Source organism: Plantactinospora sp. CNZ320, assembly GCF_002846275.1.
In genome coordinates this window covers 3,722,138-3,952,823 of sequence record NZ_PJMP01000001.1, presented here as the reverse complement: position 1 = coordinate 3,952,823, position 230,686 = coordinate 3,722,138, and the positions used below count along the sequence as shown (strand labels likewise).

Here is a 230,686-nt window from a genome sequence, read left to right as displayed (position 1 = left end):
AGTCCCCGATCCGCTGCTTCGCGGCCGGGATCTTGACCAGTTCCATGAGTTCGATCGCCCGGCGCTTGGCCTGGGCCCGGGACAGTCCCTCGCGCAGCCGCAGCATCTCGCCGATCTGCCAGCCGACCGGGAAGACCGGGTTCAGCGCGGAGAGCGCATCCTGGAAGATCATCGAGATCTGCTTGCCGCGTACCTTCCGGCGCTCCTCCTCGGGCAGCCTCAGCAGGTCGGTACCGCGGTAGAGGATCTGGCCGGTCGGGATGACCGCCGGCGGCATGTCTAGGATGCCCATGATCGCCTGCGCGGTCACCGACTTGCCGGAGCCCGACTCGCCGAGTACCGCCAGGGTCTCTCCGGCGTCCAGGTGGTACGAGACGCCGTTGATCACCTTCGCCACACCGTCCCGGGTGTGGAACTCGACGAAGAGGTCCCGTACCTCCAGCAGGTGCCCGCCGTCTCCACCGGCCGGTTGCCGGTCGCCGAGCCCGCTCCGTTCGTTCACGTGCACCGTCATGTGGTCACCGCAGCTTCGGGTCGAAGGCGTCGCGGATCGCGTCGCCGAGCATGATGAAGGCCAGTACGGTCAGCGCCAGGAAGGTCGAGGGCACCACGAGCGGTACCGCCGACTCCCGCATGTGCGTCCGCCCGGCGTCGATGTCGATGCCCCAGGAGATGGTCGGGGCCTTCAGGCCGATGCCGAGGAACGAGAGTGTCGCCTCGGCGGCGATGAACGAGCCGAGCGCGATGGTCAGCACCACGATCACCGGGGCCAGCGAGTTGGGCAGGATGTGCCGCCACATGGTCCGGCCGTTGCCGGCGCCGAGCATCCGGGCCGCCGCGACGTAGTCCTGCTGCTTGGCGGTGATCACCGAGGAGCGGATCACCCGGGCGGCGGTGGTCCAGCCGAGGATCGCGAGTACGAAGATCACCGCCATGATCCGGACGTTCGGGCTGTCGCTGCTGATCCGCTTGAGCATCACGATCGCGGCGAGCAGCAGCGGGATGCCGAGGACCACGTCGATCACCCGGGACAGCACCGCGTCGACCCACCGGCCGAAGTAGCCGGCGAGCATGCCGACGGTGATCGCGATCAGCCCGGTGACCAGCGCCGAGAAGGCGCCGACCAGCAGCGATGCCCGGGCACCGAAGACGGCACGCGCGTAGATGTCGCAGCCCTGGAAGTCGTACCCGAACGGGGCGCCGCCGCCGGGGCCGGCGTGCTGCCGGGCCAGCGTGCAGTCCTGCGGGTCGTTCGCGGTGAACAGGCCGGGGAAGGCCGCCATCGCGGTGACCACGAGCACCAGTACCAGGGAGATCCAGAAGATCGGGTTGCGGCGCAGGTCGCGCCAGGCGTCGCCGGCCAGGCTGCGCGGCCGGGCGGCCGGGTCGGTCCCGGCCTTGCCGCCGGCCGTCCCGGCCGCGGCGACTGTCTCAAGCTCACTCATGCCTGTTGATCCCTCACTCGTACCGGATGCGGGGGTCGAGGACGGCGTAGAGGACGTCGACCACGAGGTTCGACACCAGATAGACCACGACCAGCACACTGACCAGGCCGACCACCAGTGGGCCGTCCTCGGTCTTGATGCCGCGGAAGAGGTTGAACCCGACGCCCGGGATGTTGAAGACGCCCTCGGTGATGATCGCGCCGCTCATCAGGTTGCCGAGTTCGACGCCGAGGAAGGTGATCACCGGGATCAGCGAGTTCCGGAGTACGTGCACGCTTACGATGCGGCGCACCGGCAGCCCCTTGGCCCTCGCGGTCCGTACGTAGTCGGAGCGGAGGTTCTCGGCGACCGAGGTACGGGTCAGCCGCAGCGCGGTGGCCAGGGACAGGGAGCCGAGCACGATGCCGGGCAGCAGCAGGGCGTAGAGGCTGGGCTGGGCGCCGGCGGTCGGCGGGAAGAGCGGCAGCTTGACGCCGAGGAAGTACTGCGCGAGCGGCGCCAGCACGATGGTGGGGATGCCCAGCACCAGCAGGGTCAGCACCAGGGTGGCGTTGTCGAAGATGCTGCCCCGGCGGAGTCCGGCGATGACCCCGGAGGTGACGCCGACCACGATCGCCACCAGCAGGCCGATGAGCGCGAGCTTCACGGTGACCGGCCAGGCCTGGGCCAGCATGTCGCCGATCTCCCGGCCGGTGAGCGAGTCGCCGAGGTCGCCCCGGAGCAGGTTGCCGACGTAGTCGAAGTAGCGGTAGAAGAAGCCGCCGACGCCGGTCTGGTCGAGGTGGAACTTCTCGGTCAGGTACGCCCGCTGCGCCTCGCTGACCGGGCGCTCACCGGCGAGCGCCTGGATGGGGTCACCCTGTCCGGCGAACATCAGCGCGTAGACGATCAGAGTGGTCCCGAAGAAGGCCAGGACCATCTGAAGCAGGCGCCGCACGATGTAGCGGAACATGCTGCTTACTCTCCGTGGGGATGGCTGGGGCGCGATGCGCGGGAAACGGTCCGGGCCACCCGAGGAGTTACCGGGTGGCCCGGACCGGCCTTGCGGTCAGCTCAGCTGACGACCTCGATCTTGGTCATGTCGACGACCTGGAAGAGGTCGACCTCGACGTTCTTGACCCGGGTCGAGTGCGCGTAGACGTTCTGGCCGAACCGGAGCGGGATCACCGGCATCTCGGCGGCCAGGATGTCCTCGGCCTGCTGGTACTTCTTGATCGCCTCGTCCGCGGTCGCGGCGGTCGTGCCCTCCTGCACCAGGCGGTCGAACTCCGGGTTGCTGTACCCGTAGTAGTTCGACGAGCCGTTGGTGGTGTACAGCGGGCCGAGGTAGTTCTCCATCGACGGGTAGTCCATCAGCCAGCCGAGCCGGATCAGGCCGACCGGCTGCTTGTTGTCGACCTTGGTCAGCAGGTCCGAGAACTTCGGCTCGGCCGCACCCACGCACTCCACGCCCAGGTTGGCCTTGAGCTGGTTGCAGGTCGCGTCGACCCAGTCCTTGTGCCCACCGTCACCGTTGTAGGTGATCTTCAGCTCGCTCGGTCCACCCGCGGCCTGGTAGAGCTCCTTGGCCTTGGCCGGGTTGAACTCGCAGGCCTCGCCGCAGGTGTCGTCGCGGTAGCCGGCGACCACCGGGGAGACGAAGGAGCGCGCCGAGATCTGCGACCCCTTGAAGATGGACTTGCTGATCTCGTCCCGGTCGATCGCCATGGAGACGGCCTTGCGGACGTCAGGCTTGCTGAACTCCTCCTCGAACGTGGGGAACGCCACGAACTGGAAGGCGGAGGCCGGGCTCTGCTTGAACCGGTCACCCAGGTCGGTGGCCGCGGTGCTCAGGTTCTCGGTCGGGACGGTGACGTCCACGTCGAGGTTGTCCGACAGCACGTCCGCGTACGCGGCGGTGAGCTGCTGGTAGATCCGGAACTCGGCGCCGGCGACCTTCGGCTTCTCGCCCGGGTACGCGTCGTAGCGCTCGACCTCGACCTTGGCGTCGTGCTGCCAGGTGCCCTTCATCTTGAAGGGACCGTTGCCGATCGGGGCGTCCTCGAAGCCTTCCTTGATCACGCCGGGTGCCGAGAAGGCGGCCGCCGGCAGCGGGTAGAACGCGGTGTAGCCGAGCACCGTCTTGAACTCGGTGTACGGCTTGGCCAGCGTCACCGTGAAGGTCAGGTCGTCGACCTTCTTCAGCCCGCTCATGGTGGTGGCCTTCGGCTCCGGCGCCTTCTGCGGGCCGTCGCCGTCCGGGTCCTCCGACTGGAGGTCCTCGTAGCCGGCGATCTTCTCGAAGAAGTAGCTGTTGCCCTGGCCGTTCGGCGCGTAGGCGCCGTAGTTCCAGGCGTTGATGTAGCTGTCCGCGGTCACCTTCTCGCCGTTGTGGAAGGTGTAGCCGTCCTTCAGCTTGATCGTCCAGGTCACGTTGTCGGTCGAGTTCACGGACTCGGCGGCGACCTCGAACGGCTTGTTCTGCTCGTCGTAGTCGACCAGCGGGGTGAACAGGGCGGAGAGCACCTGGTTGCCGCTCGACTCGTTGGTGTTGGTCGGGATCAGGTGCTGCGGTTCCGCGATCTGGATCGAAACCGTGGCATTCGGGTCGCTCTCCCCCGAGTCGCCGCCCCCGCCACAGGCCGCCAGGCCGAGGGTCGCGGCAAGGGGGAGGGCGGTCCAGGCAGCGAGCCTACGAACCTGCATTGAGCCTCCTCGTCTCCTTACGCTGCGCAGGCATCCGCCTACAGAGGTAACGCTGTGCAACGCTCGGCAAAGGTAGGTCGGAGCAGGACCCCTGGCCAAACTGGATGGTCACGAGTCTGTAACACAGTTCCGGGGCATGACTTGCAGATATGCCGGCTGACCTGCTATCGCGACTCCGGGCAGAGTGAGCCACGGATTCGGGCGTACGGAACCTATCAGGCTTGAATGGCATCGGTTGCCCATTGTGAGCCGGGCAACTGCGCCTCTGGGATTAGTCCGTATTGACCCTGATCGTGTCTTCCACATTGTGGACTTCTCCACAAGATCTCACTGAGCGTGACTAAGAACACGGCTACGTATAGTGAACATCTTCCGCTCGATCGCCTTCCGCTCCGGCTTGGTCATGTTGCCGATCCCCGCGCCGAGCAGCCGGGTGCCGGGCCGGCCCGCCGAACCGCGTGAGACGATCTGTGCTGTGACGGCCACCCTTCTCGACGGCAAAGCGACAGCGGCAGACATCAAGGACGAACTTCGCGACCGGGTGAAGACGCTGGCCGATCGCGGCGTCGTACCGGGACTGGGCACCGTACTGGTCGGCGAGGACCCCGGCTCCCAGGCGTACGTCAACGGCAAGCACCGGGACTGCGCCGAGGTCGGCATCGCCTCGATCCGCCGCGAGTTGCCGGCCGACGCCACCCAGGAGCAGGTCGACGCGACGATCGCCGAACTCAACGCCGACCCGGCCTGCCACGGCTACATCGTGCAGCTCCCGCTTCCGGTGCAGCTGGACACCCAGCGGGTGCTGGAGATGATCGACCCGGACAAGGACGCCGACGGGCTGCACCCGGTCAACCTCGGCCGGCTCGTTCTCGGCTACCCCGGGCCGCTGCCCTGCACCCCGCGCGGCATCGTCGAGCTGCTCCGCCGGCACGACGTGCCGCTGCGCGGCGCCGAGGTGGCGGTGGTCGGCCGGGGCAACACCGTCGGCCGGCCGCTCGGGTTGCTGCTGACCCGGCGCAGCGAGAACGCCACGGTGACGCTCTGCCACACCGGCACCCTCGACCTGGCCGCGCACACCCGGGCCGCCGACATCGTGATCGTGGCGGCCGGCGTACCGGGCCTGCTCACCGCCGACATGGTCCGGCCGGGCGCGGTGGTCGTCGACGTCGGCATCACCCGGGTGATCGGCGCGGACGGCAAGGGCCGCTACACCGGGGACGTCGGTCCGGATGTCGCCGAGGTGGCCGGCAAGCTGGTGCCGATGCCGGGTGGAGTCGGCCCGATGACCCGGGCGATGCTGCTGGCCAACGTGGTGGAGCGGGCCGAGACCCAGCTCGAGTCCGCCGTCCGGAGCTGAGGCCCTGCGCCGGGTCCGTCCCGCGACTTGAGCCCGCACCGGGTCCGTTCCGCCGATCTGACTTCCGCACCGGGTCCCGCGCGTCCGGATCCGGCACGTCAGGTCCCGGCCCGTCCGGATGTGCCCCAACCGGGGCCCGTCTGTCCGGGGAGTGTGAGCTACTGCAGGCAATTCCGCCCCTGGCCAGAACCGAACACCCTTGACTGATACCGTCCGGAAATAACCAGACGGGTATCAGGGAGTGGGACGACCATGGGCAAAAAGGTCACCGTAGTCGGTGCCGGCTTCTACGGCTCGACGACCGCGCAGCGCCTGGCGGAGTACGACGTCTTCGACACTGTCGTGATCACCGACATCATCGAGGGCAAGCCCGAGGGCATCGCGCTGGACCTCAACCAGTCGCGCCCGGTCGAGGGCTTCGAGACCAAGGTCGTCGGCGTGACGACCGGCAAGGGCGGCGAGGGCTACGAGCAGATCGAGGGCTCCGACGTCGTCGTGATCACCGCCGGGCTGCCCCGCAAGCCGGGCATGAGCCGGATGGACCTGCTGGAGACGAACGCCCGGATCGTCCGCCAGGTCGCCGAGAACGTCGCCAAGTACGCCCCGAACGCCGTCGTCATCGTCGTCTCCAACCCGCTCGACGAGATGACCGCGCTGGCCCAGATCGCCACCCAGTTCCCGAAGAACCGGGTGCTCGGCCAGGCTGGCATGCTCGACACCGCCCGGTTCACCAACTTCGTCGCCGAGGCGCTCGGCGTGAAGGTCGGCTCGGTGCGTACCCTCACCCTCGGCTCGCACGGCGACACGATGGTGCCGGTACCCTCCCGCAGCACCGTCGACGGCAAGCCGCTGCGCGACGTGATGCCGGCGGAGCAGATCGAGGAGCTGGTGGTACGCACCCGCAACGGCGGAGCCGAGGTGGTCGCGCTGCTCAAGACCGGTTCGGCGTACTACGCACCGTCGGCGGCCGCCGCCCGGATGGCCCGGGCCGTGGCGACCGACTCCGGCGAGGTCATGCCGGTCTGTGCCTGGGTCGACGGCGAGTTCGGCATCTCCGGGGTCTACCTCGGTGTCGAGGCGGAGATCGGCCGCGAGGGCGTACGCCGGATCGTGGAGACGCCGCTGGACGCCGACGAGATCGAGAGCCTGAAGGCAGCCGCGGAGGCGGTCCGGGCCAAGCAGGCCGACGTCGCCAACATGTGAACTGCAAGGAAGGGCCCCCGCTACAGCAGAAAACGCTAAGCGGGGGCCCTTCCTTACAGCGGGACGAACGGGGTGCTCAGGTGCGGGGTGCCGAGCGTGGCGGCCGGCCGGGCGGCCAGCTCGGTGAGGAGCCGCTCCCGGGAGGCGCGGGCGGTCACCGGGTCCTCCTCGTGGGCGTACGGCAGCTCGGGCGCGACCAACTGCACCGCGTGCACCAGCAGGTCGCCGGTGATCAGCAGGCTCTGGTCGGCATGCTCGACCAGCACCGACTGGTGCCCGGGGGTGTGGCCGGGAGTGGCCAGCACCCGTACCCCGGGGGCGAGCCGCTGGTCGCCGTCGAGCGTGTCGAGCTGGCCGGCGGCGGTGAGCGGGTCGAGCAGGTAGCCGGCCACCCCGGACGGGTCGTGCCGGCGGAACGCCGCGACCTCGACCTGTTGTAGCAGGTAACGGGCGTTGTTGAAGTAGGGCGTACCGGCCGCGCCGGTGACCGCCCAGCCGACGTGGTCGGTGTGCAGATGGGTGAGTACCACCGTGTCGACCTGCTCCGGCGCGATGCCGGCGGCGGCGAGTTCGGCCGGCAGCCGGCCGGGCACCGGGGCCCAGCTCCGGGCGGGTGCGTCGGCGGGGCCGATGCCGGCGTCGACCAGGATCACCCGGCCGGCTGCCGGGCCGTCGTCGAAGCGGAGCGCGAAGCAGCGGAACGGCAGCCGCCACTGCCCGTCGGCGGTCACCGCTCCCGGGTCGCGTTCGTCGGCCTGCCGCCAGTGTGCGGCGGTGGCGTTCGGGAACGCCTCGGAGCGGGGCTGGAAGAACAGCCCTTCGGCGTCCGGGAGCGCGACGACGGTGACCGGGCCCACGGAACGGGTGACCGGGCCCACGGAACGGCTGAGCATGGCAGGCAGTGTACGGGCCCCCGACGCTCTCCAGTACGCTCGTACTGCTAGAGCAGATGTCCCGGAGAGGAGCGTCGCCCGATGGCGAAGATCAAGGTTACGAATCCGGTGGTAGAACTCGACGGCGACGAGATGACCCGGATCATCTGGAAGCAGATCCGCGATCAGTTGATCCTGCCGTACCTCGACGTCGACCTGCACTACTACGACCTGTCGATCCAGTACCGCGACGAGACCGACGACCAGGTGACGGTCGACGCGGCGAACGCGATCAAGCAGCACGGCGTGGGCGTCAAGTGCGCCACCATCACCCCGGACGAGGCCCGGGTGGAGGAGTTCGGCCTCAAGAAGATGTGGCGTTCGCCGAACGGCACCATCCGGAACATCCTCGGCGGCGTGGTCTTCCGCGAGCCGATCATCATGTCCAACGTGCCCCGGCTGGTACCGGGCTGGACCAAGCCGATCATCATCGGCCGGCACGCGCACGGTGACCAGTACAAGGCGACCGACTTCGTGGTCCCCGGGCCGGGCACGGTCACCATCACCTACACCCCGACCGACGGCGGCGCCCCGGTCGAGATGGAGGTGGCGAACTTCCCCGGTGGCGGCGTCACGATGGGGATGTACAACTTCGACGACTCGATCCGGGACTTCGCCCGGGCCTCGTTCCGGTACGGCCTGGACCGTGGCTACCCGGTCTACCTCTCCACCAAGAACACCATCCTCAAGGCGTACGACGGTCGGTTCAAGGACATCTTCGCCGAGGTCTTCGAGGCGGAGTTCAAGTCGGACTTCGACGCCGCCGGGATCACCTACGAGCACCGGCTGATCGACGACATGGTCGCCGCCGCGCTGAAGTGGGAGGGCGGCTTCGTCTGGGCCTGCAAGAACTACGACGGTGACGTGCAGTCCGACACCGTCGCGCAGGGCTTCGGCTCGCTGGGCCTGATGACCTCGGTGCTGATGACCCCGGACGGCCGTACGGTCGAGGCCGAGGCGGCGCACGGCACGGTCACCCGGCACTACCGGCAGTGGCAGAAGGGCGAGAAGACGTCGACGAACCCGATCGCGTCGATCTTTGCCTGGACCCGGGGCCTGGCGCACCGGGGCAAGTTGGACGGCACTCCCGAGGTGAGCCGGTTCGCCGAGGCGCTGGAGCAGGTCTGCGTGGAGACCGTCGAGGGTGGCCAGATGACCAAGGACCTGGCGCTGCTGATCTCCCGGGACGCCCCGTGGCTGACCACCGACGAGTTCATGGCCGCGCTCGACCACAACCTGGCGAAGAAGCTCGGCGCCTGACACTGCCCCTGCCGGGACGCTGCCCTGCCTACTGATGCTCTGCCTGGCGATGTTGACGACTTGTGGTCGTTCAAGCGACGACAAGTCGTCAACATCCACCGGGACACCGAGCCGGTCAGCGTCCAAGATCGGTTGATTTGTGCCGTTACCGGCTGAGGGGCGCTCTCGTTGGACAGGGTGGACGTGATGCCAGTCGCGTCCAGGAAGACCGGCCCGGTCGAGGCCGCCGCGAGAGGTCCGTACCGGATGGAGCGGTCTTCCCGGCTGTTGCGCACAGCCAGCCGTCCCTTCCCTGCGGGGGGCCCTGTCCCGGGCCCCCCGCGCCCTCGTCTACAGCCTGAGGGCTCACCCGGATCACCTGGCCGGCCAGCCTGACCACCCTTACCAAGCCCGACGGCCTACCGGCCCCGGCGGCGCTCATTCCTCGATCGGGGCGAGCGTCACCCGCCCGTCCTCCGCCACCTGCCAGCCCGGGTTGTGCGCAACCTCCCAGAGCAGCTCGTTCGGGTCGGAGAAGTAGCCGTGGTAGCCGCCGAAGGCGGCGTTCCGGCCGGACTTGACGATTGTCGCGCCAGCGGCGGCGGCCTGCGCCAACACCCGGTCGACCTCCGCCGGGCTCTCGACGTTGTGCGACAGGGTGAAGCCGGTCGGTGCCGGCAGCAGCGCGCCTCCGGTACCGAGGTCGGCGGCGAACGCCTCCGCCTCGAAGAGCCCGAGCACCACCCCGGGAGCGACCTGGAAGAAGAGGATCTCGTCCGGTACGTCCAGGGTCGGCGTCCAGCCCAGCCCGTCGACGTAGAAGTCCCGAGCCCGGTCCAGGTCCCGGGTGGCCGCCGTGATGAAGTGCACGCGTTGCTCCATGACCAGTCATTGTCCGATCCGGCGAGATCCGGCGTTACCGGTTCGCCGAGTTGCCGGCCGAGCCGGCCGAGCCGGCCGAATCGCCGAGCCGGCCGAACCCGGGACGCTGGCCCGGGTGGTAAGCGGTCAGTTTCTGCTGTCGGTCCCCGGGCCTTCGCCGGTACCGCCGGGCGGCTTCGGCTGGTGCCGCGCGCAGGTGCGCTCGGCGGCCTTGAAGGTCTCCGACTGCGGATCGAGGTCGGGTCCGCCCTCGATCCGGATCCCGCCGTCCGGCTCCGGGTCCGGGAATTTCGGCAGGCCGTTCTCCCGCATGCACCGGGAGTACTCCCGCATCTGCTGCTGCGCCTGCGGGTCGACCTTCGGCGGTTCACCCCCGTTCGGCATGTACTCCTTGCACTTCCGCTGCGCCGCGTCCATCTTCGCCCGGTCGGTGCCCTCCGGTACCCGCAGCCGGATCGCTCCGCCCTCGACCTCGGGATCGGTGAAGTCCGGCACCCCGTTCTCCCGGACACACTGACCGAACCGGCGAGCCCGGTCCGCCTCGTCCACCGGTTCCCGGTTCACGCCACCGCTGGCACCCGCGGTGGTACCACCGGCCGTGGCGATCGCGGGGTCCTCGTCAGCCTCGCCGCAGCCGGCCACGACGCCGGCCACCAGCAGCAGGCTGAGTAGCAGACCGGTCCTGGTGCGCATCCTCGTACCACCTCCGTTCGTGCCGGACGGTCGCCGGCGGTACCGAGTAGAGCCGGGGGCGCCTTTCCCGGGCGTCACGGAATACGTTGACGCCCTGGTTACCCGGCCCGATGCACCCTGGGCAGATGCGGATCCTGCTGGTCGAGGACGAACGGCTGCTCGCCGACACCGTGGCCCAGGGGCTGCGTCGGGACGCCCACGCGGTCGACGTGGTGCACGACGGCGGTGCCGCCCTGGAGCGGGTCGGGGTACACGACTACGACGTTGTGGTGCTGGACCGTGACCTGCCGGTGCTGCACGGCGACGAGGTCTGTCGGGCGATCGTCCGGCACGGCTCCCCGGCCCGGGTGCTGATGCTGACCGCCGCCGCCGGGATCGACGACCGGGTCACCGGGCTGGCCCTCGGCGCCGACGACTACCTGCCGAAGCCGTTCGCATTCCGGGAACTGGCCGCCCGGGTGGCGGCGCTCGGCCGGCGGTGCCGGTCGGCCGCTCCGCCGGTACTGGAACGGGCCGGGGTACGCCTCGACCCGCACCGCCGTGAGGTCTACCGGGACGGTCGGTACGTCCCACTGTCCCGCAAGGAGTTCGCGGTCCTCGCCGAGCTGCTCCGGGCCGACGGTGCTGCGGTCTCCGCCGAACAGTTGCTGGAGAAGGCCTGGGACGAGCATGCCGACCCGTTCACCCACGCGGTACGGATGGCGGTGCTCAAGCTGCGTCGCAAACTCGGCGATCCGCCGATCGTGCTGACCGAGCCCGGGGTGGGGTACCGGATTCCGTGAGACGATTCTCGCCGGCCAGGCTGACGATCCGGGCCCGGCTCACCCTGGTCTACGGCGGGCTGTTCCTGCTCGCCGGTCTGCTGCTGCTCGCCGTGACGCACGTCCTGATGTCGCAGCGGTTGCCGGAGGACTCCGTGTTCACCGTCAACCGGATCGGGCCGGTTCCGGGGGCAACGACGCCAGCGGAGGCGGGGACCGACGGCGACATCACCTCGGAACCGGGTGCTGACGTCGGGCCGCCCTCGCCGGGTGGCGATGCCGGGCAGCTGTCGCCGGGTGGTGACGGCGGACGCTTGTCGCCGGGCGACGCTGTCAGGCAACTGTCGCCGGGCGACGGTGTCGGGCCGCCGTCGTCGGCCGAGATGGAGCGGGTGACCCGGGCGGCCGGCCAGGCCCGGCGGGACGCCCTGGAGGCGCTGCTCACCCAGGGCGGGATAGCACTGGTCGTGGTCGGTACCGCCGCGACCGCGTTCGGCTGGCTGATCGCCGGCCGGCTGCTCCAGCCGCTGCACCAGGTCACCGAGACGGCCCGGCGGATCGCCAGCGCACCGGACGCCGACCGTGGCCTGCACGAACGGATCGCGCTCACCGGTCCACCGGACGAGATCAGGGAACTGGCCGACACCTTCGACCTGATGCTGGCCCGGCTGGACCACGCGTTCGACAGCCAGCGACGGTTCATCGGCAACGCGTCGCACGAACTGCGTACCCCGCTGACGTTGAACCGGACCCTGCTGGAGGTGATGCTCACGCCTGCTTCCGTCCCGCCCGAGCTGCGCCAGCTCGGCAGTACGCTGCTCGCGGTCAACGCCCGGCACGAACGGCTGATCGACGGGCTCCTGCTGCTGGCCCGCTCGGAGCACGAGGTGGCGGAGCGCTCCTATGTGGACCTCGCGGACGTGGTGGAACACGTCGTCGCGCAGGTGCCACCCGGGCCGGTTACCGTACGCGCCGAGGCGGCCGAGGCGCCCACCACCGGCAGTTCGGTGCTGCTCGAACGACTGGTGCAGAACCTGGTCGACAACGCCGTCCGGCACAACGTCCCCGAGCACGGCCGGGTACGGGTCGCCAGCGGTACCGGCCCGGACGGCACGGTCTGGGTACGGGTGGAGAACACCGGGCCGGTGGTGCCGAGGTACGAGATACCGAGCCTCTTCGAACCCTTCCGGCGGCTCGACGGCGACCGGCTCGCCGGCAACCCACCCGGTGCCGGTCTGGGATTGTCGATCGTGCGGGCGGTCGCCCGGGCGCACGGCGGCACCGTGTCGGCCGAACCCCGTCCCGGCGGCGGCCTGCTGGTCACGGTGACCCTGCCCGCGGCCAGATGACCGAACCGCCGCTGCGGCGCTGTTGTCCGGGGTTGATTGTCCGGGTCGCCGCATCGAAGCCGGACAACCCGCAGCCGACTAGACATCGGTGGCAGCGGCTCCGACGACGGTGCCCGCACCAGCAGCGGAAGGAATTCCACAATGCTCAAAAACCTCGTCCGGCGCGGACGGCGGCTGCTTCCGGCGACGCTCGGCGTACTGCTGACACTCGCGGCCCTGGTCGGCGGGCCGGCGGCACCGGCGGCGGCCGGGCCGGCGGACCGGGCCTCGACCCAGGCCGCCACACTCCGGTTCGACGCCATCTGGGAACCGGGTACCGACAATCGCGCCTGGGTGCACACCTGGACCGCCCAGGACCTGCTCGCCCGCAACAGCGAGCTGTTCAACCAGGGCTGGCGGATCGACTCGCTGACCGCGGTGAAGGGGGCGAACGGGGAACTGCGGTACAACGCGATCTGGAAGCCGGGCAGCGGTCTGAGCCCGGTCCTGATCGGCTGGACCGAGCAGCAGTTCTTCGAGCAACTTTCGACGTACTGGGGCCAGGGCCTGCGGCCGTGGCGGGTCAACCGCTATCCGCACGGCGGGAGCTTCCGCTACGACGCGATCTTCAAGCCGGGCACCGACGGCCGGCGGTTGGTCGTGGACTGGACCCGGGCGGACCTGCTGGCCGAGGACGCCAAGATGCGCGCCCAGGGCTACCGGCTGGTCCAGGCGACCGGGGTGGCGCAGAACAACCCGATCAGCACCGACATCCGGTACGTCGGGATCTGGATGCCGGGTATCGACACCCGGCCCACCCTGCTCGGCGGCACCTGGGACGAACTGGCGCAGGCGAACGGTAACCACTGGGCCAGCGGCTATCGGATCAGGTTCCTGAGCAGTTACCTCACCAACACCGGCCTGGTGCGCTACGACGCGATCTGGGAGCCGGGCAACGACGGCCGACCGATGATCGCAGGCTGGGACGCCGCCGGCTTCGCCGCGAAGAACGCGGAGTTCTGGGCTGCCGGTTACCGGCCGACGGTGCTGCACAGCTACCTCGGCCCGAACTGATCGACCCGGATCGGGGCGGCGGCGTGCGGTTGGACCCGTACGTCGCCGCCCCGATTTTTGGAATGAGCGTCAGGGTGCCGAGGGGCATCGAATCTGCGCCATGCCCGCCAGCGAGCGCAGTCCGTCGGCCAGGTCACCCGCCTGGCGCGGCGACAGCACGAGTACGGCACACGGCTCGTTCGGGTCATCGGCGTCGTCGTAAGCCTCCACGAGGACCGTGGCGGGCGTACCCTGCGGCAGGCCCGGACCATTGACGAACGCGGCGAGCCGAAGCGGCTCATGACCCACCGGTTCGATGGTGTGCCTGCGGGACATGTGAGTTCCGATCGGGTTGGCCGAGGTGACTGGGCAGGGCGGCGAACACCAGGGCGGATGCGCCAGGGAATTGGTGAGCACTTTTCCTCCATCTCGTTCGGACCATCCGCTCGTCTGACAGCGCTGGATGCGGGTGGCCGTGCGATGCGCGCGATTTGAGGGTGCCCGCTGTGGATGGGTGGGTCTGTGTCGGACGGAGTATGCGTGACATGTATGGGCGGCATCGGCGTATACACGTAGAGTGATGGCGATCCCGTAGCTGTGAGGGAGTCACGTCCACGATGACCCGGGCAGAGCGATGACGAACCGAACCGTGCGCTACTGCCGCTGCGGCACCCGTCTTGCCCAGGACAACCGGCAACCCCAGTGCGCGGCCTGCCAGTCGAAGATGCGTGGACTCGCGGCCGGTCCGCCAGACGTACCCGCCAACTTCTGGGACACGGATGAGATGCGGGATGCCCTGGCGACCTGGAACATGGGACAGGTCATCGCCGCCTATCGGCACCATCGCTTTCACGGTCGAACCATCCGGCAGGAGATCGTCGCCGGCTGGGTGGGCCTCACCCAGGCTCAATTGAGCCGTATTGAGGGTGGGTCCGCGATGAAGGACCTGGACAGGCTTTCGCAGTGGGCGAGGACGCTCGGCATCCCGATCGGCCTACTCTGGTTCAAGCTGCCGGAGCAGTCTCACCGCCGCCGTGAGGCCGACGACCAGTTCGGGTGCCATGCCGAGGCAGGCGGGGGTGGAGATGGTAAGGACCCTGTCCACGAGACATCATCGGGGGGCGAGGATATGCGCCGCCGCGAGTTGCTGCGCCTGTTGAGCCTTGCCACACCGGCCCTGACGGGGGTTGGCCCGGAGGATCAGCTCGACCTGGACCGGCTGGAGTACGTCGCCGCCGAACCGCGACGGCTGGACGCGGCAGCCTTGGACGCGTACGGATCAGTGAATCGTCAACTATGGACGGTGTTCGGCTCGGAAAAGCGTAAGAGCACCGTCCTGCCGCTGGTCTCGCGGCAGCTCGACACCCTGTTCCGTGCGTTGCGGGAAGCGCGCGGGGCTGAGACCCGCGGCCACCTCTGCGCTCTGAGCAGCGAACTTCTCCAACTTGCCGGAGAGGTGCTTTTCGACGGCAACCACTATGCCGACGCGGCCAACTGCTACGTCTCGGCAGCCATCGCCGGTCGGGAGGCGGGCGACTTCGACCTGTGGGCCTGTGCAATGACCAGGCATGCCTTCATCAGCATCTTCGAGCGACAGCCTGCGCACGCTTCTGCGATTCTGGACGGCGCCGGCCGATTGGCGGCGCGGGGTGATGCGACGCTCTCCACGAAGTACTGGATCGACGCCATCCTCGGGGAAGCTGCTGCTGGTGTCGGTGATCTGGACTCGTCTGCGCGTGCTCTCGACCGGGCGGAACTTGTGGCCGGCCTGGGCGGCCAGTTCCAGAACGGCGGCTGGCTTCGATTCGACGGCTCACGCCTGGCGGAGCAACGAGGCACCTGTTATGTCCAACTCCGGCGACCGGATCTCGCGGAGCCCGCTCTCCTGGAAGCCCTCGACAAGGATCTTTCCCTTCGCCGTCACGGCGGCGTACTTGTCGACCTCGCCCATGTCGGGGTGCAGCTTCGGGACCCTGATCGGCTGGTCATGTACGCGGACGCTGCCCTTGTCGTCGCCCGGCAGACCGGATCAGGTGTCCTCACCCGGAGGCTCCACGGGCTGCGGAGGCAGTTGGGATCACTCACCAGCGATCGACATGTCGGTCGGATCGAACGCGAGATCGGCCAGTTCGCCGAACACCGACAGTGAGGAGCAGCGCATGTCAGACGAGCCGGGGCGGGCCTTCCGGGAGGCGTGGATCGCCGGTGTCCACCGGCACTATCCGGGTGAGCCGAAGCCGGGGTACGTCGCGCCATGGGCGGAGACACCCGACTGGGAGCGGGCAAGCGCGGCGGCCGTCGAGGAACAGGTGCGTGCCTTCGTCGTTGCCACGGGCGGCAGCACCGCCCGGCTGAGCCGGGAACAGAAGGGCCGCTTCGTGGCGCTCTGCTGGATCGGCCAGATCCTCAGACACTTCCCAGACCCGAAGCCGGCGTACGTGGCGGACTGGCCGGATCTGCCGCCGTGGCAGCGGGAGACCGACGCCGACATCTTCGAGAGCATCGAGCAGCGCGAAGGTTGAGTGGCCGGCGAGCGAGTGCGGCCCGTCCGACGACGAACCCGGCTCAAACCAGCGCGCGGAACTCGGCCAGTCCGCCGTCGAACAGGAAGTCGGCGGTCTGGGTCAGCACGATCGCGATCAGTCGCCGGTGCGGGTCGGTGAACCACGAGGTGCCGTAGCCGCCGGTCCAGCCGTAGCCGCCGGGGATCGGGGACGTCTCGTCGGGCGTGACGGCGACGGAGACGCAGTAGCCCCAGCCGTAGCCGTCGAGCACCGGGCCACCGGCGGCGATCTGCTCGGGCGTCAGGTGGTTGGTGGTGATCAGCTCGACCGACCTCTCCGACAGCAGTCGCCGCCCCTGGTGCACCCCCCGACGCAGCAGCAGTTGGGCGAAGGCCAGATAGTCCGGTGCGGTCGAGACCAGCCCGTTAGCGCCGGACGGAAAGACCGGCGGTACCGCCCACTCGCCCGGACCGGAGAGGTCCCGCTCGGCCGGCGTACCGGTCGCCGGGTCGCCCGGGTAGAGCCGGGCCAACCGGTCGGCGTGTGCGGCGGGCACGGTGAAACCGGTGTCGACCATGCCCAGCGGCGCGAAGATCCGGTACTGGAGGAACTCCGGCAGCGGCCGGCCGGCGGCCCGGGCGACGAGCACGCCCAGCACCTCGGCGGCGGAATCGTACTGCCAGCGCTCGCCCGGCTGGTGCATCAGCGGCAGGGTGCCGAAGCGCCGGAGCCACTCGTCCGGGTCGTGCCGGGTGCGCGGGTCGGGCGGCCCGATCGCCAGTCCCAGCTCGTCGGCGGCGGTGACGACCGGGTACGCCGGCTGGAAACTCGGCTCGAAGAGCAGGCCGTGCCCCATCCGGAAGGTCAGCAGGTCCGCGACGGTGGTCGGACGCGCGGCCGGCACGGTGTCGTCGAGCGGGCCGTCGAGCCGACGCAGCACGCCGCGCCCGGCCAGCTCGGGCAGCAGCCGGTCGACCGGCTCGTCCAGCGCCAGCCGGCCCTCCTCGACCAGCATCATGGTGGCGACCCCGAGCACCGGCTTGGTCATCGAGGTGATCCGGAAGAGGGTGTCGGGGCGCATCGGGGCGGTGCCGCCGACGGCCAGCGTGCCGATCGGATCGATCCGCACCTGGTCGTCCCGGGCCACCGCGGTGACCAGGCCGGGCAGGTCACCGCGGGCGACCCGGGCCGCCATCGCCGCGTGCAGCCGGTCCGGCCCGGTCGAGTCGGTCATGGCGGGGAGCATACGGCCGGGCACCGACAGCCCGCCTCGGAGGCAGGGCTCAGCCGGCATCGCGGACGAGGGCTCAGCCGGCGTCGCGGGGACAGGGCTCAGCCGGCGTGACTGACGGAGGGCTCAGCCGGCGTCGCGGAGCAGTTGGGCGGCCCGCTCCGGCGGGATGTCGTTGATGAAGACTCCCATCGCCGACTCCGAGCCGGCCAGGTACTTCAGCTTGTCCGCCGCCCGCCGGATGCTGAACACCTGAAGGTGCAGGTGCGCCAGCGCCGGGTCGGCGTGCACCGGCGCCTGGTGCCAGGCCGAGATGTACGGCAGCGGCCGGTCGAAGAGCCGGTCGAGCCGGCGGAGCAGGTCCAGATAGAGCGGGCCGAAGGCGTCCCGCTCGGCGTCGTCCAGCGCCGGAATGTCGGGTACCGGCCGGTGCGGCGCGACGTGCACCTCGAACGGCCAGCGGGCGGCGGCCGGCACGTACGCCGTCCAGTGCTCGTTGGCCAGTACCACCCGCTCCCCGGCGGCCCGCTCGGCGGCGAGTACGTCGGCGTAGAGGTTGCGCCCGCCGGTGCGTTCCGCGTGCCGGGTCGCGGCGGCCAGCAGTGCCCGGCTGCGCGGCGGCAGGAACGGGTACGCGTAGATCTGGCCGTGCGGGTGGTGCAGGGTCACCCCGATCTCCACGCCCCGGTTCTCGAAGCAGAAGACCTGCTCCACCCCGGGCAGCCCGGCCAGTGCGGCGGTACGGTCGGCGAGCGCCTCCAGCACGGTACGCACCCGGCGCGGCGGCAGGCTGGCGAACGACGCGGAGTGGTCGGCGGTGAAGCAGACCACCTCGCACCGCCCCGTCCCCGGCCGTATCGCCGTGTACGGGGTGATCTGGCCGGGCGGGTCACCGGGCCGGTCGCTGAAGGACGGGAAGCGGTTCTCGAAGACCACCACGTCGTAGTCGTACGCCGGGATCTCGCTGGATCGCTCCGGAGTGGACGGACACAGTGGGCACTGGTCGGTCGGTGGCAGGAAGATCCGGCTCTGCCGGTGCGCGGCGACCGCGACCCACTCGTCGACCAGCGGGTCGTAGCGCAGTTGCGAGGCGGGCGGCGGCAGCGGCAGGTCCCGCCGGTCCGGCCCCTCCCGGACCGCGTCCGGGTGCTCGTCGAAGTAGATCAGCTCGCGCCCGTCGGCCAGCTTGACCACCATCCGCCTCACGGTGTCATCTCACAGAGCAGTAGTTCGGCCACCTGCGCCCGGAGGATCTCCCGGGCCGGTTCGGGCAGGCCGGCGTCGGAGACCACGGTGTGCGCCTCGGCCAGCTCGGCGAAGGACGAGATCCCCACCGTCGCCCACTTGGTGGAGTCGGCCAGCACCACCAGCCGGTCGGCCGAGGCCAGCAGCGCCCGGTTGGTCTCCGCCTCCAGCAGGTTCGGGGTGCTGAACCCGGCCTGCTCGCTCATCCCGTGCACCCCGAGAAAGACCAGATCGAGGTGGAGCGAGCGGATCGTGGCCACCGCCACCGGCCCGACCAGCGCGTCGGACGGGGTGCGTACCCCGCCGGTGAGTACCACCGTCTGGTCCGGCCGGCCGGAGCGGTGCAGGATCTCGGCGACCGGGATCGAGTTGGTGACCACTGTCAGCGCCGGTACCCCGGCCAGCCGGCGGGCGAGTTCCGCGGTGGTCGTACCCGCGGAGAGCGCGACGGCCATCCCGGGGGTGACCAGCCGGGCGGCCTCGCCCGCGATGGCGGCCTTCTCCGGCCGCTGCCGCACCGACTTGGCCGCGAAGCCCGGCTCGTCGGTCGAGCCGGGCCGGGCGGTGGTCGCCCCGCCGTGCACCTTGGCCAGCAGGCCGCGTTCGGCCAGCGCCTCCAGGTCGCGCCGGATGGTCATGTCGGAGACGCCGAACTCGCCGGCCAGCTCGGTGACCCGGACCCCGCCGGCGGTGCGGACCCGGTCGAGGATCGCCTCCTGGCGCTGCTGGGCCAGCATCACGCCGTCCCGGCCCGTTCCGGCTCCGGCCGCTGCGCCAGCACCGCGACGCCGTGCGGCTCGACGGTGGTCGGCCCGGCCCACCGGGTGCCGGTCAGCAGGTCGGTTCCGGCCACGTCGACCTGCGCCGGCCGGTCGGAGCGGTTGAGCAGGAAGAGGTACGACCGGCCGTCCGGGTGCCGCCGCCGGATCTGCTCCACTCCGGGTACCGGTGGCCCGGCCGGACCGGCACCGGCCTCGTCCGTGATCCGGGCCAGCAGCCGGCCCAGTGCTGTCTGCTCCAGCCGGGTACCCAGATACCAGGCCGTGCCGCCGCCGTCCCCGCTCCGCCGGGTGATCGCCGGGCCGCCCGTGACCGGCCCGTTGTCGTACCTGACCAGCACCTCGGCCTCCGGTGCGGCGAGTGCCTCGGTCCAGACCTGGGCCGAGGTGCCGTCGTCGAGCCGGACCGTGCCGGCGGCGGGGAGCGGGAAGAACTCCTCGACCCGTACGCCGAGCAGCTCGGCGAAGGCACCCGGCAGCGGGGCCGGACGGACCCGGTCGTACTCGTCCACCAACCCGCTGTACGGGCCGACCACGAGCGTCCCGCCGGAGCGGACGTACCCGGTCAGGTTGTCGATCGCGGCGTCGTCGACCAGGTAGAGCGCCGGGGCCAGCACCAGTTTGTACCCGGTCAGGTCGGCACCGGGCGCGGCCAGGTCGGCGGTGATCCCGGCCCGCCAGAGCGCGCTGTGCCAGCGGCGGATCTCGTCGAAGGCGACCATGTCGGTGCTCGGCTGGTTGGCCGCCTCCTGTGCCCAGACCGAGGAGTAGTCCAGCAGGATCGCGACCTCGGCCTCGGTGCGGGAGCCCTCGATCTCGGCCAGCGCCCGCAGGTGCCGGCCGAGCTGGACCACCTCGCGCCAGATCTTCGAGTCGGTGCCGGCGTGCGGCAGCATCGCCGAGTGCCACTTCTCCGAGCCGGCCCGGCTGGCCCGCCACTGGAAGAAGAGGGCCCCCTCGGAGCCCCGGGCCACGTGTGCCAGCGCGTCCCGGCCGAGCTGCCCGGCCGGCTTGGCCAGGTTGCGCGGCTGCCAGTTGACCGCGCTGGTGGAGTGCTCCATCAGCAGCCACGGGCCGCCGGCCAGCGAGCGGCTCAGGTCGGCGGCGAAGGCGATCTGGGCCGGCGGTTCGAGCGGGTGCTCACCGAGCAGGTAGTGGTCGTTGGAGAGGAACCGGTCCGGGCCGGTCAGCTCGCGGCCCCAGGCCCAGTAGTCCAGGTTGGCGCAGCTCGCCGTCATCAGGTTCGTGGTGATCGGGATTCCGGGGGAGAGCCGGTGCAGCGCGTCGCGTTCGGCGATGAAGCAGGCCAGGTGCTCGTCCGAGCTGAACCGCTTGAAGTCCAGCACCTGCGCGGGGTTGGCGGAGGTCGGGGTGGCCCGGGGCGGCTGCACCTGCGCCCAGTCGGTGTAGGTCTGCGACCAGAATGCCGTACCCCAGGCCGCGTTGAGGGCGTCGAGGTCCGCGTACCGGGTCTGGAGCCAGTGGCGGAACGCCTCGGCCGAGGTGTCGCAGTAGCAGTGCGCGTTGTGGCAGGCGTACTCGTTGTGCACGTGCCAGGCGGCCAGCGCCGGGTGCTTCGCGTAGTGCCGGGCGAGCTGCTCGGTCAGCGCCAGCGCGGCCTGCCGGTACACCTGTGAACTGGCGCAGATCGCCTGCCGGCTGCCGTAGGTCAGCCGCCGCCCGTCCGCGTCCACCGGCAGCGTCTCCGGGTGGGCGTACGAGAACCAGGGCGGTGGCGAGGCGGTGGCGGTGGCCAGGCAGACCTTGATCCCTCCGGCGTGCAGCAGGTCCATGATCCGGTCCAGCCGGTCGAAGTCGTACCGCCCGGCGGCCGGTTCGAGCCAGGCCCAGGCGAAGACGCCGACGGTGATCAGGTTGACCCCGGCCTCGCGCATCAGCGCCACGTCCTGCGGCCAGACCTCCTCGGGCCACTGCTCCGGGTTGTAGTCGCCGCCGTAGCTCAGGCCCTCGACGCCTCGCACCAGACCGCCCACACCGCCTCCAAACGTGCCCGCACGAAATCCAACAGATACGAACACTAGCGCGCGGCGGCGGGTTAGGCGGGGGCCCTTCCTATGCAGAATGCGATAAGAGGGGGCCCTTCCTTACATCTGTTGGAGGCGGGACTCGACCCAGCCGGTTTCGGTCAGGTGCGTGAGCAGCAGGTGCACGCACTCGTCCACCGTCATGTCGGTGGTGTCGAGCACCAGTTCGGCGTCGGTCGGCGCCTCGTACGGGTCGTCGACGCCGGTCATCCCGGTGAGCTTGCCGGCGCGGGCGCGGGCGTACAGGCCCTTGCGGTCACGCCGCTCGCAGACCGCCAGCGGGGTGGAGACGTGCACCAGCACGAATCCGGCGCCCGCCGAGCGGGCCATCTCCCGGGCGATCGCCCGGGCCCGGTGGTACGGCGCGATCGGGCAGCAGATGGCGAGCCCCCGGTGCCGGGCGACCTCGGCGGCTACCCAGCCGATCCGGCGTACGTTGAGATCCCGGTCCGCCCGGCTGAACCCCAACCCGGCGGAGAGCTCCCGGCGGACCACGTCACCGTCGAGCAGCGTGATGGTGCGGTCCCCGCTCTCCCGCAGTGCGTCGGCCAAGCCGCGGGCTATCGTCGACTTGCCCGAGCCGGAGAGCCCGGTGAAGAAGACCACCAGCCCCCGGTGCCGGCGGGGCGGCCGGGCCCGGGTCAGCTCCTTGGCGACGGTCGGCGGGGTGTGCCACTCCGGCAGCGGGAAGCCCCGGTCGAGCAGGTCCTCGATCTCCTCCTGCCCGAGCGGCAGCCGCCGGTTGCGCGGCGGGATGTCGTCCCGCCACCGCCACTGCCCGTCCCGGTTGTCGTAGGCCAGTTCGCGGGGGACCAGCATCCGCAGCCCGCCACCGGTGAGCATCTCGGTGGTGGAGAGGACGTGGGTCACCCCGTAGGCCCGGGCCACCCGGGCCCGCAGCAGCGCGTCCCAGATGTCGTCCCCGCGCCGGGCGATCGGCACCGCGACGATGGTGGCCGGGGGCATCCGGTCCCGGGCTCCGAAGATGCTCCGGACCAGCACCTCGGGCGGCAACCCGTCCGGGCCGGTGTCGGCGACCGGGATCAGGATGAGCAGGTGGGCGGCGAGGGTCCGGACGGCGTGGGCCATCTGCGCGAGCTGCGGCCGGTGCAGCGGCCGGTCGGCGATCACCCCGAGCACCCGGCCCGGCGGCAGCAACTCCCGCACCTCGGCCGGGGCGCGGCGGAGCCGCTGGAACGGGCCGTGCCCGCCGTCGCCGATCCGGCGTACCGGGCCGCCGACGCCGAACCAGCCCTGGGTGGTGGGCCAGAGGTCGGCGACCTCCAGCAGCGCGGTCGGCGCCCCCTCCGGGTCGGTGAGGACCAGGCCCCGTTCGACCGGGTTGTTCAGGTCGATGCCCCTGACCAGGTCGGCCGGGACCTGGAGGGTCACCGGTACCGGCCAGCCGGAACCGTCGGCGAGCCGGCCGCGCCGGGCCACCGAGGCCAGGTCGGCCCGGCCCATGAAACCGGCGAGCGGGGCGTACGCTCCGGAGAGCAGCAACTCCAGGTCGGCCAGCTCATAGGGGCGCGGCGTGTACGCCGGAGCGTCACGCAGCAACTCGTCGGGCAGCACCCACCCGTTGCTCATCGCACCCCCAACTACCCGGCCGGCCGGCACACAGTTTCGCAGCCGGCCGTCGATCGGTCGAGACCGCCACTCCCGTTTGGACGCCGGGATCGGTGGCGCCCGCGTTCGGTCGGTGGCCCTGAAGGAGGTTACCCAACCGGCCGCGAGGACCACGAAGGTCTCGCCCCGGCCCCTAGGGGAGGCGGCCGACAGCACCCGGGCGATTCAGGGGTACTTCCAGGGTGGTTTCCGGACCTCCGGCGGGTGCCCCCGGCCCTACCCTGGCAGCGTGACACTGATCGCGACCCAGTCGCTGACCAAGACGTACGGCAATCGGGTGACCGCGTTGTCCGACCTGACGGTCACCGTCGAGCCGGGCATCGTCGGTCTGGTCGGAGCCAACGGAGCTGGCAAGTCGACCTTCATCAAGATCATGCTCGGCCTGCTGGAGCCGACCGGCGGACAGGCCCGGGTGCTCGGCCTCGATCCGACGACCGACGGGCACCAGGTCCGGGCCCGGGTCGGCTACATGCCGGAGCACGACTGCCTGCCGCCGGACCTGTCGGCCGCGGAGTTCGTCACGCACATGGGGCGGATGAGCGGGCTGCCGAAGACCACGGCCCGGGAGCGGGCCTCCGAGACGCTGCGGCACGTCGGCCTCTACGAGGAGCGCTACCGCCAAATCGGCGGCTACTCCACCGGCATGAAACAGCGGGTCAAGCTGGCCCAGGCGCTGGTGCACGACCCGGACCTGCTGCTGCTCGACGAGCCGACCAACGGGCTGGACCCGGCCGGCCGGGACGCCATGCTCGCGCTGATCGAGCGGATCGGCACCGAGTTCGGCATCTCGGTACTGGTCTGCTCGCACCTGCTCGGCGAGGTCGAACGGATCTGCGACGCGCTCGTCGCGATCGAGGGCGGCAGGCTGCTCCGGTCGGCACAACTGGCCGACATGACCGGGGTGACCGAGGTGCTCTCGGTGGAGGTGAGCGAGGGCACCGAGGAGCTGGCCGCCCGGCTGGCCGCCGCCGGGCTGCCGGTCCGGCGGGACGGCCGGCTGCTGCTGGTACCGCTGCTCGACCCGGGGGCGGTGGCGGCCGGCGCGCAGGCGCGGGAGTCGGCACTCGACAAGACGTACGACCTCATCCTGACCGCGGTCGCCGAGCTGGACCTGCCGCTGCACCGGCTCGACCAGCGGCGGCACCGGGTCGTCGAACTCTTCGCCACCGATCCGGCCCGGGTTGCCGAGCCGATCGCCGCCGGCACGGCCCTGGAGGGCACCAGATGACCACGCTCGACGCCCCGCGGACCGACCGTCCGGCCGGGGTCATCCACGACATCGGCTACCAGCGGTACGACGGCCCCCGGCTCGGCCGGCGACACCTGGTCGGCGCGCTCTACCTGCACAGCCTGCGTGCCGCCTTCGGGCTCGGGCGCACCTTCAAGGCGAAGATCTTCCCGTGGCTGATCGTCGGGGTGGTCGGGGTGGTCGCTGCGGTGCTCACCGCGATCCGGGCCCAGATCGGCGAGGTGCCGCTGAGCTACGCCGAGTTCCCCGAGACGCTCAGCGTGCTGATCATCTTCTTCTGTGCCATCGCCGCCCCGGAACTCGCCTCCCGGGACCTGCACAGCGGGGTACTGCCGCTCTACTTCGCCCGCCCGCTGCACCGCTCGGACTACGCGCTGGTCAAGCTGGCCGCGCTGATCTCGGCCACCTTCCTCAGCATCGGCGTACCGCTGACTGTGATGTTCGTCGGCGCCGCGTTCATGGTCGACGGCATCGGGGCGGTCTGGGACGAACTCGGCGACTTCCTGCCGGCGCTCGGCTACGTCGCCGTACACGCGATCATCTACTCCGTGCTCGCGCTGCTGGTCGCCTCCCTGGTCCGGCGCCGGGCGGTCGCGGCCGGTGCGATCGTCGGGGCGTTCCTGCTGACCAGCCCGGTGGTCGTGGTGCTGTCGGTGATGCCGTACGAGGCGGCGACCCAGCTCGCCGGGCTGGCCAGCCCGGTCACCCTGGTCGGCGGGATCGGGGACTGGCTGTTCGAGGCAAGTGGTGACCTGGACATCGGCCCGTACGGCCCGCTCTACGGACTGCTCGGCGTCGGGTTCGTCGTCGCCGGCACCCTGCTGCTGCTCGCCCGCTACCGGAAGGTCGCCGCGAAATGAGTGACGTGGAACTGGCCGGGGTCTCCCGCTGGTACGGCAACGTGGTGGCCGTCAACGACGTGTCGATGAGCCTCGGCCCCGGAGTGACCGGGCTGCTCGGGCCGAACGGTGCCGGCAAGACCACCGTGCTGCACATGATGGCCGGGTTCCTGGCCCCGTCCAAGGGCACGGTGACGCTGGACGGCGAACCCACCTGGGGCAATCCGGGGGTCTACCGGCGGCTCGGCCTGGTCACCGAGCGGGAGTCGGTCTACGACTTCCTCAGCGCGTACGAGTTCGCGCTGGCCAGTGCCCGACTGCACCGGCTGGCCGAGCCGGAGGCGGCGGCCCGGCGGGCCATCGACCTGGTCGAGTTGACCGACGCGCAGGACCGCCGGATCGGCACGTACTCCAAGGGCATGCGCCAGCGGGCCCGGGTCGCCGCCGCCCTGGTGCACGACCCGGAGGTGCTCCTGCTGGACGAGCCGTTCAACGGGATGGACCCGAGGCAGCGGCTGCACATGATGGAGCTGCTGCACTCGCTCGGCGGGCAGGGCCGGACGATCCTGTTCAGTTCGCACATCCTGGAGGAGGTCGAGCAGGTCTCCGGCACCGTCCAGGTGATCGTCTCGGGCCGGCTGGCCGCCTCCGGCGACTTCCGGACCATCCGGCGGCTGATGACCAACCGGCCGCACGTCTTCGCGTTGCAGTCCAGCGACGACCGGCGGCTGGCGGTGGAGCTGATCGGCCAGCCCTCGGTGACCGGGGTGGACGTCACCCGGGACGGGCTGACCGTCCGGGCCGGCGACTACGGCAGCTTCACCCGCGCGCTGCCGAAGGTCGCGCTGGCCTCCGGCATCCGGGTACGCCGGCTGCTGCCCTCGGACGAGTCCCTGGAGAGCGTGTTCTCCTACCTGGTGGAGGCGTGAGGGCCGTGAGCGCGAGGAGTGAGCCGGTTTTGCGAGCCCCGCAGTCGCGAACTAAGGAGTGAGCTGACCATGTCGACTGTTTCCTGGATCACCGCGCGTGGGCTCCTCGGCCGCCGTCGGTTCCTGCTGCTCTTCCCGCTGCCCGTGCTGCTGGTCGGGCTCGCCGTACTGTCCCGGTCGGCGGGTATCGCCTCGACCGAGTGGGGCCAGCCGGTGGTGTACGGGCTGGGGCTGGCCGTCGTGCTGCCGGTCACCGCGCTGATCGTCGGTACGGCGGTGCTCGGCTCCGAGATCGACGACGGCACGCTGCTGCACATCCTGACCAAGCCGCTGCCCCGGTGGCAGATCGTGCTGCCGAAGCTGGCCGTCGCGGCCGGGGTCACCGCGCTGACGGCAGCCGTACCGCTCTACGTCGCCGGGGTACTTGTCGACTCCGTACGCTTCGGGCTCGGGCTGGCTGCCGCGAGCGCGGTCGGCGCGCTGGCGTACTCGGCGTTCTTCCTGGCCCTGAGCCTGCTGACCCGTCGCCCGGTGCTGCTCGGCCTGGTCTACGTGCTGATCTGGGAGGGCCTGCTCAACAGCGTCGTCAGCGGTACCCGGGTGCTGTCGGTGCAGCACTACGTGGTGACCCTGACCGACCGGATCGCGCCGACGGCGCTGCTTGACGGTTCGGTGTCACTGCCGGTGGCGATCGTGATGAGCGCGGTCTTCACCGTCGGCTTCACCCTGCTGGCGATCCGCCGGCTGGGCAGGTTCAGCGTGGCCGGCGAGACGAGCTGAGCTGGTCGGCTGAGCTGAGCCGGCGGGGTGGCGGCCCGGCATCCGAGGGCCGCCACTCGACACCATACGACTCAGCCGGTGTTGCGCATCCCGGCGGCGATGCCGTTGACGGTGGTGAGCAGGGCCCGTTCCAGGGCCGTACCGTCGCCGGGAGCACGCCGGCCGCCCGGGGCGGTGGCCACGGCCCGGCCGGCGGCACCCGAGTCGCGGTACTGCCGCAGCAACGCGACCTGGAGGTGGTGCAGCGGCTCCAGGTAGGTGTCCCGGACGGCGAGGGTGCGTTGCAGCACGGGGGAGTTCTCCAGCAGTGCGGGGGAGGCGGTGATGGCCAGCACCTCCCGCTTGGTCAGCTCGTACTCCGCCTCGATCATGTGGAAGATCGGGTGCAGCTGCTCCGGGACCAGGGTGTCGACGTACCGGCGGGCGATGTTCAGGTCGGTCTTGCTCAGCATCATCTCGACGTTCGACAGGAACGTGCCGAAGAAGTGCCAGGCCCGGTGCATCTCGGCGAGGATGTCGGCCATCCCCGCCTCCCGGGCGGCGGCCAGCCCGGACCCGACGCCGAACCAGCCGGGGACGATCTGCCGGGTCTGGGTCCAGCCGAAGACCCACGGGATGGCGCGCAGCCCGGCCAGTCCGGCGCCGGTGTTCGGCCGCTTCGCCGGCCGGGAGCCGATGTTCAGCGCGCCGAGCAGCTCGGTCGGGGTGGAGGCCCAGAAGTAGGCCGGCAGGTCCGGATTTTCCACAAGCGAGCGGTAGCGCCGGTAGGCCGCGCCGGAGACCACGTCCATCGTGGCGTCCCAGCGGTCGAGCGCCTCGGCCGGCTGCCGGGGAGTGGTGTGCAGCAGGGTGCTCTGCAACACCGCCGCCAGGGTCAGCTCCAGGTTCTCCCGGGCCAGCGAGGGCAGGGTGTACTTGTCGGAGATGACCTCACCCTGCTCGGTCACCTTGATCTCGCCGTCCAGCGTGCCGTACGGCTGGGCGAGGATCGCCTCGTGGGTGGGGCCGCCGCCCCGGCCGACCGTACCGCCCCGGCCGTGGAAGAGCCGCAGCCGTACGTTGTGCCGGGCGGCCACGTCCCGCAGCGCTCGCTGGGCCCGGTGGATGGACCACTGCGAGGTGGTGATCCCGGCCTCCTTGTTGGAGTCGGAGTAGCCGAGCATCACCTCCTGCACGTCGCCCCGAGCCGCCACGATCGCCCGGTACGCCGGCAGCGACAGCATCTCGTCGAGGAGTTCGCCCCCGGCGTCCAGCTCGGCGGGGGTCTCCAGCAGGGGTACGAAGCCGACCCGGGCCCGGCCGGTGTGCACGTCGACCAGCCCGGCCTCCCGGGCCAGCACCACGGCGGCGAGTACGTCGTCGACGCCGAGCGTCATCGAGATGATGTACGACTCGATCACCTCGACGCCGAACCGCTCCTGCACGTCCCGGATGGTGCCGAAGACGTCGAAGGTCTTCCGGGCCGCCTCGGTCAGCGGGGTGTCCATGGTGGATAGTGGCCGCCGGCCGGCCAGTTCCTCGGCGAGCAGCTTGGTCCGCTCGGTCCGGCTCAGCGACGAGTATTCCGGCACCTCGCCGACCTGGGTGTAGAACTGGGCGAGCACGACGTGGTGCGCCTCGGCGTGCTCCCGGATGTCCATGGTCGCCAGGTGCGGCCCGAAGGCGGCGACGGTGCGGATCGCCGAGGCGAGCCGGCCGACGGCGGTGAGCTGGCCGGAGTTGCGGGCCAGCGAGGCACGCATCAGTTCCAGGTCGGCGAGGAGGTCGGCGGAACCCCGGTAGTCCCGGCCCGGCACGTGCGCGGTGCCCTGGTTGAGCCGGCGCCGGGTGTTCGCGAGTTTGGCCCGGATGCAGCGGGCCTTGAGCCGGTACGGCTCCTCGGCGTTCACCCGGCGGAACCGGGGTGCCACCTCGGGGAGCGCGTCGAGGTCCTTGGCGAGGCTGGCGCTCAGGTCGAGGCTGACCCCGCGCAGCCGGCGGGAGACCGAGATCTCGTTGATCAGCGCCTCCATCGCCGCCTCGGTCGCCTGGATGCCGTGCTCGTACTGGATCAGCAGCACGTCCCGGGTGACCTGCGGAGTGACGAAGGGGTTGCCGTCGCGGTCGCCGCCGATCCAGGTGCCGAAGGAGAGCGGCCGGGCGGTCGGCGCGGTCTCCACACCCAGCCCGCGCAGCGTGTCGGCGAGGTCGTCGAGCACCTGCGGCGCCGCCTCGGCGTAGAGGTCGCGCAGGTAGTAGATGGCGTTGCGGGCCTCGTCGGTCGGGTCGGGCCGGTCGAGGCGCAGCTCGTCGGTCTGCCAGAGCAGGTCGAGCAGTTCGGCCAGCCGCCGGCTGGCCGGGCCCTCGTCGCTGGCCCCGTAGAGGATGGCGGCGGCGGCCTCGGCATCGAGTTCGTCGGCGACGGCGCGCAGCTTGGAGAGGATCGACCGGCGGGCCGCCTCGGTCGGGTGGGCGGTGAAGACCGGCCGGACGGAGAGCCGGCGGGCGACCGAGGCGATCTCCTCGGGCGGTACCCCGCGCTCGCGGATCAGCCGGGCGGCCTGGTCGAGCCAGCCGCCGTGCGTGGCCCGCTGGCGGCGCAGGTCCCGGGAGCGGTGCACCTGCTCGGTGATGTTCGCCAGGTGGAAGTAGGTGGAGAAGGCCCGGGCCAGCTTGGTTCCGGTGGTGACGTCCATCGCGCCGAGCCGCTGGGCGGCCGCCTCCGCGTCGTGCCGGACCAGGGCGCGGACCTCCTCGACCAGGTCGAGCAGGGGCGGACCCTCCTGGCGGGCGAGGGTCTGCCCGAGGAGCTTGCCGAGCCGGCGGATGTCGGCCCGCAGCGCGGCGTCGGGTCCGTCGTGATCATGCTGGTCGGTCACCGTGCGCTCCTTGATCGAGTACGGAGGACAGCGTTGTCCGACACTGGGAATGCTATCGGCGGCCGGTCCCGGAACGCTAACGAGGCCCGTGCCGTGCAGGCTGGCCGCCGACACTGGTAGAGCCTATCCGCTGCCGGCGAAAGGCGCCTTATGTCGACTTCCCGGACGCCCTTCCAGTGATCGTTAGTTTGCTCACGCCCGACCCCGGTCTGCTGCCGGACCTGGCGGGGATACCGCCTCGGGCAGGCTGTCGAGCTGCCCCGCTTGTGCATCCAGGACGCCCTGCGCATCCAGGACGCCCTGCCCACCTGAGACTCCCTGCCCACCCAAGGCTCCTGGCCCAGTCCGTCGCGGCACGGGGCTGCCCCGTCCGTGCGCACGTCGTCGCCTGCCCCGTCCTTGCACCCAGCTCGACAGTGTGCCGGGGAGGAATATGCCTCCCGAGGTGAGCCATGCCTCCCGGGCAGGTCACCGGCGGGGCGGGTCATCCTGCGCGGGCGGGCGGCCGGCGGCCTCGACGGTGCGCGCGATGCCGTCGAGCAGCAGGCGCAGCCCGAACCGGTAGGCGTCGGCCATCGCGTCCGGGGTGTCGACGAATCCGCCCGCCTCCCAGGTGCGGTTCATCGCCGGATAGCGCTCGACGTCGAAGTGTTCCGCCCAGAACGAGTCCCGGTCCGACCACCACTCGTCGGTGGACTGCCCGGTGACCCGCTCCAACTGGTCCGTCTCGGCCTGCTGCCGGGCGGCGGCGTCGACGAAGCTGACTATCGCGTTGCCGGCGGCGACCGTCTGCCGGGCCGGCAGGCCGAGGTCGGCCAGTGCGGCCAGCAGGTACTCCTGCTGGGCGAGCAGGCCCGGCCCCAGCGGCGGGCGGACGGTGGAGACCTCCCGCAGCCACGGGTGGCGCTGGTACATGGTCCGGGTCCGCTCGGCGTACAGCTCGATCCGGGCCCGCCAGCCCGTCGGGCGTACCTCGTCCGGGCCGGGGAGGTCGCGGTCGGCCATCACCCCGTCGACCATCAGATCGATCAGTTCCGCCTTGCCCGGGACGTACGTGTACAGCGACATCGTCCCGACGCCAAGCTCCTCGGCGACCCGGGCCATCGACATGGTGGCCAGCCCATCCCGGTCGGCGACCGCGATCGCGGCCTGCCGGATCTGGCGTACCGTCAGCCGGGGCGGGCGACCCCGGGCGGGGCGACCGGCGGTCCCCGGGGAGCCGGACGGCTGGGCGGTCCAGAGCAGCGCCAGGGTCCGGACGGGATCCCCGCCGCCGCTGCGCTCCACCGCCATCGTCCGCCTCCTTCGGGTACGGCCCGATGGTACTTCTCGTATCCCGTACGCGAATGATGCCGCGCCCGGCAGCCGTCGCTGGACGGGTCCCGGTCCGGATCTCCCCCGTCGGAGCGCCGGTCGAGGCCGCTTCGCGAGATCCGAACCCGGACCGCCCGTCACCGGGATCGATCACCGGTACTGCTGGGGATGCTGTCGCCGGTACCGGTCAACCGCGTTGAAGATTCGTGCTCACATCCGGCCCGGCTCCGCCGCTGCGGTGGTGGCCAGCAGCCGCCGGAGCTGGGTCGGCGAGTGGCCGAGCTGCTGCCGCAGGGTACGGGTCAGGTGGGACTGGTCGGCGAAGCCGTACTCGGCGGCCAGGCCGCGCAGGGTGTCGACCTCGCCGGCGGCCAGCGCGGTCAGTACGGCCCGGGTCCGCATCTGGTTGCGGTAGGCGGTCAGGCTCTGCCCGGTCGTCCGCTGGAAGACCCGGCTGAGGTGGTGCGGCGAACAGTGGACCTGCCGGGCCAGCTCGGTGAGGCCGAGCGCGTAGCCGCCGCCGCTGACCATCTCGCGTACCCGATCGGTCAAGCGGTGGTGCGCGGCGAGGGTGCCGGGCCGGCGTCGTACCGCCCGGTCCAGATCGTCCCCGGGCCGGTCGCTGCCGGCGGAGAGGAGGCGGCCGAGCAGCCGGTGCGTCCGTTCGGTCAGCTCGAAGTCGTCGATGCCGCGCACCGCGTCCGCGACCAGGGCCCGGTGCTCCAGATCCAGGTCGGCGCGGAGTCGGCCCTCCCAACCGGCGCCGCCCAGCCACCGTTCCCCGGCCGCCGAGCCGGCCAGCACCTCCGGGTCGACCTCGATCACCGTGTAGCTGTCACCGCATTGCAGCGGGTGCGAGACGATGAGGTCGTCGGAGGGCTTGAGGAACAGTGCCGAGGTCGGGTCGACGAAGCGTTCCCGCCCGTTGAGCCGGCGCAGATAGCCGCCGGAGCGGGCCAGGTGCACGGTGAAGTGGCCGCTCGGCCGGGCGGGTCTCCAGCCGCGGTCGGTGTTGTGGCACAACACCTCGTAGAGGCCCGTCCCGTCCGGTTTGCCGAGCCATCGCCACCGTGCCTCTACCCGTCCGTCCGGGCCGGGCATGTCCCTGAAACCGGGCATCGCATCTGGAGAATCGGACATCGCGCCTCCTCCTCTTGGAGGGAAACGCCCGAGCGACGTTCTCGGGTTGTCCCCGGATCCTGCCGCAAACGGCGCCGGCTGCGCTGCGGGTCGGGCGCCCGCCGATGGCTCCGCTACGGGTCGCGCTCGCGCGGTGCCGGCCGTGCCGCAGGGTTTGTCGGGCTCAGGGGATAGGCTTTACGACGGCGTTGAGGAGGGGCCCTTTCCGGCACGGCAACGCCTCGGGTCCTGCCTCACCCCGCACCCCCCGTCCGCATCGGGCGTGGGGCACTTTCCGCGTGCCCATCTGCAAGGTTGTGATCTGCGTGCTCACCGGTCTGCTCACCGCCGCGCTCCGTGATCCCGCGCTGGCCCGGGCCCGCTCGCTGGCCCGCACCGGCGGTCCGGACGCCGACGGGCTCGACCTGACCGCCCCGCCCGCGCTGCGACCCTTCCTGGTCGCCGCCGTGGCGGCCGGCGAGGAGGCGGGCGGTGCCGGCCGCTCGGTGCTCGCCGTCACCGCCACCACCCGGGAGGCCGACGACCTGGCCGCCGCGCTGGGCAGCCTGCTCCCGCCGGAGCAGGTGGTGGTCTATCCGGCCTGGGAGACGCTGCCGCACGAGCGGCTCTCGCCCCGGTCCGACACCGTCGGCCGGCGGCTCGGCGTGCTCCGCCGACTGGCCCACCCCGACCTCGCCGAGCACCCCGGCCCGGTCCGGGTGGTGGTCGCCCCGGTCCGCTCGGTGTTGCAGCCCCAGCTCAAGGGGCTGGGCGACCTGGAACCGGTCCGGCTCGCCGTCGGGGCCGAGGCCGGGCTGGAGGAGACCGCCCGCCGGCTCACCGACCTGGCGTACGCCCGGGTGGACCTGGTCACCAAGCGTGGGGAGTACGCCGTCCGGGGCGGCATCCTGGACGTCTTCCCGCCCACCGACGAGCACCCGTCCCGGGTCGAGTTCTGGGGCGACGAGGTGGAGGAGATCCGCACCTTCGCCGTCGCCGACCAGCGGACCATCGAGGCCGTACCCGCGCTCTGGGCGCCGCCCTGCCGGGAACTGCTGCTCACCGGGCCGGTCCGGCGGCGGGCCGCCGAGCTGGCCGAGGAGCACCCCGAGCTGGCCGAGATCCTGGACAAGCTCGCCGAGGGGATCCCGGTCGAGGGGATGGAGTCGCTGGCCCCGGCGCTGATCGGCGCGGACTCGCTCGAACTCGTCCTGCACTGTATGCCGGCCGGTAGCCACGTACTGCTCTGCGACCCGGAGCGGATCCGCACCCGGGCGCACGACCTGGTGCGTACCTCGGCGGAGTTCCTGGAGGCGAGCTGGGCCGCCGCCGCCGTCGGGGGCCAGGCCCCGGTCGACCTCGGCGCCGCCGCCTTCAAGACCCTGGCGGAGGTACGCGCCACCGCCGCCGCCCTCAACCAGCCCTGGTGGTCGGCGTCCCCGTTCGGCCTGGTCGAGGCCGCCCCCGGCCCGGCCGCCACTGTCGAGCCGTGGGCGGTGGAGCCGGAGCCCGAGGTGACGGTGGTGCCGGACACCGGTGAGTCGGTGGCGCTGGCCGCCCAGCCGGTGCCGCTCTATCACGGCGAGACCGCCCGGGTCGTCGACGACCTCAAGCGCTGGGTCGGTGACGGCTGGGCAGTGGCGCTGGTCTTCGAGGGGCACGGGCCGGCGCAGCGCGCCGTGGAGGTGCTCCGGGACGCCGGGCTCGGCGCGGCGCTGACCGAGACCGTCCCGGCACCGCCGGCCGCCGGTGAGCTGGTGGTGACCTGCGGCTCGCTGAACCACGGCTTCCTGGACCCCTCGGCCCGGGTCGCGGTGGTGACCGGCAACGACATCACCGGTGGCCGGGGCTCGTCGACCCGGGACATGCGCAAGATGCCGAGCCGGCGGCGCAACACCATCGACCCGCTGGAGCTGCGGGCCGGCGACTACGTCGTGCACGAGCAGCACGGCATCGGCCGGTACGTCGAACTCGTCCAGCGCACAGTCAACGGCGCCGACCGGGAGTACCTGGTCATCGAGTACGCGGCAAGCAAGCGCGGCCAGCCCGGTGACCGGCTCTTCGTCCCCACCGACCAGCTCGACCAGCTCTCCCGTTACGTGGGCGGCGAGCAGCCGACGCTGCACAAGATGGGCGGCGCCGAATGGCAGAAGGCCAAGGCGCGGGCCCGCAAGGCGGTACGCGAGATCGCCGCCCAGCTCGTCCAGCTCTACGCCGCCCGCAAGGCGTCCAAGGGGCACGCGTTCGCCCCGGACACCCCGTGGCAGCGGGAGCTGGAGGACGCCTTCCCGTGGACCGAGACGCCGGACCAGCTCGCGGCGATCGAGGAGGTCAAGCGGGACATGGAGCAGTCGGTCCCGATGGACCGGCTGATCTGCGGCGACGTCGGGTACGGCAAGACCGAGATCGCGGTCCGGGCCGCCTTCAAGGCGGTGCAGGACGGCAAGCAGGTGGCCGTGCTGGTCCCGACCACGCTGCTGGCCCAGCAGCACTACAACACCTTCTCGGAGCGGATGGGGCAGTTCCCGGTGCAGATCCGGCAGCTCTCCCGGTTCCAGACGCCGAAGGAGGCCGAGCGGACCCTGGAGGCGGCCGCCGACGGCAGCGCGGACATCGTGATCGGTACCCACCGGCTGCTCCAGTCGGCGACCCGGTTCAAGTCGCTCGGCATGGTGGTTGTCGACGAGGAGCAGCGGTTCGGGGTCGAGCACAAGGAGCACCTGAAGACGCTGCGTACCGCCGTGGACGTGTTGACCATGTCGGCGACGCCGATCCCCCGGACCCTGGAGATGGCGATCACCGGCATCCGGGAGATGTCGACCATCGCCACCCCGCCGGAGGAGCGGCACCCGGTGCTGACCTTCGTCGGGGCGTACGACGACAAGCAGGTCGCGGCGGCGATCCACCGTGAGCTGCTCCGTGACGGTCAGGTCTTCTACCTGCACAACCGGGTCGAGTCGATCGACCGGGCGGCGCGGCGGATCCGGGAGCTGGTGCCGGAGGCCCGGGTCGCGGTGGCGCACGGCCAGATGGGCGAGGACGCCCTGGAGAAGGTCATGGTCGGCTTCTGGGAGAAGGAGTACGACGTCCTGGTCTGCACCACGATCGTCGAGTCCGGCATCGACATCCCGAACGCCAACACGCTGATCGTGGAGCGGGCCGACCTGCTCGGGCTGGCCCAGCTGCACCAGATCCGGGGTCGGGTCGGTCGGGGCCGGGAGCGGGCGTACGCCTATTTCCTCTATCCGCCGGAGAAGCCGCTCACCGAGCACGCGCACGAGCGGCTGGCCACCATCGCCCAGCACACCGAGCTGGGTGCCGGGATGTACGTGGCGATGAAGGACCTGGAGATCCGGGGCGCCGGCAACCTGCTCGGCGGTGAGCAGTCCGGGCACATCGAGGGGGTCGGGTTCGACCTCTATGTCCGGATGGTTGGCGAGGCGGTGCAGGCGTTCAAGGGCGAGGCACCGGAGGAGGAGGCCGACATCAAGGTCGACCTGCCGGTGGACGCGCACCTGCCGCACGACTACATCGGGGTGGAGCGGCTCCGGCTGGAGATGTATCGCAAGCTCGCCGAGGCCCGGGACGCCGACCGGCTGGCCGAGGTGGTCGCCGAGATGACCGACCGGTACGGCGAGCCGCCCGCGCAGGTCGCCAACCTGGTGGCGGTGGCCCGGTTCCGGCTGCTGGCCCGGGCGTACGGGCTCACCGACGTCTCCGCCCAGGGGCGGCACCTGCGGTTCTCCCCGCTGCCGCTGCCGGACTCGAAGCAGTTGCGGCTCAAGCGCTACCACCCGGACGCGGTCTACAAGTCGGCGACCGACCAGGTGAGCGTGCCGCGCCCGACGACCCGGCGGATCGGTGGCGAGCCGTTGCGCGACCAGGCGCTGCTGGACTGGTGTGCCCAGCTCCTGCGGGACGTGCTCGGCGAGCCCGCGAGGTCGGCGTCGGGGCAGGCCGCTCCGGGACAGGCTGCTGCGGGACAGGGTGCGCCGGGGCAGGCCGCGAGGTGAGGCCGAGCGGGGAGCCCGACCCCGTGCCGAGGGCGGCTGGGCTGCGTGAGAGAGTGTCGAGCATGCAGCGTGCCCGTCGTCTGGCTTCGATCGCGGTCATTGCCGTGCTCGGCACCACCGTCCTGTCCGCCTGCCGGTCCGACTCCAGCGTCGCGGTCTATCTCGGGGACAAGAAGATCACCGAGGACGAGGTGACCTCGGTGCTCGACGACGTCCGGAGCAAGGCGACCTCGCCGGCCGCCGCCGCACCGGGCGCCACGCCCGCGCCGGGTGCCGCCGGGCCGAAGACGCCGAGCCGGACCGAGGTGGTCGGCACCCTGGTGATGCGGGAGGTCTGCCTCAAGCTCGCCGCCGACAAGGGCTTCAAGCCGTCCGAGCAGGCTCCGATCGAGCGGATCGCCGAGGCGACCGGCCTGCCGGTGGACTCCCGCTACGTGCGGCTCTTCTCCGAGCTGGACGCCTGCCGGGCCGGTATTCCGGTGGCCCAGCCGGTCGCGCCGACCCAGGAGGAGCTGCTGGACGTGGTGACCCGGGGCCGGGCCGCCGGGGTGATCCCGCCGGACGCCAAGGACGGCGAGGCCGGGCAGCAGCTCGACGGCGACGTGCTGCGCCGCGCGCTGGCGGTCCGGAACACCCTGACCGAGGCGCTGGACAGCTCCGACATCACTGTCAACCCGCGCTACCGCCCGCTGGAATACCCGGTGCTGACCTTCTCGGACAGCAGCCCGGCGCTTGTCGTCCCGATCGGCCCGTCCGGCTCCGACACCGTGGTCGACGCCCGCTGAGCGGCCGGCAGCACACCGCCGGTACCACCGGTCGTGCCACTCTGGGTCCGGGGACCGCGATGACCGTACCGTCGACCACCCCCACCGGCCGATGACCGGGGTACCGCCCGGTCCGGCCGGCCGGATCGTGCTGCTGGTCACCTCGCCCCGGCTGCCGGCCGGGCTGCTCACCGCGCCCGCCTGGGACGTCGTACGCGGCTTCCCGGTGCTGGCCGGAGCGGAGAGCGAGCTGGCCACGGCGGTACGCGCGGCGGGTGCCGAGGTGACGGTGACCGCGAGTCCGGTACCCGACCTGCTGGCCACGGTCGCCACACACGGTACGGCGGTCTGGCTGGCCGGCCCGGCCGGCGACGAGGACCTGGCCCGGGAACTGGGGTTGCGGCTGGCCCGCGAACCCGGGCTCGCCGAGCTGGAGCTGATGTACGGCTCCTGGGACCCGCCCGGTGCCCGGCTGCTCGACGCGGTCGCGGTGATGGACCGGCTCGCCTCGCCCGGCGGTGACCCGTGGAAACGGGCCCAGACGCACGCCTCGCTGGCGCAGTACCTGCTGGAGGAGTGCTACGAGGCGTACGACGCGATAGCGGCCGACGATCTTGTGGCGCTCCGTGAGGAGCTGGGCGACGTGCTGTTGCAGGTGGTGCTGCACGCCCGGCTGGCGGAGAACCTGCCCGAGGAGCAGCGCTGGTCGATCGACGACGTGGCCGGTGGGCTGGTGGCGAAGATGGTCCGGCGCAACCCGCACGTCTTCGCCGACACCGAGGTCGGCGGCATCGACGAGATCATCGAGAACTGGGAACGGATCAAGCGGGCGGAGAAGCCCCGGGCCTCGGTACTCGACGGGGTCGCGCTCTCCCAGCCGGCGCTGGCGCTGGCCGCGAAGGTGCTGCACCGGGTGGCCCGGGCCGGGCTGGACCTGCCGCCGGTGGCGCCGCCGGACGGGGCGGACGAGTCCGTACGGCTCGGTGCGACCCTGCTGGAGACGGTGGCCCGGGCCCGGGCGGCGGGGTTGGACGCCGAGGCGGCGCTGCGCCAGGCGACCCTGTCCTACGCGGCGATGGTGCGCTCGGCCGAACGGGATTCCGTACCCCCGTCCTGACGCCGGGACAGGCCCGCGGCCAGGCCGACGGCGATGCCGGCCGCCGCCACCAGTACCCCGACGGTCTGCCCGGGATGCGGCAGCCGACCGGCCTGCACGGCGGCGGTGAGCAGGGTGGCGATCGGCATCAACCCGACAAGTACCCCGGCCCGGTCCACGCCGAGCTTGCGCAGCCCGGTGAACCAGGCGAGGAAGGCGACCACGGTCATCATCGCCGCCAGGTAGCCGAAGGTGGCCGCCTCGGTCGGGGTGGGCAGCCGTAACCTGCCCAGTTCACCGGCCGGGATCGCCGCCAGCAGCAACAGCGGTACGGCCAGCGCACAGCTGTACGCGGCGACGCGTACCGGTCCGAGCCGGGGCAGTACGACCGCGGCGAGCAGCGAGAACGCGATCTCGCCGCCGAACGCCCCGAGCGAGGCGAGGATCCCCGTCGCGTCCGCCCGACCGCTGCCCTGCACCAGTGCGGTACCGGCGACGACGATGCCGGCCGCCGCGACCAGTCGGAGCGCCGGACGGCGTCCGCTGGTGAGCGGACCGAGCAGGGCGAGCCCGAGCGGTGCGGCCCCGATGAAGGTGCCCAGTACGGCCGGGTCGGCGTGCGGCAGCGCGATCAGGACGCAGGCGTTGAACCCGGCCATCCCGGTCAGCGCGAGCGTGGTCAGCACGACCAGTTCCCGCCGGTTCGGCCGGCCGGGCAGGGGCGTGTCGCCGGCCAGCAGACGCGGGAAGCGGTGGAGCAGCGCGAAGAGTACGGCGGCGGCCAGCGCGTACCTGACCGCCTGCCCGGTCAGGTGTGGATAGTCGAGGACCAGTTGGCTGAGCGAGACGGAGCTGCCGACCAGCACCATCCCGACGACACAGAGCAGCACCGCGACCGGGTTGGAGAGCTTCACCGGACCGACGCTAGGAGCCGTTTGGTCCAGGGGACAGAGCCAAACCCGGTCGCCTCGACAGGGCCATACGTGCACGCGTCACCGGTCCCGCGACCGGGCGAGCCGATGCGCCGGCCGACGGGGGCCGACGGGGGCCGACCTGATCGTCTAGGTTTTTCCCATGCCACCATTCGTGCCGCTCGCCGAACGGATCGTCGACGCGCTCCTGGCGAGCGACCCCGACCTGGCCTCGTCGGTAGGCGAACACGGTTTCGACGACCAGTTGCCGGACCGCTCCGCCGACGCCGTCGCCGGGCGGGTGGCGATGCTGCGGGACGCCGCACACGCGCTCTCCGAGGTGGACGCCGAGGAGCTGGACGTACCGGAACAGGTGGACCACGCCGTACTCACCGCGCTCGTGGACCGGGGCATCTTCGAGCTGACCGAGGTGCGGTCGCACGAGTGGAACCCGCTGGTACACAACCCGGGACCGCTGCTGCACGCGCTGCTCGCCCGGCCGTTCGCCCCGGCCGAGGTACGGCTGACCAGCCTCGCCGCGCGGCTGGCCGCCGTACCGGACGCGTTGGCGACGGCGCGGGCGGTGCTGCACGACGTACCCCGGATCCACGCCGAGACCGCCGTCGGGCAGTTCGAGGGCGCGGCGGCGCTGGTCCGGAACCAGGTGCCGGCCCTGCTGGCCGAGGCGCCCGAGCTGCGCGACGTGGTCGAGCCGGTCGCCCGAGAGGCGGTCCGCGAGCTGACCGGGTTCGCCGACCGGCTCCGGGCCGGACTGCGCGACGACACCGGGCCGGGTCGGGACCCCCGGCTGGGGCGGCGGCTCTGGGAGGCGCGGCTCTGGCACACCCTGGACACCGAGCTGGGTGCCCGGCAGGTCCTCGACTCCGCCTGGGCGAACCTGGAGCGGGTCACCGAGGAGATCCGCGCGGCGGCGGTCGAACTGGTCGGTGGCCCGGCGTCGGACGAGACGGTACGCCAGGCGCTGTCCCTGCTCGCCGACGAGCACCCGGACAACGCCTCGGTGGTGCCGCTGGCCCGGACCACCCTTGACGAGGTGCTCGACTTCGTCGCCGACACCGAGCTGGTGTCGCTGGTCGACGACGCCTGCGTGATCCGGGAGATGCCCGAGCACGACCGGGGGGTGGCGGTCGCCTACTGCGACGCGCCCGGACCGCTGGAGCCGGCGGCGGTACCGACGTACTACTGCATCGCGCCGACCCCGGCGGACTGGTCGGCGGCCCGGGTGGAGTCGTTCTTCCGGGAGTACAACGACCACATGATCCGCAACCTGACCGTGCACGAGGCGGTACCGGGACACTTCCTCCAGTTGGCGCACGCCCGCCGCTACCGGGGCAGCAGCCGGGCCCGCGCGCTCGGCCACTCGGGGCCGTTCATCGAGGGTTGGGCGGTCTACGCCGAGGAGGCGATGGCCGCGCGGGGTTTCGGTGGGCTGGCGGTACGGTTGCAGCAGCTCAAGATGCAGCTCCGGATGACGATCAACGCGATTCTCGACCAGTTGACGCACTGCGAGGAGCTGTCCGAGTCCGACGCGCTCGCGCTGATGATCGGGCGGGGCTTCCAGGAGGAGGGCGAGGCGGCCGGCAAGTGGCGCCGCGCACTGCTCACCTCGACCCAGCTCTCCACCTATTTCGTCGGCTACCACCAGGTCGCCGGGATCGCCGCGCGCCGGCCGGCCGGGGTCTCGGTCCGGCAGTGGCACGACGCGATGCTGGCGCACGGCTCCCCGGCACCACGGCACCTGCCGGCCCTGCTCGGCCTGGACGAGTACGACCTCGGCTGACGGACGGGTACGACCGCGTCTGGCGGGTCAGGCGGGCTGGCGGTCCGCCTCGGCCCGCCGGTCGACCAGTCCGGCACCGGCCGGCAGGTCGAAGGCGCTGCTCTCCACCGCGTCGCGGTAGCGACTCAGCGCGACCTCCAGGGCGGTGCCGTCGACCGTACCGGTGAAGCTGCCCAACGCGCCCTCGCTGGTGATGCAGGCGTCGAAGCCGGTCGCCGGGGCATCGCTGAGCTCGTCGACCTCGACACAGGTGGCGTGCCGGCCGGCGACCGTGGTGTCGTACTGCCGGATCGTCGCGTCCGGGTCCAGTGCGGCGGCGGTGAGCAGTCCGACCACCACCGGCGGGCTGACCAGACCGCGCTTGTTCATGTCGGCGAATACGGTGAGCGACGGTTTGTCTTTCACCGCCGGCGGTGCGGTGATGGTGCAGGAGGGCCGCTTCGTGCTGGTGTCGCAGGCCGTGGTCGCGTCCGCGGTGACAGTCAACTTGCCACCCGGATAGGTGTACGCCGCGCGCAACGGGTCCTGCGACTGCGCGATGGAGGCGCTCTGGCCACCCGGAAGCTGGTAGTCGGCCGAGTAGGTCAGCTCGTTGGCCCCGTCCAGCCGGGCGGCGAGGTCGTTCACCAGGTCTGCCCGGCCGATCACCCGACCGGCGTCGTCCAGGGTCTGGCACCCGGAGATCGTCAGTACGGAAATGATCGCCCCCGCGAGTACCCGGAGTGAGATCGACACAGCCGGCATGGCCCACAGCCTTCCCGATCGGGTCAAGCGCGCGCAAACCGGTTCCCACGTACTGTGAAGGATCTCCACAAATGTCGGGCGGTCCCGCGCTCCGTCGGCCGCCCCCGGAGGCAGCGCCCGTCGTCCCGGACCGGACCGATAGGCTGCCTGCGGGAGCCTGCGCCGCACCGCCGCGACGGGGACGGACCGCCATCGATCATCGATGGACAGACTTCGATTTTTGAGGAGCAGGACAGTGGCCACCATCGAGGGAATCGTCGCCCGGGAGATTCTCGACTCGCGCGGCAACCCGACCGTCGAGGTCGAGGTCGGGCTGGACGACGGTACGGTCGCCCGCGCCGCGGTGCCGTCCGGCGCGTCGACCGGAGCCTTCGAGGCGATCGAGCTGCGCGACGGCGACTCCGACCGCTACAACGGCAAGGGCGTCGAGAAGGCCGTCGCCAACATCGAGGACCGGATCGTCGACCAGCTCGTCGGCTACGAGGCCAGCGAGCAGCGGCTGATCGACCAGAAGATGCTCGACATCGACGGCACCGACGACAAGTCGGAGCTGGGCGCCAACGCCATCCTCGGAGTCTCGCTGGCGGTGGCCAAGGCGGCGGCGAACAGCGCCGAGCTGAGCCTCTTCCGCTACCTGGGTGGCCCGCACGCGCACCTGCTGCCGGTGCCGATGATGAACATCCTCAACGGTGGGGCGCACGCCGACTCCAACGTCGACGTGCAGGAGTTCATGATCGCCCCGATAGGCGCGCCCTCGTTCCGCGAGGCGCTGCGCTCGGGCGCCGAGGTCTACCACGCGCTCAAGTCGGTGCTGAAGAAGAAGGGCCTGGCCACCGGGCTCGGCGACGAGGGCGGCTTCGCCCCGGACCTGCCGACCAACTCGACCGCGCTCGACCTGATCGCCGAGGCGGTCGAGAAGGCCGGCTACCGGCTCGGCACCGACATCGTCTTCGCGCTCGACGTCGCCGCCACCGAGTTCTTCAACGACGGGGTCTACACCTTCGAGGGCGGCACCAAGACGGCGGACGAGATGACCGCCTACTACCACAAGCTGGCCGACGAGTACCCGATCGTCTCCATCGAGGACCCGCTCTCCGAGGACGACTGGTCCGGCTGGGCCGGGCTGACCGCCGCGCTCGGCGACCGGGTCCAGATCGTCGGCGACGACCTCTTCGTCACCAACCCGCAGCGAATCGCCCGGGGCATCGCCGAGCGGACCGCGAACGCCGTACTGGTCAAGGTGAACCAGATCGGTTCGCTGACCGAGACCTTCGAGGCGGTCGACATGGCGCACCGGGCCGGCTTCAAGTGCATGATGAGCCACCGTTCCGGCGAGACCGAGGACACCACCATCGCCGATCTGGCGGTGGCGACCGGCTGCGGCCAGATCAAGACCGGCGCACCGGCCCGCTCGGACCGGGTCGCGAAGTACAACCAGCTGCTGCGGATCGAGGAGGAGCTGGCCGACGCGGCGCGGTACGCCGGCACCGGCGCCTTTCCGCGTTACCGTTCGAACTGACGGGTCAGCCTTCGGGGGAGGGGTGCGACGGCGATGACGCAACGCCGTACGCCGAGCGGGCAGGGCCCGACTCGACGGCCGGATCGTACCGGCCGGTCCGGGACGTCCCGGACCGGCCGCGCCTCGGGTCGGGAGCCGGGCTCCCGGGCCGAGCCACGACAGGGCCAGGCACGCTTCCCCGGAGCCACCCGGGCCGCCTCGACCCGGGCCTCCGGGACCGGGCGGGGCGCGGACGGCGCCCGCTCGGGCAGCCGGCCGGCGGCGGCCCGCCGGACCGTCGCCGCCCGCGCCGTGAAGCGGACGTACGCCCAGCATCCCCGGCGCTACACCGGCCGGGCGACGGTACTCGTCGGGGTGCTGGTGGCGCTCGCGCTGGCCTACACCTATCCGGTACGGATCTATCTCGACCAGCAGTCCGACATCGCCCGGATCGAGGCGGCCCAGCAGGCGCAGCGGGAACTCATCGGTGACCTGACCGAGGAGGCGGCGCTCTGGGACGACCCGGAATACGTCAAGATCCAGGCGAGGGAGCGGTTCTTCATGGTGGTACCCGGCGACACGCCGTACGTGGTGCTCACCGACCAGAAGGGTGCCGCCCGGGACGCCGGGGTCGACCCGAATGCGACCGAACGGGCCCCGGAGCCGTGGTACGACGCCCTCTGGTCCAGCGTGCAGGCCGCCAACGAGCCGGACAAGGCGGGCCGGTGAGCGGTTCCGACCCGGTCGGCGTACCCGATGCGGCGGGTCGGGCCGGTGCGGAGCCGGCGGCGGCCGGCGTGCCGGCACCGGTGCGGGAGCCGGCCACCGAGGCGGACCTGGCAGCCGTCGCCGCCCAGCTCGGCCGGACCCCGCGCGGCACCCGGGCGGTGGCACACCGCTGCCCGTGCGGCCAGCCGGACGTGGTGGAGACCACCCCACGGCTCGCCGACGGCACCCCGTTTCCCACCCTCTTCTACCTGACCTGCCCGCGCGCGGTCGCCGGGTGCAGCCGGCTGGAGTCCGCCGGGCTGATGCGGGAGATGCAGGAGCGGCTCGGCACCGACCCGGAGTTGGCGCAGCGCTACCTGGCGGCACACCGCGACTACCTCGCCCGGCGCGACGCGATCGGCACCGTGCCGGAGATCGACGGAATTTCGGCCGGCGGCATGCCCGGCCGGGTGAAGTGCCTGCACGTGCACCTCGGGCACGCGCTGGCCGCCGGACCCGGGGTGAACCCGTTCGGTGACGAGGTGCTGGAGCTGCTCGAACAGTGGTGGGCCGCCGGCCCCTGCGTCGAGCCGGTCGAGTCGGCCCGGTCGGGAGAGCCGGCGGCATGACCGGCGACGACGCCCCGGCCCCGGCCCCGGCCCCGGCCCCGGCCGAGCTGATCATCCGGCGTGCCCGGACCGCCGACGTACGCGGCATCCGCGACCTGATCGACACCTACAGCCCGGAGCGGCGGTTGCTCAGCAAGGCCACCGTCACGCTCTACGAGGACGTCCAGGAGTTCTGGGTCGCGGTCGATCCGGCCGAGGGTACGGTGGTCGGCTGCGGTGCCCTGCACGTGATGTGGGAGGACCTGGCCGAGATCCGGACCGTGGCGGTGCATCCGTCGCACCGAGGCCGCAAGATCGGCCAGCGGATCGTGGCGGAGCTGCTGACCACGGCCCGCGAACTCGGGGTCTCCCGGGTCTTCGTGCTCACCTTCGAGACCGGCTTCTTCGCCTCCTTCGGCTTCGTCGAGATCGACGGGGCACCGGTGCCGCAGGCGGTCTACGAGCAGCTGCTCCGCTCGTACGACGAGGGCGTCGCCGAGTTCCTCGGGCTGGAACGGGTCAAGCCGAACACCCTCGGCAACGTCCGGATGCTGCTCCGGCTCTGACGGCTCTCGGCGCTTTCACCCGGGCGACGGCGTGTCGCCGCGACTCCGACGACGTAGGGTGAAGATCGTGACTAACCGGGTGGCCGCGATCGACTGCGGCACGAACTCGATCCGGCTGCTCGTGGCCGACCTGCCGGACCCGGCCGACGGGCCGGCGGCCGAGCTGACCGACGTGGTCCGGCGGATGGAGATCGTCCGGCTGGGCCAGGACCTCGACCGGACCGGCCGGCTGGCACCGGAGGCACTGGACCGGACCCGGCAGGCGTTGATCGGGTACGCCACCTCGATCGAGTCGCTCGGCGTGTCCCGGATCCGCATGTGTGCCACCTCCGCCTCCCGGGACGCCTCGAACGCGGGCGAGTTCCGGTCGATGGTGCTGGACACCCTCGGCGTCGAGCCGGAGGTGGTGACCGGCGACGAGGAGGCTCGGCTCTCCTTCAGCGGCGCGGTACGCGGACTCGACGACGAGGTGCGGGCGCCGTACCTGGTGGTCGACATCGGCGGCGGCTCGACCGAGTTCGTGGTCGGCGGACGGCCGGCCGGGGGCGGCGCGGCGGCGGTGGACGCGGCGATCTCGGTCGACATCGGTTGCGTGCGGATGACCGAGCGGCACCTGCACGGCGATCCGCCCACGCCGGAACAGTTGGCGGCGGCCGAGGCGGAGATCGGCGCGGTGGTGGACCGGGCGTTGTCGGCGGTACCGGGCCGGGAGGCGGCCACCCTGATCGGACTGGCCGGCTCGGTGACCACTGTCGCCGGGATCGCGTTGGGCCTGCCGGAGTACCGCCCCGAGCGGATCCACCACGCCCGCGTCTCGTACGCCGACGTGGTCAAGGTCACCGCCGACCTGCTGGCCCGCTCATCGGCTGAGCGGCTGACCATTCCGGTGATGCATCCCGGCCGGGCGGACGTGATCGGGGCCGGTGCGCTGGTGCTCCGGATCATCATGGAGCGGGCCGGGATGAACTCGGTGATCGCCAGCGAGCGGGACATCCTCGACGGCATCGCCTACAGCCTCCTGCGCTGATCGGCCGGGCGCCGCCGCACCTCACCCCGGCGCGCCCTACTTCTGGGAAAGAGTGCCCTCCGTCCCTGGTCAGTGCACTCTTTCGGCGAACTGGTGCGAACCTCCTTTGTCCACAGGGGTGGGGGTTTTGCACAGGGGGCGGGGTTGGGACGGCGGGGGTGGGTGGGGTGGGGACAGCGTGGCGGGATGTCCAGAATGGCTCGACGTCCGCCGGAACTGCGCGGGCGCATTTTCCGGAACTGCGCGGGCGCATTTTCCGGGGCTCGCGGGCGGTCGCCCGTGGGCTGTTGACCAAGAACGATCTCCGCAGCTCCGCCTGGCGACCTCTCTTCCGGGACATCTACGCGGACGCCGAGCTGGCCGTGCCGCACCACACCCGTTGCGCTGTCGTCGGGCGGTGGCTGCTACCCGAGGGCGCGGCGATCGCCGGACGTTCGGCGGCTGTGCTGTACGGCGCTACGAACCTCACCGAGCCGGACGCACCGGTCGAGGTGCTGGTGCCGTCGGGTACCCGGCTCGGTCCGATGGCCGGGCTCCGGGTGCACACCGCGAGCCTGACACCCGGCGACGTCCGGTCCCGGCGGGGAACTCCCGTGACGAGCCCGGGGCGTACCTGCTGGGACCTGGCCCGCTGGGTCGATCTGATCGAGGCCGTCACGCTGCTCGATCAGCTTCTCGCTCGGCGGATCGTCACCGTCCCGCAACTGCGTGACTATGCCCTGAGCCGGGCTCCTGACCGAGGGTGGCGGCTGCTGCAACGCGCCGTCGACCTGGCCGACCCCGGTAGTGAGTCCCCGCAGGAGTCCCGGCTCCGGGTCCGGTTCGTTCTCGCCGGACTACCCCGGCCGGAGACCCAATACGTCGTGCAGGACCGAGGAGGCTTCGTGGCCCGGGCCGATCTGGCCTGGCCGGAGTTCAAGGTCGCAGTCGAGTACGACGGCCTCTGGCACAACGATCGGGCCCGGTTCCACCGCGACCGCCAACGCCTCGACCGCCAACGCCTCAACCGCCTACTCAACACCGGCTGGCTGGTCCTGCACGTGACGGCGAAACGCCTCCACACCGACTTCGCCGGCGTCCTCCACGAACTCCGCGCCGCCCTCCGACTCCGCAGACGCTGCTGACCCGCGGACGTCGCACAGTTTCCGGGAAAGAGTGGCTTCCTGACCCCGCGAAGCCACTCTTTCCCGGAATTAGCGTCCCCCTCCCCTCATCGTGGCGGGAGGTCAGGTGGTGGCGCGTTTTACGAGGGCGCTGATGCGGGTCTCTACGTCGGCGGTTAGGGCGGTCAGGGCGAAGGCGGTGGGCCAGATCGGGCCCTCGTCCAGGTTCGCCTGGTCAGTGAAGCCGAGCGTCGCGTAGCGGGTCTTGAACTTGGCGGCGGGCTGGAAGTGGCAGATGATTTTGCCGTCAAGGGTGTAGGCGGGCATCCCGTACCAGAGCTTCGAGGCGAGCGCGGGGGCGCTGGCGATGACGATCGCATGGACGCGTTCGGCCATGATCCGGTCCGAATCCTGCATCTCGGCGATCTTCGCGAGCACGTCCCGCTCCGCCTCCGCCGCCTTGTCCGCCCGGGAGCCACGGCGCGCTGCCTTCTTCTGCTCTTGGGCGTGTTCCTTCATCGCGGCGCGCTCTTCGGCGGTGAAACCCTGGTAAGTCCTGTTGCCGTCGCTACTCATGGTTGACACTTCCTATCGCTCGGTACGAAGGCCAAGATCGGCAGTGTTGGCCTGGCCGTACTGTTCGTACGAGGTGGCGGCGGCCTCCCACCGGAAACCGTCCGGGTCGGCGAAGGCGCCGGCACTGCTGCCGATGACGAGGCGGTGTGATCCGGTGCCGTCGGGGGAGACGCCTGCGTCCTTGGCGGCGGCACGGCGGCCGTAAAGGGCCAGTTTGATGCCCGAGGTGGCAAACTCGACGTACTTGCGACCGAAGCTCTTGGCCACGGGCAGGCCGCGCTCGACATAGCAGCGCTTGGTCGCGGCGACGTCAGCCACGCCCAGCAGCAGGACGATATCGTCGACGTGTCGGCTGGCCGGGCCGGTGTTCTTCTTCGACGACGAAGCGATCTTCCAGATCGTGCCGTACGGGTCACGTAGCACCCCGCCGTAGCCCCAGAAACTCTTCGAGGCCGGCTTAAGTGCTGTCGCTCCGCGTTCGACGGCGGTGTCGAAGTAGCTGTCCACACTGCTCGGCTGGGACACCACCAGCGACATGGCGAACCCGCGAAAGCCGGTCGTGGGTGCCTGCGAGGCGCGCACCCGCACTCGGGCGCCCAGGTCGAAAGCCCCGGAGTAGAAGGCATTGGCGGCGACGGGGTCGGGCACTTCGAGCGTGACAAACTCGATGGAGGACATGGCAGGGCCTTTCCATAAGGGTCGGATGGGGTGGAGCAGGGTCAGTCCTGGATCAGTCCCAGGACGTTGCCGTCCGGGTCGGTGACGGTGGCGACGGTGCGGCCGCCACCGACGTCGTGCGCGGGCTCCGTCACGGTGGCGCCTGCGGCGGTCAGTTCGGCGAGTTTCACCTCGATGTCCGGTACGTGCCAGTAGGCCACCGGCGAGGTCATGCCCTGTGGGCCACCGCCCGGCACCAGCCCGATGTGCTGACCCCCGGTGTCGAAGCCGACATAGTAGGACGAGTCACTCGTCGGCGGCACGCCGAGCAGGGCCGCGTACACCGCCTTGGCCTTCGCCAGGTCCGACACCGGATGCAGCACGGTCTTGACTCCCGGGGTGGCAGAACCGGCCATGGTTACTCCTTCGATCGCTGGTCGCGGGCCGCGTCGGCCCGGTCGGTTCGGGTACGCAGACAGCGTCTCCGCCGGCACGTCCGGTGCGGATCCGTGCTGACCACGGAGCGGCCACGGAATCGGGACACGGAGGGGCTGACAGAATGGGGCAATGGTTGACATCTCGCCTCGGGAAGCCGAGGTGCTCGCGTTGGTCGGCGAGCACCTAAGCAACGCCGAGATCGGGGCCCGGCTGTTCATCTCGGTGCGTACCGTGGAGACCCACGTCTCCTCGCTGCTGCGCAAGCTGGAGGTCCCGGATCGGCGTGCGCTCGCCCAGCGGGTGCCTGAGCTGGCTGTCGCCGGCCCGGCTCAGCCGGTACCGGTCCTGCCGGCCCCGCTGACCTCGTTCGTCGGTCGGGTGCGCGAGCGGACCGAACTGACCAAGCTAATCAAGGCGCACCGTCAGGTGACCGCGGTCGGCCCTGGTGGCGTGGGTAAGACCCGGCTCGCGCTGGCGGTGGCCGCGGAAGCCGCTGGCGAGTACCCCGACGGGGTATGGTTTGTCGACCTGGTCCCGGTCGCCGATCCCGGCATGATCGCGACTGCCGTCGCCGGAGCGCTCGGCCTCGGCGAGCAGCCCGGCCGGGACATGACCGGGTCCGTCGTTGCCGCGTTGGCCGGCCATCACGCGTTGCTGGTCCTGGACAACTGCGAGCACGTACTGGACGGGGTGGCGCCGCTACTCGAGCGGCTGTTGGCAGCGTGCCCTGGGGTGACGGTGTTGGCGACCAGCCGGGCCCGGCTGATGGTGCCGTTCGAGCGGGTGTACCAGGTGCCACCGCTGTCGCTGGCTGTTGACGGTGGATCGGACGCGATCGCGTTGTTCATGGAGCGGGCGGCGGCGGTGGGCTGGCCGCTGGATCCGCCACTGCGCGAGCAGGTCGCCTCGATCTGCGAGCGTCTGGACGGCATGGCGCTGGCGATCGAGCTGGCCGCCGCTCGGTATCCCACGCTCGGGCTGGACGGCATCACTACCGCGCTGTCCCACCCGCTCCGGATGCTGACCGGCGGATCCCGGGCCGATGAGCGGCACCGTTCGGTGCGGGCGGTACTGGACTGGAGCCACGCCCTGCTGGAGCCGGCCGATCGGGTGCTACTGCGCCGGGTGTCGGTGTTCGTGGCACCATTCACCGCGCAGGCGGCGGCGGAGGTCACCGGAGCCGAGCACGTAGCGGAGGGCGCCGGGTTCGAGTACGCGGCGGAGGGCGCCGGGTTCGACGGCGCGGCGGAGGGCGCCAGGTTCGAGGGCGCAGGGGGCGAGGAGGGTCTTGTCGCCGAGGGGCTGGCGCGGCTCGCCGAACAGAGCCTGCTGGTGGTGACGGCCTCCCCGGGCGGCACCCGGTACCGGGCGCTGGAGACCATCCGCCAATACGGGACGGAGCGGCTCACCGAGGCCGGTGAGCTGGTCGACGCCCGGTCCCGGCACCTGCGCTGGTGCTTGGCCAAGGCCGCTGGGCTGACGGAGACGGGGGCGGACTGGCGGGTCCGCTTCGACGCGGTGGCCGACGACCTCCGTGTCGCCCTCGCCTGGGCGGCCGACCGGGCAGAGCAGTGCGCGGACGCCTGTCGCCTCGCCCGGTTCCTGGCAGAGCTGACCTTCACGCGTCACCTGACCGCCGAGTCCCAGCAGCGCTACGAGCAGGCGGCCGCGCTCGCCGACGACCCCGCGGTCACCGCGTCGATGTACCGGCAGGCCGCGGCCGTGGCCGGCTGCCGGACGATCGGTGACGACATGTACCGCCTGCGGCGCGCCGCCGCCGACGCCGCCCGCCGGGCCGGCGACACCGCTGGCGCGGCCGGTGACCTGGCGACCGCCGCCACCATCGCGTACCGCTTCTCGAGCACGTTCGTGCGGATCCCGCCCCCGGTGGAGGCGCTCGCGCTGCTCACCGAGGCGCGGGAACTGGCCGGCGACGACCCGGCCGCGCAGGCCGCGGTTTCTTTGGCCGAGGCGGGAGTGCTCTCCGACGCGTTCGGTGCCGCCCAGGGCCCGCCGGACAACGCCGTACCGGAGACGATCGCGCGCGCCGAGCGGGCGGTCGAACTCGCCCGCCGGACCGGCGACCCGCTCGCCGAGTCGGCCGCACTCGACGCACTCACCGCCGCGCACAGCTGGGCCGGTGACACCTTGGCGGTCGCGGCCACGGCCCGGCGCCGGATCATTTTGCTCTCCGGCACACCAAATACCCCGGCTGGCACTCACGAGCTGATCGACGCTCTCGGCATGGTCACCGAGACGGGCCTCGGCGCCGGGGACGTGCCGGGCGCCCGGCGGTGGGCACGGGAACTGGCCGGCCATCCGGCGCTGGCCGAGGTCGGGCACCTCGCCACGTACCGGCTGCTGATGATGGAGGCACTGGCCGGCAACGCCGCCGAGGTGCTGACCGGCAGTGTCCGGTTCCTCGACGGGTGGCGGCGGTCGGGCACTCCGGCCCAGCCGGGCCTCGCTCCGGCGGTGGCCGGGGTGGCGATGATCCACGGCCTGCGCGCCGACCAGGCGGCAAGGGGCGAGTGGCAGGAGATCCTGGACCAGATCGGCACCTCGGCGGGCGGGCGTACCTACGGCTACGGGGCGGTCTTCGACGCGATGCTCCTGCTGCACCAGGGGCAGGCGCCGGAGGCGCTGGAGCGGGTGGCACCCGAGCCCGGCGAGGTGTGGAAGTGGGTCACCTGGATCTGGCTCCACTGGTACGTCGCACTGCGCGCCGAGGCCGCCGTACTCGCCGGGAGCCCTGACGCTCGCGACCGCCTGGCGGAGGCCCGGACCATCGTGGCCGGCAATCCGGTGGCCGATGCCATGGTGGCACGGGCCGAAGCCCTGCTGGACGGCGACCGGGCGGCACTGCTCGGCACGGCAGCGGCCTTCGAGGTGGCCGGCTGCCGCTACCAGTCCGGCCGGACTCTGCTGCTGGCCGGCGGCGCCGATGCCGAGCGCGGGGCGGCCGTGCTCCGCGAGCTTGGGCTCGCCCCGATGGGCAGCGGGCCTGGGGTCGCCCCGATGGGCAGCGGCGTTGACGGGCTGGTTCGGCCCGGGTGATAACTCGGGCTCGCGAATGCGGGCGGTCGGCTGGAATACATGACGCAGGGTGTCGTGATTGGTTGGCAGGCTCGTCGACACGTGGGGGCCGTTCCTGGCGTGCCCACACTTGCGACGAAAGAGCTGAGCTGACAATGGATCGAACGGCGGTCAACCCGTGGACCTGGTCGGTGGAGTTGGGCTACAACCAGGGCGAGGTCGTCTCCGGGCACACCCGGACGCTGTACTGCGCCGGGCAGGCCGCGATGGGTGGCGACGGGCGACCCCGGGATGCCGGTGACCTGGCGGCGCAGTTGGTTGCTGAGCCTCGACAACCTGGAAGCCGTACTCGCCGGGGCCGAGATGTCCCTCGCGAACCTCGTCCGGCTCAACGTCTACACCACCGACGTCGACGGGCTCTTCGCGCACCCCGGCGTGCTGGCGTCGCGGCTGGGTGCCGCCGGGGTGGCACCGCCGACCACGATGCTCGGGGTGACCCGGCTTGCGATCCCCGACCTGATGGTCGAACTTGAGGGGACCGCCGTCGCGTGACGGCAGCCGGCCGCGGTCGAGGCTGCCGGCCGGCCGGCACGAATAGCAGCCGTGGGGTGATGTCCGGTGCTCGATCAAGGTCGAGTACGACGGCCTCTGGCACAACGATTCGGCCCGGTTCCACCGCAACCGCCAACGTCTCAACCGCCTACTCAACACCGGCTGGCTGGTCCTGCACGTGACGGCGAAACGCCTCCACACCGACTTCGCCGGCGCCCTCCGCAAGCGCCGCTGACCCGCGGACGTCGCACAGATTCCGGGAAAGAGTGGCTTCGCGGGGTCAGGAAGCCACTCTTTCCCGGAACTAAGGCGTGTTTCGTAAGTCAGGCCGGCTGTGTCGAGGTCACGGCGTGGCGGTGATCGACAACTGAAGAGGTCTCCGGTATCTGGTTCTGCGACCAAGCAAGAACTTCATACCGGAGACCTCGTGCCCAGCGTAGCGGTGACGAGGCGGCACGACCTGACCGACAGGCAGTGGGCTGTCCTGGCTCCGCTGCTGCCTGCCGCGCCGAGAACGGGTCGTCCGCCGAAGTGGGAGAAACGACAGCTCATCGACGCCATCCGGTGGCGGATCCGGATCGGCGCCCCATGGCGCGATGTCCCGGCCGAGTACGCGCCCTGGCCCACCGTCTACGGCCTGTTCCGCCGCTGGCAGCGTGACGGCACCTGGGACAAGATCCTGACCGCGTTACAAGCCGCCAGCGACGCGGCCGGCCGGATCGGCTGGACGGTGAGCATCGACTCGATGACCAGCCGCGCCCACCAACACGCCGCCGGCGCCCGCACCAACGGCCACCTGCAGAAAGAGTCGCCCGGCGGCGTGCACGACGAACCAGCCGACCACGCACTGGGCCGATCACGCGGCGGGCTGACCACCAAGACCCACCTGGCCTGCGAGCAGGGACAGAAGGTCCTGGCGATGATCGTGACCGCCGGGCACCGCGGCGACAGTCCGCAGTTCATCCCCGTCCTGCGCCGTATCCGCGTGACCCGCCTCGGGCTGGGCCGACCCCGTACCCGTCCTGACCTGGTCCTGGCCGACAAGGCCTACACCAGCCGCGGCAACCGCGCTCATCTGCGTAAGCGGGGGATCAAGGCCTGTATCCCCAGCAAGGCCGACCAGGACGCCCACCGCAAGGCCAAAGGCTCCAAGGGCGGGCGGCCACCCGCGTTCGACAAGGACCTCTACCGGCTCCGCCACGCCGTCGAGAACGGCATCAACCGACTCAAACGCCACCGCGGCGTCGCCACCCGATACGACAAGCTCGCAGTCCGCTTCCAAGCCGTCCTGACCATCACCATCATCACCGAGTGGCTCTGACCGACTTACGAAACACGCCTTAGCGTCCCTCCGCATCGTGGCGGGAGGTCAGCCCGTTTACGCTGGCAGCCGTACTACCGTGCCCGCAGGACGACGATCTCCGGGTGGGTGCCGGAGAGGCTGATCGGATACCGCTGCCGCAGGGCCAGCCCGCTCGCCTCCACATCGGGTAACTGGCCGTCCACGTCGGAGAGCAGCAGCACCGCGCGGCCGTTCGGGCGTAGCACCCGGCGCAGCTCCGTCCAGAACCGCCGCTGTTGCCCGGCCAAGACGCCGGCGAACGGCACCTGCCGGTCCCACGGCGGGTTGGTGAGCACCAGGTCGACGGCGTCGTCCGACAGTGGGATCCGGCCGGCGTCCGCGACCACCCAGCCGACGGGTGTGTCCCGGCCGTTGTCGGCGGCGATCGCGACGACGGCTCGGTCGATGTCACTGCCCACGATGGACAGGCTCTGACCGGCGAGAGCCGCTTCGACCGGTATCGTCCCGGCACCGCAGCAGGGATCGAGGAGCCGGTCGCCGTCCCGCGCCCTGGCGAGCCGGACCAGTGTGGCGGCGACCGGCGGATGCACGCTGCCCGGCCGGGACATCCGACGGTACGCGCGGCGGTGCAGCGGCCGGTCCGCGATCCGCAGCGCCACCAGCGCTCGGTCGTCGACGAGGGCGATCCGCCAGGAGAGTCCGCCCGGCGGTGGCGCGACCCCGTCCCGTCGGCTGTGGTACGGCAGCCCGAGCGCGGCGGCGATCGGCTCGCCGACCGCGTCCTCCAAATCGAACCGGGTGAAGTTGCGCCGCCCCAGGAACGACGCGGAGACGTCGATTCCGGACAGTTGTACCGGCCCATCCGTGCCGGACAGTGGTGCCCACTCGTCCGTTCCGGACAGCGGTGCCGGCCCGTCTGTCCCGGAAAGCCGGCGGTCGCGCATGCTGGAGGTCGGTTGTCGGGCAGCGCCACGGCAGCGACGCCACCCGGTCAGCATCTCCCGCAGCGGCAGCGCCGTCGCGGCCTTGCCCAGCATCCGCAGGTCGGCCCGGCTCCGGCCGATCCCGTACACCACCGCGCCGACCAGGAAGACGTCGTCGGCGCAGCGCAGTTCAAGTATTTCAGGACCGGGATCGACGCTGTCGAACCACACCTCGCGGTGCGCGATCGCGCTGACCCGGCCCACTCCCAGTGTTGCTATCTCGTCGGCCACCACCGGCTCGATGCCCCGCACCGTCCGCGCCACCAGGCGCGTGGCCGTCACGACGTGACGACGGTGCCAGGACGCGGTGTGGCCCCGGCGCGCATACGCGCCGGCAACCGAAAGATCATTCGATCTTCTCCCACGTCGCGACTCGGGGCGACAGGTCGCCGCCCCGCATCGCTGGCGAGGGGTTGTCCGCAACCCGCCAGCGGTCGCGTCAGGCGAGGAAGAAGAAGTTCATGGCGAGCAGGATAGCAACTTGATCGGCGCCGCCGGGACCGGCACCGGCTGTGGAGCCAGCCGTCCCGCTTTCACTCTGTCTCGGCGGTGAGGGTGAGGAGATTTTCGCGTACCTTCTCCAGCAGTTCGATCAACGCGGCCCGTTGGTCGTCCGCCATTCCGGTGGTTGCGGTCTCGGCGAGAGTGCGCCAGACCGCTTCGATCTCCGGGATCACCGCCCGGCCCTTTTCGGTCAACCGGATACGGGTGACGCGCCGATCACCCGGCACGGATTCCCTGACGAACCAGCCGCCCTGTTCGAGACGGCTGAGGCTGCGTGTCACGGTGGGCTGTTCCACGCCGAGCCGAGCGGCGATCTCGGAGACTGTCACGCCTTCGGGCTCCTGGCCCAGCATCCACAGCAGGACGTCCTGCCCCGGGTGCAGGGCAAGCCCGCTCAGCGCGTCGTTCTGCGCGCTCCGGTACAGCCGGGCCACCTTGACCAGGCTCTTGTTGGTGGCCAGGACATCCGCGAGTTCCACCAGGGGAGTGTACGAGTTGACAAGCCATCCTCCACTGATCCATAGTCGGCTAACCTATAGCCGACTATGGAGTTACGTTGAAAACTGGTCTGAGGAACAAGGTCGCCCTGGTCACCGGCGCCTCCGGCGCCATCGGCAAAGCCACGGCACTGCAACTGGCCGCCGAGGGTGCTGCCGTCGCCCTGTCCTGGCGTAGCAATCACGACGGCGTCATGGATGTGGTCGACACTGTGACCCGAGCGGGCGGCCGAGCCTGCGCCGTCCAACTGGATCACGGCGACCTCAGCACCGTGCAGGGCGTCATCGAGGAGATCACCGCACGTCTTGGACCGGTCTCGGTGCTGATCGCCAACGCCGTGCAGTGGCCCGAGTTCGACGCCGACGAGATCGGCGGGCTCAGCACGGCGCTGGCCGTCAACATGGTCGGCCCGGCTGCTCTGATCGACGCGGCGCTGCCCGCCATGCGTGCCGCCGGCTGGGGACGCATCGTCGCCGTGTCGACGGACATCGTCGAGCAACCCATGGCGGGACCAGTCGCCTACGCCACGGCGAAGGGAGCGCTCGAGACCGCCGCCCGGGTGCTCGCCGTCCGGGAAGCCCGGCACGGCATCCTGACGAACATCGTGCGCCCCGGCTTCACCCTCACCGAGAAGGCCTTGAACGCTCCGTTCCTGGGGCCGGAAGCGGTCGCAGCGGAATCAGCGAAGACCCCCACCGGCCGCATCTGCACACCCGAAGACGTCGCCTCCGCGATCACCTATCTTGCCTCGGCGGCGAACGGCCATGTCAACGGACAGACGCTCTCGCTGGCGGGTGGCCGGGAACTCGTCCGATGAGATCATCCCAGCCGTATCCGCAGGTGAACACGCTGGCGTGCGCCTGGCGGGTGCACGCCAGGACGAGGCCATGGTGCCAGCATTGGATCTCGACCCGGGTCGGCTGGCTTCGTACCGTTTGCACATGATCGTTTGCGGGCGGGCCGGTGGCGGCGGCGGTGACGTTCCACAGGATGGCGCCGTGGTGGCGGTCCGAGGAGCTTGCCGCCGCCACCGTCGGCATACACCTGTCACGGCCGCCGCGGACCGTGGACGCGTCGCTGTCCGGGCCGTCCGACACTGGTTGGCCGGCGCGGAGTCTCGCCCCCACCCGGAACCGGCGGTGTCATCGGACACCTGACCGTGACCCGACCTCGCTGCGGACTCGTTTGCACGACATCCGAAGGGACCACCTTGATCAGCGTCACGCCACTGCACCCCGACGACCGCCGCGACTGGGAGGAACTGTTCGCCGGTTACAACGCCTTCTACGGGCGTACCTGGCCAGCGGAAAACTACGACCACGCCTGGCGGGAGTTCCAGCGGGACGAACGGGTCCATGCACTCGGCGCCCGGCTCGACGGCCGGCTGGCCGGCATCACCCACTTCCTCGTGCATCCCAGCACGACCTCGGCCGACGTCTGCTACCTGCAGGACTTGTTCACCGCCCCCGACGCTCGGGGCAGGGGCGTCGCCCGAGCCCTGATCTCGGCCGTCGAGGGGTGGGCCCGCAAGCGGGAGTGTGCCCGGCTCTACTGGCACACCCAGCAGCACAACCACACCGCCCGCAGGCTCTACGACCAGGTTGCGGAATTCCGCGACTTCATCGTGTACGCGATGCCGCTGTAGCCGAGCCAGAGCCGCCTCCGCGCCGCCCGGGCGCACCAAACGCTCAGTCGGCCGGATGTGGATCGGGGTAGCGCACCCGGCTGAGCCGTTCCGACACCTGCCAGAGCCGGGCCGCCGTCGCCTCGTCCAGCGCCCGGGCGGGAAGCTTGGCCGGGCCGGGTCCACCGTGGAGTTCGCGGTAGCCGTCCGGGCCGTAGTATCCGGCGCCTTCGGCCGCCGGGTTCGTCGCGGCGAAGACCGCCGGCAGGGCACCGGACGGGCCGTCCTGCCAGATTCCGGGTACGAGGTAGATGAGCCGGTTACGGATCCGGTTGAGCCGCAGCGAACCCCCGCCATGGGTCGGGCCGGTCACCTGGAGGTTGGTGACTGCGGCACCCGGATGGGCGGCGTTGCTGAGGATGCCCCAGTTGCCGGCCGTACTGCGGCGCTGGAGTTCCCGGGCGAACATCAGGACGGCCAGCTTGGAGACGCCGTACGCGCGCAGCGGCTGGTAGCGACGCTCACCCTGGAGATTGTCGAAGTCGAACCGCCCGAGCCGGCTCATCAGGCTGCTGATCGACACCACCCGGGCGGCACCGGCGGCGCGCAGCAGCGGGAGCAGGTGACCGGTCAACGCGAAGTGTCCGAGATGGTTGACGGCGAACTGGAGTTCGTACCCGTCCTCGCTAAGCGCCCGGGGACGCGGCGTCATGATCCCGGCGTTGTTGACCAGGATGTCGACCGGCCGCCCCCGTTCGGTCAGGGCGCTGCCGCAGGCGGCGATGCTGGCCAGCGACGCCAGGTCGAGGTGCTGGAGACTCAGCTTGGCGCCGGGCACCTCGGCGCGGATCTCGGCGACGGCCCGCTCGCCCTTGGCCTCGTCGCGTACCGCGAGGATCACCTCCGCGCCGGCCCGGGCGAGCCGGTGGCTCACGCCGAACCCGATCCCGCTGTTGGCCCCGGTCACCACCGCGAGCTTGCCGGTCAGATCGGGTACGTCGATGTCAGGTGCACGGTGCGGCATACGATCATTATCGATGCCGGGGCGCTGCCGGTGGGGGCGACGCGACTGCCGGTGCCGCCCGCATCGCGGGTGACCCGGCGCTCAGCGCCGCCCGGGCAACCCGGCGAGGAAGTATCGCCAGGCGACGGACCGGAACGCCAGCGTGCCGCCCTCCCGGTCCTTGGTGTCCCGCACCAGCACCCGGCCGGGCAGGTCGGCGACCTCGACGCATGAACCTTCCGCCCCACTCCGGGTGCTCTTCCGCCAGATGGGCGCGGGCGGTTCAGTCATCGACAGCCTCCTTGACGATGGTGGCGAGCAGATCCTCGGACTCCTCCTGGCTGAGCACCAGCTCGTTGAGTCGTCCCCAGACCTGATCATAGACCGCGACCTCGGTCGGCTTGTCCAGGTAGAGCGCGCCGGTGAGGTTCTCGCTATAGATCGTCGTCGGTTCGGGCGGCCGAGTGCCGAAAGCCGGAAAATCAATTATGTAAAAGGCATTCGTCATCGAAGCCCAATGTGGACCGGCTGCGGCGGGCAGCACCCGGACGGTGACCGAGGGAAGGCGGTTGCTGTTCGCCAGGTGGGCGAGTTGGGCCACCCAGGCGTCGCGGTCGGCGATGGGACGCCGTAGCACCGCCTCGTCCACGATCACCTCCAGATCGGGAGCCTTCGGCTGGCGGCGGGTCAGAATCCGTTGCCGTTCGAGTCGCAGCGCCACCTTGCTGGCGACCTCCTGCTCGGTGACCCCGGGTTTGGTCCGGATCATCTCGGCGGCGTAATCCGCGGTTTGCAGCAGGCCGGGAATCAGCGACGACTCGAACTGGCGGATCCGCGAGGCGGTCGCCTCCATGCCGACGTAGAGCTGGAACCAGGAGGGGATGACCTCGCCGTACGCGTGCCACCAGCCCTTGGCCTTGGACTCCTTGGCGAGGCTGAGCAGGACGTTCGTCATCTTCGAGGTCACGCCGTAGAGCCGGCACATCGCCTCGACGTCGTGCGTCCGTACGGTGGTCTCGCCGCGCTCTATCCGGTACATCCGGGCGCGGGACCATTCCAGCATCCTGGCCGCCGGTTCGAGGCTGATCCCGGCTTCCTCCCGGGCGATCTTCAAATGCCGGCCGAGTTGACGTTGCGGTACGGATGACGCGCGGTCGCCCACGATCCGCTCCCCTTCCCCACTGGACAGTTTCGAACGTCTGGAACGAGACAGCGATATCGAGCAGCGTGTATCGATGTCAATATTTTCCGGCAAATCGCGCGCCATACTGCTGACCACACGGACATTGCCGGCCAGACTCCTGCACAGGCGGGGCGGCGGAGCGCGGCGGCCCCTTCCGGGATCGGGAGGTCACGGTGCCGTCCGTCGTACGCCCACACCTGCCGCAGCGGCCGATCTGGCTCTGCCGGGCCTGTGTCCGCCCCTGGCCCTGCCCGGTCGCCCGGGCCACCCTGGTGATCGAGTACGCCGCCGATCCGGTCGCCCTGCACGTCTACCTGGCGACTGTGCTCCAGGAGGCGATCGACGACCTCTGTCGGCTCAACCCGCAGCCCGGCCCCGACCCGACCGCCATGTACGCCCGGTTCCTGGCCTGGGCCACGCCACGGTTGCGGCTGGCGGCGTCGTACAGTCCGTTGATGGTGCGGGCGTCGGCGGTACCGGAACGGCTGCGGTGGGCGGTCGACCTGTTGCGGGTGGCGCCGGACGACCATTTCCTGGAGATCGGCTGTGGCAACGGGGTGGCGGTGTCACTGGTCTGTGACCGGCTGGTCGGCGGCCGGATCACCGCGATCGACCGCTCGGCGGCGGCGGTCCGGCAGGCGGAGCGGCGCAACCTCGACCACATCTCGGCGGGGCGTGCGGTCGTCCGGCTCGGCGCACTGGAGGACCTCGGCGCGTTGGAGGACCTCGGAACACTGGACGACCTCGGTGCCCTGGCGGAGGCGGGTGGGCCGGCGGGGTTCAGCGCAGACGGTGGGCGGTTCGACAGGATCTTCGCGATAAACGTCAACCTGTTCTGGACCCGTTCACCAGCGGCCGAGCTGGCAGTGCTCCGCCGGCTGCTGAAGCCGGACGGTGGGCTCTATCTCTGCTACGAACCGCCGGCGGCGACCCGGGTGGCGGAGCTGGTCAGGCAGTTGCCGGCGACGCTGTCGGCGCACGGTTTCGTCGACACTGCGGTCGTCTCGGCGACCACCGCCGGTACGTCCCTGCTCGCGTCAGCGGCCGGCCGGGTCAGCGCCCGGCGGGAGAGGCCGATACGGAAGTCGGCTAACCGACCCCGAACCCGACGCAGCCGCCCACCGGCGGTTCGGGGTCATCCGCGATGGCCTTCACCAGCATGGCGCCGCACTGCGCGACGGTACGCAACTCGTCGTCGGTGAGCCGGTCGAGAATCCGGCGCATCTTCTCCGCACCGGCCGTCACGAACCGGTCGACCAGGTCGCGCCCCGGCTCGCTCAGCTCGATCCGGCGTACCCGGCGGTCGTGCGGGTCCTCGCGGCGGGTGACCAGGCCCTGTGCGACCAGTCGGTCCACCATGCCGGTCATGGTGGCCAGGCTCACACCCATCGCCGTGCTGAGGTCCTGACCTGCGATGCTGCCGTGCGCCGAGAGCACCAGCAGCACCTTGAGCTGCGGCAGTGTCAGATGCAGCGTGAAGAGTGGATTCGCCGGGTCGTTGGCGAAGCTGTGCTGCATGTCCCGCTGCGTCTCCATGATCTGGGCGATGAGATCGTTTCGGTCACCCATCGATCCCTCCAGGCCATGAGACGGCGGCAACGGTCGGCGAAACGGCGGCAACGGTCGGCCGCGATGCGGCTCTGCCGCCAGCGGTCAGCGGAGGCTATCAGGGAAGCGCCAGCCCCAGGATACTTCGCTGCAAGCGAACTGTTAGTGTCAGCCTAACTTTATGTCCACGGGGGAGAGGAGCGAGCCACATGTCCGTGGCCGTCCAACCTGACGCCGGGAGCGACAAGCTCGATCCCGGCGTCCTGAGAGTCGCCGGTGTGGTGGTGCTCGGCGCCATCATGTCGATCCTCGACGTCACCGTCGTCAGCGTCGCGATACCGACCTTCCAGCGCGAGTTCGACGCCAGCTACGCCACCGTCGCATGGACGATGACCGCCTACACGCTGGCCCTGGCCACGGTGATTCCGATCACCGGCTGGGCGGCCGACAGGTTCGGCACGAAGCGGCTCTACCTGATGTCCCTGGTGCTCTTCCTCGGCGGCTCCGCGCTGTGCAGTGTGGCCTGGGACATCGGTCCGCTGATCGTCTTCCGGGCCCTCCAGGGTCTCGGCGGCGGCATGCTGATGCCGCTCGGCATGACGATCATGACCCGCGCCGCCGGTCCGCACCGGGTCGGCCGGGTGATGGCCGTGCTCGGCGTACCGATGCTGCTCGGCCCGATCGGCGGCCCGATCCTCGGCGGCTGGCTGATCGAGGCGGCCTCCTGGCACTGGATCTTCCTGATCAACGTGCCGGTCGGCATCGTCGCCTTCATCCTGGCGCTGCGGATCCTGCCCAGGGACGAGCCGCATCCCTCCGAGTCGTTCGACTTCTTCGGCATGCTGCTGCTCTCGCCGGGTCTCGCGCTCTTCCTCTACGGCGTCTCCTCCATTCCGGAGGAGGGCACCGTGGCTGCCGCCAAGGTGCTGGTACCGGCGATCGCCGGCCTGCTGCTGATCCTCGCGTTCGTGTTCCACGCCCTGCGCAAGGACCACCCGCTGATCGACCTCAAGCTGTTCCGGAACCGCAACCTCACGGTCTCGGTCATCACGATGACACTCTTCACCGTGGCGTTCATGGGCGCGATGCTGCTGCTGCCCAGCTACTTCCTCCAGGTACGCAGCGAGGGAACCCTCGACGCCGGTCTGCTGCTGGCGCCGCAGGGCATCGGCGCGATGCTCACCATGCCGATCGCCGGGCGGCTGACCGACCGGATCGGCCCCGGCAAGCTGGTGCTCGGCGGAATGGTGCTGATCGCCCTCGGGCTCTCCCCGTTCACCCAGATCACCGCGGACAGCTCGTACTGGCTGCTCCTCGGGGGCCTGTTCGTGATGGGCATGGGCATGGGCATGACCATGATGCCGATGATGTCGGCGGCGATGGCGAGCCTGACCCACCAGCAGGTCGCCCGGGGCTCCACGATGATGAACATCGTCCAGCAGACCGCCGGCTCCATCGGTACCGCCGTGATGTCGGTGATCCTCACCAACCGGGTGCTGGAGAGCCAGGCGGCCACCGCGTACAGCGCGGTCACCCAGGGGCAGGTGCCGCGCGACCAGGTGCCGCCGGAGGTACTCGCCCAGGGGCAGGCGTCGCTGGCCGAGGCGTTCAGCAACACGTACGTGATCGCGCTGGTGCTGATCGTCCTCTGTGTCGTACCGGCGCTGCTGCTGCCGCGCAAGCGGATCGAGCCGGCCGCGCCGGCGGACGGCGAGATGCCCGTCCCGGTCGTCATGCACTGACGACCGCACGCACTGATCGACCGCACCGGAGCGTCGCTCCGGGCAACGCGAAGCCCTCCCGCCGGATCGGCGGGAGGGCTTCGCCGTCCGCGCCGGCTTGCCGGGGACGAATCGGCGTCTTCCACATGGTTACTTCCGCCTTGTCCGGGTACCTGGGAGGGCACGGCGGCCAGGGACGGAGGCGGAGGCGATGAGCACCACCATGGGCGATGAGCGGGTCGATGCCCGGCCGGCCAGCCTCAGGCTGCCAGGGATCGTGCTCGGGGTGGGGCTCGGCGGATTCGTCGACGGCATCCTGCTGCACCAGGTCCTGCAATGGCATCACCTGCTCAGCAGCACCGACACCGACAACGTCGGGGTGCGGTACTACGACCCGAAGACCGTACCCGGGCTGGAGATGAACACCCTGTGGGACGGCATCTTCCACACGGTGTGCTGGCTGGCCGTCCTGATCGGCCTGGCCATCCTCTACTCCCGGGTGACCCACCACCGCCGCCGGGTCTGGACCTCCCGCGTCCTGTGGGGCTGGATCCTGGTCGGCTGGGGGCTGTTCAACCTCGTCGAGGGCATCCTCGACCACCACATCCTCGGCATCCACCACGTCTATCCCGGCCCCAACCAGCTCTGGTGGGACATCGCCTTCCTGGTCCTCGGTGCGCTGCTGGTCGCCGGCGGCTGGCTGCTCCAGCGCGGCGGCCGCTCGTTCGACCCCGTGTCCGGAACCGACGCGCCGACCGGCGGGCAGGCGCGCCGGAACGCCTGATGGACCACGACCAGCACCACCTGCCCGGTCACGGGGCGGGCATCTCCGTGCCCGGCGTGGTGCTGCCCGTCGTCGTGCTGCTGCTCAGCGCCGCCCTCTATCTGCACCTGGCCCACCGGGCGCGGCGGCGCAACCCGGCGCTGGGCTGGAGCGGGTGGCGAACACTCAGTTTCGGCGTCGGGCTGCTCCTGCTGGCGGTGGCGGTGCTGCCGCCGGTCGCCACCCTGGCGCACCACGACTTCCGGGGCCACATGGTCGCGCACCTGCTCGTCGGCATGTACGCCCCGCTCGCCCTGGTGCTCGGTGCCCCCGTCACCCTGCTGCTGCGTACGCTGCCCGCCAGGCAGGGCCGGCGGCTGACGGGGCTGCTGCACAGCCGACCCGCCCGGGTGCTGACCCACCCGGCAACCGCCTGGCTGCTCTCCACCGGCAGCCTCGTACCGCTGTATTTCACCCCGCTCTACGACACCGCGACGAGCCATCCGGCCGGGCACTGGCTGCTGCACCTGCACTTCCTGCTCGCCGGTTGCCTCTTCGCGCACGTCATCGCCGGGCCCGATCCGGCGCCTGCCCGGCCCGGCGTGCCCACCCGGCTGGTCTATCTCGGCTGTGGCATCGCGCTGCACGCCGTGGTCTCGCAACTGATCTACGGCGGCTACTGGGTGCAGATCGCCGCGCCCGCCGCCGAGGTCCGGACGGGCGCCGAGATCATGTACTACGGCGGCGACATCGCCGAACTGCTGCTCGCCGCCGCCCTGGTCGCCACCTGGCGCCCGGTACGCCGTCCGCGCCCCGGCGCTCGACCGGCCCGGCGAGCCGTCGCCCGGGTTCCAACCGGCGGCAGCGCACTCGGCTGATCACCGGCGTGGTGGTCGCGGCGTCTGTGGCGGCGGCGGGCCAGGGTGCCGCGCGTAGGCTGTCGAGCTGGGTGCAGAGACGGGGCAGACGCCGAGGAGACCGCGCCGACGGCACGACACACTCCAGGGCGGGCGGCGCCCGGGCCTGCGCCGCCCGGTCTGCGCTGTCCCGGGGGTGTTCCGATGGGCCTCGTCAAGTCGCTGAGGCGGAGTTCGACCGGGGGAACACGATCTTTATCGTGTGGGTGTGGAGATTGTCTCGTTCGATGGGCCGACCGGCAGGCCGGTGGATGCCTTCGGCAGTGTGGGCGTGACCGCGCGGGCGTTGGTGCGTGCAGAGGCGCTCGCTGTCACTGTGCTGCATGTCGCAGCGGGTGGTGAGATAGGGCGGCACACCGCACCGGTAGATCAACTCATGATGATCACTGCGGGTCATGGGGCGGTGCAGGTTGGCGGTGGTGAGTGGCAGGAGATCCGTGCCGGACAGGCCGTCGTGTGGCGGGCCGGCGAGGACCACGCCACCAGGGCGGTGGAGGACGTCACCGCGGTAGTGCTGGAGATGGCGAACATGCCGGTCACGCAGTAGCGGCCGGGCGCACAGGACGGAGCAGCTCGACAGTCTCCGTGCCGGGTAGTGCCCAGCCGGCCGGGCCGGAAAGCCGGCGACGCCCGGCGCTGGGTGCCGAGGGCTCAGCCGGTGCGGAACAGGTCGGCGCGGGACTGCTCCCGGGGCTCGCGCTCGTCCCGGGACCACCACCAGGCGTAGCTGATCGCCCCGGGGTGCGGCGTTGCCAGCACGATCCGGGCCAGCAGGGGTCCCTCGTACGCGGTGAACTGCCCGGGGGAGCGCTGGGTGAAGCAGACCATGCCGGGCAGTTCGAGGCTCGCGACGTGCAGTTCGAGTCGACCGCCGGCACCGAGTACCAGCACGCTGTGCTCGACGTGGCGCAGCCCGTCGCTGTCGGTGGTCGCCTCGTAGTCCAGGATGGCGGCACGTCCGTCGAGCGCGGCGGCCACCACCATCCGTGCTACGAACGGCCCGCTCTCCGGGCCGTCGCCCCGGCCCCGGTACACCCCGGTCGCGGCCGTGAGACGGCGCAGTAGATCGGTCTCGGCGGGCACGGCGACACGATAGCGCCCATGCGCCACGCTATCGGCGCCACTACTGCTGCGTTGACGGTACTCCGCATTGAACAGTAGTATCGCCGACGTGGACACGACCCAGTTGCTCAAAGGCGTGCTGGATCTCGCGGTCCTGGCCGTCCTGAAGGACGAGGACGGCTACGGCTACGACATCATGCGCCGGCTCCGCGCCGCCGGCCTCGAAGAGATCGGCGACGCCTCCGTCTACGGCACGCTGCGCCGGCTCTTCCAGGCCGGCCTGCTCACCACCTACGTCGTGCCCAGCGAGTCGGGCCCGCACCGCAAGTACTACGCGCTCAACCCGGCTGGGCGGGACCAGCTCCGCCGGTCCGGTAAGGTCTGGCGTTCCTTCGCCATCACCATGGACACGTTGCTCGACGACGAGGGGATCGCGGCATGACCGGCACCGAGCAGGAGATCGCCCGGTACGTCGGGCAGGTCCGCGAGGCACTGGCCGACCTCCCGCCGCTGGTCCGCGACGAGCTGCTCGAAGACCTGCCCGAGCACCTGACCGAGGTGGCTGCCGAGGCGGACGGATCGCTCTACGAGCGGCTCGGCCCGCCCGAGGCGTACGCGATGGAGTTGCGTGCCGCCGCCGGGGTCACCCCGCCGGCCGGCGCCGTCAACCTCGACCAGCGGATCGGCGCGGCGGTCCGGAAGGGCCGGGACCGGCTCCGTGCCGTCGACGGTCGGCTCGGCCCCGTCGTCGGCTACACCCGGCTCAGCGACTTCCTCCGGCTGCTCCGCCCCGCCTGGTGGGTCCTGCGCGGCTACCTCGCCGCGATGCTGATCACCGTCATGCTGACCGGCACCCCGTTCGGCCTGCTGCCCCGGCTCGGCGGCAGCAGCCTGGCCGCGCTGCTGCTGCTCGCCGTCACCGTCACCGGCTCGATCTGGCTCGGCCGGCGCACCGAGCGGCTCGGCCCGCGCCCGAGGCTGGTGCTCAACCTGGGCGCGGCCGTGCTGGTCCTCTTCGGCCTGGCCGGCCTGGTCGATCTGGACCACCGGGCCGGCGGTGGCGGCAACCCGATCCCCTACCAGGAGGTCTACACCGACCAGTACTCCGGAGTGCAGGACGTCTACGTCTACGACGGCGAGGGCCGGCTGCTGGAGGGGGTACGCCTCTTCGACCAGAACGGCCAGCCGATCCGGCTCGGCCACCCGTGGTGCGCCGAGGCGCGCGAACAGATCGTGCCCGGTCCGGACTACGTCGACCCGATGCGGCAGCCGTACCCGTACTGCCCGCAGGGTGCGCCGTTCCGGTTCGGGCCGACCTCCCCGCCAGCCACCGAGCCGACCGCACCGGCCGAGTCGACCAGCCCGCCCGAGCCGGCCGCGACGGCCGAGCCGACGGCCACCCCGAGCGGCGGGCAGACCCCGACTCCCACCTCGACCAACTAGACCGCGAACCCGCTCCCCCGGGGCGGTCGACGACGTGGCGTACACCTGTGCAACAGGAGGTGTACGCCACGTCGCTGTTGGCTTCCGTCCCCTCGCCCGGCGTGGCACGCTACCCGAACACCCGGCACGCAAGCCCCGGACCACCGGACTTTGGGTGGGTGAAACTGTGCGACCAGCCAACGATGACTGACCGACAGGAGGGCCACCGATGGGCGAGATGGTGAGTTACCGGAGTAACGGGGGAACCAGCGAGGGCTACCTGGCGCTGCCGGCGGGCGGCGCGACCGGCCCGGCCGTCATCGTGATCCAGGAGTGGTGGGGACTGGTGCCACACATCACATCGGTCGCCGACCGGTTCGCCGAGGCCGGTTTCGTGGCGCTCGCCCCCGACCTCTACCGCGGTGCCTCCACCACCGAGCCCGACGAGGCCGGCAAGCTCCTGCTGGGTCTGGCCATGGACCAGGCCGCCCGGGACATCGCCGGTGCCGCCGACTACCTGGCGGAGCGGCCCGAGGTCAGCGGCGAGACGGTCGGCTGCGTCGGCTTCTGCGCCGGCGGCAGCCTCGCGCTCTGGTCGGCGACGCTCTCCGAGCGGATCGTCGCCACCGCCGGCTTCTATCCGGTGCTGCCCTGGGAGCGGATGCGGCCCGAGTGGTCCAACTACACGGGCAAGACCGCGGTGATCCACTGCTCCGAGGAGGACGGCACCTCCACCGCCGAGGGAGTCAAGGCGGCCCGCCAGGCGATCGAGGCGGCCGGCGGCGACTGCGTCACCCACGACTACCCCGGTACCCGGCACGCGTTCTTCAACGACGACCGGCCGGAGGTCTTCGACCAGCGGGCCGCGTCCAGCGCCTGGGCCCGTACCCTGGAACTCTTCCGGGCCCGACTTGGCTGAACGGCACCGCCCCGCCGGCCCGGCCGCGCGCTCGCATACCCCCTCGGAGGTGCTCGACCGCGCGGCGCGGGCGGGCGACCTGGCCGAGTTGGACGCGGGCGTCGCCGACTGCTTCGCCTGCCCCCGGCTCGTCGCCTGGCGGGAGGAGGTCGCCGCCGTCCGCCGGGCCGCCTTCCGCGACCAGGAGTACTGGGGCCGGCCCATCCCCGGCTTCGGTGTCCCCGACGCCCGGATCGCCATCCTCGGGCTGGCCCCGGCCGCGCACGGCGGCAACCGGACCGGGCGGATCTTCACCGGTGACCGCTCCGGTGACGTGCTCTTCGCCGCGCTGCACCGGGCCGGTCTGGCCAACCAGCCGACGAGCGTCGCCGCCGACGACGGACTCGCGCTGCGCCACACCCGGATCGCCGCCGCGGTCCGCTGCGCCCCGCCGGAGAACAAGCCCAGTCCGGCCGAGCGGGACACCTGCGCCCCCTGGCTGCACCGGGAGATCGAACTGATCAGGCCCACCCTGCGCGTCGTGGTCACCCTCGGTGCGTTCGCCTGGGCGGCGTGGTGGCCGGTGCTCCGCCAGGTGTACGGCGTGCGACCGCCCACCCCGCGACCCGCGTTCGGGCATGGGGCACACTGGTCGCTGGACGAGGCCGTCCCGCAGGTGCTCGGCTGCTACCACGTCAGCCAGCAGAACACCTTTACCGGGCGGCTCACACCGACAATGCTGGACGAGGTGTTCGCCCGGGCCCGGCACCTGGCCGGGCTCGACGAGGACCGCTAGCGGCTCAGGGGGGCGGTGCGATGACCGACGGGCACTCCGGTCGTGCCCGCCCGGCACCGCACCCACCCCGGTCCAGCCTCACCGCCGGCCTGCTCCGGACGCTGTGGCCGCTGGCGGCGGTCGCCGGGCTGCTGGCGCTGGCCGCGCTCGCCGCCGCACACTCGTCGATCGGGTTCACCCGGGTCGAGCCGCCGGCCGACATCGTGCCGACGATCGAGCAGCCGGTCGAGCCGACGGGGCTGGAGCCGCCGCCCCGCAGCGTCGGCCCCGGTCAGCCCGGCGACTTCATCCCGCACTGGGTCGCCTACCTCGGCGCGGTGCTCTGTGTCGCCGCCGTGGTGGCGGTGCTGGCCGCACTGGTCGGGGCGCTGGTCCGGGACCTGTTGCGCCGCCGCCGGGGACTGGTCCGGCCCGGTGCCCGCAAGCTCCGCTCCGCCCAGGAGACCGAGCAGGAGGTGGTCGCCGCGCTCGACGCCGGGCTGGTCGACCTCTCCGACACCGATGCCGACCCGCGCCGGGCGGTGATCGCCTGCTGGGTACGCCTGGAGCAGGCCGCCGCGGCGGCCGGGGTCGAACGCCGGCCCGGCGACACCCCGACCGACCTGGTGACCCGGCTGCTCGGCGCCGGCCGGCCGGTCAGTGCCGACGTGCTGGCCGCGTTCGCCGACGTCTACCGCGAGGCCCGGTACGCCACGCACACAGTCGACGAGCGGATGCGGGCCCAGGCGCTCGCCGCACTGCGCCGGTTGCGTACCGAACTCACCTCGCGGGTGGACCGCCTCGGCGTGGACGGTGGATCGGCGACTACGGCCGGGGGCGGGCAGCGGTGAGCGGCTCCAGCGCCAGCATCTTCGACCTGCTCCAGGACGAGGAGGAGCAGCAGCAGCCGACCGTGACCCGTCGACGCGGTGGCGTGGCCGGCTGGCTCCGGCTCGTACTGGCCGCGGCAGGTCTCGCCGCGGCTGTCGTACTCGGGCTGCGCATGGTCGGGATCGGTGTCTCCGTCGCCGCCGTCTTCGCCGGCTTCGTCGCCCTGCTGCTGCTGCGCCGGCTCGCCCGGGCCCTCGCCCCGCCACCGCCGGTACCGGTCCGGCTATCCCGCCCCGCCGGCCGGGGTGAGGAGGACGGCAACTACGACTGGACCGTCCGGGACGCGCTGGGCAGCTCGGTCAACCGCTGGGAGACCAAACTGAGCTGGTCGCAGGGGGAGCCGGAGCGCTTCGCCCGGGCGGTGCTGCCGGTGCTCGCCGAACTCGTCGACGAGTTGCTGCGGCAGCGGCACGGTGTCACCCGGGCCAGCGATCCCGAGCGGGCCCGGGCGCTGCTCGGCGACCCGCTGTGGAACTTTCTCGACACGCCCGGCAAGCGCACCCCGCCGCCGCGCGACCTCGCGGCGATCGTCGCCCAATTGGAGAAGCTATGAAAGAAGCGGACCAGGTCAGCACCTTCGACGTGGGTCGGCTGGCGCAGGCCGTGCTGGACCAGGTCGGCACGGTGGTGGTGGGTAAGCGGGACGCCCTGGAACTGGTGCTGGCCGGGATCCTGGCCGGCGGTCACGTGCTGCTGGAGGACCTGCCGGGGCTCGGCAAGACGCTCACCGCCCGCTCCTTCGCCCAGGCGCTCGGGCTCGACTTCCGGCGGTTGCAGTTCACCCCCGACCTGCTGCCCGCCGACGTCACCGGGTCGTTCCTCTACGACCAGCGCACCGCCGACTTCAGCTTCCGGGCCGGGCCGGTCTTCACCAACCTGCTGCTGGCGGACGAGATCAACCGTACGCCGCCGAAGACCCAGGCGGCGCTGCTGGAGGCGATGCAGGAGAAGCAGGTCTCGGTCGAGGGCGTCACCTACCGGCTGGACCCGCCGTTCCACGTGATCGCCACCGCCAACCCGATCGAGTACGAGGGCACCTATCCGCTGCCCGAGGCGCAGCTCGACCGCTTCCTGCTCCGGGTCTCGTTCGGCTACCCGAATGCCGAGGAGGAGTGGGACGTGCTCCGCCGCCGGATGGCCCGCCGCCAGGAGGAGGCGGAGCTGAAGCCGGTGGTCGACGCCGGGATGCTCCGGGCGATGCAGGCGGCCCTGGAGAACGTGGTGGTGGAGGACTCGATCGGCCGCTACATCGTGGCGCTTACCGCGGCCACCCGGGAGCACGCCTCGGTACTCGTCGGCGCCTCGCCGCGCGGCTCGCTTTCGCTGCTGCTGCTGGCCCGGGCGATCGCCGCGTTCGCCGGCCGCGACTACGTGATCCCCGAGGACGTCAAGGCGGTGGCGGTGCCGGTGCTGGCGCACCGGATCACGCTGCGGCCGGAGATGTGGCTGCGCCGGGTCGACCCGTCCTTCGTGGTCAACGAGGTGCTGGAGACCACTCCGGCGCCGGCCAGCGGTGCCCTGCCCAGCTATGCCGGGCCGGCCGGGGCACGCGCGACGTGAGTTCCACCGGACCGACCCTGCGACCCGCCGTACCCGGGCAGCGGGCGGTGGCCCCGGCCGTGGCGTCGCCGTCCGGCGGCGTACCGGCACCGGACTGGGTCTCCACCCGGGCGCTCGGCCGGGCGGTGCTGCTCACCGGGCTCTTCCTGGTCGCCGGTGCCCTGCTCGGCCGGATCGACCTGGTGGTGCTGGCCGCCCCGTTCGCGCTCGGCACCGCCTACGCGCTGCGTCGTCGACCGGCGCGGCTGCCGGAGATCGGGATCGGGGCCGAGGACACCAACCTGGTCGAGGGAGCTGCTCTGGTCGGCGGGATCAGCGTCGGCAACCTCGACGAGGTCGGCTACGACCTGGTGCTGGTCCGTACCGTGGTCTCGTCCTGGCTGCGGGTCGACGAGGTCCGGTTCGCGCCCGGCGGCGCCGGGGCCGAGGACGGCTCCGGCGAGCCGGCCCGGTCCGGCCGGGACGCCACCGACCGCCCCTACGGCTTCACCGTGCCCGCCGGCACCGCCGCCGACCTGGAGCTGCGCGGCCAGACGCTGCGCTGGGGCCGGCACTCGCTCGGGCCGGCGGCGGTGCGGGCGATCGCCTGCGACGGGCTGCTGGCCAGCCAGACGGTGCGCAGCGAAGCCCGGGCGGTGCCGGTCTATCCGGTCACCGAACCCTTCGACGCGGACGAGGCGATGCCCCGGGCCGCCGGCCTGGTCGGCGGGCACCGGTCGCGGCGCCCGGGCGAGGGCGGCGAGCTGGCCGGGGTACGCATCTTCGGGCCGGGGGACCGGCTGCGCCGGATCGACTGGCGGGTCTCGCTGCGGGCCCGGCAACTGCACGTGGCGGCGATGCTCTCCGACCGGGACGCCGAGGTGGTGCTGCTGCTGGACGTGCTGGCCGAGGCAGGCCGCTCGGGCGGGATCCGGGGCAGCGCCTCGGTGCTCGACACCTGCGTCCGGGCCGCCGCCGCGATCGCCGAGCACTACCTGCACCGGGGCGACCGGGTCTCGCTGCTGGAGTACGGCCCGTCGGCCCGGCGACTGCGCCCGGCAACCGGCCGGCGGCAGTACCTGACCCTGCTGGAGTGGCTGCTCGACGTCCGGGTCGAACAGTCCCCGCACGAGCCGTACGACCAGGTCTTCGGCCCGCAACTGCTCTCCTCGAACGCCCTGGTCGTGGTGCTCACCCCGCTGGTGGACCCCCGGTCGGCGGCGATGCTGGCCCGGCTGGCCCGCTCGGGCCGGTTCGTGGTGGCGGTGGACACCCTGCCGCCGTCGGCCGTGCCGCCGAAGCGGGGGCAGTGGACCGAGGTGGCGCACCGGCTCTGGCGGCTGGACCGGGACGTCACCATCGGCCAGCTGCGCGAGCACGGGGTGCCGGTGGTCACCTGGGCCGGGGCCGGCAGCCTCGACCTGGTGCTCCGGGACGTCGCCCGGCTCGCCTCCGCACCCCGGCCGGCGCTGCGGTGAGCGCGGTCGTGTCGAACGGAGTGCCGTCGTGGTGAGCCGGATCAGGGAGTTCTACGCCGCGATCGGCCGGATAACAATGGTGCCGCTGCTGGTCCGGGCCGGTGTCTTCGGCTGTGCGCTTGTCGCGCTGCTGCTGGCGTACCCGTCGAGGCCGTCCGATCCCCGCCTGCTCGGCCTGCTGGCGGTGGCGGCGCTGGCGCCGGCGGTGGCGCCCCGGCGCAACTGGCCCACCATGGTGCTGCTGGCCGCGGTCGGCGCCTGGGTGGCGGCGACCGGCTGGTACGACCAGCAGGTGGAACTGTGGCGGCTGCTCGCCCTGGCCACCTTCCTCTACCTGACCCACACCCTGGCGGCGCTCGCCGCCCTGCTGTCGTACGACGCGGTGGTCGCCCCCGAGGTGCTGGCCCGGTGGGTGGCCCGGGCGCTGGGGGTGGCGCTCGCCTCGGCGGTGCTCTCGATGCCGCTGCTGGCGATGGACGGCCGGTTCGGCGACCGGAGTTTCGTCGTGGCGCTGCTCGGCGGGCTCGTCCTGGCGGTCTGCGCCGCCGGACTGCTCGGCTGGTTGTTCCGGCGCAGGTGACGGCCGGTTCTTCCCGGCTCGGCCGGCCTGGCGTGACAAGATCGGCGCAAACCGGGGTAACGGCGGTCACTCGGCGTCGTCAATCACAGAAGGGGCATCTGGCCAGCATCTGGCGCCGGGTGGGGGAAAGATGGAGGCGTGAACCCGCAGCGGATCCTTGTGGTAGGCGCCGGTCACGTCGGCCTGTACGCGGCCCTGCGCCTGTCGAAGAAACTCCGGTCGTCGGAGGCCGAGGTCATCGTCGTCGACCCTCAGCCCCACATGACCTACCAACCCTTCCTGCCCGAGGCGGCGGCCGGCAACATCTCCCCCCGGCACGCCGTGGTGCCGCTGCGGCGTGAACTGCGCCGCTGCACCGTCGTTTCCGGCACGGTCACCCGGATCGAGCACGACCGGAAGACCGCCGTGGTGCAGCCGATCATCGGCCCGGCCCGGGAGATCGGGTACGACCACATAGTGGTGGCGCCCGGTTCGGTCTCCCGTACCCTGCCGATCCCCGGGCTGGCCGAGCACGGCATCGGCTTCAAGACCATCGGCGAGGCGATCTACCTGCGTAACCACGTGCTGGACCGGTTGGACGTGGCCGCCGCCACCACCGACCCGGACGTGCGGCGCTGCGCGTTGACCTTCGTCTTCGTCGGCGGCGGCTACGCCGGCATCGAGGCGCTGGCCGAGATGGAGGACATGGCCCGGGACGCGTTGAAGTACTACCCGGAGCTGAAGCCCGACGACATGCGCTGGGTACTCGTCGAGGCGACCCTGCGGGTGCTGCCCGAGGTCGACCGGGACATGGGCGCGTACACGGTGGCCCAGTTGCTCAAGCGGAAGATGGACATCCGGCTGGAGACCCGGCTTGAATCCTGTGTGGACGGCCTGGTCCGGCTCTCCGACGGGGACAGCTTCCGGGCCGACACCATCGTCTGGACGGCCGGGGTGAAGCCCTCGCCGATGCTGGCCCAGACCGACCTGCCCCGCGACGACCGGGGCCGGGTCACCTGCCTGCCGACGCTCCAGGTGGTCGACGGCGAACGGGTCGTCGACGGGGCGTGGAGCGCCGGTGACTGCGCGGCGGTGCCGGACCTGACCGGCCCGCCCGGGGCGTACTGCTCGCCGAGCGCCCAGCACGCGGTGCGGCAGGCGGCCCGGATGGCCGACAACATCCGGGCGGTGATCCGGGGGCGGCAGCCGGTCGAATACAAGCACAAGCACGCCGGCAGCGTGGCAAGCCTCGGCCTGCACAAGGGGGTGGCCCAGGTCTACGGGATCAAGCTCAAGGGGCTGCCGGCCTGGTTCATGCACCGGACATACCACATGAGCCGGATCCCGTCGCTCAACCGCAAGGTACGGGTGATCGTCGACTGGACGCTCGCCTTCGTGCTCCGCCGCGAGGTGGTGGCGCTGGGCCAGTTGCACGACCCCCGGGAGGAGTTCGTCGAGGCGAGTGCCGCGGCGGGCAGCCGACCGGGCGACCGCCGTCCGGTCTGACCCGCACCGGCGCCCGGTCCACCCGCACCGGCGCCCGTCCGTCTTCGCGGTCGGGCGCCGGAGTCGCGCGGGGGATCGCTCAGAACCGCCAGGTCCACGCGTCTGCGACCCGGGTGCCCGGGCCGTACAGCGCCTCCAGGGTGCCCCGCAGGCTGGCCGCGTTCTGGACGTCGTCGGTGACCGCGACGCAGGAGGCGCCCCAGAACTCGATGTCGCGCAGGGCCTGGTCACGCTGCTCCTGGCCGATCGCCGGTATGCCGCCGTTCTTGGCCACGTCGGTGAGCAGTTGCGAGGTCGGCTGCTTGTAGGTGCCCATCGAGGCCTGCCCGCCGGCCGCGTACGGGCCGATGAAGAAGCCCTCGGGCAGCGCGAAGGACGCGTCGGCGGCGGTCGCCCAGCGCATCGGCCACGGCTCCTGCGGGGTGGGCAGCGGCACCGGCACCAGTACGCCGTCCGGCTCGACGCAGTCGCGCCAGTGCCCGTCTGCGATGAACTTCGGCAGCGGCGGCCGGGCGGCGGTCGGGATCTGGGCCGGGAAGATCGGCAGCAGCGCGATGACCGCCGCCAGCGGCACCATGACCCGTACCGGCGTCTCCGGTGCCGCCAGTCCCCGGTCGACGGCGAGCACCAGCACCGTGGCGATCAGCGGAAGCAGCGCCAGGGCGAACCGCATCGGCAGCGCGCCGTCCACCACCGGGATCCCCAGCAGCAGCGAGTAGGGACCGGTGATCCCGGTCTGCTCCCGGTTGACCACGATCGTCGGCCCGAGCGAGAGCGCCGCCATCACGATGCCGGAGGTGAGGCAGGCGATGACCACCGGTTTCCGGATCAGCCAGCCGGCACCGAGGACGGCGGCCAGCAGCAGCGGCCAGCCGAGGAAGGTGTTGTACTCGGCCGGTCCGGTGGTCAACTGGGCGGCCTCGGGGGAGCCGGCGATCGACATCGGGGAGATGGCGGACCAACTCGCCAGGTCGGCGTAGAAGTAGTGCGGGCTGAACATGCCGTTCGGCACGCTCTGCGGCCCGGCGAACTGGAACCAGAGCGGGTACGCCAGCACCGGCAGGGCCAGCGCGACCGCCAGTACCATCCCGGCGAGGAATCCGGGCATCACCCGGCGGGCCAGTGGCCAGTTCGCGGCGGCGTACGCCAGGGTGAAGACGACAAGGGCGATGGCGGCCAGGAAGAGCGTCTCCTCGCCGACGAAGACCTGCACCGTCACCCCGGCGGCGAGCCCGACCGCGGAGGTGACGACCCGCCGCCAGTCGATTCCCGGCCGGTCGGGCCGGCCCTGCGGGTCGGCGGCCCGGACCATCCGGACGACCAGCCAGATCAGCACCGGCACCAGCCACTGCGCGGTCATGTGCAGATGGCTGTTGGACTGGGAGATGATCCCGGGACCGAAGCCGCAGAGCCCCGCGCCGAGTGCGGCGGCGAGCCGCCGGGCGCCGAGCAGCCGGGTGAAGAGCAGGTACCAGGCGATCGCGGTGCCGGCCAGGTTGCCGGCCGCGAGCAGCGCGAAGGTGACCGGCGCGCCGAAGGCCAGCGTGACCGGCGCGAACAGGAAGCCGAGGGCGATGACCGTGGTGTTGGCCATCAGGTTTACCCCGTCCGGGGCGTTGAGCCGGTCGCTCAGCAGTGAGAAGTCGCCGTGCAGCACCTGGGAGTCGGCGGCCAGGAACCACTCGTAGAGGGCCTGGTCCTCCGGGTTGAGTGCCAGCACCCGGGCGCCCGGGTCGGGCCAGAGCCCGGCGGTGAGCCAACCGGCGAGGACGATGAAGAGCAGGCACATCGCCAGATCGGGCCAGTGCCGCTGCAGTACGCCCGACCAGCGTCCCCGGAAGGACCTGGGCGGGCCGGAGACGGTCTCTGTCGTGGCCGGGCCGGGGTCGGCGTCCTGCGCCGCGCGGGCAGTGCTGGTCACGACAGAGACCCTAGTGCCGATCCGGGAACGGGGTGCGCCCGGTGGGGCTCCACCCGCTACCGTGGCAGGCACCAGGACCGAGGAAATTCGGTACCTGCCCGGGTGGTGGAAAGGCAGACACGGCCGCCTTAAAAGCGGCTGCCGCAAGGCGTGCGGGTTCGACCCCCGCCCCGGGCACTATCCGTGCTGCCGGCCGGCCGAGCCCTTCCACTGGTTGGCCGGGTGACGTGGATCTCCACAAGCTCGCCGGAGACCATTACCCTGGACAGGGCACGGGCATTGTGCACCGACCTTTTCAGGAGGCTTGACAAAGTGAAGACGTCCAACCCGGTGCTGGCCCGACTCGGCCAGGCGGCCGAGCGGGAGCGGGCTGCGGGTCACGCCCCGGCCGGCGCATACGGACAGCCCGGCTACGGGCAGCCCTATCCGACGGGCGCGGGCTACCCCGCCGCGCCGCCCACCGTGACGCCGATGTCCATCGACGACGTCGTCGTCAAGACGGTCACCCTGCTCGGCATCACCGGGCTCTCCGCCGCACTCGCCTGGGTGCTGGTGCCGGACCGTGCGATCGGTGCGGCCTGGATCGGCGCGGCAGTGGTCGGGCTGGTGCTCGGTCTGGTGATCTCGTTCATGCGGATCGCCAACCCGGCGCTGGTGATCACCTACGCCGTCGTCGAGGGCGTCTTCGTCGGCATGGTCAGCAAGTTCTTCGAGGTCATCGCCGGCTACCAGGGCATCGTGCTACAGGCGGTGATCGCCACCTTCGGCGTCTTCTTCCTGATGGCCGGGCTCTACAAGGCCAAGGCCATCCGGGCGACCCCGAAGTTCGTCCGCGGCGTGATCGCGGCGATGGTCGGCATCTTCGCGGTCATCCTGATCAACTTCGTGCTCTCGCTCTTCGGCGTCGAGACCGGGCTCCGCGACGGTGGCCCCGTCGCCATCGGGTTCAGCCTGATCTGCATCGTGATCGCCTCGCTCAGCTTCATCCTCAGCTTCCACGAGGTGGAGGAGGGCGTGCGGATGGGCCTGCCGCGCCGCTACTCCTGGACCGCCGCCTTCGGCATCCTGGTCAGCCTGGTCTGGCTCTACATCGAGATCCTGCGACTGCTCAGCTACTTCCAGGGCGACGACTGAGCGGAGTCGGCCCCCCTGAGGCAACGGCGGCCGGCTGACGGCCCCGCCTGACCGGTAGTACCGACGCCCGTCCCCACCTCGCGCGGGGGCGGGCGTTCGGCTGGTTCGACCCCTCCACCCTGGTCGCCCCGACCCAAGCCGGGTACTGCCGGAGATGTCTAGTTTATTGTCGTAGGGCATGAGAAGTTCCAACCCGGTGCTGACCCGGCTGGACGACACCGCCCGGGTGGAACGCCACGTCCTCGGCGCCGGGGCCGCCCGGCCGATGACCGTCGACGACGTGGTGGTGCGGACCGTCGGCCTGCTGCTGCTGACCGGTGCCACCGCCGCGGTCGCCTGGACGTACGTCACCGACGGCTGGGCCGCGCCCGCCGCGCTCGGCTCGGCACTGGCCGGGCTGGTCCTGGCCCTGGTGATCTCACTGCGGCGGGTCACCAACCCGGTCCTGATCGGCGGGTACGCGCTGCTCCAGGGGGTACTGCTCGGCGTGGCCAGCCGGGGCTTCGAGGCGGTCTACCCCGGGATAGTGGTGCAGGCCGTCGTCGGCACCTTCGGAGTCTTCGTCGGGATGGCGGTGCTCTACGGGCTGCGGGTGCTCCGCGCCACGCCCCGGTTCACCCGACTGGTGATCGGTGCGCTGATCGGGGTGGTGGTGCTGAGCCTGGTGAACCTCGCCGTCTACCTGATCTCCGGCCGGCAGGCCCTGGTGGTCTACAGCACCGGCAGCAAGGTCGGCTGGCTGCCGTACGTCTTCGCGCTGGTCGCCATCACCGTCGGTGCGCTGACCTTCATCCTCGACTTCGACCTCGTGGAGCGCGGGGTACGGGACGGACTGCCGGCCCGGTACGCCTGGTTCTGCGCCTTCGGGCTGCTGGTCGGCCTGGTCTTCCTCTACTGGCAGATCCTCCGCCTGCTCAGCTACGTACGGCGTTGAGCCGACCGTAGACTCCCCGCGATGAACGCGCCCGAACCCACCCGCCCGGCCGAGCCGCTGATCCGGCAGCTCGACCTGCTGGTCCGGCAGGTGGGGCACTGGACCCCGCCGCGCTGGGCGGCCCCGGGCCCCGCCGGTGGGCCGGCCCGGGCCGAGCTGGTGCACCGGCTGGTACAGCTCCTGGCCGACCTCGGCGCGGACGCGGCCGGAGCACCGCGTCGGCCGGTACCCCGGTTGGAGAACGACCTGGCCCTGCCCGACCAGCTCCGGGTGGTGGTGGCCGACCTGGTCGCCGCCGGGCCGCCGGCCCCGGTGCTGGCCGGCGCGGCCGACGAGGTGGCGGCCGTCCGGCAGGCACTCTGAGCACCCGCACCGACGGCCGACCCGCGCCGGTTGCCGACCGGCACCCGCGCCACGTTGCGGTGGCTCAGCTGAGCCGCTCCAGCACCATCGCCATGCCCTGGCCGCCGCCCACGCACATGGTCTCCAGCCCGATGGTGCGGTCGTGCCAGTCCAGGGCGTTGAGCAGGGTACCGGTGATCCGGGCGCCGCTCATCCCGAACGGGTGCCCCACCGCGATCGCCCCGCCCATCACGTTGAGCTTCTCCAGCGGGATGCCAAGCTGCCGGTACGAGGGGATCACCTGGGCTGCGAACGCCTCGTTGATCTCGACCAGGTCGACGTCGTCGATCGTCATCCCGGCGCGCCGCAGTGCCTGCCGGGACGCCTCGACCGGACCGAGTCCCATGATCTCCGGGGAGAGCGCGGTCACGCCGGTGGAGACGATCCGGGCCAGCGGGGTGATCTCCAGTTCCCGGGCCCGTTCCGCGCTCATCACGACCACGGCCGCCGCGCCGTCGTTGAGCGGGCAGCAGTTGCCGGCGGTGATCCGCCCGTCGGGGCGGAAGACCGGCTTCAGTCCGGCCACTCCTTCCAGGGTCACCCCGGGGCGGGGGCCGTCGTCGGAGTCGACCCACTCGCCGGAGGGGAGGGTCACCGGGGTGATCTCCCGGGCCCAGAAGCCGTCGGCGATGGCCTTCTCGGCAAGGTTCTGGCTGCGTACGCCGAACTCGTCCATCTCGGCCCGGGTCACGTCGTACGCCTGGGCGAGGTTCTCGGCGGTCTGCCCCATCGTCAGGTAGATGTCCGGCAGCCCGCCGTCGAGCCGGGGGTCGGTCCAGACCGGTGCGCCGGCCTCGGTACGGGCCGCCGAGCGGGCCCGGGCCGCGTCGAACCTCGGGTTCTGCCAGCCGCCGCCGACGAGTTCCTGTGCCTCGGGCGGCAGCGCGTCGGAGTTGCCCCGGGCGTACCGGGAGACGCACTCGACGCCGGCCGAGACGAAGATGTCACCCTCGCCGGCCCGGATCGCGTGGAACGCCATCCGGGTGGTCTGCAACGAGGACGCGCAGTAGCGGGTGAGGGTGGCTCCGGGCACCGTGTCCAGGCCGAGCAGCGTGGCCACCACCCGGGCCATGTTGAAGCCCTGCTCGCCGCCGGGCAGCCCGCAACCGAGATAGATGTCGTCGATCTGGGCCGGGTCGAGCTGCGGGATCTTGTCGAGGGCGGCCTGCACGATGGTCGCGGCCAGGTCGTCCGGGCGCAGTTCGCGCAGGGAACCCTTGTGGGCCCGGCCGATCGGGGAGCGGGCGGTGGCGACGACAACGGCGTCACGGGGCGAGAGGGTCGACATGAACCAACGTTAACCCGGGGTGGTGGGCCGGGTCACCGCCGGCAGCGGCCGGCATTTGCCTAGCCAGCCGCCATTCGGCCCGGCGCTTGCCCAGCGAGAGTCGGCGCTCGGCCCGGCGCTTGCCCAGCGAGAGTCGGCGCTCGGCGCGGCGCTTGCCCAGCGAGTCGGCGCTCGGCGCGGCGCTTGCCAGCGACCCGGCGCTCGGCCCCGGTGACGCCTACTCCTCGGACGAGTTGGCGGCGACGTCGGCGAGGAAGGCGCGCCACGCCGGCTCGGCCGCCGGTAGCGCCGCCGGATCCCTGCGCTTCAACTGCTTGAGCGCACCCGGGATGAGCCGCTCGGCGAACTGTTCGGCGGTGTACCTCGGCTTGCGCTGGTGCTTCTGCACCTCGCCGCTGACGAATCCGAGCACCCGGAGGAACGACTCCAGGCTGCTGGCCATGGGACGGGACCCGAACTCCTCGTGGACCTGGAAGAGCCTGCCGCTGTTGCCGTCCAGGGCGAGCTGGGACTGGCCGGCGAAGCCCAGGAAGAACAGCTCTGCGGTACCGGCCGGCGCGGTGCCGCCGTGCCGCTGGTAGACCTCCCCGATCCGGGGGATCGGCCTGACGATATCGATCATCAGCACATCGAGGAACGATTCGGGTACACCGATGTCGCCGAGCAGTCTGCGGGTCGGGACGTCCGACAGCCCGTCCGGGAGGGCCGATTCGGGGGCGACCACGATCTCGTCGTCCGGGAACCACCTCTCCAGTTTGCGCCGGCTGATCATGGACAGCTTGCGCCGGTCGAGCATCAATCAGCCTCTCCTGCTGTCGCGGCGCCAGCGGACCCGGTCTGGGTAACAGCGGGAAACTATCGCTGCCGGGTTCCGGCGGCGGCCCGGGCCACGGCGGGAAGCAGGGCGTGCGCCCAGACCCGGTAGCCGTCGGCGGAGGGATGGTAGCCGTCGTGGCAGAGCGTGCCGGCGTCGGCCCGGAACACCGCACCGGTCTCGGCGCCGAGGTCCACCACAGTGCCGCCGGCCTCCAGCACGGCGACGGCCTGCGCCCGGGCGGTCTGTCGACCCAGCCAGCCGGCGAGCTGCCGCAGCGGGGGCGCGATGGCCCGGACCGCGCCGAGGTCGGGGCAGGTGCCGACCACCACCCGGACTCCGGCGCCGCGCAGCCGGCGTACCGCCGCACCGAGGTACGCCGCAGCCTCGGCCGGTCGGCGCAGCCCCACCACGTCGTTCGCGCCGACCAGGATCACCGCGACGTCCGGGGGCTCGCCGAGCAGCGCCCGGGCCACCTGGGTCGCCAGGTCGGTGGAACGGGAGCCGGATACCCCGACGCTGGAGAGCCGCACCTGACGCTCACCGGCACCGGTCGGCCCGGCCCCCTCGGAGAGCAGCCGGGCGAGCTGCCCGCCGACCGTGTCGGCGGCCCGGTCGACTCCGACCCCGAGCGCCGCCGAGTCGCCGAGCAGGACCAGCCGCAGCGGTGGCGCGCCGGCCCGGCCGACCGTGGAGCGCAGCGCCAGGCCCAGTTCCGGGCGGGCGTACCGCCGGTTGCGGGCCACGAACGCCTCACCGACCAGGAGCGCCATCCCGCCGACCGCACTGGCCAGCAGCGTCACCGCGGCCCCCCGGGCGATCCGGGTCGTCATCCCGTACGTCGCCGTGCCGCTCGTCGTGTCGAGTCCGGTCATGCTCGTCCCTCTATTGTGGAGGTCGTCGCCTCGTCCAGCGGTGCCGTCGCCTCGTCCAGCGGTGCCGGTGTCTCCGGTGGCCCTCCAGTCTCCCCCGACCGGGGGTGGCCGAACCAGGCCCCACGGCGGCGCAACTGTGCCCACCGGCCGCCGGGACCGTGCTCGTGGCCGCCGACCCGGACGCCCCGTACCTCCGTACCGGCGTGCCGGGCCGCCTCGTGAGCCGCTGCCGGCAGCGAACGTACGCCCTGGTCACCGGCGAGCGACGGGCGACGCTCGGTACCGGCGCCGAGCGCGGCCAGTACGGTCGGCAGCAGCGCCGCCGCCGCGATCGCGTACCCCTCGGCGGAGGGGTGGAAGTGGTCCCAGGCGAACATCCGGGTCGGTTCGGCGGCGAACCGGGGACCGAGCAGGTCACCGAGGGAGACGGTCAGGCCACCGGCCTCGACCACCGCCATGGTCTGCGCGGTGGCCAGTTGCCTGCTCCAGCGCCGGGCCAGCCAACGCAGCGGCGGCTTGATCGGCTGGATCGCACCGAGGTCGGGGCAGGTGCCGACCACCACCTGGGCGCCGGCGGCCCGCAGGTCGCGTACCGCCTCGACGAGGTAGCGGACCGCCACCGCGTGCGGGGTACGGTTCGTCACGTCGTTGCCGCCGATCAGGATCACCGCCACGTCCGGCTGGCGCTCCAGCGCCGCGTCGACCTGCGGGCGGAGCCCGGCGGAGAGGCAGCCGACCACGGCGAACCGGTAGAGCCGGACCGGTCGGCGCAGCCGCCGCGAGACGCCGGTGGCGAGCAGCGCGCCGGGGGTCTCCCGGGGCCGGTGCACCCCGTAGCCGGCGGCGGAGGAGTCGCCCAGCACCACCATCGTGATCGGCTCGCCCGGGAACTTGGCGCCGTAGACGCCGTCACCGCGCGGCGGCGGGGCCTCGGCCAGCGGGATCACCCGACGGGCCTGCCGGGCCTGCCCGAGCAGCAGCCCGTAGCCGGCGGCGGTGGTGAGCGCGGTCAGTCCGACGCCCAGGAGCGTCGCCTTCGCCACCCGCCGGGCGACCGGCCAGCCCGACCGCTCGGGCGGGGTCGTCTCCACCCCCCACGCCGGCCGGTGCTGGCGCGCCGGCCGCCGCGGCTGCCACCGCGACACCAGGTTGCGCTGCCGCGACCGCTGTCGCCGTGTCGATCCGGCCGGACTCATCAAGGCCCCCCGCCTGTCACGCCGTATCCCTCGCGACCTTCGAGGTTAACCCCGGTCGCCCATCCCGCGCTGTCAGCGTTCCGCCTCCGCGAGGGTGGCGATCGGGTACCCGGCGAGCGCCGGTTCATCGCCGGTTTTCCGGCGTTTCCCGATTCCACCCAAAGTTCTCGACGAGCGGTTGGTTGCGTTCGGATGCATCATGAAGTCCAGAGGAGGGCGCGGACATGGCCACCAAAACAATTCGACGAACTGCCGCCTTCAGGGCGCTGTTCCAGGCACTGACCGCCGGCTCCCGGGGCGGGCCATCGCTGGGCAGGCGGATCGCCGCCCTGCCCCGCATGATCGCGGCGACCATCCGGGGCGAGTACGACGGCGGGCTGCGGCTCGCCATGATGACAGCCGCTACCGCGTACGTGCTCTCCCCGGTCGACGTACTGCCGGAACTCACCCTGCTGGTCTTCGGCCTGGCCGACGACGCGGTGATGGTGACCTGGCTGGCCGGCGCCGTACTCGGCGAGACCGAGCGCTTCCTCGCCTGGGAGGCCGCCCGGGACTCCGTCATCCCCGGCCGGGTGGTGCACTGACCCCCTCCGCACCGGGGAACCCCGGCCACGGGCCGGGCCGGCGGCACGTACGCTGGCGGAGGAACCTACCATCCTTCGCCCCGACCGCACGCCATCAGCACCGACCCTGTGCCCGGCCAGTGCCGTCCGGCCGGCGAGCACCGAGAAGGGCACAACGTCGTGCGCTACTACGACAACGTCATCGAGCTGATCGGTGACACTCCGCTGGTCCGACTCCGGCAGGTGACCGCCGGCATCTCGGCGACGGTCCTGGCCAAGATCGAGTATTTCAACCCGGGCGGCTCGGTCAAGGACCGCATCGCACTGCGGATGGTCGAGGAGGCGGAGCGGGCCGGGCTGCTGAAGCCGGGCGGCACCATCGTCGAGCCGACCAGCGGTAACACCGGCGTCGGGCTGGCCCTGGTCGCCCAGACCCGGGGCTACCGGTGCGTCTTCGTCTGCCCCGACAAGGTCAGCGAGGACAAGCAGAACGTGCTGCGGGCGTACGGGGCCGAGGTGGTGGTCTGCCCGACGGCGGTCGCCCCGGAGGACCCCCGCTCGTACTACAACGTCTCGGACCGGCTGACCCGGGAGATCCCCGGCGCCTGGAAGCCCAACCAGTACGCCAACCCGGCGAACCCGCGCTCGCACTACGAGACCACCGGTCCGGAGCTGTGGGAGCAGACCGGCGGCCGGATCACCCACTTCGTGGCCGGGGTCGGCACCGGCGGCACCATCTCCGGTACCGGCCGCTACCTCAAGGAGGTCTCCGGCGGGGCGGTACGGGTCATCGGCGCCGACCCGGAGGGCTCGGTCTACTCCGGCGGCACCGGCCGGCCGTACCTGGTCGAGGGGGTCGGTGAGGACTTCTGGCCGGAGACGTACGACCGGGGCATCTGCGACGAGATCGTGAAGATCTCCGACAAGGCCTCCTTCGAGTTGACCCGGCGACTCGCCCGCGAGGAGGGGCTGCTGGTCGGCGGCTCCTGCGGGATGGCGGTGGCCGCCGCCCTGGAGGTGGCCCGGCAGGCCGGCCCGGACGACGTGGTGGTGGTGCTGCTGCCGGACGGCGGCCGCGGCTACCTCTCCAAGATCTTCGACGACGAGTGGATGGCCCGGTACGGCTTCATGGACACCAGCGCCACCGAGCCGACCGTGGCCGACGCGCTGAACAGCAAGCCGAACGGCATCCCTGAGCTGGTCCACGTGCACCCGACCGAGACGGTCCGGGACGCCGTCGACTACATGCGGGAGTACGCCGTCTCGCAGCTTCCGGTGCTCAAGGCCGAACCGCCGGTGGTGACCGGCGAGGTCGCCGGCTCGATCGCCGAACGGGACCTGCTGGACGCGCTCTTCACCGGCCAGGCGAAGCTGCACGACACCATCGAGCGGCACATGGGGCCGCCGCTGCCGATGATCGGCGGCGGGCAGCCGGTGAGCGAGGCGGTCGGGCTGCTGGAAAAGTCCGACGCCGCGCTGGTGCTGGTGGACGGCAAGCCGAAGGGCGTACTCACCCGGCAGGACCTGCTGGCCCACCTGGGCGCCCACTCCCGCTGAACTGAGCTGACGTGAAAGGAAGGGCCCCTTCTTATACAAAAAGCGATAAGAAGGGGCCCTTCCTTTCACGTGGCGGTGGCCGGGCCTACGGTAGGGCGCGGGCGTAGCGCATCTGCGGGGTCAGCACCGGGCCGATGGCGCCCTCCCGCTCGACGCCGTCCGGTGCCCAGCCGCCCCGGGCGTAGAAGTCCCGGGCGTGGACGTTCTCGACGAGTACCCAGAGCACCGCCCGGCGCCAACCCTTGGCGTGCAGCTTCGCCAGCGCGTCGACCATCAGCGTCCGGCCCACCCCCCGGCCCAGCTCGGCCGGGTCGAGGTGGATCGCGTACAGCTCGCCGACGCCGGGGCCGGCCGATTCCGGTTCGGTGTCGTCGTGCGGCCCGAGATAGGTGAAGCCGGCCAGCCGGCCGTCGCGTTCCGCCACCGTCATCAGGTGGGTGTCCCGCTCGTAGGCCCAGCGCTCCTGCCAGTACCGCCCCATCATCTCGCCGGTCTCCGCGACCAGCGCGTCCGCCGGGATGATGTGCCGGTAGGCCACCATCCGGGATCTGTGCTGGAGTTCGCCGATCGGCATCAGGTCGGCGGCCACCGCCGGGCGCAGGGTGAGGGTCATGAGTTGATCGTAGTAACGTGGCCGATATGGTCACCTGGGACAGAGTGTGTGATCTGGTGTCGGTGCTACCCGAGGTGGAACAGGGCATCTCATACGGGACGCCGGCCTGCAAGATCCGGGGCAAGCTCTTCGCCCGGCTACTGGAGGACGGCGAGCGGATCGCGATCTTCACACACGAGCGGGAGGCGCTGCTCGCGGCGGCGCCGCAGACCTACACCGTGCCGGCACACTACGCCAACTATCCGATGGTGGTGGTCGCGCTGGACACCGCCGACCCGGTCGAGCTGAGCGAACTGCTCGCCGAGTCGTGGCGGATCAGGGCGCCGAAGCGGCTGGCGGCGACCCTGCCGCGCTGACCGTCCCGGTCGCGTCGGCCGGCCCTGCCGTGTTGACCGGCGCCCGGGGCGGTACCGGCACCCGGGCGAGGTCCTCGGCGATCACCAGGTCGCCGTCGAAGTGCTCCCGGGCCTCGGCGGCGAAACGTTCGGCGGCCGGTGGCAGCCCGGCCCGGGGCGTCGGGGCGTACCGCTGGGAGAAGTGCGTGAGCACGAGCCGGCGTACCCCGGATTCGGCCGCCACCCGGGCGGCCTGGGCGGCCGTCAGGTGCCCCACCTCGGCGGCGAGCGCGGCGTCCTCGGTCAGGAACGTCGACTCGATCACCAGCAGGTCGGCCCGGTCGGCCAACTCGAAGACCCCGTCGCAGAGCCCGGTGTCCATCACGAAGCCGAACCGCTGGCCGGGACGCGGCGCGCTCACTTCGGCGAGCGTCACCCGCCGGCCCGGCATGTCGACCTGACCTGCCCGGATCAGCTCGCCGATCGCCGGCCCCCGGATCCCGTACGCCGCCAGCCGGTCCGGCAGCATCCGCCGCTCGTCCGGCTCGACCAGCCGGTAGCCGTACGTCTCGACCGGGTGCCGGAGCCGGCGGGCGAGCAGCGTACCGGCGGAGGTCTCGAAGGTCTGCCCGTCCCGCAGCACCGGCGCTTCGCGCAGCTCGGCGGTCTCGTGGAACGCGCTGGCGTGCCGCAGCCGGGCGAAGAAGTGCGCCTCGCCGCCGGGAAAGTGCGCGTCGACCGGATGCGGCACCCGGTCCAGCGAGAGCCGCTGGACCACTCCGGGCAGGCCGAGGCAGTGGTCGCCGTGGAAGTGGGTGACGCAGATCCGGGTCAGGTCGCCGGCCGGGATGCCGGCGAACATCATCTGCCGCTGGGTGCCCTCGCCAGGGTCGAAGAGGATCACCTCGCGGTCCCAGCGCAGCAGGTAACCGTTGTGGTTGCGGTGCCGGGTCGGCACCTGGCTGGCCGTACCAAGCACCGCCAGCTCACGTACGGACACGGCGGCCTCTTCAAGGGGGGACCGGCGGTGGACGACTGTCGACCGGCGAAATGGTCGACCCCCGGGGTTCCGCGTGACGGTCGTCACACGAAGGCCGGCTGGACTTTGGCCGGCGCCCCGGGGGTCGGGTGGCTGTCGTGGATTCGCCGCACCGCTGCCACACGGTCTCGACGACTTGCAACTGCCCGCCTGCGGCGGACACCGAAACTGTCAAGGACAGCGGCTAGCGGACAGCCACCTCACGAGTCCCGTTGCTATACAAAGCTTGGACCACCTCCCTTCCCGTGTAGGGCCACGCTATCCACCCCCGGACGGCACCGGCAAGGGTTTTTGCCCACACCGCCGGACCGCTGGACGGGCCCGCCGGAGCGCGTCGTACGGTGCTGGCGCCTGGCCGCGACGCCGCGCAGACTGCGCGTACCGCTGGCGCAGCGGGACGCCGACCTCGCGTGGGCTGCCGAGCGCGGCCGACCTGCTGGCGACTCGCGCCGCGCTGTCGGGTCGTTCCGGTCGGGTGCGGGCCCCGGTCGTGCTAGTGCCTCGTCTGCAAAGGTTGATCGGGTGATCCGGTGCCGCCAGGTATCTCTGGGTCGGCGTTCTGACGTCGGGTCGGGTGCGGGGTGGGGATATGCGCCGGGGAGACTGTCGAGCTGCCCCGCTTGTGTGCCCACCCTCTCCCGGGCTGCCCGAACCCCCGGGCCCGCCCGGCGGTCGACCCGAACCGCGGCACGCCGTCGGCAACCCCGGCTTCCGTGCCCCGCTTGTGCACCCAGCTCGACAGTCTCCGCGCCGACCACCCCCGGCTCCGCCGCCGATCGCTCACGTCGATCGTCCGGCAGTCCGCCCAGCGACGCCGAATGCCACGTCACGTCACACGGCTTGAAACCGGGTAGATGTTGTCTCTCGAAATGCTGTTCCTGTGGCCGCAGCCTGTGCACTTCCAGGTGTATTTCCTGTCGTCAAAGCCAAACTGAATGTTCAGTGCTCGCGGCACCGATCGCAGAGCCAATCGACATCCGGAATCTGCCGCTCACGGCTTCTTGGCCCCTTCCGCTTCAGGGCACGGCCATGGACCCCGTCGATGTTTAGACCTTTACGCCTCGACGCGGACCCAGGCGTCTGCGGCACGTAGCCATAGAACTCCGTCGCGGCCTTGGCCGCATCTCAAGACAATGCGACCGGGTGCCTCAACAATCTGGCGTTCCATCGCGGCCCACGAGCCGTTGACGAACTCGGCGCGGGTCACCGCAGTCGAGTTCTTGTTGTGGGCTCGCCGAGTCAGGATGGCGTGATGGCCACGTACGGCCAAACCGTCCGGAGACTCGACGGGGCTGGGCCAACTGGCCACCTCGCCGGTCGCGGGGGTGATCCGAGTCAAAAAGGTGCCCGCGGCGCCGGGTCGCGAGTACCAGGCCAACCACACTTGATCACCTTCTGTGGCGGCGCTGAACCCTGCCAATGGCCACTCTGGAAGGCGTCCGTTCGGCTCCCACCTGATCTGACCCCGACAATCCCAACCGGCAAGTCCAGCCGCAGAGTGCGGATGGCCACCGTAGATACCTTCGTCACCGTAGGCCGTCCAGACCGATCCGTCACGGCCCGTCACAAGGACATCGATATCGTCACCGATGCAGAAGGAGTCCTCCACCGCACCCTCCGAGGAATACACAAGAGCGTTCGGCTCCCACGATCCTTCCCCGTCCTTTCGGGCTCGACCATTCGCGATGAGTAGCCGGTCACCTGGTAGGAGCGCGATGTGACTGGGCTGCAGCGGGATCGACCTGATGGTGCGGCGACGTACCGACCCGTCGGCGTGCCGGATCACCAGCATGCCGTCGAAGGGCACCTTGGGCGTCCAGCCCAGCCACCCGGCGATGTGCGGGATATGGGTCAGTTGCCTTTGAGAGACGAGCAGCACTGCGAGTTCCTGCGACGGGCTCACAGTCCACCACAACGGGCGTCCCCACAGCCGAATGTCGGCAGCAGCCGGCTCCCAAATCTGTCGCATCGTAACCGTCACTCAGTCCTCCAACAGAACGTGCCGTAGGTCCTTGGAGAGGGTACGGGCGAGGGAGAAAGCCGACGTCGCAGCCTCGGCCTCGGCGTGAGTTAGGAGGCGATGCCACCGCTTGGCTCAAGTTGCCGAGAAGGGCAGGCGGCCATGGTTTCTCGGTGGTTCTGAGTGAGTGTTTGAAACACCGACACCGCCGGGTTGCTGATCACCGTCGCCGTCCTGGCCGTTTCATGGCAGGACCGCGACGGCGGCGAGACCGCTCTGCTCGGGCGCCGCCTGTCACAGCGACCGGGCGCACCGCTCCCGTGGTCAGCAACCGCCTCGGCGATCTCGCCCAGCGCCGCAACTTCGTCCACCCGCAGTGCCGTCCCACACTCGCCGCAGGTCACGACGACAGCGACGGCGTACGAACTGCTCAAGACCCAGCAGTCGGAGGAGTGCGATCTCGTCGTCGCGCCAATTCAGTGCTGGCGCGGATCCGCAGACCCGCGCCAGCGCTGTGCCGGGTCAGGCCGTCTTGGCCACGCCCACCGGGCAGGTCATGCCGTTCGGTCCGTGGTTGCAATAGCCACCCGGATTTTGGTCCCTGGCGGGCGGTGAGCTACTGGCGAGAGGATGAGGCCGGGCCGACGTGGCCTGCGGTGGGTCAACGCGACCGGTACGCGTCCGCGCGGTGTTCGATCGCCGTAACGGTCACGACGCGGTTGTCTTCGTCGATCTCGTAGAGGACGCGATACGTGCCCCGGCGCGCCGACCGGGTGCCCTCGAAAGGTGGCAGAAGAAGTCGTTTGCCGACCCGATGCGGGTTGTCGAGCAGGCTGGTGGTGATGAACTCGTAGACGGCCGCTGCGATCTTCTCCGGCAGCCTTCCGGCCAAGACGCGTGCGGCAGGGCCGGCGACCTGGAGTCGGTAGCGGTTGGGATCCGGGTCGGTCACTGTGACCGCTTCGACCGCTTCGCCATCAGAGCGGCAAGCTCGTCGGCGTCGAGGACGTCACCAGCTTCGACGGCTGCCCTGGATTCGGCGAGTTGCCGCATGGCCTCGGCGCTGGACAGGACCTCCAGAGTTTCCTCCAACGCCGCAAGATCGTCGGCAGAGATGAGCACTGCGGCGGTGTGGCCGTGCCTGGTGATCTCTATCCGCTCGTGTGTCGAGGCCACCTCGTCGATGAGTTCCGAGAGGCGGTTGCGGGCGTCGGTGAACGGCACCGTAGTCATGCTCGAAGTATAGGCAGATAGTGGCGCGAACTACGTACAGATTTTCTGATGTTCCTCGTTGATGGGCCACCGGACAACTTTCAGCCCGGTGGCCCCGCAGTGACTAGGCGGTACGGGCCACCCCGACCGGGCAGGTCATCCCGTTCGGGCCGTGGTTGCAGTAGCCGTTCGGGTTCTTGAAGCCTGGCGAACGGTGTACTACTCTTGCCGCCATGATCGCCGCTCGCCCCGCCGCCTACGTGCGCCAGTCGTCCGCCCGCGCGAACAAGTCGGAAGCATCGCCGGCCACCCAGCGCACCGCGACCACCGAACGCGCCAACCACGACCACCCCGGCGCAACCGTCCGCATGTTTGAGGACATCGACCGCTCTGGCTTCCAAGCTGGCGTAGTCCGTGAGGCGTACGACCAGATGGTAGCGGCGATCAAGGCAGGCGAGATCACGCATCTCTATGTCTTCTACGTGTCCCGCCTGACGCGCCAAGACCCGCGCATCGCGCTTGCCGAATGGCTGCCGCTGCTCGCCGGTGGTCTGACGATTGTCAGCATCACGGAAGGCACGTTCGGCCCGGACAACACGATGGACCTGATCCATCTACTGCTGCGAATGGACGCCGCGCACAACGAGTCAAAGAACAAGTCGGCCGCCGTGAAAGCCGCAAAGGCCCTCGCCCGCGCGGCCGGTGGGCACGTCGGGCACGCCCCGTACGGATTCACCACCGTCGAGCGGATGGCCCGGACCCCCGATGGTGACCCGGTGGCCGTGCGCGCGTTGGTGGTCGACCCGGCCGAGGCCCGCGCGCTACGGGTGGCGACCCGCGCCGTCCTGCTCGGCCAGGCCGTGCACGCCGTCGCCCGTCACTTTGACCGCCGAGGCATCCGCACGCGCGGCGCAAAGGTCGGCCGCTCCCGCGCGGGGGCCGCCTGGTCGGACCGGGCACTAGCTCAACGGCTGCGAGACCCCCGCATTGCCGGCCTGCCGGCCGTCGCCGTGCTCGACGCCAAGGGCAACACGGTCGGCTACCGCATGGCGTACGACCTCGAAGACGCGCACGTGCTCCCGCCGCCGGATCAGCCGATCATCACGACCGATGAGTTCTGGCGTCTGCAAGCGACCCTGAACGCTCGCGCCCGGTCGCCGTACCACACCGGCGACGTGCAAGCCCTGCTGTCGGCTCTGGGCATCCTGTGGTGCGAATGCGGGTGCCCGATGAAGTCGCGCCGGTTCGTCGCGTCCGGCAACACGAACCGTGACGCCTACATGTGCACCGCCCCGGCTGGCCGGCACTCGAACACGATCAGTATGGCCGCGCTCGACGGCTGGATTCGGATGCGGATTGACCGCCTTATCAGCTCCATCGACCCGGCCGACGAGGACGACACCACCGCCTCAATCCTGGCCGAGGCGACCCGTCGCTACGGCGCGACGAAGGTGCCGCCGGAGACCGCCGTACAACGGGCCGCAGTGTCCGCAGAGCTTGCCGACGCAACCGCCGCCCTCGACCAGCAGTCCGAGGCCCTTGGGACCGCCACGGGTGCCGCCGCAGCCGCCCTTACCCGCGCCGTCACGGCTACCGGTGCCCGCGTCGATGCTCTGGCCGCCCGGCTGGCCGCGCTGGACGAGCAGGTAACCGCCAAGCTCCCGCTTGACCTCTGGACCTCCAGCGCCTACGGCGACGAACAAACGTGGTGGGATACCGCCTCGGTGGGGGAGCGGCGCGAGTTCGTAACCCTGTTCGTTGACCGCATCACGGTCCGCCGTGCGGCATCCAAGGGTGGCCGCCCGACCAAGGCCGACCCGTGGGGCAGCGTGAACGCCCGCGTCGAGCTGGAATGGGCCGGCTCGGCATAGGTCGCCGGACCCGGCCCCGCCGCCGTTGAACAAGTGGCCCGCTACGTGCCCCGTAGCGGGCCACTCTGCGTCCGGCGTCCGATACCCCCCGGACAGCCCGCACGCCCGGCCGCGACCCGCACAGCCCGTTGCCGATGCCGTCCGGCCGCACCCCACGGCCCGCTGGTCGCCACCGCCCCGGACCGCCCCCGGCACCGCCCCGCCGACCGGCCGCGCCCCGGCGACCGTGCTACCAGGTAGCGTCAACGCCGGTTGACAGCGGACACCCCGCCACCAACAAGTGCACTTGTCAGGCCGCCTACGCGGGCCGGCTCTGCGCCCACCCTCCCCCGTACTACCCGGACGGCAGGCACGGCCGGCAGCGTGGCGCACAGCGGGTTTCCGATGCCATCCCGTCGCAGCCTCCCGCCCGCTGGTCCGCCCCGCCGCCGAGGAGGTGCCGACGTGGGTGCGCCATCCGGGGGGTAATGGCGTTCGGACTCTTGTTGCTCCGCCGCTCGCTTTCCTTCCCCTTCAATCTGTCCTATTTCCTCCCCCTTATACCCCTCTATATAACTAACTGTAGTTACTTATAGTGCTCTCTGTAGTCCCTGGGCACCCTCCGCTCCGCCGGCGTCCGGGGATGGGTGCGTTATCAGGGGGGTAAGTGCCGACGGGGTGCCGACACCCGCCGGCCCTGGGTGCGCCATCCGGGGGTAATTCTTGGGCCGCCCCGCAGCGCCGGCACTCACCCCCTGGCCGCCGCCCTTACGTCGGTGAGGACTTACCCGACGCAGGTAGGTGCGCCCCCGCGTGCGCCCACCGGCAGCGACCACCCCGGCAAGCCGCAAGCCTGTGACCAGGGCGTTTTACCCCTGTGGGACATACGCTATGCAGACATCGAGGCCCGGCCCCCAAGATCGGGTTTCCCCCCTTGCAGGACGAACACTCCGCAGGCACCGCCCCCGGCTGACCGGCCCGCCGCGCGCTGCCCCCTCTGTTTCCCCCCGTCTGGGACACACCGGATAGGAAGAGGGACGGAGAGTCCCGGCCCCCGCCCGGCGATGCCACAAGCCTCTGAACTAGGGCGGCTTCCCCCCGTGCGGGACAAAGTTACCGGCAGGAAGTTCCTTCGGCCCTGCCCCACCCGGAGCACAGACCCAGACGAACCCCGCCAGTCAGCGCAAGGACCCGCCGTGCTAGCCACGCAGCCAACCCGCCGCCCAACCGCGACCCGGCCCCGGCCACTGACTGACGAGGCCACCACCGCGTTCCGCGCGAACGTGGCCGATTACCTGGCGCACCGCGCCGCCCGCCTGTCCCGGTAGGACAGCCCCCCGCACCGCGTGTATGCGACACACACGGCGGACAGCATCACCGAAAGACCAGCGCCCCGGCGCTGTGGGAGGTCGCATCTCTCACAGCCGCCGGGGCGTTTTTCGTTGCCCTACAACCGATTTGGAGGTGACCCCGTGGACGCATACCGATACGGCGACGAGATGACGCCGGCCGCCCGCTCCGCAGCCTGGGCCATCGAGACCTGGCTGACCGACCTGGAAACCTTCCGCTGGCTGATCGGCCGGTTCACGGAAGGCCCGGTGCTGTTCGACGCCTACCTGTCCACGCTCGACTACGACGCCGACCCGGTGCTGTTGACCGGTGCCCCCGGTGGCATGTTCGCCGACACGCAGATGATCGGCGCTCGCGTGGCCGTCAAGCGTGGCCCGGCCGTTGGCGAGATCATGCCCGCCGGCCGCAAGACGTTCGCCGCCGTCGCCCGCGAGTACCTGATGTCCGCCGTTGTCCACGGCAAGCGCGGATGGATGGGCGTGCATCTCTGGCGCGGTGCTCCGATCTACACCGACCGCACCCGCCGCGAGCGCCTGATCATGCGCGACCGCACGTACACCCGGCCCGGCGATCGTCCGCTGTGGGAGCGCTGGTGAGCGAGACCGCCGACGAGCGCAAGCGTCGGCAGACCCGCGAGCGCGTCCGCCGGTACCGCGAGCGCAGTGCGGCCCGGATCGCCGCCGACACACCCCGCGCTGCCGCCGCCCGCCCGGTGCATGCCGCCCCCGAGCGCCGCGCCGGCCGCGTGTTCGCGCGCTGGTCGCCGTGCGGCGGCATCTGCCCGCTGTTCAAGGGTGACGCCCCGGCACACGAGCAGCCGAACGGCGGGCGGCCGGAGCAGGTGCGCTTGCCCAACGGGGCCGTCCCGGCGCGTGGTGCCTACGGCCTGGGCCACCGCACCTCTGCCGAGGCTGTGGAGGCTGCCCGTTCGCTACGCGCCGAGTTCGGGCTGTCCGACGTAGGCGGCAACGGCGGGTACAGCATCTCTACCCATAGCGCAGCGTGAGGTTTCCGCACACCCTGCGCGTGTAACGCTCCCTACATAGATAGAGGGAAGACAGGCCCCGGCGCATCCGCCGCGCGAGCCGCCCCCCGAACAGCACCGCCGGTCGAGCCGCCGTCATGCGCTCCAGCGAGGTCCAGTCGCTGAGTACCCCCCAATTCTTCGGCCCCCCGCCGATGCCTGCTGGACCCAGGCGTCTGCGGGGGGGGGGGGCGTTTTGCGTTCCCCCGCCGCCCTATACCGCTTGGAGCCTCCCCGATGACTGCTCTCACGATCGCCTCCGTCATCTTCGGCGTGCTCGCGCTGCTGTCCATCGTGGTCATCATGCGCCGCGCGTTGGAGATCAGCGTCGACTTCAAGGCCACCATTGCCGGCCGCCGGGCCGAGCAGCCGAGCGCTCCGCGGAGCAGCCGCAGCGCAACGCGCCCAAGCTGGTCCACGGCACGCTGCGGAAGGTGCGCCCGGATGCCTGAGCCGCTGCCCGCTATCCCGGTCTCTGCCGAACGCCGTACCGAGGTCATGCAGGACGCCGGCCCGGCTGGCTGGCAGTGCGAGGTGAACGCCTGCGGCAAGAGAGCCGCGTACGTCACGATCTTGCCCACCGGCCACATCGGGGCCGCCTGCGGTGTCTGCGCCACCCCGCCCCGCGCCGCGCTGGGAGTGGCCGGGTAATGGGCCGCAACCGCCGCCCCCCGCTGGAACCGTTGCCCTGTACCGCTTGCGGCACCCCGATCCCGTACGCCGGCCACGGCCAGCCCCGCAAGGTCTGCGCCGATCCTGCCTGCCGCCGGGCCGCCGCCCGTGAGTACAAGCGCCGGCACAAGGAGAAGAAGAGGAGGCAGCCGGATGCGTGAACGTGACCGCCGCCGCGCCGCCGAGTTCGCCGCCCTGATGGCCGCCCGCGACGCCCGCGCCGCGCACCCCCGCAACGTCCGCCACGCCGCCCGCAACCGCGACGAGTGGCAGCGCCACCGCGCGCACGTCTCGCTGTGGCCGGTCCCCGGCTGCCTCGTCTGTGAAGAGGCCGCCCGCGATTACGACCCGTTCGCCAACTGAACCACCCCCGCCGCCGGTCGGTCACCGGCTACCCCCGCTCGCGCTGCCAACGGAGTGATCCGCGAGCAATGAAAGGGACACCCCGTGTCCATCGATTTCCCCAACCTCGACACCGCCGTCACGCAGACCAGCCACGGCACCGAGCACCTCGCCAAGCCTGGCCGCCGCGCGCCGCACCTGCCGCCGTTCGTTGACGAGATCGCCGCCGAGGTGCCCGAGGTGGCCGCCGCGCTCGACAAGCTGACCGCCGCCGTTGAGGCCCTGGAGGCGTCCGCCGACAAGATGGACGACCTGGCCGACGAGTACGCCGACGACAAGGCCGAGGTGAAGGCCGCCGCGCTGGCCGGCAAGGTGAGGCAGCCCAAGCCGGATGTGTTCTGGGAGGCCCGCCGCGATGAGATCATCGCCGCGCACCGCGCCCTGATGCCGCCGGCTGTGAACGCGCAGTTTGCGCTGGTCGAGGTGGTTACGCCGTACGTCGAGGAGCGCAAGGAGCGCGACCGGGACGAGATCCGCAAGACCGCCGACCGGCTGGCCATCCTGATCGACCGGTCGACCGTGCACAACGCGCACAGCGTTGTCGTGGATGGCTTCTCCCGGCTGGGCACCGTCGCCGACATCCTGCGCGCCCTGCGCGTGATCGGGAGTGGTTCCTGATGAACCAGCGCTACGACGCCGCCGGCCAGCCGATGACCGACGCCGAGGCCGCCGCTTGGGATGCCGAGGTGGACGCGAGATTCGCCGCCATCCGGGCCGAGCGGGAGGCCGCCGAGCAGCCAGCCGCCGAGCAGCCCGAGGCCGGTCGGTCCGCCGAGGACATCCGCCGCGTCGCCCGCCAGATCCAGGGCTATGAGAGCGAGACGCCCGACCACATCAACGAGATCGTCAAGAGCATCCGGGGGCCGTTCGCATGAGCAAGCAACGCCATGACGTCGGTTGACAGAAGGCCCACCGCGAAGGCCGAGCGACCGCCGGCCAGGCCGCCGCCGTGCGCCGAGGCCGAGCCAAGGCCGCCAAGGCCGCCCGTAGGGCCGAGCTGCTGGAGGCCGCGTACCTCGCTGGCGAGCGGACCGAGCGCGATGCCATCAAGCGCCGCGAGCGTGCCGCCGCTGATGACGCCCTGGCCGAGGCCGTGGAGCCCGAGCCGCAGCCGACCCCGTGCCCGCGCCCGCGCCGCCGCCGATCCCCGAGCCGCAGCCGGCACCGGTGAAGGCGTGCGCGCACTGCAACGGGCCGATGTGGACGAACAAGCGCTATTGCTGCGCCGCCTGTCGGCTCGCTGACCGCCCGGTGGTGCCGCCGCCCAAGGGGGCGATGCGGGACCGCCCGCATCGGACCCTGCTGGGCAGCAAGTGAACACCCCGGACCCCGCCATTCTGACCCCCTGGGGAGGTGAATTCGATGAACCTGGATGACGCCATGGGCAATTTCTTCTATGCCGTGGAGAGGTCGGGCCGGTCCCGCACTTCCCGCCGGGCCGGCATGACTGATGAGGAGTTCTATCGCGCCGAGCTGGCAGCGGGAACGCCTGATGAATTGGCGCGTCGCCTCGCCGGCCTGCCCGCTATCGAGCAAGGCAACGGCGACGAGAATGCGTGAGTGATGTGGTTGGTGTGGTTGCCTTGTTGCCTATCAGCAAGGCAGTCACATCGACACGCCTTTGCCCACGTTGTCGACGTAGAACCATTCTTGCGGACGAGGTAATGTGCGCTGCATGTTGGCATGAGTTGTAGTTGAGCTTGATTAATTGATTAGTTGAATGGTGAATGTGCGAGCGAACGTATTGCGATGCTCCTTGATGGAATTGTGCGCGTGCGTTCGCCGCATCGCTCGCAGGCCCTCGCACCCCCTGGGGCATGCCTCCCATGCCCCCCGCCAAAGCCCTACCGGTAGGCATGGCGCGTCACTGTCAGCCCGAATCTGTTTGGCATTACCAAAAACCCAAAAACCATTCCATAGAAAGGAAATGGGCATGAATGCGAACCACGGTGGAGGCGCCAAGCCCGGCCATATCGACCCCGCGACCGCTACTCGACTCGCCCAGCTCGCCGGCCGTCGCTCCCGATTGACCATGCGCCACATCACCGGCGCCGGCCAACAATGGCGTCGAATTGGGCAGTGGCCCAGCGATAATGCGGACCTTTTCACGCTAGACGTAAAGGCGCTAACCGGCACCGCGGTCGCTATGGAATGGGGCACCGAACGCGCTGAGATTGGCAGCCACAGGGACATCGTCCATATGGCAATTCGTCCGCACCGCTTGATTATGCCCGGCCGCCCGCCTATTTATGGCGACGATCCCGAGAAATTGGCCGCGATTGCCGAGCGCGAGCTACGCGAGGAAATGACCGTCCGGTCGGTCGCCTGGCAAGCGTCGTACAACGCATCCACTGTTGCCCGAGCCGTGGAGATGCACCGCGCCAACCGACGGAAGGCCCTGCGTGGACACTAGGCACTGCCCACAGTGCAACACCGCCCGCCCGCTGTCGGCGTTCGGCACCGACCGGCGCACCCTCGACGGCTTTCGCCGGCTGTGCCGGTCGTGCCGCGCGGAGAATCGGCGCATCCACACCACCATCAAGCGCAACCTGAGCCGCCGGGACCGCGCCGCATGAGCCGCCCGGACGATCCCGCCCACGAGATCGGCCCGGCCCGATTGGACCGGTCAAGTGACCGCCCCGACGCCGGCCGCCCGGCACTGCCCCGGCTGTGATCGGACGCTGCCGCCGGCCGCGTTCGGCCGCGACGGACGCACGGCGGACGGATGGCACCGCTCATGCAAGACATGCCGCCGGCTGCCCGCCCGGCAAGCCCGCATCCGGCACGGCGGCGCCCGGCCGAGCTAGGGAGGCGCCCGCCGACCCGCCCCGCACGGTCAAGGGAATCCGTCGACCGTCCCGCCGTCACGCGCGCGGCGACGAACGAGGCCGCAGGCCCGAACGGATCAAGTCGTAGCCAGCTTCGTTGCGGTTCGACGATGCTCCCAACATAGCTTGGCCAAGAAGTGTTGGCCAAGCTATGTTGGGTCAATGTCGTCCGGTCAGAAGAAGCAACTCACCGACCCGCAGGCGCTGCGCGCGCTCGCCCATCCCATCCGGCTCAAGCTTCTCGAACTGCTCACCGTCGACGGTCCGGCCTCAGGGCGAAAGCTGGCCGATCAGACCGGCGAGTCCACGGCATCCATCAGCTATCACATCGGCCAGCTGGCCAAGTGGGGTCTCGTCGAGCCAGCCCCCGACCTGGCTGAAGGACGCGAACGGCCGTGGCGAGCCACCAGCCGAGGGATCACCTGGTCAGCGACCGGTGACGGCTCACCGGAGTTCGCCGCCGCCTCCCGGGCGCTGCGAGAGCAGTTCATCGCCCAGCGGCTCGCCGCCCTGGACGCCTACCAACGCCACCAGGACGACTTCGACACCGCCTGGCAGGAGGCGGCCTGGGTCGGCGAAGACATCGGCTACCTCGACCCCGACGAGCTGGTAGAGGTAACGGAGCGCATCAAAGCCCTCATCGGCGAGTACACCGTCGCCACGCGGCCCCGCACGGCGAACGCCCGCCGCGTCGCCTTCTTCGGATACGCCGTCCCCACGCACGACGGTCCGAGCTGATGCTGCACACACCGGGACTACTCGCTCTGTTCGTCGCGAAGCTGCTGTCCACCTTCGGCTCCTGGCTCACCCTCCTGGCGCTGCCGTGGTTCGTTCTGGTGACCACCGGCTCGCCGGTGAAGATGAGCGCGGTTCTGGCCGCAGAGTTTCTCGGCGTCGCGACACTGGGTCTGCCCAGCGGCAAGGTCGTGGCCCGGCTCGGTGTGCGGCGCACCATGCTGATCTGCGACGCGGCGCGCGTACCGCTGATGGCGTTGATCCCGCTGCTGAATCAGACGGGATGGCTGAGCCTGCCGGCCCTGCTGGCGGTCTCGTTCAGTCTCGGTGCGTTCACCGCTCCCTACGTCTCCTCGCAGCGGCTCATCCTGGCCGACCTCCTCGGCCCGACACGGGGTACCGACGAGAAACTCCTCGCCCGCGCCAACAGCCTGATCGACGGTGCGACCAGAATCGCCGCCCTCGCCGGACCCGCCCTCGGCGGCCTGCTGATCGCCCTGCTCGGACCAGCCCAGGTCCTCTGGATCGACGCCGGCACGTACCTCGTCTCCTTCGTCATCCTGGCCGCCTTCGTCCGGCCGCCGGCCACCGTCGTGGCAGGCACGGACAGGGAGTCCTCTCGTGCGAGCCACGAGCAGGCCGCCACGTTCGCGGGCCTACGCCACGCGCTTCGCCACCGAGCACTTCGGCTCTTCGTGCTCGCCCTGACGTTGGTGACCATCTCGGTCCCCGCCATATTCATCTGCCTACCAGTGCTGGTCATGGATGACCTGGGAGGCGACCCTCGGACGCTAGGGTTACTCATCGCGGCAAACGGCGCCGGCCTCGCGATCGGCAGCCTGGTGGCCGTCACCGGCCTGGGCCGGATGAACAACACCGCCCTCACCGGCGCCGCCATGCTGCAATGCGCCCCGCTGTGGCTACTACTCGTCGATCAGACATTCGTCATGGCCAGCGGACTGTTCCTGGTAGGACTGGCCACGCCGTTGCTAGCCGCAACGATCAACACCCGCGTCACCCTACGCACCCCGGCACCTATCCGACCTCACGTGATGACCGCAGTGACGACCACTGAAAACCTGGGGGCATTCGTCGGATACACCGCCGCCGGACCGGCGTTGCAACTCAGCGGGCTACGCACCGTCTTCGCCGCGATAGCAACCCTGGCCGCCCTCGGCGCGATCACCTTCGCCATGGCCCTACGCGCCGACCACTCACGACCAGCCGTGCCAAGTCAGCGCCCTCGTGAACCCAGGCAACACCGCCATACGCCGGCGGTCCACGAGCCTGCGGCAGGGACGGAATGCAATCCTTGACCGGGCAGTGGTTCTCGTTCAGAGAGGCGCACAAACGAACCGGCCAGTGCACTCATCTGGGCGATGCGCGCTCATGGCGGAGTTGAGCGCGCTACCCCGGCGGCCCGGCCGCCTCGCTCGCCGCGATGGCTCGCCCCGCTTGGCCCCCGCTAGCGACCGGCACGGCCGAGACGCGAGGGTGACGGCCGTAGACCACGGCAGGCGACCGGCGTACCCATGTGCGCAGTTGACGGGTATTGAGGAAGCCCCGTCGCCTCCGCACATGGGCCACGAGCAGCTCGGATGACCTGCGGACCAGGAAAGAACGAGATCATGAGCACCGCCGTCACGAGGCCCGGCCGGCGCGACACCGCCGAGCCGACGCAGGACGCCGCCGCCCTCACGCTGTACCTCTTCCTGTCTGCTTGACCGCAGACACACGAAACCCCCGGCGCCCACGTGGGTACCGGGGGTTTCGTCGTTTCAGGCGAAGACGCGACAGGCCAACGTGTGCTCGCCCAAGGCATCGGCCAGCTCGGACAGCCCGGTCAACCGCTCGACCGGCAGCGCGTCGCCGCACTCACCGCATTCGACTCGGTCGGCCCGCACCCGGGCCTCCCGCCCCTCGCAGCGGAGACCGGGGATCGCTCTCACCAGCCGGTCCGCGCGACCCCTACCGGGCATGACATCCCGTTCGGGCCAATACCACACCATCCGTTAGGGTTTTTGGTCGGGGCCAGGTACTGCTGGTGGTAGTCCTCGGCGTAGTAGTAGTCGCCCAGCTCGGCGATCTCCGTGGTGATCTCGCCGTGCCCGGCGCCCGCCACGACCGGCGCGAACGCGTCCCGGGACGCCCGGGCGGTCGCCGCCTGCTCGTCGGTGGTGGTGTAGATCGCCGACCGGTACTGCGTGCCGACGTCGTTGCCCTGCCGCATCCCCTGGGTCGGGTCGTGGTTCTCCCAGAAGACCTTGAGCAGGTCCTCGTAACCGATCTTCGAGGGGTCGTAGACCACCTGGACCACCTCGGCGTGCGCGGTCCGACCCGAGCAGACCTCCTCGTAGGTCGGATTCTTCGTGTAACCGCCCGCATAGCCCGCGGAGGTGGAAATCACCCCGGGCAGCGTCCAGAACAGCCGCTCGGCTCCCCAGAAACAGCCCATCCCGAAGACGGCGACCTGGGCACCCTCGGGCCACGGTCCCCGCAGCGGGGTACCGAGCACCTCGTGCCGGTCGGAGATCGGCATCGCGATCATCCGGCCGGGCAGGGCCTGGTCGGGGGTGGGCAGCTCGGCATTGGTGCGCCGTAGGAACACGATGGAACTCCTCTCGTACCTCTGCCGGGTGTAACACGACACCCACCCGGATCCTTACCCGCTCCGACCGTGCCCAGGCTCCGGCCACCCCGGGACTACTCGGCGAGCGCGGCGGCGATCCGGTCGGCGTACGAGGTGGCCTCGACGTCCGAGGCGTACTTCGTACGGGGCCAGAAGAAGCCCCGCAGCCCGTCGCCCTTCGTCCTCGGTACGACATGGGTGTGCAGGTGCGGGACGGACTGTGACACCCGGTTGTTCATCGCCACGAACGTCCCACCCGCGCCCAGTCCCGCCTCCACGGCCAGGGCCAGCCGCCGGACCAGCCGGAAGTAGCCGGGCAGCGCCTCGTCCGGCAGGTCGCCGAGGGTCTCGACGTGCGCGCGCGGCACCACCAGCAGGTGTCCCTTGAACACCGGGCGGACGTCGAGGAAGGCCACCCCGTCGGGGGAGTCGACCACCCGGAACGCCGCCCCGCCCGCCACGATCCCGCAGAACACGCACCCGGCCACCAGTGCAGGCTAGCCTTCTGCAAATGAGTCACGGCTTCGAGACACTCGCCATCCACGCCGGCCAGGAGCCGGAGCCCCGCACCGGGGCGGTGGTGCCGCCGATATACCAGACCAGCACGTACGCCCAGGACGCCGTCGGCGCACCCCGGCTCGGCTACGAGTACAGCAGGTCGGGCAACCCGACCCGGGACGCCCTGCAGGAGTGCCTCGCCGCGCTGGAGGGCGGCCCGGTCGGGCTGGCCTTCGCCAGCGGGCTGGCCGCCGAGGACGCCCTGCTGCGTACGGTCTGCCGGCCCGGTGACCACGTGGTGATCCCGGACGACGCGTACGGCGGCACGTTCCGGCTCTTCGCCCGGGTCGCCGAGCGCTGGGGACTGAGCTGGACGGCTGCCCGGATCGCCGACGTCAACGCCGTCCGGGCGGCGGTCCGCCCCGAGCAGACGAAGGTGATCTGGGTGGAGACCCCCACCAACCCGCTGCTCGGGATCGCCGACATCGCCGGGCTGGCCGGGCTGGCCAACGACGTCGACGCGCTGCTCGTCGTCGACAACACGTTCGCCTCGCCGTACCTCCAGCAGCCGATCGCGCTCGGCGCGGACGTGGTGGTGCACTCGACGACCAAGTACGTCGGCGGGCACTCCGACGTGGTCGGGGGCGCCCTCGTCGCGGCCAGCGCCGCGCTCGGCGAGGAGTTGCGCTACCACCAGAACGCGATGGGCGCGGTGAACGGGCCCTTCGACGCCTGGTTGACCCTGCGCGGGGTGAAGACCCTCGGGGTACGGATGGACCGGCACTGCGACAACGCCGAGCGGATCGCCGACTACCTCGACGGGCACCGGGCGGTCTCCCAGGTGCTCTACCCGGGCCTGCCGGACCACCCCGGGCACGAGGTCGCGGCGAAGCAGATGCGGCGGTTCGGGGGGATGATCTCCTTCCGGGCGGCCGGTGGCGAGGAGCACGCCGTGGAGATCTGCAACCGGGCGAAACTCTTCGTGCTTGCCGAGTCACTGGGCGGAGTTGAGTCGCTCATCGAACATCCGGGCCGGATGACACACGCAAGTGCCGCCGGCTCGCCGCTTGAAGTTCCCGCCGATCTCGTGCGACTGTCTGTCGGCATCGAGACCGCCGACGACCTACTCGCAGACCTGGAGCAGGCGCTCGGCTGACCGCCGTCCGGCCGCCCGGGCGGCGCTGCGGACAAGCCGATGGGGAGTTGGCCGTGCAGGACATCACGCCGAACTGGGTGGGCGCGACCGCGAAACAGATCGCCCGGGCCGTCCGCCGTGGCGACGCCTCCGCCACCCAGGTGGTGGCGGACCACCTCGACCACATCGACCGGACGGACCGCGAGCTGTCCGCGTTCCGGGTGGTGCGCGGTGGCGAGGCGATCGTCGAGGCCGAGAAGGTCGATGAGCAGGACGACCTGGCGAACCTGCCGCTGGCCGGGGTGCCGATCGCGGTCAAGGAGAACACCGCGGTCGCGGGGCTGCCGACCTGGAACGGGTCGGCAGCCGCGCGTACCCCGGTCGCCGAGTCCGACCACGAGGTGGTCCGGCGGCTGCGCGGCGCCGGAGCGGTGATCGTCGGGGTGACCCGGATGCCCGAACTCGGGCTCTTCGGGTTCACCGACGACGAGACGGTGGCCAGCCGCAACCCGTGGGCGACCGACCGCACCCCGGGCGGCTCCTCCGGCGGCTCGGCGGCGGCGGTCGCCTCCGGGATGGTGCCGATCGCGCACGGCAACGACGGGCTCGGCTCGATCCGGATCCCGGCCGCCTGTTGCGGGCTGGTCGGGCTCAAGCCCGGCCGGGGCGTCGTACCGTGCCAGCTCGGTGTCAACGACTGGTACGGCCTCGCCGAGCAGGGCATCCTGGCCACCACCGTGGCGGACGCCGCGGTCGGCTTCGCGGTGCTCGCCGGACGCCGCCCGGACAAGCTGACACCTCCGGAGCGGCTGCGGGTCGCCGTCTCGCTCCGCTCGCCGGTCTCCGGGGTACGCCCGGACCAGCCCAACCGGGACGCGGTGGCCGCCGCCGGCAAGCTGCTGGCGGTGGCCGGACACGACACCGTCTCGGTCGACCCGGTCTATCCGACCTCGTTGGGGCTGCGCGGTATCGCCACCTGGCTGGGAGCGGCGGCGAACGAGGTCGAGGCGGCCGGCCTCGATCCGGCCACCCTGCAACGGCGCAGCCGCCGGCATGCCGCCCTCGGCAGGGTGGCCCTGCGCCGGGGCCTGGTACGCGAGCAGGACCGCACCCGGTGGCGTGAGCGCAGCGTCAACTTCTTCGGCGACCACTCCGTCGACCTGCTGCTCACCCCGGCGCTGGCCAGCGCCCCGCCGCCGGCCCTGGGCTGGGCGACCCGCTCGTGGCGGTCCAACCTGCTGACCTGCATCCGCTACGCCCCGTACGCGGCGCCGTGGAATCTCGCCGGCCTGCCGTCGCTGGTCGTACCGGTCGGGCTGCGCCCGGACGGGTTGCCGGTCGGGGTGCAGTTGGTCGGCCCGCCCGGCTCCGAACTGCTGCTGCTCGGGGTGGCCGGGCAGTTCGAGCTGGCCGGCCCGTGGCGGCGGCACGCACCCGACTGGCCCCGGGTGGCCACCCCGGCCGGCTGAGCCCGACGAGTCGCCATCGGCGGGCGGGGTCAGCTCCGAACTGTTGGCACGGTCTGCGCTGTCACTGGCCGAGCAGCACGACGAGGAGCGCCACGAGCAGGGCCGGTACCTGAAGTGCGGCGGGCGCGACCAGCGGAAGCAGTCCGTGGTCCCGGAGTTCCCTGCCCCAGCCGACCACCCCGGCCCGGTCGGCCCCGCCCGGTCGGCCGGACCCGGACGGGCCGGCCGGCGAGCGGCGAGCGGCCGGACCGGCGGGGCGGGGACGAATCCAGCGGCCGGCGGCCCGGCTGAGCATCAGCGCGCCGAGCGCGGCGAGCAGGCCCGGATAGAGCAGGGCGAGCTCCGGATTCGTCTCGCGCAGCGTGCTGTACCCCACCTCCGGGAGGACCGCGGCGAGCCCGGCGGCCAGCACCGACAGCGCCACGGCGCTGATGCCCAGCGCGAGCCGGCTGCCGGAGGGCAGCAGGGCGTAACCGACCCCGATCACCAGCAGCGGCAGCCCGACAACGGCCCAGCCCGCGGTCACCAGGGCGGCCCCGGAACAACCATCGACAGTGCAGGCCGTGGCGACCAGCCCGCGCAGCAGCGGCTCGCTGAACTCGATCCCGGCGACGATCGCGCCGAGGACGAGCGCCACGAAGAGGATGCGGCCGGCCCAGGTCAGCTCGGGCCAGGCCCAGCCGGCCGGCGTCGACCCCCGGCCGGAGCCGGACGTCGCGGGCCGGACCAGCACCCCGGCCCGACGCCGCCGGGTGGTCAGCCAGGGTGCGGTCGGCTCGGGCAGCAGCACCGGTCCGGTGGGGGAGAGGGTACGGCCGTCGATCGTCACCGTGCACCACTGCCCGGGTACGGGCACACCGTGCAGCACCGCCGGGCCGGGTTCGTCACCGGCCGTGCGCGTGAGCCGCTCCCGTACCTCGATCTCGGCCAGCGGCAGCACCTGCTGACCCGTACCGGCGTAGACGTACACCCGGTCGACGTCCTGGTGCACCCGTACGGCGCTGACCGGCTGGGGCCGGCGGAAGAGCCGGCGGCCGGCACGTACCCGGGCGGCGCCCCGCCAGCCGACGCCGAGCCCGACCAGTGCGAGTACCGCCACCAGCGTCAGCCACGGCGTCAGGTCGTACGGCTCGGTGACGAGCTGCCGCAGGTCGAGGTCGTCCATCGCCACCCCGACCGTGGAGCCGACCGGGTAGGCGGCGGCGTCGAGGACGGGAAGCCGCGCCGAGGGCCGGCCGTCGGGGAAATCGAGGTCGAGTTCCGCCCAGGACGGGTGGGCGCGCACGGTCGCGGTGACGATCTCGGCCCGGCGCTGCTGTTCGTCGACCTCGCTCTGCCGCAGGCCGGTCCAGCCGGCCACGAGCAGCGCGGTGGCGAGCAGCAGCGCGGCGGTGACCGTCGTGGCCAGCGGCGGGCGGGGCAGCCGGGCCGGCGACGGCGGTACGGCGAGCCGGGCCCGACGGTGCCAGTCGCGCAACCCGGCCCGGTACGGGGCGGGGCTGCGCCGCAGCCGGGCGAGCAGCGTGCAGCCGACCGCGTACCCGACCAGCAGCAGGTAGAACCAGGGTGGCAGGTGCTCGGTCTGGGTCTGCTGGTAGCCGAGCGTGACAGCCAGCAACGCGCCGGTCCCCGCCACGGCGAACTCCAGCCGGATCAGGGCGAGCAGCGGAAGGCTGCCGACCAGCCCGAAGATGACGTTGCCGAGCCGGTCGGGTCCGCAGGGCGTCGCCACCGTGCACGGGGTGGCCGGGGCGACGGCCAGGAACAGGGTGCAGAGCAGCACTGCGGCGCCGAAGCCGAGCCACCCGGCGTACCGGGCCAGCGGCTCCACCCGCCCCTGCGACTCGGCAGCCAACCGGAGCCGGATGACGTCCCCCCAGGACAGCGGTGGCGGCGGCTCCGGTCCGTCCGCCGCCGGACCGTCCCCGGAGATCCGCTCGGTACCGGTCGACATCTGCGGCTCCGTCCCCCGTCTGGCAACAGCTCGAACGAGAGGGTAGAACGGCTCGACGATCGCCGACGCGGCCGGTGGGGTGACCTCCGGCACCCCGGTACCGCCGACGCGAACACCCGACGGGTGGGATGCGACGATCTGGGGCATGACGGAGCTGGTCGGACTCGCCGAGGTCACCGCCGCCCGCGAACTGCTCGCCGGAGTCGTCCGGGAAACTCCGCTGGAGCCGTCCCGACCGCTCTCCGCCGCGCTGGGCGGACCGGTCTGGCTCAAGTGCGAACACGTGCAGCGGGCCGGGTCGTACAAGGTCCGGGGCGCGTACGTGCGGATCGCCCGACTCTCGGCGGCGGAGCGCGACCGGGGCGTGGTGGCGGCCAGCGCCGGCAACCACGCCCAGGGGGTGGCGCTCGCCGCCGGGCTGCTCGGCGCCGCCGCCACGGTCTTCATGCCGGTGGGCGCGCCGCTGCCGAAGGTGGCGGCCACCAAGGGGTACGGCGCCCGGGTGGAGCTGGTCGGCAACACCGTCGACGAGTCACTTGTCGCGGCGGAGGACTTCGCGAACCGTACCGGCGCGGTCTTCATCCACCCGTTCGACCATCCGGACGTGATCGCCGGCCAGGGCACGGTCGCGCTGGAGATCCTGGAGCAGTGCCCGGAGGTGCGGACAATCGTCGCCGGGGTAGGTGGCGGGGGACTGGTCTCCGGGATCGCGGTGGCGGCGAAGGCGCTCCGCCCGGACGTACGGGTGATCGGGGTACAGGCGGCCGGTGCCGCCGCCTTTCCCGCGTCGCTGCGGGCCGGCGAGCCGGTACGGCTGCCCGCCTACGCCACGATCGCCGACGGTATCGCGGTCGGCCGGCCCGGTGAGGTCACCTTCGCGCACGTCAGCAAGCTGGTGGACGAGATCGTGACGGTACCGGACGAGGACATCTCCCGCGCCCTGCTGATGCTGCTGGAGCGGGGCAAGCAGGTGGTGGAGCCGGCCGGGGCGGCCGGGGTGGCCGCGCTGATGTCCGGCGCGGTACGGGTCGAACCGCCGGTGGTGGCGGTGCTCTCCGGCGGCAACATCGACCCGCTGCTGATGCTGCGGGTGATCGAGCACGGGCTCGCCTCGGCGGGCCGCTTCCTGCGGATCACGGTGCGTTGCGCCGACCGGCCCGGCCAGTTGGCGTCGCTGCTCGGCATGATCGCCGAGCACCGGGGCAACGTGGTCGACGTGGTGCACCAGCGGCAGAATCCGCACCTGCGGCTCGGTGAGGTCGAGGTGGCGCTCTCGGTGGAGACCCGGGGCGCCGAACACTCCGACCGGTTGATCAGTGCGTTGCGTGGCTGCGGCTATCAGGTCGACGTCGCCCAGCCGGGCTGAACCGGCTGGGTCGGACGTCTGGGCCCGGCGCCTCCGACGGGCCGTTGCCGGTCAGCCGCCGTACGCCTCGAACCGGACCACCGTCACCTTGATCTCCGCGCCGCTGGGCGCGGTGTAGGTGACGGTCTGGCCGGGCCGGGCACCGAGGATGGACTTGCCGAGCGCCGACTCCGGGCTGTAGACGGTCAAATCGGTGGTCGCGGCGATCTCCCGGGAACCGAGCAGGAAGGTCTCGGTGTCGTCGGTGTCGTCGTCGAAGTGGATCGTGACGACGCAGCCCGGCGCCACCACGTCCGCTGCCGGCGCCTCACCGACCTGGGCGGTGCGCAGCAGTTCCTGGAGTTGACGAATCCGTGCCTCCTGCTTGCCCTGCTCCTCCCGGGCGGCGTGGTAGCCGCCGTTCTCCCTGAGGTCACCCTCTTCGCGCCGGGCGTTGATCTCCGCGGCGATCGCCGGCCGTCCGGCGATCAGCTCGTTGAGCTCCGCCTGCAGCCGGTCGTAGGCCTCCTGGGACAGCCAGGTGGCTGCCGCGCGGTCGGTCGTGGACACAGACGATCTCCTCGGGTAGTCGTGGACAGGGACGAATTACCAAGTTACCAGTGCGCTACACACCGGACGCCACGTCATTTATCGGGGGACGGCGCAGGCCGGGGCGCCGCAAGGTGCCGGAACGGGTCCGCGCCGGGGACCCGGTCGCCCGGCTCGACCGGGCTAGCGGCTCACTCGGCGGGACGGCAGCGGAGCACCTCGCCGAGGATCGGCCGGGCGGTGGTGACCAGCCGGTGCCGGGCCGTCAGGTGCCGCTGCCCGGGCTCCGCGTCGACCCGTACTTCCTCGCGGGCGACCTCGGCACCGTCCTTGGAACGGGCCCGGAGTACACAGGTCGCCGAGCCGCCGGCCGGTACGGTCACCCGGAAGTCGAGTACCAGTTGACTGTCGGTGATCTCGGTGTAGGTGATCACCTGGGCGTCGTAGTTCGGGTCGCCGTACTGCCGGTAGAGGCGGTAGGAGACCGCGCTCATCACCGCCAGCAGGGCCACCACCAGCAGTGCCACGACCCAGGGCCGGCGGCGCCGCTGCGCGCGGCGGTGGCCGTACCGGCCGGGTGGGAACACCGGGGCGGTCGGTACTGGTGTGGCGGGCGTCTCGGACACCGGAGGGTATCTCCTGGGACTGTTGTCGGTGGCATCGGCAAGAATGGGTACGCCCATCCTCTCATCGGCAGCCGGGCCGGCTCTGGCAGGCCCGACGACCGATCGGGGGCCGGAGGCCGAGCGGTTGGTGGTTGGAGGCCGAGCGGTCGGCCGGAGGGCGGGCGTTCGAGGGGTACCGGGGGGGGTCGAGCCCGGCCCGGGGGCATCACGAGGGAGCACCTGAGTTGGCAGAGCAGCTACGTCTGATGGCCGTGCACGCCCATCCCGACGACGAGTCGAGCAAGGGCGCCGCGACCATGGCGAAATACGTCGCCGAAGGCGTGCAGGTCCTCGTCGTCACGTGTACGGGCGGCGAGCGGGGCAGCGTGCTCAACCCGAAGTTGGACAGGCCGGACGTCTGGGCCAACATCGCCGAGATCCGCCGGGCCGAGATGGACGCCGCCCGGGCGATCCTCGGCGTCGAGCAGGCGTGGCTCGGCTTCGTCGACTCTGGGCTGCCGGAGGGTGACCCGCTGCCCCCGCTACCGGAGGGCTGCTTCGCCCTCCAGGACGTCGAGGTCGCGGCCGCGCCGCTGGTCAAGCTGATGCGTGAGTTCCGCCCGCACGTCGTCACCACCTACGACGAGGACGGCGGCTACCCACACCCCGACCACATCATGTGCCACAAGATCAGCGTGGCGGCGTTCGACGCGGCCGGTGACCCGGAGCGCTTCCCGGAGCTGGGCACGCACTGGCAGCCGTTGAAGCTCTACTACGACATCGGCTTCTCCAGGGCGAAGATCATGGCGCTGCACGAGGGGATGCTGGCCCGTGGCGCCGAGTCGCCGTACGCGGAGTGGCTGGAGCGCTGGGAGGACCGGCCGGACAAGGGGCCGAGGATCACCACCCGGGTCCCCTGCGCGGACTACTTCCCGGTCCGCGACGACGCGTTGCGCGCCCACGCCACCCAGGTCGACCCGGACGGCTTCTGGTTCCAGGTGCCGATGGAGTTGCAGCAGCAGGCCTGGCCGACGGAGGACTTCGAGCTGGTCCGCTCGATGGTCGACAGCCCGCTGCCCGAGTCGGACCTTTTCGCCGGGGTTCGGGAGACCGCGCAGGTCCGGTGAACGGAGCTAGGCGTACCGTAAGGGGGAAGGCCGCCACATCGGAGGATTCCAGTCATGCTTACCGCTGCGCAGGTGCTCGCGGAGAACAACTTCGGTGACACCCGGACCGGGGGCCTGGCCGGACCGATGGGTCTCTTCCTGATCGTCGTGCTGGCGATCGCCACGGTGCTGCTGATCCGTAACATGAACGCCCGGTTGCGCCGGCTGCCCGACCGCTTCCCGCACCAGCGGGACGACGAGCCGTCGGCGGCCGGCCCGGACCGCGCGGAGGAGGCTGCCGACCCGGCTGCGCCGGAGGAATCTGGTGGAAGCGCTCCCAGTGCCTCCCAACAGGGCAGGAACAGCCAGTCGGCGCCATGATTCACGCTAATCCGGCCAGGCGCCCCCTGTTGCGCTCAATCGGATTGGCTTAGCCTTCCGCCGGGGGACCAAAAGTCCCCGCACCGTGCGCGGGAGGGGGCGCCGATGAGAAGCAGACCCGACGCCCAGCGCCGATTGCGGCACGGCCACGTCCCGAGGCGGCCACCGGCGAACGGCGGCGATCCGTGACGTCCGGGCGTCGGTCCGGGCGCTTCCTCGCCCTGGTCGGCATCGCGTCGGCACCCCGTCGGGTGCGCGTGCTCACCTTCACCGTCCTGCCCGTCGCGGTGATCCTCGTCGCGACCGGTCTGCTCATCCCCACCGACCTGCCCGCCGACGACCCGCTGCCGGCGATGGCCCGGCTCGGCATCGCCACCGCCGTGATGGCCACGGCACAGCTCTTCCGGCTGCGGTTCCGGGTCGGTTCGGGCCGGGTGAGCGTCACCTGGGGCGAGGCGTCCTTCATCATCGGTCTCTCCCTGGTCCCACCCGGCTGGCTGCCCGCCGCCGCCCTGCTCGGCGCGATCCTGGCCTGGACGTTGCTGACGATCTTCGTGGACCGGCGATCGCCGCTGGACGTCGTACACACCGCCGCCGCGCTGGCCATCTCCGTCGCGCTCGCCGTCACGGTCGCGCTCACCGTCGCCGCCACGCTGGGCACGAGCGTGCCGGAGGTGCTCGGCACCCGTCTCGTCACCGAGGTGACCCCACAGCTCATCGCCGCCCTCGCGGTCGGGTCGATGACGTATCTGCTGGTCACCGCAGGGCTGGCCGGGCTCACTCTGTCGCTGCGGCACGGTGAGCGGCTCTGGCCGGCGCTGCTGCGCGCCCTACAGGGCAAGTTGCTGATGTTCGTCGGCAACGTCTTCGTCGGGCTGGCCGTGGTAGCCGTGGTCGAGTACGACCCGCGCTGGCTGCTCTTCCTGCCGCCGGTGCTGTGGCTGCTCCAGCAGACGTACAGTCAGCGGCTCCGGGCCGACGACGAGCGGCGCGCCTGGCGGGCCCTTGCCGAGGCCACCGGCGCGCTCAACCAGCTCGACGAGCACGACGTCGCGACCGCCGGGGTGGCCGGCCCGCTGGCCCTGTTCGGCGCGGACTGGGTCGAGGTGGACGTGCGGCGCGGCGACGGCAGGTGGCGGCGCTACCGTGGCGAGCCGGGTGGTCCGGTGGTGCACCGCGACCTGACCACCGCCGAGCGGGCCGACAGCGGCGACCGGGCCGGATCCCCGGTGACGCCGGACGACGGAACTGGCCGGCTGCCGTTCGCCAGCCGGCTCGGTCTGGACCTGGCCGCCAGCCAGGTCGGCGGCGACCTCCCGGGCGGCCGGGGTGCCGGTGGCGCCGGCGGCAACCGGGCCGGCACCGGGCCGACCCTGGCGATGACCGGGCGGACCGAACAGGAACTGGTCCGGCCGCTGGTGGTCGGCACCTCCCCGGTCGGCGAGCTGCGGGTCCGGTTCCCCCGCTCCGCCCCGCCGAGCCAGCGGGAGCAGGACGCGCTCTCGGCGTTCGGCGACGCGCTGGCAGCGGCCCTACACGACGCGGCGACGCACCGGCAGCTCCGGCTGGTGACGGCCCGGTCGTCGTACGAGGCGGTGCACGACGCGCTCACCAACCTGATCAACCGGGCGGCCCTGCTGAGCAAGGGTGACGTCGCGTTGCACCAGCTCGGCCACGACCACCCGGTGGCCCTGCTGCTGCTCGACATCAACCACTTCAAAGAGGTGAACGACACCCTGGGACACGCGGCCGGCGACGAGTTGCTCCAGGTGACCGCCGACCGGCTGGACGCACTGGTCCGCCCCGGCGAGCTGCTGGGCCGGCTCGGCGGTGACGAGTTCGCACTGTTGATCCCCTCCCCGGCCGTACTGGCCGAGCCGGCCAGCGACCGGTCGCCGATGCCGAACGTACTGCGCCGGGCCCGGGAGATCGTCGAGCTGCTCGCCACCCCGATCGAGGTGGCCGGGGTGCGGATGTCGGTCGAGGTCTCCGTCGGGGTGGTGGTGGCCGGTGCGGGTACGGCCGACATGACCGAGCTGCTGCGCCGGGCCGACATCGCGATGTACCAGGCGAAGCAGGGTGGCGGCAGCGTCGCGTCGTACGACAGCGCCCGGGACGCGGCCAGCACCGACAAGCTCGCCCTGCTCGCCGAGTTGCGCGAGGCGCTTGACGTCGACGACCAGCTCGAACTCGCGCTCCAGCCGGCAGTCGACCTCTGCACCGGCGAGCCGACCGGGGTGGAGGCGCTGATCCGCTGGCGGCACCCGCGGCGCGGCCGGCTCACCCCGGCCGACTTCGTCCGGACCATCGAGGGCAGTGAACTGCTCGGCGCCTTCACCCGCTATGTGGTGGACAAGGCGCTGGGGGTCGCGGCCGACTGGGCCCGGCACGGTCTCGACGTACCCATCTCGATCAACCTGTCGGCGCGCAGCCTGCTCGACCCGAGGCTGCCGGCCGAGGTGGCCGAGTCGCTGCGCCGGCACCAGGTGCCGGCGCACCGGCTGGTACTGGAGATCACCGAGACGGTGGTGATGAGCGAGCTGGAGGTCATCGACGAGGTGCTCTCCGCGCTGCGCGCGATGGGCGTGCAACTGGCCGTCGACGACTTCGGCACCGGCTTCTCCTCGCTCACCTTCCTGACCCGGATCTCGGTGGACGAACTCAAGGTCGACCGCTCCTTCGTGATGAAGATGGCGGAGTCCCCGGAGGCGGCGGCGATCGTCCGGACCACCGTGGACCTCGGTCGCGAGCTGGGATTGCGGGTGGTCGCCGAGGGAGTGGAGACCGCCGACCAGCGGGCCGCCCTCGCCGAGCTGGGCTGCACGGCCGCGCAGGGCTACCACTTCTTCCGGCCGATGCCGTCGGACAAGATCGTCGCCGTGCTCCGGTCGCTGCTCGACTCCGCGCAGGCCCGGATCCTGCCGCTGCGCGCCGACGGCGCCTCCTAGCCGGTCGGCCGGTTCGACTGAGTATCCGGGCCCGGTCGCAACCGGCGGCCGTACCGCACACTGTGTCGATGCGCCGGATGACGTTTGCCCCGGGAGTACTCCTGACCGTCGGAGCACTGCTGCTCGGCTGCGCCGGACCCGGTGCGCCGGGCGGGCCAACGGAGATCCCCGACCGGGTGCTGCTGCGCAGCAGTGACCTGGGCGGCGCGAAGATCTCCGCCGGTGGCCCGGAGGCGCCGCACTCGCTGCCGCCCCGGCCCTGCGCCGGCACGCCGGGTGGCCCGTCGTCGCCGGCCACCCCGCCGGGTGGCCCGGCTGCGAGCGGCTCGTCGTCGCCGGCCACTCCGTCGACTGGTCCGGCCGGGAGCGGCTCGTCGTCGCCGGCCCCGCCGAGTGGTCCGGCTGGGGGCGGTCCGGGCCGCCCGGAGCCGCTGGCGGAGCGGGCGATCAACGCGACGATGGGGCAGTACCGGGTCTACCAGCACGTCGGCCGCTATCCGGCCGGGCTCGCCGACGGCGCGATGGCGGCGCTCCGGGACGAGCTGTCCCGGTGCGGCCGCCCGGCCGAGGGCGAGGACTGGAGGGTGCTCGCCGAGGACAGCGCCGGAGTGCTGCTCCTGCGCTCGTACTCCGGCGGTGACGCGACGGACGCGTACTACGTGGGGGTGGCCGGGGACTACCTGGTGGCGGTACTCGTCACCGGCACCAGGACGCGCAACGGCGACCCGACCACCGCCTCCGGGCTGGGCGGTACGGCGCTGACCCGGGCCGGTGGCAGTCGGGGTACCCCGGTGCCGCCGACCACCGCGACCGGCCCGGCGACCTGGGGGACGTACCAGGCGGAGGTGACGGGCCTGCGGCGCGGCCCGAACCCGCGCACCCTGCTGGTCGACGTGGCGGTGCCGGCCGGTGGCCCGGACTGCGCCCGGAACCCGCGGGTCGGCTGGTACTCCGAGGAGAACGGGATGATCTACGCCAGCCTCGTTGTCGACTCGGCCGGGACCGGACAGGTCGGCGGCTGCCCGACCCGGGCGCCCGGGGTGGTCCGGCTGACCTCGGCCAAGCCGGTCGGGGACCGGATCGTGGTGCTCAACGAGCAGCCGTGGGCGCCGGGCGGTACCGGTTACCGGCGCTGCTCCGCCGATCTCGGCTGCACGCCACCGGCCGACCACTGCGACTCGACCTGGGTGATCGCGGCGATCAAGGGGATGGACGTACCCCGGAACAGCTCCCGGAAGGTGGAGGGGTGCGACGGCACCTGGCTGGTGATGACGCTCGACCTGAACAGCACCCAGTGCGGTGCCGGCGGGCGTCCCGGCTGCTCGGCGCCGCCGGCCCGGTACCGGTACTTCCTCCGGTTCACCTCGGGCGGCTGGCGGACCCTGCTCCGGACCACCGCCCCGGGCTGCGCCGACGTGTCGACCGTGCGGCCGGACTTCCCGCAGGCGCTCTGCCGTACGCTCCCCGCGCCCGGATAACGCACGCCCGGATGACGCGCGCCCGGCCGTCCCACCCGTACGGCGGCAGACCCGCCCGCCCGAGCGCCGAGCGGCGTACCGGCACAGCGGTTATGGTCGTCGGGTGAATCGACTGGCCGACGCGACCAGCCCCTACCTGCTCCAGCACAAGGACAATCCGGTCGACTGGTGGCCCTGGACACCGGAGGCGTTCGCCGAGGCGCGCCGCCGGGACGTACCCGTGCTGATCTCGGTCGGCTACGCGGCCTGCCACTGGTGCCACGTGATGGCGCACGAGTCGTTCGAGGACGAAGCGGTCGGCAAACTGGTCAACGAGAACTTCGTCGCGATCAAGGTTGACCGGGAGGAGCGCCCGGACGTCGACGCGGTCTACATGACCGCCACCCAGGCGATGACCGGGCAGGGCGGCTGGCCGATGACGGTCTTCGCCGCCCCGGACGGCACCCCGTTCTTCTGCGGCACCTACTTTCCCAAGGCCAACTTCGTCCGGCTGCTCCAGTCGGTGACCGAGGCGTGGACCGGGCAGCGTGAGGCGGTACTGCGGCAGGGCGCCGCCGTGGTCGAGGCGCTGGCCGGCGCCCAGGCCGTGGGCGGGCCGCGCGCCCCGCTCACCGCCGAGACGCTCGACGCCGCCGCCGAACAGCTCGCGAACGAGTACGACGAGACCAACGGCGGCTTCGGCGGCGCGCCCAAGTTCCCGCCGCAGATGAACCTGCTCTTCCTGCTCCGCCACCACCAGCGCACCGGCGCGGCCCGCGACCTGGAGATCGTCCGGCACACCTGCGAGGCGATGGCCCGGGGCGGCATCTACGACCAGCTCGCCGGCGGCTTCGCCAGGTATTCGGTGGACGGGCACTGGACGGTGCCGCACTTCGAGAAGATGCTCTACGACAACGCGCTGCTGCTGCGGGTCTACACCCAGCTCTGGCGGCTCACCGGGGACCCGCTGGCGGCCCGGGTCGCCGCCGAGACCGCTGCGTTCCTCCTCGACGACCTCGGCACTCCGGCCGGCGGGCTGGCCTCGGCGCTGGACGCCGACACCGAGGGCGTGGAGGGCGCCACCTACGCCTGGACCCCGGCGCAGCTCGTCGAGGCGCTCGGCCCCGACGACGGCCGGTGGGCCGCCGACCTCCTCGCGGTCACCGAGGCGGGAACCTTCGAGCACGGCACCAGCGTGCTCCGGCTGGCCAGGGACGTCGACGACGCCGACCCGGAGATCCAGGAACGCTGGCAGCGGGTCCGGGCCGCCCTCCGGGAGGTACGCGACCGCCGGCCGCAGCCGGCCCGGGACGACAAGGTCGTGGCCGCCTGGAACGGGCTGGCCGTCACCGCCCTGGTCGAGTACGCCACCCTCACCGCCGACCCGGTCGCCGGGGCGGCGGCGGTGCGGATCGCCGAGGTGCTGGCGGAGCGGCACATCGTCGACGGGCGACTGCGCCGGGTCTCCCGGGACGGGCAGGTCGGCGAGCCGGCCGGGGTGCTCGAGGACTACGGCTGCGTCGCCGAGGCGTTCTGTGCGGTGCACCAGTTCACCGGCGACGGGCGTTGGCTGGAGCTGGCCGGGTCGCTGCTGGACGTCGCCCTGGAGCGGTTCGGCACCGGCCAGGGCGGGTTCTACGACACCGCCGACGACGCGGAGCAGCTGGTCAGTCGGCCGGCCGACCCGACCGACAACGCCACCCCGTCCGGGTTGTCGGCGGTGGCGGCGGCGCTTGTGGCGTACTCGGCGCTGGGCGGGCAGGTGCGGTACCGGGAGGCGGCGGTGGCGGCGCTGGAGACCGTCGCGCCGATCGTCGCCCGGCACGCCCGGTTCACCGGGTACGCCGCCACGGTCGGCGAGGCGCTGCTCTCCGGCCCGTACGAGATAGCGGTGGTCACCGCCGAGCCGGCCGGTGACCCGCTGCTGGCGCTGGCGCACCGGCACGCCCCGCCCGGTGCGGTGGTGGTGGCCGGCGAGCCGGACCAGCCCGGCGTACCGCTGCTCGCCGACCGGCCCATGATCGAGGGCGGGCCGACCGTCTACGTCTGCCGAGGCTTCGTCTGCGACCGCCCGGTCACCTCCCCGGAGGCCCTGCTCGCGCAGCTTGGCGTCGCTGGGAGTTAGGCTTGCCCGCGCTATGGATTCCCGCACGGGTCTGCCCGTTGTCGGCATGGTGGGCGGCGGCCAACTGGCCCGGATGACCCACCAGGCCGCGATCGCTCTCGGCCAGTCGCTCCGCGTGCTGGCGCTCACTCCCGAGGACGGTGCCGCGCTTGTCGCCGCCGACGTCCGGTACGGCCAGCACACCGATCTTGCCGCGCTGCGCGACTTCGCCGACGGCTGTGACGTGGTCACCTTCGACCACGAGCACGTGCCGACCGGGCACGTCCGGGCGCTCGCCGAGGCCGGGGTGACCGTCTATCCGCCCGCCGACGCGCTGCTGCACGCGCAGGACAAGCGGGTGATGCGGGAGCGGCTGACCGAGCTGGGCGCCCCGGTGCCGCGCTGGCGGCCGATCGCCGAACCGGGCGATCTGGTCGATTTCAGCAGTGAGTCGGGCTGGCCGGTGATCCTCAAGGCGGCTCGGGGCGGCTACGACGGCCGGGGCGTCTGGGTCGTCTCCGGCGCGGACGAGGCTGCCGAGCTGGTCCGCACGCTGCGGGACGCCGGCACCGAGCTGATCGCCGAGGAGCGGGTGGCGCTGCGCCGGGAGCTGGCGGTACAGGTCGCCCGCTCGCCGTTCGGCCAGGTGGCGGCGTACCCGGTGGTGGAGACCGTGCAGCGGGACGGCATCTGCGTCGAGGTGCTGGCACCGGCGCCCCGGCTGCCGGAGGAGGTGGCGCTGCGGGCCCAGCAGCTCGCGATCGACCTGGCCACCGCGCTCGGGGTGGTCGGGCTGCTGGCGGTGGAGCTCTTCGAGGTGACCGGCCCGGACGGCGAGCCGGCGCTTGTCGTCAACGAGCTGGCGATGCGACCGCACAACTCGGGGCACTGGACGATCGAGGGCTCCCGGACCTCCCAGTTCGAGCAGCACCTGCGGGCGGTGCTCGACTACCCGATGGGGGACACCGCGCTGGCCGCCCCGGTGGTGGTGATGGCGAACGTGCTCGGCGGCCCGGACGGCGGCATGTCGATCGACGAGCGGCTGCACCACCTCTTCGCCGAGGATCCGGGCGCCAAGGTGCACCTCTACGGCAAGCAGGTCCGGCCGGGCCGCAAGATCGGGCACGTCACGGTGCTCGGTGACGATCTGGAGAAGGTACGTGCCCGGGCGGTCAGGGCCGCCTGGTGGCTACGGGAGGGACACGAGTGACGGAGTCGGCGCCGCCGGTTGGTCTGATCATGGGCAGCGACTCGGACTGGCCGGTGATGGGCGCGGCCGCCGAGGCGCTGGCCGAGTTCGGCGTCGGGTACGAGGTCGGGGTGGTGTCGGCGCACAGGACTCCGGTGAAGATGATCGACTACGCCCGTACCGCCGTCGACCGGGGCATCCGGGTGATCATCGCGGGGGCGGGTGGCGCCGCCGCGCTCCCCGGAATGGTGGCCTCGGCCACCCCGCTGCCGGTGATCGGGGTGCCGGTGCCGCTCAAGCACCTCGACGGGTTGGACTCGCTGCTCTCCATCGTGCAGATGCCGGCCGGCATCCCGGTGGCGACCGTGTCGATCGGCAACGGCCGCAACGCCGGCCTGCTGGCCGTACGCATCCTGGCCGCCTCGGACGAGACGCTCCGGAACCGGATGGTGGCGTACCAGGCCGAGCTGGAGACACTTGTCGCGCAGAAGGAAGCTGCGCTGCGCGCCTCGCTTGCTCGCTGATGGGTTAGGAGGGGGCCCTTCTACCGCAGAAAGCGATAACAGGGGGCCCTTCCTTACACCTCAGCGCATGCCGCGTACCGCCCGGAAGCGTTCCTGGGTACGACGGCGGTTCTCGTTGTTGGCTCCGAACGCCAGCAGCAGCAGACCGACCGGGATCAGCACCAGCCACGGCCCGAAACTGAACAGGGCGCGCAGCGCGGCCAGCGCGGTGACCACCGCCCCGATGATCACCGGAGCCTGCTGCCGCCGGTTGGAGCCCCAGATCAGCGTGGCGACCCCGCCGAGCAGCAGCAACACCTGCCGCAGAGCGCTGTCGTTGCCGAACAGCACGATCACCAGGGTCGGCAGGAACGCGGCCACCAGTGCCGGCCCGTACGCCACCCAACTGCTCAGGTCGGAGCGGTGCCGCAGTTCGAGCAGACCGACCAGCAGGGCCAGTACGGCGAACACCAGCGTGTACGCCTCCGGCAGCGCGACGTCGGCGAGCGCCATCAGCAGCCACCAGGCGACGACCTCGCAGCCGACCGCCGACCAGAAGAGTGCGCGCCGCTCGGCGGTACGGCGGTACGGCCGGATCGCCGCCATCCCGAGTACGGCGCCCCAGGCGGCGAGCAGTGCGGCGATGTGCCTGGGTGAGTCGTAGGCGAGCGCGGCGGCGACGAGTGCTGCGGCATATCCGCTCCACTCCACAGTGGTCGCCTCGCGCATCGCCTCCGGGCGGCGCAGTCGGGGCAGCATCGCCGCGACCAGCAGCAGCACCGCACCGACCGCCAGTACCCCGAACGCGGACCAGGCCGGGTCGAGCCCGAGCACCAGCCCGAGGGTGAAGACGAAGGTCTGCGCCATCACCGAGGCGAAGAGCCAGCCGAGGATGCGGGCGTTCTGGGTGCGGCCGCCCAGCGCGCCGACCGCGCCGACTCCCACCGCCGCGCCCAGGGTGAACAGCGTCAGCTCCCGGTTGGCCAGTGCACCGGCCAACCCCGCGCCACCGGCGGCCAACCCGATGGCGAAGACCAGGATCCGGGTCAACCGCAGTGACCGGGCCACCTCGGCGTCCGGCGGCGGCGGGGTCAGGGCCAGCCCCAGCATCGCCATGGTGAAGACCGCGAGCGCGGCGAGGGTGCTGTTCGGCCAGGCCAGGTCGAGCGAGATCGGGGTGATCAGCAGGGTGATCGCGGCTCCGGGAAGCACCACCGGTACGGCCCGGGCCGGCCGGCCGCCGCTGAACCCGGTGGCGGCCAGCCCGGCCGCGATGGTCAGCAGCAGGGCCGCCAACACGTTGCCGGGGTCGACGGCACCGCGATCCGGGTCGACGAGTGCGGCCGGCGGCCCGTCCCAGATCCGGGTGAGCGTCTGGTACGGCTCGAACAACGCCACCACCAGGGCGGGAGCCAGCGCGGCCACGGCCAGTGCGGTGGGCAGGGCCGCCGCGAGCATCGCCCCGACGGCAGGGCTGACCGACCAGCGGCCGCCCCGGGTCGGCTCGGGCAGCCGGCGCAACGCCCCGCCGAGCATCACCGACCAGCGCCGGATCGGCTCCCGCAGCGGGGTGGGTGCCGGGGTGACCGCCCGGATCAGCTCGGCGAGCACTCCGAGCAGTACGGCCGCGGCGGCGTAGACGCCCCAGGGCAGGCCGGTGAAGAGCGCCGCCACCGAGGTCGCGGTCGCGCCGCCGACGATGCCCATCGTGGCGTACGGGAGGTACTGCGGGACCTGGCGGCGGACCAGTCCGACCACCGCGACGCCGAGGCTCGCCCCGGCGAGGGTGGCCAGCACCACCACCTCGGCCGGCCGGTGCAGCGCGGCGGTGAGCGAGGCGAGCGCCCCGCTGAACGCGAAGAGCGCCCCACCGGCGGCGAGCCCGCCGATCTGGGCGGGCTGCGGCGGCATCGACCAGGTGTCGGCCTCGTCCGCCGGGCTGGAGAGGGTGCCGACGATCCGGGCGAGGGCGGCGACGACGGCGCCGATCAGCGCGACGATGCCGAGCGCGGCGGCGGTGGTCCACGGCCGCACCAGGCTCGCCCCGACCGCGTGCAGCGCGACCGCTCCGGCCACTGTGGCCCGGGCCAGCCCGGCCCGTGGATCGGTGGCGACGACCGAACTCACCCCGTAGACGGTGGCGACCGCCCCGCCGACCACGATCGGGGACCACCAGGGCAGCCCGAACGCCGCCGGGGTGCCGATGGTGGCGAGTCCGACACAGACGGCCGCGACGTCGTACGACCACGGTCGGGGCAGGGCGATGGTGGCGGCACCGGCCAGCAGGAGCAGGGCGACCGGAGCCTGCCAGCCGGTACCTGTCTCGCTGACGTGCCACTGCGCGAGGTCGGCCGCCCAGAGCCGGCCCGGGGTGGCCAGCACCTGGAGTCCGCCGCTGATCGCCGTCCAGCCGGCGAGCAGTGCGACGAGACCGCCGGTGAGCGCGATGCCGAGGACCGGTCCGCGCCGCCAGTCGGCCGGCATGGCCCGGATTCCGGCGGCCACCACCAGGATGAGGAAGGCGGCGGCGGCCAGTTCGGCGCCGTCGCCGAGGATGCCGGCGATCCGGGCGAGGGTGCCGACCAGGGCCGCGGTGACCGCCGCGGCGGCGATGTCCGAGCCGTCGAGCAGCCGGTCCGCCCGCCGGCCGGAGTCGATCGACGGCGCCAGCACCAGGAGTATCGCGCTGACCAGCAGCAGTCCGCCGACCAGGGCGTCCGGCAGGGTGGCGCCGGGTGCGCCGAAGGCCGCCGCGGTGACCGCGAGCGTGCCGAGGCCGGTGCCGACGGCCAGCGGCACGCTGATCTGCCGTTGGGCCACCTGGGTCACCGCCGCGTAGCAGAGCACCGCGCAGACGGCGAGGAAGCTGGCGGCGAGGACCGGTTCGGTGGCCTCCCGCACCGACAGGGCGGTCGGGGTGGGGTCGACGGGTACCGCCGAGGCGACGAAGGCCGCCACCGCACCGGGGAAGGCGAACGCCGCCCCGCCGGCCGCCCAGTCGCCGACCAGACCGGACCACCGGCCCGCCGGAGTCGTCCGGGCGAGCGGGGCGAGCGCGACAAGCGCACCTCCGACGGCGAGCGCGAAGAGTACCGCCGCGGTCAGCCCGGGGCGGGCGACCGAGGCGGCTGCCCCGGCGAGTCCCACCACTGCGGCGGCCACGGCGTGGGTAAGCGCGGCCCGCCTGGTCTCGGCGGTCAGCCCGATCAGCCCGATGCCGATCGCGACCAGCACCGGTGGCCAGGGGGCGGCGACCCAGCCGAACCCGAACGAGGCCGGCATGGCGAGTGCGGTGAGCGCCGCGCCGACCACGGCGAACTCGCGGCGCACCTCCGGCGGCGAGGAGAGCACCGCGGCGATGGTGAGCAGCAGGGCGGTGACGGCGAGCTGCCAGGAGGTGTCGCCGACCCCGGCGGCGAGCTTTCCGGGGTACTCGGAGAGGTCGGCCTCCCAGACCGGGAGCGCGGCCCGGATCGGAGCCAGGGCGGCCCGCAGCGCCCCGCCGGCCACCACGATGCCGATCACGATCAGTGCGGCGGCGGACGCCAGCTGTGGCCCGCGTCGGGCGGTCTCGGGCACCGCGCGTACGCCGAGCCCGGTCAGCGCGATGACGGCGGCGATCACCACGAGTGCCCGCCCCGGCAGGGCGACCGCGGCGACCCGGCCGGCGGCACCGATCACCGCCAGGGTGAGGATCCCGGCGGCGATGTCCGGCAGGGGTGGCCGGCGCAGCACCAGCGCACCGACCATGCCGACCCCGGCGGCGAGCAGCAGCGCCAGGCCGGCCCGGGCCGCAGCGGGTACGGTGTCGGCGTTCACCAGCGCGATGACCGCGCAGACCACGGCGACGGCGAAGGCCAGCCCGTGCAGCGTCCAGGTGAGTTCCCGGACCCAGGGGGTGCGGGTCGTCGACCGGCCGCCCGGGGTGCGGGCCACCTTCACCGGACCGCCCGGGGCCGGACCGCCCAGCGCCGGATCGGCCTGGACGACCGCGTCCGCCTCTTCGGGGAAGGTCTCCGGCCGATCCGGGCCCTGGTCGGCCGGGTCGCCGTCCACCCGTCCCGGCCGGTCGTCGGGGCGGGTTCTCGGCGTGCCGGGTGGGGCGGCCACCGGCACCTCGGGTCCGAACCGGAACCGGGCCGGCCAGCCGGTGAGTCGGCCGTCGTCGCCGAAGAGCCGGCTGAGGTAGAGGTTGCCGACCGCCACCGCCGCGAGTACGGCTGCCCAGCCGGCCGGCCCGGTGACGAAGTCGTACGCCAGCAGCGGCAGGATCGGCTGCACGGCGAGTACGGCCGCGTAGCGGGGTGCGTTCAGCCCGGTCACCGAGGCGTACCCGGCGGCGACGGCGGCGGTGAACAGGAAGGTCAGCCCGGCGAAGAGCGACCCGGGCAGCCCGCTGTCGCCGAACCGGTCGACTGTCCAGAGCGAGTACCCGGTCAGCGGCACCAGCAGCAGCCCGACCGCCGCGATTGTCTCGGCGGTGGCGCTCAGCCCGCGCGCGGCCACCCGGGGCGGTACGGCCAGCATCAGCGCGGTGGCCAGCACCAGGATCGCGACCCGACTGAAGTCGTCGAGCGAGCTGAGCGCGACGGCGACGAAGACCACCGCCGCGATGCCGAGCAGCAGCGCACCGAGCCCGAGCAGGATGTTCTGCACCTCGCGGGTGGACGCCTCGGGGCGGGCCTTACCGTCGTCCCAGCTCGGTTCCGCGCCCGGCGGTGGTGGTGGCGGTGGTGGGGGCGGTGCGGTGGGTGTCGTCCGGTCGGGGCCGCCGCCCCTCGGCTGCCGGGGTACCCGGGGCGGTGCCGCGCCGGGGGAGGTGCCGGGCGCGGCGGTCGGTGGGCGGCGGTTGGCCTTGCGCCGGAGCACCCGGCGCGGCTTGGTGTTCTGCTTGCGGCGCTGGTCCGCCGCGTGCGACAGGATGTCCCGCTGGAAGAGCGCCGCCTGCATCTGCGAGGCGATCGTCTTCTGCTCCCTGGCGAGCGCCGCCTCGCGGATCTTCATCTCGGCGATGGAGCGCTCGATCCGGGCGACGTCGTCGGCCCACTGGAGCTGCTCGGTCCCGCAGTGCGGGCAGTGTGGTGCCGGCTCGATCTCCCGGCCGCACGAGGAGCACTGGTACGTCGTACTCACGGCACCCCCTCCAGCCGGCGCGCAGGCCGCATCACGGGCTTACACCGAAGCATGCCCACGGGAGGCTGCAGTTGAACAGCCCCCGGTCGCGTGCGAAACCCGGCTGAGGAGATCCTAAAAGGCCGGCCGTGGACCTGGTCGGGTCCACGGCCGGCAAGTCGGCGTCGAATTCACGATTGTCGCCGTCCGGCGGTTGCGCTACCGGAGGCCGCCGTGACGGCGGTTGGTGGGGTTACGGCCGGCCCATGCCGCGGTATTCCCAGCCGGCCTGGGTCCACAGTCCAGAGTCGAGGCAGTTGCGACCGTCCACGACCCGCCGTCCGGCGGCGAGTTCGCCGAGCGCCATCGGGTCGGCGTTGCGGAAGTCGGCCCACTCGGTGAGTACGCAGACCAGGTCAGCCCCGGTCACGGCCTCGTTCATGCTGCCGGTGTACGACAGCTCGGGGCGCTCGCGGCGGGCGTTCTCCATCCCCTGCGGGTCGTAGACCTGCACATCGGCGCCGGCCTTGTGTAGCGCGGCGGCGACGGCGAGCGAGGGGGCGTCCCGGACGTCGTCGGAGTTCGGCTTGAAGGTGGCGCCGAGCACCGCGATCCTGGTGCCGGAGAGGTCCGGCCCAGCCGGCCCGTACCGGCGGCCGAGCAGTTCGGCGGCGAGCTGGAGCACCCGGCTGCGGCGGCGCAGGTTGATCAGGTCGACCTCGTGCAGGAAGCGGAGCGCCTCGCCGGCACCGAGCTCCTGGGCCCGGGCCTGGAACGCCCGGATGTCCTTGGGTAGGCAGCCACCGCCGAAGCCGACGCCGGCCTGGAGGAACCGGTTGCCGATCCGGGGGTCGTAGCCGATCGCCCGGGCGAGCTGGGTGACGTCGCCACCGGCCACCTCGCAGACCTCGGCCATCGCGTTGATGAACGAGATCTTGGTGGCCAGGAAGGCGTTCGCGGCCACCTTGACCAGTTCGGCGGTGGCGAAGTCGGTCACCACCAGCGGAACCTCCCGGTCCTCGGTGGCGGCCAGGTCGTAGACGCCCTTGTGTGCCGCGTAGAGCATGCCGTTGGCCCACTCGCTCTTGACGCCGACCACGATCCGGTTGGGCCGGAGCACGTCCTCGACGGCGAAGCCCTCCTGGAGGAACTCGGGGCTCCAGGCGACCTCGACCCCGAGACCGCCGTCGGCGTGCTTGCCGACCAGCTGCTCGATCCACTCGGCGGTGCCGACCGGGACGGTGGACTTGCCGACGATCAGGGCCTTGCGGGTCAGGTGCTGGGAGAGCCCGGTGACGGCGGCCTCGACGTACGACAGGTCGGCGCCCATGCCGTCGGCCCGCTGCGGGGTGCCGACGCAGATGAAGTGCACGTCGCCGAAGGCGGCGGTCTCGGCGATGTCTGTCGAGAACCGGAGCCGGCCGGCGGCCAGGTTGCGCTTGAGCAGCTCGTCGAGGCCGGGCTCGTGGAACGGCACCTCGCCACCGGCCAGCTTGGCGATCTTCTCGGCGTCGACGTCGAAGCCGATCACCTCGTAGCCGAGTTCGGCGAAGCAGATGGCGTACGTCGCGCCCAGGTAGCCGGTGCCGAGGAAGGTCAGACGCGGGCGGGCGGCGCCGGACGGCGGAGTCACCGCCGGGATCGTCGGCATGGGCTGAGTGCTCGGGTACGGGATCGTCACGCCTGTGTTCTCCGCTCGCAGTGGCGGCGCTTCATTGCGTCGCGGTGGGAGGTCGGCGCCGGAGGAGAGCGCCGATGTCGGACATTGTGGGCCTTGTTCACCTGATGTCGCGGGTGCGCGGTCGGCGAGTCGGCCTCCCGCGCCGGGTACGACAAGCGCTGAGCCTACGCGGATCGCTCTTCCCGGTGCATCTTCGGTCGGGCTTTTCACAGCACGCCGGCCGGCCCGCCGCTCCGTCCCCCAGGCCCGTCCGGGTCGCCCCTTCTCGGTGCTATTCCCCCGATTTCTGCTGCTAGGCGTGTTTGGTAGCTGGTGGGCGAACGTTCTGGCTAAAGGATCTTGACCCCCGGAAATCGCTGCTCATAGGCTCCGATCCACCTTCAAGCCGATCTCTGCCAGCCGTACCCCCCACCCCCGAGAAGGGATCCGACCGTCAGATGACGCTTCCGAAGTTCCCCCCGACGCCCCCTCCGAAGCCTCCCAGATCGATGTTCCGGCGTCTCGGCGGGGCAGCGGTCGCCCTGCTGCTCGCCCCGCTGCCGCTGCTGCCCGGCACCCCGGCCGCCGCCCATCCGGGCAAGCCGCCGACCCCGCCCGGATGCAGCCAGGACCCGTCCGCCCGGCTCACCGGGGTACCGAGCCCGGAGCGGCACCTCGGCTTCCCGCTCGGCCTCGGCCAGGAGCGGCTGGTCACCGACGACGAGATCCGTTCCTACCTCGGTGCCGTCGACGCCGCCTCCGACCGGGTGATCACCGGCAACCTCGGCAACAGCGTGCTCGGCCAGTCGATGCCGTACGCGATCGTCTCCGACCCCGCCCACCTGCGCCGGGGTGAGCTGGAGAAGATCGCCGGGGACATCCGCGACCTGCGCGACCCGCGCAAACTGTCGAACCGCAGGGCGGCGGAGATCGCAGCCAAGGGCCCGGCGATCGTCTGGGTGACCGGCAACGTGCACGGCGGGGAGAAGTCCGGCGGCGACGCCGCGCTGAAGACCCTCTACGAGCTGGCCGCCGGCCTCTCCTGCGAGGTACGCGAGCGCAACCAGAACCTCGTCACGATCATCCTGTCGACGCAGAACCCGGACGGTCGGGACGCCAGCCGCAGGCAGAACGAGTACGGCTTCGACCTGAACCGGGACTGGTTCTCGCGTACCCAGCCGGAGACCGACGCCAAGTTGGAGATGCTGCGCCGCTACCCGCCGCAGGTCTACGTCGACGCGCACGAGATGGGCGGCGACGAGTACTTCTTCCCGCCGAACGCCGACCCGATCCACCACGAGATCTCCGACGAGGTGGTCGACTGGATCAACCGGATCGGCGCGGCCAACGCCGAGGGCTTCGGCTACAACGGCGCCTGCTCGGACACGGTCACCAGCGAGTGCTACTTCAACTACGACACCTACGACATGTTCTTCATGGGGTACGGCGACACGGTGCCGGCCACCGGCTTCGGCGCCGCCGGGATGACGTACGAGAAGGGCAGCTCGTCGGCGGTCCAGGACCGGGTGCAGCAGCAGTTCAACACCCAGTGGGCGACCGTCGGCTGGGCCTCGGAGAACCGGCGGGAGATCCTGTCGGACTACTTCCGGATCTGGTCCGACGCCCTGGCCGAGGGGCGGGCCGGCAGGCTCCAGCCCAACGAGGTCGTGCAGCCGACGAACGAGGTGCAGTTCCCGGTACCGGACGTCACGGTCCGGTCGTACTTCCTGCTGCCGAACCGGCAGCTCGGCGACGTACGCCGGCTCGTCGAGCGGCTGCGCCGGATGGACGTCGAGGTGTACCGGCTGACGAAGTCGACGAAGGTGCCGAACGCGAAGGTCTTCGGCGGCCGGTCGGCCCGGAACGTCACCGTGCCGGCGGGCGCGTACTGGATCCCGATGGAGCAGCCGCAGAAGCACTGGATCCAGGCGATCCTGGGCGAGGACCCGTACGTCCCGTTCCCGTACTTCTACGACGTCTCGTCCTGGAGCAACCCGCTGCTGATGGGCGTGGAGACGATCTACACGGGTGACCGGCTCTCGCCGAAGGCGGAACGGGTCCGGGGCGTCGACGGTGGCCGGGACTCCGGCGCGCCGAGGCACGGCTCGTACGCGTACCCGCTGGACTCGGCGGCGGCGGCCGAGCTGACCTTCAAGCTGCTCGGCACGGGCGTGGAACTGCGTCGCGACCAGCGCAGCGGCGTCGTGACGCTGCCGGCGGCCAGCCTGACCGGCGGGCGTGACCAGCTCGCCCGCTCCCTCGGGGTGACCCTGACCGCCCGGCGGAGCGGACCGGCCGGCACCGCACTGACCCTGCCCGACGTCGGCCTGTACTCCGGCACCGGCATCTCCACCACCTCCGGCTCGCACGGCGAGGCCCGGTACGTGCTCGGTGCCCGGTGGGGCCTCGACCTCAAGCCGGTCGGTACGGCGGACATCAACGACAACACCGCGGCCTTCACCGGCCGGACCGTCCTGCTGGTGCCGGACGGCAGCAACCCGACCGGTGGCCTCACCGCCGCAGGCCAGGCCAACCTGCGGGCCTGGGTGGCGGCCGGCGGCACCTACGTCGGGCTGCGCAACCAGGGCACCCGGATGGCCCGCTCCGCCGGGCTGACCTCGACGGTCGAGCTGCCGAAGCCGACCGGCTACACCGTGATCGGCTCGCACCTGCGGGTCGACGTCGACCGGAGCAGCCCGGTCGGGCTGGGCCGGCCGGCCGAGGACTTCGAGTTCAACAACAACGACTCGATCCTCTCGCCCAGCACCACCGGCAGGAACGTGTTGACGTACCCGGCCGACGGGCGGTTCTGGCACAACGGCTTCACCGAGCACGCGGACGCGCTCAAGGGCACTGTCGCGCTGGTCGACGAGCCGACCGGGGCCGGCCGGGCGGTGCTGTTCGCGTTCAACCCGCTGTTCCGGGCGTACAACGAGAGTGGGCTGCACCTGGTCGCCAACGCGCTGCTGGCACCGTCGGCGGGTCCGGCGGCATCGGCGTCGCCGGGTGCCCGCGCGGCGGCTCCCGCCGTACCTCCGGCCCGGGCCTCCGCCGCCGCGGCGCCGGCAGCGGAGAACCTGGGCGGGCAGTGGCGGCCGATCTCCGTCCGGGTCGCCGCCGCCGACCTGGACCGGACCCGGGCGATCGTCGCCCGGTACGCCGACGACGCACAGGTCGGCACGGCGAACGGTACGGCGTACCTGACCATCCCTAACCCGGAGGGTCTGACGTCGGACGAGCACCCGTTCCTGCGTGAACTGGTCCGGGAGATCCGGGCGGCGGGCATTCCGCTGCGCTCCGTCGTCGGCTGACCGACAGCGTTACGTACGTGGGGGGTGGGAGTGTTCTCCCACCCCCACTGCTTTGTTCGGTTGCGGAATCGCGCAATGGATCGGACACGGATTCTTCCCATCGACAGTCGTACCGACCTAGGGTGACGCCACAATTCTCGCCTGGGGGGAAGGTACGCGATGAAAAGCATCCGCTCACTGCTGGCCGGCGTCGCTGTTATCGGCGCGCTGTCGGTGCTTGTTCCCGGGGTGGCCCGGGCGAATCCGTCCGGGCACGATCCCGGTTCCCGGGCCGTCGAAGCCCTCGCCCCGGGCCCGGCCGGGGTGGCGGACGTCAGGGAGATCGCGCCGGGTGTCTACAGCGGACGGACGGTGGCAGCCTGGGGGTGCGAGTCCGGAGCCGTCTGCTTCTACACCCAGCGCGACGGCAACGGGGGTGTCTGCTGGTCCAGGGGAAACGTGCCCTCTTCGAGTTGCGGCTACCGCGCCTCCTATTTCAACAACGGCGCGCCCTGCTCCGGTTGCGACCACGTCCGGGTGTACGAGGGCTTCAACTACACCGGCATCGAATTGGCGTGCCTGCACTACGGCTGGGCCGAGGGCCGGGGCAACTTCTACATCTCATTGCCGGTGAATTCCTTCCGCTGGGGCGGCGAATGCTGAATTCGTGGCCCGGTCGGGGCCGCCCCGTCTGTGCAGCCAGCTCGACAGTCTCGGCGTCGGGGGCTGCCAGCCGGGCCGGCTCCGCGCCCAACGCCATCCGCGCCCAACGGCGCCCGCGTCCGGCCCTGCCCCGGCTGGCCGGGTAGGGCTGTCGGGAGCAGGTTACTGGCGGGTATTCTTCGGATATCCGGGGCGCGGTGCCGCCGGGGGACGAGTGCCGGGAGGGCCGCGGTGACCAGTGAGTCGTCGTTCGACGCATACCTGCTGCCGGAGGAGCACCGGGCGATCCGGGAGGCCGTCCGGGAGGTCTGCGACGCCAAGGTCGCGCCGAACGCGGCCGAGGCCGACGAGACCGGCGAGTTCCCGAAGGCGTCGTACGAGGCGCTGCGGGCCGCCGACTTCCACGCCCCGCACATCCCCGAGGAGTACGGCGGAGCGGGTGCCGACGCCCTCGCCACCGCGATCGTGATCGAGGAGGTGGCCCGGGCCTGCGCCTCCTCCTCGCTGATCCCGGCGGTGAACAAGCTCGGCACCATGCCGCTGCTGCTGGCCGCCTCCGAGGAGTTGAAGCGGCGCTACCTGCCGCGGGTGGCCCGGGGCGAGGCGATGTTCTCGTACTGCCTCTCCGAGCCGGAGGCGGGCAGCGACGCCGCGTCGATGACCACCCGGGCGGTCCGGGACGGCGACCACTACGTGCTCAACGGCGTCAAGCGGTGGATCACCAACGCCGGGGTGTCGGAGTACTACACCGTCTTCGCGGTGACCGATCCGGCGGCCCGGTCGCGCGGCATCTCCGCCTTCGTGGTGGAGAAGTCCGACCCCGGGGTCAGCTTCGGGGCGCCGGAGAAGAAGCTCGGCATCAAGGGCTCACCGACCCGCGAGGTCTACCTCGACAACGTGCGGATCCCGGCGGACCGCATGATCGGCGAACCGGGCAGCGGCTTCGGCACCGCGATGAAGACCCTGGACCACACCCGGGTCACCATCGCCGCCCAGGCGGTCGGGATCGCCCAGGGGGCGCTGGACTACGCCAAGGGGTACGTGCGGGAGCGCAAGCAGTTCGGCAAGGCGGTCGCGGAGTTCCAGGGCGTGCAGTTCATGCTCGCCGACATGGGGATGAAGCTGGAGGCGGCCCGGCAGCTGACGTACGCGGCGGCCGGCCGGTCGGAGCGGGGCGACGCCGACCTGACGTACTTCGGCGCCGCAGCCAAGTGCTTCGCCTCGGACGCCGCGATGGAGATCACCACCGACGCGGTGCAGCTCCTCGGCGGGTACGGCTACACCCGGGACTACCCGGTCGAGCGGATGATGCGGGACGCCAAGATCACGCAGATCTACGAGGGCACCAACCAGGTGCAGCGGATCGTGATGGCCCGTCAACTCCTCAAGGACTGACCTCCGTGCCGGTGCGCCGGACGTCGATGCCACGCCCGGGCCGCGCAACGCCGACCGGTGTGGATGGCCGGTGGATACGATGACCGCATGAGTGCGGAGGCGTTCGGCAGGGCCCTGCCCGCCGTCGTCACGCTCGACGACCTGGCGGCCATGATCGCTGCCGACCAGCACGGCCATCGGTATGAGCTGGGCCCCGAGGGAGCCCTGTCGATCATGCCGCCGCCGGACTCCGAGCATGCCGCGGTCGCCAGCCGGCTCCTCGTCTGGCTCGCCATGGCGGGCTGGCCGGCCGAGCAGGTGCTCCAGGCCGCCGGAATCCGGATCCCCGGTCCGGACGGCGACGGCGGCCGGATTCCCGACCTCACGGTCTGGGCCCGTGCACAGCCGCGAAGTGTCTGGCTGTCCCTCGCCGACCTGGTGCTGGTGATCGAGATCGTGTCACCCGGCTCGGCGGCGATGGACGAGGTCGTCAAGCGCCGCGAGTACGCGTACGCCGGGATTCCGCGGTACTGGATGGTCGAGCGGGATGCGGCGCAGACGGTCACCCTGCACGTCCTCGGCCCGGACCGGACGTACGAGGTGGCGGCGAAGATGCCGCTGGCCTGGCTGTTGCAGACCGACCCGGCCGACCACCACATCGGCGGCTGAGCACCGGATCGGCAGCTGACCCGTCGGCCGACCGGCCCACGGCGTGGGCGGACCGTCAGCGGTCGCCCAGTCGGCGGGTCACCCCGTCCATGCCGTCGTCGTCCCGGCCCCCGCTGAACTGGGTGGTCTCGTCGGAGCGTCCGCCGAACTGGGTGGTCTCGTCGCTGCCCGGCTGGCCTGCCCGGGGTGCCGGGGCCGGCGGCGTCAGCGGACTGTAGGTGGGCGGCTGCGGCGGGCCGAAGCTCGGCGGCTGCGGCGGTGCGCTCGGGGCGTTGTACGGCGGGGCCGAGGGTGTCGGGTGGTGCGGCGCGACCGGGCCGTAGTTCGGCGGTACGGCGGGACCGAAGTTCGGCGGTGCGGACTGGGCGTAGTTCGGGGCGCCGGAGGGGCCGTAGTTGGGCGGGTGCGCGGGCGGGCCGCCGGGCGGGAACTGTCCGTACGGGAACTGTCCGCCGGGTGCGGGCTGGCCGGCCGGTGGGTGGGGCGGAAAACCGGGCTGGCCGGTGGCGCCGGGGAGGCTGGCCACGGCCGCACGGGGCGAGCGCCAGCGCTGCGGTACGAGCAGGGTCGCGCCGAGCAGCACGGCCATCAGGGTGGAGAAGGCCCCGGCCGGGGCGGTGAGAGCGAAGTTGACGCCGAACACGGAGCGCGGCAGCAGGTCGGCCATCGACCTGAAGTCGACCATGGTCCAGAGCGCCATGACCAGGAAGAACAGGCCGGCGACCACGGTACCGACCGGGGACCACCGGGGCAGCAGCAGTGCGGCGAGCAGCCCCGCGACGGCGACGATCGCGACGAACCCCACGATCATGTCCCCGGTCAGGTCGTTGGCGATGCCGCCGTTGAACCTGACCAGTCCGATCCCGAACAACACCCAGATGATCGGTACGCTGACCAACCCGAAGACCAGGGATCCAAGGTGTCGCACCGCAACCTCCCGCGCCGGAGTGCCTTCCGGCACCGTACCCGGAACGGGCAACGCCGGAATCGGCGTGTCGGTCCGGGGCGGGTCGACGGACGACCCGCCCCGGCATGGTCAACCGGTCGGGCTGCCGGCCGCGTCGTCGCGCTTCGCCGTGGTCCGGGGCGGTGCCGACCACGGCGAGCCGGCATCGCGGCGCGGTAGCGGCGGCAGTGGTTGGGTGTCCGGCTCCGGGTAACCCAGCGTCGGCGGCTTGGCGTCGGTGTCCGGTGGGTTGTTCAGCAGGGACCAGTCGGTCGGAGTCGGCTCCTCCGGGTCGGCCGGCGCCGGTGCCGGGCTGGCGGCGACCGGGCAGGGCCAACGGCGCCAGCGCTGGACGCTGAAGGTGGCCATCAGCAGCAGTACGCCGACCAGGAACGTGGTGCCGTTGTCCAGCACCTGCACCAGCGGCAGCGGGTCGCCGAACACCTTCCAGTTCGCCGGCACCGCGTCGCGCACCGTGAACGGGTCGACGAACAGCCCGACGTACGGTGCGGCCAGCAGCAGGCCGGCGACGAGCGGACCCGTCGGGGAGAGCCGCAGCGTACCGAGCAGGCCGAGCAGGATGCCCGCGACTCCGAGGTAGACGGCCCCCTGGATCAGGTTGGCCGTGTTGAAGGTACCGACTTCCTCCCAGCGGGTGACGGTGCGGGCGGACCCGTCCTGACCGAGCGCGATCAGGGCCCAGGTCAGTGGCGCCGCCACCACTCCGGCGAGGAAGCTCCAGAGATGTCGCATCCGCGCACCGTACCGTTTCGGCAGCCGTCGAGCAGCCTGCCCGGGCGCGTCTCGCATCGATCTTGCTGACTGTCACCGTGGGATGACCGGGTGATCCGGGTAACCCCCGTCACCGGCGGAGGCGGCAGGGGCGGCGGCACGGCGCGTCGCCGTACCGTTGCGGGCATGACCGAGCAGCCTTCGCCGCCGCCGGCCGGCAAGCCGACCTCGTACTCGCGGGTCACGCTGAGCCGGATCATGACGGCGGTCGACGTCAACCTCTACGGCACCGTGCACGGCGGGGTGCTGATGAAGTTCGTCGACGACGTGGCCGGGGCGTCGGCGGCCCGGCACTCGGGCGGCACGGCGGTGACCGCCGCGATCGACGAGATCGTCTTCGCCGAGCCGGTCCGGGTCGGTGACCTGGTGCACGCGCACGCCCAGGTCAACTGGACCGGGCAGACCTCGATGGAGGTAGGGGTCCGGGTGGTCGCCGAGCGCTGGGACAGCGCCGAGGAGACCCCGATCCTGGTCGCCACCGCCTATCTGGTCTTCGTCGGGGTGGACGTGGCCGGCAACCCGCGCCCGGTCCGCCCGGTGCTGCCGGAGACGCCCACCGACGAGCGCCGGTTCCGCGAGGCGGAGATCCGCCGGGCGCACCGGCTGGCCAGGCGCAGGGCGATCCAGGCGCACCGGGGTGCCGGCGACTCCTCCGTGGCCGGCTGAGGCACCCCGCACCGGCTCTCCCCCTGGGGCGGCCCACATGATCCGGGGCCTGGACATGTGGGCCGGGCCCGCGTACCGGTGCCGCCTTCCGGGCGGAGAATGACGGGTCGGGTACGGCAGTATGGCGACCGGGTCCGGCACACCGTCGTGCCGGCCGTAGGGAGGGGCAGGACCATGGTTGGCGAGGTGCTCTGGACGCCGCCACCGGCCGGCGACGACCGGTCCCGGATCGGCGACTACCTGCGCTGGCTGCGCCGGCACCGGGGCCTCGACTTCGACGACTACGCCGCGCTGTGGCGCTGGTCGGTCACCGACCTCGACGGCTTCTGGCGCTCGATCTGGGACTACTTCGAGGTCGACGCACACACCGAGCCGACCGCCACCCTGGTCGACACCTCCATGCCCGGCACCCGATGGTTCCCCGGCGCCACCCTCAACTACACCGAGCACGTACTCCGGATGCCCGGGATGGCCGACGACGAGCCGGTGGTGATCGCACAGAGCCAGACCCGCGCCCCGGTCACCCTGACCGCCGCGCAGTTGCGCGAGCAGGTACGCCGGGTCCGGGCCGGACTGGTCCGTCTCGGCGTCGGCCCCGGTGACCGGGTGGCGGCGTACGCCCCGAACGTCCCCGAGACGTTCGTGTTGATGCTCGCCACCGCAAGCCTCGGCGCCGTCTTCTCCTCCTGCGCCCCCGAGTTCGGCACCCGCAGCGTGCTCGACCGCTGGCGGCAGATCGCCCCGACCGTGCTGGTGGCCGTCGACGGCTACCGGTACGGCGACAAGCCGGTCGACCGCCGCGCCGAGCTGGCGACGATCCGGGCCGAGCTGACCTCGCTGGTACACACGGTGGTGCTGCCCTATCTGGAGCCGGACGCCGCGCCGCCGGACGGCGCGCTTCGCTGGGCGGAGCTGGCGGCGGCCACCGACGAGCCGCTGACCTTCACGGCGGTCCCCTTCGACCACCCGCTCTACGTGCTCTACTCCTCCGGCACCACCGGGCTGCCGAAGCCGATCGTGCACGGGCACGGCGGCATCCTGCTCGAACACCTGAAGATGCTGGCGCTGCACCACGACCTCGGCCCGGGGGACCGGTTCTTCTGGTTCACCACCACCGGCTGGATGATGTGGAACTTCCTGGTCTCCGGCCCGGCGGTGGGTGCCGCGATCGTCCTCTTCGACGGCAACCCGGCGGTCCGGGCCGAGCCCGGCCAGCCGGCCGAACCCGACCTCGGCACGCTGTGGCGGCTGGCCGCCGAGACCGGCACCACCTACTTCGGCACCTCGGCGCCGTTCCTGCTGGCCTGCCGCAAGGCCGGGCTGCGCCCGGCGGAGTCGTTCGACCTCTCCGCCGTGCGCGGGGTCGGTTCGACAGGTGCGCCGCTGCCGGCCGAGGGCTTCCGCTGGGTGTACGACTCCGTCGGCGCCGACCTGCGGCTCGACTCGATCTCCGGTGGCACCGACGTCTGCACCGGTTTCGTCGGCGGGGTGCCGCTGTTGCCGGTTGTCGCCGGTGAGATCACCTGCCGCTGCCTGGGTGCCCGGGTGGAGGCGCGGTCGACCGACGGCGAGTCGGTGATCGACCAGCTCGGCGAGTTGGTGATCACGGCGCCGATGCCGAGCATGCCGGTCGGGTTCTGGAACGACCCGGAGGGGCGCCGCTACCGGGAGGCGTACTTCGACGTCTATCCCGGAGTGTGGCGGCACGGGGACTGGATCACCGTCACCGAGCGGGGCAGTTGCGTGATCACCGGCCGTTCCGACGCCACCCTCAACCGGGGCGGGGTGCGGCTGGGCACCGCCGAGTTCTACTCGGTGGTCGAGGGGCTGCCCGAGGTGACCGACTCGCTCGTGGTGCACCTGGAGGACGACGAGGGCGGGGCGGGGGAGCTGCTGCTCTTCGTCGTACTCGGGCCGGGATTGGAGCTGGATGCCGAGCTGACCGCGCGGATCAACCGGGAGCTGCGTACCGGGTTGTCGCCCCGGCACGTGCCGGACGAGATCCACCAGGTCGGTGCGGTACCGAGGACGCTGTCGGCGAAGAAGCTGGAGGTGCCGGTGAAGAAGATCCTCACCGGGGCAGCTGTCGACTCGGCCGCCGCCACCGGTGCACTGGCCAACCCGGAGTCGCTGCTCGCCTTCGAACGGTTCGCCCGGAACCGGGCTGCCGGTCGGTCGATGTGATCTGCGTTACGTCAACCGAACCGTGACCTTCTCCGTCGTCGCCCGGTCGTCCAGCCGGGTCGGGTCGAGGTTGCCGCAGAGCACTGTGCTGGCCCCGGCGGCCAGCGGGGCGAGCAGCCAGTCCACCGGGTCCGGGTGACGGGCGGCGTCGACGAGTACCCGGTCACCGGCCCCGATGCCCAGCTCGGCGGCGCGCTGGGCCGCCAGGTCGACAAGCACCGGATCCTGTGGACCGGCCGCCGGGTACGGCGTGAAGTGGTCGCCGTGCCCGCGTACCTCGACCACGTAGTCGGCCCAGCCGGGCGGCAGTTGGCGTACCGGTGCGGCGAGCGGGGCGAGCGCCAGGGCGTACCGGTCACCGGCCGGCCAGGCCGTCGCCTCGCCGACCCGGTCGACCGAGGCGAAGAGCACGTCGACCGGCTGCGGCCCGTCCGGCTCACCGGGTCGGGCACCGCAGACGGCCGACCCGACCGACCAGCAGCCGAGCAGCACGGCGGCGGTCTGCCAGTGCGGCGGGAGCAGCACCCCGACGGGATCGGCCGGAGCCAGCCCCGCCGAGTCGACAAGCAGGTTGGCGGTCTTGGCCACCCAGTTGGCCACTGTCGCCCCGGAGAGTTCGGTCCGGTCGCCGGTGGCGTCGTCGTACCAGGTCAGCAGCGGTCGGGTCGGGTCGGCGGCGATGGCGGCGGCGAAGAGCCCGGCAATGTTCTCGGTCATCGCCCGCGACGATACCGACCCGGCCGGCCGGTGGCGCCCGACCTCCGGACCGGGTCGTGGCGGTCGCCGAACCCGGGCGGAAGCCTGCGGATCGCACCCGTCGTGACGGCTTCGTCGCGGACCCGTCCGAGGTCGGTCGGGCACCCGTCGGGAGTCACCGGAAAGACAGTTGCCCGACGGGTCGCAGTCGACGCGTCCGGGGCGGTGCGGCGTAGGCTTGAAGTGTTCCGCACATCACATCCAGCCGAGGAGTCGCCAAGTGACCGCCGGTCGCCCGCCCCGCGTGCTAATTGACGCCACAAGCGTCCCCGCTGACCGGGGCGGCGTTGGTAGATACGTCGACGGCCTGCTCGGCGCCCTGGGCAAGGTGATCGGGTCGGGGCTGGAACTGGCGGTGGTCGGGCTGCGCACCGACGCCGAGCGCTACTCCCGGATGCTGCCGGCGGCCGAGGTGATCGCCGCACCGGCGGCGGTGGCGCACCGGCCGGCCCGGCTGGCCTGGGAGCAGACCGGGCTGCCGCTGCTGGCCCAGCAGGTCGGCGCGCACGTGCTGCACTCGCCGTTCTACACCTGTCCACTCCGGGCCGGCTGTCCGGTCACGGTCACCGTGCACGACGCGACCTTCTTCACCGAGCCGGAGCACTACGACAAGTCACGTCGGACCTTCTTCCGCAGTGCGATCAAGACCTCGCTGCGCCGCGCCGACCGGGTGATCGTGCCGAGCAAGGCGACCAGGGACGAGCTGATCCGGCTGCTGGACGCCGACCCGACCCGGATCGACGTGGCCTACCACGGCGTCGACCAGGCGGCGTTCCACGCGCCGAGCGACGAGGAGAAGGCCCGGGTACGCGCCCGGCTCGGCCTGGGCGGGCACAGCTACGTGGCGTTCCTCGGCGCCAAGGAGCCGCGCAAGAACGTGCCGAACCTGATCCGGGGCTGGGTGCTGGCGGTCAAGGACCGGCCCGAGCCGCCCGCCCTGGTGATCGCCGGTGGTCAGGGGCACGACGACGACATCGACCGGGCCGTCGCCGACGTGCCGGCGCACCTGCGGCTGCTCCGTCCCGGCTATCTGCGCTACGCCGACCTGCCGGGCTTCCTCGGCGGTGCCCTGGTCGCCGCCTACCCGTCGTACGGCGAGGGGTTCGGGCTGCCGATCCTGGAGGCGATGGCCTGCGCCGCCCCGGTGCTCACCACGCCGCGACTGTCGCTGCCCGAGGTGGGTGGCGACGCGGTCGCCTACACCAGCGAGGATCCGCAGCAGATCGCGACCGACCTCGGTGCCCTGCTCGACGACGAGGCGCGGCGGCTCGCGCTGGCGAAGGCGGGCTTCGACCGGGCCAAGGAGTTCACCTGGGAGTCGAGTGCCGAGGTGCACCTGGCGGCCTGGAGCCGGGCCCGGGCGTGACGGAGTTCGGGGCTGGAATCGGTGGTTATCAGACGGTGTGTGCGTCTGGCACCTGATGTCTCGGGCATGATGTGGCGATGTTCTACGCCGTGATCCCGGCCGGCGGCAGTGGCACGCGTCTGTGGCCACTCTCGCGCGCCGGCCGCCCCAAATTCCTCCTCCCGCTGACCGGCTCGGACGAGTCGCTGCTCCAGGCGACCGTACGCCGGGTGCGTCCCCTCGCCGGCCCCGAGAGCACGTACGTGGTCACCGGTGCCGCGCACGCGGTCGCGGTGGCTCGGCAACTGCCCGACGTACCGGAGGAGAACGTCCTGGTCGAACCCTCCCGCCGGGACTCCTGCGCGGCGATCGGGCTGGCGGCGGCGATCATCGCCCGTCGGGATCCGGACGCGGTGATGGGTGCCTTCTCCGCCGACCACGTGGTCGGCGACCAGACGCGCTTCCTGGAGGTGCTCGACGCGGCGATCTCGACCGCGCAGGACGGGTTGATGGTCGCGGTCGGCATCACGCCGACGCACCCGGAGACCGGCTACGGCTATCTGGAGTCGGGTGAGCCGATCGGCGGCGGCCCGGCCCGGCAGGTCGTCCGGTTCAAGGAGAAGCCGGAGTACGACCTCGCGGTCAAGTACGTCGAGTCCGGCCGCTTCTACTGGAACGCCTCGATGTTCGTCTGGCGGGTCGACGTCTTCCTCGGCGAGCTGGCCCGGCAACGGCCGGAGTTGCACGCCGGGCTGACCGAGATCGCCGGCGCCTGGGGCACCCCGGAGCAGGCGGCGGTGCTGGACCGGGTCTGGCCGGAGCTGACCAAGATCTCGGTGGACTTCGCGGTGATGGAGGGTGCGGCGGAGCGTGGTCTGGTCGCCACCGTGCCGGCCGACTTCCGGTGGAACGACGTCGGCGACTTCCACACCCTCGGCGAGGCGCTGACCGGCGACGACGCCAACAACGTGGTGCTCCGGGAGGGACCCGACGGTACGCCCCCGACCGGCCGGGTCGTGCTCCGGGACACCGCGCGGACGGTGGTGGTGACCCAGTCCGACCGGCTGGTGGTGACCCTCGGGATCGAGGACACCGTGGTGGTCGACATGCCGGACGCGCTGTTCGTCTGTGACCGGTCCCGGGCCCAGGAGGTCAAGGAGATCGTCGCCGCCCTGGAGGCGGAGGAGGCACACCCCTACCTGTAGCCGTGGGTGACCTCGGCGGCGGTCTCGGCCGCTGGACGCGGGCGGTGCCGCGCGAATACCGCGAGCGCCGGTGCCACCAGTTGGGCGGTGGCGCCGGCCAGCGGCTCGGGGAGCGCGTCCGGCGCGAACCAGCCGAGTTCCACCGACTCGGCGCTGACCCGTTCGACCGCGCCGGCCGGGGCGACGGCGGCGAAGCGTACGTCGTAGTGCAGCGAACCGCCCTGGCAGGAGACCTGGTGGATGTCCAGGTCGATCGGGGTCGGGTCGAGCCACAGCCCGGCGATGCCGGACTCCTCGGTCGCCTCCCGCAGCGCCGCACCGGCAAGCGTCCGGTCGCCGGGCTCGCAGTGCCCGCCGAGCTGCACCCAGCGGCGGAACCGACCGTGCAGGCAGAGCAGCACCCGGCTGCCGGTGGCGTCCAGCACCAGGGCGCTGGCGGTGACGTGGCCGACCCGGTGCTCCCGGGTCAGCGCCGCCGGGCCGCCCTCGTCGAGCAGCCGCAGGGTCCGGGCCAGCGCCTCCGCGGCCTCGTCGGTGGGCGGCCGCCAGCCGGTGAGCAGGGCTGACGCGTCGGCGTAGAGGGAATCGGGCACAGCGCCACCCTAGTGCGGGGCTCGTAGCATGATCGGTATGACGTGCCTTTCGCGTACTGTCGAACTGGCGGTCGCCGGTAACGAGGCGAGCGACCTGCTGCCGGTACGCGCCCCCGAGGTGCTCGCCGCGTACGGGGCGCGACGGGGTTTCTGGACGGTACTCGACGAGGGGCCGGTCGAGGAGTGCCTCGCCCTGCTGGTCGAGCGGTACGACGGCACCTGGTTGACCGTGCACCTGCCGATGGACGCCGGTGCCGAGAACGGCCGGACCGAGGACGGCGAGGCGCTGGCCCGGTACGACGGCTGGGTCTACGTCTTCGGTTCGCACTTCGGCTCGAAGCGCGGGCCGTTGCGCCCCCGCCGCGCCTTCGTGGCCCGGTTCCGTGAGGCGGATGCCGCCGCCGCGCTGCCCCGGCTGCACGTGGTACGCAATCAGTTCCGGCTGCACCGGGCGGTGAACGACGCCCTGCTGGATGCCGGGATCGGCGTACTGCCGGCGGGGGAGCGGGTGCGGCACCTGTTCATCGCCGCGACCCGGGCCCGGGGCATCGCCAGGGCGAAGAGCTGGGTCGACCGGCTCACCGACGACGACCTGCCGGTCAACGTGGAGGCGGCGGCGTTCACCCCGACCGGCACCGTCCTGCTCGGTCTGCGGTTTCCGGTGACCGGGCGGGGCGAACCGGTGTTCGTGGAGTTGGCGGACGTGGCCGGGATGTTCGACCGGCGGAGCTGGCCCCGGGTCGTCGGCGCGTACGCGTTGACCGGGGTGACCCGACCCGGCGAGCTGACCGGCTTCCGGGCGCTGTCGGCCCGGGACGACGGCGAGTACGACGCGGTGGTCGGTTCGATCGACGCGCTCGACAAGCGTTCGGCGTTGCTCGACGACCATCCGGCCGGCGGCGACGTGACCAGCCGACACGTCCGGTTCCGTTGGCCGGCGGATCCGGCCGGGCCCAGCGTCGCCGGTGAGCTGGTCTGCGACCTCGCCCCACTGCACAACGTCGAGGGACTGGCCGAACTGGACGGTGCCCGCTACTACGTGACGGACGAGGACCACCGGGTCGCGCTGCTGATCGCTCAGGGCCGGTAGCCCAGGGCGGGTAGCCCGACGCGCAGGGCCCGGCCGGACGGTGTGGGTGGGGCTCCTGGGAAGCGACAACCCGGACGATCTCCTCCGCGGACGAGCTGCCCACGAACCCTCGTGTCAACCGTCCGGGTGCCGCGTTCCTTCCCTGCCTCCGGCAGGCCGCAGAGCCACCAGGCGTCCGGGACGCCAGTGACCCGATCTCGGCCCAGTGAGCATGCCCGCTGGCTCCACCGGCCGTCGAGGTTTTTCAGCCCACGCTGAAAGACGCTGGTAGATGGCGGCCGGGTAGAGTGCGAACCGGTTTCCGGGCAAACCCCATCCCGGCGATCTGGGGAGTGCGTGCCATGCTGCGGGTCTTCTTCTCCAGCCAGGACATCGCCCGGACCCGGGTCGCCCCTGCGGCGGACCAGGTCTGGGAGCTGGTCCTCAGCCTGCACCTGTTGCAGGGACGCACCCAGGATCCGATGATGGCGGGCTGGCGGCGGGGCGTCTCCGGTGGGCTCCGCCGGGACACCGCGCCGGGCCAGTTGCGGCTGCTGCTCGCCCTCAACCCGCCCCGCGGCTACTTTCCCGACTTCCTTACCCCCTACCACAGCATGTACGGCCTGGCGGCGGGGCTCGACGCCGTACGCTCCACTCCGGTCAACGCGCTGGAGCGGGACCTGACCGTACTGGCCGGGGAGAGTCCGCTGCCGTTGCCCGGCTCCGCCAGCGCGCTCGCCAGGGGCGATGTCGAGGTGCTGGAGCAGCTCACCGACTCGATGCGCACCTACCAGTCCATCGCGATCGAGCCGTACTGGGAGCGGATCCAGTCGACGATCGAGGCGGACCGGGCGCGGCGGGCCCGGGTTCTGCTCGACGGTGGCACCGAGGGGCTGCTGGCCAGCTTCCGCCCGGCGATGCGCTGGGATTCGGGGGTACTGGAGGTGCCCGACTATCCCGTCGCCCGGGACCTGCACCTCGACGGGCGCGGCCTGCTGCTGGTGCCGTCGTTCTTCTGCGCCCGCATCCCGGTGACCCTGGTCGATCCGGAACTGCCGCCGGTACTCGTCTATCCGGTCGACCGGTTGGGTGGGCTGACGTCGGCATCGGGCGAGGGCACCGGTCGGGTGCTGGCGACCTGCGGAGAGGAGAGCCGGGCGGCGCTGGCCGCGCTGATCGGGAAGACCCGGGCCCGGGTGCTGGAGGTGATCGGCGACGGCTGCTCGACCGGCGAGGTGGCGCGCCGGCTGAACGTCTCGGCGGCGGCGGCGAGCCAGCACACCACCGTGCTGCGCAACGCCGGGCTGCTGGTCAGTCACCGCGACCGAAACACCGTGCTGCACAGCCTGACCCCGCTGGGCAGGGCCATCCTGACCGGATGAGCGCGCGGCTCAGCGCCCGGCGGCGGGGCCGGTCGCTGCGCCGACCAGCAGCGTCGCCCCGACCGCACCGGGCGGTGCCGGCAGCACGGCGGAGCCGAGACCCTCGGCGGCCAGCGCGGCCCGCAGCCGGTGCAGGTCGGCGCCGAACCGGATCAGCGCCGCCGGCTCGGCCCCGGCCGGGGGCGCGCAGTCGAGCAGCGCGGCGGTGCCGGGGAGCGGGGGTTCGCGGTCGAGCGGCGCGGCGGTGCCGGGGAGCGGGGGTTCGGCCGCTTCGGCGAGCCGGTCGCGTACCCGTTGCTCGTCGGTGACCAGCGTCCAGGCCGTGCCGGGCGCGACGACCCCGGCCACCGTGCGCAGGGCCCGGTCCACCGCCGCGTGGTCGAGCGTCGCGTGGCCCAGCCCGGCGTCGGTGCCGCCGGGGACCACCGGCACCACGGGTGGGACCGGCCCGCCGGCCGTCGACTCGGCCAGGGTGGCGGCGGCGCGCAGCCCCTCGGCCCGCGCCTCGGCGGTGCCGAGGGCGAACAGGTCGTGCGCGGCGTCCCTGACCAGCACCGTCGCGCCGGGCCCGTCGTCCTGGCCGGCGGCACCGGGATAGCCCCGAACCACCGCCACCGGCACCTGGTCACACTTGCCCTTGACGAGTTCGCCCGCGCCGGCCAACTCGTCGACCACTGCCATCTGGGTGATGTTGAGCTTGTTGCCGTAGGGGTCGACCTCGTCCCGGTGGTCACGGATCGCCGGCATCCCGGCGACCCCGAGCGCCACGTCGGTCAGGCCGTTGCGCCACGGCCGGCCCATCGTGTCCGAGATGATCACAGACACGTCCGCGCCGTGCCGCCGGCGGATCGCTGCCCGCAACGCCCGGGCGGAGGCGTCCGGATCCTTCGGCAGCAGGACCAGCCGGGAGCGGTCCACGTTGGAGGCGTCGATCCCGGCGGAGGCCATCACGAAGCCGTGGTGCGTCTGCACGATCCGGGTCGCGCCGCGCCGGGCCACCGGGCGGGCGGTCTCGCTGGCCAGTACCTCGGCCCGGGCCGCCTCCCGCTCCGGCCCGTCGACCGGTACGTCGACCAGCCGGCCCTCCGCCTTGGAGACGATCTTGCTGGTCACCACGAGTACGTCGCCGTCCCGCAGCCATGGGGCGGCGGTCGTGATCAGCGCCGACAGGTCGTCGCCCTCGGTGACGTCGCCGATGCCGAGCACCGGCAGCACCTCAAGTCTCATCCCAGCTCCACGGTCAGGCCAGCTCCACGGTCAGGCCAGTTCCACGGCGGTCCGGACCATGGTCGCGGTCGCCGCCTCGTCGGTCATCCACAGCGGCGCTGCCCGCACGGTCACCCCCTCGACCTCGGCCCCGGCGTCGGTGCTGTCCACCAGCCAGGCGTCCAGGATGCCACCGGCCGACCGGGCACCGTAGAGGCCACCCACCCCGGCGGCGGTGCAGGGCACACCGAGCACCGCCAGGCAGCGGTCCGCCATCCCGCGTACCGGGGCGTCGCCGATGATCGGTGACACCCCGATCACCGGTGCCGAGCCGGCGACCAGCGCCTCCCGAATCTGCGGTACGGCGAGCACCGGCGCGATGCTCACCACCGGGTTGCTCGGGGCGAGCAGCACCACGTCGGCTCCGGCCAGCGCGTCGAGCACTCCGGCCGCCGGCTTGGCCGTCTCCGCCCCCACGAAGACGAACCGGTAGGTGGGCAGGTCGCCCCGGTGGCGTACCCACCACTCCTGGAAGTGGATCGCCCGCTGGGCGGCGGGCTTCCCCGCTCCGGGGTCGCCCGGCTCTCCCGCGTCCGGGTCGGCGGACTTGCCCGCTCCGGGGTCGCCCGGCTTTCCCGATTCCGGGTCGGCGACCACGACGTGGGTCTCCAGGCGGTCGTCGGTGGCGGGCAGCAGGCGTATCCCGGGCTGCCAGCGGGCGCAGAGCGCCTCGGTGACCGCCGAGAGGGGGTAGCCGGCGTTCAGCATGGTGGTCCGGACCAGGTGCGTCGCCACGTCCCGGTCGCCGAGGCCGAACCAGGTCGGCTCCGCGCCGTACGCGGCGAGTTCCTCCTTGACGGTCCAGGTCTCGTCGACCCGTCCCCAGCCCCGTTCCGGGTCGGCCCCACCGCCGAGGGTGTACATCACGCTGTCCAGGTCGGGGCAGATCCGCAGCCCGTGCAGGACGACGTCGTCGCCGACGTTGACCACCGCGGTCACCTCGGCGCCCACCTGCCGGGCGTACGCCCGCACGCCGGTCAGGAAGCGGGCCCCGCCGATGCCGCCGGTCAACACCACGATGCGCATGGCCTCTATCCTCGCCCATCGTCTCGGGACAGGCGGCGGGCGGGCCAGCCGACTAGGCTCAGGCGACGCAGGAGTCCGTCACCGCCTTCAGGGGGAGAGTTGACCAGCCAGCCCGGGCCCGCGCCTAGCGATGCGCCGCAGGCCAGTTCAGTAACCAAACCGCTGCGCGAACTGATCGCGCTGGTGCTCCTCGGGGCGAACGCCTTCTTCCTGTTCAGTGGGCTGATCGAGCTGTTCTTCGGCGGCTGGGAGCGCTCCGACTTCGGCGACCGCTCGCTCAGTTACTTCTACGCCTTCGCCGGCCTAGAGCAGGTCGCGCTGCCGGTGCTCGCGGTGCTGCTCGCCACCCACATCCAGCCGGTGGTCGGGCAGGCCCGGGTGATCACCCTGGTGGCGCTCGTCGAGTACGCCGTCTCGGTGCTGTTCGGCGGGATCACCCTGCTCGCCGGGATCTTCGGGCTGCTGGCCGAGACCCAGTTCCGGCAGGCCTTCACCCGGACGCTGGTGTTCGTCGGGTTGTACGTGATGCTGCTGGCCGCGGCCTTCGTGGTCTTCCGGGTCTGGCGGGCGCTCTTCCACGTGCCGAAGCCGAAGCCGCAGCCCGGCCTCTACGGCCAGCCCCAGCCGTACGGCCAGCCCGGCGGCTACGGCCAGCCGACCGCGTACGGCCAGCCGCCGTACCAGGGCTACCCGCCGGCCGGGCAGCCCGAACCGCACGTCTACGGCCAGCCGACGGTCTACGGCCAGCCGACCGACTACGCCCCGCCGGCCGGCTACGGTCAGCCCGGCTACGGTCAGCCCGGGTACGCCCCACCCGCACCCGCACCCGCACCCGCACCCGCACCCTCGTCCGCTCCGCCGGCCCCTTCGTCCGCCCCGCCGGCACCCGCCTCAGCGCCTCCGGTCTCCGCCCCGCCGGTCTCCGCCCCGCCGGTGCAGCGGGCCGAGCCCTCCGCTCCGTCGGTCGGCGCGACTCCGTCGGTCGGTCCGGCGCCGTCGGTCGGCACCACCCCGTCCGGCGCGACGCCACCGGAGCCGGACGACGAGGAGACCGGGCGTACCCAGGTGATCCCGCAGCGGCCGCCGGTAGCCGACCGCACCCAGCGGATCAACCCGGCCAGTCAGCAGCCGTCGGCCGGTGCCCAGCCACCGCCCGCGGACCGGGACGACGACCCGACGCAGCCACGCTGAGGCCGACGCCGGCGACGACCCGGCGTCGGCCGGCATCGGTCCGGTCTGTGTTCCTGTGCATCGGCCGGCACCGTCCGGTCTGTGCTGCCGCGCATCGGCCTGTCCGGGATCGCGGCCGGCGTGCTCGGGTTTGTGACCGGATCCACGCCGATTCCGCCGCTGGCCGCGGGACAGGCGAGCGCGGACCCGCCGACCTTGCGCCTAGGCTGCACGGGTGGCTGATGGGACTGACCAACCGACCGACGCGAGCCTGCGTCGGGCGCTGCGTCGGGCGGCCGACGGCCGGGCGCTGGATCCGGACGAGGCGACCGCGCTGCTCGCCGCGCGCGGCGACTTCCTCGACGACCTGCTGGCGACCGCCGGGCGGATCCGGGACGCCGGACTGGTCGACGCCGGCCGGCCGGGCGTGGTCACCTTCTCCAAGAAGGTCTTCGTCCCGCTGACCCGGCTCTGTCAGGACCGCTGCCACTACTGCACCTTCGCCACGGTGCCGCACCGGCTGCCCGCCGCCTTCCTGGAGCGGGACGAGGTGCTGGCGATCGCGGCGGCCGGTGCCGCGCAGGGCTGCAAGGAGGCGCTGTTCACCCTCGGTGACCGGCCCGAGGCGCGTTGGCCACAGGCTCGGCAGTGGCTGACCGAGCGGGGCTTCGACTCGACCCTGGACTACCTCCGGGCCTGCGCGATCGCGGTACTGGAGGAGACCGGCCTGCTGCCGCACCTCAACCCGGGCGTGCTCTCCTGGGCCGAGCTGCAACGGCTCAAGCCGGTGGCGCCGAGCATGGGGATGATGCTGGAGACCACCGCGACCCGGCTCTGGTCCGAGCCGGGCGGGCCGCACTACGGCTCGCCGGACAAGGAGCCGGCCGTCCGGCTGCGGGTGCTCGCCGACGCGGGGCGGGTCGCCGTACCCTTCACCACCGGCATCCTGATCGGGATCGGCGAGACACCCGCCGAACGAATCGACTCGATCTTCGCCATCCGGCGAGCCGCCCGGGAGTACGGCCACATCCAGGAAGTCATCGTGCAGAACTTCCGGGCCAAGCCGGACACCGCGATGCGCGGGATGCCCGACGCCGAGTTGCACGAGCTGGCCGCCACCGTGGCGGTGACCCGGATCCTGCTCGGGCCGGGCGCCCGGATCCAGGCACCACCGAACCTGATCGAGGGGGAGTACGACCTACTGCTGCGGGCCGGCATCGACGACTGGGGCGGCGTGTCGCCGGTGACCCCGGACCACGTCAACCCGGAGCGCCCCTGGCCGCACCTGGACGAGCTGGCGGCGCGTACCGCCGCCGCCGGGTTCACCCTGCGGGAGCGGTTGACCGTCTACCCCGAGTACGTCCGGCGGGCCGATCCGTGGCTGGATCCCCGGCTCGCCGCGCACGTCGCCGCGCTCGCCGACCCGGCGACCGGGCTGGCGGTCGAGTCGGCCCGGCCGGTCGGCAGCCCCTGGCAGGAGCCGGACGACGCCTTCGTGCCGGGCGGCCGCACCGACCTGCACGCCACCATCGACACCACCGGCCGGAGCGCCGACCGGCGCGGCGACTTCGACTCCGTCTACGGCGACTGGACTGAGGTCGGCGCCAGGGTCCCGACCGCCACCCCCGGCACCCCTGCCCCCGACGCAGCCACCCCCGGCACCTCTGCCCCCGTTTTAGACGCTTCCGGCGCCCCTGCCTCCGGCACAGCCGCCTCCGGCGCTGCTGTGGGCCCCTCCGCCGTCCCTGGGCCGGCTTCGGCGGCCGACCCCGATCTGCGGGCCGGGCTGCGGCTGGCGGCCGACGATCCGGCCGCGCTGCTGGAGCCCCGGCACGAGGCGGCGGCGCTGGCCCTCTTCGGTGCCGACGGGGCGGCCTTGGACGAGCTGTGCCGGATCGCCGACGACGTGCGCCGGGAGGCCGTCGGCGACGACGTGACCTACGTGGTCAACCGCAACATCAACTTCTCCAACGTCTGCTACGTGGGCTGCCGGTTCTGCGCATTCGCCCAGCGGGAGCGGGACGCCGACGCGTATCGGCTCTCGGTGGAGCAGGTCGCCGACCGGGCCGAGCAGGCGTGGGCGGCGGGCGCGACCGAGGTCTGCATGCAGGGCGGCATCGACCCCAAACTGCCGGTCACCGCGTACGCCGACCTGGTGCGGGCGATCAAGGCCCGGGTGCCGGGCATGCACGTGCACGCGTACTCGCCGATGGAGATCGTCACCGGCGCCGCCAAGGCCGGCGTGTCGGTGCGGGAGTGGTTGACCGAGCTGCGCGACGCGGGGCTGGACACCATCCCGGGTACCGCCGCCGAGATCCTCGACGACGAGGTGCGCTGGGTGCTGACCAAGGGCAAACTGCCGGCCGCCACCTGGGTCGAGGTGGTCAGCACCGCGCACGAGCTGGGCATCCGGTCCAGCTCCACGATGATGTACGGCCACGTCGACCACCCCCGGCAGTGGTTGGGCCACTTCCGGGTACTGGCCGGGGTGCAGGACCGGACCGGTGGCTTCACCGAGTTCGTCGGGCTGCCGTTCGTGCACACCAACGCGCCGATCTATCTCGCCGGCATCGCCCGGCCCGGTCCCACCTGGCGGGAGAATCGGGTGGTGCACGCCATGGCCCGGCTGCTGCTGCACGGCCGGATCGACAACATCCAGTGCTCCTGGGTCAAGCTCGGCGACTCGGGTACCGCCGAACTGCTCCGCAGCGGCTGCAACGATCTCGGCGGCACGCTGATGGAGGAGACGATCTCCCGGATGGCCGGCTCGGACCACGGCTCGGCGCGTACCGTCGCCCAGCTGATGCGGATCGCGGCCGCCGCCGGGCGGCGGGCCCGGCCCCGGACGACCGTCTACGGGTACGCCGGCTGACTCCTCGCCGGCCGCTGCACGAGTGCCTTCGACAGGGCGCGCCGGCCGCGCCACGCCGGATATCCGACGCAACTCGCCGTGCGGGCGTTACCCGCACCGGGTCTGAATCGATAGGGCAGGTGTTGCGAGTCCCGATGACTCCACGAGTCGTCCGGGCACGCGGTAGGGGTGACTCCACCTAGCAGGTTCGGCTTGACGACGCACGTATAACACACGTGTAATTTCAGTGGGGTCGTTCGTACGGAGCGCATCAAATCGCTACCGGGCGGACAAACACGCCTTCCGCGTGGGGGGTTGCGCCGGCTGCCGCGCCGGTGCGCGATAAGGAGGCAACTGGATGGACGGCCGACTCGAGGTGGCCGACCTGCTCGGAAATGCTCCGGAGTGGCAAGAGCGGGCGCTCTGCTCGCAGACCGATCCGGAAGCGTTTTTTCCCGAGAAGGGCGGCTCGACCCGCGAGGCAAAGCGGATCTGCTCCCGGTGTGAGGTCAAGGCCGAGTGTCTGGAATATGCACTCGGGCACGACGAACGGTTCGGGATCTGGGGCGGGTTGTCCGAACGCGAACGGCGCAAGTTGAAGCGTCGCGTCGCCTGAGCGGCCGCGCCCGGGTGGTGGGGGCCGCCCGGGTCAGGCCAGCTCGTCGGGATCGACGCCGAGCAGGTTCGCCACCTGCTCGATGATCACATCGTGCACCAGGTCGGCAAGATCCTCGCGGTCGATCGCGCGGAATTCGAGCGGACGACGGTAGAGCACGATCCGGGGCGGCACCTCCTGGCGCCCCGGGCGGCCGGGCAGCAGCCGGGCCAGCGGGACCTCACCATCCTCGAGTACGTCCGAGTCGTAGACGTTGAGGTCCGGCGGTACGTCCTCGACCGCGAACTCGACTCCGGCCAGTTCCTTGGCGAACCGTCGCTCCAGGGTCTCCACGGTGTCCAGGACCAGATCGTCGAAAATCTCCGATTTGGTCCGGGCCAGCGGGACGGTGGCCGGTACGAGCCGGCCGCGCAGCCCGCGCCCGTGCCGGTCCCGGTGCGACCGGCGCCCGGAACCCGGCCGGCGGTTCTCCGGACTGGTCATCTGTACCCCGCTTCACTAGTCGTGGACAGCCGCCCACGACGACAGGGTAGACCTGGTCCGTGCAAGATCGGCTCGGGGATTCGGCCGTGTCGGAGTCGGGCGCCCGGAATGTGATCACAGCTACCGGCGTGTCGCATGCCCAAGCGTGGTGGCGAAGCCGGTAATGGAGATACCGTGCCGCCGTGAGGTCACCACGGCGTTGCTCCCGCAACGGCTGCCCCCGACAGGCCGTAGCCACGCTGACCTATGTCTACAACGAGTCGACAGCCGTGGTGGGTCCGTTGGCGGCCTTCGCCGAGCCGCACACCTACGACCTCTGTGAGCCGCACGCCCGGAGCCTGACCGCTCCCCGGGGCTGGGACGTGGTCCGGCACGAGGGCGAGTTCGAGCCGCCCCCGCCGACCACCGACGACCTGGTGGCGCTCGCCGAGGCGGTCCGCGAGGCGGCCCGGCCGGCCCCGCCGCGCCCGGACGAGATCGAGGACAACCAGCATCACGGCCAGCAGACCGGCCGGCGTGGCCACCTCCGGGTCATCCCACCCAGCCACTGACCAGCCCGCTCGGTCCCCCCTCCCTCCCTCCCTCCCTCCCTCCCTCTCCGCTCCCTCGCTCTTGCGCCTGCCGCCGCGCTCCTCTGCCTGCCCGCCGCTCTCCGCGTGGGCGGAGTAAGTGGATCTTGGCGATCTGTGGTTGCAGGCTGACCACAGATCGCCAAGATCTCTCGAAGGATGTTCGCGGGCGCGCTGCTGCTGGCGGTACGCCCCAGGCGCGGCCAGCCATCCACGATGGACAGTTGGTTAGGATGCTCCGCCATGTGGTCGGAGCGGGGGAGTGGACTGCTTGTCGGACAGGTCGGGCAGTGGTTGCGGGAGGCGGAAAGTGGGCTCTGCGTCGTCCACGGCGAGGCGGCGGACGAGGCGCTGACCGGGTTGCTCGGCGGGATCGGGGTGGAGCTGGATCTGGCCGGCCGGTCCGTTGGTGACTGCGTGGCGGGGCTGGTCACGGCATTCGGCTCCGGCCCAGCGGCGATACCGTCGCTGGGCCCGGCAACTCCTTCCAGCCCGCGCCACGGCGTGGACCGGGAAGGTCGGGTGTCGGCACTGGCGCGGACGCTGGCAGACCGGGACAGCGGGACGCTCACAGTGGTCATGACCGGGCTGCACGCCGCCCGGGACCCGCTCGGGGCGGCCGGTACCGTCGCCCGCCGGCTCGCCGCCGAACCGGCGGTCCGGGTGCTTGTGACAACCCGGCCCCGGACCGCCGACGGCTCCGACCTGGTGGCGGCACTCGGGCCGGGCACGGTCCTGCCGGTACCGCCGGACGACGAGGACGCCGTGCTTGCGCCGGTACGGGATCGGCTCCGCGAGATCGCCGCGCAGAGCCCCTCCACGGCACGGTTGTGGTGCGCGCTCGGCTACGGCCTCGGCGAGGGGATACCTGTCGAGGGTGCGGTCTGGCCGGCGATCGCGGCGGCACTCTACGGTGGTCCGCCGGCCACGCCGGCCGACGTCGCGGAGGCGTTGGAGCTGGCCGGGTCGCTGGTGACTGTGGACACCTCGGGCCGGGCCCGGCTCCGGCACCGGGACCTGGTCCTGGCGACGGCACCCCTGGTGGCGATGCCGGGGACAGCCCCGTCGGAGCTGGTGCCGGAGTCGGCCGGGCCGGAGCCGGCCGGGTCGGTAGCGGCGGGGCATCGGCGGATCGTGTCGGCCCTGCGGAGCCTGGCCGCCGCCCAGGGGTGGTCAGATGCCCCCGAGTACGTCCGGACGTGGCTGCCGGCGCACGCCGCCGAGGGGCACGCCCTCGCCGACCTGCTGGCCGACGAGACGGCCCTGGACCAGCTCGACCAGTCGCGACTGATCGAGGAGGTCGAGGCGTACTACCGGGGGCGCCCGGAACGTCCACCGGCTGCCGCTCGTCTGCTCGGCGCCGGGGCGACCCTGGTCGAGGCCCGTCCGGAGCAGCGCCGGATGCTACGGGTACTCGGCGCCGCCAAGACCGGAGTGATCACGGCGCCGCCAGACCGGCCGATGCCGGCGCCTGCTGAGCCGGCGCCTGCTGGGGCTGTTGAAGTGCCGGTTGAGCCTGCGCCGGTTGAGCCTGCGCCGGTTGAGCCTGCGCCGGTGTGGTGGCCGCGATGGGCGAGCCACCACACCGGAGCATCGCTGGTATCCCTCGACGGCCACCGCGCCCATGTCACGGCGATGGCGACGGTGCCGATGCCTGACGGTCGGCTACTCCTCGCCTCCGGATGCCGGGACGGGATCATCCGGCTCTGGGACCCGGTCGCCGCCGAGCAGGTCGGCGCAGCGCTGGTCGGGCACGAGGACCGGATCTCGGAGCTGGCCACACTGCCGGCACCTGATGGTCGTGTCCTGCTCGCCTCCGGCGCGAAGGACGGCACCGTGCGGCTCTGGGACCCGTCGACCGGGGCGGAGCTCTCCCGGTATGCCGGGTCGGCCCAGGTGACGGGGCTCGCCGCGGTGTCGCTGCGGGACGGTCGCAGCGTCCTCGCCGTGGGTGGCAGCACGGCGATCGAGCTGTGGGATCCGTTCGGTGCCGGCCCGGCGGTCACCGTCGCCACCGTCGAGGGCGCGAGGGTCGTCGCGTTTACGGATCGTGGCCGTACGCTGCTCGCCGCCCGTCCATTCGCGCCTCAGGTCCTGGTCTGGGACGTCGACACGAGGGCCCCGGTCCGCGACTTTCTGGTGGAGCCCGACCCGACGGCGCGCGACATTTGGCAGCAGTTGGTGGCGGTGCCGGGTCCGGATGGGCGGACGATGCTGGCCACCACCGCTGCCGCCGACGGCCGGGTGCGGCTCTGGGACCCGGTGACCGGCGAGTCGCTCGGCGGCTCGGCGACCGGGCATCACGACTGGCGGGACGGGTACGCCGAAGCCAGTTGCCTCGCCGCGCTGCCCGGACCGGACGGCGGCTGGCACGTCGTCTCGGTCGGATCGCGAGATCACACGGTCCGGGTGTGGGACCCGACGACCGGTGCCGAAGTGGCGGGCGTCGTCGTCAGGGACAGCGGTATCAGCGACGCCATGACTGCGGTGTCGACGCCGGACGGGCGTACCCTGTTGGCCCTTGGCGCCGGGTCGCAGGTCTGGCTCTGGGATCCCTTCCTCGACCGGGGACGGTTGCCCGGCCACGTACACGAGGTGTGGCATGTGGTGGCGTCGACCGGGGCCGGAGCAGCATTGCGCGGGCCGGACGGCCAGCCGGTGCTCGCCAGCACCGACCTGTATTCGGCCCGGCTCTGGGACGCTCGCACCGGCCAGTCGGTGCGACGCTTCGTCCCGCCCGACGTGGACACCGTGCAGGGGGTCATCCCGCTGGCGGACGGGCGGGCGCTGGTCTGCGACCGTCACTTCGACAGCCGGTTCTGGGATCCGCTCACCGGCGAAGCGGTCGGCACGCCGCTGCGCGCACCGTTCGTCCGGCAGGTGCCCCGGCCGGACGGCACGGTATGGGTCGCGGCCGCGACCTCGTATCTCAATCCGGCCGCCGATCCCGAGCCGGCGCTCAGCCTCTGGGATCCGGTCACCGGCGAGCCAACCGGGACACTGCGCTGGCCGGAGGGGCGGATCAGGGCATCGCTGCCGGTACCGCGCCCGGACGGGCGGGTCTGGCTGGCGTGCCGTACCGACGACGGTGTGCTCCGGTTCTGGGATGTCGACAGTGCCCAGCCGGTCGGCCACCCCCTGCCGGACGAGGTGCGGAAGCTGCGCCTGCTCGGCACGATCGCGCTGCCCGACGGGCGGTCGGTGCTGATCTCCGGAGCCGAGGACGGCAGCCTGGGATTCTGGGATCCGGCCACCGGGGTCCGGGTCGGTCCGCAGCCGGCCGGGCATCGGGGCGCGGTACGGGCGGCGGTCGTGGTCGGCACCGCCCCGGCCAGAGTCTGGTTCGCCTCCGGCGCCGACGACGGGACGGTCCGGTTGTGGCTGCTGGACGCGGGTTCCGGAGACCTCCGGTGCGACTGTGTCGGGCTGATCCCGTTCGGCACGCCGGTGCGCTCGGTGGCTCGGCTTTCCGACGGGGCGCTGGCGGTCGGCACCGCGCTCGGCGTCGCCGTACTCGACCTCTGGCCCGAGCGGGCGGTGCAGCCGATCCCCGCGGCGCCGGACCCCCTCGTGGGCACCGCCAATGAGTCAGGCGCCCCGGCCGAGTCGGTTGGTGGTGGCGACAGCCGCCGAGACAGGGACGAAGGGCAACCGGGGGTGGCACAGCGGCAGTGGCAGGTTGCCTGGCGGGTGGAGACGACTCCACAGGTGCTGCTGGCCACCGGCCCTGTCGACGGGCGCGAACTCCTCTTCTCCGCCGGTGACGAGGCGATCCAGGCCTGGGATCCGGTCGACGGCAGCGCCGTGGGCGACCCCTACACCGCCCAAACGGAGATCAGCGGCCTCACCACAGCCGTACTCGACGGTCGGCCGGTGGTGATCTCCTTTGGTGCGGAGCCCGGCCCGGAGGATGGCGAGTACGAAACGCTGCTGATGGCCCGGGTCTGGGATCCGGTCAGCCACGAGCCGGTCGGGGCGCCGATCGACGACGAGGGCGCCTTTACGGAGAACGATGTCGCGGTCGGCGATCTGGCGGTGATCGACGGAGCAGGTGCGGGCAGCCCGCCGCTGCTGGTGGGGCTCTGCGGCAACGAGTGGGGTGCCGGCGTCTGGACGTGGGACCTGGTGACCCGGGGCCAGACCGGCCTGGATCTCGGCGTCGATTCGGTCTCCGACGTCTATATGGACACTGTCGTTCCGGTGGTCGTCGATGGGCAGCCGGCGATCGTCGCGACATTCTCCGATTTCGACAAAGACGAGGACGGGGATACCTCGCTGATCTGCGTCTGGAACGTGCGTACCGGGAAGCCGATCGGTAGGCCCTGGCATGTGAAGACCGGCGGGGACATGGCGCTGACCGCGACCGTGCTCTCCGGGCGACCGGTGGCGGCGATCGCGGACGACGACCGGATCCGGCTGCGCCGGCTGCCGGACGGTGCTCCGACCGGAGCGCTGCCGGTGGCCGACGTGGGGCGGCCGGCACTGCTCCGGGTCGGGCAGCTCGGCGACACCCCGGTGCTACTCGCCGGGCACGACCGGGGGGTGGTCACGGTCTGGGACCTGACCAGCCGGCAGCGGCTCGGCACCATCGACGGGCTTGACGGGGTCAACGACCTGAGGGTCACGGAACAGGGGTTGATCGTCGCCGCCACCGACCGCGGACTGACCGCGATCCGGCTGCCCGCCGATGCCGGCTAGCCGCAACGTCGACCGGGCTGCTAGCCGCGACGTCGACCGGACCTCCGCGCCGGCCGGGTCGGTAAGGCACAAAAGCGGGCAGCGGCAGTTACCCATCTCCCGCTAGGCTCGGCGGCCATGGAGCATCGACACCTTGGCCGAAGCGGCCTGCTGGTCAGCGAAATCACCTACGGGAACTGGCTCACCCACGGCGAGCTGGTGGCGAGGGAGGCGGCGCTGAGCTGCGTACGGGCCGCGCTCGACGCCGGGATCACCACCTTCGACACCGCCGACGTCTACGCCCGGGGCGCTGCGGAGGAACTGCTCGGTGAGGCGCTGCGCGGAGTACGCCGGGAGTCGGTGGAGATCGCCACCAAGGTCTGCCTGCCCACCGGAGACGGCCCCAACGACCGGGGCCTGTCCCGCAAGCACATCCTGGAGTCCTGCCACGCCTCGCTGCGCCGGCTCGGCACCGACCACATCGACCTCTACCAGGCGCACCGTTTCGACGAGCGGACACCGCTGGCGGAGACGCTGCTCGCCTTCGACGACCTGGTCCGGCAGGGCAAGGTGTGCTACATCGGCGTCTCGGAGTGGACGGCGGCGCAGATCCGGGCGGCCCTGGAGATCGCCGGCCAGCTCGGGCTGCGCAACCGGATTGTCGCCAACCAGCCGCAGTACAACATGCTCTGGCGGGTGATCGAGTCCGAGATCGTGCCGCTCTGCGAGGCGGAGGGGATCGGGCAGATCGCCTTCCAGCCACTCGCCCAGGGGGTGCTGACCGGCAAGTACCGGCCCGGCCAGGAGCCGCCGGCGGGCTCCAGGGCGGCCAGCGGTGGCCGGGCGCCCACGTTCATCCGGCGGGTCCTCGGCGACCGCCTGCTCCGCCAGGTCCAGCAACTGCGCCCGATCGCCGACGAGGCCGGCCTGTCGATGGCCCAGCTCGCGATCGCCTGGACCCTGCGGCGTCCCGCCGTCAGCACCGCGCTGATCGGGGCGTCCCGCCCGGAGCAGGTCACCGAGAACGCGGCGGCGGCCGGCGTACGCCTCGACGACGCGCTGATGCGCCGGATCGACGAGACGCTCGGCGACCTGGTCGAGACCGACCCCGGCAAGACCGCCCAGATGATGGCGGTCAAACCCGACTGGGCCGCCCCGGCACCTGCCGCCGGGTGACCCGGGCCGGGGCGGTCACCCGAAGACCTTCTGGAACGCATCGAGGGTCGGGGTGCCGCGCCGGTTCAGTACGGCGAAGACCACCCGCTCGAACCACGGACTCTCCCGGAGCGCCTCGTCGAACGCCGTCGCCACGGTCGCCGGGTCGTTGCCGAATACGCCGCAACCCCATGCGCCGAGGACGAGTTGCCGGTGCCCGTGACCGGCGGCGACCGCCAGTACCCGGGCGGCCCGACGGCGCAGGATGGCCGGGACGTCGGCGACCCGGTCGGGTTGGTTGCGCCGCATCGCGGCCAGGTTGGGCGCCGCCGAGGTCAGGAACGAGACCGGGTACGGCTCCGCCAGCGCGTCGCCCCTGTCGTCCCGGAACACGGGTACCTCCGGCGAGTGGACGATCCGGTCGCTGTAGCCGAGGTCCGGGTCGGCCCGGTGCGCGAGGTAGAAGTCCCAGGCGGCCCGGAGACACGGGTAGAGCGCGGAGGCGCGGGCGATGCTCTCCTCCTGGGCCTGGGCACCGTTGAGGAAGCCGCCCCCGGGGTTGCGGGCCGAGGCGAAGACCAGGCAGGCCCGGTCGCCGTCGAGTCGCCGGCACGCCGCCAGACTGGACTCGCCGGTCACCTCGATGCGGGGCGGGTCGGGCAGCGGCTCCGGCGTGCGCAGCGGTTCGTCGGGCAGGTGCAGCCGGGTGCCGGCCACCGCCCGGGCCACCTCGTCGCCGATGGCCACCTGCCCGCCCTGCCCGGTCGGGTAGGAACCCCGGTCCAGCGCCGCCACCGTCTCCCGGGCGATCGCCCGCAGCCGCCTGCTCATCCGGCCATCCTGCTCGATCGTCGACACCGTCACGACCCGATTTCCGCCCGGTCCGCGCCCGTGGAGTTGACCGGTGCACGGCGGATATCGTCGGGCGCATGGATGGGCACGAGTTGCTCGGCACGGGCCGGGACGCGGACGTCTTCGCCCTCGACGAGGGACGGGTGCTGCGCCGCTACCGGGACGGATACGACGCGACAGGCGAGGCCGAGATCATGCGTTACCTGGCGGAGCGCGGCTTCCCGGTACCCCTGGTCGACCGCGCCGTCGACGGTGACATGGAGATGGAGCGGATCGACGGCCCGACCCTGGCGCAGGCGATGGTCGACGGCGATCTCGACCTGCGGGCCGGGGCGGAGATCCTGGCCGACCTGCACCGGCGACTGCGTGCGGTGCCGGCCCGGCCGGGCAGCGGGCCCGGCAACCGGGTCGTACACCTCGACCTGCACCCGTACAACGTCATGCTCGGTCGCCGGGGACCGGTCGTCATCGACTGGCGAAACGCCCGGGACGACCAGCCCGACCTGGACGTCGGGATGACGGCGCTGATCCTGGCCGAGGTGGCGGTCGGCGACACGTTCGGGCTGGGCAGCCAGGCCCACGGGATGTTGGCCGCGTTCGTCGAGCTGGCACCCGGTGATCCGGTACGGCTGCTGGCGGCGGCGGTGGCTATGCGGCGGGCCAACCCCACGCTGGACGCGGCGGAGAAGGGCCGGCTCGACACGGCAGCGACCCTTGTCGTCGGGGTACGGCGGGCCGGTGTGCCCGCCGTACCCCCTGGCTAGCCGGTCAGGGCTGGCTGCGCGGCCCGTCCGGGTCGAGACTGTCGATGAACTCGTGCGGGTGGTCCGCCTCGACGCTGGTCCGGGCGGCCTTCGCCTCCGCCGTCATCTGCGCCGCGACCCGGTCGGTCGGCACTCCCGCCTGGCGGGCGCCGGCGACCACCTCGACGTACGCCTGGTCGGCGTAGGCGTGCGCGGCGGCGTACTCGTGGCGGGCCAGGGCTGCCTTGGCCCGGCCGAGCAGCCGGTCCGCCGCCGCCAACTCGTCCCGGGCCCGGTGCGACCGGGGCGAGTCGAGTACGTCCGCAGCGAGCCGGTTGGCCGCCTCGTTGTACGCCGCGGTGAGGAACCGGTCGCTGTTGTCGTGGTCGAACTGGCTGAAGTCCCAGTTGAGGTCGATGTAGCTCATCATCGAGTTGGTCTGGTCACCGGCGCCGACGAAGTAGAACTCGTCGGCCGGGCCGTAGTCCACTCCGGACGCGCTGTCGTACCCGTCGTGCGGGTGGCTCATCCCGATGTGGTGACCCACCTCGTGGATGAGTGTGGTGGTCAGCCCGTACCCGGCCTCGACGATCTCCGGCGAGATGAACCCGAAGACGTACGTCTGGGTGCCGTCGACGTAGTTGTCGTCGGCGAACCCGAGGGCCGGGGTGATGGTGCCCTCCGGTACGGCGTAGCTGAACATCGGCAACTCGTAGTCGACCCGGCCCTGGTCGTCCTGGGTACGCGCCAGCTCCCTGCGGTTCTGCAGATAGAAGTTGGCGAAGCCGGGGAAGCCGGTCTCCGGATAGCAGGAGACGTCCTCCTCGACGGCCAGCCGGTAGCAGCGCTCGGCCTCACCGGTGAACGGGAGGTCCTGGCTGTCGTAGTCGAGCCGGTTGCGCCAGCGTAGTTCGCGCAGCTCGGCGAGGAGCAGGTCGGGCTTGACGTAGGTCTTCGACGCGTCCACGCCGGGCCAGCCCTCGTAGACGTTGCTGTCCAGGTTGATCGAGCGCGGCGGCCCGGCCGTGGGCAGTTCCGCCGGGTAGAGCGGCGAGGTGGTGAAGAGCAGGTTCAGCGCGACGTACCGGGTGATCAGGCCGAGGTCACCGGCGAGCCTGTCCGCCGCCCGGTAGCCACCGGTGGTGTACTCCCAGGTCGGCGGCATCCGGTAGTCCTCGACGCCGTTGCCGTCGAGGTCCGGCTCGTCGACGTTCCAGTTGGAGGTCCAGGACTCCGGGCCGGCCGACAGGTCGTGGAACCAGATCCGGTGGGTGGAGCCGAGCCCGTTCTCCTCGTCCCGTGCGGTGGTACCGCCCCAGGCGATGATCTTGCGGCTGTCCCGCTCGACGCCGAAGTTGTAACCGGTGTCGGGATCCGGCTCGTTGGTCTTGGTGTAGACGTGGAACCGGAAGTCGGACCGCCCGTACCAGTTGATGAAGAAGACGGTGTTCCGCCGGGTGTCCACGCCGGCCGGCGGGTTCTTGGCCAGCCACCGCTCGACGCTCGGCGCGTCGATGTGGTGGTTGGCGGTGATGTCGAGGACGTTGCGCCGCTGCGCGTTGTACTCCGTCTGCAGCGAGGTCAACGGGGCGGGCCGGGAGAGCCGGGTGAGTTCGCCGAAGAACCGGTCCTCGTACCGCCGGTCGGCGTAGCTGATCCGGTAGTCGTACGTGTAGTGCAGGCCCAGCTTCTCCCGGACGTCGTAGGCGAGCCGGGACCGTACCACCGGTTCGTAGCCGCGCGGCAGCTCCGCCTGGTACGCCGAGCGGGGCACCTGGTGCGGCTCGTAGCCGACGAACACCACGTTCACCGGTACCCGTTCGGTGAGCCGTGGCTGGCCGCCCGGGTCGAGGTGGGGGTAACGCGCCGTCGCGGCCTGGCTCGCCGGTGCCAGCGACAGCGACAGCACGGTGAGCACCGCCGTGGCGGCCGCCGCGACGATGGTGCGTCTGGTTCTCATTCGGTGACCTTCCGCCGTCCGAGGGGGTCGACGGTCCACGCCGGCCCCGGTGGCAGCCGATGGTGCGCCGTCCCCGGGGCCGGCGGGCTCGTCGTGGAACTTGCGTCGCCCGAGCGTACGTCCCCTGTGGATGGCGAGCCATCCGTCGGCGTCAGTTTCTTTCGCGTCCGGTCCTTCGGTGCCCGGTTCTTCGGTGCCTGGCCGGGACGCGGGTCGTCCTCGCGGTCAGTTCGGGCTGCGCGGGGCGAGCATCGCCGCGACCGGCGTCTTCGCGAAGTCGGTGCTGCTGTCGTAGTCGGTGCTCCGGCTGACATCGGCCCAGGCGGTGGCCTCCCGGGAACGGGACCGGGCCGACTCCTCGGCCATCCGCAGCGCGTCGGAGCCGAGCAGCAGCCGCAGCGGCGGTACGGCGAGCCCGACGAGGTCGGCGATCACCCGGGCGGCCCGTTCCGGATCGCCGGCCTGCTGGCCGTCCATGTCGCGGCGCAGCGCGTGCAGCCGCCCCACGGTCTGCTGATAGTCCTCGCCCACCTCGGCCATCCGCATCGACGCCCCGCCCCAGTCGGTACGGAAGGCGCCGGGCTCGATGATGGTGACCCGGATGCCGAAGGGTTTGACCTCGTTGTAGAGCACCTCCGAGAAGCCCTCCACGGCGAACTTCGCGGCCTGGTAGGCGCCCAGCCCCGGGGTGCCGCCGACCCGTCCGCCGATCGAGGAGAACTGGAGGAAGTGCCCCGAGCGGCGGGCCCGCAGCACCGGCAGGGCCGCCCGGGTGACGTTGACGACGCCGAACAGGTTCGCCTCGACCTGCGCCCGGAAGTCCTCCTCGGGCGTCTCCTCGATCGGCGCGCTGTTCGCGTACCCGGCGTTGTTGGCGACCACGTCCAGGCCGCCGAAGGTCTCCACGGCGGCCCGTACCGCCGCCTGCGCCGCCACCGGATCGGTGACGTCGAGGGCGTACGGCCGCACCTGGTCGCCGTACCGGCTGACGAAGTCGTCGAGCTGCTCGGGCTGCCGGGCGGTGGCGAGCAGGTTGTCGCCCCGGTCCAGCACCTCCTGGCTGAGCGCCCGGCCCAGGCCCCGGGAACTCCCGGTGATCAGCCACGTCTTCGTCATGCTGTCGGCTCCCTTCGGCAGGGTCGCCGGGTGCGACCGGGTCGGTTCCGCCGTGTTCGACTCTGCTACGGCCACCGCCCCGGCCGCTGGGAAGCGGCCCGCCGCCACCCGTCCGGCTGATCCGCCGACCCGAGCGGGACCCAGCCCGGGTGACCGGCGCGCCGGTTCACCAGGCCCACGCCTCCGGACCTGGCCCACCGGAACCGACCGGCGGAAACAGCTCGTCGAGTCGGGTCAGGGTGTCGGGGTCGAGCGTGGTCCGCACCGCGCGCAGCGCCAGGTCGAGCTGGTCGGCCGACCTCGGACCGACGATCGGCGCGGTGACGCCGGGACGGGACAGCAGCCAGGCCAGCGCGACGGTGGTCGGCTCCTCGCCCAGCTCGGCGCAGAGCTTCTCGTACCCGGTCAGGGCCGCCCGGTGCGGCTCCACCCGCTCGGCGGCGTGCAGCACGCTCCGGCCGGGAACCCCGTCCCGGATCTTGCGGATCGCTCCGGAGAGCGCACCGAAGTGCAGTGGCGAGTAGGGCAGGATCCCGATGCCGAGATCGATCGCCGCCGGTACCACCTCCAGCTCGACGAACCGGGTGAGCAGGTTGTACTTGCACTGCTCGGAGACGAGACCGAGGAAGTGGCGCCGGTCGGCGGCGGCCTGGGCCCGGGCCAGATGCCAGCCGGCGAAGTTGGACGAGCCGACGTAACGGATCTTGCCCTGGGTGACCAAAATCTCCATCGCCTGCCAGATCTCCTCCCACGGCGTCTCCCGCTGCACGTGGTGCATCTGGTAGAGGTCGATCCAGTCGGTGCCGAGCCGGCGCAGCGACGCCTCGCAGCCGGCGATGATGTGCCGGGCGGAGAGGCCGCCGTCGTTGGGCCAGTCGCTCATCGGGGCGTAGACCTTGGTGGCGAGGACGATCCTGTCCCGCCGGCCGGTGCCGGCGAACCAGCTTCCGATGAACCGCTCGCTCAGGCCGTCGCCGCGCTCCCGGCCGTACATGTCGGCGGTGTCGACGAAGTTGATCCCCTCGTCGTACGCCCGGTCCAGGACGAGGTGGCTCTCCGGCTCGTCGAGTTGCCAGCCGAAGTTCATCGTGCCGAGGCAGATGCGGCTGACGGTCAGCCCGGTCCGGCCGAGGTGGGTGTATTCCATGCCGGGAACGGTAGGCGGCGGTACCGGCTGGTCCGGAGCCGTTCGAGCGTGCTCGAATGGCAGCATGCTGCGGATCGAGTTCGCCCCCGCCGACCTGGCGCGGCTCAGGTTCGCGCACTCCCCGATGGTCGAGGTGCTGACCAGCCTCTTCGTGCTGGACCGCCCCGCCAGGTTCTGGATGTACGCCGGCTGGCGCAGGAGCGTCCTGCCGGCGCTCGCCACCGCTCCGCTGGGTACGCTCCGGGCGCTGGCCGCCACACCCACCTGCCAGGTGCCGGACTTCCTCACCCCGGTACCGACGACCGCCCGGCCGACCCTCGACGAGGAACTGCGGGTGATCGCCGACACCCCGCTGGACGTGGTCGCCGCGCAGGTGCACCAGAGCTGGGCCGGGCATCCGGCACCGCCGGAGATCGTCCGGTTCGGTGCTGATCCGGCCGGCGGCCTGGTCGAGCTGGTCCGGGAGATCCGGCGGTACTTCGGGTTGGCGATCGCGCCGGTCTGGCCCCGGCTGCGCGCCGCCGCCGAAGGTGAGATCGCGCACCGGGCACTGACCGCCGCCGAGCGCGGCCCCCGGGCGCTGGTGCGCGGCCTGCACCCGGAACTGGACTGGGACGGTACGGCGCTGCTGCTCGACGCGGCCAAGGAACGGTGGTGGGGGCTGGACGGGCATTCGCTGACCCTGCTGCCGGCCGGGTTCGCCGGCCCGATGGTCTATCCGCTCACCGAAACGCCGACGGGCCGGGCGCTCTGGTATCCGCCTCGGGGCTACGGACGGCTCGGGGAGGCACCGGTGCCGCACCAGCGCCCGGGGGACGCGTCAACCCGGCGGTCGGCCGCCGGCCCGGCCGCAGCGACCGGATCCGACGAGCCGGTCGAGCCACCTGCGCCGGCCCTGGCCGCGCTGCTCGGCCCGACCCGGGCGGCGGTGCTGACCCTGCTGGCGGTGCCGCACAGCACCGGCGAGGTGGCCGACGCCCTGCGGTTGGCTCCGGCGACCGCCTCGCACCATCTGACCACGCTGCGGGATGCCGGTCTGGTGGTCGGCGAGCGGGTCGGCCGGCGACTGCGCTACCTGCGTACCGGGCTGGGGGAGCAACTCGGCGGCGGGGCGGGTACACCCCCGGACGGGTGGACCTGACGGCTCCGACCGGCCGGCCGGCTCAGCTTGGTCGGGTGAGGTCAGCTCAGGTCAGGGTCGCGGTGGCCACCGCGTCCGGCTCCGGTCCGGCCTCGGCGGCCACCGTGCCGTCCGGGGCCCAGATCCTCGACCGTCCGGCGGCGTCGTCGTAGCCGCCGCCCGTGGAGCCGGCGAAGCTGGCGATCGCCACCCAGACCCGATGATCGGCGGCGACCCGGCGGGCACGCTCGTCCTGCACACCCCACTGCGCCGCCGAATCCAGCACGCCCGCGACGTACGCGTCGATGCCGAGCGCGGCGGTCTCGGTCGCGTGCCGGGGTACCCCGGTGTCCTTGCAGACCGCGAGCCCGAGCCGCCAACCGGCAACCTCGACCACCGCCGGTGCGTCGCCGGGAGCGAAGTGCTCCGGCTCGGCCCCGCCCAGCCACATTTTCCGGTACGCCACCCGGGCCCCGCCGCCGTCGACGGCCAGCACGCCGATGTGCGGCCGTGCTCCCGGCTGGCCGGGCACCGGGGCACCGACAAGCGCCAGCGTGCCGGTCTCGGCGCAGGCCGCCACGACCGGGTCGAGCCGGGGATCGTCGGCGTCGACCGGCGCGGCGTCGAACTCGTACCCGGTCAGCGACATCTCGGGAAAGACCACCACCCGGGCGCGGGCGGCGCGGACCGCCTCGGCGTGGCTCCGGGCGTTCGCGACCACGTCATGTGCCAGGCAGCGCGGCTGGGCGACGGCGATGATCAACGGCTCTCGCACGCGCCAGAGCATAGCCCTGCCGCAGCGCCCTCGACGATGGCCGGTTGGCCACGTCGATCGCCGGATGGCGGTGCCCGGAGGCGGCGGACAGGCCGCCTCCGGGCACCGCGGGGAGCGTCGTCCGGCCGAGGTGGGGGGCCATCGAGCCGGACGACGGGGGTACCGGTCAGACCAGAGTGGAGCTCGGGATCCCGGCGCTGGTCGGGGTGGCCGGCTCGGGGCGTTCCAGGGCGACCCTGGGCAGCCGACGGTCCAACCAGGACGGCAGCCACCAGGCGCGGGCGCCGAAGAGCTGCATCACCGCGGGTAGGATCAGGCAGCGGATGACGAAACCGTCCACGAAGATCGCGACCGCCAGGCCGAGCCCGAACTGTTGCAGCATCCGGCCCGGGTCGAAGAGGAAGGCGGCGAAGACCACGATCATGATGGCGGCGGCGGCCGTCACCACCCGTCCGGTGGTGGCCAGGCCCTCCCGGATCGCGGCGGAGGCGTCGCGGTGCCGCTCCCAGTGCTCGTGCATCCGGGACACCAGGAAGACCTCGTAGTCCATCGAGAGCCCGAAGACGATGGCGAAGATCAGTACGGGTACGAACGCCTCGATGGGACCGGGCTGGACGCCCAGGTTGCCGTACTGGAACACGTAGGTGATCACACCGAGGGCGCTGGCCACGCTGAGCAGGTTGAGCACAGCCGCCTTGACCGGGATGAGCAGGGACCGGAAGACGACCACCAGCAGCAGCGCGGAGAGGCCCACCACCACGATCACGAAGAGCGGCAGCCGGTCGGAGACCGCGTCGGCGAAGTCGACAGCCGCCGCCGTACCGCCGCCGATCGAGACCGGTACCCCGGTGTTCCGTTCCACCGGCGGCAGCACCTCGGCACGGAGCCGCTCCACCAGGTCCATCGTGGCCGCGTCCTGCGGGGCGGAGGTGGGGAAGATCAGCAGCGTGTGCAGTTGCCCGTCGGGTGTCGGGAACGGCGGGGTGACCGCCGCGACCCCGGCCGCCCCGGTCAGGGCGGCCCGCACCTCGGTCGCCGCCGGCTGGCCGCCCTCGACGACCACCACCAGCGGACCGTTCTGCCCCGGGCCGAAGCCGGTCGAGATCAGGTCGTACGCCTGCCGGCTGGTCGAGGTCGGCGCGTCGCTGCCGGCGTCGGCGAAGCCCAACCGCATGTCCAGGGCCGGTACCGCGAGCAGCACCAGCAGCGCGGTGGGCAGCAGCAGGCCCAGCCAGGGCCGGCGCTGCAGGAAGCCGGACCAGCGCCGCCATCCGGTGCCCTCGGCCCGCTTCGCCCGCTCGGCGCGACGCCGTACGGCCCGCTCGACGCGATCGCCGACGATGGCCAGCAGCGCCGGCAGCAGGGTGAGCGAGGCGAGCATGGTGACCAGCACCGTCAGCGCCACCGCCACGGCGACGCCCTGGAGCGAGCCGAGGCCGAGCACGACGAGACCGAGCAGGGCGATCACTACCGTGCAGGCGGCGAAGAAGACGGTACGCCCGGCACTGTCCAGGGCGATCCGGGTGGCGGTGGCCCGGTCGGCACCGCCCAGCAACTCGGACCGGAAGCGGGAGAAGACCAGCAGTGCGTAGTCGATGCCGACGCCGAGCCCGACCAGCGCCATCAGCGGGGCGGTGTAGTCGGCGATCGTCGCGACGTGCGAGGCGAGTACGACCAGGCTGAGCGTGCTGCCCACCGCGAAGATCGCGATCCCGATCGGCAGTGCCGCGGCGAGCAGGGAACCGAAGAGGATCACCAGGATGACAAGTGCCGCGAGCAGGCCGGCGCCCTCCGCCGCGCCACCCTCGCTCTCCTGGGCGACCCGGACCGGGTCACCGGCCAACTCCACCCGCAACCCGTCCCCGGCTGCCGCCCGGGCGGTCTCGATGACGGCCCGTACGTCCTCCGCCGGTACCTCCTCGCTGGACCTGTCCAGCGTCACCGTGGCGTACCCGACGGTACCGTCGGCGGAGACCGCCTGCGGGTCCTCGTACGGGCTGGTCAGCTCGGCCACCGAGGCCATCCCGCGTACCTCGCCGAGCATCGGCTCGACGCGTCGCCGGACCTCGTCGGTGGCAAGGCCGCCGGGGTGGTGCAGGACGATCTGGACGCTGCCCTCCGTCCGGCGCGAGCCGTGCTCCTGGAGCGTGTCGGTGGCGGCCTGTGACTCGGTGCCGGGCAGCGAATGGTCGTTGTGGTAGTCCGCGCCGACCGCCTGCGCCGCCACGGCGAGGCCGACCAGCATGACGACCCAGCTCAGCAGGGCGACCCAGCGCCGCCGGTACGCCCAGCCGGCCAGCCGGGCGAAGAAACCGGATCCGGCTGCTCCGGCCGGCTCCGGGCGGTCCGGCGCTTCGCCGCCGGACCGCCCGGTAGGAGTTGATTCGGTGTGCATTGTCCGCTCTCCTCGGGTTCTGAGGTCTGTCCGCTTGTCGCTCCGTGCCCCGCTCGTCGATGGGTCGGTCGATGAGTTAGCAATCTACATGTAGCATAACTACATAAGCGACGGGGTTCGCCGGAGCGCGGGGCGGAGGCGGAGCAACGCGCAGGGGTGGAGAGGAGTGGGATCAGCCCACGCTCGGGATCAGCGGGGCAGGGCTGGGATCAGAGCAGGCGTGGGATCAACGGAAGGAGGCCGCGCGTGCCGTGGTGAGACAGCGGGCCCCGTTGCGGGCCACCAGCAGCATCGGCAGGATCAGCACGACCACGACGATGGGCAACCGGGCCAGGCCCAGTGGATCGGTGATCGGGCTCACCAGCGCGAGCAGCACGCCGATCGTGCTGAAGATGACCGCCGCGGTGCAGGCGAAGATGCCGGTGAACCGGATTCGCCGGGGGCCGGTGCCGAGTCGGCGTACCCCGGTGCCGGTGGCCCAGGCGGCGAGCAGTGAGACGACCACGGCCAGCATCCCCAGCCAGCTCACCAGCGCATTGAGGACACCGGCCAGCCCGGGCAGCGGGTCGGGCTCGGCCACCTGCCAGGCGACCAGGTGCCAGACCGGCGGCTGCACGACGAGGATGACGAAGGCGAGCAGCGCCGTCTGCCGGCCCTGGGCCAGCGCGAGTTCGGCCTGGTAACCGGGGGCGATCCGGGAGACCTCACCGAAGTCGTGTACCGCACGCCGGGCCGCCGCCTCGGGCGGCAGACCGAGATCCGTGTACGCCTCGGTCGCGTCCACCAGGCTGTCCCGGGCTTCCCGGAGCAGGCCGTTCTTGACCCGCCGCGGCCCTCGCAGGGCGCGGTCGAGTTCGGCGAGGTATCCGTCTATCGCGGGGGCCACGGCTCACTTTCTCTGGTACCGGTGCCCCAGTATGCCCGGCTCACCGGCCGGGACGAAACTCGCCCGACCCCGAGATTCCCCTGACCCGCACCCTGAGCGGGCCCGCGACGGTGCGGGTACGGCGCGGGCCCGGAAGGCGGGCTACTCCTCGTATAGGGCGTCGATGACCGACGCGTGCTTGTCGACGATGATGCGGCGGCGAAGTTTGAGCGAGGGGGTCAACTCGCCGGTCTCCGGGGTCCACGCGTAGGGCATGATCCGGAATGCCTTGATCTGTTCCGGCCTGGACAGCTTCTCGTTGACGGCGGCGACCGCCGAGGCCACCGCGGCGTGCACTGTGCTGTTCTCGGCGAGCGCCTCGATCCGCTTGTCGGGCAGCCCCTGTGCGGCGGCCCAGATCGGCGCCACCTCCTCGTCGAGCACGATCAGCGCGGTGATGTACGGCCGCCGGTCGCCGATCGCGACGGCCTGTCCGATGAGCGGGTTGACCCGCAGCAGGTTCTCGATCTGTGCGGGGGAGATGTTCTTCCCGCTGGAGTTGATGATGAGTTCCTTCTTGCGGTCGGTGATCGTGAGGAACCCGTCGTCGTCGAGGACTCCGATGTCGCCTGTGGAGAGCCAACCGTCGTCGTCGACGACCGGCTCGACCCCACCGTCGGCGCGCAGGTAGCCCTGGCACACCAGCGGCCCGCGCACCTGGATCTCGCCGTCGTCGAGCAGCCGGAGTTCCATGCCGGCGTTGATCCGGCCGACGGTGCCGGGGCGGAACGTCGTCGGGGTGTTGATGGTCGCGGTGCCTGTCGTCTCGGTCATGCCCCAGACCTCCAGGACGTCGACGCCGAGGCCGGCCAGGAACAGCAGCACGTCGACGGGGATCGGCGCGGCGCCGCTGCCGGCCCAGACCATCTCGTCCAGGCCGAGCAGGGCGCGCATCGGCCGCAGTACCTTGGCGTCCAACTCGGACAGCCGGGCCGCCTGGTCGTCGGGGAGCGCCTTCCCCTCGGACCTGGCGTGGTAGCTCTCCCGGGCCAGTGCGCTCGCGGCCTCGAACGCCGTCCGCACCGCGGGGTCGGCGGTGCCGAGTTGGGCCTGGATCCCGGCGGCCATCTTCTCCCAGACCCGGGGCACGCCGAAGAACGAGTGCGGCCTGACCGCGCGCAACGCCGGCACCAACTGCCTGGGGTCGGCCACTATCGTGGCGTGCCCGGCCCGGTAGACCAGGTTGTAGATGCCGAGCACCCGCTCGGCGATGTGTGCCAGCGGCAGGTAGGCCAGGGTGCGCGGATGATCGGGCACCGCAACGGTCGCCTCCAGGACCGCGCACTGGTAGATCACGTTGTGGTGGGTCAGCAGGACGCCCTTGGGGTCGCCGGTGGTGCCGGAGGTGTAGAGCAGCGTGACCGACTGGTCCGGGTGCACCTGCCGCCAGAGCGTCTCGAAGGTGTCCGGTTCGGCGGCGAGCGTCGCCGCCCCGTACTCGGCGACCGTCGCCAGCGATGTCGTACCGGGCTGTGCCGTGCCGTCGACCACGATCACGTGCCGGAGTCTGGGCAGGTCCCGGAGGACCTCCCGCCAGCGCTCCAACTCGGGCGCGCCGTTGAGCACGAGTACCGTGGCCGCGCTGTGCTGCGCCACGTAACGCAGTTGGTCGGTGCTCAACGTCGCGTAGGCGGTGCACGGGATGGCACCGAGGTGCGCGGCGGCCAGGTCGACGACCCAGTGCTCGACCCGACTGGGCATCATGATGATCATGCGGTCGCCGGGGCCGAGCCCCAGTCCGTGCAGTCCGCAGGCCAGCGCGGCGACCTGATCGTGTAGTTCCCGCCAGGTGAGTACGCCCTCGGCGCCCTCGCCGTCGAAAGTGCTCAGCGCCGGTCGGTCGGGGTGGACGGTGGCGTTGCGGTGCAGCAGTTCGGGAATGGTCAGGCCGGCGGCAGTGTCCGCACAGCGCTTCGCGAGATCTACGGTCGCAGTCAAGGAACAGCCTCCTCCGCCGGGATGGCTCAGCTGTTGGGACTGTAACTTGGCGTTAACTTCTTGGGAAGAGTGCTGTAGTGAGCATGCACTTATCGCCGACTGCCGATGTAAATGCCGGTTTCGTGCCGGGGTTGGTCAGGCGTACAGCGCCGCGAGGGCGAGGCGAGCGGTCTGCGCGTCGTACCCCGAGGTGCGGTCGAAGTTGCCCAGCCGGCCGATGTCCGTGACGACGTTGAGGGCGGCGTGCACCAGCACCCGGGCGTCCGCGACCGGCACGTCGGGACGGGCCGCCCCGACCAGCCGCACCCACTCCTCGACGTGCATCCGCTGCGCACCACGCAGTTGGTGCCGGTCGGAGTCGGGCAGGTTGTTGTTCTCGGCCAGGTAGACCGCGACCAGGTCACTCTGGCCGAAGGCGAAGTCGATGTAGGCCCGCACGACCCGGTGCAGGGCGTCGGCCGGGTCGCTCGCCTCGGCGATGGCCGAGGTCGTCGCGCCGGTGAGCCGGTCGGTGGCCCGGAAGTACGCGGCGGCGAGCAGGTCGGCCTTGCTCGGGAAGTACCGGTAGACGCTCGACGCCTGCATGCCGGCGGCCCGCCCGATGTCCTCCACGGCGACGGCGTGGTACCCGTGCCTGTGGAACAGCCGGATCGCCTCGGTGAGCAGCAGTTCGCGCCGCGACGCCGGCCGCACCGGGGCCGTGGTCGAGGCTGCCCGGGGTGGCGGCGGCAACTGTGGGGCGTCGGCCCTCAGCAGGGTCCAGGCGACCCGGACGAGCAGTTGCCCGATGTCGGCGCCGCTGGTGGCCGCCCGGTAGGTGGTGACGCTGCCGAAGGCGCTCAGTGCCGCGTTGACAAGCAGCTCCGCCTGACCGGCGCCCAACTCGGGGCGCAGCCTGCGCAGCGGCTCGGCGATGCGGCCGACAAGTGTGGCCAGGCTGGTGCCGAACTCGCGGCGGTGCTCCCTGGTGAGATAGCGCCCCTCCCACTGGTAGAGGCCGCCGACGCGCCGTTTCTCCACGATGACGCTGGCGAGCGCGCGGAGCATCTCGTCGAGCACGTCCTCGGTGGCGGTCGCGGTCGGGTCGGCGGTTGCGGCCAGCAGCGCGCCGGTGATGTCGCGGGTGGCGTGCACCAGGATCGCGTACTTGTTCGGGAAGTGCCGGTACACCGCCGGGCCGCTGATCCCGACCACGGCGGCGATCTCGTCGACGGAGACACCGTGGTAGCCGCGCTCGCAGAACAGCTCCGCGCCGGCCAGGGCGATGCGGTCTTTGCGGTCCTTCGGCCGTTTAGTCAAGCCCGGTCCCGCCCCGCCCGCCGCTGTCCGCACCCCTACACGTTAGCGCTCCGTCGCGGATCGGTGGTGCAGGCCAGGGGCCTCGTTGTCGCCGGGCTGAGCCCAGAGGCCGCGACAGCCAGCGGGCTTCGCCGGTGGGGTGTCTTGACAAGCTGCGGAGTACTCGATGAAAGTTAGGGAAGATTCGCATTATCGCGAGCATCAAGGGGCTGAGGGGCATGGCGACCGAAGCGTTCATCTACGACGCGCTACGCACACCGCGCGGCCGGGGCAAACGGACCGGATCGCTGCACGGGGTTAAGCCGGTTTCGCTCGTCGTCGGCCTGATCGACGAGGTGCGGGGACGCATGCCAGGGCTGGATCCGGCCCGGATCGACGACGTCGTACTCGGTGTGGTCTCCCCGCTCGGCGACCAGGGTGCGGTCATCGCCAAGACGGCGGCCCTCGCGGCCGGCCTGCCCGACACGGTGGCCGGGGTCCAGGTCAACCGCTTCTGCGCCTCGGGCCTGGAAGCGGTGAACATCGCCGCGCAGAAGGTGCGCTCGGGCTGGGAGGACCTGGTCCTCGCCGGCGGTGTCGAGTCGATGTCCCGGGTGCCGATGGGGTCCGACGGCGGTGCGTGGGCGCTGGACCCGGAGACCAACCTGGGCACCGGCTTCGTGCCGCAGGGCGTCGGGGCCGACCTCATCGCCACCCTCGACGGCCGCACCCGGTCAGACGTCGACCGCTACGCGCTCCAGTCGCAGGCCCGCGCCGCCAAGGCCTGGGCGAACGGCTACTTCGCCCGCTCGGTGGTCCCGGTGCGGGACCGCAACGGCCTGGTGGTGCTCGACCACGACGAACACATCCGACCCGACTCCACCGCCGAGGGCCTCGGCGCACTGCCGGCCTCGTTCGCCGCCGTCGGCGAGCTGGGCTTCGACGCGGTCGCGTTGCAGCGGTACCACTGGGTGGAGCGGATCGAGCACGTGCACACCGCCGGCAACTCCTCCGGGATCGTCGACGGGGCGTCGCTCGTGGTGATCGGCAACGAGTCGGCGGGTGCGGCCGCCGGCCTGACCCCGCGGGCCCGGATCGTCGCCACCGCGCTCAGCGGCGCGGACCCCACAATCATGCTCACCGGGCCGGCCCCAGCCGCGCGCAAGGCACTGGCCAGGGCCGGCCTCGGTGTGGACGATCTCGATCTGGTCGAGATCAACGAGGCGTTCGCGGCGGTGGTGCTGCGCTTCGTCGACGACCTCGGGCTGAGCATGGACATCGTCAACGTCAACGGTGGGGCCATCGCGATGGGACACCCGCTCGGCGCCACCGGCGCCATGATTCTCGGCACCCTCGTCGACGAACTCGAACGGCGAGGCGGCCGGTACGGGCTGGCCACGCTCTGCGTCGGCGGCGGAATGGGCATCGCGACAGTCATCGAACGAGTCTGAGGAGCGGCGAATGGTCGGCACGATCCGGTGGGAGCGCGGCGAGGACGGGATCGTCCTGCTCACCCTCGACCACCCGGGGCGCTCGACGAACGTGATGGACGCCGAGTTCGCGGCCAGTCTCGACGCGACGGTGACCCGGCTCGAACAGGAGCGCGACCAGATCGCCGGGGTGATCCTCACCTCGGCCAAGAAGACCTTCTTCGCCGGTGGCGACCTGGCCTCCCTGCTGCGGCTGACCCCGGCCGACGCGGAAGCCACCGCCGCGAACGCGCGCCGCCTCCGGAGCGCGGTACGTCGGCTGGAGACCCTCGGCCGCCCGGTCGTCGCGGCGATCAACGGTTCCGCCCTGGGCGGCGGACTGGAGCTGGCGCTTGGCTGCCAGCACCGCATCGTGCTCGACGACCCCACGATCGAACTCGGGTTCCCCGAGGTCACCCTGGGATTGCTGCCCGGCTGCGGTGGCGTCGTACGCTCCGTGCGGCTGCTCGGCGTGATCGAGGCGCTCACCAACTGGCTGCTGCGCGGCCAGCGACACCGGCCGGCTGCCGCGCTCAGCCACGGACTCGTGGACGAGATCGCCGCCGACGAAGCCGCCATGATGGCGGCGGCCCGCGCCTGGATCGTGGCGAATCCGGACGCCACGCGGCCCTACGACCGCCCGGGTCACCGGATTCCGGGCGGCACTCCGAGCACTCCGTCGCTCGCCGTCCAGTTGCCGGTGCTGCCGGCCGCGCTGCGCAAGCAACTCAAGGGGGCGCCCTACCCGGCCCCGCGCAACATCCTCGCCGCAGCCGTGGAGGGGGCCCAGGTCGACCTCGACACCGCGTTCGAGATCGAAACCCGCTACTTCACCGAACTGGCGGTCGGCCAGATCTCCACAAACATGATCAAGGCACTCTTCTTCGACGTCCAGGCCGCCAACCAGCGGGACATCGGCGAGGGTCACCCGCCGCTCGACCGGGTCGCCGTGGTCGGTGCCGGCATGATGGGCGCCGCGATCGCCTACGTCTGCGCCCGGGCCGGCATGCGGGTCGTACTCAAGGACGTGACTGTCGAAGCCGCGTCGAAGGGCAGGGGATACTCGGTCGGCCTGCTCGACAAGGCCGTCGCGCGCGGCAGGTTCACGGCGGGCGAACGGGACGAGATCCTGGCCCGGATCACCCCGACGGCCGAGGTCGCCGACCTCTCCGGTGTCGACCTGGTGATCGAGGCGGTCTTCGAGGACCCCACGCTCAAGCACAAGGTCTACGCCGAGATCGAGCAGGTCGCCCCGGACGCGCTGATCGCCTCGAACACCTCGACGCTGCCCATCACCATGCTCGCCGAGGGCGTCAGCCGGCCGGAGGAGTTCATCGGCCTGCACTTCTTCTCCCCGGTGGACAGGATGCCGCTGGTGGAGATCATCCGAGGCGCACGTACCAGCGACGGCACGGTGCAACGCGCGCTCGGTCTGGTCCGGCGGCTGCGCAAGACACCAATCGTCGTCAACGACAGTCGGGGCTTCTTCACCAGCCGGGTCATCGGCACGTTCACCAACGAAGGGGTGTCGATGCTCGCCGAGGGGATCCCGGCGACGACGATCGAGCAGGCCAGCAGCCAGGCCGGATACCCCGCACCGGTCCTCGCGCTGATGGACGAGCTGACCCTGACCCTGCCCCGCAAGATCCGCCAGGAGACGGCCGCGGCGCTCGTCGCGGCCGGCGGCACCTGGCGACCACACGCCGCCGACGCCGTCATCGACCGGATGATCGACGAGTACGGCCGCCCCGGCCGCTCGGGCGGCGCCGGGTTCTACGACTACCGGGACGGCAGGCGCGCCGGGCTCTGGCCGGGCCTGCGGGACGCGTTCGGCGGTACCAACCTCGACGTGCCCTTCACCGACCTCGTGGAACGCATGCTCTTCGTCGAGGCGGTGGAGTCGGTGAAGTGCCTCGAGGAGGGCGTACTCACCTCGGTGGTCGACGCCAACGTCGGTTCCATCCTCGGCATCGGGTACCCGAGCTGGACCGGCGGTGTCCTGCAGTACGTCAACCAGTACCGGGGCGGGCTGCCCGGCTTCGTCGCCAGGGCACGCGAACTCGCGCAGCGCTACGGGGACCGGTTCGACCCGCCGCCGCTGCTGCTTGCCATGGCCGACCGGGGTGAGGTCTTCGAGTAGTCCGGCTGCCCGGCCGGTCCCGGGGGTGGGAGGGCGGTGGCCGCCGTGCGTTCAGGACGGCCGGCCACCGCCATCGGGCCACCCCTCACGGTCAGCGCAGCTGCTCGCTCAGGCCGAAGGTCTTGGCGATGATGTCCCGCTGGATCTCGCTGGTGCCGCCGTAGACGGTCGACACGATCGAGGAGCGGACCAGCCGCTCCATGTCGAACTCGGTCGCGTACCCGTAGCCGCCCATCATCTGCATGGCGTCCAGGGTGACCCGGCGGGCGGTCTCGGTCGCCTTGAGCTTCGCCATCGAGGACTCCCGGGGCAGTACGGTGTCCGGCGCCCGATCGACCTGGCGGGCGGTCGAGTAGACGAGCAACCGGGCGCACTCGATCTCGGTGGCGAGATCGGCCAGCCGGTGCCGGAGCACCTGGAACGAGCCGATCGGCCGGCCGAACTGGCGCCTGGCCTTCACGTAGTCGACCACGTCGTCGAAGGCGCGCTGGGCGGTGCCGAGCATGAGGCTGGCGAGGATGAGCCGCTCCAGGTTGAGCCCGGCCATCAGTTGCCGCCAGCCCTGGTCGAGCTGACCGACCACGGCAGTCGCGGGCAGCACGCAGTCGGTGAAGTAGAGGTCGTTGACCTCGCGGCCGCCCATGGTGTCGATGCCGGAGACGGTCAGGCCGGGTGCGTTCGCCGGGACCTGGAACATGGTCAGGCCCGCGTGCTCACCGGCCCGGCCGGAGGTGCGCGCCACGAGCAGGATGCGCTCGGCGAGGTGGGCGTTGGAGCACCAGGTCTTCTGCCCGTTGACGACGAACCCGTCGCCGTGGCGTTCCGCGCGGCAGCTCAGGTTGGCCACGTCGGAGCCGGCCTCGGGCTCCGACATCGCGATCGCCTCGATCGCGCCCCGGGCGACACCGGTCAGCACCAGCTTCTTCTGCTCGGCCGAGCCGAAGCGTTCGTACGCGGCGGCGACGATGATCGAGGTGGTGAAGCCGCCGATCGGGGCGAGTGCCTTCGAGGTCGCCTCGAGGAACAGGCAGAGTTCGACCATTCCCGCGCCGCCACCGCCGTACTCCTCGGGCAGCGCGAGCCCGAGCCAGCCGAGGTCGGCCATCTTCCGGTACAGCTCGGGGCTGTGGTTGTCCCGCCCGCCGTCGGTGAGTGCGTGGCGCTGGGCGCGGGTGCCGGCCTCGCGCCGGCAGAAGTCCTGCACGGCCGCCAGGAAGGATCGTTGCTCGTCGGTCCATTCCACAGCTGTTCCTCCTAGCAGACGAGGGGATTGACAACCAGGCTAGACTATCGAATATCAAATGTCAGGAGGCGCGGCTCATGTCGTCCACCGTTGAGCAACCCCCTCGACTGCACGTCGTCGACCGAGTCACCGGTGAGCAGATCGCCGACTACGACCTCGCGGACGAGGCGTCCGTGCGGGCCGCGGTGCAGCGCGCCCGGGACGCCGCGGCCTGGTGGGCCGCCCAGGGGGCCGGCCGGCGCCGACGTCACCTGCTCGCGTTCAAGGCCCTGGTCGCCGACCGCGTCGACGAGCTGGCCGAGCTCATCCGCGCCGAGACGGGCAAACCGATCGCCGGGGCGCTGCTCGAGGTGATGCTCACCATCGAGCATCTCGACTGGGCCGCCCGGCACGCCGAGCGGGTGCTCAGGCGTCGTACGGTCCCCTCCGGACTGCTCTCGTTCAACCAGGCCAGCAGTGTGGAGTACGTGCCGTACGGCGTGGTCGGCGTGATCGGGCCGTGGAACTATCCGGCCTACACCCCGATGGGCTCCATCTCGCACGCGCTGGCCGCCGGCAACGCGGTGGTGTTCAAGCCGAGCGAGTTCACCCCCGGCGTCGGGGTCTGGCTCGCGGCGCGCTGGGCGGAGCTGCTGCCCGACCAGCCGGTCCTACAGGTCGTGACCGGCGGCGCGGCGACCGGAGCCGCGCTGTGCCGCAGCACCGTCGACAAGGTCGCCTTCACCGGTTCGGCGGCCACCGCCCGCGCCGTGATGGCCGCCTGCGCGGAGCGCCTCGTCCCGGTCGTGATCGAGGGCGGCGGCAAGGACGCGATGATCGTCACCGCCGATGCCGACGTCGAGGCGGCCGCCCGGGCCGCGCTCTTCGGCGGTCTCGGCAACGCCGGCCAGACCTGCGCCGGAGTCGAGCGCGTCTACGTCGAGGCGCCGGTCCACGAGGACTTCCTGACCCGGCTGGCCAACCTGATGCGGGACGTCAAACCCGGTGCCGAGCTGGACGCGGCGTACGGTCCGATGAGCACACCGACCCAGCCCGAGATCATCCGGCGGCACGTCACTGACGCCATCGAGATGGGCGCCCGGGCGGTCGTCGGTGGCGCCGACTCGGTACGTCCGCCGTTCGTCGAGCCGGTGCTGCTGGCCGACGTACCCGAGCAGAGTGCGGCGGTCACCGACGAGACGTTCGGCCCGGTGATCGTGGTGAACCGGGTCGCCGACGCCGACGAGGCGGTACGGCGGGCCAACGCCACCGGCTACGGGCTCGGCGCTTCGATCTTCACGCGTCGTCGTCGCCACGGGCTGGCGCTGGCCGCCCGACTGCGGGCGGGCGCGGTGTCGATCAACTCGGTACTCGGCTACGCCGGAGTGCCGGCACTGCCCTTCGGCGGCGTCGGCGACTCCGGGTTCGGGCGGGTCCACGGCGCCGACGGACTGCGCGAGTTCAGCCGGTCCAGATCGGTGACCTGGCAGCGGTTCCGGCCGGCGATCGACGTGATGACGTTGCGGCCCACGGCGTCCGCGATGCGGACCGCGCTGGCGATGTTCAAGCTGCGCCACGGTCGCCGGTGAACTCACGCCTTCCACACGCCGAGTTCGTCGAGGTGCTTGACCAGCCGCTCGGCGCCGTCGATGAAGTGGCGGGCCATGATCGGCCGGGCCGCCTCCGGGTCGTTGGCCTCGAGCGCCGCCAACAGCGCCTCGTGATCGGTGGCCATCGCCGCCCGCCACTCCGGACTGGCGGCGTAGAACCGTGCCGGCGTGTAGCGGGTCACCGCCCGCAGCATCCAGGAGAGCTTACGGGCGTCGGCCAGCCGGTTTATGCTCCGATGGAACTCGTATTCGAGTGTCTCGACGCGGGTCACCTGGCGCGTCTGGGCGGCCCGGCACAGCCGCTGGTGCTGCTGGGTCAGATCCTTCAACTGGGCCGGGGTGATGGTGACGGCGACCCGGGCGGCGAGTTCACCCGCGATGGTCCCCTGCAGGCCGAACACGTCGAAGATGTCCTGTCTGGACAGTGGGGCCACCACGTGGCCACGGCGCGGTTGTAGCTCGACCATGTCCTCGGCGCGCAGCATCAACAGGGCCTCCCGGACCGGGGTGATGCTCAGTCCCGTCTCCTGGGCGACCTCCTCGAGGCGGATCCGCTCGCCCGGTCGCAGCTGCCCGAACATGATCCGGTCGCGCAGCAGGCTCGCCACCGTTTCCGACAGCTGCGGACGGGACACGTCATGGCTCTTGTTTCGCTCGGGCACTCCATAACATTATCAAATGTCAAAAATAGCGAGGTCTCGCCCGCTATCGACCAGGGAGCTTTGCCGATGAGTACGTCCGTTGCCGACGCCGAGCCGGCCGGGCCGGGCCTGCGGGTCGCCACCGCCAGCGACGGGGTTCGCACCATCTGGTTCTACCGGCCCGATCACCGCAACAGCATGACGCTGGAGATGTTCCAGGGCTACTACGCCGCATTGCGGGACGCCGACGCCGACCCGGCCGTACGGGCCGTCGTGGTGACCGGCGCGGGGGACTGGTTCTGTGCCGGTGCCGATCCGGCCGCCCTGCAAGCGCTGCTCGACGCCGAGCACCGGGACCAACTGGTGCACTCCCTGGGCTTCGACCCGCACCTGCCGATGACCCTGGGTACCCCGATCGTCGCGGCGGTCAACGGCGGTGCCGCCGGCCTGGGCCTGGTGCACGCCCTCTACGCGGACATCCGGTTCCTCGCCGCCGAGGCGCGGCTGGCCACCGCGTTCAGCCGGCTCGGCCTGGTCGCCGAGTACGGCAGCGCCTGGCTGTTGCCCCGACTGGTCGGCGTGGGCAACGCCCTGGACCTGCTGGTGTCGGGGCGCAAGATCGATGCTGCCGAGGCGCTCCGGATGGGGCTGGTGCAGCGGGTGCTGCCGCGCGCCGAGGTGCTCTCCGCAGCCCAGGCGTACGCCTCGGACCTCGCCGCGTCCTGCTCGCCGACCTCCATGGCGGTGATCCGCCGCCAGGTCTACTCGGGGCTGGAGACCGGCATCGCCGAGGCGGCCGCCGACGCGGTCGGGTTGATGACCACCTCCCTGGCCGGCGCGGACTTCGGCGAGGCGCTCGCCGCGCAGGCCCAACGCCGTCAGCCCAGCTTCGCGGCCCGGGGGCGCTGATGACCGGCCCGACGCCGTCAGCCGAGCCTCGCGGCCCGGAGCCGCTCACGACCGGCCCGGAGCCGCTCACGACCGGCCCGGAGCCGCTCACGACCGGCCCGGAGCCGCTCACGAGCGGCCCGCAGGGGGAGGCCCGGAGCGGACCGCTGGCCGGGGTGCGGGTCGTGGAACTGGCCGGGATCGGGCCGGGTCCGTTCGCGACGATGCTTTTGGCCGACCTGGGCGCCGACGTGGTGCGTGTCGACCGCCCCGAACCGGGCCCGCTGCTTACCGGCGACCCGAGCCGTGACCTGCTCAACCGGGGGAAACGGTCGATCGTCGTGGACCTCAAGCACCCCGACGGCGCCGAGGTGGTGCTCGGGCTGACCGGGCAGGCCGCGATCGTGATCGAGGGGTGGCGGCCGGGCGTGGCCGAGCGGCTCGGCATCGGGCCGGAGGCGGCGCTGGCCGGCAACCCGGCCCTGGTCTACGGCCGCATGACCGGATGGGGGCAGCACGGGCCGCTGGCCCGCACCGCCGGCCACGACATCGACTACATCGCCGTCGCGGGAGCGCTGCATCCGATCGGCCATCCGGCCGGGCCGCCGCAGGTGCCGCTCAACCTCGTCGGCGACTTCGGCGGCGGAGCGCTCTATCTCGTCGTCGGTTGCCTGGCCGCCCTGCACGTGGCCCGGACGACCGGGCGCGGCCAGGTGGTCGACGCGGCAATCGTCGATGGTACGGCGCACCTGACCACCATGTTCTCGGGTCTGCTCGCCGGAGGCGCCTGGTCCACCGAGCGGGGACGGAACCTGCTCGACGGCGGGGCGCCGTTCTACAGCGTCTACGCCACCGCCGACGGTGCACACCTGGCCGTCGGTGCACTCGAACCGCAGTTCTACGCCGAACTGTTGCGGGTGCTCGGGCTGGCCGACGCCGACCTGCCGGCCCAGTACGACGTCGAGGGGTGGTCACTGTTGCGGGAGCGCTTCGCGGCGGTCTTCGCCACCCGTACCCGGGACGAGTGGACGGAGTTGTTCGACGGTACCGACGCCTGCGTGGCGCCGGTGCTGTCGCTGGCCCAGGCGCCACACCACCCGCACCTGGCGGCCCGGGGGACGTTCGAGGAGCACTTCGGTGTCCGGCAGCCCGCCGTGGCACCCCGGCTGTCGCAGACCCCTGGCGCGATCGGCGGCGAGCCGCCCCGGCCGGGCGCGCACACCGAGACGGTACTCGCCGAGTGGGGTCTCGGCGCGCACCTTCCGCGGTGGCTGGACAGCGCCGCCGTAACCCAGACCGGAGGAGGTCACTGATGCGCATCGCGGTGCCACTGGAGTACGCCGGGGACCCCAGGACCAGCGCGGACGTGCTGGCGAGCTGGGAGGAGGACGGGCTCGACGTGGCCTGGGTGTCTGAGGCGTACGGCTTCGACGCGCCGACCATCATGGGGTACCTCGCCGCCAAGACGTCCCGGATGCAGATCGGGTCGGCGATCCTGCCGCTCTTCTCCCGTACCCCGGCGCTGCTGGCCCAGACCGCCGCCGGGCTGGACGCGGTCTCGGGCGGCCGGGCGATCCTCGGCGTCGGCGCGTCCGGTCCACAGGTGATCGAGGGATGGCACGGTCTCGCCTACGACCGGCCGCTGGCGCGTACCCGGGAACTGATCCGGATCTGCCGGCAGGTGTGGCGGCGCGAGACGCTCGTCAACGACGGCATCTACCGGCTGCCGCTGCCCGCCGAGGAGGGCACCGGTCTGGGGAAGCCGCTGAAGCTGCTCACCCGTCCGGTGCGGGAGAAGATCCCGATCTACGTGGCCGCGCTCGGCGACCGGAACGTGCAGATGACGGCCGAACTCGCCGACGGCTGGCTGCCGTTCCTCTACGCGCCGGAGCAGGCGGCCGAGGTCTGGGGTGCCGCCCTGGCCCGGGGCCGGGCGAAACGGGCCGCAGACCTCGGGCCGCTCGAGGTCGTCGCCGGTGGACCGCTCGCCATCGGTACCGACGTGACGCGGCTGCGGGACCTCGCCCGGCCGCTGGTCGCGCTGTACGTCGGCGGCATGGGTGCCAAGGGGCGCAACTTCTATCACGACCTGGTGTGCCGGTACGGCTACGCCGCCGAGGCCGACCGGATCCAGGAGCTGTACCTGGCCGGTCACAAGGCCGAGGCCGCCGCCGCCGTACCGGTCGAGCTGTTGGAGCGCACCAGCCTGATCGGACCCGAGGCGTACGTGCGGGACCGGGTGCAGGCGTACCGCGACGCGGGGGTCACCATCCTCAACGTGACGCCGCTCGGCCCCGAACCGCGACGCCTCATCGCCGCGGTCAAGGACATGGCGCAGTAGACGACCCGACAAGGGAGCTGATGCAGAGGTGGACCGCACCATCTTCTCCGACGACCACCGGGCCTTCGCCGAACTGGTGCGGGCCTTCATCCGCAAGGAGATCACCCCGCACCACGAACGGTGGGAGCAGGACGGGGTCGTCGACCGTGCCGTGTGGCGGGCCGCCGGCAGCGCCGGGCTACTCGGCTTCTTCGTCGACGAACGCTACGGCGGCGGCGGTACGCCGGACCGGCGCTTCAACGCCATCCTCACCGAGGAACTGGCCCGGGCCGGTGCCAGCGGTCCCGCGTTCGGCCTGCACAACGACATCATCGGGCCGTACCTGACCGACCTGACGAACGAGGAACAGCGGCAACGGTGGCTGCCGGGCTTCTGTTCCGGCGAGATCATCACCGCGATCGCCATGTCCGAGCCGGGTGCCGGCAGTGACCTCCAGGGCATCGGCACCACTGCGGTGCGGGACGGCGACAGCTACGTGCTGAACGGGCAGAAGACCTTCATCAGCAACGGCATCCTCGCCGACCTGGTCATCGTGGTGGCCCGGACCGACCCGGCCGCCGGGCACCGCGGGATCAGCCTGCTGGTGGTCGAGCGGGGAATGGTCGGGTTCGAGCGGGGCCGCAACCTCGACAAGATCGGGCAGAAGGCGCAGGACACCGCCGAGCTGTTCTTCTCCGACGTGCGGGTGCCGGCAGCGAACCTGCTGGGGGAGGAGGGCAGGGGCTTCGGGTACCTGATGCGGAACCTTCCCGCCGAGCGGTTGTCGATCGCGGTCGCCGCCCTCGCCGGGGCCGAGGCGGTGTTCGAGCAGACCGTCGCCTACTGCAAGGAGCGGCACGCGTTCGGTGCGCCGATCGGCAGTTTCCAGCACAACCGGTTCGTACTGGCCGAACTCGCCACCGAGCTGCGCATCGGCCGGGTCTTCGTCGACCAGTGCCTGGTCGAGCCGGCGCTCACCGCGGAGACGGCGGCGATGGCGAAGTGGTGGTGCACCGAGTTGCAGCAGCGCACCGTGGACCGGTGCCTCCAACTGCACGGCGGTTACGGCTACATGCGGGAGTACCCGGTGGCGAGGGCGTACCTGGACGCCCGGGTGCAGACCATCTACGGCGGCACCACCGAGATCATGAAGGAGCTGATCGGCCGCTCCATGGGGCTCTGACCGCGGCCCATCGTCACCTGGCGCGGGCGTGCGCCGTCGTCACATGGCTTCGGCGCCCGCCCTGATCGCCTCGCGGATCCGGAAGTACGTGCCGCAGCGGCAGATGTTGCGCAGACCGTCGAGGTCGGCGTCGGTGATGGCCCTGCCCTCGGCGGCCACCCGGCGGACCAGCGCCACCGCCGCCATGATCTGGCCGGGCTGGCAGTAGCCGCACTGGGCGACGTCGAAGTCCAGCCAGGCCTGCTGCATCGGGTGCAGCTCCCTCCCGACCGTGGCCGGCAGCCCTTCGATCGTGGTGACCTCGTCGGTCGGCTGGAGGTCCCCGACCGGGATCGCGCACGGGTTCACCTCTCTGCCGTTGAGGTGGCTGGTGCACGCCTTGCAGACGTTTATCCCGCAGCCGTACTTCGGTCCGGTGATGCCGAGGATGTCGCGCAGTACCCACAACAGGCGCTCGTCGTCGTCGACGTCGACGGTGACCTGCTCGCCGTTGACGCGGAATGTGTGCTCCGGCACTCGGATCTCCTTGGCTCAGCGCGCGTGGTTCAGGCCGTCGGTCGGGGAGGCGGGGATGGGCGGCACGGTCGGTTTGGGCGGGAACGAGATGGTGCCGTGGTTGATCGGGAAAGTGGTCGGCATCGTCCCGGTGGCCCGGCCGTACGCGCAGGCCACCGCGGCCATCGACGTGGCGACGCCCAGTTCCCCGGCGCCGCCGGGCTTGTCGGAGGTGTTCGGCATGACGATGATCCGCAGGTCCGGCGGGGTGTTCCACTGCCGGGTGTAGAAGTAGTTGTCCCAACTGGCTTCCAGGAAATAGCCGTCGCGCAGGTGCAGGCTGGAGGTCAGCGCCAGCGCGATGCCGTCCATCACGCAGCCCATCATCTGTGCCTCCAGACCGCGGGGGTTGACGACGAGTCCCACGTCGACGGCGATGACCACTTTGGTCACCCGTGGCCCGGCCACGCCGTCCCGGATCGGGCGGTTGACGGTTTCGGGCCGGCAGTCGATCTCGACCAGGACGGCGCTGACCGCCTTGTACTCGGCGTGGAAGGCGATGCCCTGCGCGGTACCGGCCGGCATCGTCCGCCCCCAGTTGCCGACCTCGGCCACCTTCGTCAGCACCGCCCGGGAGCGGTCGTCACGGAGGAAGTCGCGCCGGAACCGGTACGGGTCCTTGCCCATCCGGGCGGCGAGCTGGTCGACGATCAGCTCCCGGGCGCAGGTGACGTCGGGTGAGTACACGTTGCGCATGCTGCCGGTGTTGAAGCTCTTGTCGGTCTCGCTGAGCAGCCGGCTGGTGACGCCGAAGTTGTAGGACATGGTCTGGCTGAACTGGAAGAACGTCTCGGAGATGCCGATGTCGCCGATCGGCAGCCGGGCGGCCATCGCGGTGATGATCTCGCCGAGCCCGTGGCTGAGGTCGGTCGAGACGCTCGTGTGCCGCTGCTCGTAGCCGAGCACCGTGTTGCCGAGGTAGCTGGCCCGGACCCGTGAGGTGGCCATCGGGTGGGTACGGCCCTGGCGGGCGTCGTCGGCCCGGTGCCACATCAGTTTGACTGGCTTGCCGATCCGCTGGGACACCTCGGCGGCCTCCAGCGCGGCGTCGAAGAAGAGTCTGCGCCCGAAGGAGCCGCCTCCCTCGGTGACGTGCACGGTGACCCGGTCGGGTGGCAGCCTGAGCTTGGCGGCGATTGTCTGCTTGGCCACGATCGGGGACTTCAGCGCCGACCAGATCTCGGCACGGTCGGCCCGGACGTCGGCGATCGCGCAGTTGGGTTCCAGCGCGCTGTTGCTGCGGAAGTGGAAGGTGAACCTGCCCTCCACCACCGGCGTCGGTGGTCGTAGTCCCATCGGCAGCTCGGCGGCTGCCAGTGACCGTAGTACCGTCTGGTCGGACTTGCCCTCGGCGCTGCCAGGCCCCCAGGAGACCCGCAGCGCGCGTACGGCGTCGATGCACCGGCCGAAGGTCTCGGCCCGGACCGCCACGCCGGTGGAGATCACCACGACGTCGGTGACGCCCGGCATGGCCCGGACCTCGCCGAGGTTGGCGACCGAGCCGACCCTGCCGTTGATTGTCGGCGGCCGGCACACCATCGTCGGCTTCGCGCCGGGCACGTCAAGGTCCATCGCGAACCGCTTGCGCCCGGTCACCGCCTCCAGCGCGTCGATCCGGTTGTGTGGCCTGCCGATGACGGTGAAACTCTCCCGGGCGGCGAGTTCGACGGGCACCTGTAGCGTTCGCAGGCTCGCCGCCTTCTCGGCGAGTCCACCGATGTCGACGCGGTTGCCGGAGCGATCGGTGATAACTCCGGCCTTCAGCGTCAGGTCGGTGACCGCCGAGCCGAACTCGGTGGCGGCGGCCTCCAACAACCGGCGCCGGGCGACGGCGGCGGCGACCCGGATCGGCGTGTAGGTGGCGATCGTGGTGTTCGACCCGCCGGTGAGCTGGTTGAACACCAGTTCCGGCCGGGCGTCGGCCAGGGTGACCCGGACCCGGCGCAGCGGCACTGACAGCTCCTCGGCGATGAGCATCGCCGTCGAGGTGGTGATGCCCTGCCCCACCTCGGCCCGGGGCAGGTCGAACGAGACCGTCCCGTCCGGGTCCACCTCGACCGAGATCAGGCCCGACGTCGGCAGCGCCGCCGCGGTCATGATGTCGTTGAGGTCGAGCAGTTCAGTGATCTCCGGGCTGGGCAGCTCGGCGGCGGCGGCCTGGGCCGGACCGTACTCGGCCGCGGTCACCAGGATCGGTGCGGCCAGGACGTACCCCAGGAACCGCCGCCGTCCGACGGGTCCGGTCATCGCGTCACCAGTTGGTCCGGTCATCGTCGGGCTCACTCGGGACGGTTCATGGTGGGAATCTCGATCTTGGTCTCCCGGCCCTTGGTCAGATAGAACATGATGTACCGCCGGACTGCCTCGTCGAGGACCCAGGCGGCCTCCGGCACCAGCGGCAGCGGGATGAGGCCCTCGCGGAATCTCACCAGCAGTGGCCAGGCGGTGGTGATCAACGGACCCCACACCGGCTCGCGCCGGATGCCGTTCCAGTCGGCCACCTGGTCGCCCACCAGATAACGGGCCAGCGCGTTGCAGAGCGGCCGGCTGATGCTGGCCGGGCTGGTCTGCTCGGCGAGCTGGCCGAGCAGGATGTCGGTCAGGATGACGCCCTCGCGGGTCGGTCCCATGTTCCGTGGCAGCACCTGGTCCGACTGGGCGTACGCCGCCGCCCAGGTGGCGGGGATGTACTCGTCCCTGATCCCGAGCAGGTGCGCGGTCACCTGCCACAGGTGCAGGTAGGCGGCGGAGTCGGCGGCGGTCAGCGGGACCTGCCACTCGCGCAGCTTGCGCATGGCGTAGGTCGGCAAGGTGTGCCAGGTGACCAGCATGTCCTCCTGGCTGATCGGGATCCCGTCGGTCCAGTGCGGGGACTTCTGCAGCAGGTGCCGTACCGCCGCGTGCACCAGGCGGGTCTTCACGGCCTCCACGATGCAACTGCCGTCGGGCCGGAAGGCGTTGAGCGACCCGACCGCGAAGCCCAGGATGCTGGTCTTGGCGACCCGGTCCTCCATGTCCGCGCCGCCCAGCGAGTAGTAGACCGCCCGGGCCTCCTTGGGGATGGCGGTGCTCAGCATGCCGCCACCCACCCCGTTGAGCAGGTTGAGATAGAACCCCCGGGACTTGTTGAACTCGGCGGCGGCCTCCAGCTTGGCGCGGTCCACCCAGGACGGCAGTTGACGTGCGCTCTCCATGAAGTCCCGAAGGTCCGCCGGCAGCCCGGCGGGCAGGGGCTGGTCGTTCCGGGTCCAGTTCCACAGCAGGCGGTTCACCTCGGGCACGGCGCCGCGGTCGATCAGCGACGCGACAAGCGGGTCGGCCTCCTCGTCCCACACCCACCGGGGATCTTCCCCGGCGCCGGCGCCCGCGATGGAGCCGCTCGGTGCCCAGGTCCAGGGCGTCGTGGGGCCGGCCTGCACCGGGGACGCCATGCCCATCGCGCCGAGCGCGCCCAACGCGCCGCCCGAGATCAAGATCTTTCGCCTGCTCAGCTCGGCCATGTCGCGAACCCCTTCCCGGGCTCCAGATGATATGCAGATACGGTACGTGTTTCTCTGTATCTTCGACGGCGTGCAGTGGACCCTGTCGAAAGATCTCGGGAGAGCCGTATTTCGCCGGACAATGGAAGTCGGACTGCGCCGGGCGGGCCGGCAACCCGGCGCGACAGGGCGCGTCGAATCAGGACGGGCGGTTGGTGACCGGAATCTCGATGCTGATCGGCCGCGCCTCGGAGAGGAAGAGCAGGGCCGCCTTGCGCAGGAACTCGTCGAACAGCCAGTACGCCTGCGGAGCCAGCGGGAACGGCAGCAGTCCTTCGCGGACGGCGATGAACGGCGCCCAGGCCGTCCGCAGCAGTGTGTCCCAGACCGGCTCCCGGGGGATGCGCAGCCACTGCGCGATCTGGTCACCGAGCATGAAGCGGGTGAACGAGCCGAGGATCGGCTTGCTGAGGATGCCGGCGTCCACCGGGGTACCGAGGCTGAGCAGGATGTCGGCCAGCTTGATCCCCTCGGGTGTCGGGGCCAGCACCGGCGTGAGGACCTGCTCGGCCTGGCTGTTGGCCTCGGCCCAGGTGGCGGGGATGTACTCGTCCCTGATGCCGAGCATGTGCGCGGCCAGCTGCCAGGAGTGCAGGAAGGCGTCGGACTCGGCGGTGGGGATCGGGACCCGCCAGTCGACCATCTTCTGCATGACTGTCGTCGGCAGGCTGTGCCAGGTGACCATCATGTCCCGCTGGCTGATCGGGATCTCCTCGTCGGCGACGTTCGACCAGTGCGGCGACTGGGGCAGCAGGTGGCGTACCGCCGCGTGCACCAGGCGCGTCTTGACGCAGGTCACGACCATCTCGCCGTCGGGCTGGTAGGCGTTGCGGGATCCGATGTCGTACCCGAGCTTGGCGGTCTTGGAGATGCGGTCCTTCATGTCCGCGCCGCCCATCGAGTAGTAGACCGCGCGCGCCTCCTTCGGGATGACAGTGCTCATCATGCCGCTGGCCAGCCCGTACAGCACGCCGAGATAGAGCCCGCGCTTCTCGTTGAAGTCCACCGCCCTGGCCAGCTTGCGCTGGTCGACCCAGGACGGCATCTGCCGGGCGTGCTCCATGAAGTCCCGCAGGTCGGCCGGGAGTCCGGCCGGCAACGGCTGGCCGTTCTTGGTCCAGGTGCGCAGCAGTTCGTTGACCCTGGGTACGTCGCCCCGGTCGAGCAGCGAGGCGACAAGTGGGTCGGCCTCCTCGTCCCACACCCACCGCGGGTCCGCGCCGGCTCCGGTGCCCACCACCGAGCCCTTGGGTGACCAGGTCCACACCGCTGCCTGCCCGGGGGCGGCGACGGTCAGCGCACCGAGCGCGCCCAGGGCCCCACCCGCTTGCAACACTCTGCGTCTGCTCACGTTGTCCATGCCGTCGTCCTCCTAGCAGGAGCATCTGATACGATGAAACGCATGTTGCATCTGTGTAACGCGTATGACACCACAAGGTGTCGACGACCACAAGCCCCGTTGTAAATATTCATTTCCGGCGACATTTCGGCCGAGGAGGCGATCGTGGAACCCGCAGTGTCGGAGTCGTTGCTGGAGCGTGCGTACATTGACGCCATTGAGCAGGTCGACGACCTGGACGAGACCCGGACGCGTCTGCTCGACGCGGCGTACGAGCAGTTCTGCCGGATGGGCATCCAACGCTCCACAATGGAGGACGTGGCTCGGCTGGCCCGGGTCTCCCGGATCACCGTCTACCGGCGGTACGCCTCCAAGAACGCCCTCGTCGAACACGTCGTACGCCGGGAGTTCCGCAGGTACTTCGACCAGTTCCTCAAGGACATCGAGCACGCCGAGACCGTGGCCGACCGGGTGGTGCTCGGCTTCGTCAGCTCGCTGCGGGTCATCCGGGGCAACCCGCTGATCGGCGGCCTGCTGGCCGCGGAGCCGAACCTGCTCGTGCCGTCCATGGTCAGCGACGGCGGCCACACGCTCGCCACCGTGCGACGGTTCGTCGCCGGCCAGTTGCGCCGCGAGCAGCGTGCCGGCAACGTCTCGGCCGACCTGGACGCCGACCTGGTGGCCGAGATGATGGTCCGGGTCTCCGCCTCCTTCCTGGCGATCCCCAGCCATCTCATCGACCTGGACGACGACGAGAAGCTCGCCGCCGTGGCCCGGCAGTTCCTCGTGCCGATGCTGGAGCCGGCGACCTCGGCCGGGCAGTCGAAGACGGGCCGAGCGACCTCGTCGCACGCCCGGCCCGACCGGTGAGGGAGGATCCGCCCGGCATGCAGGCGAGCGGGGCACCCGGCGAAGGCGCCCGGGACGTGGCGGCACGAATCAGGACCTTCGTCGACCAGCAGGTCATCCCGGTGGAACGCGAACTCGGGACGGACCCGCAGCTCCGGGCGAGGCTGCGCGCGGCAGCCCGGGACGCCGGGGTCTTCGCACCCTCGGTACCCGTCGAGTACGGCGGCCTGGGACTGTCGATCGTGGAGCAGGCGGACGCGCTCGAAGCAGCCGGCCGGAGCCTGCACGGTCCCTTCGTGACGAACTGCGCGGCACCCGACGAGGGGAACATGACGCTGCTGGAGCGCGTCGGCACGCCGGCCCAACGCGAGGCGTACCTGAGGCCGCTGGCCGCCGGCGAGGTGCGCTCGGCGTTCGCGATGACCGAGCCCGCTCCGGGCGCGGGATCCGACCCCGGGGCACTGCGCACGACCGCGGTGCGCGACGGCGGCGACTGGCTGATCGACGGCGAGAAATGGTTCATCACCGGCGCGGACGGCGCCGCCTTCTTCATCGTGATGGCCCGCACCGGTGCCGCCGCCGCGACGATGTTCCTGGTCGACGCAGGCGCCGCCGGCCTCACCGTCGGCCGGCACATCCCCACGATCGACCACGGCTTCACCGGCGGGCACTGCGAGGTGACCTTCGAACGGTGCCGGGTGCCGGCCTCCGCCGTGCTGGGCGAGGTCGACCGCGGCTTCGCCAACGCGCAGGCCCGGCTCGGGCCCGCCCGGCTCACCCACTGCATGCGCTGGCTCGGCCTGGCCGGCCGGGCCCACGACATCATGCTCGGGTACGCCGTCGGCCGGGAGATGTTCGGCAGCCGGCTGGCGGATCTCGGTCTCGCCCAGCACCTCATCGCCGAGAACGAGATCGACATCGCCGCGTCCCGGGCGCTGATCCGCACCGCCGCCGCGGCTCTCGACGAGGGCGCCCGCGCCAGCGCCGAAACGTCGATCGCCAAGACGTTCGTCTCCGAGGCCGTGGGCCGGATCATCGACCGGTCCGTCCAGTTGTGCGGCGCGCAGGGCGTCTCCCACGACCTGCCACTGGCACAGTTCCTCGCCGAGGTGCGCCCGTTCCGGATCTACGACGGCGCCTCCGAGGCGCACCGCTGGGCGTTGGCGCGCCGCGCCGTCCGGCGCTTCGAGGCCGCCCGGGCGAAAGGCACGCATGACTGAGACAGACCTGAGCCCACCCGGCCTGCGGCTCGGCCCGATCGGGGCCTATCTCGGCGAACACCTGCCCGGAGCCGACCCGGCCGCGCCGTGGCACGCCGAGCTGCTCGCCGGTGGCCGGAGCAACCTGACGTACCGGATCAGCCAGGGTGACAGGTCCTGGGTGCTGCGCCGTCCGCCGCTCGGGCACGTCATGCCCAGGGCGCACGACATGGCCCGGGAGTACCGCGTCCTGCGTGGCCTCGACCGGACAGCCGTGCCGAGCGCCCGGCCGCACCTGCTCTGCGAGGACCCGACCGTCGTCGGCGCGCCGTTCCTGGTCATGGACCATGTCGACGGCGTCGTCCTGTCGTCCGCGGTGGACACCGCCGGGTTCGACGCCGAGCGGGCGGGGGCGATCACCGACGCCCTGGTCCGGACCCTGACGGTCCTGCACGACACCGACCTCGACGGGACCGGACTCGAAAGCTTCGGCCGCCCCGCCGGATACCTAGGCCGGCAGGTCGCGCTCTGGACCGCGCAGTGGGAACGGACGAAGGTACGCGACGTGCCGGGCGTCGGGCGGCTCGCGGGCTGGCTGGCGGCGCGGGTGGCGGCGTTCGCCGACCGGCCGTGGGCACTCGTGCACGGCGACTACCGCCTGGACAACCTCATCTTCGCGCCGGACTCCGCCCAGGTCCGCGCGGTGCTGGACTGGGAGATGGCCGCGCTCGGCGACCCGGTGTGCGACCTCGCCCTGCTGCTCGTCTACTGGACGGAGCCGGGCGACGTGCTGCGGCGGCGGGTACCTGTCGCGCTCGGCGTGACGGACGGGCCGGGCTTCGGTGACCGCGTGGCCCTGCTGCGGCGGTACACCGCCGTACGGCCGGTCGACCGCGACCACCTCGACGCCTGCCTGGTCCTCACCTGTCTCAAGCTCGCGGTCATCATGGAGTCGATCTACTTTCGCCACCTGCGGGGGCAGCACCTGGGTACCGACGCCGCCGGGATGGCCGAGGCGGCCCCGGCGCTGGTGGAACTGGGCCTGCGCGTCGGCGACGGGCAGGGCATCGAGGCACTGCGGTCGTGAAGTGGGCCGCGCGAAGAGGGACGTTGACGAGGAGCATGGTGGAGGGACAACTCCAGGGCAAGGTCGCCTGGGTCACCGGAGCGGGTCGTGGCGTCGGCGCGGCGGTCGCGCAGGGACTGGCGGAGGCCGGCGCGAGCGTGATCCTCCAGGCGCGGGCCGTCGACACGCTCCAGGAGGTACGCGACCGGATCGTGGCCGGCGGCGGCACGGCGGAGATCGTCGTCGGCGACGTCACCGACCCCGCCACCGCGGATGAGGTCGTGGCGCTGGCCCGGCAGCGGTGGGGGCGCCTCGACATCCTGGTCAACAACGCCGGGATCAGTCCGCTGCTGGAACGCACCGAGCGGCTCAGCCTGACCGACTGGCAGCAGGTGATCGACACCAACCTCTCCGGCGTCTTCGTCTGCGCCCGCGCCGCCGGTGCGATCATGATCGAGCAACGTGCCGGCAGCATCGTCAACATGTCGTCGGTGCACGGGCAGGTCGGCTTCCCGAGACTGGCTGCCTACAGCGCCAGCAAGGGCGGCGTCGAGCAGCTCACCCGGACCCTGGCGCTGGAATGGGCACCCGTCGGCGTACGGGTCAACGCGGTCGCCCCGGGATACCTGGAAACTCAGATGACGGAAGGGCTGCGCAACAACGACACCTGGTCGGCGCGGCTGCGCGAGCGGATCCCGATGGGCCGGTTCGGCCGGCCACAGGAGGTCGTCGGAGCAGTGGTGTTCCTGGCCTCGGAGAGCGCCAGCTATGTCACCGGCAGCATCCTGCACGTGGACGGCGGCTGGACCGCGCAGTGACGACGGCTGGCTCCCCGGTCAGGGGAGGTCGCTGTCGCCGCCGAGGTTGTCGATGAAGCGGCGCAGTACGTTAAGCGTGGCGACGTACTCCGTGGTGCTGATGCCCTGGTGCATCTGCTCGTGTGCCCGGCCGGCGCGCTCTTTGGCGCGGAGCCGGCCCGCCTCGCCGGCCTCGGTGAGCGACAACGTGCCGTCGGTCTCGACCAGCCAGCCCCGGGCGACCAGGTCGTCGAGCATCTCCGCGAAGTCGATGTCGAGATCGTCAAAGGGCTGGAGTCGTTCGGTGAGTGCGGCTCGGCTCCACGTGCCTGGTGAGCCGGCGACGTGGTTGAGCGTCCACCAGTGCGGCTGGGTCAGCTGCTCCTTCGCCAGATCTGCCCGGATGCGCCCGACCACCGCCCGGTACGCCGCACCGCTCCAGTAACCGATCGCCTGCGCGGCCAGTTCTTCCTCGGAGTACTGCTTGATCACCATGACTGCCCGCTTCCCTGTGTCTGACTGGACAGGTGCGACCGTAGGTCCTCAAGCACGGTTGAGATCAACAGTCGAAGCCGGGCTCTGCTGCGAGTACGCGAAGCGCTCCCACTTGCTCGTCACTATCCGTAAACCTGGCAGTCGCTCCTTGACGTCTCCCGTCTCCGCCCGAAGGATGGCCAGGTCGCAACATCCCGCAACCGGCAGGACAGGGAGTGGACCATGCGCCTAACGTTGATCGGTAAGGATCCGGAGTCGAACCCGACCGGCTCGCCCACGGTGTACCGCACTGACCGGGAGAGCTGGGTGGTGCAGGGTTGGGTGGTGTCGGATCCGGCGGTGTTGGCACAGATGCGCATCCCGGAGGGTGAGTCCTGCGTGGAGATTCCGGACCGGATGCTCCAGTTCTTCAGGCAGGGGGATCGTGACCTCGATCAGTGAGAGCGAGTTCGAGCGGCTGTTGGTGACCTTTGAGCGCGATGCCGTCCACCTGGAGACGCGCGACGCCTACGGCACCGCGGTCGAGTTGCCGTACATGGCCAAGTGGGCCGCGGGCGAGCCGGATGACCTGGCGTGGTTGGAGGGCTGGTGCGAGAGCCTGCGCGAGCACGTCAAGGCAGGTCGGTCGGTGCGCCGGGCGCGCATAGTGTCTGAGCCGCTGAGCGACTATCAGCGCTGGTCGTACAGCATCGCCCAGCCCATGGTGGACGCTGGCGAGGACATCCGCTGGGTGCCGCGTCGGCTGGTGTCGTCGCTGGCGCTGCCCGGCAACGACTACTACCTGTTCGACGATCGCTTGGCGGTCTTCCTGATCTACGCAGGTAACGGCCTGGCCGTGGACCGGGTGGCGTCCACCGACCCGGAGGATCTGCGGCTGTGCCGCTCTGCCTTCGAGGCCGTCTGGCAGTTGGCCATCCCGCACCGTGACTACCAACCCGTCTAGCGCTGCCCGCCAGGGCCAGGAAGCGCTCGGTGTCCGCCTCCGTGAGCTGCGCAAGGAAGCAGGGCTCACGGGGCGGGCGCTGGCGGCCTTGACCGGCCAGCACTTCACCCGGGTCAGCAAGATCGAGCATGGTGTCCAGCCGCCGACCGACAACGACATCCGGGCCTGGTGCCGGGTGTGCAACGCCGAAGACCAGATCCCGGACCTGACCGCCACGCTGCGGGCGGTGGAGTCGGCGTACCTGGAGTTCCGGCGGCAGAGCCGGGCGGGCATGAAACGGGTGCTCGGCGCGCACACCCTGGCCCTGTACGAGCAGACGTCGGTGTTCCGGATCTACGAGCACAACGCCATTCCCGGCCTGTTCCAGACCGCCGACTACACGGCGGCGATGCTGTCGTTCTGGATCGATTTTCTGGACACGCCGAACGACTTGGACGAGGCCGTGGCGGTGCGGATGGAGCGGCAGCGGGTGCTCTACCAGCGGGGCAAGCGGTTCGTGGTGGTGCTGGAGGAACAGGCCCTGCGCACCTGGTTCGGTGACGCCGTCACTCAGGTCGGGCAGCTTGACCGGCTGCTCGCGGTGATGTCCCTGCCGAACGTCTCGGTGGGCATCATCCCACTGATGACCGAACGCCCAGCGGTCGCGTCCACCGGCTTCTGGATCTTCGACAACCTGCTGGTCGCGCTAGAGACGCCCACGGCGAGCATCGAGGTCACCAGGCCCCAGGAGATCGAGCTGTACGCCCGGATGTTCGATCGCCTTCAGGTGTCGGCTGTGTATGGCCCCGAGGCGCGGGCGCTGATCAGCCGCACAATCGATCAACTCGACCAGTAAGGTCGCAACAACTCGCAACATCATGGACGCCGTTGACGGCCCGCTCATACCGTCATTGCGGAACTTCGGTAAGACGGACGCCGGGTGCGAAGGGTGTCTGTTGCAGTGGATCCGGCGAGGGCGCCCAGGCCGAAGCCACTGGTAGGGGCAACGGCTGATTCATCGCTTGGCCGTGACAGGACGACGTCTGTCCGTTCGGTGACGAGGTTCCTCTGAGGCTGCCGGACAGCCTGCGGCAACGGTGTTGTCCGGCAGCCACCCTCAAGCAGGCGAAGGGTGACCCGTGATGACGATTGGTGCTGCGATCGGCGCCGTACTGATGGGATTCCTGGCAGGACTGTTCAGCTTCAAGGTCAAGGAGCGGTGGTGCCCGGTGTGCGGCGGATCTACCTTGCGAAGAGCTCCGGTCAACGCCGGTAGGGAGCGGGACACCGCCATCAGCACGGCAGACGTGCCAGTTCATCAACACAATGACCGCGAGCGGTAGGCCGGGCGCCGCGAAGCAGTTCCCGACCTCCACTTCGACGACGGCAACGACAGCATGCCGGCCGACTACGACCTCGTGGCCCTGCGTGAACGTCGATGGTCCGCGTCTGGGTGGTCATGGTCGGCGGCGACGGCGGTGCACTTGGCCGGGACGGCGACGCATGGTACGCCCAAATCTGCCGTTCGCTGCCTCACCGGTACGCCGCCAGAACGACCACGAAGCCGCCGATGTCGTGGACGCGGTGCTGAATGGTGAATCGCCGCTGCAACGCGAACGCGATTGGGTCATCTCGTGGCCACCTAAGGCGTCATCTGACGCCGGTCTATGAGACAAGCGAACGGCTCTTCGCGGTTCTGAGGCCGTAACGGTCAGATGCCGATCGGTGACCATCCGTTGTTGCGGTTCTGTCACGCGCCTCCGGTGGAGAGACAACCTACGCCAGGGGAGGACCGATGCGAGGTGCTTAAGTTGCCGCGTTACCATCGGCGAGTCGCTGATTTGCGAGACTGGGGCCGATGCAGGTTGGCATAATTTATGCGATGTGAACATCGTGGTGGTCCGTCGCGACGACGATCCCATCCTTAATGAGGTAGACCTCAACGTAGTGCGTGCCGCGGTACAGAGTACTTTCGGTGCGGCGGCGTAGGCCGCCGTCTTTAACAATCGTGCCGCGTAGGCAGTCGGCGTCAGTTGCCTCTTCGCCAGTGTTTCGGACCTTCCACCAGAGGTCGTAGGGCTCTGGACAGTCGGTGGAGAGGCGGAAGTCGATCGACATACGCTTGCGGGTGTGCCTGACCGAGCGCAACGGCGTGCCGGGGCGGAAGCCATTGAGGTCGCGCACGGTGGCGTTGATGCGGGCGGCGTAGGTCGGCCGCAACGGATACCCGAGTTCTTCGATGAATTGTTCACCCGGCGCCCTGCTGAGCCGGACAAACACTTTGGTGGCCAGGGGGGCGCCGCTGAGGGCCACGGCCTCCTTGGCTGCTGCCTGGGTGGAGCTCTTGGCGAATGCGTCGCCGAAGATCTCACGCCACAAGGTGATGCTCTTGTCCTTGTCGTCTTCCTTGAGCGCAGCCTCCGCCTTGGCCCGATAGTAGCTGATCCACTTAGCGAAATTGGTGTACTTGTCGTCGTCCCAGCGGTGGTTGAACGTGGTACCGGGGCAGCTCGGGTCGGTGATGATCGGCATGGTTGAGTGCCAGGCCAGCCAGGTGTCCAGGGCGATCAGAAGGTTTACGAACGCCGTGGGAAGGTCCGGGTAGAGGTCATCAACGTTCCACGCCTGCACGCGTTCGCCGAGCAGCGTGGTTAGGATGACCGACGGCACGGAGAACGTCTTCTTGTAGTCACGCAGGTACTTGAGCAGGCGAAGGACGACGCGGAGGTACCGGTTGGCGAGGTCATCCTTCTCGTGCATCCAGCTCGTAAAGCCACCTGGGTTGGTGTCTTCGAACTGGTTGTCCTTGTAGTTGACGATGACCTGTCGGCCGTCTGTCAGCACTATGTGAGGGACTACATCGACATGACAGTCGTTGACGTAACCAATTCGTACGCACCGGTTTTTCTTACGCACCATGTCCTTGTAGACAAAGGACCGCTTGAACGCTGCCCTGACCTGCCGGATGTATTCCCCGGGGTCAGCAGTCCACTCGGGAACCTCCTGCAGATGTAGCAAGAAGTCGGCGTCGAACTCTTTGCCGGGTAGCGGGGTGATGATTGTTCTATGCGGCCAGGATCCCTGCGGGATATGGTCAATATACAGGTCCTTCAACTGCTCGTCGGCCTTGATGCAATTTACGATTGAGGACACTCGGCTGTGGAGCAGGTCAAGTCGTTCCTGGCTGAGGTTCACCGTGTCGGTGAGCAGGCCGGCAAAGTAGGCGTGCAGCTTCATCAGATCTCCAGCACGGCGTGATAGCCGTCGTCGGCCCGGTCGTACAAGACGTACGCGGGATGAATGTAGGGGTCGCGAACGCGACCGAGGGTGATCGCTGCCGATACCGGCATCGCAGCGATCACGTGGAGGCGCTGTAGGTGCTTGTGGCTCTGCTCAACCCGCGCCAGCAGCGTCCGCGTCGCGACCTCAAACGCCGCGAGGCTGGCTGCGCTGCTGATGATATCCGGGTGCGGTATGGCATCGACCGGCACCAGGCCGTATCGCGGTACTGCGCGGAGCGGATCGGGTAACTCGCCGGGCTGGATGGTGCCTGACAGGTTGATGACCAGGACAGCGTCTTCATGGCCTTGAACGGTGTCTGGTGGCGGCACCTCAGCAGTGAACTCAGTGTCGACCGCTGGCTCCGGCCAGCTCCACCCTGCGGTGCTGCGGTGCCGCTGGAACACGTCGACGCCATATGCATCATCCAGCTGCGAACCCAGGTAGACCAGTAGCGGAATCCTCGCGAAGGCAAAGACGCTTACGTGGCGGGCGCGTCCGTCGCGGACTCCCTCAGTGAGCCGTTCCACACCGCGGTCAATCTTGGCGATTGCCGCTCGCCAGTAGGCGGCCTCGACCGGGTCTTCACCCGGTAGTTGCCGAAGGTCGATCTCAATGCCATCTTGCTCGAACGACATCGGGAAGTCTGGCCACCGCTGGTCGTGGCGGACCACCGCCGTGGTCGCATCGGCCCGGTTAAGTTCGACAACTCGACCTCGCACGTCCGCCAACACTCGTAGCACCGCGGTCGTGTCTTCGCGGCGGAGGCCGGTCACCCGGCGAATCCAGTCCTCGTGAGTCGCCTTCAGCCGCCGCAGCTCGTTGACGGTGAACAGATCGACTGCGCCGTCCCGATCGATCTCCTGGTGTTCGTCTGCGCACACCAGCATCAGGTTCTCGGCCTTGTCGCGCTCCTTTTCGTCGAGCGGCTCTGCTTCGCCCCGCGGTGACCTGGCTGTGGACTGCTGACCCACGATGTGCGCGAGTTCTCCGAGCCGGAACGGGCGTTTCGAGAGCGCCCCCTCCATGAGGTACGTGTTGCACAAAGTGCATCGGCCCCCCGCCGAGACCCATACCCGGTGTCGCTCGGCCTCAGGCGGTTGACGTCGACCCCTTTTTGGTTTTGGCCCGCTCACGTCGCCTCACGGCGCAGATCGAACCTCAAGATCGAATCCCTCCTCACGACCGATGCCATCGAGGACAGTGGTCAAGAGTTACAGGTGCGCCACGCTTGGTAATCATCTACGGTACGATCTGCCGCACGGAGTTCACTTTACATCGCAACACAGTATTCGGCACGTGCCCCTCTCGAGGTGTGCTGTTGTGACGGATCCGTGCGACGGTGTGGGTCGGGGGTGAGTGGTCGCTGGAAGCTGTGAGAATCCGGCGCCCACGATTTGGAGGGAGCCGGTATGTCTGAAGCGTCCTTTAAGCCTGACCGGCTGCGCATCGCTCGCGAATTACGCGCCTGGACCCAAAGTGACCTGGCGAGGCGGGTGTCGGAGCACTCCCCGCTGTCTCCGGCGGCAGTCGGACAGTTCGAGTCGGGCTCTACCCGGCCGTCGACGGAAACCCTCCGCCGGTTAAGCGACGCCCTAGAGGTGCCGGCTGCGTTCCTGACTCGCCCCATCGTCGAAACCCATGAAGGCTTCTTCCGCTCGATTCGCCGCACCCCCGTACGGCACCGGCGGCGCGCTCGCGCGCTCGCTCACATCATCCACGACCTCGCGGCGTCTGCCGATGGACGTCTTCTGCCGACGGTCGACCTACCGCAGTTCTCCCCAGAGCTAGAGGCGGAGCGCGCCGAGATTGAGCAGATTGCGGCAGATGTTCGGCGACTATGGCAGATACCGGCTGGACCGCTCGTGGACGTGGTGGCGCTGATGGAACGGCACGGCGTTGTCGTGGCGTGCCTGCCGCTCGACTCAGGTGATGTCGACGCGTTCTCGTTGCCGTTTCATGACCGGCCGGTAGCTGTCCTCGGGGCCGACAAGGGCGACCGCGCGCGCTCCCGGTTCGATGCAGCCCACGAACTGGGACACCTAATCATGCACGGTGACCGGGTCTGGGGCCTCAAGCAGGTCGAAGATCAGGCGCACTGGTTCGCCGCTGCACTGCTGATGCCGCGCGACGACATCTACGAAGAACTTCCCGCAACGGTGGACTGGCCGGCGTTCTTCTACCTGAAGGAACGCTGGCAGGTGTCCCTCGCCGCACTGCTCATGCGTGCAAAGAAGCTCGGAAGGATGGACGACGCCAGCTACCTCGCCGCAGTGAAAGCCGCCTCTGCTCGGGGGTGGAGGCGTGTGGAACCAGTGCCCCTTGGTTTGCCCGAACGCCCCGCGCTGCTCGCTCAGATCATCGCGGCGGAAGGGGGGGACGAGGTCTGCGCCACACTCCCCGCAGAGGTCGTAAAGTCGATCATGGCAGCAAACGCACTCTGACCTCTCGTCGAAGTCCCAAAGTAGAAACGCAAACGCCCGGCTCGGGCCGGGCCGGGCGTTGTCATCTGAGCGTGAAACTAGCCTCTACCACTAGGCGTCGACCGGTAACGCGATGCTGCTTCAGTTCGGTGAGGTGCCCCCGGCAGGATTCGAACCTGCGCCCCCGCCTCCGGAGGGCGGTGCTCTATCCCCTGAGCTACGGGGGCTCAGCGACCCAGGAAGAGTAGCAGGCATCGCCCTCCGGGCACGAATCGGTATCCGCCGTGTCGGGGCCGCCCGCCGTACCAGGAAGGATCGGCTACCGGCCGCAGCTCGGGAGCGGGTGGAGGACGATCCGGGGCGGGAGCCGGCGGGGCCACTCGGCCCGGGTCCAGGAGCCGTCGACCACCACGTGTACGGCGTCCCCGTCCGCTCCGCTGAGCCGGAGCAGGAAGTCCCGGGGGAGGGCCGGGTCGACGTTCGGGGTGGTGATGAGGAACCTGACCCGGCCGCGTACGGAGACCGCGGAGAGGACGTCGGCGGCGGGTACCACCCCGTGCAGTCGGGTACGGCCGATCCAGCACAGCTCGGCTCCGTGCTCCTGGGCGGAGCGCACGATCGCCGGGTACTCCCGTTCCACCCACAGGGCCACCGCGTCGACGCAGAGGCCGCAGGCCCGATCGGTGGGCTGGCGCGGGCCGAGTCCCCAGGCTCGCAGGTACGCGCCGATCTCGCTGCTCTCGGCGGGCAGCCCGTACCGGTCGTGTACGAGGCTGGCGACACTGTGCCGGGTCCAGAGTTCGTCGTCCAGCCCGAACTCGTCGGGATAGCACCCGCGCAGCGTCTCGATCAGTTCGAGTTCCTGGTCGCGGCTGAGCGTTCCCGCCTCGCCCGACCGTTGACCTCGCCGGACGGCAGCGACCGCGCCGTCCCCGCCGATGGTGTGTCGACGGCACCAGCTGGTGACCGAGCGACGTCCGTCCCGGAGAGCAACCGTCATGTCTAGGACAACGACGGCAGATCCTGACTGGTCACGTTATGTATGGAGAAAGCTCGTCAAATCGGGCAAGTAACCAGACTCCGCCCTAACCGGCCATCCGGCGCAGCCGTCCAGCGGCAAAACGAACCGGCGGCCGTCCCCTCGGGGAACGGCCGCCGGATCAGACGGTACGGGTGGTCCGGGTCAGGGGGTGCCGATCCTGCCCTGGAGGGTGCGGACCAGTTCGATCTCCTTCTTCTGCCCGGCGACCATGGACTTGGCCATCGCGGTCACCTGCTCGTCCCCGGAGAGGTCCAGGATGCCCTCGGCCATGTGGATGCCGCCGAGGTGGTGGTCGAGCATCAGCTTCAGGAAGAGGGCGTCGAAGTCCCGTCCGGTGGCGGCCCGCAACTCGGCCCGCTGCTCGTCGGTGGCCATGCCGGGCATCAGCCCGTTCTTCACCGCACCGGCGGCGTCCGGCATCCAGGCCATCCGGGGGTCGCGGCCGGTCGGGCCCAGCCCCCAGTCCTTCAGCCAGGTCTGCATGATGCCGATCTGGGCCTGCTGGGTCAGCAGGATGTCCGCCGCCAGGGTACGCACGTCAGGATCGGTGGCCTTCTCGTGCGCGAGGATCGACATCTCGACCGCCTGGGCGTGGTGCGACGACATGTCCCGGGCGAACCCCGCCTCGGGGGAGCTGTCCCCGGGCCGGAACAGACCCGGGGCGAGCAGTCCACCGGCGAAGCCGAGCAGCAGGCCCAGCAGGATGGCGAGGGCCAGCGCCGCGGTGCCGGGGGTCCTCCGGCCCGAGTCGAGCCCGGTCACCTCGTCCTCCGGGGCGGCGGTGGTCGCCACCGCCCCCGGTTCGGCGGCCACGCCGATCAACCGCCCGCCGGGGGCACCGGCTGCTGCTCGTTACCCGGGACGTTGTCCCGCGGGGTGGTACCGGTGGCGGTGATGCCGCCGGAGCAACCCGCGCCCTCCTCCATGGTCGCGTTCTGCCGCAGCGCCGCGATGAAGTCGTCGATGCGGCCGTCGGTGGGGCTGTCGAGCTTGAGCTGGTAACCCCAGGCCTGCAGCGAGATCGGCTTGTCGAGGTTCTCCACCGGGCTCATCATCATGAACTCGTTGCCCCGGACCTTGCCGGCCAACTGCTCCACCTGGTCGGCCGGCAGATCGGGGCGGTAGGTGACCCAGATCGCGCCGTGCTCCAGGCTGTGTACGGCGTGCTCGTTGGCGATCGGCGCGTCGTAGACGTCACCCATGCAGTTCTGCCAGGCGATGTTGTGCGAGCTGCCGACCGGCGGGTTGATCTTGTAGGTGAGCGGGCCGGCCACATGGGATTCCTTGCCGGGCAGCGGGTTCACCGCGGAGGGGTCGCTCTCCCGGTAGTTCACGATCCCGTCGATCGCGGCCGCCTTGTCCTCCCACTTCTTGCCGTTCTGGATCACCGCGTACGCGCCGTACCCGATGATGGCGGCGGCGACGACGCCGACCGCGACGAAGAGACCGATGGAACCCCACGAGCGGCCCCCGCTGACCTTGACCGGTGTGACCGGACGGCGCTGCTGGGGCTTCTTCCCGCCCCCGCCGCCGTTGCGGCCGGCCGGCACCCGGGCGCCGGGCGACTTCGCCCCGGAGCCGGACTTGGCGGTGGAGCCGGACTTGGCGGCCGTCCCCGCGGGCTTGGCCCCGGCCCCCTTCTCACCCGCGGCGGGCTTACCGCCGGCCGGCGACTTCTTGCCGGTGCTGACCACGGACGGACGGCGTTGTTCGCCGCCCGAGGTGCTGATGCTCATGGTCCCTCGTCAGGTCGGTCGGTCAGGGGATGGCGGGCCACACATGCGCAGGGTCGCCACCGAGTGACCGAGTCTACCCCCGCTAGCATGGTTCGGTGACTCCCGCCAATCTCGCCGAGGCCGTTCTCGCCGCCGCCCACGCAGTCTTCGACAGGCGTGGGCTGGATCACTCGGTACTGCCCGAGTCGGTGCCGCTGGAGCGACCCCGGAACCCCGAGCACGGCGACTACGCCTCCAACATCGCCCTCCAGTTGGCCAAGCGGGTCGGGCTGCCGCCCCGGGAGCTGGCCGCCGCCCTCGCCGAGGAGCTGACCCGGACCCCGGGGGTCAAGTCGGTCGAGATCGCCGGCCCCGGATTCCTCAACCTCCGGCTCGACCCGGCCGCCGCCGGAGCGCTCGCCCGCGAGGTGGTCCAGGCCGGTCAGGCGTACGGGCGCAGCGACCGGCTCAGCGGGCAGCGGGTCAACCTGGAGTTCGTCTCGGCCAACCCGACCGGCCCGATCCACCTCGGGCACACCCGCTGGGCGGCGGTCGGCGACTCGCTGCGGCGGATCCTCTCCGCCGCCGGTGCCGAGGTGACCAGCGAGCACTACGTCAACGACGCGGGTGCCCAGATCGACCGGTTCGGCCAGTCGCTGCGCGCGGCGGCGCTGGGGGAGCCGACGCCCGAGGAGGGCTACGCAGGGGAGTACGTCACCGAGATCGCGGAGCGGCTTGTCGGCGAGCGCCCGGAACTGCTCGACATGCCGGCCGAGCGGGCCCTGCCGGTATTCCGGGACCGTGGCTACCAGCTCATGCTGGACGAGATGCGGGCCAGCCTGGAGCGGTTCGGCGTGCACTTCGACGTCTGGTTCTCCGAGCGGACCCTGCACAGCAGCGGCGCGGTCGAGCACGCCCTGGGCCGGCTGCGCGAGCAGGGCCACGTCTACGAAGACGGCGGTGCCATCTGGCTGCGTACCACCGACTTCGATGACGACAAGGACCGGGTACTCATCCGGAGCAACGGCGAGCTGACCTACTTCGCCGCCGACACGGCGTACTACATCGACAAGCGGGAGCGCGGCTTCGACAAGTGCGTCTACCTGCTCGGCGCAGACCACCACGGCTACGTCAACCGGCTGCGGGCGATCGCCGCCTGCGCCGGGGACGACCCCGACTTCAACATCGAGATCCTGATCGGCCAGCTGGTCAACCTGGTCCGCAACGGCGTACCGGTCCGGCTCTCCAAGCGGGCCGGCAACATCATCACCCTGGACGAGGTCGTCGACGCGGTAGGCGTGGACGCGGCCCGCTACTCGCTGGCCCGCTCCTCCACCGACTCGCCGCTGACCCTCGACATCGAGGTGATCACCAAGCACTCGAACGACAACCCGGTCTACTACGTGCAGTACGCGCACGCCCGGATCGCCTCGCTGCTGCGCCGCGCCGTCGACCTCGGGATCGCCCGGGGCGACGACTTCGACCCGGGGCTGCTCAGCCACGAGCGGGAGAACGACCTCCTCAAGGCGCTCGGCGAGTTCCCCGGCGTGGTGGCCACCGCCGCCGAACTGCGCGAACCGCACCGGATCGCCCGCTACCTTGAGGTGCTGGCCGGCACGTACCACCGGTTCTACGACGCCTGCCAGGTGCTGCCGCGCGCCGGAAAGCCGGTGCCTGAGCAGCTCACCCAGGCCCGGCTCTGGCTGGTCGAGGCGACCCGGATCGTCCTGGCCAACGGCCTGGCGCTGCTCGGCGTCTCGGCGCCGGAACAGATGTGAGCCGGCTCCGGATCAAGAGATAGCGAACCGGTCGGCAACACGCGCGTAGCGAAGGGAAACGACAGATGCGCGCTCACGAAGCGGGGGCACTGCACGGCGACCTCGGGGTCCGGGGGCCGGCCTGGCTGCGTACCCCGGAGGACGTCAACGCGCTCGTGCCGCAACTGTGGCCGCGCAACGTGACGCGCGACGCCGACGGCGCCCTCGTGGTCGCCGGCCTCGGCGTCCGCGAACTGGCGGCCGAGTTCGGCAGCCCGGCCTACGTGCTGGACGAGGACGACCTGCGGTCCCGCTGCCGGGACTTCCGGGCCGCCTTCCCGGACCAGGACATCTACTACGCCGGCAAGGCCTTCATCTGCCGGGCTGTGGTGCGGGTGATCGCCGAGGAAGGTCTGCACCTGGACGTCTGCTCCGGCGGGGAGCTGGCGGTGGCGCTCTCCGCCGGCATGCCGGCGGAGCGGATCGGCTTCCACGGCAACAACAAGTCCCCGGCCGAGCTGGCCCGGGCCGTCGACGCCGGGGTGGGCCGGATCGTCGTCGACTCGTTCCACGAGATCGACCGGCTGACCGCGCTGGCCCGGGAGCGGGGCGTCCGGCCCCAGGTGCTGATCCGGGTCACCGTCGGCGTCGAGGCGCACACCCACGAGTTCATCGCCACCGCGCACGAGGACCAGAAGTTCGGCTTCTCGCTGGCCGGCGGCGCGGCGGCCGCCGCCGCGTTCCGGATCCTCGACGAGGATGTGCTCGAACTGTGCGGCCTGCACTCGCACATCGGCTCGCAGATCTTCGACACCAGCGGCTTCGAGGTGGCCGCCCGGCGGATCCTCGGCCTCCAGGCGCAGATCCGGGACGCCCGCGGGGTGGAGCTGCCGGAGCTGGACCTCGGCGGCGGCTTCGGCATCGCGTACACCACCCAGGACGATCCGGCGACGCCACACGATCTGGCGAAGCGGATCATCAAGATCGTCGACGGGGAGTGCGAGGGACTGCGGCTGGCGGTGCCCCGGCTCTCGATCGAGCCCGGCCGGGCGATCATCGGCCCCGCCGTCTTCACCCTCTACGAGGTCGGCACGGTCAAGGACGTGGACGGAATCCGCACCTATGTCAGTGTCGACGGCGGAATGAGCGACAACATCCGTACCGCGCTCTACGGGGCGTCGTACTCGGCGACGGTCGCCTCCCGGCGCTCCACCGCCGAGCCGATCCTGGCCCGGGTGGTGGGAAAGCATTGCGAGGCCGGGGATGTGGTGGTGAAGGATGAATTCCTGCCCGCCGACGTGCAGCCCGGAGATCTTCTCGCGGTGCCCGGCACGGGCGCCTACTGCCGGAGCATGGCCAGCAACTACAACCATGTGCCCCGGCCGCCAGTGGTGGCGGTCCGGGACGGCCGTGCGCGGCTGATCGTCCGGCGGGAGACCGAAGACGATCTGCTGGCATTGGATGTGGGTTGACCTTGACGAAGCCTGTCCGTCTGGCCCTGCTCGGTTGTGGCACCGTCGGCGCGGAGGTGGTACGCCTGCTGCACGAGCAGGCCGCCGACCTGACCGCACGGGTCGGCGCGCCGCTGGAACTCGCCGGGATCGCCGTACGCCGGCTCGGCCGGAACCGGGGTGAGTTGCCAGTCGACCCGGCGCTCTTCACCACCGACGCTCTCGGCCTGGTCAAGCGGGACGACGTCGACCTGGTGATCGAGGTCGTCGGCGGGATCGAGCCGGCCCGGAGCTGGCTGGTCGAGGCGCTGCGGGCCGGCAAGAGCGTGGTGACCGCCAACAAGGCGCTGCTGGCCGAGGACGGCGGGGCGCTGCACGACGCCGCCGCCGAGGGCGGGGCCGACCTCTACTACGAGGCGGCGGTGGCCGGCGCCATCCCGCTGCTCCGCTCGCTGCGCGAGTCGCTGCACGGCGACTCGATCACCCGCGTCACCGGCATCGTCAACGGCACCACCAACTTCATCCTCTCCGCGATGGACGCCACCGGCGCCGGCTTCGCCGAGGCGCTGGACGAGGCGACCGAGCTGGGCTACGCGGAGGCCGACCCGACCGCCGACGTGGAGGGCTTCGACGCCGCCGCCAAGGCGGCGATCCTGGCCTCGCTGGCCTTCCACACCCGGGTCACCGCCGCGCACGTGCACCGGGAGGGCATCACCGAGGTCACCGCCGCCGACGTGGCCAGCGCCAAGGCGATGGGCTGCACCATCAAGCTGCTCTGCATCGCCTCCCGGGGGCCGGACTCGGCCGGCACCGAGTCGGTGAGCGTCCGGGTGCACCCGGCGATGATCCCGGTCAGCCATCCGCTGGCCAGCGTCGGCGACGCCTTCAACGCGGTCTTCGTCGAGGCCGACGCCGCAGGTGAGCTGATGTTCTACGGGCGCGGCGCCGGGGGAGCGCCGACCGCCAGCGCCGTACTCGGCGACGTCGTCGCGGCGGCCCGCAACCACCTCGCCGGGGTACGCGCGCCGAGCGAGTCCGCGTACGCGGCGCTGCCGATCCGGCCGATGGGCGAGGCGGTCACCCGCTACCACATCAGCCTCGACGTGGCCGACCGACCGGGCGTCCTCGCCTCGGTCGCCGGGGTCTTCGCCCGGCACGACGTGTCGATCGCCACCGTGCGGCAGGCACCGGCTCCGGCCGGGCCGGCGGACGGGACGGCCGGGGCGGTGCGCCGGGGCGGTGACGCGATCCTGGTGATCGTCACGCACGCCGCACCGGACGCCGCGCTCGCCGCCACCGTCGACGAGCTGCGCCAGCTGGACATCGTCCGGTCGATCGCCAGCGTGCTCCGGGTGGAGGGCGGCGACCGGTAGCCGGGCGTACCAGCTGATCGGTCACGTCCCGCCAGATGGTTAGCCGGTGGTGCGGGTGCAGCCCGTCGGCGACGCTGGGTCACCGTGAAGAGGAGACACCCGCCGCAGGTCGGCGGGCGGAACCAGGCGACGCGAGGAGAGCGAGATGTGGCGGGGCTTGATCGAGGCGTACCGGGACCGGCTGCCGGTCAGCGAGGCCACGCCGGTGATCACCCTCAACGAGGGGAACACTCCGCTGCTGCCCGCTCCGGTGCTCTCGGCCCGGCTCGGCTGTGACGTCTATCTCAAGGTCGAGGGCGCCAACCCGACCGGTTCGTTCAAGGACCGGGGCATGACGCTGGCGGTCTCCCGGGCGGTCGAGGCCGGCAACAAGGCGATCATCTGCGCCTCCACCGGCAACACCAGCGCCTCGGCGGCGGCGTACGCGGCCCGGGCCGGGCTCACCTGCGCGGTGCTGGTGCCGCAGGGCAAGATCGCGCTGGGCAAGATGGCCCAGGCGCTTGTGCACGGCGCCCGGCTGCTCCAGCTCAACGGCAACTTCGACGACTGTCTGGCACTCGCCGCCAAGCTCGCCATGGACTATCCGGTGGCCCTGGTCAACTCGGTGAACATCGACCGGCTGCACGGCCAGAAGACCGCCGCGTTCGAGATCGTCACGGCGCTCGGCGACGCCCCCGACATCCACTGCCTGCCGGTCGGCAACGCCGGCAACATCACGGCGTACTGGATGGGCTATTCGGAGGAGACCGAGGCCGGCAACGCCACCCGCCGCCCGAAGATGTACGGCTTCCAGGCCTCCGGCGCCGCCCCGATCGTCACCGGCGAGGCGGTCCGGGAGCCCTCGACGATCGCCACCGCGATCCGGATCGGCAACCCGGCGAGCTGGACCAAGGCGGTGGACGCCCGGGACGAATCCGGCGGGCTGATCTCGGCGGTGACCGACCGGGAGATCCTCTCGGCGTACCGGCTGCTCGCCCGCGAGGTGGGGGTCTTCGTCGAGCTGGCCAGCGCGGCAAGCGTCGCCGGGCTGCTGCAACAGGCGGCCGAGGGGCGGGTGCCGAGCGGCTCGACAGTGGTCTGCACCGTCACCGGGCACGGCCTCAAGGACCCGGAGTGGGCGATCTCCACCGCCCCGTCCCCGATCACCATCCGTAACGACGTACCGACCGCCGCCCGCGCCCTCGACCTCGCCTGATCGAGGGGCGCGAGCCCTCCCACCCCCTGAAGACGGAGACCGTGGGCTGCTGAGAGACGGCTGAGCCGGAGTTGTCGCCCGGCCCGGTCGCATCGCACGCTGCGGCCCAGCGCCCCGACGCTGGGGTGGAGTTCCGGGTCAGGCAGACTCTCCCCTGCCGCGCCGAGCCGGAACTCGCGCGATCGCCCTCTCGCGCCAAACTCGAGCACAGGAGTGAGCCGCTGATGTCGTTCCTCGCCAGACTCAGTCTTGCCAACCGAGGACTTGTCGCGCTCATCGCGATCGTGATCACAGGGTTCGGCGTGTACGCCGTACCGTCGCTGAAGCAGCAGCTCCTGCCCTCGCTGGAGTTTCCGGCGGCCTTCATCGTCGCGCCGTACCCGGGTGCCGGGCCGGAGGTCGTGGAGGAGCAGGTCGCCGAACCGATCGAGAACGGCATCCAGGGGATCGCCGGGCTGACCAAGGTCACCTCCACCTCCCAGGAGGGCAGCGCCACCCTCCAGGTCGAGTACGAGTTCGGCACCGATCTCGACGACGCGGTCAACAAGATGCAGACCGCGCTGAACCGGCTCTCCCTGCCGGAGAACGTCGAGCCGCAGGTGATCGCCGGCAGCACCGACGACCTGCCGGCGCTGGTGCTCGCCGCGGCCGGCAACGGTGACGAGCGGGCCCTGGCGCAGAAGCTCGCCGAGACGGTCGTACCGGAGCTGGAGTCGATCGACGGAGTCCGTACCGTCGAGGTGACCGGCGCCCGCGACGAGCAGATCGTGATCACTCCCGACCCGGTGAAGCTGGCCGCCTCCGGCGTCGCGCCGACCGCGATCGGCGAGGCGCTGCGGGCCAACGGGGTGACCATTCCGGCCGGGGCGCTGACCGAGGCCGACCAGACCCGGACCGTCCAGGTCGGCGGCCGGATCGGCTCGGTCGAGGAGCTGGCCGGGGTCTTCCTGACCGGGCGGGCCGGCGGAGCGCCGGTCCGGCTCGGCGACGTGGCGACCGTGCAGCAGCAGCTCGCCGCGCCGACCTCGTTCACCCGGACCGACGGCACGGACAGCCTCGGCATCATGGTCACCGCCACCCCGGACGGCAACGCGGTACGGATCTCGCACGACATCCGGGATCGGCTGGCCGACCTCTCCACCGCCTCCGGTGCCACCCTCAGCGTCGTCTTCGACCAGGCGCCGTTCGTGGAGTCCTCGATCGAGAGCCTGACCACCGAGGGCCTGCTCGGCCTGGTCATGGCCGTACTCGTGATCCTGGTCTTCCTGCTCTCGGTCCGTTCCACACTGGTCACCGCGGTCTCCATCCCGCTGTCGGTGCTGGTGGCCCTCATCGCGCTCTGGATCGGCGACTACTCGCTCAACCTGCTCACCCTCGGCGCGCTGACCATCGCGGTCGGCCGGGTGGTCGACGACTCGATCGTGGTCCTGGAGAACATCAAACGACATCTCGGGTACGGCGAGGAGAAGCGCGCCGCCATCCTCGGCGGGGTACGCGAGGTGGCCGGTGCGGTGGTCGCCTCCACCCTGACCACTGTCGCCGTCTTCACCCCGATCGTGCTGGTCGGCGGCTTCGTCGGGCAGCTCTTCGCACCGTTCGCGATCACCGTCACGGTGGCGCTGCTCGCCTCGCTGCTGGTCTCGCTGACCATCATCCCGGTGCTGGCGTACTGGTTCCTCCGGCCGGCGACCGACGGCGCGACCGAGGAGGCGGTACGGCAGGCGGCCGAGGAGAAGGAACTGCGCAGCCCGCTGCAACGCGGGTACCTGCCGGTGATCCGGTTCGCGACCCAGCGGCGCTGGCTCACCGTCGGCCTCGGCCTGGTGGTGCTGCTCGGCACGTTCGGCCTGGCCACCCGGCTGGAGACGAACTTCCTGGACGACTCCGGGCAGGACACCCTGAGCATCAGCCAGGAGTTGCCGGTCGGCAGCAGCCTGACCGCCACCGACGCGGCCGCCAAGCAGGTCGAGCGGGTGCTGGCCGGCGCCGACGGGGTGGAGTCGTACCAGGTGACGGTGGGCGGGGGCGGTGGCAACCCGTTCGCCGGTGGCGGCGGTGCCAACGAGGCGAGCTTCTCGGTGGCACTGGACGAGGAGGCCGACGCCGAGCAGGTCGAGGATGCGCTCCGGGCCGAGTTCGACAAGCTGACCGGTGCCGGTGAACTCAGCTTCGGCGGGGCCGGTGGGCCGGGCGGCGGTTCGGTGAACGAGATCCAGGTGATCGTCCGCGGCGCCGACCAGGAGGTGCTGGCCCGGGCGAGCGAGCAGGTCAGCAGGGCGATGTCGGAGGTCGCGGACGTCACCGACGTGCGCAGCAGCCTGGCCGACAGCGCTCCCCGGATCGACGTCGAGGTGGACCGGGCCGCCGCCGCCCGGCTCGGGCTCTCCGAGGCGGCCGTCGGGCAGCTCGTCGCGCAGCAGTTCCGGGGCAGCCCGCTCGGCCAGGTGACGCTGGACGGCCGGCAGCAGGACGTGGTGCTGCGTACCGGGCAGCCGCCGGCCGGGATCGAGGCGCTCCGGGCGCTGCCGGTGGGGCCGCCCGGCCCGGCCGGTGTGGTGAAGCTGGACGACATCGCCGAGGTGACCGAGGTGCAGGGCCCGCTCGCGGTGACCCGGATCGACGGCGAGCGCAGCGTGACGGTGAGCGGTACGGCGACCGGCTCCAACCTGGGTGCCACCACCACCGCACTGCGGGAGAAGCTGGACGGGATCGAGGTGCCGGGGGCGACCTTCGAGATCGGTGGTGTGAGTGCCGAGCAGCAGGAGGCCTTCGCCGACCTGGGGCTGGCGGTACTCGCCGCGATCGCGATCGTCTTCGTGATCATGGTCGCCACCTTCGGCAGCCTGCTCCAGCCGCTGATCCTGCTGGTCTCCATCCCGTTCGCCGCGACCGGGGCGATCGGCCTGCTGCTGGCCACCGGCACCCCGCTGGGGGTACCGGCGCTGATCGGTGTGCTGATGCTGGTCGGCATCGTGGTGACGAACGCGATCGTGCTGATGGACCTGATCAACCAGTACCGGGCCAGGGGGATGGGCGTGGTCGAGGCGGTGGTCGAGGGTGGCCGGCGCCGGCTGCGGCCGATCCTGATGACCGCGATTGCGACGATCTTCGCCCTGCTGCCGATGGCGCTCGGGCTGACCGGCGAGGGTGGGTTCATCTCGCGGCCGCTGGCCATCGTGGTGATCGGCGGTCTGATCAGCTCGACGCTGCTCACCCTGGTGCTGGTGCCGACCCTCTACACGATGCTGGAGAACACCAAGGAACGGCTCCGGCAGCGCCGGTCGGGGGCGGGAACGGCGGGTGCCGACGAGTCCGCCGATCCGGACGTACCGGCCGACGAGCCGGTGCCGGCGGGTGCCGCTGTCGGCGTACCGGGTGGCGGCTCGCCGGGGCCGGTGCCGGCCCGCCCGTCGGGTGCGTTGGTGGACGGTACCGACCAGTTCGAGGTACTCCGACTGCCGAAGAGCCGCCGGTCGCCGCTGCCGCCGACGGAGAGCTGACCGCAGACCACGGGTTCGGGCGAGGGGCGTGGCCGAGTAGGGTCCTGGTACGTGTCATCTGCCGTTTCAGTCCTTACCAGGAACCGGGACTTCCGCCGCCTCTTCGCCGCCGAACTCGTGGTCTTCGGGGCCGACTGGTTCGTGATGGTGCCGCTGCTGGTGCTCCTGCCGGAGTTGACCGGCAGCGGGGTGTGGGGAGCCCTGGTGCTCGCCGCCGACAACGGCATCCTCGCGCTGCTGCTGCCGTACGCCGGCACGGTCGCGGACCGGCTGGACCGCAGGCGGATCCTGATCGCCTCGAACCTCACCGCGCTGGCCGCGATCGTGCTGCTGCTCGGGGTACGCGACTCCGGTACCGCCTGGTTGGCACTGGTGGCGGTCGGCGCGGTGGCGGTGGCCAAGGCGTTCTACTCGCCGGCCGCCTCGGCAGCGCTGCCGAACGTGGTCGACCCGGAGGATCTCGCCGGAGCCAACGCGATCGCCGGTTCGGCGTGGGGCACGATGAGCATCGTCGGGGCGTCCCTGGGCGGTGTGCTCACCGCCGCCGTGGGGCCGTACGCCTGCTTCTGGGTGGCCCTGGTCGGCCTGGCGGTGGCGGTCGGCCTGACCCTGCTGATCCGCCGCCCGATGCAGCAGCCCCGCGACCACACCCTGGCGGCACCGCGCCCGTGGGCGGCGCTGGGTGAGGCGGCGCGCTACATCGGGCACCGTCCCCGGGTGTTGGCCCTGGTCACCGTGAAGAGCGCGGTCGGCCTCGGCAACGGCGTGCTCACCGTCTTTCCGCTGCTGGCCACCCTCTACGGGGCCGGCCCGATCGGCACCGGCCTGCTCTTCGCGGTACGCGGTGCCGGGGCGCTCGTCGGCCCCCTGCTGATGCGCCGGGTGCTCAGGCACCGGTCCTGGCTCTTCACCGGCCTCGCCCTGTCGATGTCGATCTACGGGCTCGGCTATCTCGGCGTGTCGGTGACCGGGTGGTTCCCGCTGGTCCTCGTCCTGGTCTTCGTCGCGCACCTGGCCGGCGGCAGCAACTGGGTGATGTCCAACTACGCGTTGCAGGCCGAGGTGCCGGACCGGCTCCGGGGCCGGGTCTTCGCCACCGACATGATGCTGGCGACGGTGGCGATCGCGCTCAGCCAGCTCGTGGTGGCCGGTGTGGTGGACCACGTGGACCAGCGGGTGGTGCTGGCCGGTTGCGGCCTGACCACCCTGGTGTACGCGCTCGGCTGGTGGGTCGCCACCCGCCGCCTCGACCCCAGCGACGACGGGGACCCGCAACCCGCCGCCACCCACGCATAACCACCGTTCGGCTCGGTCGCGGCGTGGCGGGTTCGGGCGCGGAATGGCGGGGTATGGGTGGGGCATCGGGACGACGGACGTAGCGGTGTCGAGCCGCCTCGCGCGCTGGCGGGGCGGCCGGATACTGCACCCGCGCGGGCTCTCCTTCACCGCCGAGGTCGAGCTGTGGGGGCCGCTCGCCGATCGCCTGGCCGGCGACCCCGGCCGGTACCCGGGGACCGTGCGGCTCTCCCGGGGCACCCCGACTCCGGAGGGCTGGCCCGACCTGTTGGGGCTCGCCGTCCGGTTGCACACGCCGGGTGGCCCCTTCGACCTGCTCCTCTCCGGCGCCGGCCGAGCGCCGCTGCTCCGGCACCTGCCGATGCCGCACCGCGACTACGCCGGCCCGTACGGGAGCCTGCTGGCGTACCGGTTCGACGGTCGCCGGACCTACCTGCTGGCTCGGGCCGACCGTCCGCTGGGCTCCTCCCTGGACGAGGTGGCCGAGGTCGCCGCCCGGGGCGAGGCCCGGCTGGACCTGCTGGCGGCCGCGCCGGGCGGCCGGTGGCACGCCTTCGGCCGGGTCGTGCTCGGCACCCGACTGCCCGCCGAGGTCGACGCGGCACTCGCCTTCGCCCCGGACGGCCGGCGCGGCTCGGAACTGCGGCCCAGGGGCCTGCTCCAGCGCGTGCGGGAGTTCAGCTACTCGTTCTCGCAGCGCGGCCGGGGCGCCGCGAAGGACCAGACCCGACTGCCCTGACCCGCTCGGGGATGACGCGCTGGCGGCCGTCCGATATCCTCGTGATATCACTTCGCTAGCAAGGAGATGTCATGGAACGAGCCGCCTTCCGGATCTCCGGGTTCATCCCCACCACGGTGATGCTGCTCCTGGCCACCGTCGGGATCGCCATCATCGTGCCGACGTTCGACCAACCCGGTGTCGACCTGCGGGTCGGAGTGGTCGTCGTCGGCTACGCCGTCCTCGCCGCGCTGGTCGCCACCGGATACACCGTGGTCAACCCGAACGAGGCCCAGGTGGTGCAGTTCTTCGGCCGCTACGTCGGCACCATCCGGCAGGCCGGCCTGCAGTGGACCTGGCCGCTCACCGCACGGCAGAAGGTGACGCTGCGGGTGCGCAACTTCGAGACCGCCCGGCTCAAGGTCTCCGACGCCGACGGCAACCCGGTGGAGATCGCCGCCGTCGTCGTGTGGAAGGTTGTCGACACCGCCAAGGCCGCCTTCGCGGTCGACGACCACATCGAGTACGTCTCCGTGCAGTCCGAGGCGGCCGTCCGGCATCTCGCCACCAGCTACCCGTACGAGGCGCACGACTCCGGTCGGTCGAGCCTGCGGGACAGTGCCGTGGTCAGCGACGAGTTGACCTCCGAGCTGCGGGAGCGGGTCGAGCTGGCCGGGGTGGAGGTGCTGGAGTCCCGGATCACGCACCTGGCGTACGCCCCGGAGATCGCCCAGGCGATGCTGGCCCGGCAGCAGGCGAGTGCGATCGTGGGTGCCCGGTTCAAGATTGTCGAAGGGGCTGTCGGCATGGTCTCGAACGCGCTGGAGCGGCTGCGCGAGGAACACGTGGTCGAGTTGGACGAGGAGCGGAAGGCGCAGATGGTGGCGAACCTGCTCGTCGTACTCTGCGGCGACCGGGCCGCCCAGCCGGTGGTGAACACCGGTTCCCTCTACAGCTAGGTTCCCGCTCCCATGGCGGACCGCAAGAAACTCCTGCTCCGGCTCGATCCGCAGGTCTACGAGGCGGTCGCGAGGTGGGCCGCGGACGACATCCGCAGCGTCAACGCCCAGATCGAGTACGCCCTGCGGCTGGCCCTGCGCGCAGCCGGCCGGGCGGGTCGGCCGGAGCGGGATGGCGGCCCGGCGGACGCACCGGACGACTCCGAGCCGGCGTGACCCGGGCCGTTCGGCGCCGGCGGCCGCATGAGTGACCTGCAAAGACGGGGCACTAGCATGAGCCGATGCGGCCCACCTTCGTTTCCGAGCCGGTCCGGGTTCGGGTGCCGGCGACCAGCGCCAACCTCGGTCCGGGCTTCGACGCGCTCGGGTTGGCGCTGGCGCTCTACGACGACGTCAGCGCCCGGACGACGGCGAGTGGCTGCCGGGTGGAGGTGACCGGTCAGGGGGCCGGGGAGCTGCCGGTCGGCGACGACCACCTGGTCGTCCGAGCCATGCGGGCGGGCTTCGACGCGCTCGGCGGCCAGCCGTCGGGACTGGCGGTGGAGTGCGTCAACCGGATCCCGCAGGCGCGCGGCCTGGGCTCCTCGTCGGCGGCGATCGTCGCCGGGATCCAACTGGCCCGGGCACTGGTCGAGGGCGGCATGCAGCAGCTCGACGACGCGGCGGCGCTGCGGCTGGCGGCCGAGCTGGAGGGACATCCGGACAATGTCGCGCCGTGCCTGCTCGGCGGGTTCACCATCGCCTGGACCGAGTCGGGCGGTACGGCCCGGGCGGTCCGGTTGCCGGTGGCGCCGCAGGTCCGGGCCACGGTCTTCGTACCCGAGGAGCGCGGGCTGACCGCGACGGCCCGCGCGGCGCTGCCGGCGACGGTGCCGCACGTCGACGCGGCCCGCAACGCCGGCCGGGCCGCGCTGCTGGTGCACGCCCTGACCACCGATCCGGCGCTGCTCTTCGAGGCGACCGAGGACCGGCTGCACCAGCACTACCGGGCGGCCGGAATGCCGGGTACCGCGGCCCGGTTGGCCCAGTTGCGTGCGGCTGGTGTGCCGGCTGTGGTCAGTGGGGCGGGGCCGTCGATCCTCGCGCTGACCAGCGACGAGGAGAAATTCGAGGCGGGAATGGGTTGGACCGCGCAAAGGTTGCCCATAGACGTAGCCGGCGCCCGGGTCCATGGGGGTAGACTGGGACACGCCGAGCGGGGCCCTGTTGCCGCAGGTCGGAAGAGTTGATTACGCTCTAGACCTAGCACAGCCGCGAAGCAATGCGACTCCTGCGGGTCGGTGCACCCCCGAAGCTATCGGCGGTCAGCCCGTCTCACCCCTGCCTAGGTCTACGCCGCACCGCAGTTTCCACAGGTCGCCGCAGGCGGCGAGACCTGCCCACCGATGTTGGTGGGTCGGGAAACCAACCGGCTGCTGTGTTACAGACTCCCGTGACGCGTCAAGCGAGACGGGTGTACCGAGGCCGCCCGGCCAGCCAGCACTTCGGGCCACGGGCAGCCCCGGCCTTATCGAGGGAAGGAATCCATTGAGCGACACCACCGACGTGACGTCGGATGTTTCCAACGTCGCTGGCGAAGCCACCACAGGCGCCACCCGTCGTCGGCGGAGCGGCACCGGGCTGTCGGCGATGCTGCTGCCAGAGTTGCAGAGCCTGGCCGCGTCGCTCGGCATCTCCGGTACGGCCCGGATGCGCAAGGGCGAGCTGATCGCCGCCATCTCGGAACGGCAGGCTGGTGCCACCAACACCGCGGGCGGCGGCGCGCCGCGCCCGCGCGCCGAGGTGTCGGCGGCTGCCGCGCCGGCTCGCGAGGAGGTCCGGGCCGAGGTGCGGGACAGCGCCGACCGGCCGGACGGTGAGCGTCGGGCCGCCGAGCAGGTGCCCGCCGCCGCTGCTGCCGAGGGCCGGACCCGGACGTCCCGCCGGTCCAGCCGGACCGCTGCCGCCGCCACCGCCGAGGTGGAGACGACCGCGGCGCCGACGGAGCGGACCGAGCGGAACGAGCGGAACGAGCGGAACGAGCGGCCGGAGCGCTCCGAGCGGGGTGACCGCGCCGAGCGGGCCGAGCGCGGTGACCGGGCCGAGCGCGGTGACCGGGCCGAGCGCGGTGACCGGGCCGAGCGCGGTGACCGGGCCGAGCGCGGTGACCGGGCCGAGCGCGGTGACCGGGCCGAGCGCGGTGACCGGGCCGAGGGCGCCGAGCGGACCGACGGTGCCGAGCGCGGCGACCGCGCGGACCGGGCCGAGTCGCGCAACAGCCGGGACCGCAACGAGCGGGGTGACCGGGGCGAGCGCGGCGAGTCGCGCAACGACCGTGGGCAGCGTTCGGCGGACAGGGACCGTTCCGCTGACCGGGACAGCGACGGTGACGACGACGGCGAGGGCGGCGGCCGGCGCAGCCGGCGGAGCCGCTTCCGTGACCGGCGTCGCGGCCGGGGCGACCGGGTGGAGAACGGCGAGGGCGGTGGCGGCGGCCGGGAGCCGCAGGTCAACGAGGACGACGTGCTCGTACCGGTGGCCGGCATCATCGACGTGCTCGACAACTACGCCTTCGTCCGGACCACCGGCTACCTCTCCGGCCCGAACGACGTCTACGTCTCGATGTCCCAGGTCAAGAAGTACGGCCTGCGTCGCGGTGACGCGGTCACCGGTGCGGTACGGGCGGCTCGGGACGGCGAGCAGCGGCGGGACAAGTACAACCCGCTGGTCCGGCTCGACACCATCAACGGGATGGACCCGGACGAGGCGAAGCGGCGCCCCGAGTTCTACAAGCTGACCCCGCTCTACCCGCAGGAGCGGCTCCGGTTGGAGACCGAGCCGCACATCCTGACCACCCGGGTCATCGACCTGGTGACGCCGATCGGCAAGGGTCAGCGGGCGCTCATCATGTCGCCGCCGAAGGCCGGTAAGACCATGGTGTTGCAGGCGATCGCCAACGCGATCACCCACAACAACCCCGAGTGCCACCTGATGGTCGTGCTCGTCGACGAGCGGCCCGAAGAGGTCACCGACATGCAGCGCTCGGTCAAGGGCGAGGTCGTGGCGGCCACCTTCGACCGTCCGCCGCAGGACCACACCACTGTCGCCGAGCTGGCGATCGAGCGGGCCAAGCGCCTGGTCGAGCTGGGCCACGACGTGGTCGTACTGCTCGACTCGGTGACCCGGCTCGGCCGGTCGTACAACCTGGCCGCGCCGGCCAGTGGTCGGATCATGTCCGGCGGTATCGACTCCACCGCGCTCTACCCGCCGAAGCGGTTCCTGGGTGCGGCCCGGAACATCGAGAACGGCGGCTCGCTGACCATCCTCGCCACCGCGCTGGTGGAGACCGGTTCCGTGATGGACACGGTCATCTTCGAGGAGTTCAAGGGCACCGGTAACGCGGAGCTGAAGCTGGACCGGAAGATCGCCGACAAGCGGGTCTTCCCGGCCATCGACATCCACACCTCCGGCACCCGTAAGGAGGAGATCCTGCTGGCCCCGGAGGAGTTGGCCATCACGCACAAGCTGCGCAAGGTGCTGCACTCGCTCGACTCGCAGGCCGCGCTGGATCTGCTGCTGGACCGGCTCAAGCAGTCCCGGACCAACATCGAGTTCCTGATGCAGATCGCGAAGTCGACACCGGGGGAGTAACCACCCCCGCGGGTTTTCGAGGACACGTTCGTGGGGCCCGGCCGAAGTTCGGCCGGGCCCCACGTCGCGTTTCGCAAGCGTTCAGCGAAGCAGCAGGTCGATCACCCCCGCGTCACTCTCCGCGTCGTGCCCGTCGGCGAGCCGGCGGGCCATCAGATCCAGGTACGGCCGCAGCAGTTCGGCGTCGACCCCCTGCTCCCGGGCCGTACTCAGCAGCGTCTCGTTCCCGGCCACCATCATCGCGAGGTTGGACTCGGTACCGGTGACGTAGTCCCCGCTGGTCAGTTGCGCCGCAACCAGGTGCACGGACGGGGCCATCCCGGTCAGCCAGTCCTCCAGCAGCGGGGCGAACTCCTTCGGCGGGATCTCCTCCCGACGGATCAGCGCGAAGGCGTGCGCGACGCCGGCGAACATCCCGGTCATCGCGCTGAGCAGTGCCACGTCGTGCAGCGCGGCGAAACCGGGATCGGTGCCGACGAACCGGGTGCCGGCCGGGACGGCCAGTACGTCCCGGTGTGCCGCGAAGAGGTCGTCGGAGCCGCTGTAGAAGACGTACCCGCCGGACCCGTCGACGCCGATCATCGACGGTACCGCCATGATTCCGCCGTCGAGGAACCGGGCGCCGCGCTGTTGCGCCCAGTCGGCCAGAGCACGGGCCTGGCCGGGTGTGCTGGTGCCGAGGTTGACCAGGTCCCGGCCGGTCAGGTCGGTGTCGGCCAGCGCCTGCCGGATCGAGGCGTCGTCGAGCAGGCAGGCCACCACGAGCCGGTTCGCCGCCACCGCCTCGGCGGCGGTACGGGTGACGGTGGCGCCCTCGGCGCCGAGCGGTTCGGCCCGGGCGGCGGTGCGGTTCCAGACGGTCAGCGGGTGCCCGGCGGCGAGCCAGGCGCGGGCGAGTGCGGTACCCATGGCGCCGAGCCCGAGCAGGGTCAACGGCGTCTTCGCGGTGGTGTCGTGTTCCATGCTCGTAGACTTGCCGCCGGCCGCGGACCGCTCAAGTACGCACAGTGAAGTGGGTGGTTACCCCGGGGTTAGTGAGCTGGTGGGAAGGGGTGGCGATGCCGACGGCACGGCGACCGGGAGCACCCGGGGCGTACGTCTGCGGGATCGACGCGGCGATGGCCGTGGTCGGTGGCAAGTGGAAGGTGCTGATCCTCTGGGCACTCGGCGAGCAGGCGTGCCGCTTCGGTGAACTGCGCCGGGCGGTGCCGGGGGTGACCGAGAAGGTGCTCGCCTCGCACCTGCGGGAGTTGGAGGCGGACGGCATCGTGCACCGCGAGGTGTACGACGAGGTGCCGCCCCGGGTCGAGTACTCGCTGACCCGGCTCGGCGTCTCGCTCAACGCGGCGCTGGAGCCGCTCGGTGCCTGGGGTCGGGAGCACGTCCTCGGTGCCGAATACGCCAGTGATGGCGGCTGATGGAATTTTCCTTCGGTTCAATCGGCAACTATTGAAACTTCTATACGTCGTCGGGTTGACTACCGGGCATGGTGACCCGACGCCGTTCCGCCCGCCTCGCCGGGCTGCTGCTCCTGGTGCCGTCCCTCACCCTCGCCGGCCCGGTCCCGGCGTACGCCGAACCGGTGGCGGCGCCGTCCCGGCCCGTACCGTTCGCCGTCGCCACTGCACCGGAGGAGGCCCCGGCCGCCTCGTCGTACCCGGCGCCGTCGTCCGCGCCGGTCCCGGCCGCCGCCACCGACGGCATCGTCACCGACACCCGGACCCGGCCGGTCGCGCCCGGTCTCGATCTGACCTCCTTCGACAGGTACGACGCCAACGGCTGGCTCCGGGCCGACGCGCTCACCGCCGACCTGGCCGGCGGGATGAGCGTCGACTACGTCAACTCCGGTGAGGTGGCCAGGGCCGAGCCGCTGCGCCGGGCGGTCGACCGGGCCGGTGCGGTGGCCGCGGTAAACGGGGACTTCTTCGACATCAACAACTCCGGTGCGGCCCAGGGCATCGGCATCCGCGCCGGTGAACTGGTGCAGTCGCCGGTCGCCGGGCACCACGAGGCGGTCGGGGTCACCGCCGAGGGGGTGGGCCGGGTGGTGCAGGTGCACTTCGACGGCACCGCCACGCTGCCGGCCGGACAGGTGCCGCTCACCCAGTTCAACAACATGGTCGCGGCCGGCGGCATCGGCGTCTTCACCCCGCTCTGGGGCTCGTACCCCCGGACCCGGGCCGTCGAGGGCGCCACCCGGGTCACCGAGGTCACACTGGTCGGCGGCCGGGTCGACACGGTCACCCCGGCCGCCGGCAGCGGCCCGATCCCGGCCGGTACGACAGTGCTGCTCGGCCGGGAGGCCGGTGCCGACGTGCTCGCCGCACTGCGCCCCGGTGACCCGGTCGACCTGCGGTACGCGCCGAAGCCGTCCGACGGCAGCACGCTGCGCGCCGCGATCGGCGGCAACCGGGTACTGGTCCGGGACGGTGTGCCGCAGGAGATCGGTGACGTCAACCCCGAACCCCGGACCGCGGTCGGGTTCTCCGCCGACGGCCGGAAGATGGTCCTGCTCACAGTGGACGGACGGCAGGCCGACAGCCGGGGCGTGACCCTCACCGAACTGGGCCGGATGATGGCCGAACTCGGCGCACACGACGCGCTCAACCTCGACGGCGGTGGCTCGTCGACGCTGCTCGCCCGCGAGCCCGGCCAGCCGGCCGTCCGGGTCGAGAACAGCCCTTCGGACGGCTCCGAGCGGCCGGTGCCGAACGGACTCGCGCTCTACGCGCCGCAGGGGAGTGGCCGGCTGCGGGCGTACTGGGTGAAGACCCTGCTCGAACCGGTGGCCGCCCCTGGCGTCGGGCCGGTGCGCGGCGGACGCCCGGACCGGGTCTTTCCGGGGCTGACCCGGCGGCTCGCGGCGGCCGGCTACGACGAGACCTACGGCCCGGCGGCCGGCACCCCGGGCTGGCGGGCGCAGCCGTCGTCCCGGGGCACCGTCGACTCCACCGGAGTCTTCCGGGCCCGCCGGTCCGGCGAGGTGACCGTGACCGCGTTTCGGGGACGGGCGAGGGGCGAACTGCCGCTCACCGTGCTCGGCCCGCTGGCCCGGATCGACGCCACGGTGGACCGGGTCGGGTTGGCCGGCGCGGGCGGCACCGGGTCGTTCGGGGTGGTCGGCTACGACGCCGAGGGGAACACCGCGCCGATCGAGCCGACGGACCTGCGGCTGGACTACGACCGGGACCTGCTGGAGATCACCCCGGCCGCCGACGGCACCCTCGCGGTGAAGGCCAAAGTGGACGGTGGTGCCGGGTTGGTGACGGTACGGGTCGGCGCGGCCAGCACCGTGCTGCCGGTGACGGTCGGGCTCACCGACGTACCGGTGGCGATGTTCGACGACGCGGCGAGCTGGCGGTTCAGCACCGCCCGGGCCACCGGCTCGGCGACCCCGGTGCCGGGCCGCACCGGCACCGGCCTGAAGCTGGCGTACGACTTCGGCCAGTCCACCGGCACCCGCGCCGCGTACGCCGACCCGCCCGCGTACATCCCGGTCGCCGGGCAGCCGCAGTCGTTCGGGATGTGGATATACGCCAACGGCAACGGCGAGTGGCCCAGCCTGCACCTGCACGACGCACTCGACCAGCAGCACGTGCTGCGTGGCCCGTACCTGGACTGGACCGGCTGGCGCTACGTCGAGCTGGCCGTACCGGCCGGGGTGGTCTATCCGGTGCGGATCCGCCGGTTCTACGTCGCCGAGACCGACGCGGCGGCGGCGTACACCGGGGAGGTGGTGATCGACGACATTGTCGCTCGGGTACCCGCCGAGGTGACCGCGCCGGCCGAGCCGCTGCGCACCGACCGGGTGGTGCTCACCGACGGCACCGTCGACCGGGCGCCCTGGCGGTTCGCGGTCCTCTCCGACGCCCAGTTCGTCGCCGCCAACCCGGACAGCGACCTGGTCGCCCAGGCCCGCCGTACGCTGCGCGAGGTGAAGGCGGCCCGGCCGGACTTCCTGGTGATCAACGGGGACTTCGTCGACACCGCCTATCCGGAGGACTTCTCGCTGGCCAGACGGATCCTGGACGAGGAGTTGGGCGGTACGCTGCCGTACCACTACGTGCCGGGCAACCACGAGATCATGGGTGCCCCGATCACGAACTTCCGGTCGGCCTTCGGCGAGACGTACCGGACCTTCGACCACACCCCGCCCCGGGGCGGTACCCGGACCCGGTTCGTCACCCTGGACACCTCCACCGGCAGCCTGCGCGGCGGCGGCTTCGGGCAGGTACGCGCGCTGCGTACCGCCCTGGACGGTGCGGCCCGGGACCCGGCCGTCGGCTCGGTGGTGGTGTTGCAGCACCACGCGCCCCGGGACCCGACGCCGGCCCGGGCGAGCCAGCTCGGCGACCGCAAGGAGGCGGCACTGCTGGAGCGGTGGCTCGCCGAGTTCCAGCGCTCGACCGGCAAGGGCGCGCTCTTCGTCGGCGCGCACGTCGGCAGCTTCTCCGCCGACCGGGTCGACGGGGTGCCCTATCTCATCAACGGCAACACCGGCAAGAATCCGTCCACCGCGCCGCACCTCGGCGGGTTCAGCGGCTGGACGATGTTCGGGGTCGACCCGGTCAGCCCGGCCGAGGCGGCGGCGGCCCGGCGCGACCCGCTGGCCGAGGGACCGCAGTGGGTCAGCGCACAGACCAGGGCACATGTCGACCAGCTCACCCTGGCCGTCCCGGCGAGCCTGCCGGCCGGCTCGGTGGGCACGGTCAGCGCCACGGTGACCCAGCCCGGTGGCCGGCAGGTACCCGTCGCCGCACCGCTCTCGGCCGACTGGTCCGGCTCGGCGAACCTGCACATCGGACCGTCCCGTGGCCTGCGCCCCTGGCACGCCGGCTGGTTCGATCCGGCCACCGGCCGGCTGACCGGGCTGCGCTCCGGCGAGACCGTCGAACTCGCCGTTACCGTCAACGGCGCGACCACCCGGGCCACCATCCCGCTCACCCGCCGCTAGTTCGGCGCCTTACCGCCGCCAGCCCGGCGCATCCGCCTCGCGGGTGCCGCGCCACCCGCCTGCGGATGCCGCGCCACCCGCCGGGTCCGACCGAGATCGGGCCGCGCGCGGCGCGCGGGCTCGACCTGGACGTCAGAGGCGCTACCCGGCGTCGGTAGCGCACCTGACGTCCAGGTCGACGACCGATGCACCGGGGGTTGTGGGCTAGAAGTCGCCCTCGGCGACCTGGAAGACGGTCAGGCCGAGGTCGCGCCACATCTTGACCACCTGCATCCGGTCGTCGAAGACTCCGACCACCCGGTAGCGGTCGCGGATCTCCCGGTCGAAGATTTCCCGCTTGACCACCGAGTCGCGGCGCTGGTCGCCGACGGCCCGCATGTGCAGGGCGAGGTACGGCAGGTCGACGTGTTCGGCCAGCCAACGCTGCGTCTGCTCCTGGCAGGAGGCGTCCCGTCCGGTGCAGAAGACCACTCCGTAGCCGGCCGCGTGCATGGCCCGCACCGCCGAGATGACGGCGGTGTTCGGCCGGTCCTCGCCGACCCGGGTCATGTCGTACGGGCTGCGTCCCGCCATCAAGGCCACCGTGCCGTCGATGTCCACGAGTACGATCTCCGGCAGATCGTCCGACCGCGGGGTGTAGACGGCCGCCGGCCCGCCCGGCTCGACGGTCGGTACCGGCAGCGGCAGTGCCCGCCCCGCCAGATAGCGCTCGTGCAGTCGCCGGATCGCCTCCTCGCCGACCCGGTCCTGCTCGGGCCGCTCGGCGTCGCGCCGTACGCACTCGTCCACCGGTACGTCGGTGAAGTCGTGCACCTCGAAGGCGGCCCCGAGCCGGGCGGCGAGCTGCGCCCAGTCCCGCAGGGTCCGGGACCGCAGGTTGGTGTCGTCGACGCAGACGTCCGCCCCCGCGCGCAGCAGCGCCTCGACCTGGGCCCGCTGCACGACGGTGACCTGGCCCTCGGCCCACTGGGTGAAGAGCCGCTCGCCGTGCAGCATCCGGCGCAGGTCGTCGCGGTTCACCCGGACGACGCCGGGTTGCAGCTTCCGGGCGAAGGTGGTCTTCCCGGAAGCGGGCAGCCCGCGGGTGACGATCAGTCGGGTCATGCTCTCTCCTCGCTCCACTCCGTCGCCATCATGACCTTGCCGATCCAGCCGCCAGCGAGCCCGTCGGGCCGAGCCGTCGGACTCAGCCGCCGGGCCGAGCCGTCGGGCACCGGGCGTCACTCGCCGTACTGCGGCGTCCAGTCCACGGCGGGGCGGACCTGCTGCCAGAGCTGGCGCGGTAGTCGCGGCCGTCGAGGCGCAGGAAGAGGTAGGCGCGCTCGGGATGCCGGGCGACCCGCTCGGCGAAGTCGCGTCGGCTCCATCCGGCGGGCAGTCCGGCCACGATCTCACCGTACGCCTGCTCGATCTTCTCGGTCCGGGCCTGCACCGTCGCGGTCAGCTCGGCCACGACGGAGTCGACCCAACGGTGGAACTCGTCCGGCAGCGGCGCGACCCGGGCCGCGAGATCCCCTCCGGTGACCAGGTAATCCCAGACGACCCGGGCGTTGAGCCCGAAGGTCAGCCGGTGCAGCCGGACGTACTCCGGATATTTGATCTTGACTCGCTGGTCGGTGTCCGGCCAGTGCACCACCAGCCCCTCCCGGCCGTCCCGGGCGGGTGCGGCCAGCGCCTCGGCCAGGGTGCGGTGCGGCAGCCGCTCGACCACCGGACCGGGCCAGTCCGGCACCGCCTCCGGGCCGGAACTGCGCCCGGTGGCGATCTCCACAGTGCCGAGCAGCACCAGGTCGTCCAGGCCGCCGTAGTCGAGCACGATCCGGTTCGCCGGATAGACGATCTCGACCAGCACCGTCCGCCCCGGCGGCGGGGTGAAGTCGGGGTAGCGGGTGCGGAGCACTGCGGTGGCGTGCCGGGCCTGGTCGGAGGTGAACGAGCCCCGGGTGGCGACCGCGAAGCCGTCGCCGTCCGGGTAGAGCACGCCGAGACTTCCGTCGGCCTTGTCCGTTATCACCGCCGGTGCGTCCGGCCGCAGCGCCGGTGCGCCGGCCTGGTCGTGGTTGAAGAACTTCGGGTACGGCCGCGCCACGACCGCACCGGTCGACTCGTCCACGATCAGCCCTCGACAGGCCAGCGTCACCGGCGTCCAGTTTCCGCCGTAGGTGCACGCCTCGGTGTAGTTGTAGATCGCGAGGGGGTGCTCCGGATGCCGCTGGACCCGGACGTGGCCGTCGGCGAGCGCGGCGGCCAGCGCCACCGGGTCGACGACGTCGGCGAGTCGGGTGGTCGGGGCGAGTAGGGAGTCGGACGCAGGGGTGATCACGGGGTGTGCCTTCCGGCGGGCTGGGAATGCAGGATCGGGTGGGAATGCGGTGGGGAGCAGTGACGTTAACCGTCACGGATCACGTGTGCAGCCCGATTTCGGGCCGGGCCAGGCGGCATGGCACACTGGTCAGTCGGCCACCGGTTCCGGTTCCCGCCCGAGTCCGCCGTAGCTCACGACACCCCCGGCGTCGTGGATGACGGACGCCGAGGGCGACCCGGCGACCACCCACGAAAGGACCGAGGCGAGATGAAGCCCAACATCCACCCCGAGTACGTGACCACCGAGGTCACCTGCTCGTGCGGCAACACCTTCACGACCCGCAGCACGGCGAAGGGCGGCTCGATCCACGTCGAGACCTGCAGCGCCTGCCACCCGTTCTACACCGGCAAGCAGCGCGTGCTCGACACCGCCGGCCGGGTCGCCAAGTTCCAGCAGAAGTACGCCAAGGTTCAGGCCAAGAAGGGCAAGTAGCCGCGTCGACGGCGCCCGCCTCCGGTTCGCGTCGGGGGCGGGCGCCGTCGTGCCGTTTCCCGGCCCTTCCACCACCCGCGTCCTACAGCAGAGGGAGTACGAGCATGAGCGGCGACCGGCTGGCCCGCCTCCTCGACGAGTACGCGGAGCTGGAACGGCGCCTCGCCGACCCGGCGATCCACGCCGACCAGGCCACCGCCCGTCGGGTCGGTCGACGGTTCGCCGAGCTGACCCCGGTGTACAAGGCCGCGGGTGAGCTGGAGCAGGTCCGGGCCGACCTGGCAGCCGCCCGCGAACTGACCGCCGAGGACCCGTCGTTCGCAGCCGAGGCGGAGTCGCTGGCCGAGACGCTTCCCACGCTTGAGGGGCGGCTCGCCGAGCTGCTCATCCCACGTGACCCGCACGACGCCAAGGACGTGATCCTCGAGATCAAGGCGGGGGAGGGTGGCGAGGAGTCCGCACTCTTCGCCGGTGACCTGCTCCGGATGTACCTGCGCTATGCCGAACGGCACGGCTGGGTGACCGAGGTGCTCGACGCGCAGGACTCCGACCTGGGCGGGGTGAAGGACGTCTCGCTCGCGGTGAAGACGAAGGGCGTACCCGAGGGCGGCAACGGGGTCTGGTCCCGGCTCAAGTGGGAGGGCGGCGTACACCGGGTGCAGCGGGTGCCGGTCACCGAGTCACAGGGGCGGATCCACACCAGCGCGGCCGGCGTACTGGTGCTGCCGGAGGCCGAGGACGTCGACGTCACGATCGATCCGAACGAGTTGCGGATCGACGTGTTCCGCTCCTCCGGACCGGGCGGGCAGTCGGTGAACACCACCGACTCGGCGGTGCGGATCACCCACCTGCCGACCGGGATCGTCGTCTCCTGCCAGAACGAGAAGTCCCAGTTGCAGAACCGGGAACAGGCGATGCGGATCCTCCGGGCCCGGTTGCTCGCCAACGCGCAGGAGCAGGCCGACGCCGCTGCCTCGGACGCCCGCCGCTCCCAGGTGCGTACGGTCGACCGGTCCGAGCGGATCCGGACGTACAACTTCCCGCAGAACCGGATCACCGACCACCGGATCGGCTACACGGCGTACAACCTCGATCTGGCGCTCGCCGGTGAGCTGGACGGGGTGCTCGACGCGCTCGCCGAGGCGGACCGCTCGGCCCGGCTGGCCGGCGAGACGGAGCTGTCCCGCCGCTGAGCCGGTCCAGCCGGCATCGGCGCCCGGCTCCCGGCTTCCGGCTTCCGGCTCAGCGTGCTGTCGTCGCCGGTCAGGTCGTGGCCTGCGCCCGTTGCTCGGTCGTGGCCTGCGCCCGCTGCTGGGCGGCCAGTTCGAAGGCGGCGCGCAGTGCGTCCCGCGCACCGGCGCTGTGCACCTCGGCGAAGCCGACGCTCACCCCGACCCGGGTACCGGGGACGATCGACTCCCAGTCCTCGGCGGCGACCGCCGCGCTGATCCGCCGGCCGACCTCACCCGCCTCGTTCATCCCGGCGCCCGGCAGCACCACCACGAACTCGTCGCCGCCGTACCGGGCCACGAAGTCGCCGCGCCGCATCACCCGGTTGATCACCCCGGCGATCCGTTGCAGCACCAGGTCACCGCAGTGCCGGCCGTGCGTGGTGTTCACCGCCCGGAAGCCGTCGAGGTCGCAGACGCCGATCACGGCCCGCTCGCCCCGGCCGGCCATCCCGGCGACGTACCGCTCCAGCCGGCGGCGGTTCGGCAGCCCGGTGAGCGGGTCGGTCAGTTCGCCCTCGTGCCGGACCGCCTCCCGGCGGGTCTCCTCGTGCTCGATCCGGGCCGCGATGCCGTCGACGTAGACGTCCCGGAGCCGGTCGTTGCGCTGGGTGGCCAGCCGGAAGGCGTACCGGTCGGCCCGGTGCGCCGCCGCGTGGTCGCCGACCCCGGCGTACGCCAGGCTGGAGAGCCGGGCGTGCTCGGCGGCACCAAGCGTCTCCGCCGAGACGTGCACGGTCTCCAGCCGGGCCAGCGCCTCGGCGGGCCGGCCGGCGGCGATCGCCAGGCAGGCTCCGCCGAGCTGTCGCATGTCCCGGGCACGTGCGCTGTCCCCGCCGTTGCCGAGCAGCCGCTCCGGATCGAGTTCCGGTACGTCCGACCGGCCGGTCGTGGCACCGAGGGCGGCCCGCCGGGCGAGTGCGTACCCGTACGCCGCCCGGCTGCTCGGCCGCAACCGGCCCGCGGTGCCGGCCGTGACGAACCGTTCCAGGTCCGCGCCGACGTCCCTGAGCACCCGCAGGCAGCCGTCGCTGTCCCCGTGGTGGTCCAGTGCGACCGCGTTGCGCAGCCGGATGCCGGGTGCGGCGAAGGTCTCCTCGGGAATGCCGACGGCCAGCCCCAGCCGGCGGGCCCGCTCGATCGCGCCCAGCGCGTAGCCGTGGAAGCCGAGGTAGGAGTAGGCCATCGCCAGGTCGTGCCAGCCCCACGCGGTCTCCCGGTCGGGTTCGTCGACCGAGCCGAGCGCCCGGGCGCCCCGGACCAGGTGGATCACGCAGCGGTCCAGCGCGCCCTGGATGTGCGCGGCCAGCGCGGCCAGCGCGTGCAGGTGGCCGTGCAGGTAGGGGTCGGGCAGGTCCCGGGCGGCGTCGAACGCCTGCTCGACCGCCCTGGTGTACTCGGCGGTGCGGCCCAGGTTGAGGATCGCGGAGAGCCGCTGGAGCAACGCCTCGGCCCGGGAGTACGGGTCGTCGGTGGTGTCGAGCACGCGTTCGAAGACCAGGCACGCCTCGGCGGAACGGCTGCTCTCCATGAGGGAGCGGGCGTGTCTCAACTCCTCGGCCCGGTCACCGACCCGGTCGAGCCAACTCACGCACAACCTCCATCGCCGTCGCCAGCCAGACCCCGCGAAAGTCGAGGAGCCGACCGGTCGCCCGGAGCACGGTGCCCTCCGGGGTCGCTCGACCGGTCTGAGCACCCAGTCGATCCGGGTCGGAAACGCGCCCGCGACGCGATGATTCCCGGCCGACGTTTCATGATTATGTCGTGACGCGTATTCCCCGGCATCCCCGTGAAGCGACAGAACGGACCCGACCCTCGGTCGCGCTCGCGGCGGCGACGTCCGCGCTGGCCCGGGCCGGCGTCGGCCCGGCCCGGACCGAGGCGCAACTTCTGCTCGCGTACGTCCTCGGCGTGTCGCGCGGGGCGCTGGCCGTGGCCGGGCCGCTCACCGCCGAGCAGCGGGACCGGCTGGCGGAACTGGTCGAGCGGCGTACCCGGCACGAGCCGCTCCAGCACCTGCTCGGCTCGGCGGCGTTCCGCTATCTGGAGCTGGCGGTCGGCCCCGGGGTATTCGTTCCCCGGCCGGAGACGGAACTGCTGGCCGGCTGGGGCGTCGAGCAGGCCCGACGGCTCGGCCCGACCGACGCCGTCACCGGCCCGACCGACGCCGTCACCGGCTCGACCGAAACCGTCACCGGCTCGACCGATGCCGGCGGCCGGGTTGGTGCTGGTCCGCTGGTGGTCGACCTGTGCAGCGGCAGCGGCGCGATCGCGCTCTCGGTCGCCGGGGAGGTGCCGGCGGCCCGGGTGGTCGCGGTGGAGCGGTCGGCGGCGGCGCTGGACTGGTTGCGTCGCAACGCCGCCGAGCGGGCCGCCGCCGGTGACCGGCCGATCGAGGTGGTGGCCGGGGACGTGGCCGACCCGGAGCTGCTGTCCGGGTACGCCGGGCGGGTGGACGTGCTGCTCTGCAACCCGCCGTACGTGCCGGACGGCACTCCGGTACCGCCGGACGTGGCCGGGCACGACCCGGCCGACGCGGTCTTCGGCGGCCCGGACGGGCTCGCGGTGATCCGGCTGGTACTGGACCGGGCGGCCCGGTTGCTGCGTCCGGGCGGGGCGTTCGGGGTGGAGCACGACGACACGCACGGCACGGCGGTTCCGGAGCTGCTGCGTGCCGACGGCCGGTTCGTCGAGATCGCGGACCATCCGGACCTGGTCGGGCGGCCCCGCTTCGCCACCGCCCGGCGGGCCGACGTCGACCGGTAACCGGCCGGAAGTCCCCGTGCCACGGTGGGCGGCCGGGCGTGGCAGACTGGCTCATCGTGATGCTCTACGACTGCCGGTCACTGGCGGACCGTGACCGAGGCATCGCCGCGGCCGTCGAGGCGGTCAAGAACGGCGAACTGGTCGTGATCCCGACCGACACGGTCTACGGGGTCGGCGCCGACGCGTTCACCCCCTATGCGGTGAAGGCACTGCTCAACGCGAAGGGGCGGGACCGGCAGCATCCGCCGCCGGTGCTGGTCGGCTCCCGACGCACCCTGGACGGGCTGGTCTTCATGCTGCCGAGCGCGGCCCGGGACCTCGCCGACGCCTTCTGGCCGGGCGCGCTGACGATCGTCGTCGAGCACTCGCCCAGCCTCCAGTGGGACATCGGCGACACCGAGGGCACGGTCGCGGTGCGGATGCCGCTGCACCCGGTCGCCCTCGAGGTGCTCCAGCAGACCGGGCCGATGGCCGTCTCGTCGGCGAACAAGACCGGCCAGCCCCCGGCGGTCACCGCCGAGGAGGCCCGTGACCAGCTCGGCTACGCGGTGCGGGCCTACCTGGAGGCCGGGCCGTGTCCGGATCCGGTGCCGAGCACCATCGTCGACGTGACCGGCGAGGTGCCCCGGGTGCTGCGCCAGGGCGCGATCCCGCTGGAGAAGCTCCGCGACGTCGTACCGGACATCCAGGGCCAGGTGTCCTGAGTGCCGCCGTTCACGGTCCTGCACGTCTGCCTGGGCAACATCTGCCGGTCGCCGATGGCGGAGCGGCTGCTCGCGCTGGCCGTACGGGAACGGTTGGCCCGCCGGGGTGCGGCCGACGCCGACGACGCCGACCGGTTGGTGCACAGCCACAGCGCGGGTACCGGCGGCTGGCACGCGGGTGAGGAGATGAACCCGCCGGCCGCCCGGCAGGTGCGTTCCCGGGGCGGGGACGTGGCCGACTTCGGCGCCCGCAAGCTCCGCTCTGAGCACATCGACGCGGCCGACCTTGTCCTGACCGCCACCGCCGACCAGCAGGAATACGTGGTGGCGCTGCGCCCCGACGCCGCCGACCGCACCTTCGTGCTCGGCGAGTTCGGCCGGCTGCTGCCCACCGTGGACTTCGCGGTCCTGCCCCCGGCCGATCCGACCGACCCGGCGGCGGTCTACGCCCGGGGCACCGCGCTGGTGGCCGCGCTGGCGGCGGCCCGGAGCGGGTCGTCCCCGCTGCCCGGTGACGACCTTGACGACCCGTGGGGCCGGGGCGACCAGTGCTTCAGCCGGGTCGCCGACGAGATCGAGGACGCCGTCCGGCCGCTCGCCGCCGTCCTGCTGCCCTGACCTCGGGCAGCACGGTGGGGAGATCCCGCCGTCGTCACTCCGGCTTGTGAATCTGAGCCGGTTTGCGGTGAAACGGGTGCGGCGCCCGGAATCTCCCGTCAGGCTGACGGAGTCCCCGAGCCCGGCGGTTGTCCGGGTCGCGCCGATCGCTGTCCCGCCCGGGAGGTACCGCATGCTCCGGCTGCGGCTGAACCAACTCTGGACCCTGACCCTGGCCGGAATCCTGGCCGGGACGATCCTGGCCGCCGCCGCGCTGCCGGCCGCGGTCCTGGCGGCGGTGGGGCTGAGGTCGGTCGGCGCCCGCTACGAGGACCTGCCGCAGGACCTG

200 protein-coding genes, 2 tRNA genes and 3 pseudogenes (2 of these 205 cut by a window edge) are annotated in these 230,686 nt (G+C 71.7%); 124 read left to right on the top strand and 81 right to left on the bottom strand.

Annotation, left to right across the window (positions count from 1 at the left end; all coding sequences use genetic code 11):
- The 4 genes from CLT71_RS17365 to CLT71_RS17350 all read right to left on the bottom strand — a co-directional run.
- A protein-coding gene (locus CLT71_RS17365) for an ABC transporter ATP-binding protein (RefSeq protein WP_101368034.1) crosses the window boundary here: on the bottom strand, nt 1-514 show its 5' portion. The gene continues 533 nt to the left of window position 1, outside the view; 514 of the gene's 1,047 nt are visible here — the first part of the coding sequence; the start codon lies at nt 512-514; the stop codon falls past the left edge of the window.
- A 4-nt stretch (nt 515-518) separates the two neighbouring features.
- A complete protein-coding gene (locus CLT71_RS17360) occupies nt 519-1,445 on the bottom strand; it encodes an ABC transporter permease (protein WP_101368033.1) in 927 nt (308 codons plus the stop codon).
- Between the two features lie 13 nt (nt 1,446-1,458).
- Nucleotides 1,459-2,397, bottom strand: a complete 939-nt coding sequence (locus CLT71_RS17355; RefSeq protein ID WP_101368032.1) for an ABC transporter permease — start codon at nt 2,395-2,397, stop codon at nt 1,459-1,461.
- A 101-nt stretch (nt 2,398-2,498) separates the two neighbouring features.
- Entirely contained in the window at nt 2,499-4,130 is a 1,632-nt protein-coding gene (locus tag CLT71_RS17350) for an ABC transporter substrate-binding protein (RefSeq protein ID WP_101368031.1), read from the bottom strand.
- Between the two features lie 475 nt (nt 4,131-4,605).
- Between CLT71_RS17350 and CLT71_RS17345 the strand changes: the two genes are divergently transcribed.
- Together CLT71_RS17345 and mdh are read left to right on the top strand one after the other, a co-directional pair.
- On the top strand, nt 4,606-5,487 hold the full coding sequence (locus CLT71_RS17345; RefSeq protein ID WP_101371532.1) for a bifunctional methylenetetrahydrofolate dehydrogenase/methenyltetrahydrofolate cyclohydrolase: 882 nt from the start codon (nt 4,606-4,608) through the stop codon (nt 5,485-5,487).
- Nucleotides 5,488-5,739: 252 nt separating this feature from the next.
- Complete coding sequence (gene mdh / locus CLT71_RS17340; protein ID WP_101368030.1) at nt 5,740-6,690, top strand: malate dehydrogenase; 951 nt, start codon at nt 5,740-5,742, stop codon at nt 6,688-6,690.
- A gap of 53 nt (nt 6,691-6,743) precedes the next feature.
- Here mdh and CLT71_RS17335 read toward each other — a convergent pair whose 3' ends face one another.
- Nucleotides 6,744-7,583: an MBL fold metallo-hydrolase gene (locus CLT71_RS17335; RefSeq protein ID WP_101368029.1), complete on the bottom strand. Its 840-nt coding sequence runs from the start codon at nt 7,581-7,583 to the stop codon at nt 6,744-6,746.
- 81 nt (nt 7,584-7,664) lie between these two features.
- Here CLT71_RS17335 and CLT71_RS17330 point away from each other — a divergent pair, with 81 nt between their 5' ends.
- Nucleotides 7,665-8,882: an NADP-dependent isocitrate dehydrogenase gene (locus CLT71_RS17330; RefSeq protein ID WP_101368028.1), complete on the top strand. Its 1,218-nt coding sequence runs from the start codon at nt 7,665-7,667 to the stop codon at nt 8,880-8,882.
- Between the two features lie 417 nt (nt 8,883-9,299).
- Here CLT71_RS17330 and CLT71_RS17325 read toward each other — a convergent pair whose 3' ends face one another.
- Nucleotides 9,300-9,743, bottom strand: coding sequence for a VOC family protein (locus CLT71_RS17325; RefSeq protein ID WP_101368027.1), 444 nt, complete (start codon nt 9,741-9,743; stop codon nt 9,300-9,302).
- 126 nt (nt 9,744-9,869) lie between these two features.
- Nucleotides 9,870-10,436 carry a hypothetical protein gene (locus CLT71_RS17320; protein WP_101368026.1) on the bottom strand — a complete coding sequence of 189 codons (567 nt, stop codon included), beginning with the start codon at nt 10,434-10,436 and terminating at the stop codon, nt 9,870-9,872.
- A 125-nt stretch (nt 10,437-10,561) separates the two neighbouring features.
- On the opposite strand from CLT71_RS17320, the gene CLT71_RS17315 reads away from it, so the two are divergent.
- The 3 genes from CLT71_RS17315 (at nt 10,562) to CLT71_RS17305 (ending at nt 13,599) form a co-directional block, all read left to right on the top strand.
- Entirely contained in the window at nt 10,562-11,218 is a 657-nt protein-coding gene (locus CLT71_RS17315) for a response regulator transcription factor (protein WP_101368025.1), read from the top strand.
- The gene (locus tag CLT71_RS17310; protein ID WP_486483312.1) at nt 11,215-12,546 is read left to right on the top strand and encodes a sensor histidine kinase; all 1,332 of its coding nucleotides are present in this window, start codon (nt 11,215-11,217) and stop codon (nt 12,544-12,546) included. Before CLT71_RS17315 ends, CLT71_RS17310 begins: the two co-directional genes overlap by 4 nt.
- A gap of 141 nt (nt 12,547-12,687) precedes the next feature.
- Nucleotides 12,688-13,599, top strand: a complete 912-nt coding sequence (locus tag CLT71_RS17305; RefSeq protein WP_101368024.1) for a hypothetical protein — start codon at nt 12,688-12,690, stop codon at nt 13,597-13,599.
- 69 nt (nt 13,600-13,668) lie between these two features.
- On the opposite strand, the gene CLT71_RS17300 is transcribed toward CLT71_RS17305, so the two are convergent.
- Entirely contained in the window at nt 13,669-13,887 is a 219-nt protein-coding gene (locus CLT71_RS17300; protein ID WP_143743499.1) for a hypothetical protein, read from the bottom strand.
- A 325-nt stretch (nt 13,888-14,212) separates the two neighbouring features.
- Between CLT71_RS17300 and CLT71_RS38060 the strand changes: the two genes are divergently transcribed.
- Nucleotides 14,213-15,727: a helix-turn-helix domain-containing protein gene (locus CLT71_RS38060; protein ID WP_486483311.1), complete on the top strand. Its 1,515-nt coding sequence runs from the start codon at nt 14,213-14,215 to the stop codon at nt 15,725-15,727.
- A 10-nt stretch (nt 15,728-15,737) separates the two neighbouring features.
- Nucleotides 15,738-16,100 (top strand): hypothetical protein, encoded by a 363-nt coding sequence (locus CLT71_RS17290; protein WP_101368022.1) that lies wholly within the window; start codon nt 15,738-15,740, stop codon nt 16,098-16,100.
- Nucleotides 16,101-16,143: 43 nt separating this feature from the next.
- Here CLT71_RS17290 and CLT71_RS17285 read toward each other — a convergent pair whose 3' ends face one another.
- The 5 genes from CLT71_RS17285 to cysC form a co-directional block, all read right to left on the bottom strand.
- Nucleotides 16,144-17,316: a serine hydrolase domain-containing protein gene (locus tag CLT71_RS17285; RefSeq protein WP_101368021.1), complete on the bottom strand. Its 1,173-nt coding sequence runs from the start codon at nt 17,314-17,316 to the stop codon at nt 16,144-16,146.
- 123 nt (nt 17,317-17,439) lie between these two features.
- Nucleotides 17,440-18,510: a galactose-1-phosphate uridylyltransferase gene (galT, locus tag CLT71_RS17280; protein WP_486483310.1), complete on the bottom strand. Its 1,071-nt coding sequence runs from the start codon at nt 18,508-18,510 to the stop codon at nt 17,440-17,442.
- Between the two features lie 5 nt (nt 18,511-18,515).
- The gene (locus tag CLT71_RS17275) at nt 18,516-19,295 is read right to left on the bottom strand and encodes a DeoR/GlpR family DNA-binding transcription regulator (RefSeq protein WP_101371529.1); all 780 of its coding nucleotides are present in this window, start codon (nt 19,293-19,295) and stop codon (nt 18,516-18,518) included.
- Nucleotides 19,295-21,331 carry a beta-galactosidase gene (locus CLT71_RS17270; RefSeq protein WP_199187624.1) on the bottom strand — a complete coding sequence of 679 codons (2,037 nt, stop codon included), beginning with the start codon at nt 21,329-21,331 and terminating at the stop codon, nt 19,295-19,297. Before CLT71_RS17270 ends, CLT71_RS17275 begins: the two co-directional genes overlap by 1 nt.
- Before the next feature lie 111 nt (nt 21,332-21,442).
- Nucleotides 21,443-22,972: an adenylyl-sulfate kinase gene (gene cysC, locus CLT71_RS17265; protein WP_101368019.1), complete on the bottom strand. Its 1,530-nt coding sequence runs from the start codon at nt 22,970-22,972 to the stop codon at nt 21,443-21,445.
- A gap of 268 nt (nt 22,973-23,240) precedes the next feature.
- On the opposite strand from cysC, the gene CLT71_RS17260 reads away from it, so the two are divergent.
- From CLT71_RS17260 to CLT71_RS17245, 4 genes are all read left to right on the top strand, one after another.
- On the top strand, nt 23,241-24,239 hold the full coding sequence (locus CLT71_RS17260) for an ABC transporter ATP-binding protein (protein WP_101368018.1): 999 nt from the start codon (nt 23,241-23,243) through the stop codon (nt 24,237-24,239).
- Complete coding sequence (locus tag CLT71_RS17255; RefSeq protein WP_101368017.1) at nt 24,236-25,120, top strand: ABC transporter permease; 885 nt, start codon at nt 24,236-24,238, stop codon at nt 25,118-25,120. The genes CLT71_RS17260 and CLT71_RS17255 overlap by 4 nt, the downstream gene beginning before the upstream one ends.
- A complete protein-coding gene (locus CLT71_RS17250; protein ID WP_101368016.1) occupies nt 25,117-26,028 on the top strand; it encodes an ABC transporter ATP-binding protein in 912 nt (303 codons plus the stop codon). The genes CLT71_RS17255 and CLT71_RS17250 overlap by 4 nt, the downstream gene beginning before the upstream one ends.
- A 69-nt stretch (nt 26,029-26,097) precedes the next feature.
- Nucleotides 26,098-26,808, top strand: a complete 711-nt coding sequence (locus tag CLT71_RS17245; protein WP_101368015.1) for an ABC transporter permease — start codon at nt 26,098-26,100, stop codon at nt 26,806-26,808.
- A gap of 71 nt (nt 26,809-26,879) precedes the next feature.
- On the opposite strand, the gene ppc is transcribed toward CLT71_RS17245, so the two are convergent.
- The 3 genes from ppc to CLT71_RS17230 all read right to left on the bottom strand — a co-directional run bounded on the left by ppc (nt 26,880) and on the right by CLT71_RS17230 (nt 32,120).
- Nucleotides 26,880-29,666, bottom strand: coding sequence for a phosphoenolpyruvate carboxylase (gene ppc, locus CLT71_RS17240; RefSeq protein WP_101368014.1), 2,787 nt, complete (start codon nt 29,664-29,666; stop codon nt 26,880-26,882).
- A gap of 468 nt (nt 29,667-30,134) precedes the next feature.
- Nucleotides 30,135-30,959: a TetR/AcrR family transcriptional regulator C-terminal domain-containing protein gene (locus CLT71_RS17235; protein ID WP_101368013.1), complete on the bottom strand. Its 825-nt coding sequence runs from the start codon at nt 30,957-30,959 to the stop codon at nt 30,135-30,137.
- A gap of 231 nt (nt 30,960-31,190) precedes the next feature.
- On the bottom strand, nt 31,191-32,120 hold the full coding sequence (locus CLT71_RS17230; RefSeq protein ID WP_101368012.1) for a helix-turn-helix transcriptional regulator: 930 nt from the start codon (nt 32,118-32,120) through the stop codon (nt 31,191-31,193).
- A 305-nt stretch (nt 32,121-32,425) separates the two neighbouring features.
- Between CLT71_RS17230 and mfd the strand changes: the two genes are divergently transcribed.
- The 3 genes from mfd to CLT71_RS17215 all read left to right on the top strand — a co-directional run bounded on the left by mfd (nt 32,426) and on the right by CLT71_RS17215 (nt 37,993).
- Nucleotides 32,426-36,112 carry a transcription-repair coupling factor gene (gene mfd, locus CLT71_RS17225; protein WP_101371528.1) on the top strand — a complete coding sequence of 1,229 codons (3,687 nt, stop codon included), beginning with the start codon at nt 32,426-32,428 and terminating at the stop codon, nt 36,110-36,112.
- 62 nt (nt 36,113-36,174) lie between these two features.
- The gene (locus CLT71_RS17220) at nt 36,175-36,897 is read left to right on the top strand and encodes a hypothetical protein (RefSeq protein ID WP_101368011.1); all 723 of its coding nucleotides are present in this window, start codon (nt 36,175-36,177) and stop codon (nt 36,895-36,897) included.
- A gap of 91 nt (nt 36,898-36,988) precedes the next feature.
- Nucleotides 36,989-37,993, top strand: a complete 1,005-nt coding sequence (locus tag CLT71_RS17215) for a nucleoside triphosphate pyrophosphohydrolase (protein ID WP_101368010.1) — start codon at nt 36,989-36,991, stop codon at nt 37,991-37,993.
- On the opposite strand, the gene CLT71_RS17210 is transcribed toward CLT71_RS17215, so the two are convergent.
- Nucleotides 37,942-38,886 carry a DMT family transporter gene (locus CLT71_RS17210; RefSeq protein ID WP_101368009.1) on the bottom strand — a complete coding sequence of 315 codons (945 nt, stop codon included), beginning with the start codon at nt 38,884-38,886 and terminating at the stop codon, nt 37,942-37,944. The genes CLT71_RS17215 and CLT71_RS17210 overlap by 52 nt on opposite strands.
- A gap of 160 nt (nt 38,887-39,046) precedes the next feature.
- On the opposite strand from CLT71_RS17210, the gene CLT71_RS17205 reads away from it, so the two are divergent.
- Entirely contained in the window at nt 39,047-40,684 is a 1,638-nt protein-coding gene (locus CLT71_RS17205) for a DUF885 domain-containing protein (RefSeq protein WP_101368008.1), read from the top strand.
- Nucleotides 40,685-40,711: 27 nt separating this feature from the next.
- Here CLT71_RS17205 and CLT71_RS17200 read toward each other — a convergent pair whose 3' ends face one another.
- Nucleotides 40,712-41,428: a hypothetical protein gene (locus tag CLT71_RS17200; RefSeq protein WP_101368007.1), complete on the bottom strand. Its 717-nt coding sequence runs from the start codon at nt 41,426-41,428 to the stop codon at nt 40,712-40,714.
- A 235-nt stretch (nt 41,429-41,663) separates the two neighbouring features.
- Between CLT71_RS17200 and eno the strand changes: the two genes are divergently transcribed.
- From eno to CLT71_RS17170, 6 genes are all read left to right on the top strand, one after another.
- Nucleotides 41,664-42,947: a phosphopyruvate hydratase gene (gene eno / locus CLT71_RS17195; RefSeq protein ID WP_101368006.1), complete on the top strand. Its 1,284-nt coding sequence runs from the start codon at nt 41,664-41,666 to the stop codon at nt 42,945-42,947.
- A 33-nt stretch (nt 42,948-42,980) separates the two neighbouring features.
- The gene (locus CLT71_RS17190) at nt 42,981-43,655 is read left to right on the top strand and encodes a septum formation initiator family protein (protein WP_101368005.1); all 675 of its coding nucleotides are present in this window, start codon (nt 42,981-42,983) and stop codon (nt 43,653-43,655) included.
- On the top strand, nt 43,652-44,263 hold the full coding sequence (locus tag CLT71_RS17185; protein WP_101368004.1) for a DUF501 domain-containing protein: 612 nt from the start codon (nt 43,652-43,654) through the stop codon (nt 44,261-44,263). The genes CLT71_RS17190 and CLT71_RS17185 overlap by 4 nt, the downstream gene beginning before the upstream one ends.
- Nucleotides 44,260-44,808 (top strand): amino-acid N-acetyltransferase, encoded by a 549-nt coding sequence (locus CLT71_RS17180; RefSeq protein ID WP_101368003.1) that lies wholly within the window; start codon nt 44,260-44,262, stop codon nt 44,806-44,808. The genes CLT71_RS17185 and CLT71_RS17180 overlap by 4 nt, the downstream gene beginning before the upstream one ends.
- A 79-nt stretch (nt 44,809-44,887) precedes the next feature.
- On the top strand, nt 44,888-45,835 hold the full coding sequence (locus tag CLT71_RS17175) for a Ppx/GppA phosphatase family protein (RefSeq protein WP_101371527.1): 948 nt from the start codon (nt 44,888-44,890) through the stop codon (nt 45,833-45,835).
- Nucleotides 45,836-46,122: 287 nt separating this feature from the next.
- A complete protein-coding gene (locus tag CLT71_RS17170; protein ID WP_486483309.1) occupies nt 46,123-46,959 on the top strand; it encodes a DUF559 domain-containing protein in 837 nt (278 codons plus the stop codon).
- Between the two features lie 102 nt (nt 46,960-47,061).
- Here CLT71_RS17170 and CLT71_RS17165 read toward each other — a convergent pair whose 3' ends face one another.
- The 3 genes from CLT71_RS17165 to CLT71_RS17155 are packed head-to-tail and all read right to left on the bottom strand — an operon-like array spanning nt 47,062 to nt 48,587.
- A complete protein-coding gene (locus CLT71_RS17165; RefSeq protein ID WP_101368001.1) occupies nt 47,062-47,514 on the bottom strand; it encodes a DUF1801 domain-containing protein in 453 nt (150 codons plus the stop codon).
- A 12-nt stretch (nt 47,515-47,526) separates the two neighbouring features.
- On the bottom strand, nt 47,527-48,192 hold the full coding sequence (locus CLT71_RS17160; RefSeq protein ID WP_101368000.1) for a VOC family protein: 666 nt from the start codon (nt 48,190-48,192) through the stop codon (nt 47,527-47,529).
- A 41-nt stretch (nt 48,193-48,233) separates the two neighbouring features.
- Nucleotides 48,234-48,587, bottom strand: coding sequence for a VOC family protein (locus tag CLT71_RS17155; protein ID WP_101367999.1), 354 nt, complete (start codon nt 48,585-48,587; stop codon nt 48,234-48,236).
- Nucleotides 48,588-48,738: 151 nt separating this feature from the next.
- Between CLT71_RS17155 and CLT71_RS38055 the strand changes: the two genes are divergently transcribed.
- From CLT71_RS38055 to CLT71_RS17140, 3 genes are all read left to right on the top strand, one after another.
- Nucleotides 48,739-51,666: a LuxR C-terminal-related transcriptional regulator gene (locus tag CLT71_RS38055; RefSeq protein WP_101367998.1), complete on the top strand. Its 2,928-nt coding sequence runs from the start codon at nt 48,739-48,741 to the stop codon at nt 51,664-51,666.
- Nucleotides 51,667-51,915: 249 nt separating this feature from the next.
- On the top strand, nt 51,916-52,197 hold the full coding sequence (locus CLT71_RS17145) for a RidA family protein (protein WP_486483308.1): 282 nt from the start codon (nt 51,916-51,918) through the stop codon (nt 52,195-52,197).
- Between the two features lie 442 nt (nt 52,198-52,639).
- Entirely contained in the window at nt 52,640-53,518 is an 879-nt protein-coding gene (locus tag CLT71_RS17140; RefSeq protein ID WP_486483643.1) for an IS5 family transposase, read from the top strand.
- A 74-nt stretch (nt 53,519-53,592) separates the two neighbouring features.
- On the opposite strand, the gene CLT71_RS17135 is transcribed toward CLT71_RS17140, so the two are convergent.
- Both CLT71_RS17135 and CLT71_RS17130 read right to left on the bottom strand, forming a co-directional pair.
- On the bottom strand, nt 53,593-54,765 hold the full coding sequence (locus CLT71_RS17135) for a methyltransferase domain-containing protein (protein ID WP_101367997.1): 1,173 nt from the start codon (nt 54,763-54,765) through the stop codon (nt 53,593-53,595).
- Between the two features lie 251 nt (nt 54,766-55,016).
- Entirely contained in the window at nt 55,017-55,466 is a 450-nt protein-coding gene (locus tag CLT71_RS17130) for a MarR family transcriptional regulator (protein WP_101367996.1), read from the bottom strand.
- 77 nt (nt 55,467-55,543) lie between these two features.
- Here CLT71_RS17130 and CLT71_RS17125 point away from each other — a divergent pair, with 77 nt between their 5' ends.
- Together CLT71_RS17125 and CLT71_RS17120 are read left to right on the top strand one after the other, a co-directional pair.
- Nucleotides 55,544-56,302 (top strand): SDR family oxidoreductase, encoded by a 759-nt coding sequence (locus tag CLT71_RS17125; RefSeq protein WP_101367995.1) that lies wholly within the window; start codon nt 55,544-55,546, stop codon nt 56,300-56,302.
- A 393-nt stretch (nt 56,303-56,695) separates the two neighbouring features.
- A complete protein-coding gene (locus CLT71_RS17120) occupies nt 56,696-57,130 on the top strand; it encodes a GNAT family N-acetyltransferase (RefSeq protein ID WP_101367994.1) in 435 nt (144 codons plus the stop codon).
- Between the two features lie 43 nt (nt 57,131-57,173).
- Here the strand turns inward: CLT71_RS17120 and CLT71_RS17115 are convergent, their stop codons facing one another.
- From CLT71_RS17115 to CLT71_RS17105, 3 genes are all read right to left on the bottom strand, one after another.
- Nucleotides 57,174-58,133 carry an SDR family oxidoreductase gene (locus CLT71_RS17115; protein WP_101367993.1) on the bottom strand — a complete coding sequence of 320 codons (960 nt, stop codon included), beginning with the start codon at nt 58,131-58,133 and terminating at the stop codon, nt 57,174-57,176.
- An 81-nt stretch (nt 58,134-58,214) separates the two neighbouring features.
- On the bottom strand, nt 58,215-58,403 hold the full coding sequence (locus CLT71_RS17110) for a DUF397 domain-containing protein (RefSeq protein ID WP_101367992.1): 189 nt from the start codon (nt 58,401-58,403) through the stop codon (nt 58,215-58,217).
- On the bottom strand, nt 58,396-59,274 hold the full coding sequence (locus CLT71_RS17105) for a helix-turn-helix domain-containing protein (protein ID WP_486483689.1): 879 nt from the start codon (nt 59,272-59,274) through the stop codon (nt 58,396-58,398). Before CLT71_RS17105 ends, CLT71_RS17110 begins: the two co-directional genes overlap by 8 nt.
- 194 nt (nt 59,275-59,468) lie before the next feature.
- On the opposite strand from CLT71_RS17105, the gene CLT71_RS17100 reads away from it, so the two are divergent.
- Nucleotides 59,469-60,497 (top strand): class I SAM-dependent methyltransferase, encoded by a 1,029-nt coding sequence (locus CLT71_RS17100; protein WP_101367991.1) that lies wholly within the window; start codon nt 59,469-59,471, stop codon nt 60,495-60,497.
- Here CLT71_RS17100 and CLT71_RS17095 read toward each other — a convergent pair.
- Complete coding sequence (locus CLT71_RS17095) at nt 60,385-60,864, bottom strand: MarR family transcriptional regulator (protein WP_101367990.1); 480 nt, start codon at nt 60,862-60,864, stop codon at nt 60,385-60,387. The two genes, CLT71_RS17100 and CLT71_RS17095, sit on opposite strands and share 113 nt — an antisense overlap.
- A 188-nt stretch (nt 60,865-61,052) precedes the next feature.
- Between CLT71_RS17095 and CLT71_RS17090 the strand changes: the two genes are divergently transcribed.
- The 4 genes from CLT71_RS17090 to CLT71_RS17075 all read left to right on the top strand — a co-directional run bounded on the left by CLT71_RS17090 (nt 61,053) and on the right by CLT71_RS17075 (nt 64,791).
- Nucleotides 61,053-62,585, top strand: a complete 1,533-nt coding sequence (locus tag CLT71_RS17090) for a DHA2 family efflux MFS transporter permease subunit (RefSeq protein WP_101367989.1) — start codon at nt 61,053-61,055, stop codon at nt 62,583-62,585.
- 190 nt (nt 62,586-62,775) lie between these two features.
- Entirely contained in the window at nt 62,776-63,348 is a 573-nt protein-coding gene (locus CLT71_RS17085) for a DUF2243 domain-containing protein (protein ID WP_101367988.1), read from the top strand.
- A complete protein-coding gene (locus CLT71_RS17080; RefSeq protein ID WP_101367987.1) occupies nt 63,348-64,205 on the top strand; it encodes a cytochrome c oxidase assembly protein in 858 nt (285 codons plus the stop codon). Before CLT71_RS17085 ends, CLT71_RS17080 begins: the two co-directional genes overlap by 1 nt.
- A gap of 247 nt (nt 64,206-64,452) precedes the next feature.
- The gene (locus CLT71_RS17075; RefSeq protein WP_158242250.1) at nt 64,453-64,791 is read left to right on the top strand and encodes a cupin domain-containing protein; all 339 of its coding nucleotides are present in this window, start codon (nt 64,453-64,455) and stop codon (nt 64,789-64,791) included.
- 104 nt (nt 64,792-64,895) lie between these two features.
- On the opposite strand, the gene CLT71_RS17070 is transcribed toward CLT71_RS17075, so the two are convergent.
- The gene (locus tag CLT71_RS17070) at nt 64,896-65,327 is read right to left on the bottom strand and encodes a hypothetical protein (protein ID WP_101367985.1); all 432 of its coding nucleotides are present in this window, start codon (nt 65,325-65,327) and stop codon (nt 64,896-64,898) included.
- 88 nt (nt 65,328-65,415) lie between these two features.
- On the opposite strand from CLT71_RS17070, the gene CLT71_RS17065 reads away from it, so the two are divergent.
- The 10 genes from CLT71_RS17065 (at nt 65,416) to CLT71_RS17020 (ending at nt 74,374) form a co-directional block, all read left to right on the top strand.
- Nucleotides 65,416-65,748, top strand: coding sequence for a PadR family transcriptional regulator (locus tag CLT71_RS17065; RefSeq protein ID WP_101371525.1), 333 nt, complete (start codon nt 65,416-65,418; stop codon nt 65,746-65,748).
- Nucleotides 65,745-66,749, top strand: coding sequence for a hypothetical protein (locus tag CLT71_RS17060; RefSeq protein WP_101367984.1), 1,005 nt, complete (start codon nt 65,745-65,747; stop codon nt 66,747-66,749). The genes CLT71_RS17065 and CLT71_RS17060 overlap by 4 nt, the downstream gene beginning before the upstream one ends.
- Before the next feature lie 208 nt (nt 66,750-66,957).
- A complete protein-coding gene (locus CLT71_RS17055) occupies nt 66,958-67,647 on the top strand; it encodes a dienelactone hydrolase family protein (RefSeq protein ID WP_101367983.1) in 690 nt (229 codons plus the stop codon).
- A 49-nt stretch (nt 67,648-67,696) separates the two neighbouring features.
- Nucleotides 67,697-68,422 carry a uracil-DNA glycosylase gene (locus CLT71_RS17050; RefSeq protein WP_101367982.1) on the top strand — a complete coding sequence of 242 codons (726 nt, stop codon included), beginning with the start codon at nt 67,697-67,699 and terminating at the stop codon, nt 68,420-68,422.
- A gap of 20 nt (nt 68,423-68,442) precedes the next feature.
- Nucleotides 68,443-69,252: a DUF4129 domain-containing protein gene (locus CLT71_RS17045; protein ID WP_101367981.1), complete on the top strand. Its 810-nt coding sequence runs from the start codon at nt 68,443-68,445 to the stop codon at nt 69,250-69,252.
- On the top strand, nt 69,249-69,845 hold the full coding sequence (locus CLT71_RS17040; RefSeq protein WP_101367980.1) for a hypothetical protein: 597 nt from the start codon (nt 69,249-69,251) through the stop codon (nt 69,843-69,845). The genes CLT71_RS17045 and CLT71_RS17040 overlap by 4 nt, the downstream gene beginning before the upstream one ends.
- A complete protein-coding gene (locus CLT71_RS17035; protein WP_101367979.1) occupies nt 69,842-70,852 on the top strand; it encodes an AAA family ATPase in 1,011 nt (336 codons plus the stop codon). The genes CLT71_RS17040 and CLT71_RS17035 overlap by 4 nt, the downstream gene beginning before the upstream one ends.
- A gap of 47 nt (nt 70,853-70,899) precedes the next feature.
- Nucleotides 70,900-72,309: a DUF58 domain-containing protein gene (locus CLT71_RS17030; protein ID WP_486483688.1), complete on the top strand. Its 1,410-nt coding sequence runs from the start codon at nt 70,900-70,902 to the stop codon at nt 72,307-72,309.
- 31 nt (nt 72,310-72,340) lie between these two features.
- The gene (locus tag CLT71_RS17025) at nt 72,341-72,889 is read left to right on the top strand and encodes a hypothetical protein (RefSeq protein WP_486483307.1); all 549 of its coding nucleotides are present in this window, start codon (nt 72,341-72,343) and stop codon (nt 72,887-72,889) included.
- Between the two features lie 138 nt (nt 72,890-73,027).
- Entirely contained in the window at nt 73,028-74,374 is a 1,347-nt protein-coding gene (locus CLT71_RS17020) for an NAD(P)/FAD-dependent oxidoreductase (RefSeq protein WP_101367978.1), read from the top strand.
- A gap of 79 nt (nt 74,375-74,453) precedes the next feature.
- On the opposite strand, the gene CLT71_RS17015 is transcribed toward CLT71_RS17020, so the two are convergent.
- Complete coding sequence (locus tag CLT71_RS17015; RefSeq protein ID WP_486483306.1) at nt 74,454-76,295, bottom strand: hypothetical protein; 1,842 nt, start codon at nt 76,293-76,295, stop codon at nt 74,454-74,456.
- Nucleotides 76,296-76,391: 96 nt separating this feature from the next.
- On the opposite strand from CLT71_RS17015, the gene CLT71_RS17010 reads away from it, so the two are divergent.
- From CLT71_RS17010 to CLT71_RS16995, 4 genes are all read left to right on the top strand, one after another.
- Nucleotides 76,392-76,472: transfer RNA gene (locus CLT71_RS17010), tRNA-Leu, on the top strand.
- Between the two features lie 135 nt (nt 76,473-76,607).
- Entirely contained in the window at nt 76,608-77,429 is an 822-nt protein-coding gene (locus tag CLT71_RS17005; protein WP_101367977.1) for a Bax inhibitor-1/YccA family protein, read from the top strand.
- Nucleotides 77,430-77,607: 178 nt separating this feature from the next.
- The gene (locus tag CLT71_RS17000; protein ID WP_101367976.1) at nt 77,608-78,363 is read left to right on the top strand and encodes a Bax inhibitor-1/YccA family protein; all 756 of its coding nucleotides are present in this window, start codon (nt 77,608-77,610) and stop codon (nt 78,361-78,363) included.
- A gap of 21 nt (nt 78,364-78,384) precedes the next feature.
- Nucleotides 78,385-78,726 carry a hypothetical protein gene (locus tag CLT71_RS16995; protein ID WP_101367975.1) on the top strand — a complete coding sequence of 114 codons (342 nt, stop codon included), beginning with the start codon at nt 78,385-78,387 and terminating at the stop codon, nt 78,724-78,726.
- A gap of 64 nt (nt 78,727-78,790) precedes the next feature.
- Here the strand turns inward: CLT71_RS16995 and CLT71_RS16990 are convergent, their stop codons facing one another.
- The 4 genes from CLT71_RS16990 to CLT71_RS16975 form a co-directional block, all read right to left on the bottom strand.
- Nucleotides 78,791-80,053 carry an acetyl-CoA C-acetyltransferase gene (locus tag CLT71_RS16990; RefSeq protein WP_101367974.1) on the bottom strand — a complete coding sequence of 421 codons (1,263 nt, stop codon included), beginning with the start codon at nt 80,051-80,053 and terminating at the stop codon, nt 78,791-78,793.
- Nucleotides 80,054-80,270: 217 nt separating this feature from the next.
- The gene (locus CLT71_RS16985) at nt 80,271-80,849 is read right to left on the bottom strand and encodes an SUKH-4 family immunity protein (protein ID WP_101367973.1); all 579 of its coding nucleotides are present in this window, start codon (nt 80,847-80,849) and stop codon (nt 80,271-80,273) included.
- Nucleotides 80,850-80,908: 59 nt separating this feature from the next.
- The gene (locus CLT71_RS16980; protein ID WP_101371521.1) at nt 80,909-81,700 is read right to left on the bottom strand and encodes an SGNH/GDSL hydrolase family protein; all 792 of its coding nucleotides are present in this window, start codon (nt 81,698-81,700) and stop codon (nt 80,909-80,911) included.
- 38 nt (nt 81,701-81,738) lie between these two features.
- Nucleotides 81,739-82,833, bottom strand: coding sequence for an SGNH/GDSL hydrolase family protein (locus CLT71_RS16975; RefSeq protein ID WP_486483305.1), 1,095 nt, complete (start codon nt 82,831-82,833; stop codon nt 81,739-81,741).
- A 329-nt stretch (nt 82,834-83,162) separates the two neighbouring features.
- Here CLT71_RS16975 and CLT71_RS16970 point away from each other — a divergent pair, with 329 nt between their 5' ends.
- Both CLT71_RS16970 and CLT71_RS16965 read left to right on the top strand, forming a co-directional pair.
- Nucleotides 83,163-83,522: a DUF1232 domain-containing protein gene (locus CLT71_RS16970; protein WP_101367971.1), complete on the top strand. Its 360-nt coding sequence runs from the start codon at nt 83,163-83,165 to the stop codon at nt 83,520-83,522.
- A 159-nt stretch (nt 83,523-83,681) separates the two neighbouring features.
- The gene (locus tag CLT71_RS16965; protein WP_101367970.1) at nt 83,682-85,058 is read left to right on the top strand and encodes a cystathionine beta-synthase; all 1,377 of its coding nucleotides are present in this window, start codon (nt 83,682-83,684) and stop codon (nt 85,056-85,058) included.
- A gap of 85 nt (nt 85,059-85,143) precedes the next feature.
- On the opposite strand, the gene CLT71_RS16960 is transcribed toward CLT71_RS16965, so the two are convergent.
- Entirely contained in the window at nt 85,144-85,671 is a 528-nt protein-coding gene (locus CLT71_RS16960) for a GNAT family N-acetyltransferase (RefSeq protein ID WP_101367969.1), read from the bottom strand.
- 56 nt (nt 85,672-85,727) lie between these two features.
- On the opposite strand from CLT71_RS16960, the gene CLT71_RS16955 reads away from it, so the two are divergent.
- Nucleotides 85,728-86,027 (top strand): MmcQ/YjbR family DNA-binding protein, encoded by a 300-nt coding sequence (locus CLT71_RS16955; protein ID WP_199187622.1) that lies wholly within the window; start codon nt 85,728-85,730, stop codon nt 86,025-86,027.
- Nucleotides 86,028-86,070: 43 nt separating this feature from the next.
- Here the strand turns inward: CLT71_RS16955 and CLT71_RS16950 are convergent.
- The 6 genes and pseudogenes from CLT71_RS16950 to CLT71_RS16920 form a co-directional block, all read right to left on the bottom strand.
- Nucleotides 86,071-87,006, bottom strand: a pseudogene (locus CLT71_RS16950) (ribonuclease Z); the annotation flags it as partial.
- A 1,093-nt stretch (nt 87,007-88,099) separates the two neighbouring features.
- Entirely contained in the window at nt 88,100-88,924 is an 825-nt protein-coding gene (locus CLT71_RS16940; protein ID WP_199187621.1) for a hypothetical protein, read from the bottom strand.
- 603 nt (nt 88,925-89,527) lie between these two features.
- Nucleotides 89,528-89,611, bottom strand: a pseudogene (locus CLT71_RS38050) (peptide-methionine (S)-S-oxide reductase MsrA); the annotation flags it as partial.
- Between the two features lie 55 nt (nt 89,612-89,666).
- Nucleotides 89,667-89,957 carry a type II toxin-antitoxin system RelE family toxin gene (locus CLT71_RS16930; RefSeq protein WP_199187620.1) on the bottom strand — a complete coding sequence of 97 codons (291 nt, stop codon included), beginning with the start codon at nt 89,955-89,957 and terminating at the stop codon, nt 89,667-89,669.
- On the bottom strand, nt 89,954-90,238 hold the full coding sequence (locus CLT71_RS16925) for a type II toxin-antitoxin system Phd/YefM family antitoxin (protein ID WP_101367966.1): 285 nt from the start codon (nt 90,236-90,238) through the stop codon (nt 89,954-89,956). The genes CLT71_RS16930 and CLT71_RS16925 overlap by 4 nt, the downstream gene beginning before the upstream one ends.
- 103 nt (nt 90,239-90,341) lie before the next feature.
- A pseudogene (locus CLT71_RS16920) lies at nt 90,342-90,416 on the bottom strand (peptide-methionine (S)-S-oxide reductase MsrA); the annotation flags it as partial.
- A gap of 34 nt (nt 90,417-90,450) precedes the next feature.
- On the opposite strand from CLT71_RS16920, the gene CLT71_RS16915 reads away from it, so the two are divergent.
- The 13 genes from CLT71_RS16915 (at nt 90,451) to CLT71_RS38045 (ending at nt 100,802) form a co-directional block, all read left to right on the top strand.
- The gene (locus CLT71_RS16915; RefSeq protein ID WP_101367965.1) at nt 90,451-92,088 is read left to right on the top strand and encodes a recombinase family protein; all 1,638 of its coding nucleotides are present in this window, start codon (nt 90,451-90,453) and stop codon (nt 92,086-92,088) included.
- A 1,451-nt stretch (nt 92,089-93,539) separates the two neighbouring features.
- Nucleotides 93,540-94,013 (top strand): hypothetical protein, encoded by a 474-nt coding sequence (locus CLT71_RS16910; protein WP_101367964.1) that lies wholly within the window; start codon nt 93,540-93,542, stop codon nt 94,011-94,013.
- Entirely contained in the window at nt 94,010-94,423 is a 414-nt protein-coding gene (locus CLT71_RS16905) for a hypothetical protein (protein WP_143743498.1), read from the top strand. Before CLT71_RS16910 ends, CLT71_RS16905 begins: the two co-directional genes overlap by 4 nt.
- Before the next feature lie 255 nt (nt 94,424-94,678).
- On the top strand, nt 94,679-95,092 hold the full coding sequence (locus CLT71_RS16900) for a hypothetical protein (RefSeq protein ID WP_101367962.1): 414 nt from the start codon (nt 94,679-94,681) through the stop codon (nt 95,090-95,092).
- Nucleotides 95,093-95,266: 174 nt separating this feature from the next.
- Nucleotides 95,267-95,476: a hypothetical protein gene (locus tag CLT71_RS16895; RefSeq protein ID WP_101367961.1), complete on the top strand. Its 210-nt coding sequence runs from the start codon at nt 95,267-95,269 to the stop codon at nt 95,474-95,476.
- A gap of 84 nt (nt 95,477-95,560) precedes the next feature.
- A complete protein-coding gene (locus CLT71_RS16890) occupies nt 95,561-96,133 on the top strand; it encodes a hypothetical protein (RefSeq protein WP_101367960.1) in 573 nt (190 codons plus the stop codon).
- Nucleotides 96,133-96,390, top strand: a complete 258-nt coding sequence (locus CLT71_RS16885; RefSeq protein WP_101367959.1) for a hypothetical protein — start codon at nt 96,133-96,135, stop codon at nt 96,388-96,390. Before CLT71_RS16890 ends, CLT71_RS16885 begins: the two co-directional genes overlap by 1 nt.
- 74 nt (nt 96,391-96,464) lie before the next feature.
- Nucleotides 96,465-96,686, top strand: coding sequence for a hypothetical protein (locus CLT71_RS36525; protein WP_143743497.1), 222 nt, complete (start codon nt 96,465-96,467; stop codon nt 96,684-96,686).
- A gap of 191 nt (nt 96,687-96,877) precedes the next feature.
- On the top strand, nt 96,878-97,075 hold the full coding sequence (locus tag CLT71_RS16880) for a hypothetical protein (protein ID WP_101367958.1): 198 nt from the start codon (nt 96,878-96,880) through the stop codon (nt 97,073-97,075).
- 373 nt (nt 97,076-97,448) lie between these two features.
- Nucleotides 97,449-97,928, top strand: coding sequence for a hypothetical protein (locus CLT71_RS36520; protein ID WP_143743496.1), 480 nt, complete (start codon nt 97,449-97,451; stop codon nt 97,926-97,928).
- Nucleotides 97,929-98,505: 577 nt separating this feature from the next.
- Nucleotides 98,506-99,081 (top strand): winged helix-turn-helix domain-containing protein, encoded by a 576-nt coding sequence (locus tag CLT71_RS16875; protein ID WP_101367957.1) that lies wholly within the window; start codon nt 98,506-98,508, stop codon nt 99,079-99,081.
- Nucleotides 99,081-100,394 (top strand): MFS transporter, encoded by a 1,314-nt coding sequence (locus tag CLT71_RS16870; protein ID WP_101367956.1) that lies wholly within the window; start codon nt 99,081-99,083, stop codon nt 100,392-100,394. Before CLT71_RS16875 ends, CLT71_RS16870 begins: the two co-directional genes overlap by 1 nt.
- A gap of 282 nt (nt 100,395-100,676) precedes the next feature.
- A complete protein-coding gene (locus CLT71_RS38045; RefSeq protein ID WP_486483304.1) occupies nt 100,677-100,802 on the top strand; it encodes a hypothetical protein in 126 nt (41 codons plus the stop codon).
- A gap of 54 nt (nt 100,803-100,856) precedes the next feature.
- Here the strand turns inward: CLT71_RS38045 and CLT71_RS37035 are convergent, their stop codons facing one another.
- The 3 genes from CLT71_RS37035 to CLT71_RS16860 form a co-directional block, all read right to left on the bottom strand.
- Nucleotides 100,857-101,027: a hypothetical protein gene (locus CLT71_RS37035; RefSeq protein ID WP_158242249.1), complete on the bottom strand. Its 171-nt coding sequence runs from the start codon at nt 101,025-101,027 to the stop codon at nt 100,857-100,859.
- The gene (gene msrA / locus CLT71_RS16865) at nt 101,024-101,686 is read right to left on the bottom strand and encodes a peptide-methionine (S)-S-oxide reductase MsrA (RefSeq protein WP_101367955.1); all 663 of its coding nucleotides are present in this window, start codon (nt 101,684-101,686) and stop codon (nt 101,024-101,026) included. The genes CLT71_RS37035 and msrA overlap by 4 nt, the downstream gene beginning before the upstream one ends.
- 95 nt (nt 101,687-101,781) lie before the next feature.
- Nucleotides 101,782-102,195: an HIT family protein gene (locus tag CLT71_RS16860; protein WP_101367954.1), complete on the bottom strand. Its 414-nt coding sequence runs from the start codon at nt 102,193-102,195 to the stop codon at nt 101,782-101,784.
- Nucleotides 102,196-102,218: 23 nt separating this feature from the next.
- On the opposite strand from CLT71_RS16860, the gene CLT71_RS16855 reads away from it, so the two are divergent.
- Complete coding sequence (locus CLT71_RS16855) at nt 102,219-103,361, top strand: cystathionine gamma-synthase (RefSeq protein ID WP_101367953.1); 1,143 nt, start codon at nt 102,219-102,221, stop codon at nt 103,359-103,361.
- Between the two features lie 47 nt (nt 103,362-103,408).
- Nucleotides 103,409-104,809 (top strand): amidase family protein, encoded by a 1,401-nt coding sequence (locus tag CLT71_RS16850; RefSeq protein WP_101367952.1) that lies wholly within the window; start codon nt 103,409-103,411, stop codon nt 104,807-104,809.
- A gap of 61 nt (nt 104,810-104,870) precedes the next feature.
- Here the strand turns inward: CLT71_RS16850 and CLT71_RS16845 are convergent, their stop codons facing one another.
- Nucleotides 104,871-106,763: a hypothetical protein gene (locus CLT71_RS16845; protein ID WP_101367951.1), complete on the bottom strand. Its 1,893-nt coding sequence runs from the start codon at nt 106,761-106,763 to the stop codon at nt 104,871-104,873.
- A 145-nt stretch (nt 106,764-106,908) separates the two neighbouring features.
- Here CLT71_RS16845 and ilvA point away from each other — a divergent pair, with 145 nt between their 5' ends.
- On the top strand, nt 106,909-108,129 hold the full coding sequence (ilvA, locus tag CLT71_RS16840; protein ID WP_101371518.1) for a threonine ammonia-lyase: 1,221 nt from the start codon (nt 106,909-106,911) through the stop codon (nt 108,127-108,129).
- 51 nt (nt 108,130-108,180) lie between these two features.
- Here the strand turns inward: ilvA and greA are convergent, their stop codons facing one another.
- Nucleotides 108,181-108,678, bottom strand: a complete 498-nt coding sequence (greA, locus tag CLT71_RS16835) for a transcription elongation factor GreA (protein ID WP_101367950.1) — start codon at nt 108,676-108,678, stop codon at nt 108,181-108,183.
- 170 nt (nt 108,679-108,848) lie between these two features.
- Nucleotides 108,849-109,283 (bottom strand): DUF4307 domain-containing protein, encoded by a 435-nt coding sequence (locus CLT71_RS16830; protein WP_101367949.1) that lies wholly within the window; start codon nt 109,281-109,283, stop codon nt 108,849-108,851.
- A 224-nt stretch (nt 109,284-109,507) separates the two neighbouring features.
- Here CLT71_RS16830 and mca point away from each other — a divergent pair, with 224 nt between their 5' ends.
- The 7 genes from mca (at nt 109,508) to purE (ending at nt 118,971) form a co-directional block, all read left to right on the top strand.
- Nucleotides 109,508-110,389: a mycothiol conjugate amidase Mca gene (gene mca, locus CLT71_RS16825; RefSeq protein ID WP_101371517.1), complete on the top strand. Its 882-nt coding sequence runs from the start codon at nt 109,508-109,510 to the stop codon at nt 110,387-110,389.
- Between the two features lie 54 nt (nt 110,390-110,443).
- Nucleotides 110,444-110,749, top strand: a complete 306-nt coding sequence (locus tag CLT71_RS16820) for a hypothetical protein (protein WP_101367948.1) — start codon at nt 110,444-110,446, stop codon at nt 110,747-110,749.
- A 185-nt stretch (nt 110,750-110,934) separates the two neighbouring features.
- Nucleotides 110,935-113,697, top strand: a complete 2,763-nt coding sequence (locus CLT71_RS38040) for an EAL domain-containing protein (RefSeq protein WP_486483303.1) — start codon at nt 110,935-110,937, stop codon at nt 113,695-113,697.
- 68 nt (nt 113,698-113,765) lie between these two features.
- Complete coding sequence (locus CLT71_RS16810; RefSeq protein ID WP_486483302.1) at nt 113,766-115,175, top strand: hypothetical protein; 1,410 nt, start codon at nt 113,766-113,768, stop codon at nt 115,173-115,175.
- 103 nt (nt 115,176-115,278) lie between these two features.
- Entirely contained in the window at nt 115,279-117,279 is a 2,001-nt protein-coding gene (locus tag CLT71_RS16805) for a thioredoxin domain-containing protein (protein WP_101367946.1), read from the top strand.
- Between the two features lie 13 nt (nt 117,280-117,292).
- A complete protein-coding gene (locus tag CLT71_RS16800; RefSeq protein ID WP_101367945.1) occupies nt 117,293-118,468 on the top strand; it encodes a 5-(carboxyamino)imidazole ribonucleotide synthase in 1,176 nt (391 codons plus the stop codon).
- A 29-nt stretch (nt 118,469-118,497) separates the two neighbouring features.
- The gene (gene purE / locus CLT71_RS16795; protein ID WP_101367944.1) at nt 118,498-118,971 is read left to right on the top strand and encodes a 5-(carboxyamino)imidazole ribonucleotide mutase; all 474 of its coding nucleotides are present in this window, start codon (nt 118,498-118,500) and stop codon (nt 118,969-118,971) included.
- Nucleotides 118,972-119,031: 60 nt separating this feature from the next.
- Here purE and CLT71_RS16790 read toward each other — a convergent pair whose 3' ends face one another.
- Together CLT71_RS16790 and CLT71_RS16785 are read right to left on the bottom strand one after the other, a co-directional pair.
- A complete protein-coding gene (locus tag CLT71_RS16790; protein ID WP_101367943.1) occupies nt 119,032-124,083 on the bottom strand; it encodes an FmdB family zinc ribbon protein in 5,052 nt (1,683 codons plus the stop codon).
- 232 nt (nt 124,084-124,315) lie between these two features.
- Nucleotides 124,316-125,743, bottom strand: a complete 1,428-nt coding sequence (locus CLT71_RS16785; RefSeq protein ID WP_101367942.1) for a UDP-glucose dehydrogenase family protein — start codon at nt 125,741-125,743, stop codon at nt 124,316-124,318.
- 488 nt (nt 125,744-126,231) lie between these two features.
- Between CLT71_RS16785 and CLT71_RS16780 the strand changes: the two genes are divergently transcribed.
- The 4 genes from CLT71_RS16780 (at nt 126,232) to CLT71_RS16765 (ending at nt 131,718) form a co-directional block, all read left to right on the top strand.
- Nucleotides 126,232-129,033, top strand: coding sequence for a M14 family zinc carboxypeptidase (locus tag CLT71_RS16780; RefSeq protein WP_101367941.1), 2,802 nt, complete (start codon nt 126,232-126,234; stop codon nt 129,031-129,033).
- A gap of 159 nt (nt 129,034-129,192) precedes the next feature.
- Nucleotides 129,193-129,675: a peptidase inhibitor family I36 protein gene (locus tag CLT71_RS16775; protein WP_101367940.1), complete on the top strand. Its 483-nt coding sequence runs from the start codon at nt 129,193-129,195 to the stop codon at nt 129,673-129,675.
- 231 nt (nt 129,676-129,906) lie between these two features.
- On the top strand, nt 129,907-131,070 hold the full coding sequence (locus CLT71_RS16770) for an acyl-CoA dehydrogenase family protein (protein WP_101367939.1): 1,164 nt from the start codon (nt 129,907-129,909) through the stop codon (nt 131,068-131,070).
- An 87-nt stretch (nt 131,071-131,157) separates the two neighbouring features.
- Nucleotides 131,158-131,718: a Uma2 family endonuclease gene (locus tag CLT71_RS16765; RefSeq protein ID WP_101371516.1), complete on the top strand. Its 561-nt coding sequence runs from the start codon at nt 131,158-131,160 to the stop codon at nt 131,716-131,718.
- A 55-nt stretch (nt 131,719-131,773) separates the two neighbouring features.
- Here the strand turns inward: CLT71_RS16765 and CLT71_RS16760 are convergent, their stop codons facing one another.
- Entirely contained in the window at nt 131,774-132,646 is an 873-nt protein-coding gene (locus CLT71_RS16760; protein ID WP_101367938.1) for a hypothetical protein, read from the bottom strand.
- Nucleotides 132,647-132,754: 108 nt separating this feature from the next.
- Nucleotides 132,755-133,417 carry a hypothetical protein gene (locus CLT71_RS16755; RefSeq protein WP_101367937.1) on the bottom strand — a complete coding sequence of 221 codons (663 nt, stop codon included), beginning with the start codon at nt 133,415-133,417 and terminating at the stop codon, nt 132,755-132,757.
- Between the two features lie 165 nt (nt 133,418-133,582).
- Between CLT71_RS16755 and CLT71_RS16750 the strand changes: the two genes are divergently transcribed.
- Nucleotides 133,583-134,122, top strand: coding sequence for an acyl-CoA thioesterase (locus CLT71_RS16750; protein WP_101367936.1), 540 nt, complete (start codon nt 133,583-133,585; stop codon nt 134,120-134,122).
- 174 nt (nt 134,123-134,296) lie between these two features.
- On the top strand, nt 134,297-136,306 hold the full coding sequence (locus CLT71_RS16745) for an acetoacetate--CoA ligase (protein WP_101371515.1): 2,010 nt from the start codon (nt 134,297-134,299) through the stop codon (nt 136,304-136,306).
- 6 nt (nt 136,307-136,312) lie between these two features.
- Here the strand turns inward: CLT71_RS16745 and CLT71_RS16740 are convergent, their stop codons facing one another.
- Nucleotides 136,313-137,023 (bottom strand): TIGR03089 family protein, encoded by a 711-nt coding sequence (locus CLT71_RS16740; protein ID WP_101367935.1) that lies wholly within the window; start codon nt 137,021-137,023, stop codon nt 136,313-136,315.
- A gap of 259 nt (nt 137,024-137,282) precedes the next feature.
- Between CLT71_RS16740 and CLT71_RS16735 the strand changes: the two genes are divergently transcribed.
- Nucleotides 137,283-138,428, top strand: a complete 1,146-nt coding sequence (locus CLT71_RS16735) for a glycosyltransferase family 4 protein (RefSeq protein WP_101367934.1) — start codon at nt 137,283-137,285, stop codon at nt 138,426-138,428.
- 77 nt (nt 138,429-138,505) lie between these two features.
- Nucleotides 138,506-139,612: a sugar phosphate nucleotidyltransferase gene (locus tag CLT71_RS16730; RefSeq protein WP_101367933.1), complete on the top strand. Its 1,107-nt coding sequence runs from the start codon at nt 138,506-138,508 to the stop codon at nt 139,610-139,612.
- Here CLT71_RS16730 and CLT71_RS16725 read toward each other — a convergent pair.
- A complete protein-coding gene (locus CLT71_RS16725; protein ID WP_486483301.1) occupies nt 139,603-140,205 on the bottom strand; it encodes an NUDIX hydrolase in 603 nt (200 codons plus the stop codon). The genes CLT71_RS16730 and CLT71_RS16725 overlap by 10 nt on opposite strands.
- Nucleotides 140,206-140,242: 37 nt before the next feature.
- On the opposite strand from CLT71_RS16725, the gene CLT71_RS16720 reads away from it, so the two are divergent.
- Together CLT71_RS16720 and CLT71_RS16715 are read left to right on the top strand one after the other, a co-directional pair.
- Nucleotides 140,243-141,295, top strand: coding sequence for a glycoside hydrolase family 183 protein (locus CLT71_RS16720; protein WP_101367932.1), 1,053 nt, complete (start codon nt 140,243-140,245; stop codon nt 141,293-141,295).
- A gap of 341 nt (nt 141,296-141,636) precedes the next feature.
- On the top strand, nt 141,637-142,656 hold the full coding sequence (locus tag CLT71_RS16715) for a winged helix-turn-helix domain-containing protein (protein ID WP_101367931.1): 1,020 nt from the start codon (nt 141,637-141,639) through the stop codon (nt 142,654-142,656).
- 9 nt (nt 142,657-142,665) lie between these two features.
- On the opposite strand, the gene CLT71_RS16710 is transcribed toward CLT71_RS16715, so the two are convergent.
- Complete coding sequence (locus CLT71_RS16710; RefSeq protein WP_101367930.1) at nt 142,666-143,883, bottom strand: coenzyme F420-0:L-glutamate ligase; 1,218 nt, start codon at nt 143,881-143,883, stop codon at nt 142,666-142,668.
- Between the two features lie 30 nt (nt 143,884-143,913).
- Nucleotides 143,914-144,948 carry a 2-phospho-L-lactate transferase gene (locus tag CLT71_RS16705; protein ID WP_101367929.1) on the bottom strand — a complete coding sequence of 345 codons (1,035 nt, stop codon included), beginning with the start codon at nt 144,946-144,948 and terminating at the stop codon, nt 143,914-143,916.
- Between the two features lie 99 nt (nt 144,949-145,047).
- Here CLT71_RS16705 and CLT71_RS37030 point away from each other — a divergent pair, with 99 nt between their 5' ends.
- The 3 genes from CLT71_RS37030 (at nt 145,048) to CLT71_RS16690 (ending at nt 149,585) form a co-directional block, all read left to right on the top strand.
- The gene (locus CLT71_RS37030) at nt 145,048-146,139 is read left to right on the top strand and encodes a hypothetical protein (protein ID WP_101367928.1); all 1,092 of its coding nucleotides are present in this window, start codon (nt 145,048-145,050) and stop codon (nt 146,137-146,139) included.
- A gap of 214 nt (nt 146,140-146,353) precedes the next feature.
- Nucleotides 146,354-148,990, top strand: coding sequence for a bifunctional FO biosynthesis protein CofGH (locus CLT71_RS16695; RefSeq protein WP_101367927.1), 2,637 nt, complete (start codon nt 146,354-146,356; stop codon nt 148,988-148,990).
- Nucleotides 148,991-149,327: 337 nt separating this feature from the next.
- Nucleotides 149,328-149,585: a WhiB family transcriptional regulator gene (locus tag CLT71_RS16690; RefSeq protein ID WP_101367926.1), complete on the top strand. Its 258-nt coding sequence runs from the start codon at nt 149,328-149,330 to the stop codon at nt 149,583-149,585.
- A 33-nt stretch (nt 149,586-149,618) separates the two neighbouring features.
- Here the strand turns inward: CLT71_RS16690 and CLT71_RS16685 are convergent, their stop codons facing one another.
- A complete protein-coding gene (locus CLT71_RS16685) occupies nt 149,619-150,068 on the bottom strand; it encodes a metallopeptidase family protein (RefSeq protein ID WP_101367925.1) in 450 nt (149 codons plus the stop codon).
- 182 nt (nt 150,069-150,250) lie between these two features.
- Between CLT71_RS16685 and CLT71_RS16680 the strand changes: the two genes are divergently transcribed.
- The 3 genes from CLT71_RS16680 to CLT71_RS16670 all read left to right on the top strand — a co-directional run bounded on the left by CLT71_RS16680 (nt 150,251) and on the right by CLT71_RS16670 (nt 156,490).
- Nucleotides 150,251-150,619 (top strand): DUF3499 domain-containing protein, encoded by a 369-nt coding sequence (locus CLT71_RS16680; protein WP_101367924.1) that lies wholly within the window; start codon nt 150,251-150,253, stop codon nt 150,617-150,619.
- Between the two features lie 261 nt (nt 150,620-150,880).
- Nucleotides 150,881-155,335, top strand: coding sequence for a WD40 repeat domain-containing protein (locus CLT71_RS16675; RefSeq protein WP_101367923.1), 4,455 nt, complete (start codon nt 150,881-150,883; stop codon nt 155,333-155,335).
- Nucleotides 155,336-155,452: 117 nt separating this feature from the next.
- Nucleotides 155,453-156,490 (top strand): aldo/keto reductase family protein, encoded by a 1,038-nt coding sequence (locus tag CLT71_RS16670; protein WP_101367922.1) that lies wholly within the window; start codon nt 155,453-155,455, stop codon nt 156,488-156,490.
- Between the two features lie 15 nt (nt 156,491-156,505).
- Here the strand turns inward: CLT71_RS16670 and CLT71_RS16665 are convergent, their stop codons facing one another.
- Nucleotides 156,506-157,300 (bottom strand): TIGR02452 family protein, encoded by a 795-nt coding sequence (locus CLT71_RS16665; protein ID WP_101371513.1) that lies wholly within the window; start codon nt 157,298-157,300, stop codon nt 156,506-156,508.
- A 98-nt stretch (nt 157,301-157,398) separates the two neighbouring features.
- Here CLT71_RS16665 and CLT71_RS16660 point away from each other — a divergent pair, with 98 nt between their 5' ends.
- A complete protein-coding gene (locus CLT71_RS16660) occupies nt 157,399-158,085 on the top strand; it encodes a phosphotransferase (RefSeq protein ID WP_101367921.1) in 687 nt (228 codons plus the stop codon).
- A gap of 4 nt (nt 158,086-158,089) precedes the next feature.
- On the opposite strand, the gene CLT71_RS16655 is transcribed toward CLT71_RS16660, so the two are convergent.
- The 3 genes from CLT71_RS16655 to CLT71_RS16645 all read right to left on the bottom strand — a co-directional run bounded on the left by CLT71_RS16655 (nt 158,090) and on the right by CLT71_RS16645 (nt 162,287).
- Nucleotides 158,090-160,024, bottom strand: coding sequence for a zinc metalloprotease (locus CLT71_RS16655; RefSeq protein ID WP_101367920.1), 1,935 nt, complete (start codon nt 160,022-160,024; stop codon nt 158,090-158,092).
- A 225-nt stretch (nt 160,025-160,249) separates the two neighbouring features.
- Nucleotides 160,250-161,140: an oxidoreductase gene (locus CLT71_RS16650; protein ID WP_101371512.1), complete on the bottom strand. Its 891-nt coding sequence runs from the start codon at nt 161,138-161,140 to the stop codon at nt 160,250-160,252.
- Between the two features lie 166 nt (nt 161,141-161,306).
- Nucleotides 161,307-162,287, bottom strand: coding sequence for an aldo/keto reductase (locus tag CLT71_RS16645; RefSeq protein WP_101367919.1), 981 nt, complete (start codon nt 162,285-162,287; stop codon nt 161,307-161,309).
- A gap of 64 nt (nt 162,288-162,351) precedes the next feature.
- Between CLT71_RS16645 and CLT71_RS16640 the strand changes: the two genes are divergently transcribed.
- Entirely contained in the window at nt 162,352-163,428 is a 1,077-nt protein-coding gene (locus CLT71_RS16640; RefSeq protein ID WP_101367918.1) for a helix-turn-helix domain-containing protein, read from the top strand.
- Between the two features lie 46 nt (nt 163,429-163,474).
- On the opposite strand, the gene CLT71_RS16635 is transcribed toward CLT71_RS16640, so the two are convergent.
- The 5 genes from CLT71_RS16635 to CLT71_RS16615 all read right to left on the bottom strand — a co-directional run bounded on the left by CLT71_RS16635 (nt 163,475) and on the right by CLT71_RS16615 (nt 170,739).
- Nucleotides 163,475-164,182 carry a carbon-nitrogen hydrolase family protein gene (locus CLT71_RS16635; protein WP_101371511.1) on the bottom strand — a complete coding sequence of 236 codons (708 nt, stop codon included), beginning with the start codon at nt 164,180-164,182 and terminating at the stop codon, nt 163,475-163,477.
- Nucleotides 164,183-164,348: 166 nt separating this feature from the next.
- The gene (locus CLT71_RS16630) at nt 164,349-166,577 is read right to left on the bottom strand and encodes an MMPL family transporter (RefSeq protein ID WP_101367917.1); all 2,229 of its coding nucleotides are present in this window, start codon (nt 166,575-166,577) and stop codon (nt 164,349-164,351) included.
- A gap of 226 nt (nt 166,578-166,803) precedes the next feature.
- Nucleotides 166,804-167,463, bottom strand: coding sequence for a permease prefix domain 1-containing protein (locus tag CLT71_RS16625; RefSeq protein ID WP_199187619.1), 660 nt, complete (start codon nt 167,461-167,463; stop codon nt 166,804-166,806).
- Nucleotides 167,464-167,604: 141 nt separating this feature from the next.
- A complete protein-coding gene (locus tag CLT71_RS16620) occupies nt 167,605-169,440 on the bottom strand; it encodes an AMP-dependent synthetase/ligase (RefSeq protein ID WP_101367916.1) in 1,836 nt (611 codons plus the stop codon).
- Between the two features lie 135 nt (nt 169,441-169,575).
- Entirely contained in the window at nt 169,576-170,739 is a 1,164-nt protein-coding gene (locus CLT71_RS16615; protein WP_486483300.1) for a TetR/AcrR family transcriptional regulator, read from the bottom strand.
- A 218-nt stretch (nt 170,740-170,957) separates the two neighbouring features.
- Between CLT71_RS16615 and CLT71_RS16610 the strand changes: the two genes are divergently transcribed.
- Nucleotides 170,958-172,169: an acetyl-CoA C-acetyltransferase gene (locus CLT71_RS16610; protein ID WP_101367914.1), complete on the top strand. Its 1,212-nt coding sequence runs from the start codon at nt 170,958-170,960 to the stop codon at nt 172,167-172,169.
- Between the two features lie 10 nt (nt 172,170-172,179).
- On the top strand, nt 172,180-174,327 hold the full coding sequence (locus CLT71_RS16605; RefSeq protein WP_101367913.1) for a 3-hydroxyacyl-CoA dehydrogenase NAD-binding domain-containing protein: 2,148 nt from the start codon (nt 172,180-172,182) through the stop codon (nt 174,325-174,327).
- Nucleotides 174,328-174,418: 91 nt separating this feature from the next.
- On the opposite strand, the gene CLT71_RS16600 is transcribed toward CLT71_RS16605, so the two are convergent.
- Nucleotides 174,419-175,570, bottom strand: coding sequence for an acyl-CoA dehydrogenase family protein (locus CLT71_RS16600; protein WP_101367912.1), 1,152 nt, complete (start codon nt 175,568-175,570; stop codon nt 174,419-174,421).
- A gap of 77 nt (nt 175,571-175,647) precedes the next feature.
- Between CLT71_RS16600 and CLT71_RS16595 the strand changes: the two genes are divergently transcribed.
- Nucleotides 175,648-177,138, top strand: coding sequence for an aldehyde dehydrogenase family protein (locus CLT71_RS16595; protein WP_101367911.1), 1,491 nt, complete (start codon nt 175,648-175,650; stop codon nt 177,136-177,138).
- Between the two features lie 2 nt (nt 177,139-177,140).
- On the opposite strand, the gene CLT71_RS16590 is transcribed toward CLT71_RS16595, so the two are convergent.
- The gene (locus CLT71_RS16590; protein WP_486483299.1) at nt 177,141-177,794 is read right to left on the bottom strand and encodes a GntR family transcriptional regulator; all 654 of its coding nucleotides are present in this window, start codon (nt 177,792-177,794) and stop codon (nt 177,141-177,143) included.
- A 93-nt stretch (nt 177,795-177,887) separates the two neighbouring features.
- Between CLT71_RS16590 and CLT71_RS16585 the strand changes: the two genes are divergently transcribed.
- From CLT71_RS16585 to CLT71_RS16570, 4 genes are read left to right on the top strand one after another with little or no spacing between them, the layout of a single operon-like run.
- Nucleotides 177,888-178,709 (top strand): enoyl-CoA hydratase-related protein, encoded by an 822-nt coding sequence (locus tag CLT71_RS16585; RefSeq protein ID WP_101367909.1) that lies wholly within the window; start codon nt 177,888-177,890, stop codon nt 178,707-178,709.
- Nucleotides 178,709-180,001, top strand: a complete 1,293-nt coding sequence (locus tag CLT71_RS16580) for a CaiB/BaiF CoA transferase family protein (RefSeq protein ID WP_101367908.1) — start codon at nt 178,709-178,711, stop codon at nt 179,999-180,001. Before CLT71_RS16585 ends, CLT71_RS16580 begins: the two co-directional genes overlap by 1 nt.
- Nucleotides 180,001-181,029 carry an LLM class F420-dependent oxidoreductase gene (locus CLT71_RS16575; RefSeq protein WP_101367907.1) on the top strand — a complete coding sequence of 343 codons (1,029 nt, stop codon included), beginning with the start codon at nt 180,001-180,003 and terminating at the stop codon, nt 181,027-181,029. Before CLT71_RS16580 ends, CLT71_RS16575 begins: the two co-directional genes overlap by 1 nt.
- A 28-nt stretch (nt 181,030-181,057) precedes the next feature.
- Nucleotides 181,058-182,191, top strand: coding sequence for an acyl-CoA dehydrogenase family protein (locus tag CLT71_RS16570; RefSeq protein WP_101367906.1), 1,134 nt, complete (start codon nt 181,058-181,060; stop codon nt 182,189-182,191).
- 39 nt (nt 182,192-182,230) lie between these two features.
- On the opposite strand, the gene CLT71_RS16565 is transcribed toward CLT71_RS16570, so the two are convergent.
- From CLT71_RS16565 to CLT71_RS16550, 4 genes are all read right to left on the bottom strand, one after another.
- Entirely contained in the window at nt 182,231-182,707 is a 477-nt protein-coding gene (locus tag CLT71_RS16565; RefSeq protein WP_101367905.1) for a (2Fe-2S)-binding protein, read from the bottom strand.
- 15 nt (nt 182,708-182,722) lie between these two features.
- Nucleotides 182,723-185,017 (bottom strand): molybdopterin cofactor-binding domain-containing protein, encoded by a 2,295-nt coding sequence (locus tag CLT71_RS16560; protein WP_101371509.1) that lies wholly within the window; start codon nt 185,015-185,017, stop codon nt 182,723-182,725.
- Between the two features lie 8 nt (nt 185,018-185,025).
- Nucleotides 185,026-186,246 carry an oxygenase MpaB family protein gene (locus tag CLT71_RS16555; protein ID WP_101367904.1) on the bottom strand — a complete coding sequence of 407 codons (1,221 nt, stop codon included), beginning with the start codon at nt 186,244-186,246 and terminating at the stop codon, nt 185,026-185,028.
- Between the two features lie 178 nt (nt 186,247-186,424).
- Entirely contained in the window at nt 186,425-187,645 is a 1,221-nt protein-coding gene (locus CLT71_RS16550) for an oxygenase MpaB family protein (RefSeq protein WP_101367903.1), read from the bottom strand.
- A gap of 144 nt (nt 187,646-187,789) precedes the next feature.
- Between CLT71_RS16550 and CLT71_RS16545 the strand changes: the two genes are divergently transcribed.
- Genes CLT71_RS16545 through CLT71_RS16530 form a run of 4 tightly spaced genes read left to right on the top strand, consistent with a single transcriptional unit; the run spans nt 187,790 to nt 191,556 of the window.
- Nucleotides 187,790-188,494 (top strand): TetR/AcrR family transcriptional regulator, encoded by a 705-nt coding sequence (locus CLT71_RS16545; protein ID WP_101367902.1) that lies wholly within the window; start codon nt 187,790-187,792, stop codon nt 188,492-188,494.
- Between the two features lie 17 nt (nt 188,495-188,511).
- The gene (locus CLT71_RS16540; RefSeq protein WP_101367901.1) at nt 188,512-189,693 is read left to right on the top strand and encodes an acyl-CoA dehydrogenase family protein; all 1,182 of its coding nucleotides are present in this window, start codon (nt 188,512-188,514) and stop codon (nt 189,691-189,693) included.
- Nucleotides 189,686-190,759, top strand: a complete 1,074-nt coding sequence (locus CLT71_RS16535; RefSeq protein ID WP_101367900.1) for a phosphotransferase family protein — start codon at nt 189,686-189,688, stop codon at nt 190,757-190,759. The genes CLT71_RS16540 and CLT71_RS16535 overlap by 8 nt, the downstream gene beginning before the upstream one ends.
- Nucleotides 190,760-190,782: 23 nt before the next feature.
- A complete protein-coding gene (locus tag CLT71_RS16530) occupies nt 190,783-191,556 on the top strand; it encodes an SDR family NAD(P)-dependent oxidoreductase (protein ID WP_486483298.1) in 774 nt (257 codons plus the stop codon).
- A gap of 18 nt (nt 191,557-191,574) precedes the next feature.
- Here the strand turns inward: CLT71_RS16530 and CLT71_RS16525 are convergent, their stop codons facing one another.
- The gene (locus CLT71_RS16525; RefSeq protein WP_199187617.1) at nt 191,575-192,030 is read right to left on the bottom strand and encodes a MarR family transcriptional regulator; all 456 of its coding nucleotides are present in this window, start codon (nt 192,028-192,030) and stop codon (nt 191,575-191,577) included.
- A 222-nt stretch (nt 192,031-192,252) separates the two neighbouring features.
- On the opposite strand from CLT71_RS16525, the gene CLT71_RS16520 reads away from it, so the two are divergent.
- From CLT71_RS16520 to CLT71_RS16510, 3 genes are read left to right on the top strand one after another with little or no spacing between them, the layout of a single operon-like run.
- Nucleotides 192,253-192,471, top strand: a complete 219-nt coding sequence (locus CLT71_RS16520) for a hypothetical protein (RefSeq protein ID WP_101367898.1) — start codon at nt 192,253-192,255, stop codon at nt 192,469-192,471.
- The gene (locus CLT71_RS16515; protein WP_101367897.1) at nt 192,455-192,973 is read left to right on the top strand and encodes a DUF6879 family protein; all 519 of its coding nucleotides are present in this window, start codon (nt 192,455-192,457) and stop codon (nt 192,971-192,973) included. The genes CLT71_RS16520 and CLT71_RS16515 overlap by 17 nt, the downstream gene beginning before the upstream one ends.
- On the top strand, nt 192,954-193,808 hold the full coding sequence (locus CLT71_RS16510; protein ID WP_101367896.1) for a Scr1 family TA system antitoxin-like transcriptional regulator: 855 nt from the start codon (nt 192,954-192,956) through the stop codon (nt 193,806-193,808). Before CLT71_RS16515 ends, CLT71_RS16510 begins: the two co-directional genes overlap by 20 nt.
- A gap of 1,019 nt (nt 193,809-194,827) precedes the next feature.
- Here CLT71_RS16510 and CLT71_RS16505 read toward each other — a convergent pair.
- Nucleotides 194,828-196,189: a nucleotide-binding domain-containing protein gene (locus tag CLT71_RS16505; protein ID WP_101367895.1), complete on the bottom strand. Its 1,362-nt coding sequence runs from the start codon at nt 196,187-196,189 to the stop codon at nt 194,828-194,830.
- Complete coding sequence (locus tag CLT71_RS16500) at nt 196,189-197,259, bottom strand: SAVED domain-containing protein (RefSeq protein WP_143743492.1); 1,071 nt, start codon at nt 197,257-197,259, stop codon at nt 196,189-196,191. Before CLT71_RS16500 ends, CLT71_RS16505 begins: the two co-directional genes overlap by 1 nt.
- Nucleotides 197,260-197,643: 384 nt before the next feature.
- Here CLT71_RS16500 and CLT71_RS16495 point away from each other — a divergent pair, with 384 nt between their 5' ends.
- The gene (locus CLT71_RS16495; RefSeq protein WP_101367893.1) at nt 197,644-198,675 is read left to right on the top strand and encodes an XRE family transcriptional regulator; all 1,032 of its coding nucleotides are present in this window, start codon (nt 197,644-197,646) and stop codon (nt 198,673-198,675) included.
- Nucleotides 198,676-198,809: 134 nt separating this feature from the next.
- Here the strand turns inward: CLT71_RS16495 and CLT71_RS16490 are convergent.
- The 4 genes from CLT71_RS16490 to CLT71_RS16475 all read right to left on the bottom strand — a co-directional run bounded on the left by CLT71_RS16490 (nt 198,810) and on the right by CLT71_RS16475 (nt 201,432).
- A tRNA-Arg gene (locus CLT71_RS16490) sits at nt 198,810-198,881 on the bottom strand.
- A gap of 92 nt (nt 198,882-198,973) precedes the next feature.
- Nucleotides 198,974-199,654, bottom strand: coding sequence for a winged helix-turn-helix domain-containing protein (locus tag CLT71_RS16485; protein WP_101367892.1), 681 nt, complete (start codon nt 199,652-199,654; stop codon nt 198,974-198,976).
- Between the two features lie 183 nt (nt 199,655-199,837).
- A complete protein-coding gene (locus CLT71_RS16480) occupies nt 199,838-200,488 on the bottom strand; it encodes a DUF305 domain-containing protein (protein WP_486483687.1) in 651 nt (216 codons plus the stop codon).
- Nucleotides 200,489-200,514: 26 nt separating this feature from the next.
- Nucleotides 200,515-201,432 carry a thioredoxin-like domain-containing protein gene (locus CLT71_RS16475; protein WP_101367890.1) on the bottom strand — a complete coding sequence of 306 codons (918 nt, stop codon included), beginning with the start codon at nt 201,430-201,432 and terminating at the stop codon, nt 200,515-200,517.
- 95 nt (nt 201,433-201,527) lie between these two features.
- On the opposite strand from CLT71_RS16475, the gene argS reads away from it, so the two are divergent.
- The 11 genes from argS (at nt 201,528) to rho (ending at nt 217,290) form a co-directional block, all read left to right on the top strand.
- A complete protein-coding gene (gene argS, locus CLT71_RS16470) occupies nt 201,528-203,189 on the top strand; it encodes an arginine--tRNA ligase (RefSeq protein WP_101367889.1) in 1,662 nt (553 codons plus the stop codon).
- A gap of 65 nt (nt 203,190-203,254) precedes the next feature.
- Nucleotides 203,255-204,640, top strand: coding sequence for a diaminopimelate decarboxylase (gene lysA, locus CLT71_RS16465; protein ID WP_101367888.1), 1,386 nt, complete (start codon nt 203,255-203,257; stop codon nt 204,638-204,640).
- 2 nt (nt 204,641-204,642) lie between these two features.
- Entirely contained in the window at nt 204,643-205,992 is a 1,350-nt protein-coding gene (locus tag CLT71_RS16460) for a homoserine dehydrogenase (RefSeq protein WP_101367887.1), read from the top strand.
- 145 nt (nt 205,993-206,137) lie between these two features.
- The gene (gene thrC / locus CLT71_RS16455) at nt 206,138-207,187 is read left to right on the top strand and encodes a threonine synthase (protein WP_101367886.1); all 1,050 of its coding nucleotides are present in this window, start codon (nt 206,138-206,140) and stop codon (nt 207,185-207,187) included.
- Nucleotides 207,188-207,411: 224 nt separating this feature from the next.
- On the top strand, nt 207,412-210,687 hold the full coding sequence (locus tag CLT71_RS16450; protein ID WP_101367885.1) for an efflux RND transporter permease subunit: 3,276 nt from the start codon (nt 207,412-207,414) through the stop codon (nt 210,685-210,687).
- A gap of 51 nt (nt 210,688-210,738) precedes the next feature.
- The gene (locus tag CLT71_RS16445; RefSeq protein ID WP_101367884.1) at nt 210,739-211,983 is read left to right on the top strand and encodes an MFS transporter; all 1,245 of its coding nucleotides are present in this window, start codon (nt 210,739-210,741) and stop codon (nt 211,981-211,983) included.
- 85 nt (nt 211,984-212,068) lie between these two features.
- Nucleotides 212,069-212,722 carry a phosphodiesterase gene (locus tag CLT71_RS16440; RefSeq protein ID WP_101367883.1) on the top strand — a complete coding sequence of 218 codons (654 nt, stop codon included), beginning with the start codon at nt 212,069-212,071 and terminating at the stop codon, nt 212,720-212,722.
- 71 nt (nt 212,723-212,793) lie between these two features.
- Entirely contained in the window at nt 212,794-213,660 is an 867-nt protein-coding gene (locus CLT71_RS16435; RefSeq protein ID WP_101367882.1) for an SPFH domain-containing protein, read from the top strand.
- 12 nt (nt 213,661-213,672) lie between these two features.
- Nucleotides 213,673-213,876, top strand: a complete 204-nt coding sequence (locus CLT71_RS16430; RefSeq protein ID WP_101367881.1) for a hypothetical protein — start codon at nt 213,673-213,675, stop codon at nt 213,874-213,876.
- Nucleotides 213,877-213,941: 65 nt separating this feature from the next.
- On the top strand, nt 213,942-214,889 hold the full coding sequence (gene thrB, locus CLT71_RS16425; protein WP_101367880.1) for a homoserine kinase: 948 nt from the start codon (nt 213,942-213,944) through the stop codon (nt 214,887-214,889).
- Nucleotides 214,890-215,187: 298 nt separating this feature from the next.
- Nucleotides 215,188-217,290 (top strand): transcription termination factor Rho, encoded by a 2,103-nt coding sequence (gene rho, locus CLT71_RS16420; protein WP_101367879.1) that lies wholly within the window; start codon nt 215,188-215,190, stop codon nt 217,288-217,290.
- A gap of 81 nt (nt 217,291-217,371) precedes the next feature.
- On the opposite strand, the gene CLT71_RS16415 is transcribed toward rho, so the two are convergent.
- The gene (locus CLT71_RS16415; protein WP_101367878.1) at nt 217,372-218,253 is read right to left on the bottom strand and encodes an imine reductase family protein; all 882 of its coding nucleotides are present in this window, start codon (nt 218,251-218,253) and stop codon (nt 217,372-217,374) included.
- Between the two features lie 71 nt (nt 218,254-218,324).
- Between CLT71_RS16415 and CLT71_RS16410 the strand changes: the two genes are divergently transcribed.
- Complete coding sequence (locus CLT71_RS16410; protein WP_486483297.1) at nt 218,325-218,708, top strand: winged helix-turn-helix transcriptional regulator; 384 nt, start codon at nt 218,325-218,327, stop codon at nt 218,706-218,708.
- Between the two features lie 68 nt (nt 218,709-218,776).
- Nucleotides 218,777-222,244, top strand: a complete 3,468-nt coding sequence (locus CLT71_RS16405; protein ID WP_101367877.1) for a phosphodiester glycosidase family protein — start codon at nt 218,777-218,779, stop codon at nt 222,242-222,244.
- 204 nt (nt 222,245-222,448) lie between these two features.
- Here CLT71_RS16405 and CLT71_RS16400 read toward each other — a convergent pair whose 3' ends face one another.
- Nucleotides 222,449-223,348 (bottom strand): phosphatase domain-containing protein, encoded by a 900-nt coding sequence (locus CLT71_RS16400; RefSeq protein ID WP_101367876.1) that lies wholly within the window; start codon nt 223,346-223,348, stop codon nt 222,449-222,451.
- A gap of 82 nt (nt 223,349-223,430) precedes the next feature.
- Nucleotides 223,431-224,567 (bottom strand): RNA ligase, encoded by a 1,137-nt coding sequence (locus CLT71_RS16395; protein WP_486483296.1) that lies wholly within the window; start codon nt 224,565-224,567, stop codon nt 223,431-223,433.
- A gap of 249 nt (nt 224,568-224,816) precedes the next feature.
- On the opposite strand from CLT71_RS16395, the gene rpmE reads away from it, so the two are divergent.
- A complete protein-coding gene (gene rpmE / locus CLT71_RS16390) occupies nt 224,817-225,041 on the top strand; it encodes a 50S ribosomal protein L31 (protein WP_012184056.1) in 225 nt (74 codons plus the stop codon).
- A gap of 104 nt (nt 225,042-225,145) precedes the next feature.
- Nucleotides 225,146-226,234 (top strand): peptide chain release factor 1, encoded by a 1,089-nt coding sequence (prfA, locus tag CLT71_RS16385; protein WP_101367875.1) that lies wholly within the window; start codon nt 225,146-225,148, stop codon nt 226,232-226,234.
- Nucleotides 226,235-226,304: 70 nt separating this feature from the next.
- Here prfA and CLT71_RS16380 read toward each other — a convergent pair whose 3' ends face one another.
- Nucleotides 226,305-227,861 (bottom strand): GGDEF domain-containing protein, encoded by a 1,557-nt coding sequence (locus CLT71_RS16380; RefSeq protein WP_101367874.1) that lies wholly within the window; start codon nt 227,859-227,861, stop codon nt 226,305-226,307.
- A gap of 173 nt (nt 227,862-228,034) precedes the next feature.
- Here CLT71_RS16380 and prmC point away from each other — a divergent pair, with 173 nt between their 5' ends.
- From prmC to CLT71_RS16360, 4 genes are all read left to right on the top strand, one after another.
- The gene (prmC, locus tag CLT71_RS16375) at nt 228,035-229,036 is read left to right on the top strand and encodes a peptide chain release factor N(5)-glutamine methyltransferase (protein WP_199187616.1); all 1,002 of its coding nucleotides are present in this window, start codon (nt 228,035-228,037) and stop codon (nt 229,034-229,036) included.
- A 59-nt stretch (nt 229,037-229,095) separates the two neighbouring features.
- Nucleotides 229,096-229,740, top strand: coding sequence for an L-threonylcarbamoyladenylate synthase (locus CLT71_RS16370; RefSeq protein WP_101371505.1), 645 nt, complete (start codon nt 229,096-229,098; stop codon nt 229,738-229,740).
- Nucleotides 229,741-230,358 carry an arsenate reductase/protein-tyrosine-phosphatase family protein gene (locus CLT71_RS16365; protein WP_101367873.1) on the top strand — a complete coding sequence of 206 codons (618 nt, stop codon included), beginning with the start codon at nt 229,741-229,743 and terminating at the stop codon, nt 230,356-230,358.
- 172 nt (nt 230,359-230,530) lie between these two features.
- A protein-coding gene (locus CLT71_RS16360) for a transglycosylase domain-containing protein (RefSeq protein WP_486483295.1) crosses the window boundary here: on the top strand, nt 230,531-230,686 show its 5' end (the start). Its footprint extends 2,190 nt past the window's final position; only the first 156 of its 2,346 coding nucleotides appear in the window; it begins with the start codon at nt 230,531-230,533; its stop codon lies off the right edge, out of view.

What these genes read in the sequence shown, in the direction of transcription:
- CLT71_RS16925 (WP_101367966.1), bottom strand. Translation starts at nt 90,238, where the DNA reads ATGACTACGGTGCCGTTCACCGACGCCCGCAACCGCCTCTCGGAACTC.
- CLT71_RS17315 (WP_101368025.1), top strand. Translation starts at nt 10,562, where the DNA reads ATGCGGATCCTGCTGGTCGAGGACGAACGGCTGCTCGCCGACACCGTG.
- CLT71_RS17250 (WP_101368016.1), top strand. Translation starts at nt 25,117, where the DNA reads ATGAGTGACGTGGAACTGGCCGGGGTCTCCCGCTGGTACGGCAACGTG.
- CLT71_RS16450 (WP_101367885.1), top strand. Translation starts at nt 207,412, where the DNA reads ATGTCGTTCCTCGCCAGACTCAGTCTTGCCAACCGAGGACTTGTCGCG.
- CLT71_RS17155 (WP_101367999.1), bottom strand. Translation starts at nt 48,587, where the DNA reads ATGGCCGGTTCTGCCACCCCGGGAGTCAAGACCGTGCTGCATCCGGTG.
- CLT71_RS16495 (WP_101367893.1), top strand. Translation starts at nt 197,644, where the DNA reads ATGTCTGAAGCGTCCTTTAAGCCTGACCGGCTGCGCATCGCTCGCGAA.
- CLT71_RS16900 (WP_101367962.1), top strand. Translation starts at nt 94,679, where the DNA reads ATGACTGCTCTCACGATCGCCTCCGTCATCTTCGGCGTGCTCGCGCTG.
- CLT71_RS16630 (WP_101367917.1), bottom strand. Translation starts at nt 166,577, where the DNA reads ATGCACACCGAATCAACTCCTACCGGGCGGTCCGGCGGCGAAGCGCCG.
- CLT71_RS16650 (WP_101371512.1), bottom strand. Translation starts at nt 161,140, where the DNA reads ATGACGAAGACGTGGCTGATCACCGGGAGTTCCCGGGGCCTGGGCCGG.
- CLT71_RS17115 (WP_101367993.1), bottom strand. Translation starts at nt 58,133, where the DNA reads ATGCCGCACCGTGCACCTGACATCGACGTACCCGATCTGACCGGCAAG.
- CLT71_RS16705 (WP_101367929.1), bottom strand. Translation starts at nt 144,948, where the DNA reads ATGCGCATCGTGGTGTTGACCGGCGGCATCGGCGGGGCCCGCTTCCTG.
- CLT71_RS17305 (WP_101368024.1), top strand. Translation starts at nt 12,688, where the DNA reads ATGCTCAAAAACCTCGTCCGGCGCGGACGGCGGCTGCTTCCGGCGACG.
- CLT71_RS17190 (WP_101368005.1), top strand. Translation starts at nt 42,981, where the DNA reads ATGACGCAACGCCGTACGCCGAGCGGGCAGGGCCCGACTCGACGGCCG.
- CLT71_RS17285 (WP_101368021.1), bottom strand. Translation starts at nt 17,316, where the DNA reads ATGACCGACTCGACCGGGCCGGACCGGCTGCACGCGGCGATGGCGGCC.
- CLT71_RS16560 (WP_101371509.1), bottom strand. Translation starts at nt 185,017, where the DNA reads ATGACCGGACCAACTGGTGACGCGATGACCGGACCCGTCGGACGGCGG.
- CLT71_RS16535 (WP_101367900.1), top strand. Translation starts at nt 189,686, where the DNA reads ATGACTGAGACAGACCTGAGCCCACCCGGCCTGCGGCTCGGCCCGATC.
- CLT71_RS16435 (WP_101367882.1), top strand. Translation starts at nt 212,794, where the DNA reads ATGGAACGAGCCGCCTTCCGGATCTCCGGGTTCATCCCCACCACGGTG.
- CLT71_RS16575 (WP_101367907.1), top strand. Translation starts at nt 180,001, where the DNA reads ATGCGCATCGCGGTGCCACTGGAGTACGCCGGGGACCCCAGGACCAGC.
- CLT71_RS17090 (WP_101367989.1), top strand. Translation starts at nt 61,053, where the DNA reads ATGTCCGTGGCCGTCCAACCTGACGCCGGGAGCGACAAGCTCGATCCC.
- mdh (WP_101368030.1), top strand. Translation starts at nt 5,740, where the DNA reads ATGGGCAAAAAGGTCACCGTAGTCGGTGCCGGCTTCTACGGCTCGACG.
- CLT71_RS16800 (WP_101367945.1), top strand. Translation starts at nt 117,293, where the DNA reads ATGGATTCCCGCACGGGTCTGCCCGTTGTCGGCATGGTGGGCGGCGGC.
- CLT71_RS17080 (WP_101367987.1), top strand. Translation starts at nt 63,348, where the DNA reads ATGGACCACGACCAGCACCACCTGCCCGGTCACGGGGCGGGCATCTCC.
- CLT71_RS16710 (WP_101367930.1), bottom strand. Translation starts at nt 143,883, where the DNA reads ATGAGACTTGAGGTGCTGCCGGTGCTCGGCATCGGCGACGTCACCGAG.
- CLT71_RS16820 (WP_101367948.1), top strand. Translation starts at nt 110,444, where the DNA reads ATGCTTACCGCTGCGCAGGTGCTCGCGGAGAACAACTTCGGTGACACC.
- galT (WP_486483310.1), bottom strand. Translation starts at nt 18,510, where the DNA reads ATGGTGGTCAAGCTGGCCGACGGGCGCGAGCTGATCTACTTCGACGAG.
- CLT71_RS16885 (WP_101367959.1), top strand. Translation starts at nt 96,133, where the DNA reads ATGAACCAGCGCTACGACGCCGCCGGCCAGCCGATGACCGACGCCGAG.
- thrB (WP_101367880.1), top strand. Translation starts at nt 213,942, where the DNA reads ATGCGGCCCACCTTCGTTTCCGAGCCGGTCCGGGTTCGGGTGCCGGCG.
- CLT71_RS16970 (WP_101367971.1), top strand. Translation starts at nt 83,163, where the DNA reads ATGGCCACCAAAACAATTCGACGAACTGCCGCCTTCAGGGCGCTGTTC.
- CLT71_RS16655 (WP_101367920.1), bottom strand. Translation starts at nt 160,024, where the DNA reads ATGAGAACCAGACGCACCATCGTCGCGGCGGCCGCCACGGCGGTGCTC.
- lysA (WP_101367888.1), top strand. Translation starts at nt 203,255, where the DNA reads ATGCGCGCTCACGAAGCGGGGGCACTGCACGGCGACCTCGGGGTCCGG.
- CLT71_RS16855 (WP_101367953.1), top strand. Translation starts at nt 102,219, where the DNA reads ATGAGTCACGGCTTCGAGACACTCGCCATCCACGCCGGCCAGGAGCCG.
- CLT71_RS17180 (WP_101368003.1), top strand. Translation starts at nt 44,260, where the DNA reads ATGACCGGCGACGACGCCCCGGCCCCGGCCCCGGCCCCGGCCCCGGCC.
- CLT71_RS17360 (WP_101368033.1), bottom strand. Translation starts at nt 1,445, where the DNA reads ATGAGTGAGCTTGAGACAGTCGCCGCGGCCGGGACGGCCGGCGGCAAG.
- CLT71_RS16740 (WP_101367935.1), bottom strand. Translation starts at nt 137,023, where the DNA reads ATGACCGAGAACATTGCCGGGCTCTTCGCCGCCGCCATCGCCGCCGAC.
- CLT71_RS17335 (WP_101368029.1), bottom strand. Translation starts at nt 7,583, where the DNA reads ATGCTCAGCCGTTCCGTGGGCCCGGTCACCCGTTCCGTGGGCCCGGTC.
- CLT71_RS17205 (WP_101368008.1), top strand. Translation starts at nt 39,047, where the DNA reads ATGCCACCATTCGTGCCGCTCGCCGAACGGATCGTCGACGCGCTCCTG.
- CLT71_RS16520 (WP_101367898.1), top strand. Translation starts at nt 192,253, where the DNA reads ATGCGCCTAACGTTGATCGGTAAGGATCCGGAGTCGAACCCGACCGGC.
- CLT71_RS16875 (WP_101367957.1), top strand. Translation starts at nt 98,506, where the DNA reads ATGTCGTCCGGTCAGAAGAAGCAACTCACCGACCCGCAGGCGCTGCGC.
- CLT71_RS17165 (WP_101368001.1), bottom strand. Translation starts at nt 47,514, where the DNA reads ATGAGTAGCGACGGCAACAGGACTTACCAGGGTTTCACCGCCGAAGAG.
- CLT71_RS16645 (WP_101367919.1), bottom strand. Translation starts at nt 162,287, where the DNA reads ATGGAATACACCCACCTCGGCCGGACCGGGCTGACCGTCAGCCGCATC.
- CLT71_RS17275 (WP_101371529.1), bottom strand. Translation starts at nt 19,295, where the DNA reads ATGCTGGCCCAGCAGCGCCAGGAGGCGATCCTCGACCGGGTCCGCACC.
- CLT71_RS16985 (WP_101367973.1), bottom strand. Translation starts at nt 80,849, where the DNA reads ATGCTCGACCGGCGCAAGCTGTCCATGATCAGCCGGCGCAAACTGGAG.
- CLT71_RS16585 (WP_101367909.1), top strand. Translation starts at nt 177,888, where the DNA reads ATGAGTACGTCCGTTGCCGACGCCGAGCCGGCCGGGCCGGGCCTGCGG.
- CLT71_RS17045 (WP_101367981.1), top strand. Translation starts at nt 68,443, where the DNA reads ATGACCGACGGGCACTCCGGTCGTGCCCGCCCGGCACCGCACCCACCC.
- CLT71_RS16505 (WP_101367895.1), bottom strand. Translation starts at nt 196,189, where the DNA reads ATGAAGCTGCACGCCTACTTTGCCGGCCTGCTCACCGACACGGTGAAC.
- CLT71_RS16475 (WP_101367890.1), bottom strand. Translation starts at nt 201,432, where the DNA reads ATGAGCATCAGCACCTCGGGCGGCGAACAACGCCGTCCGTCCGTGGTC.
- CLT71_RS16995 (WP_101367975.1), top strand. Translation starts at nt 78,385, where the DNA reads ATGAACGCGCCCGAACCCACCCGCCCGGCCGAGCCGCTGATCCGGCAG.
- CLT71_RS16690 (WP_101367926.1), top strand. Translation starts at nt 149,328, where the DNA reads ATGGACGGCCGACTCGAGGTGGCCGACCTGCTCGGAAATGCTCCGGAG.
- rpmE (WP_012184056.1), top strand. Translation starts at nt 224,817, where the DNA reads ATGAAGCCCAACATCCACCCCGAGTACGTGACCACCGAGGTCACCTGC.
- CLT71_RS17330 (WP_101368028.1), top strand. Translation starts at nt 7,665, where the DNA reads ATGGCGAAGATCAAGGTTACGAATCCGGTGGTAGAACTCGACGGCGAC.
- CLT71_RS17220 (WP_101368011.1), top strand. Translation starts at nt 36,175, where the DNA reads ATGCAGCGTGCCCGTCGTCTGGCTTCGATCGCGGTCATTGCCGTGCTC.
- CLT71_RS17060 (WP_101367984.1), top strand. Translation starts at nt 65,745, where the DNA reads ATGACCGGCACCGAGCAGGAGATCGCCCGGTACGTCGGGCAGGTCCGC.
- CLT71_RS17110 (WP_101367992.1), bottom strand. Translation starts at nt 58,403, where the DNA reads ATGACTGAACCGCCCGCGCCCATCTGGCGGAAGAGCACCCGGAGTGGG.
- CLT71_RS16605 (WP_101367913.1), top strand. Translation starts at nt 172,180, where the DNA reads ATGGTCGGCACGATCCGGTGGGAGCGCGGCGAGGACGGGATCGTCCTG.
- CLT71_RS16685 (WP_101367925.1), bottom strand. Translation starts at nt 150,068, where the DNA reads ATGACCAGTCCGGAGAACCGCCGGCCGGGTTCCGGGCGCCGGTCGCAC.
- CLT71_RS16665 (WP_101371513.1), bottom strand. Translation starts at nt 157,300, where the DNA reads ATGAGCAGGCGGCTGCGGGCGATCGCCCGGGAGACGGTGGCGGCGCTG.
- CLT71_RS17245 (WP_101368015.1), top strand. Translation starts at nt 26,098, where the DNA reads ATGTCGACTGTTTCCTGGATCACCGCGCGTGGGCTCCTCGGCCGCCGT.
- CLT71_RS16730 (WP_101367933.1), top strand. Translation starts at nt 138,506, where the DNA reads ATGTTCTACGCCGTGATCCCGGCCGGCGGCAGTGGCACGCGTCTGTGG.
- prfA (WP_101367875.1), top strand. Translation starts at nt 225,146, where the DNA reads ATGAGCGGCGACCGGCTGGCCCGCCTCCTCGACGAGTACGCGGAGCTG.
- CLT71_RS16765 (WP_101371516.1), top strand. Translation starts at nt 131,158, where the DNA reads ATGAGTGCGGAGGCGTTCGGCAGGGCCCTGCCCGCCGTCGTCACGCTC.
- CLT71_RS16775 (WP_101367940.1), top strand. Translation starts at nt 129,193, where the DNA reads ATGAAAAGCATCCGCTCACTGCTGGCCGGCGTCGCTGTTATCGGCGCG.
- CLT71_RS17320 (WP_101368026.1), bottom strand. Translation starts at nt 10,436, where the DNA reads ATGCGCACCAGGACCGGTCTGCTACTCAGCCTGCTGCTGGTGGCCGGC.
- CLT71_RS16980 (WP_101371521.1), bottom strand. Translation starts at nt 81,700, where the DNA reads ATGACGACCCGGATCGCCCGGGGGGCCGCGGTGACGCTGCTGGCCAGT.
- CLT71_RS38060 (WP_486483311.1), top strand. Translation starts at nt 14,213, where the DNA reads ATGACGAACCGAACCGTGCGCTACTGCCGCTGCGGCACCCGTCTTGCC.
- CLT71_RS36520 (WP_143743496.1), top strand. Translation starts at nt 97,449, where the DNA reads ATGAATGCGAACCACGGTGGAGGCGCCAAGCCCGGCCATATCGACCCC.
- CLT71_RS16895 (WP_101367961.1), top strand. Translation starts at nt 95,267, where the DNA reads ATGCGTGAACGTGACCGCCGCCGCGCCGCCGAGTTCGCCGCCCTGATG.
- CLT71_RS17055 (WP_101367983.1), top strand. Translation starts at nt 66,958, where the DNA reads ATGGGCGAGATGGTGAGTTACCGGAGTAACGGGGGAACCAGCGAGGGC.
- CLT71_RS16415 (WP_101367878.1), bottom strand. Translation starts at nt 218,253, where the DNA reads ATGGAACACGACACCACCGCGAAGACGCCGTTGACCCTGCTCGGGCTC.
- CLT71_RS16915 (WP_101367965.1), top strand. Translation starts at nt 90,451, where the DNA reads ATGATCGCCGCTCGCCCCGCCGCCTACGTGCGCCAGTCGTCCGCCCGC.
- CLT71_RS17325 (WP_101368027.1), bottom strand. Translation starts at nt 9,743, where the DNA reads ATGGAGCAACGCGTGCACTTCATCACGGCGGCCACCCGGGACCTGGAC.
- CLT71_RS16525 (WP_199187617.1), bottom strand. Translation starts at nt 192,030, where the DNA reads ATGGTGATCAAGCAGTACTCCGAGGAAGAACTGGCCGCGCAGGCGATC.
- CLT71_RS16720 (WP_101367932.1), top strand. Translation starts at nt 140,243, where the DNA reads ATGACGTGCCTTTCGCGTACTGTCGAACTGGCGGTCGCCGGTAACGAG.
- CLT71_RS16845 (WP_101367951.1), bottom strand. Translation starts at nt 106,763, where the DNA reads ATGTCGACCGGTACCGAGCGGATCTCCGGGGACGGTCCGGCGGCGGAC.
- CLT71_RS16485 (WP_101367892.1), bottom strand. Translation starts at nt 199,654, where the DNA reads ATGACGGTTGCTCTCCGGGACGGACGTCGCTCGGTCACCAGCTGGTGC.
- CLT71_RS17160 (WP_101368000.1), bottom strand. Translation starts at nt 48,192, where the DNA reads ATGTCCTCCATCGAGTTTGTCACGCTCGAAGTGCCCGACCCCGTCGCC.
- CLT71_RS16675 (WP_101367923.1), top strand. Translation starts at nt 150,881, where the DNA reads ATGTGGTCGGAGCGGGGGAGTGGACTGCTTGTCGGACAGGTCGGGCAG.
- CLT71_RS17290 (WP_101368022.1), top strand. Translation starts at nt 15,738, where the DNA reads ATGTCAGACGAGCCGGGGCGGGCCTTCCGGGAGGCGTGGATCGCCGGT.
- CLT71_RS16580 (WP_101367908.1), top strand. Translation starts at nt 178,709, where the DNA reads ATGACCGGCCCGACGCCGTCAGCCGAGCCTCGCGGCCCGGAGCCGCTC.
- CLT71_RS16430 (WP_101367881.1), top strand. Translation starts at nt 213,673, where the DNA reads ATGGCGGACCGCAAGAAACTCCTGCTCCGGCTCGATCCGCAGGTCTAC.
- CLT71_RS16670 (WP_101367922.1), top strand. Translation starts at nt 155,453, where the DNA reads ATGGAGCATCGACACCTTGGCCGAAGCGGCCTGCTGGTCAGCGAAATC.
- CLT71_RS38045 (WP_486483304.1), top strand. Translation starts at nt 100,677, where the DNA reads ATGACCTGCGGACCAGGAAAGAACGAGATCATGAGCACCGCCGTCACG.
- CLT71_RS17230 (WP_101368012.1), bottom strand. Translation starts at nt 32,120, where the DNA reads ATGTCCGATTCTCCAGATGCGATGCCCGGTTTCAGGGACATGCCCGGC.
- CLT71_RS16745 (WP_101371515.1), top strand. Translation starts at nt 134,297, where the DNA reads ATGGTTGGCGAGGTGCTCTGGACGCCGCCACCGGCCGGCGACGACCGG.
- CLT71_RS16550 (WP_101367903.1), bottom strand. Translation starts at nt 187,645, where the DNA reads ATGGACAACGTGAGCAGACGCAGAGTGTTGCAAGCGGGTGGGGCCCTG.
- thrC (WP_101367886.1), top strand. Translation starts at nt 206,138, where the DNA reads ATGTGGCGGGGCTTGATCGAGGCGTACCGGGACCGGCTGCCGGTCAGC.
- CLT71_RS16960 (WP_101367969.1), bottom strand. Translation starts at nt 85,671, where the DNA reads ATGACCCTCACCCTGCGCCCGGCGGTGGCCGCCGACCTGATGCCGATC.
- CLT71_RS17355 (WP_101368032.1), bottom strand. Translation starts at nt 2,397, where the DNA reads ATGTTCCGCTACATCGTGCGGCGCCTGCTTCAGATGGTCCTGGCCTTC.
- CLT71_RS16500 (WP_143743492.1), bottom strand. Translation starts at nt 197,259, where the DNA reads ATGGAGGGGGCGCTCTCGAAACGCCCGTTCCGGCTCGGAGAACTCGCG.
- CLT71_RS17035 (WP_101367979.1), top strand. Translation starts at nt 69,842, where the DNA reads ATGAAAGAAGCGGACCAGGTCAGCACCTTCGACGTGGGTCGGCTGGCG.
- CLT71_RS16370 (WP_101371505.1), top strand. Translation starts at nt 229,096, where the DNA reads ATGCTCTACGACTGCCGGTCACTGGCGGACCGTGACCGAGGCATCGCC.
- cysC (WP_101368019.1), bottom strand. Translation starts at nt 22,972, where the DNA reads ATGAGCAACGGGTGGGTGCTGCCCGACGAGTTGCTGCGTGACGCTCCG.
- CLT71_RS16400 (WP_101367876.1), bottom strand. Translation starts at nt 223,348, where the DNA reads ATGACCCGACTGATCGTCACCCGCGGGCTGCCCGCTTCCGGGAAGACC.
- CLT71_RS16750 (WP_101367936.1), top strand. Translation starts at nt 133,583, where the DNA reads ATGACCGAGCAGCCTTCGCCGCCGCCGGCCGGCAAGCCGACCTCGTAC.
- CLT71_RS38055 (WP_101367998.1), top strand. Translation starts at nt 48,739, where the DNA reads ATGGTTGACATCTCGCCTCGGGAAGCCGAGGTGCTCGCGTTGGTCGGC.
- CLT71_RS16870 (WP_101367956.1), top strand. Translation starts at nt 99,081, where the DNA reads ATGCTGCACACACCGGGACTACTCGCTCTGTTCGTCGCGAAGCTGCTG.
- CLT71_RS17200 (WP_101368007.1), bottom strand. Translation starts at nt 41,428, where the DNA reads ATGCCGGCTGTGTCGATCTCACTCCGGGTACTCGCGGGGGCGATCATT.
- CLT71_RS16405 (WP_101367877.1), top strand. Translation starts at nt 218,777, where the DNA reads ATGGTGACCCGACGCCGTTCCGCCCGCCTCGCCGGGCTGCTGCTCCTG.
- CLT71_RS17235 (WP_101368013.1), bottom strand. Translation starts at nt 30,959, where the DNA reads ATGGCGGTGGAGCGCAGCGGCGGCGGGGATCCCGTCCGGACCCTGGCG.
- CLT71_RS16610 (WP_101367914.1), top strand. Translation starts at nt 170,958, where the DNA reads ATGGCGACCGAAGCGTTCATCTACGACGCGCTACGCACACCGCGCGGC.
- CLT71_RS17350 (WP_101368031.1), bottom strand. Translation starts at nt 4,130, where the DNA reads ATGCAGGTTCGTAGGCTCGCTGCCTGGACCGCCCTCCCCCTTGCCGCG.
- CLT71_RS16755 (WP_101367937.1), bottom strand. Translation starts at nt 133,417, where the DNA reads ATGCGACATCTCTGGAGCTTCCTCGCCGGAGTGGTGGCGGCGCCACTG.
- CLT71_RS17215 (WP_101368010.1), top strand. Translation starts at nt 36,989, where the DNA reads ATGACCGGGGTACCGCCCGGTCCGGCCGGCCGGATCGTGCTGCTGGTC.
- CLT71_RS16990 (WP_101367974.1), bottom strand. Translation starts at nt 80,053, where the DNA reads ATGTCGACCCTCTCGCCCCGTGACGCCGTTGTCGTCGCCACCGCCCGC.
- CLT71_RS17095 (WP_101367990.1), bottom strand. Translation starts at nt 60,864, where the DNA reads ATGGGTGACCGAAACGATCTCATCGCCCAGATCATGGAGACGCAGCGG.
- CLT71_RS16780 (WP_101367941.1), top strand. Translation starts at nt 126,232, where the DNA reads ATGTTCCGGCGTCTCGGCGGGGCAGCGGTCGCCCTGCTGCTCGCCCCG.
- CLT71_RS16880 (WP_101367958.1), top strand. Translation starts at nt 96,878, where the DNA reads ATGAACCTGGATGACGCCATGGGCAATTTCTTCTATGCCGTGGAGAGG.
- CLT71_RS16555 (WP_101367904.1), bottom strand. Translation starts at nt 186,246, where the DNA reads ATGGCCGAGCTGAGCAGGCGAAAGATCTTGATCTCGGGCGGCGCGTTG.
- CLT71_RS16810 (WP_486483302.1), top strand. Translation starts at nt 113,766, where the DNA reads ATGCGCCGGATGACGTTTGCCCCGGGAGTACTCCTGACCGTCGGAGCA.
- CLT71_RS16595 (WP_101367911.1), top strand. Translation starts at nt 175,648, where the DNA reads ATGTCGTCCACCGTTGAGCAACCCCCTCGACTGCACGTCGTCGACCGA.
- CLT71_RS16660 (WP_101367921.1), top strand. Translation starts at nt 157,399, where the DNA reads ATGGATGGGCACGAGTTGCTCGGCACGGGCCGGGACGCGGACGTCTTC.
- CLT71_RS17255 (WP_101368017.1), top strand. Translation starts at nt 24,236, where the DNA reads ATGACCACGCTCGACGCCCCGCGGACCGACCGTCCGGCCGGGGTCATC.
- CLT71_RS16540 (WP_101367901.1), top strand. Translation starts at nt 188,512, where the DNA reads ATGCAGGCGAGCGGGGCACCCGGCGAAGGCGCCCGGGACGTGGCGGCA.
- purE (WP_101367944.1), top strand. Translation starts at nt 118,498, where the DNA reads ATGGGCAGCGACTCGGACTGGCCGGTGATGGGCGCGGCCGCCGAGGCG.
- CLT71_RS17000 (WP_101367976.1), top strand. Translation starts at nt 77,608, where the DNA reads ATGAGAAGTTCCAACCCGGTGCTGACCCGGCTGGACGACACCGCCCGG.
- CLT71_RS16715 (WP_101367931.1), top strand. Translation starts at nt 141,637, where the DNA reads ATGCTGCGGGTCTTCTTCTCCAGCCAGGACATCGCCCGGACCCGGGTC.
- CLT71_RS17085 (WP_101367988.1), top strand. Translation starts at nt 62,776, where the DNA reads ATGAGCACCACCATGGGCGATGAGCGGGTCGATGCCCGGCCGGCCAGC.
- ilvA (WP_101371518.1), top strand. Translation starts at nt 106,909, where the DNA reads ATGACGGAGCTGGTCGGACTCGCCGAGGTCACCGCCGCCCGCGAACTG.
- CLT71_RS16640 (WP_101367918.1), top strand. Translation starts at nt 162,352, where the DNA reads ATGCTGCGGATCGAGTTCGCCCCCGCCGACCTGGCGCGGCTCAGGTTC.